The organism is Lactiplantibacillus sp. DA1 (genome assembly GCF_032681335.1).
GTDB lineage: Bacteria > Bacillota > Bacilli > Lactobacillales > Lactobacillaceae > Lactiplantibacillus.
This window is the reverse complement of the sequence record NZ_JAWHTQ010000005.1, coordinates 1-230,686: the sequence shown is the minus strand read 5'-3', so window position 1 is coordinate 230,686 and position 230,686 is coordinate 1. Positions and strand designations below refer to the sequence as shown.

At 42.2% G+C, this 230,686-nt stretch carries 201 protein-coding genes, 1 tRNA gene, 1 pseudogene, 1 riboswitch and 1 other annotated feature (1 of these 205 cut by a window edge); of the genes and pseudogenes, 142 read left to right on the top strand and 61 right to left on the bottom strand.

Annotated elements, in window-relative coordinates; translation table 11 throughout:
* The 6 genes from RXV91_RS09645 to RXV91_RS09620 form a co-directional block, all read left to right on the top strand.
* A protein-coding gene (locus RXV91_RS09645; protein WP_316439687.1) for an ATP-dependent Clp protease ATP-binding subunit crosses the window boundary here: on the top strand, positions 1-850 show its 3' end. 1,265 nt of this gene lie to the left of the window's left edge; 850 of the gene's 2,115 nt are visible here — the last part of the coding sequence; its start codon lies off the left edge, out of view; it ends in the stop codon at positions 848-850.
* A 319-nt stretch (positions 851-1,169) separates the two neighbouring features.
* On the top strand, positions 1,170-1,772 hold the full coding sequence (locus tag RXV91_RS09640) for an accessory gene regulator AgrB (protein ID WP_316439686.1): 603 nt from the start codon (positions 1,170-1,172) through the stop codon (positions 1,770-1,772).
* Positions 1,753-1,881, top strand: coding sequence for a cyclic lactone autoinducer peptide (locus tag RXV91_RS09635; protein ID WP_131510691.1), 129 nt, complete (start codon positions 1,753-1,755; stop codon positions 1,879-1,881). Before RXV91_RS09640 ends, RXV91_RS09635 begins: the two co-directional genes overlap by 20 nt.
* 386 nt (positions 1,882-2,267) lie before the next feature.
* A complete protein-coding gene (locus RXV91_RS09630) occupies positions 2,268-3,155 on the top strand; it encodes a GHKL domain-containing protein (protein WP_316439741.1) in 888 nt (295 codons plus the stop codon).
* Positions 3,148-3,888, top strand: a complete 741-nt coding sequence (locus RXV91_RS09625) for a LytTR family DNA-binding domain-containing protein (protein ID WP_316439685.1) — start codon at positions 3,148-3,150, stop codon at positions 3,886-3,888. Before RXV91_RS09630 ends, RXV91_RS09625 begins: the two co-directional genes overlap by 8 nt.
* A 369-nt stretch (positions 3,889-4,257) precedes the next feature.
* Positions 4,258-4,695 (top strand): Spx/MgsR family RNA polymerase-binding regulatory protein, encoded by a 438-nt coding sequence (locus tag RXV91_RS09620; RefSeq protein ID WP_316439684.1) that lies wholly within the window; start codon positions 4,258-4,260, stop codon positions 4,693-4,695.
* 143 nt (positions 4,696-4,838) lie between these two features.
* On the opposite strand, the gene RXV91_RS09615 is transcribed toward RXV91_RS09620, so the two are convergent.
* Entirely contained in the window at positions 4,839-6,293 is a 1,455-nt protein-coding gene (locus tag RXV91_RS09615; RefSeq protein WP_316439682.1) for a catalase, read from the bottom strand.
* Between the two features lie 363 nt (positions 6,294-6,656).
* Here RXV91_RS09615 and RXV91_RS09610 point away from each other — a divergent pair, with 363 nt between their 5' ends.
* From RXV91_RS09610 to RXV91_RS09600, 3 genes are all read left to right on the top strand, one after another.
* On the top strand, positions 6,657-6,902 hold the full coding sequence (locus RXV91_RS09610; protein ID WP_021730292.1) for a GlsB/YeaQ/YmgE family stress response membrane protein: 246 nt from the start codon (positions 6,657-6,659) through the stop codon (positions 6,900-6,902).
* A gap of 16 nt (positions 6,903-6,918) precedes the next feature.
* Positions 6,919-7,053, top strand: coding sequence for a hypothetical protein (locus RXV91_RS09605; RefSeq protein WP_021730291.1), 135 nt, complete (start codon positions 6,919-6,921; stop codon positions 7,051-7,053).
* A gap of 347 nt (positions 7,054-7,400) precedes the next feature.
* Positions 7,401-7,949, top strand: a complete 549-nt coding sequence (locus RXV91_RS09600; RefSeq protein WP_033611561.1) for a folate family ECF transporter S component — start codon at positions 7,401-7,403, stop codon at positions 7,947-7,949.
* A gap of 303 nt (positions 7,950-8,252) precedes the next feature.
* Here the strand turns inward: RXV91_RS09600 and RXV91_RS09595 are convergent, their stop codons facing one another.
* The gene (locus RXV91_RS09595) at positions 8,253-8,627 is read right to left on the bottom strand and encodes a TIGR02328 family protein (RefSeq protein WP_316439681.1); all 375 of its coding nucleotides are present in this window, start codon (positions 8,625-8,627) and stop codon (positions 8,253-8,255) included.
* 461 nt (positions 8,628-9,088) lie between these two features.
* On the opposite strand from RXV91_RS09595, the gene RXV91_RS09590 reads away from it, so the two are divergent.
* Complete coding sequence (locus tag RXV91_RS09590) at positions 9,089-10,291, top strand: NAD(P)/FAD-dependent oxidoreductase (protein ID WP_316439680.1); 1,203 nt, start codon at positions 9,089-9,091, stop codon at positions 10,289-10,291.
* A gap of 224 nt (positions 10,292-10,515) precedes the next feature.
* Here the strand turns inward: RXV91_RS09590 and RXV91_RS09585 are convergent, their stop codons facing one another.
* Positions 10,516-10,950 (bottom strand): MarR family transcriptional regulator, encoded by a 435-nt coding sequence (locus RXV91_RS09585; RefSeq protein ID WP_316439679.1) that lies wholly within the window; start codon positions 10,948-10,950, stop codon positions 10,516-10,518.
* A gap of 146 nt (positions 10,951-11,096) precedes the next feature.
* On the opposite strand from RXV91_RS09585, the gene RXV91_RS09580 reads away from it, so the two are divergent.
* The 4 genes and pseudogenes from RXV91_RS09580 to RXV91_RS09565 all read left to right on the top strand — a co-directional run bounded on the left by RXV91_RS09580 (position 11,097) and on the right by RXV91_RS09565 (position 13,871).
* Positions 11,097-12,050: an alpha/beta hydrolase gene (locus tag RXV91_RS09580; protein ID WP_316439678.1), complete on the top strand. Its 954-nt coding sequence runs from the start codon at positions 11,097-11,099 to the stop codon at positions 12,048-12,050.
* A 107-nt stretch (positions 12,051-12,157) separates the two neighbouring features.
* Positions 12,158-12,586, top strand: a complete 429-nt coding sequence (gene msrB, locus RXV91_RS09575) for a peptide-methionine (R)-S-oxide reductase MsrB (protein WP_316439677.1) — start codon at positions 12,158-12,160, stop codon at positions 12,584-12,586.
* 30 nt (positions 12,587-12,616) lie between these two features.
* Positions 12,617-13,126: pseudogene (gene msrA, locus RXV91_RS09570) on the top strand (peptide-methionine (S)-S-oxide reductase MsrA); the annotation flags it as partial.
* A gap of 337 nt (positions 13,127-13,463) precedes the next feature.
* A complete protein-coding gene (locus RXV91_RS09565) occupies positions 13,464-13,871 on the top strand; it encodes a Spx/MgsR family RNA polymerase-binding regulatory protein (RefSeq protein WP_033611565.1) in 408 nt (135 codons plus the stop codon).
* A gap of 128 nt (positions 13,872-13,999) precedes the next feature.
* On the opposite strand, the gene RXV91_RS09560 is transcribed toward RXV91_RS09565, so the two are convergent.
* Positions 14,000-14,686: an N-acetylmannosamine-6-phosphate 2-epimerase gene (locus RXV91_RS09560; RefSeq protein WP_316439676.1), complete on the bottom strand. Its 687-nt coding sequence runs from the start codon at positions 14,684-14,686 to the stop codon at positions 14,000-14,002.
* A gap of 387 nt (positions 14,687-15,073) precedes the next feature.
* Between RXV91_RS09560 and RXV91_RS09555 the strand changes: the two genes are divergently transcribed.
* The 7 genes from RXV91_RS09555 (at position 15,074) to RXV91_RS09525 (ending at position 22,806) form a co-directional block, all read left to right on the top strand.
* Complete coding sequence (locus tag RXV91_RS09555) at positions 15,074-16,150, top strand: GntR family transcriptional regulator (RefSeq protein WP_033611569.1); 1,077 nt, start codon at positions 15,074-15,076, stop codon at positions 16,148-16,150.
* A 298-nt stretch (positions 16,151-16,448) separates the two neighbouring features.
* Positions 16,449-17,849, top strand: coding sequence for a sugar porter family MFS transporter (locus tag RXV91_RS09550; protein WP_316439675.1), 1,401 nt, complete (start codon positions 16,449-16,451; stop codon positions 17,847-17,849).
* A gap of 16 nt (positions 17,850-17,865) precedes the next feature.
* Positions 17,866-19,467, top strand: coding sequence for an FGGY-family carbohydrate kinase (locus RXV91_RS09545; protein WP_316439674.1), 1,602 nt, complete (start codon positions 17,866-17,868; stop codon positions 19,465-19,467).
* Positions 19,468-19,484: 17 nt separating this feature from the next.
* Positions 19,485-20,213, top strand: a complete 729-nt coding sequence (locus RXV91_RS09540; RefSeq protein WP_033611572.1) for an L-ribulose-5-phosphate 4-epimerase — start codon at positions 19,485-19,487, stop codon at positions 20,211-20,213.
* Between the two features lie 53 nt (positions 20,214-20,266).
* On the top strand, positions 20,267-21,691 hold the full coding sequence (araA, locus tag RXV91_RS09535) for an L-arabinose isomerase (RefSeq protein WP_316439673.1): 1,425 nt from the start codon (positions 20,267-20,269) through the stop codon (positions 21,689-21,691).
* A gap of 74 nt (positions 21,692-21,765) precedes the next feature.
* On the top strand, positions 21,766-22,326 hold the full coding sequence (locus tag RXV91_RS09530) for a sugar O-acetyltransferase (RefSeq protein ID WP_316439672.1): 561 nt from the start codon (positions 21,766-21,768) through the stop codon (positions 22,324-22,326).
* A gap of 81 nt (positions 22,327-22,407) precedes the next feature.
* Complete coding sequence (locus RXV91_RS09525; RefSeq protein ID WP_316439671.1) at positions 22,408-22,806, top strand: YueI family protein; 399 nt, start codon at positions 22,408-22,410, stop codon at positions 22,804-22,806.
* An 82-nt stretch (positions 22,807-22,888) separates the two neighbouring features.
* On the opposite strand, the gene RXV91_RS09520 is transcribed toward RXV91_RS09525, so the two are convergent.
* A complete protein-coding gene (locus tag RXV91_RS09520; RefSeq protein ID WP_316439669.1) occupies positions 22,889-25,279 on the bottom strand; it encodes a phosphoketolase family protein in 2,391 nt (796 codons plus the stop codon).
* Between the two features lie 106 nt (positions 25,280-25,385).
* Entirely contained in the window at positions 25,386-26,153 is a 768-nt protein-coding gene (locus RXV91_RS09515; protein ID WP_047674381.1) for a DeoR/GlpR family DNA-binding transcription regulator, read from the bottom strand.
* 320 nt (positions 26,154-26,473) lie between these two features.
* Between RXV91_RS09515 and RXV91_RS09510 the strand changes: the two genes are divergently transcribed.
* The 6 genes from RXV91_RS09510 (at position 26,474) to RXV91_RS09485 (ending at position 31,505) form a co-directional block, all read left to right on the top strand.
* On the top strand, positions 26,474-26,947 hold the full coding sequence (locus RXV91_RS09510; RefSeq protein ID WP_316439667.1) for a PTS sugar transporter subunit IIA: 474 nt from the start codon (positions 26,474-26,476) through the stop codon (positions 26,945-26,947).
* A gap of 16 nt (positions 26,948-26,963) precedes the next feature.
* Positions 26,964-27,266 (top strand): PTS sugar transporter subunit IIB, encoded by a 303-nt coding sequence (locus RXV91_RS09505; RefSeq protein WP_047674376.1) that lies wholly within the window; start codon positions 26,964-26,966, stop codon positions 27,264-27,266.
* 26 nt (positions 27,267-27,292) lie between these two features.
* Positions 27,293-28,564 (top strand): PTS galactitol transporter subunit IIC, encoded by a 1,272-nt coding sequence (locus RXV91_RS09500; protein WP_047674373.1) that lies wholly within the window; start codon positions 27,293-27,295, stop codon positions 28,562-28,564.
* 35 nt (positions 28,565-28,599) lie between these two features.
* The gene (locus RXV91_RS09495) at positions 28,600-29,661 is read left to right on the top strand and encodes a galactitol-1-phosphate 5-dehydrogenase (protein ID WP_316439666.1); all 1,062 of its coding nucleotides are present in this window, start codon (positions 28,600-28,602) and stop codon (positions 29,659-29,661) included.
* A 56-nt stretch (positions 29,662-29,717) separates the two neighbouring features.
* The gene (locus RXV91_RS09490) at positions 29,718-30,776 is read left to right on the top strand and encodes a zinc-binding dehydrogenase (RefSeq protein WP_316439740.1); all 1,059 of its coding nucleotides are present in this window, start codon (positions 29,718-29,720) and stop codon (positions 30,774-30,776) included.
* A gap of 105 nt (positions 30,777-30,881) precedes the next feature.
* Positions 30,882-31,505, top strand: a complete 624-nt coding sequence (locus tag RXV91_RS09485; RefSeq protein WP_316439665.1) for an HAD family hydrolase — start codon at positions 30,882-30,884, stop codon at positions 31,503-31,505.
* 139 nt (positions 31,506-31,644) lie between these two features.
* On the opposite strand, the gene RXV91_RS09480 is transcribed toward RXV91_RS09485, so the two are convergent.
* Entirely contained in the window at positions 31,645-33,696 is a 2,052-nt protein-coding gene (locus RXV91_RS09480) for a PTS sugar transporter subunit IIA (RefSeq protein WP_316439663.1), read from the bottom strand.
* A gap of 170 nt (positions 33,697-33,866) precedes the next feature.
* On the opposite strand from RXV91_RS09480, the gene RXV91_RS09475 reads away from it, so the two are divergent.
* The 8 genes from RXV91_RS09475 to RXV91_RS09440 all read left to right on the top strand — a co-directional run bounded on the left by RXV91_RS09475 (position 33,867) and on the right by RXV91_RS09440 (position 43,836).
* Entirely contained in the window at positions 33,867-34,325 is a 459-nt protein-coding gene (locus tag RXV91_RS09475) for a PTS sugar transporter subunit IIA (protein WP_003646203.1), read from the top strand.
* 12 nt (positions 34,326-34,337) lie between these two features.
* Entirely contained in the window at positions 34,338-34,634 is a 297-nt protein-coding gene (locus tag RXV91_RS09470) for a PTS sugar transporter subunit IIB (RefSeq protein WP_003642903.1), read from the top strand.
* 23 nt (positions 34,635-34,657) lie between these two features.
* Entirely contained in the window at positions 34,658-36,028 is a 1,371-nt protein-coding gene (locus tag RXV91_RS09465) for a PTS ascorbate transporter subunit IIC (protein WP_044432449.1), read from the top strand.
* Between the two features lie 66 nt (positions 36,029-36,094).
* On the top strand, positions 36,095-36,748 hold the full coding sequence (fsa, locus tag RXV91_RS09460; protein ID WP_316439662.1) for a fructose-6-phosphate aldolase: 654 nt from the start codon (positions 36,095-36,097) through the stop codon (positions 36,746-36,748).
* Positions 36,749-36,777: 29 nt separating this feature from the next.
* A complete protein-coding gene (gene tkt, locus RXV91_RS09455) occupies positions 36,778-38,775 on the top strand; it encodes a transketolase (RefSeq protein ID WP_316439661.1) in 1,998 nt (665 codons plus the stop codon).
* A gap of 72 nt (positions 38,776-38,847) precedes the next feature.
* Positions 38,848-39,663, top strand: coding sequence for a sugar-phosphatase (gene yidA / locus RXV91_RS09450; protein ID WP_316439739.1), 816 nt, complete (start codon positions 38,848-38,850; stop codon positions 39,661-39,663).
* Between the two features lie 297 nt (positions 39,664-39,960).
* Complete coding sequence (locus RXV91_RS09445; RefSeq protein ID WP_316439660.1) at positions 39,961-41,886, top strand: LTA synthase family protein; 1,926 nt, start codon at positions 39,961-39,963, stop codon at positions 41,884-41,886.
* A 12-nt stretch (positions 41,887-41,898) separates the two neighbouring features.
* Complete coding sequence (locus tag RXV91_RS09440; protein WP_316439659.1) at positions 41,899-43,836, top strand: cellulose synthase catalytic subunit; 1,938 nt, start codon at positions 41,899-41,901, stop codon at positions 43,834-43,836.
* Between the two features lie 119 nt (positions 43,837-43,955).
* Here RXV91_RS09440 and RXV91_RS09435 read toward each other — a convergent pair whose 3' ends face one another.
* Positions 43,956-46,256 carry a glycoside hydrolase family 31 protein gene (locus RXV91_RS09435; protein ID WP_316439658.1) on the bottom strand — a complete coding sequence of 767 codons (2,301 nt, stop codon included), beginning with the start codon at positions 46,254-46,256 and terminating at the stop codon, positions 43,956-43,958.
* A gap of 30 nt (positions 46,257-46,286) precedes the next feature.
* Entirely contained in the window at positions 46,287-47,708 is a 1,422-nt protein-coding gene (locus RXV91_RS09430) for an SLC45 family MFS transporter (protein WP_316439657.1), read from the bottom strand.
* 169 nt (positions 47,709-47,877) lie between these two features.
* Here RXV91_RS09430 and RXV91_RS09425 point away from each other — a divergent pair, with 169 nt between their 5' ends.
* The 9 genes from RXV91_RS09425 (at position 47,878) to RXV91_RS09385 (ending at position 62,095) form a co-directional block, all read left to right on the top strand.
* Positions 47,878-48,855 carry a LacI family DNA-binding transcriptional regulator gene (locus tag RXV91_RS09425; RefSeq protein ID WP_316439656.1) on the top strand — a complete coding sequence of 326 codons (978 nt, stop codon included), beginning with the start codon at positions 47,878-47,880 and terminating at the stop codon, positions 48,853-48,855.
* A 248-nt stretch (positions 48,856-49,103) separates the two neighbouring features.
* On the top strand, positions 49,104-51,320 hold the full coding sequence (locus RXV91_RS09420) for a glycosyl hydrolase family 65 protein (RefSeq protein ID WP_316439655.1): 2,217 nt from the start codon (positions 49,104-49,106) through the stop codon (positions 51,318-51,320).
* Positions 51,321-51,514: 194 nt separating this feature from the next.
* Positions 51,515-52,363, top strand: coding sequence for a PRD domain-containing protein (locus RXV91_RS09415; RefSeq protein WP_316439654.1), 849 nt, complete (start codon positions 51,515-51,517; stop codon positions 52,361-52,363).
* Positions 52,364-52,533: 170 nt separating this feature from the next.
* Positions 52,534-54,531 (top strand): beta-glucoside-specific PTS transporter subunit IIABC, encoded by a 1,998-nt coding sequence (locus tag RXV91_RS09410; RefSeq protein ID WP_316439738.1) that lies wholly within the window; start codon positions 52,534-52,536, stop codon positions 54,529-54,531.
* Positions 54,532-54,551: 20 nt separating this feature from the next.
* Positions 54,552-56,015, top strand: a complete 1,464-nt coding sequence (locus RXV91_RS09405; RefSeq protein ID WP_011102204.1) for a glycoside hydrolase family 1 protein — start codon at positions 54,552-54,554, stop codon at positions 56,013-56,015.
* A gap of 88 nt (positions 56,016-56,103) precedes the next feature.
* Positions 56,104-57,552 (top strand): 6-phospho-beta-glucosidase, encoded by a 1,449-nt coding sequence (locus RXV91_RS09400; protein WP_316439653.1) that lies wholly within the window; start codon positions 56,104-56,106, stop codon positions 57,550-57,552.
* Between the two features lie 246 nt (positions 57,553-57,798).
* A complete protein-coding gene (locus RXV91_RS09395; protein ID WP_316439652.1) occupies positions 57,799-58,644 on the top strand; it encodes a PRD domain-containing protein in 846 nt (281 codons plus the stop codon).
* A 123-nt stretch (positions 58,645-58,767) separates the two neighbouring features.
* Entirely contained in the window at positions 58,768-60,642 is a 1,875-nt protein-coding gene (locus RXV91_RS09390) for a beta-glucoside-specific PTS transporter subunit IIABC (protein ID WP_316439651.1), read from the top strand.
* A complete protein-coding gene (locus tag RXV91_RS09385; RefSeq protein ID WP_316439650.1) occupies positions 60,635-62,095 on the top strand; it encodes a glycoside hydrolase family 1 protein in 1,461 nt (486 codons plus the stop codon). Before RXV91_RS09390 ends, RXV91_RS09385 begins: the two co-directional genes overlap by 8 nt.
* 221 nt (positions 62,096-62,316) lie before the next feature.
* Here RXV91_RS09385 and RXV91_RS09380 read toward each other — a convergent pair whose 3' ends face one another.
* From RXV91_RS09380 to RXV91_RS09365, 4 genes are all read right to left on the bottom strand, one after another.
* Positions 62,317-63,405: a MupG family TIM beta-alpha barrel fold protein gene (locus tag RXV91_RS09380; protein WP_316439649.1), complete on the bottom strand. Its 1,089-nt coding sequence runs from the start codon at positions 63,403-63,405 to the stop codon at positions 62,317-62,319.
* Complete coding sequence (locus RXV91_RS09375) at positions 63,402-64,310, bottom strand: BadF/BadG/BcrA/BcrD ATPase family protein (protein WP_316439648.1); 909 nt, start codon at positions 64,308-64,310, stop codon at positions 63,402-63,404. Before RXV91_RS09375 ends, RXV91_RS09380 begins: the two co-directional genes overlap by 4 nt.
* Positions 64,311-64,321: 11 nt before the next feature.
* Positions 64,322-65,224: an N-acetylmuramic acid 6-phosphate etherase gene (gene murQ / locus RXV91_RS09370; RefSeq protein WP_316439647.1), complete on the bottom strand. Its 903-nt coding sequence runs from the start codon at positions 65,222-65,224 to the stop codon at positions 64,322-64,324.
* 205 nt (positions 65,225-65,429) lie between these two features.
* Positions 65,430-66,767: a PTS transporter subunit EIIC gene (locus RXV91_RS09365; RefSeq protein WP_316439646.1), complete on the bottom strand. Its 1,338-nt coding sequence runs from the start codon at positions 66,765-66,767 to the stop codon at positions 65,430-65,432.
* Positions 66,768-66,993: 226 nt separating this feature from the next.
* Between RXV91_RS09365 and RXV91_RS09360 the strand changes: the two genes are divergently transcribed.
* The 4 genes from RXV91_RS09360 to RXV91_RS09345 all read left to right on the top strand — a co-directional run bounded on the left by RXV91_RS09360 (position 66,994) and on the right by RXV91_RS09345 (position 70,243).
* The gene (locus RXV91_RS09360; protein ID WP_316439645.1) at positions 66,994-67,725 is read left to right on the top strand and encodes a GntR family transcriptional regulator; all 732 of its coding nucleotides are present in this window, start codon (positions 66,994-66,996) and stop codon (positions 67,723-67,725) included.
* A gap of 29 nt (positions 67,726-67,754) precedes the next feature.
* Positions 67,755-68,546 carry an alpha/beta fold hydrolase gene (locus RXV91_RS09355; RefSeq protein WP_316439644.1) on the top strand — a complete coding sequence of 264 codons (792 nt, stop codon included), beginning with the start codon at positions 67,755-67,757 and terminating at the stop codon, positions 68,544-68,546.
* The gene (locus RXV91_RS09350) at positions 68,539-68,910 is read left to right on the top strand and encodes a hypothetical protein (RefSeq protein WP_316439643.1); all 372 of its coding nucleotides are present in this window, start codon (positions 68,539-68,541) and stop codon (positions 68,908-68,910) included. The genes RXV91_RS09355 and RXV91_RS09350 overlap by 8 nt, the downstream gene beginning before the upstream one ends.
* Before the next feature lie 127 nt (positions 68,911-69,037).
* Positions 69,038-70,243, top strand: coding sequence for an MFS transporter (locus RXV91_RS09345; protein WP_316439642.1), 1,206 nt, complete (start codon positions 69,038-69,040; stop codon positions 70,241-70,243).
* Between the two features lie 83 nt (positions 70,244-70,326).
* Here RXV91_RS09345 and RXV91_RS09340 read toward each other — a convergent pair whose 3' ends face one another.
* Positions 70,327-71,256 (bottom strand): LysR family transcriptional regulator, encoded by a 930-nt coding sequence (locus RXV91_RS09340; RefSeq protein ID WP_316439641.1) that lies wholly within the window; start codon positions 71,254-71,256, stop codon positions 70,327-70,329.
* 144 nt (positions 71,257-71,400) lie between these two features.
* Between RXV91_RS09340 and RXV91_RS09335 the strand changes: the two genes are divergently transcribed.
* Genes RXV91_RS09335 through RXV91_RS09315 form a run of 5 tightly spaced genes read left to right on the top strand, consistent with a single transcriptional unit; the run spans position 71,401 to position 77,552 of the window.
* A complete protein-coding gene (locus RXV91_RS09335; RefSeq protein ID WP_003645688.1) occupies positions 71,401-72,291 on the top strand; it encodes a shikimate dehydrogenase in 891 nt (296 codons plus the stop codon).
* Positions 72,292-72,303: 12 nt separating this feature from the next.
* Positions 72,304-73,536, top strand: a complete 1,233-nt coding sequence (locus RXV91_RS09330; protein WP_033611614.1) for an MFS transporter — start codon at positions 72,304-72,306, stop codon at positions 73,534-73,536.
* Positions 73,520-74,278: a type I 3-dehydroquinate dehydratase gene (gene aroD / locus RXV91_RS09325; protein ID WP_128531395.1), complete on the top strand. Its 759-nt coding sequence runs from the start codon at positions 73,520-73,522 to the stop codon at positions 74,276-74,278. The genes RXV91_RS09330 and aroD overlap by 17 nt, the downstream gene beginning before the upstream one ends.
* A 33-nt stretch (positions 74,279-74,311) precedes the next feature.
* Complete coding sequence (locus RXV91_RS09320) at positions 74,312-75,268, top strand: FAD:protein FMN transferase (protein WP_316439640.1); 957 nt, start codon at positions 74,312-74,314, stop codon at positions 75,266-75,268.
* Positions 75,261-77,552 (top strand): FAD-dependent oxidoreductase, encoded by a 2,292-nt coding sequence (locus RXV91_RS09315; RefSeq protein WP_316439639.1) that lies wholly within the window; start codon positions 75,261-75,263, stop codon positions 77,550-77,552. The genes RXV91_RS09320 and RXV91_RS09315 overlap by 8 nt, the downstream gene beginning before the upstream one ends.
* Before the next feature lie 64 nt (positions 77,553-77,616).
* Here the strand turns inward: RXV91_RS09315 and RXV91_RS09310 are convergent, their stop codons facing one another.
* Entirely contained in the window at positions 77,617-77,985 is a 369-nt protein-coding gene (locus RXV91_RS09310) for a pyridoxamine 5'-phosphate oxidase family protein (RefSeq protein WP_033611618.1), read from the bottom strand.
* A gap of 183 nt (positions 77,986-78,168) precedes the next feature.
* On the opposite strand from RXV91_RS09310, the gene RXV91_RS09305 reads away from it, so the two are divergent.
* Complete coding sequence (locus tag RXV91_RS09305; RefSeq protein ID WP_316439638.1) at positions 78,169-79,191, top strand: aldo/keto reductase; 1,023 nt, start codon at positions 78,169-78,171, stop codon at positions 79,189-79,191.
* 163 nt (positions 79,192-79,354) lie between these two features.
* Here the strand turns inward: RXV91_RS09305 and RXV91_RS09300 are convergent, their stop codons facing one another.
* Positions 79,355-80,230, bottom strand: a complete 876-nt coding sequence (locus tag RXV91_RS09300; protein WP_316439637.1) for an AraC family transcriptional regulator — start codon at positions 80,228-80,230, stop codon at positions 79,355-79,357.
* Positions 80,231-80,382: 152 nt separating this feature from the next.
* Between RXV91_RS09300 and RXV91_RS09295 the strand changes: the two genes are divergently transcribed.
* From RXV91_RS09295 to RXV91_RS09260, 8 genes are all read left to right on the top strand, one after another.
* Entirely contained in the window at positions 80,383-83,682 is a 3,300-nt protein-coding gene (locus RXV91_RS09295) for a DUF5107 domain-containing protein (RefSeq protein WP_316439636.1), read from the top strand.
* Positions 83,683-83,764: 82 nt separating this feature from the next.
* Complete coding sequence (locus RXV91_RS09290; RefSeq protein ID WP_316439635.1) at positions 83,765-84,217, top strand: NUDIX hydrolase; 453 nt, start codon at positions 83,765-83,767, stop codon at positions 84,215-84,217.
* Between the two features lie 25 nt (positions 84,218-84,242).
* Positions 84,243-85,262: an aldose epimerase family protein gene (locus tag RXV91_RS09285; RefSeq protein ID WP_316439634.1), complete on the top strand. Its 1,020-nt coding sequence runs from the start codon at positions 84,243-84,245 to the stop codon at positions 85,260-85,262.
* Between the two features lie 111 nt (positions 85,263-85,373).
* A complete protein-coding gene (locus RXV91_RS09280; protein WP_316439633.1) occupies positions 85,374-86,744 on the top strand; it encodes a sugar porter family MFS transporter in 1,371 nt (456 codons plus the stop codon).
* A gap of 249 nt (positions 86,745-86,993) precedes the next feature.
* Positions 86,994-87,989: a LacI family DNA-binding transcriptional regulator gene (locus RXV91_RS09275; RefSeq protein ID WP_021730081.1), complete on the top strand. Its 996-nt coding sequence runs from the start codon at positions 86,994-86,996 to the stop codon at positions 87,987-87,989.
* Positions 87,990-88,105: 116 nt separating this feature from the next.
* Positions 88,106-89,140 carry an aldose epimerase family protein gene (locus RXV91_RS09270; protein WP_316439632.1) on the top strand — a complete coding sequence of 345 codons (1,035 nt, stop codon included), beginning with the start codon at positions 88,106-88,108 and terminating at the stop codon, positions 89,138-89,140.
* Positions 89,141-89,461: 321 nt separating this feature from the next.
* Positions 89,462-91,420 carry a glycoside-pentoside-hexuronide (GPH):cation symporter gene (locus tag RXV91_RS09265; RefSeq protein WP_021730079.1) on the top strand — a complete coding sequence of 653 codons (1,959 nt, stop codon included), beginning with the start codon at positions 89,462-89,464 and terminating at the stop codon, positions 91,418-91,420.
* A 96-nt stretch (positions 91,421-91,516) separates the two neighbouring features.
* Positions 91,517-93,733, top strand: a complete 2,217-nt coding sequence (locus RXV91_RS09260) for an alpha-galactosidase (protein WP_316439631.1) — start codon at positions 91,517-91,519, stop codon at positions 93,731-93,733.
* Between the two features lie 94 nt (positions 93,734-93,827).
* On the opposite strand, the gene RXV91_RS09255 is transcribed toward RXV91_RS09260, so the two are convergent.
* Both RXV91_RS09255 and RXV91_RS09250 read right to left on the bottom strand, forming a co-directional pair.
* On the bottom strand, positions 93,828-94,787 hold the full coding sequence (locus tag RXV91_RS09255) for a beta-galactosidase small subunit (protein ID WP_316439630.1): 960 nt from the start codon (positions 94,785-94,787) through the stop codon (positions 93,828-93,830).
* The gene (locus tag RXV91_RS09250) at positions 94,771-96,651 is read right to left on the bottom strand and encodes a glycoside hydrolase family 2 TIM barrel-domain containing protein (protein WP_316439629.1); all 1,881 of its coding nucleotides are present in this window, start codon (positions 96,649-96,651) and stop codon (positions 94,771-94,773) included. The genes RXV91_RS09255 and RXV91_RS09250 overlap by 17 nt, the downstream gene beginning before the upstream one ends.
* 282 nt (positions 96,652-96,933) lie before the next feature.
* On the opposite strand from RXV91_RS09250, the gene RXV91_RS09245 reads away from it, so the two are divergent.
* The 6 genes from RXV91_RS09245 (at position 96,934) to RXV91_RS09220 (ending at position 103,050) form a co-directional block, all read left to right on the top strand.
* Positions 96,934-98,097, top strand: coding sequence for a galactokinase (locus RXV91_RS09245; protein WP_021730075.1), 1,164 nt, complete (start codon positions 96,934-96,936; stop codon positions 98,095-98,097).
* Positions 98,098-98,161: 64 nt separating this feature from the next.
* Entirely contained in the window at positions 98,162-99,166 is a 1,005-nt protein-coding gene (galE, locus tag RXV91_RS09240) for a UDP-glucose 4-epimerase GalE (protein WP_316439628.1), read from the top strand.
* The gene (locus tag RXV91_RS09235; RefSeq protein ID WP_316439627.1) at positions 99,166-100,629 is read left to right on the top strand and encodes a UDP-glucose--hexose-1-phosphate uridylyltransferase; all 1,464 of its coding nucleotides are present in this window, start codon (positions 99,166-99,168) and stop codon (positions 100,627-100,629) included. Before galE ends, RXV91_RS09235 begins: the two co-directional genes overlap by 1 nt.
* Before the next feature lie 133 nt (positions 100,630-100,762).
* Positions 100,763-101,770 (top strand): LacI family DNA-binding transcriptional regulator, encoded by a 1,008-nt coding sequence (locus RXV91_RS09230; RefSeq protein WP_316439626.1) that lies wholly within the window; start codon positions 100,763-100,765, stop codon positions 101,768-101,770.
* Between the two features lie 240 nt (positions 101,771-102,010).
* A complete protein-coding gene (locus RXV91_RS09225; RefSeq protein WP_063851420.1) occupies positions 102,011-102,457 on the top strand; it encodes a helix-turn-helix domain-containing protein in 447 nt (148 codons plus the stop codon).
* Between the two features lie 137 nt (positions 102,458-102,594).
* The gene (locus RXV91_RS09220; protein ID WP_316439625.1) at positions 102,595-103,050 is read left to right on the top strand and encodes a Fic family protein; all 456 of its coding nucleotides are present in this window, start codon (positions 102,595-102,597) and stop codon (positions 103,048-103,050) included.
* Positions 103,051-103,183: 133 nt separating this feature from the next.
* On the opposite strand, the gene RXV91_RS09215 is transcribed toward RXV91_RS09220, so the two are convergent.
* Entirely contained in the window at positions 103,184-104,083 is a 900-nt protein-coding gene (locus RXV91_RS09215) for an AraC family transcriptional regulator (protein WP_316439624.1), read from the bottom strand.
* A 221-nt stretch (positions 104,084-104,304) separates the two neighbouring features.
* Here RXV91_RS09215 and RXV91_RS09210 point away from each other — a divergent pair, with 221 nt between their 5' ends.
* The 9 genes from RXV91_RS09210 to RXV91_RS09170 all read left to right on the top strand — a co-directional run bounded on the left by RXV91_RS09210 (position 104,305) and on the right by RXV91_RS09170 (position 118,028).
* Positions 104,305-105,582: an MFS transporter gene (locus tag RXV91_RS09210; RefSeq protein WP_316439623.1), complete on the top strand. Its 1,278-nt coding sequence runs from the start codon at positions 104,305-104,307 to the stop codon at positions 105,580-105,582.
* Between the two features lie 29 nt (positions 105,583-105,611).
* Complete coding sequence (locus RXV91_RS09205) at positions 105,612-107,189, top strand: alpha-rhamnosidase (RefSeq protein ID WP_316439622.1); 1,578 nt, start codon at positions 105,612-105,614, stop codon at positions 107,187-107,189.
* A 14-nt stretch (positions 107,190-107,203) separates the two neighbouring features.
* A complete protein-coding gene (locus tag RXV91_RS09200; RefSeq protein ID WP_316439621.1) occupies positions 107,204-108,493 on the top strand; it encodes an MFS transporter in 1,290 nt (429 codons plus the stop codon).
* Between the two features lie 67 nt (positions 108,494-108,560).
* A complete protein-coding gene (locus RXV91_RS09195; protein ID WP_316439620.1) occupies positions 108,561-110,519 on the top strand; it encodes an alpha-rhamnosidase in 1,959 nt (652 codons plus the stop codon).
* A 185-nt stretch (positions 110,520-110,704) separates the two neighbouring features.
* Positions 110,705-111,739, top strand: coding sequence for a LacI family DNA-binding transcriptional regulator (locus tag RXV91_RS09190; protein ID WP_316439619.1), 1,035 nt, complete (start codon positions 110,705-110,707; stop codon positions 111,737-111,739).
* 115 nt (positions 111,740-111,854) lie between these two features.
* Positions 111,855-113,123 (top strand): PTS sugar transporter subunit IIC, encoded by a 1,269-nt coding sequence (locus RXV91_RS09185; RefSeq protein WP_033609815.1) that lies wholly within the window; start codon positions 111,855-111,857, stop codon positions 113,121-113,123.
* Positions 113,124-113,138: 15 nt separating this feature from the next.
* Positions 113,139-113,588, top strand: a complete 450-nt coding sequence (locus tag RXV91_RS09180; RefSeq protein WP_316439618.1) for a DUF3284 domain-containing protein — start codon at positions 113,139-113,141, stop codon at positions 113,586-113,588.
* Between the two features lie 123 nt (positions 113,589-113,711).
* Positions 113,712-115,946: an alpha-galactosidase gene (locus tag RXV91_RS09175; protein ID WP_316439737.1), complete on the top strand. Its 2,235-nt coding sequence runs from the start codon at positions 113,712-113,714 to the stop codon at positions 115,944-115,946.
* A gap of 15 nt (positions 115,947-115,961) precedes the next feature.
* A complete protein-coding gene (locus RXV91_RS09170) occupies positions 115,962-118,028 on the top strand; it encodes a beta-galactosidase (protein WP_316439617.1) in 2,067 nt (688 codons plus the stop codon).
* Between the two features lie 280 nt (positions 118,029-118,308).
* Here the strand turns inward: RXV91_RS09170 and brnQ are convergent, their stop codons facing one another.
* Positions 118,309-119,700, bottom strand: coding sequence for a branched-chain amino acid transport system II carrier protein (brnQ, locus tag RXV91_RS09165; protein ID WP_316439616.1), 1,392 nt, complete (start codon positions 119,698-119,700; stop codon positions 118,309-118,311).
* A 94-nt stretch (positions 119,701-119,794) separates the two neighbouring features.
* Positions 119,795-120,050 (bottom strand) — a binding site (T-box leader).
* A 145-nt stretch (positions 120,051-120,195) separates the two neighbouring features.
* Between brnQ and RXV91_RS09160 the strand changes: the two genes are divergently transcribed.
* Positions 120,196-121,932 (top strand): AarF/UbiB family protein, encoded by a 1,737-nt coding sequence (locus tag RXV91_RS09160; RefSeq protein ID WP_316439615.1) that lies wholly within the window; start codon positions 120,196-120,198, stop codon positions 121,930-121,932.
* Between the two features lie 223 nt (positions 121,933-122,155).
* On the opposite strand, the gene RXV91_RS09155 is transcribed toward RXV91_RS09160, so the two are convergent.
* Positions 122,156-122,806, bottom strand: coding sequence for an MIP/aquaporin family protein (locus tag RXV91_RS09155; RefSeq protein ID WP_260352176.1), 651 nt, complete (start codon positions 122,804-122,806; stop codon positions 122,156-122,158).
* A 384-nt stretch (positions 122,807-123,190) separates the two neighbouring features.
* Between RXV91_RS09155 and RXV91_RS09150 the strand changes: the two genes are divergently transcribed.
* Genes RXV91_RS09150 through RXV91_RS09140 form a run of 3 tightly spaced genes read left to right on the top strand, consistent with a single transcriptional unit; the run spans position 123,191 to position 126,046 of the window.
* Complete coding sequence (locus RXV91_RS09150) at positions 123,191-124,384, top strand: ATP-binding protein (RefSeq protein ID WP_316439614.1); 1,194 nt, start codon at positions 123,191-123,193, stop codon at positions 124,382-124,384.
* A gap of 17 nt (positions 124,385-124,401) precedes the next feature.
* Positions 124,402-125,763, top strand: a complete 1,362-nt coding sequence (locus tag RXV91_RS09145; RefSeq protein WP_316439613.1) for a DUF2201 family putative metallopeptidase — start codon at positions 124,402-124,404, stop codon at positions 125,761-125,763.
* Positions 125,747-126,046, top strand: a complete 300-nt coding sequence (locus RXV91_RS09140; protein WP_021732241.1) for a hypothetical protein — start codon at positions 125,747-125,749, stop codon at positions 126,044-126,046. Before RXV91_RS09145 ends, RXV91_RS09140 begins: the two co-directional genes overlap by 17 nt.
* A 100-nt stretch (positions 126,047-126,146) precedes the next feature.
* On the opposite strand, the gene RXV91_RS09135 is transcribed toward RXV91_RS09140, so the two are convergent.
* A complete protein-coding gene (locus RXV91_RS09135; RefSeq protein WP_316439612.1) occupies positions 126,147-126,734 on the bottom strand; it encodes a TetR/AcrR family transcriptional regulator in 588 nt (195 codons plus the stop codon).
* Between the two features lie 932 nt (positions 126,735-127,666).
* Between RXV91_RS09135 and RXV91_RS09130 the strand changes: the two genes are divergently transcribed.
* The 5 genes from RXV91_RS09130 (at position 127,667) to RXV91_RS09110 (ending at position 133,918) form a co-directional block, all read left to right on the top strand.
* Positions 127,667-128,227, top strand: coding sequence for a WxL domain-containing protein (locus RXV91_RS09130; RefSeq protein ID WP_316439611.1), 561 nt, complete (start codon positions 127,667-127,669; stop codon positions 128,225-128,227).
* A gap of 43 nt (positions 128,228-128,270) precedes the next feature.
* Positions 128,271-128,963 (top strand): WxL domain-containing protein, encoded by a 693-nt coding sequence (locus tag RXV91_RS09125; protein ID WP_316439610.1) that lies wholly within the window; start codon positions 128,271-128,273, stop codon positions 128,961-128,963.
* Between the two features lie 91 nt (positions 128,964-129,054).
* Entirely contained in the window at positions 129,055-130,068 is a 1,014-nt protein-coding gene (locus RXV91_RS09120) for a DUF916 and DUF3324 domain-containing protein (protein WP_316439609.1), read from the top strand.
* A 21-nt stretch (positions 130,069-130,089) separates the two neighbouring features.
* Entirely contained in the window at positions 130,090-132,240 is a 2,151-nt protein-coding gene (locus RXV91_RS09115; protein WP_316439608.1) for a lectin-like domain-containing protein, read from the top strand.
* A 325-nt stretch (positions 132,241-132,565) separates the two neighbouring features.
* Entirely contained in the window at positions 132,566-133,918 is a 1,353-nt protein-coding gene (locus RXV91_RS09110) for an FAD-dependent oxidoreductase (protein ID WP_316439607.1), read from the top strand.
* Positions 133,919-134,002: 84 nt separating this feature from the next.
* Here the strand turns inward: RXV91_RS09110 and RXV91_RS09105 are convergent, their stop codons facing one another.
* From RXV91_RS09105 to RXV91_RS09095, 3 genes are all read right to left on the bottom strand, one after another.
* Positions 134,003-134,476, bottom strand: a complete 474-nt coding sequence (locus RXV91_RS09105) for a GNAT family N-acetyltransferase (protein ID WP_316439606.1) — start codon at positions 134,474-134,476, stop codon at positions 134,003-134,005.
* 160 nt (positions 134,477-134,636) lie between these two features.
* On the bottom strand, positions 134,637-136,553 hold the full coding sequence (locus tag RXV91_RS09100; RefSeq protein WP_316439605.1) for a M13-type metalloendopeptidase: 1,917 nt from the start codon (positions 136,551-136,553) through the stop codon (positions 134,637-134,639).
* A gap of 322 nt (positions 136,554-136,875) precedes the next feature.
* Positions 136,876-137,541, bottom strand: coding sequence for a Crp/Fnr family transcriptional regulator (locus tag RXV91_RS09095; protein WP_316439604.1), 666 nt, complete (start codon positions 137,539-137,541; stop codon positions 136,876-136,878).
* A 200-nt stretch (positions 137,542-137,741) separates the two neighbouring features.
* Here RXV91_RS09095 and RXV91_RS09090 point away from each other — a divergent pair, with 200 nt between their 5' ends.
* The 3 genes from RXV91_RS09090 (at position 137,742) to RXV91_RS09080 (ending at position 138,860) form a co-directional block, all read left to right on the top strand.
* Entirely contained in the window at positions 137,742-137,963 is a 222-nt protein-coding gene (locus RXV91_RS09090) for a heavy-metal-associated domain-containing protein (protein WP_024272221.1), read from the top strand.
* A gap of 12 nt (positions 137,964-137,975) precedes the next feature.
* Entirely contained in the window at positions 137,976-138,530 is a 555-nt protein-coding gene (locus RXV91_RS09085) for a DNA starvation/stationary phase protection protein (protein ID WP_316439603.1), read from the top strand.
* A gap of 126 nt (positions 138,531-138,656) precedes the next feature.
* Positions 138,657-138,860, top strand: coding sequence for a hypothetical protein (locus tag RXV91_RS09080; protein WP_316439602.1), 204 nt, complete (start codon positions 138,657-138,659; stop codon positions 138,858-138,860).
* Between the two features lie 99 nt (positions 138,861-138,959).
* Here the strand turns inward: RXV91_RS09080 and RXV91_RS09075 are convergent, their stop codons facing one another.
* A complete protein-coding gene (locus RXV91_RS09075; protein WP_003643024.1) occupies positions 138,960-139,229 on the bottom strand; it encodes a metal-sensitive transcriptional regulator in 270 nt (89 codons plus the stop codon).
* Positions 139,230-139,252: 23 nt separating this feature from the next.
* Positions 139,253-139,573 carry a co-chaperone YbbN gene (locus RXV91_RS09070; protein WP_003643543.1) on the bottom strand — a complete coding sequence of 107 codons (321 nt, stop codon included), beginning with the start codon at positions 139,571-139,573 and terminating at the stop codon, positions 139,253-139,255.
* A gap of 384 nt (positions 139,574-139,957) precedes the next feature.
* Between RXV91_RS09070 and RXV91_RS09065 the strand changes: the two genes are divergently transcribed.
* The 3 genes from RXV91_RS09065 to RXV91_RS09055 all read left to right on the top strand — a co-directional run bounded on the left by RXV91_RS09065 (position 139,958) and on the right by RXV91_RS09055 (position 142,149).
* Positions 139,958-140,710, top strand: a complete 753-nt coding sequence (locus RXV91_RS09065) for an MIP/aquaporin family protein (protein ID WP_316439601.1) — start codon at positions 139,958-139,960, stop codon at positions 140,708-140,710.
* A 485-nt stretch (positions 140,711-141,195) separates the two neighbouring features.
* Entirely contained in the window at positions 141,196-141,885 is a 690-nt protein-coding gene (locus tag RXV91_RS09060; RefSeq protein WP_316439600.1) for a hypothetical protein, read from the top strand.
* Positions 141,886-142,149 (top strand): hypothetical protein, encoded by a 264-nt coding sequence (locus RXV91_RS09055; RefSeq protein WP_316439599.1) that lies wholly within the window; start codon positions 141,886-141,888, stop codon positions 142,147-142,149.
* A gap of 253 nt (positions 142,150-142,402) precedes the next feature.
* Here RXV91_RS09055 and RXV91_RS09050 read toward each other — a convergent pair whose 3' ends face one another.
* The gene (locus RXV91_RS09050) at positions 142,403-144,307 is read right to left on the bottom strand and encodes a heavy metal translocating P-type ATPase (RefSeq protein ID WP_316439598.1); all 1,905 of its coding nucleotides are present in this window, start codon (positions 144,305-144,307) and stop codon (positions 142,403-142,405) included.
* 467 nt (positions 144,308-144,774) lie between these two features.
* Positions 144,775-144,948, bottom strand: coding sequence for a hypothetical protein (locus RXV91_RS09045; protein ID WP_080467183.1), 174 nt, complete (start codon positions 144,946-144,948; stop codon positions 144,775-144,777).
* A gap of 357 nt (positions 144,949-145,305) precedes the next feature.
* Between RXV91_RS09045 and RXV91_RS09040 the strand changes: the two genes are divergently transcribed.
* The gene (locus tag RXV91_RS09040; protein ID WP_316439597.1) at positions 145,306-146,277 is read left to right on the top strand and encodes an SGNH/GDSL hydrolase family protein; all 972 of its coding nucleotides are present in this window, start codon (positions 145,306-145,308) and stop codon (positions 146,275-146,277) included.
* 97 nt (positions 146,278-146,374) lie between these two features.
* On the opposite strand, the gene RXV91_RS09035 is transcribed toward RXV91_RS09040, so the two are convergent.
* From RXV91_RS09035 to RXV91_RS09020, 4 genes are all read right to left on the bottom strand, one after another.
* On the bottom strand, positions 146,375-147,070 hold the full coding sequence (locus RXV91_RS09035; protein ID WP_316439596.1) for a YdcF family protein: 696 nt from the start codon (positions 147,068-147,070) through the stop codon (positions 146,375-146,377).
* Entirely contained in the window at positions 147,071-147,784 is a 714-nt protein-coding gene (locus tag RXV91_RS09030) for a demethylmenaquinone methyltransferase (RefSeq protein ID WP_316439595.1), read from the bottom strand.
* A gap of 267 nt (positions 147,785-148,051) precedes the next feature.
* Complete coding sequence (locus RXV91_RS09025) at positions 148,052-149,005, bottom strand: Dyp-type peroxidase (protein WP_316439594.1); 954 nt, start codon at positions 149,003-149,005, stop codon at positions 148,052-148,054.
* Between the two features lie 160 nt (positions 149,006-149,165).
* Positions 149,166-149,744, bottom strand: a complete 579-nt coding sequence (locus RXV91_RS09020) for a TetR/AcrR family transcriptional regulator (protein ID WP_316439593.1) — start codon at positions 149,742-149,744, stop codon at positions 149,166-149,168.
* A 119-nt stretch (positions 149,745-149,863) separates the two neighbouring features.
* Here RXV91_RS09020 and RXV91_RS09015 point away from each other — a divergent pair, with 119 nt between their 5' ends.
* The 3 genes from RXV91_RS09015 to RXV91_RS09005 all read left to right on the top strand — a co-directional run bounded on the left by RXV91_RS09015 (position 149,864) and on the right by RXV91_RS09005 (position 151,508).
* Entirely contained in the window at positions 149,864-150,865 is a 1,002-nt protein-coding gene (locus RXV91_RS09015; RefSeq protein ID WP_316439592.1) for an amidohydrolase family protein, read from the top strand.
* A gap of 13 nt (positions 150,866-150,878) precedes the next feature.
* Positions 150,879-151,190: a DUF2316 family protein gene (locus RXV91_RS09010; protein WP_316439591.1), complete on the top strand. Its 312-nt coding sequence runs from the start codon at positions 150,879-150,881 to the stop codon at positions 151,188-151,190.
* Between the two features lie 87 nt (positions 151,191-151,277).
* On the top strand, positions 151,278-151,508 hold the full coding sequence (locus RXV91_RS09005; RefSeq protein ID WP_316439590.1) for a hypothetical protein: 231 nt from the start codon (positions 151,278-151,280) through the stop codon (positions 151,506-151,508).
* A 367-nt stretch (positions 151,509-151,875) separates the two neighbouring features.
* Here RXV91_RS09005 and RXV91_RS09000 read toward each other — a convergent pair.
* Positions 151,876-151,948: transfer RNA gene (locus tag RXV91_RS09000), tRNA-Ala, on the bottom strand.
* A 53-nt stretch (positions 151,949-152,001) separates the two neighbouring features.
* Positions 152,002-152,373 (bottom strand): hypothetical protein, encoded by a 372-nt coding sequence (locus RXV91_RS08995; protein WP_316439589.1) that lies wholly within the window; start codon positions 152,371-152,373, stop codon positions 152,002-152,004.
* Between the two features lie 116 nt (positions 152,374-152,489).
* On the opposite strand from RXV91_RS08995, the gene RXV91_RS08990 reads away from it, so the two are divergent.
* Both RXV91_RS08990 and RXV91_RS08985 read left to right on the top strand, forming a co-directional pair.
* On the top strand, positions 152,490-152,825 hold the full coding sequence (locus RXV91_RS08990; protein ID WP_316439588.1) for a hypothetical protein: 336 nt from the start codon (positions 152,490-152,492) through the stop codon (positions 152,823-152,825).
* Between the two features lie 325 nt (positions 152,826-153,150).
* Complete coding sequence (locus RXV91_RS08985; RefSeq protein ID WP_316439587.1) at positions 153,151-154,200, top strand: LysM peptidoglycan-binding domain-containing C40 family peptidase; 1,050 nt, start codon at positions 153,151-153,153, stop codon at positions 154,198-154,200.
* A gap of 132 nt (positions 154,201-154,332) precedes the next feature.
* Here RXV91_RS08985 and RXV91_RS08980 read toward each other — a convergent pair whose 3' ends face one another.
* From RXV91_RS08980 to RXV91_RS08970, 3 genes are all read right to left on the bottom strand, one after another.
* A complete protein-coding gene (locus tag RXV91_RS08980; RefSeq protein WP_316439736.1) occupies positions 154,333-155,736 on the bottom strand; it encodes a glutamate decarboxylase in 1,404 nt (467 codons plus the stop codon).
* Positions 155,737-155,907: 171 nt separating this feature from the next.
* Positions 155,908-156,105, bottom strand: a complete 198-nt coding sequence (locus RXV91_RS08975; RefSeq protein ID WP_021732213.1) for an LBP_cg2779 family protein — start codon at positions 156,103-156,105, stop codon at positions 155,908-155,910.
* Between the two features lie 101 nt (positions 156,106-156,206).
* Positions 156,207-157,868 carry a phosphoenolpyruvate carboxykinase (ATP) gene (locus tag RXV91_RS08970; RefSeq protein ID WP_316439586.1) on the bottom strand — a complete coding sequence of 554 codons (1,662 nt, stop codon included), beginning with the start codon at positions 157,866-157,868 and terminating at the stop codon, positions 156,207-156,209.
* 324 nt (positions 157,869-158,192) lie between these two features.
* Here RXV91_RS08970 and RXV91_RS08965 point away from each other — a divergent pair, with 324 nt between their 5' ends.
* Together RXV91_RS08965 and RXV91_RS08960 are read left to right on the top strand one after the other, a co-directional pair.
* Positions 158,193-158,831 (top strand): helix-turn-helix domain-containing protein, encoded by a 639-nt coding sequence (locus RXV91_RS08965; RefSeq protein ID WP_316439735.1) that lies wholly within the window; start codon positions 158,193-158,195, stop codon positions 158,829-158,831.
* Positions 158,832-158,990: 159 nt separating this feature from the next.
* On the top strand, positions 158,991-159,488 hold the full coding sequence (locus tag RXV91_RS08960; protein WP_021732210.1) for a MarR family winged helix-turn-helix transcriptional regulator: 498 nt from the start codon (positions 158,991-158,993) through the stop codon (positions 159,486-159,488).
* Positions 159,489-159,969: 481 nt separating this feature from the next.
* Here RXV91_RS08960 and RXV91_RS08955 read toward each other — a convergent pair whose 3' ends face one another.
* On the bottom strand, positions 159,970-160,707 hold the full coding sequence (locus RXV91_RS08955) for an AraC family transcriptional regulator (RefSeq protein ID WP_316439585.1): 738 nt from the start codon (positions 160,705-160,707) through the stop codon (positions 159,970-159,972).
* A gap of 302 nt (positions 160,708-161,009) precedes the next feature.
* On the opposite strand from RXV91_RS08955, the gene RXV91_RS08950 reads away from it, so the two are divergent.
* The 3 genes from RXV91_RS08950 to RXV91_RS08940 all read left to right on the top strand — a co-directional run bounded on the left by RXV91_RS08950 (position 161,010) and on the right by RXV91_RS08940 (position 166,367).
* Positions 161,010-161,819: a WxL domain-containing protein gene (locus tag RXV91_RS08950; RefSeq protein ID WP_316439584.1), complete on the top strand. Its 810-nt coding sequence runs from the start codon at positions 161,010-161,012 to the stop codon at positions 161,817-161,819.
* Positions 161,820-161,880: 61 nt separating this feature from the next.
* Positions 161,881-162,915: a DUF916 and DUF3324 domain-containing protein gene (locus tag RXV91_RS08945; protein ID WP_316439583.1), complete on the top strand. Its 1,035-nt coding sequence runs from the start codon at positions 161,881-161,883 to the stop codon at positions 162,913-162,915.
* A gap of 44 nt (positions 162,916-162,959) precedes the next feature.
* Positions 162,960-166,367 (top strand): WxL domain-containing protein, encoded by a 3,408-nt coding sequence (locus RXV91_RS08940; RefSeq protein WP_316439582.1) that lies wholly within the window; start codon positions 162,960-162,962, stop codon positions 166,365-166,367.
* A 106-nt stretch (positions 166,368-166,473) separates the two neighbouring features.
* Here the strand turns inward: RXV91_RS08940 and RXV91_RS08935 are convergent, their stop codons facing one another.
* Positions 166,474-167,442 (bottom strand): DUF1002 domain-containing protein, encoded by a 969-nt coding sequence (locus tag RXV91_RS08935; protein WP_316439581.1) that lies wholly within the window; start codon positions 167,440-167,442, stop codon positions 166,474-166,476.
* Between the two features lie 248 nt (positions 167,443-167,690).
* On the opposite strand from RXV91_RS08935, the gene RXV91_RS08930 reads away from it, so the two are divergent.
* The 4 genes from RXV91_RS08930 to RXV91_RS08915 all read left to right on the top strand — a co-directional run bounded on the left by RXV91_RS08930 (position 167,691) and on the right by RXV91_RS08915 (position 170,113).
* A complete protein-coding gene (locus RXV91_RS08930) occupies positions 167,691-168,014 on the top strand; it encodes a hypothetical protein (protein WP_316439580.1) in 324 nt (107 codons plus the stop codon).
* A 31-nt stretch (positions 168,015-168,045) separates the two neighbouring features.
* On the top strand, positions 168,046-168,618 hold the full coding sequence (locus RXV91_RS08925; protein WP_316439579.1) for a TetR/AcrR family transcriptional regulator: 573 nt from the start codon (positions 168,046-168,048) through the stop codon (positions 168,616-168,618).
* 1 nt (position 168,619) lies between these two features.
* Positions 168,620-169,138, top strand: coding sequence for an O-acetyl-ADP-ribose deacetylase (locus RXV91_RS08920; RefSeq protein WP_316439577.1), 519 nt, complete (start codon positions 168,620-168,622; stop codon positions 169,136-169,138).
* 147 nt (positions 169,139-169,285) lie between these two features.
* The gene (locus RXV91_RS08915; RefSeq protein WP_003645539.1) at positions 169,286-170,113 is read left to right on the top strand and encodes an undecaprenyl-diphosphate phosphatase; all 828 of its coding nucleotides are present in this window, start codon (positions 169,286-169,288) and stop codon (positions 170,111-170,113) included.
* 150 nt (positions 170,114-170,263) lie between these two features.
* Here the strand turns inward: RXV91_RS08915 and RXV91_RS08910 are convergent, their stop codons facing one another.
* Positions 170,264-171,082, bottom strand: a complete 819-nt coding sequence (locus tag RXV91_RS08910) for an AEC family transporter (protein WP_316439576.1) — start codon at positions 171,080-171,082, stop codon at positions 170,264-170,266.
* 384 nt (positions 171,083-171,466) lie between these two features.
* Positions 171,467-172,327, bottom strand: a complete 861-nt coding sequence (locus tag RXV91_RS08905; protein WP_316439575.1) for an aldo/keto reductase — start codon at positions 172,325-172,327, stop codon at positions 171,467-171,469.
* A 140-nt stretch (positions 172,328-172,467) separates the two neighbouring features.
* On the opposite strand from RXV91_RS08905, the gene RXV91_RS08900 reads away from it, so the two are divergent.
* Both RXV91_RS08900 and RXV91_RS08895 read left to right on the top strand, forming a co-directional pair.
* Complete coding sequence (locus RXV91_RS08900) at positions 172,468-173,220, top strand: threonine/serine exporter family protein (RefSeq protein WP_316439574.1); 753 nt, start codon at positions 172,468-172,470, stop codon at positions 173,218-173,220.
* A gap of 12 nt (positions 173,221-173,232) precedes the next feature.
* A complete protein-coding gene (locus tag RXV91_RS08895) occupies positions 173,233-173,694 on the top strand; it encodes a threonine/serine exporter family protein (protein WP_316439573.1) in 462 nt (153 codons plus the stop codon).
* 108 nt (positions 173,695-173,802) lie between these two features.
* Here the strand turns inward: RXV91_RS08895 and RXV91_RS08890 are convergent, their stop codons facing one another.
* The gene (locus RXV91_RS08890; RefSeq protein ID WP_316439572.1) at positions 173,803-175,353 is read right to left on the bottom strand and encodes a bifunctional UDP-sugar hydrolase/5'-nucleotidase; all 1,551 of its coding nucleotides are present in this window, start codon (positions 175,351-175,353) and stop codon (positions 173,803-173,805) included.
* Between the two features lie 241 nt (positions 175,354-175,594).
* On the opposite strand from RXV91_RS08890, the gene RXV91_RS08885 reads away from it, so the two are divergent.
* On the top strand, positions 175,595-178,207 hold the full coding sequence (locus RXV91_RS08885) for a cation-translocating P-type ATPase (protein ID WP_316439571.1): 2,613 nt from the start codon (positions 175,595-175,597) through the stop codon (positions 178,205-178,207).
* An 87-nt stretch (positions 178,208-178,294) separates the two neighbouring features.
* On the opposite strand, the gene RXV91_RS08880 is transcribed toward RXV91_RS08885, so the two are convergent.
* A complete protein-coding gene (locus tag RXV91_RS08880; protein ID WP_160248278.1) occupies positions 178,295-178,768 on the bottom strand; it encodes a nucleoside 2-deoxyribosyltransferase in 474 nt (157 codons plus the stop codon).
* 1,089 nt (positions 178,769-179,857) lie between these two features.
* On the opposite strand from RXV91_RS08880, the gene RXV91_RS08875 reads away from it, so the two are divergent.
* Together RXV91_RS08875 and RXV91_RS08870 are read left to right on the top strand one after the other, a co-directional pair.
* Entirely contained in the window at positions 179,858-180,328 is a 471-nt protein-coding gene (locus RXV91_RS08875) for a DUF1836 domain-containing protein (protein ID WP_003642982.1), read from the top strand.
* 124 nt (positions 180,329-180,452) lie between these two features.
* The gene (locus RXV91_RS08870; protein WP_003643518.1) at positions 180,453-181,391 is read left to right on the top strand and encodes an alpha/beta hydrolase; all 939 of its coding nucleotides are present in this window, start codon (positions 180,453-180,455) and stop codon (positions 181,389-181,391) included.
* 170 nt (positions 181,392-181,561) lie between these two features.
* On the opposite strand, the gene RXV91_RS08865 is transcribed toward RXV91_RS08870, so the two are convergent.
* Positions 181,562-182,785, bottom strand: a complete 1,224-nt coding sequence (locus tag RXV91_RS08865; RefSeq protein WP_316439570.1) for an MFS transporter — start codon at positions 182,783-182,785, stop codon at positions 181,562-181,564.
* Between the two features lie 144 nt (positions 182,786-182,929).
* On the opposite strand from RXV91_RS08865, the gene RXV91_RS08860 reads away from it, so the two are divergent.
* Both RXV91_RS08860 and RXV91_RS08855 read left to right on the top strand, forming a co-directional pair.
* Positions 182,930-184,303 (top strand): cytosine permease, encoded by a 1,374-nt coding sequence (locus RXV91_RS08860; RefSeq protein WP_011102128.1) that lies wholly within the window; start codon positions 182,930-182,932, stop codon positions 184,301-184,303.
* 48 nt (positions 184,304-184,351) lie between these two features.
* A complete protein-coding gene (locus RXV91_RS08855; RefSeq protein ID WP_003643516.1) occupies positions 184,352-184,735 on the top strand; it encodes a DUF1398 family protein in 384 nt (127 codons plus the stop codon).
* Positions 184,736-184,809: 74 nt separating this feature from the next.
* Here RXV91_RS08855 and RXV91_RS08850 read toward each other — a convergent pair whose 3' ends face one another.
* The 4 genes from RXV91_RS08850 to RXV91_RS08835 form a co-directional block, all read right to left on the bottom strand.
* Positions 184,810-185,103 (bottom strand): hypothetical protein, encoded by a 294-nt coding sequence (locus tag RXV91_RS08850; RefSeq protein ID WP_076661208.1) that lies wholly within the window; start codon positions 185,101-185,103, stop codon positions 184,810-184,812.
* Positions 185,104-185,154: 51 nt separating this feature from the next.
* A complete protein-coding gene (locus RXV91_RS08845) occupies positions 185,155-185,337 on the bottom strand; it encodes a hypothetical protein (RefSeq protein WP_063485328.1) in 183 nt (60 codons plus the stop codon).
* Positions 185,338-185,572: 235 nt separating this feature from the next.
* Entirely contained in the window at positions 185,573-187,006 is a 1,434-nt protein-coding gene (locus RXV91_RS08840; RefSeq protein ID WP_316439569.1) for a DHA2 family efflux MFS transporter permease subunit, read from the bottom strand.
* Between the two features lie 303 nt (positions 187,007-187,309).
* Entirely contained in the window at positions 187,310-187,726 is a 417-nt protein-coding gene (locus tag RXV91_RS08835) for a Zn-Finger Containing protein (RefSeq protein ID WP_316439568.1), read from the bottom strand.
* A 130-nt stretch (positions 187,727-187,856) separates the two neighbouring features.
* Between RXV91_RS08835 and RXV91_RS08830 the strand changes: the two genes are divergently transcribed.
* The 8 genes from RXV91_RS08830 (at position 187,857) to RXV91_RS08795 (ending at position 195,897) form a co-directional block, all read left to right on the top strand.
* Complete coding sequence (locus RXV91_RS08830; RefSeq protein ID WP_316439567.1) at positions 187,857-188,129, top strand: hypothetical protein; 273 nt, start codon at positions 187,857-187,859, stop codon at positions 188,127-188,129.
* A 197-nt stretch (positions 188,130-188,326) separates the two neighbouring features.
* On the top strand, positions 188,327-188,755 hold the full coding sequence (locus RXV91_RS08825) for a CopY/TcrY family copper transport repressor (RefSeq protein ID WP_316439734.1): 429 nt from the start codon (positions 188,327-188,329) through the stop codon (positions 188,753-188,755).
* Between the two features lie 318 nt (positions 188,756-189,073).
* The gene (locus tag RXV91_RS08820) at positions 189,074-191,113 is read left to right on the top strand and encodes a heavy metal translocating P-type ATPase (RefSeq protein WP_316439566.1); all 2,040 of its coding nucleotides are present in this window, start codon (positions 189,074-189,076) and stop codon (positions 191,111-191,113) included.
* 96 nt (positions 191,114-191,209) lie between these two features.
* A complete protein-coding gene (locus RXV91_RS08815; RefSeq protein ID WP_316439565.1) occupies positions 191,210-192,196 on the top strand; it encodes a choloylglycine hydrolase family protein in 987 nt (328 codons plus the stop codon).
* A gap of 289 nt (positions 192,197-192,485) precedes the next feature.
* A complete protein-coding gene (locus RXV91_RS08810; RefSeq protein WP_316439564.1) occupies positions 192,486-193,163 on the top strand; it encodes a VIT family protein in 678 nt (225 codons plus the stop codon).
* Positions 193,164-193,188: 25 nt separating this feature from the next.
* Entirely contained in the window at positions 193,189-193,887 is a 699-nt protein-coding gene (locus RXV91_RS08805) for a VIT family protein (RefSeq protein ID WP_033610122.1), read from the top strand.
* A 381-nt stretch (positions 193,888-194,268) separates the two neighbouring features.
* Positions 194,269-195,177, top strand: a complete 909-nt coding sequence (locus tag RXV91_RS08800) for a DMT family transporter (RefSeq protein ID WP_316439563.1) — start codon at positions 194,269-194,271, stop codon at positions 195,175-195,177.
* Positions 195,178-195,261: 84 nt separating this feature from the next.
* Entirely contained in the window at positions 195,262-195,897 is a 636-nt protein-coding gene (locus RXV91_RS08795) for a uracil-DNA glycosylase (RefSeq protein ID WP_316439562.1), read from the top strand.
* Positions 195,898-196,087: 190 nt separating this feature from the next.
* On the opposite strand, the gene RXV91_RS08790 is transcribed toward RXV91_RS08795, so the two are convergent.
* Entirely contained in the window at positions 196,088-196,546 is a 459-nt protein-coding gene (locus RXV91_RS08790; RefSeq protein ID WP_316439561.1) for a GNAT family N-acetyltransferase, read from the bottom strand.
* Between the two features lie 892 nt (positions 196,547-197,438).
* Positions 197,439-197,582 carry a hypothetical protein gene (locus RXV91_RS08785; RefSeq protein ID WP_003639947.1) on the bottom strand — a complete coding sequence of 48 codons (144 nt, stop codon included), beginning with the start codon at positions 197,580-197,582 and terminating at the stop codon, positions 197,439-197,441.
* 165 nt (positions 197,583-197,747) lie between these two features.
* On the opposite strand from RXV91_RS08785, the gene RXV91_RS08780 reads away from it, so the two are divergent.
* The 9 genes from RXV91_RS08780 to RXV91_RS08740 all read left to right on the top strand — a co-directional run bounded on the left by RXV91_RS08780 (position 197,748) and on the right by RXV91_RS08740 (position 203,722).
* Positions 197,748-198,386, top strand: coding sequence for an SDR family oxidoreductase (locus tag RXV91_RS08780; protein WP_316439560.1), 639 nt, complete (start codon positions 197,748-197,750; stop codon positions 198,384-198,386).
* 479 nt (positions 198,387-198,865) lie between these two features.
* Entirely contained in the window at positions 198,866-199,204 is a 339-nt protein-coding gene (locus RXV91_RS08775; RefSeq protein WP_316439559.1) for a hypothetical protein, read from the top strand.
* A 95-nt stretch (positions 199,205-199,299) separates the two neighbouring features.
* Positions 199,300-199,743 (top strand): Hsp20/alpha crystallin family protein, encoded by a 444-nt coding sequence (locus RXV91_RS08770; protein WP_316439558.1) that lies wholly within the window; start codon positions 199,300-199,302, stop codon positions 199,741-199,743.
* Between the two features lie 234 nt (positions 199,744-199,977).
* On the top strand, positions 199,978-200,484 hold the full coding sequence (locus RXV91_RS08765; RefSeq protein ID WP_316439557.1) for a putative immunity protein: 507 nt from the start codon (positions 199,978-199,980) through the stop codon (positions 200,482-200,484).
* Positions 200,485-200,519: 35 nt separating this feature from the next.
* The gene (locus RXV91_RS08760) at positions 200,520-200,885 is read left to right on the top strand and encodes a hypothetical protein (protein WP_316439556.1); all 366 of its coding nucleotides are present in this window, start codon (positions 200,520-200,522) and stop codon (positions 200,883-200,885) included.
* 68 nt (positions 200,886-200,953) lie between these two features.
* Positions 200,954-202,054: an A/G-specific adenine glycosylase gene (mutY, locus tag RXV91_RS08755; protein ID WP_316439555.1), complete on the top strand. Its 1,101-nt coding sequence runs from the start codon at positions 200,954-200,956 to the stop codon at positions 202,052-202,054.
* A 90-nt stretch (positions 202,055-202,144) separates the two neighbouring features.
* Positions 202,145-202,468 (top strand): hypothetical protein, encoded by a 324-nt coding sequence (locus tag RXV91_RS08750; protein WP_316439554.1) that lies wholly within the window; start codon positions 202,145-202,147, stop codon positions 202,466-202,468.
* 267 nt (positions 202,469-202,735) lie between these two features.
* Complete coding sequence (locus RXV91_RS08745) at positions 202,736-203,110, top strand: DUF488 family protein (RefSeq protein ID WP_316439553.1); 375 nt, start codon at positions 202,736-202,738, stop codon at positions 203,108-203,110.
* 207 nt (positions 203,111-203,317) lie between these two features.
* Complete coding sequence (locus tag RXV91_RS08740; protein ID WP_316439552.1) at positions 203,318-203,722, top strand: Spx/MgsR family RNA polymerase-binding regulatory protein; 405 nt, start codon at positions 203,318-203,320, stop codon at positions 203,720-203,722.
* A gap of 154 nt (positions 203,723-203,876) precedes the next feature.
* Here the strand turns inward: RXV91_RS08740 and RXV91_RS08735 are convergent, their stop codons facing one another.
* Positions 203,877-204,377, bottom strand: a complete 501-nt coding sequence (locus RXV91_RS08735) for a phosphatidylglycerophosphatase A (protein ID WP_316439551.1) — start codon at positions 204,375-204,377, stop codon at positions 203,877-203,879.
* Between the two features lie 184 nt (positions 204,378-204,561).
* Here RXV91_RS08735 and RXV91_RS08730 point away from each other — a divergent pair, with 184 nt between their 5' ends.
* From RXV91_RS08730 to RXV91_RS08715, 4 genes are all read left to right on the top strand, one after another.
* Positions 204,562-205,476, top strand: a complete 915-nt coding sequence (locus tag RXV91_RS08730) for an alpha/beta hydrolase (RefSeq protein ID WP_396426761.1) — start codon at positions 204,562-204,564, stop codon at positions 205,474-205,476.
* A gap of 288 nt (positions 205,477-205,764) precedes the next feature.
* Complete coding sequence (locus RXV91_RS08725; protein ID WP_316439549.1) at positions 205,765-207,147, top strand: amino acid permease; 1,383 nt, start codon at positions 205,765-205,767, stop codon at positions 207,145-207,147.
* Positions 207,148-207,581: 434 nt separating this feature from the next.
* The gene (locus tag RXV91_RS08720; protein ID WP_316439548.1) at positions 207,582-209,006 is read left to right on the top strand and encodes a Na+/H+ antiporter NhaC family protein; all 1,425 of its coding nucleotides are present in this window, start codon (positions 207,582-207,584) and stop codon (positions 209,004-209,006) included.
* Positions 209,007-209,044: 38 nt separating this feature from the next.
* The gene (locus tag RXV91_RS08715; protein WP_316439547.1) at positions 209,045-209,350 is read left to right on the top strand and encodes a hypothetical protein; all 306 of its coding nucleotides are present in this window, start codon (positions 209,045-209,047) and stop codon (positions 209,348-209,350) included.
* A 60-nt stretch (positions 209,351-209,410) separates the two neighbouring features.
* Here RXV91_RS08715 and RXV91_RS08710 read toward each other — a convergent pair whose 3' ends face one another.
* Positions 209,411-210,511 (bottom strand): SIS domain-containing protein, encoded by a 1,101-nt coding sequence (locus RXV91_RS08710; protein WP_316439546.1) that lies wholly within the window; start codon positions 210,509-210,511, stop codon positions 209,411-209,413.
* A 450-nt stretch (positions 210,512-210,961) separates the two neighbouring features.
* Positions 210,962-211,060, top strand: a riboswitch (purine riboswitch).
* Positions 211,061-211,137: 77 nt separating this feature from the next.
* Between RXV91_RS08710 and ade the strand changes: the two genes are divergently transcribed.
* Positions 211,138-212,829 (top strand): adenine deaminase, encoded by a 1,692-nt coding sequence (ade, locus tag RXV91_RS08705; RefSeq protein ID WP_316439545.1) that lies wholly within the window; start codon positions 211,138-211,140, stop codon positions 212,827-212,829.
* Positions 212,830-212,948: 119 nt separating this feature from the next.
* Entirely contained in the window at positions 212,949-213,617 is a 669-nt protein-coding gene (locus tag RXV91_RS08700; protein ID WP_316439544.1) for an MmcQ/YjbR family DNA-binding protein, read from the top strand.
* Between the two features lie 397 nt (positions 213,618-214,014).
* Here the strand turns inward: RXV91_RS08700 and RXV91_RS08695 are convergent, their stop codons facing one another.
* Both RXV91_RS08695 and RXV91_RS08690 read right to left on the bottom strand, forming a co-directional pair.
* Complete coding sequence (locus tag RXV91_RS08695; RefSeq protein ID WP_316439543.1) at positions 214,015-214,194, bottom strand: hypothetical protein; 180 nt, start codon at positions 214,192-214,194, stop codon at positions 214,015-214,017.
* A gap of 2 nt (positions 214,195-214,196) precedes the next feature.
* Complete coding sequence (locus RXV91_RS08690; protein WP_316439542.1) at positions 214,197-216,041, bottom strand: heavy metal translocating P-type ATPase; 1,845 nt, start codon at positions 216,039-216,041, stop codon at positions 214,197-214,199.
* A gap of 769 nt (positions 216,042-216,810) precedes the next feature.
* Between RXV91_RS08690 and RXV91_RS08685 the strand changes: the two genes are divergently transcribed.
* Both RXV91_RS08685 and RXV91_RS08680 read left to right on the top strand, forming a co-directional pair.
* Positions 216,811-218,478, top strand: a complete 1,668-nt coding sequence (locus RXV91_RS08685) for a BCCT family transporter (protein ID WP_003642847.1) — start codon at positions 216,811-216,813, stop codon at positions 218,476-218,478.
* A 757-nt stretch (positions 218,479-219,235) separates the two neighbouring features.
* Entirely contained in the window at positions 219,236-219,877 is a 642-nt protein-coding gene (locus RXV91_RS08680) for an SGNH/GDSL hydrolase family protein (RefSeq protein ID WP_316439541.1), read from the top strand.
* A gap of 98 nt (positions 219,878-219,975) precedes the next feature.
* On the opposite strand, the gene RXV91_RS08675 is transcribed toward RXV91_RS08680, so the two are convergent.
* Positions 219,976-220,404, bottom strand: coding sequence for a hypothetical protein (locus RXV91_RS08675; RefSeq protein ID WP_021731074.1), 429 nt, complete (start codon positions 220,402-220,404; stop codon positions 219,976-219,978).
* A gap of 217 nt (positions 220,405-220,621) precedes the next feature.
* Here RXV91_RS08675 and RXV91_RS08670 point away from each other — a divergent pair, with 217 nt between their 5' ends.
* Positions 220,622-220,831, top strand: coding sequence for a YdeI/OmpD-associated family protein (locus RXV91_RS08670; RefSeq protein WP_316439733.1), 210 nt, complete (start codon positions 220,622-220,624; stop codon positions 220,829-220,831).
* A 117-nt stretch (positions 220,832-220,948) separates the two neighbouring features.
* On the opposite strand, the gene RXV91_RS08665 is transcribed toward RXV91_RS08670, so the two are convergent.
* Complete coding sequence (locus tag RXV91_RS08665; RefSeq protein ID WP_316439540.1) at positions 220,949-221,464, bottom strand: HIT family protein; 516 nt, start codon at positions 221,462-221,464, stop codon at positions 220,949-220,951.
* 181 nt (positions 221,465-221,645) lie between these two features.
* Positions 221,646-222,566: an aldo/keto reductase gene (locus RXV91_RS08660; RefSeq protein ID WP_316439539.1), complete on the bottom strand. Its 921-nt coding sequence runs from the start codon at positions 222,564-222,566 to the stop codon at positions 221,646-221,648.
* Between the two features lie 1,287 nt (positions 222,567-223,853).
* Here RXV91_RS08660 and RXV91_RS08655 point away from each other — a divergent pair.
* Entirely contained in the window at positions 223,854-224,165 is a 312-nt protein-coding gene (locus RXV91_RS08655; RefSeq protein WP_316439538.1) for a metal-sulfur cluster assembly factor, read from the top strand.
* A 1,091-nt stretch (positions 224,166-225,256) separates the two neighbouring features.
* Here RXV91_RS08655 and pflA read toward each other — a convergent pair.
* A complete protein-coding gene (gene pflA / locus RXV91_RS08650) occupies positions 225,257-226,078 on the bottom strand; it encodes a pyruvate formate-lyase-activating protein (RefSeq protein WP_316439537.1) in 822 nt (273 codons plus the stop codon).
* A gap of 36 nt (positions 226,079-226,114) precedes the next feature.
* Positions 226,115-228,373 (bottom strand): formate C-acetyltransferase, encoded by a 2,259-nt coding sequence (gene pflB / locus RXV91_RS08645; protein WP_316439536.1) that lies wholly within the window; start codon positions 228,371-228,373, stop codon positions 226,115-226,117.
* Between the two features lie 421 nt (positions 228,374-228,794).
* Here pflB and RXV91_RS08640 point away from each other — a divergent pair, with 421 nt between their 5' ends.
* Entirely contained in the window at positions 228,795-229,784 is a 990-nt protein-coding gene (locus RXV91_RS08640) for a serine hydrolase domain-containing protein (protein ID WP_316439535.1), read from the top strand.
* A 182-nt stretch (positions 229,785-229,966) separates the two neighbouring features.
* Here the strand turns inward: RXV91_RS08640 and RXV91_RS08635 are convergent, their stop codons facing one another.
* On the bottom strand, positions 229,967-230,482 hold the full coding sequence (locus tag RXV91_RS08635) for a VanZ family protein (protein WP_316439534.1): 516 nt from the start codon (positions 230,480-230,482) through the stop codon (positions 229,967-229,969).
* Positions 230,483-230,686: the final 204 nt, after the last annotated feature.

Sequence of the window (230,686 nt, the reverse complement as noted above, 5' to 3'; positions counted from 1 at the left end):
TGGTCAGGATGAAGCGGTCGAAATGGTGGCAAAGGCAATTCGACGTAATCGCGCGGGCTTTTCAGAGGGTGATCAACCGATTGGAAGTTTCCTATTTGTGGGTCCGACTGGTGTAGGAAAAACTGAGTTGGCTAAACAATTAGCACTAGATATGTTTGGCAATAAAAATGCGATTATTCGTCTAGATATGAGTGAGTATGCTGATCGTACTGCTGTATCGAAATTAATTGGGACCTCAGCCGGATATGTGGGCTACGAAGATAATGCTAACACGTTGACTGAACGTGTTCGGCGCAATCCGTATTCCATTGTGTTATTGGATGAAATTGAAAAAGCAGATCCACAAGTACTAACATTGCTGCTACAGGTGATGGATGACGGTCGTTTAACGGATGGGCAAGGCAACGTTATTAATTTCAAAAATACGATTATTATCGCTACTTCTAATGCTGGCTTTGGTAATGAAGCATTAAGTGGTGACAAGCAACGGGATCAGTCATTAATGGATAAGTTAGCACCATTTTTCCGCCCAGAATTTCTGAACCGTTTTAATGGAATCGTAGAATTTTCACATCTGACTAAGCAAGACTTAAGTCAAATTGTCGATTTGATGTTGGCAGATGTCCAAAAAACGTTAGCCAAAAAATCCATCAAACTAGAGGTAACTAAAACGGCCAAAGATTGGCTGATGGAACAAGGCTATGATGAAGCAATGGGAGCCCGGCCGTTACGGCGAGTAATTGAACAGCAAATTCGTGATAAGGTGACAGATTTCTACCTTGACCACTTAGATGTCAAAAACTTGAAGGCTGATTTAGTGGATGCTGAGATTGTGATATCGGCAGCTTAGCCTGGATAGTGTGCATAATTAATTTAAATAGTAGGGGGATTTATTGGTTCTAATAAATCTCCTTTTTATATTTATTATTAGATCTCATTCTATTAATTAAGTAATTTGTTCCGTAGCATTGGACAATGATTATTATAAAAACATTCTAGATTAGAGGCTTAGCTTAATATAAATAATTAAACTGATATATCTTTAAACGTTCGATTTTAGTCTTAAAACAATATTGAATAATTAATCTATTTATGTATTCTTTTCAATTAATTAATCCTGTTTTAAACTGTTAACATCGGTATGCATTCGCACATTACAGGAGTAAGGCATGGAAAAACGAGAACACAAACTATTATTTTATAAATTGAGCGAGCGACTGTTCAACGCCCTTCAAAATAATCTTCAACTGGAAAGACGGCAAGCATTATTGGTTAAACTTGGAATTGACACTGTATTGAATGTCATTCCTAAATTGATAATTACCATTGTCTTAGCATTACTGCTACATGAGTTAGTTCCTGTGTTGGTTTTTATGGGTAGCTTTTTAGTTTTGCGCGGTTTTGCGTATGGACGTCACTTAAAATCAGATTTGTTATGTACGATTCTGACTATCTTTGTATTTGTGAGTGTGCCTTATATGGTTAACTTTACAGTTGATATTCCTGAGATAGGCAGAAGTATATTGGGCCTAGCACTCACTGTGATAATCGGTGTATTTGCTCCAGCGGATACGATAAAAAACCCAATTACATCAAAATCATTACGAAGAAAGTTAAAGAAGCAAGCTATTTTTTTAGCACTGATCTTTAGTGGCTTACAGCTTGTTACTAATAATTATTTTGGAACAATTATTTTAATTTCAATGGTATTAGCAGTTCTATTATTAATGCCATTGAAAGGAGGGAAGACTAATGAAGGAACGAATGTTTAAGTTACTTGGTCATCTTTTTCAGTATGTAGGTGCTAAGCAATTGGTAATGTGTTGTACAGGGTTATTTTTTGAAGTGAAAATCCCAGAAGAATTAAAAAATAAGGATTAGTGTAAAAATAAATGTTAATGGTTATTGTACAAGAAGTTTTTTTGTACTTAATAATTAAATCGTTATTGAGAGACTTATATGTTGTTACACTGATTGATTCAGTATTTCTATCAGTTTGTATTGTAATTAGTTATATATGCTTTTCAACACTAACGATTTATTTTTCCGTTGTAATGTTAGTACTGTTTACCATTTATTCATGGTTCTATGAACGTGATTTTAGCAAGGCAATCAGTATTACGTTACAGGCATTCATACTATCAACTGTTGCAGATCATTTGAGCAATTTACTGATACAGTTATGGAAATTACCCAATAGTTATTTGGTAATATTTGTATGCATACAAATATTAATTGTGTTTTTGATTAATATAATTTTGGCAAAAATGAATATTAGTACCACTTTTGAAAGAAAAAGTTTGAATATAATAACTTCTTTGCTACTAATTATGTTGTATTTGTATATTGTTTTCAGTGAAGGCTGGGAAAATCCAGTTAAGATGATTCTTGGTAATTTAGTGCTTTTGCTGATAATGATTGTTTTATTATTGGTAATTTATAGCGAATATTTAAAGAATGTAAAAACTGAATATGAAGTCCAAAAGCAAAGGACACAAATTCAAAATGATACGCGCTATATGAGTGAAATTGAAGCTCACTATAATGAGCTACGGCGTTTCAGACATGATTATCAAAATATGTTGATTTCGATAGATGAATATTTGAAAACTGATGACTTAAAAGGTTTACAAGAATATTATCAAAAAAATCTTGCCCCAGTTTCACACCGGGTGTTAAAAGAAAAATATAATCTTGAAGATTTGAGTCGGGTCAAAGTGAAGTCAATTAAAAGCATTCTTTTTAGCAAGTTAAGCTATGCACAGTCGCAAGAAATTGAAGTTCATTTTGATTTAAAGGAACCATTAACTGACATTACGGTCAATGAATTGGATTTAGATATTGCATTGGGAATTATGTTGGATAATGCGATTGAAGCATCGGTAGGACATGCTGATGGAGAAATCATGAGCGCCATTTTTATCGAAAAAAATATTACGGTATTCTTGATTCAGAACAATGTTTTTGAACAGTTGCCACCTTTATGGAAGCTGAAAGAAGCGGGTTATTCCACTAAGGGTAAGAATCGGGGGATTGGATTGAATAGTTTAAGTAAGATTGTTAATCGCAACGAGAACATGATACTCGAAACTAGGGTTCTGGGAGCGGTATTCTTACAACGCTTGACAGTGAAGCGAGTATCTCAGAATGATTAATGTCTATATTTGCGAGGATGATCAGAAACAATTGCAACAAATACGGCAAATCATTACGAGGGTAATCGTTGATCAACAGCTAGACATGAGTATCTGTTTGGCTTGCCAAGATCCCCACGAATTGTTAGATAAGGTTAAAGTACAGCAACCTCAAAAGGCAATCTACGTGCTAGACATTGCACTCAACTCAGATATAAATGGCATTCAATTAGCGAGTCAGATTCGTGACATGGGTGGACACAGCAAGATTATTTTTATCACAACGCATACAGAGTTATCTTTGATGGTATTTCAATATCAAGTTGAAGCGTTAGACTTTATTCTTAAAGACTTTCCAGATTCCTTGTATGAACGATTTAACCGTGTTTTACACGTGGCTCAAGAGCGTTTTCAAGCGGAAGAAAATGATCAAGATGACTATATCAAGATTAAAATTGGTGAGACAGTTAGATCTATTAATGTTAAGAGCATTATATTTTTTGAAAGTTCAATGAGTCCTCATAAAATCATTGTTCATTTAGATGATGGCGAGCTGGAGTACTATGGGTTGCTAAAAGATGTGCCAATATTAAGTCCTGACTTTTATAGGTGTCACAAGTCTTACGTTGTTAACTTAAAACGCATTAAGTCATTAGACAAGCATTTACGGCGATTGACAATGTCGGATGGTGAGAAAGTCCTTTGTTCTGCACAAGCCAGTCGTTATTTGGCTAAATGGCTTGCCAAAAAGTAATTATCGCTTAAACAAAGAAGTCACCTGCAGTAGGTAGGTGACTTCTTTGCGGTTTGAGTTAAATTAGGGGTGAAAAATTAACATAATATTTCTCACCAAAGCTAAGGTTACTAGTCACAGGTGGAAGATGAACATAATCATTTCCTAAACCGTTTAAAATCAGGCTTAAAACGATTACACCTAGATTATTCATCCTAAAACGGTCGGTACGTAACTTTCTCAGCGCCTATAATAAAAGTGTATTCACAGGGTACTGGATTTGTTGTGACATTAATAGATGTTCTCATTTCAGAAGATATTATAGTAAATAAGGTTAATGCCAAAATGATGCTCTGTGATGAATTTGAACGAGAGAGGGGCAGATTAGGTATGATTAGGTTATATACACAATCAAGTTGTCATTCTTCTAGAGTTGCACGGCAATGGTTGGAAACGCATGGGATTAAGTTTAAGGAAAAGAATTTTAGTGTTGATTCGCCCACGGTGCAAGATTTAAAACGTATTTTAAGTTTAACTGAGCATGGTGTAGATGATATTATTTCAGCTAGATCTAAAGATTATCCTAAAATTGCAACTAAGTTACCGGAGATGCCATTGAATGAGGCACTTAAACTATTGTGTGAAAATCCGAAGTTATTACGACGGCCCATCATTATCAGTGATAGTAAAATTCAAATTGGGTTTAACGAAGATGATATTCGTCAATTTATTCCACGACCAGTGCGGCGATTAAAGTTTAATGCGATGTTAAATCGTTTAGATGGTAATGAAGATGGAAGTGTGACGAGTAAAAGGATGGTCGAATAATAAACTGTATCTAAAATTTTTTGTGATTGAAAGATGCGACGGAACAGATTCTTATGATAAGAATCTGTTCCGTCGCATCTTTAATAATTTAGTAATTGCTTAGCGTAAAACAATCTAGCAATGGCTGACAGTCAACTAAAACATTAATTGTTGATAATATCAGCAATGTTCATTCCTAGAGCATTGGCAACGCGTGTGCCATAGCTTTTATCGGCTGCATAAAATTGTTTGATTTCGAGTTCTTTGACATTGGGTAAAGTGACTTGACCTAATGCATCCTTGATGGTGTCAATTAAGCGATCCTGCTCGGGTGCTGACATTAAGCGATATAGGTCGCCCGCTTGAGTAGTGTAATCAACCTGATAATGGTAAGGTTGTGCGCGTGTTTCACCATGAACGGAATCGGACGCAAGTGCTGCATCTGGGACTTCTTGTGGGCCATATAGTGAATTAGGCTCATAGTTGACATCAGCGCCTTGATTATCAATTTTCATGTAACCATCACGTTCATAATTATGAACTGGTACAACCGGTTTATTCACTGGTAAATCTTCAAAGTTAGCGCCTAACCGATATCGTTGTGCATCTTTGTAGGAGAACAGGCGGCCTTGTAGTAGTTTATCAGGAGACGGCTCAATACCAGGAACGAAATTTGCTGGCGACATGGCCGCCTCCTCAATATCAGTAAAGTTATTAGTGGGATTTTCATTTAAAGTTAGTTTGCCGACTTTTATGAGCGGATAATCTTTATGTGAAATGACTTTAGTAACGTCAAAAATATCCCATTTATAATTTAGACCATCTTCATAAGGAAGAATTTGAACGTACAGTGTCCACGAGGGATAGTTTTTCTTTTGAATGGCATCATAAAGATCATCCTGTAAATAATCGACATTTTGAACCATCGCTTTTTCAGCCGCCTTAGCAGTCATGTTTTGGACACCTTGGTCTGAGATAAAGTGATACTTAATCCAAAACTGTTCTCCATTCCGGTTAACCCACTTAAAAGTGTGTGATCCGTAACCATTCATTGTTCGATAGGAAGCAGGAAGCCCCCGGTCGCCCATTAAGTAGGTGACTTGGTGCACTGACTCGGGAGAGTGGGCCCAAAAGTCCCATTGCATATTTTGGGTACGACGGTTTGTTTTAGGATCTCGTTTTTGTGAATGAATGAAATCAGGAAATTTCAAAGGATCATTGACAAAGAAGACGGGGGTATTGTTCCCGACGATGTCGTAATTACCTTGCTGGGTATAAAACTTCAAAGCAAATCCCCGCACATCGCGGACAGTGTCAGGATACCCTTTTTCACCGGCTACTTGTGAGAATCTCAAGATAACGGGAGTCTTTTTACCAATACCGTTAAATAAATCAGCCTTGGTATATTGCCCCATATCGTTTTCAAGTTCAAAGATCCCCTTTGCACCAGCACCCTTAGCGTGAACGACCCGTTCTGGAATTCGTTCGCGATCAAAGTGGGCTAATTTCTCTAAGAGATCGTAGTCTTGCATTAATACGGGGCCCCGAGCACCCGCCGTTTGAGAATGCTGATTATTAGCCCATGGTTGACCCGCTTCAGTCGTTAATTTATCTGCCATTTAAATCGCCCTTTTCACATAATTTGCAAGATAGCTCTTGCACAATTTAAACGCTAACACCTTAATAAGGTAAGTTCAATAATTATGCATAGGCAAACTAGTTCTTTTGTTGACATGGTTCAATAGAGTAACTTGTTAGCAATTGTTTTTTTGTTTTGTGAATGATGTTTTTTAGATAATATTAAATGGCCATAACATGCAACATAGCAGTCTATTTATCAATTAATGTGTTATATTTGTCTATCACTATTGATAATTGTAGAATAATAGGTATAAGAAGTATTGCTTTATGATATCGATCCCAAATACTGGGGAAATGTTGTTATCTTAATTAAGCAATTGAAAGAATTTAGGAGGGATTTTATGCATTGGTTATGGGTTTTGATTATTGGTGCCATCATTGGTGCAATTGCCGGCGCTATTACTAATAAAGGTAAATCGATGGGATGGATTAGCAATATTATTGCTGGGTTGGTTGGATCAGCAATTGGTGAAGCTATTTTGGGCTCATGGGGACCGCAATTAGCTGGAATGGCAATCGTTCCTTCAATTATTGGTGGTGTGATTGTAGTTGCAATAACCTCGTTTATTCTGACACGGATGAATTAATAAGGAGATGATTTTGATGATCAAAAATATTTTGAAGTTTTGTCTAGCCGCGATTTTAATCGTAAGCGGTGTTCTTATTGGTGGTACCGTGCTTACTGCTAAGGGAATTGATAACTTGGGTGATAAGCTACAAGATAAGTTACATGGTTAAAAACAAATTTTATGACGAGCCACTGATAAGGGGAATACACAACTTATCAGTGGCTTTTAATCTGGATAACAAACGACTTAGAATGTGTCGTGGGTGAAAACTGACAGAAGAATGGAGCTCAATCTGACGACTGTTAAAAAAGATGAGGTGTCAGCAGATCACAAACATACGGAGAATTAAGGCATTGAGCTGAGGCGTTAAATTAGAATGGCTTACTTAGGAACAACATAAGTGTTATGGCAGTATCCAAAGATCGTGAGTCATAAACTACTTGATGTCGAATAAAAGTAATATTTACTTTTATTAAAAATGAGGGTATGATAAAAATCAAAAAAGAGGATTGCCCTATGTCTAAACTTATTGCAAAAAATGTTTTTCAATTGCCAAAAATGAATCTGTTGTTACTAACAACGTCAGCTTTTTTACTAGCTTTAGACGTTATTTTCTACAAGATAGCTATTGGACCGGCATATTTTCAAGTGTCCTTTGGATTTTTATCAATGGCCTGCATTGGGTACATATATGGGCCAATATGGGGAGGGCTTTTGGAAGTGATCTCAGATGTGTTGAACTTTACTATTTTTGGATCTGGTGCGTTCCAAGTCGCTTTCTTGCTAACGGCCTTTTTAGGCGGCTTTATTGATGGCCTTTTCTTATATCGTAAATCGGTTAATTGGTTATCAGTTATTATGACACAAGTACTGGTGATGCTTTTTGTTAGTTTGATCATGGATTCATGGCTAATATCAATTTTATTTGGCACTAATTTTAAAGTGCTGTTGCTAGGAAGATTAGTACGAGTGCTTATTCAAATACCATTACAAGTGATTGCTATTTTTTATTTCATTAAAGCGTTAGAAAAGCGCCATGTTTTCGACAGAATAAGGCTTCGATAATATTAATAAAATATAGACAAAATCGTTCAGTTTAGGAGCATGACCGTGAATCCGTTGATAACTCCTGGGCCAGGAATTGTCATTGGATTCGAATTAAGCGGAGCAAAATGAAATTTGTGCACGTTTCGACACCAATGCTGTGGAAAATAAAACGCATAAACTACTCAGTGTACTTTGAGTAGTTTATGCGTTTTGAAGTTTTGTTCTAGGTCCTTTGATACTAGACACTAATATTTAGGATATACATGAGACGTACAAAATACTGGTGGCTATTACTGTCAAACGAATAGCCTAATAAGTAGATTAATCATTACTTGGTAAAATGATGCCTTTGGTTTTTAAATTGAGCAAACATTCTTTTAGGTAGCTAGTATTGTGTTCTGGATAAACTGGTACAGTTAATGCGCAGGCGGCCAGATGTTCATAGGGGGCACAAAACTGGCCACGATAATTTGGGTCATACCACATTTTGTTAGGATGGTAGCCGCGAAGTTGCATTTCGTCCATCACTAGTACATGAAACTGGTATAACTTGTAAGGCGGATAGTTGAAGACATAATTAACGGTTGCGTGATTCTTACCCCAACCATTACCTCTCAGTGCAGCAAGCTCACGGTGCTGACCTAGTAATTGTTGTCGAGGCAATTTGTGAATTAATTGTTCATGCCAAAGACGCACAATCCCACACTCCTTTGTTTTGATTCATTAAGTCATGATTCAGATTCAGGTAACCAGAATAAATATGTCAAATGAATGAGGCCTTTAAAGCCCTACTTGTTTTGAAGGACGTTTATCCAAAGTAAATATTTGCGACTATTATAGCATAACAATCATTGTAGAAACTGGTACCAGATTTAAAATGAGGTGCGTATAAATAGCGGATGGCCAAGTATGTTAAACTGGCCAATTTTAATGCTAGGATTGAAGTAATAAAAAATAATATTGTTTTAGGCTGAGTTAATGGTAAATCTGAGTTGCGATTATTCTGATGTTGGATAGGCGTTTAAGCACATGTAAATAAAATTATTATACTGATAAAAAGGGCGTGACGATTGGCAATTCTGAGCGTCATTTTTTTGATCGTGATGATTTTATATTACAATGGTCTCAGAAAACAAGTAAGTTATGGAGGCGATCAAATGAGTGATTTGAATCAGATTAATCGTTACCGATATGTCATTGTTGGTGGCGGGATGGTTGCTGGTTATGCAGTCAAAGGAATTCGGCAGCAAGATCCGAGTGGTGCCATTTTAGTACTCTCAAAGGAAGCTGATGTTCCTTATGAAAGACCTGCCTTGAGTAAGAAATTGTGGTTAGATGATGAGTTTACAGAAGAAAATATCAGAATCGGTGCCGAGAACTATGCGAATGTCACTTTCAAGTTTAACACGACAGTCAGTAAAATTAATCGGCAGGAGCAGACCATTATTGTGAAGGATAATCCGACTGTTCACTATGATCAGCTGTTGCTAGCAACCGGTGGTGAACCACGGCAGATTAGTGGGCCAACTGACCCCCATGTTCTTACTTTTAGGCAATGGTCCGACTATCGCCAGTTACGTAAATTCAGTGGCAAAGGTCAGCATGTGGTGATCATTGGTGGCGGCTATGTGGGCACAGAACTGGCTTCGTCATTGACGCAAAATAATACTAAAGTAACGATGATTTTCCCTGAAAAAGCGTTAGGCGCAGGGAAGTTCCCTGAAAATATCAGAGCTGAGTATGAAGCAACCTTTAAAAACAATGGTGTTGAAATTTTAAGTGGTCAATCAGTAGAGTCTTATCAGCGTCAAGGTGACCATTTAACTGTGGTGACTAAGGATGGTTCAGAGATTACGGCGGATTCTATTATTATTGGTCTTGGCGTGACGCCGCGGGTTGAATTGGCTCAAGATAGTGGGCTCGAACTTGCAGATGGTGGTGTCAAAGTTAATGAGTACTTGCAAACTAGTGATCCTAAGATTTGGTCTGCTGGGGATATTGCTTCATATCCCGATCATCTTTTAGGTCGTCAACGGCTAGAACATGTTGACCATGCGCGGCTATCTGGTGAATTGGTAGGGCAAAATATGGCTGGTGCACATTTAGTTTACAAGCATACGCCGTACTTCTATTCGATGATTTTTGATATCTCATGGCAAGCGATTGGGGATATTAATCCTGAGCACCATCAGATAGTTGATCAGCGTCAGCGGGGAAAAATCGTTTATTTTCTTGATGAAGACAAGCTCGTTGGTGTTCTAATCTGGAATGTTTCGGTAGACCTTGATGATGTGCGAGCATTGATAGCCAATCCACCAGCTAATAATGATGAGTTGATTGGAATGCTTACAGAAAAGTAAAATAGTTTCAACATGAATAGCACTCTAAGGCTAACGTTTCTTCAAGTCTTAGGGTGCTATTTTTGTTTTCATTAAGTACTAGACATTGACTCCAAATATTGTCTAGCTTGATTCAAGCAATTATATTAAATACAGAAAAAATTTAAGATGATCAAGCTGTGATAATTTGTAAATCAGAACGATTGTCATTAAGTGTGTTGGCATCTGGAGAGTGACGAAAAGATCTATTCAACAATCTCAGTCATTAATTTATTCATTAAATTTGTTAATTGATCCCATTCTTGGTTAGTTAAATCTGTATGGTCAACTAATAGACTAGGCAAATCTTTGAGTCCTAGGCGTTCTTGTTCACCCTTTGATGTTAATGCAATCAAGGTTCCTCGCTCGTCGTTTGGATTCCTTTTTCTGGTGACTAATTCTAACTTTTCCATGCGTTTAAGCAACGGCGTCATTGTTCCAGTACCTAAGTTTAGCTGTTGTCCGATCTGTTTAACAGACATACTCTTTTGATCGTATAACACAACGAGTACAAGGTATTGTGGATAAGTTAAGCCATGTTTGACTAATGCTGACTTATATAATCGTTGGATTGCGTGCGATGTGGCATAAACTGAGAAACAAAAATGGTCTTCTAGGGAACGAATTTCTTTTGCTGACATGCGTTCTACGACCTTTCTAAAAAATATTTTGCAACGCGAACGATTTAATCGTTGACAACTATATCGCAAACGATATAATAAACTTACCAAGTAAGTCGTGCACGCTCTACTTGCCGAAGTATAACATAAAAATTGGAGTGTTAGGTATGTCAGAAAAAATTATCTTAGAACCAGCAGCAGAAGATTTCAGTAAAGCGAATGCGCCACATCCTCGGATTTATGAACTAAAACCGTCTGAAGGGCGGAACTTGTTAGAAAAAGTTCAATCTTCGCCAATTGAAAAATACAATGTTGATATTAAAGATATGCTTGCTGATACTGGCAAATGGGGAGAAATTAATGTTCGCATTATTCGTCCGGCCGGTAATTATGGTAAGTTACCCGTCATCTATTATATTCATGGTGCTGGTTGGGTCTTTGGTAGTGCTCACACTCATGATAAGTTGGTACGGGAGTTGGCTGTACGGACCAATTCTGTTGTTGTGTTCCCAGAGTATACGCGTTCGCCGGAAGCTAAGTATCCAACGGCAATTGAACAAAACTATGCAGTGTTGCAACAACTACCTAAATTAGCTGTTAGTGAAAATTTTGATGTTAATCGGTTGACGGTTTCTGGGGATTCTGTTGGTGGAAACATGGCGACGGTGATGACGTTAATGACGAAGCAGCGTCAAGGAATTCGTATTAACCAGCAATTACTTTACTACCCAGTTACAGATGCCAACTTTGATACACCGTCATATAATCAATTTGCAGATAACTATTATCTTACTAAAGAAGGTATGCAGTGGTTCTGGGATCAATACACGACCGATCCACAAGAACGGGCCCAAATTACTGCTTCGCCATTGCGTGCAAGTCTTGATGATTTGAAAGGCCTCCCAGATGCAATGATTCTAAACGGTGAGGCGGATGTCTTACGGGATGAAGGGGAAAATTACGCCAACAAACTGCGGTCAGCAGGTGTTGGCGTGACACAAGTTCAATTCCAAGGTATGATTCATGATTTTGTAATGGTCAATGCGTTGGATAAGACCCATGCAACAAGAGCGGCAATGGATTTATCAACGGCATGGATTATGCAACGGAATAATAAGTAACCCTGAGCATTGGGGACTAATGATAAACGTAAAGCGAGTTATTCAAGTTTAAATCGTTAATGATAAACGAACAAATTATCTATTAGGCGTAGAGAGGACTTGATTAGATGGAACAAAGTGACGAATTACGGCAGCTAACAGCTGAACAATATGCAGTTACGCAGGAAGCAGCTACTGAGCGCCCTTTTAGTGGTCAATATGATCAGTTTGATCAAGCTGGTATATACGTGGATGTTGTGAGTGGTGAGCCGTTATTTAGTTCGCTGGATAAATATGATGCAGGTTGTGGTTGGCCGTCATTTACAAAACCAATTGACTCGACTAATGTAGTCGAGCATCGGGATGATTCGTTTGGGATGCGACGAACAGAGGTCAAAAGTTCGAAGGCCAATTCACACCTAGGGCATGTTTTTCCTGATGGTCCTAGTCAAACTGGCGGTTTACGTTATTGCATTAATTCAGCTGCTCTAAAATTTATTCCAATGGCTGATTTAGCAACAGCTGGTTATGGTAAATATACGTCATTATTTGAATAAAGGGAGATCAAATGTTAGCAACGGCTATTTTTTGCTGGCGGTTGTTTCTGGTGCATGGTGAAATCGTTTGATGAGCAACCAGGCATTAAGTCTGTGGTGGCTGGATATACGGGCGATACCACTGTTAATCCAACGTATGAACAAGTTGCTAGCCTTACAACTGGGCATACGGAAGCTGTGAAGATTACTTTTGATCCTAATGTGATTAGTTATGCGCAATTGGTTGAGATATATTGGCATCAAACGGATCCAACTGATGTGGCTGGTCAATTTCAATACCGTGAGGATAGTTATCGTCCAGTTATATTTGTGAATGGACCAGAACAGCGACAAGTCGCAGAATCTTCAAGAGATTCACTGACAGCTAGTAGCTGTTTTAATGACCCCATTGTTACTCAAATTGAAAATGTAAAACCTTTTTATCCGGCTGAAGCAGTCCATCAAGATTTTTATTGGCAAAATCCATTTCGGTTTCAAATAGAAGAAATGGGTGGACGAGCACAGTTTATTAAACAACGTTGGCAATGTGATAGAAATTAAATTGACCGATGCATCTCGTTTGAAGTTTGAGATGCATCGGTTTTTATGTAGGTTTAAAGCTTATTTGAAGTTTGTACTAAAGGTTGTTAGCTAATGGGATAAAACGACTAGTTATCATAAAACGATTAAAAATGATCTTAAAAAGATTATTGTTCTATTATGCGTCTTAAAAAGATGTTTTATTTGTTGTCAGTAAAAGCTGAATAGACGCGCTGTATCAGTCGTTATTCAGCTTTTTAGATCCTAATCATATTCGTTTACTTATTAATGTTGTAACAACTATAATTAAATGAAATTTATAGAAACTATAATTCTGTTTCGGAAAGGTGAGGCCGATATGATTAAATTATATACACAGACAAGTTGTCATTCTTCATTAGCAGCTCGTCAATGGTTGAGTGCTCATGACATTGCATTTGAAGAAAAAAACTTCAGCACTGATTTGCCAACTGTGGCAGAACTAAAACATGTTCTAAGTCTCACAGAAAATGGGCTAGATGATATTATTTCAAAGCGTTCAAAGTATTATTCAGAAGTGGCGGAACAATTGCCTCAAATGAAGTTAAATGATGCCCTAAAGTTATTAAGTACGCACCCCAAACTATTGCGCCGGCCAATAATTGTAAGCGCGAACAAGATTCAAATTGGTTTTAACGCTGACGATATTCGACAATTTATTCCGCGCGCAATTCGTCGCATGAAGTTTGACGTTATGTTGAATAGGTATGCTTTAGGAGAAATATAAAGTAGTAATTTTGTATTTAGGGTAAAGATATAGTTGCTTAAAGATATGACGGTGTTGATGAATAATAAAAACCGATTACTAGCAAATTCTTGCTGGTAATCGGTTTTAGTTTTAACAGATTAGCTGTATTATAATGCGTTAATGAAGCGCTGTGCGATTTCGAGTGGCCGAGTGATGGCACCACCAACAACGACAGCGTGACAGCCCAAGTCGAGACAACGTTTCATTTTTTCGGGCGTATCGACTTTACCTTCAGCGATAACAGGGCGTGATGTGGCTTGGAGGACTTCCTTTAAGTAGGCAAAGTCATTATCAGCAATGTTGGCACCTGTCGTGGCTGGTGTGTAGCCGTGCATCGTGGTCCCAATAATATCAAAGCCTAACTTATCCGCTACTTTGATGTTCTCGATGGTATCAGTATCAGCCATCAAGAGGGTATCAGGGAATTCTGTCCGCATTGCGGCAACAATCTCAGTCAGTTTTTCTCCATTTGGACGTGGTTGCCCCGTGACGTCACAAGCGACCACAGCACAACCCGTAGCGGCAACCGCGCGCATCTCTTTGATTGTCGGCGTGATGTAGACTGGTGAGTCGGGATAGTCGACTTTACTCAAGCCAATCAGTGGTAAATCAACTTCATCCTGAATGGCCTGAATATCAACAACGGAATTAGCGCGAATACTCGCGGCCCCAGCTTCCTTAGCGGCAAGGGCCATTCGTGACATAATAAATGAACTATGCAGCGGTTCATTAGGTAACGCCTGACACGAGATAATTAATGAGCCCTTAACTGTATTTAAGAATGTATTTTTCATAATACGACCTTCTTTCCTTTGTTTGTCTACATGGTAACGGTATCATAATTTTGTTTAGACGTACATGGTAGCTGGTATTTGCAGTGGAAGTATTTAATCTTGAACTGATAAATATGAGATATTAATTCATATTGTTTGTGAAATATGAATTTACAATTCGTGATTTATACTGATAAATAACTTTTTGAATTGATGGAGGTGAAACTAATTATATGATTAATTGTGTTTGCTATAATAGAGGGGGAGAAAATACAATTAATAACTACCAAGGTGGCTTTAGTGGTTCGAATTAAAAGTGGTGTCAACAGTAGCTTTTGGCGTAACTGGTTGAACCGATGATAATTGACAACTTGAGTAAATAAATTGGTAGTAATAGTGGAGTAGTGTATGGAAAATAAATATCAAAAAGTTAAAGACGCCTTGAAAGAAGCGATTCTTTCGGGAGAGTATGCGATTGATGCAAAATTACCAACGGAGACGGAAATGATGCAACGTTTTGCCGTCTCGCGATATACGATTCGGCGGGCCGTGGGGGATCTTGAAACAGAGCATTTTATCTATCGAATCCAGGGTGGTGGGATGTTTGTTCAGGACTGGCACAAGGATTGGACAACTGAGAGTGATAGTAAGATTATTGGTGTGATTGCAACGCATGTTGCGGATTATATCTTCCCACAAATTATTTATGGCATTGATCAAGTGATTTCGGAAGGTGGTTACTCACTGTTGCTTGGTAATACGCATAATAATCATCAACGTGAACGGAAAAACTTAATCAATATGCTTAATAGCAAAGTTGCAGGATTAATTATCGAACCAACCCAGAGCGCGCTAGACAACCCTAACATGGATTTGTATCAAGAGATTAAAGATAGTGGTATTCCAGTGCTATTCATTAATGCAAGTTATCCTAATTTAGACTTTCAAGCTGTTACGACTAGTGATCAAGCCGCTGAGCAACGAATGATTGAATATTTGTTTGAAATGGGGCACGAGAGCATTCTCGGTATCTTTCAGGTGGATGATATTCAGGGAGTTCACCGTATGAATGGTTTTGTAAAAGCATATCAAGAACAACCTGAGATTTCATACAAAAGTAATATTTTGATGTATCAGTCTGGTGATGCATTTGATAAATTAGCACATCGTTTGGATGCTTATTTACAAAATAATGAGCGGCCAACAGCAATTGCCTGTTACAATGATCAGTTAGCAATTCGGGTGATGGATTATCTTAAAGGACGAGGATTAAAGATTCCTGCTGATATATCGATTGTTGGATTTGATGACTACCACATGTCTCGGTATATGAGTCCAGGAATTACCACGATGAATCACGAGAAGACAACGATGGGTGAGGATACTGGGAGACAAATGCTACGTTTGCTACGTAAACAACCGGTAAAATCGATTGCTTACACGCCTGAGCTGATTGTTCGTGCTTCAGTAGCAGATTTAAATTAACTAGATTAAACCGAATAACTGTTCTAATCATATTTTGATTAGAGCAGTTTTTTGTGATGACAGAAAGTTATGTGTGTATGCGTCAAATCAACAATTAACGAAATATTTATACTGATAAAATAAATTGTTGTTGATTTATACGGATAAATATATTAGACTGTAGTTGTTCGAAAATGAAAGCGGTTTTACGAAGGGGCAATCATAATCAGTGTTGTTGATTAAAATTCGATTCTTTTTGAAAGGGCTTTCTAGATGTTTTGCAATTATTTAACAAATCCAGATATGAGGAGGAACAACTTTGGATAAGCAGAAAAAGGTTTCAAGTAAATTTATTTTCTTCTTTGGTTCGTTTGGCGGGATTCTTTTTGGTTATGACATTGGGGTAATGACAGGCGCATTACCGTTTCTGAAGACCGATTGGGCATTGACTAATGCAACATTGGTTGGGTGGGTGACATCAGCAGTAATGTTTGGCGCAATTTTTGGTGCTGCAATTGCCGGTCAGTTGGCGGATCGACTAGGTCGGCGGCGGATGATCTTGATGTCATCATTGATTTTCGCAGTTGGCTCGATTCTGTGTGGCTTTTCACCTAACAACGGAACTTACTATTTGATTGGCATGCGGATCTTCTTGGGATTAGCCGTGGGTGCTGCTTCTGCACTAGTACCTGCATATATGTCTGAAATGGCACCAGCACGATTGCGCGGTAGTTTATCTGGGATTAATCAGACCATGATTGTGTCGGGGATGTTAATTTCTTACATTGTTGATTATATTCTGAAGGATCTACCCGAGAATATGTCATGGCGGCTAATGTTAGGATTGGCAGCGGTTCCAGCGATTATTCTCTTTCTGGGAGTCTTGAAGTTGCCGGAATCCCCACGGTTCTTAATTAAAGCCAATCGGTTAGACGAAGCCCGTCAAGTTTTATCTTTTGTTCGTAAACCAGATGAAGTTGACAGTGAAGTTAAAGCGATTCAATCAACAGCCCAAACGGAGGCTAACAATTTAGAAAAGACCTCCTGGGCAACCTTGTTCAATGGGAAATATCGGTACTTAGTCATGGCAGGTGTGGGGGTTGCAGCTTTTCAACAATTTCAAGGTGCTAATGCAATCTTTTACTACATTCCGTTAATCGTTGAAAAGGCAACCGGTAGTGCGGCAAGTTCAGCACTAATGTGGCCAATTGTTCAAGGCATCCTATTAGTTTTAGGATCATTACTTTACATTTGGATTGCTGAAAAATTCAATCGGCGGACTTTATTGATGTTGGGCGGTTCCGTCATGGCATTATCATTCCTGCTACCAGCTGTTATTAATAGTTTGGTACCGAATGCCAGTCCAATGATGATTGTCGTCTTCTTATCGATTTACGTGGCTTTCTACTCATTTACTTGGGCACCATTGACTTGGGTGCTCGTGGGTGAAGTCTTTCCGCTTGCAGTTCGCGGTCGGGCATCAGGCTTAGCTTCTTCATTCAATTGGATTGGGTCATGGGCTGTGGGGTTATTATTCCCAATTATGACGGCTTCAATGTCACAAGAAGCAGTTTTTGCGGTGTTCGGTGTGATCTGTGTATTAGGAGTGCTATTCGTTCGATTCTGTGTTCCAGAAACTCGTGGTCACTCACTTGAAGAGATTGAAGCAGCAGGAACGAATCATCACAAACAAGCACCCGTACAACAAGCGAGTCATTAATTAGGAGGCAAGTCAGATGAATTTAGTTGAAACAGCCGAAGCGATTGAAACTGGCCAAGTTTCTTTAGGAATTGAGCTTGGCTCAACTCGAATTAAAGCCGTTTTGATCACGGACGATTTTAATACGATTGCTTCGGGAAGTTACGTTTGGGAAAACCAATTTGTTGATGGTACTTGGACTTACGCACTTGAAGATGTCTGGACCGGAATTCAACAAAGTTATACGCAATTAGCAGCGGATGTCCGCAGTAAATATCACATGAGTTTGAAGCATATCAATGCTATTGGCATTAGTGCCATGATGCACGGATACCTAGCATTTGATCAACAAGCGAAATTATTAGTTCCGTTTCGGACTTGGCGTAATAACATTACGGGGCAAGCAGCAGATGAATTGACCGAATTATTTGATTTCAACATTCCACAACGGTGGAGTATCGCGCACTTATACCAGGCAATTTTAAACGATGAAGCGCACGTTAAACAGGTGGACTTCATAACAACGCTGGCTGGTTATGTAACCTGGAAACTGTCGGGGGAGAAAGTTCTTGGAATCGGTGATGCGTCTGGCGTTTTCCCAATTGATGAAACGGCTGACACATACAATCAGACGATGTTAACCAAGTTTAGCCAACTTGACAAGGTTACACCGTATTCATGGGATATCCGGCATATTTTACCGCGGGTTTTACCAGCGGGAGCCATTGCTGGAAAGTTAACGGCTGCCGGGGCGAGCTTACTTGATCAGAGCGGCACGCTCGAAGCTGGCAGTGTTATTGCACCGCCAGAAGGGGATGCCGGAACAGGAATGGTCGGTACGAACAGCGTCCGTAAACGCACAGGTAACATCTCGGTGGGAACCTCAGCGTTTTCGATGAACGTTCTGGATAAACCATTGTCTAAAGTTTATCGCGATATTGATATTGTTATGACGCCAGATGGGTCACCAGTTGCAATGGTGCATGTTAATAATTGCTCGTCGGATATTAATGCTTGGGCAACGATTTTTCGTGAGTTTGCAGCCCGGTTGGGAATGGAATTGAAACCGGATCGACTATATGAAACGTTATTCTTGGAATCAACTCGCGCTGATGCGGATGCCGGCGGGTTGGCTAACTATAGTTATCAATCCGGTGAGAATATTACTAAGATTCAAGCTGGTCGGCCACTATTTGTACGGACACCAAACAGTAAATTTAGTTTACCGAACTTTATGTTGACCCAATTATATGCGGCGTTCGCACCCCTCCAACTTGGTATGGATATTCTGGTTAACGAAGAACATGTTCAAACGGATGTTATGATTGCACAGGGCGGATTGTTCCGAACGCCGGTAATTGGCCAACAAGTATTGGCCAACGCACTGAACATTCCGATTACTGTAATGAGTACTGCTGGTGAAGGTGGCCCATGGGGGATGGCAGTGTTAGCCAACTTTGCTTGTCGGCAAACTGCAATGAACCTAGAAGATTTCTTGGATCAAGAAGTCTTTAAAGAGCCAGAAAGTATGACGTTGAGTCCAGAACCGGAACGGGTGGCTGGATATCGTGAATTTATTCAACGTTATCAAGCTGGTTTACCAGTTGAAGCAGCGGCTGGGCAAGCAATCAAAGATTAGAGAAGAGGATTAATAGAATGCTAGAAGCACTAAAACAAGAAGTTTACGAAGCCAATATGCAACTTCCAAAGTTAGACTTAGTTACCTTTACTTGGGGTAATGTTTCGGGTATTGATCGGGAAAAAGGCTTATTTGTTATCAAACCATCTGGCGTTGACTATGACGAATTAAAACCAAGTGATTTAGTGGTTGTTAATTTAAAGGGCGAAGTGGTTGAAGGTGAACTAAATCCCTCCAGCGATACGCCGACTCATACGGTGTTATATAACGCTTTTCCTAATATTGGCGGAATTGTCCATACTCATTCGCCATGGGCAGTTGCGTATGCAGCTGCTCAAATGGATGTACCAGCTATGAACACGACCCATGCTGATACGTTCTATGGTGACGTGCCGGCCGCGGATGCGCTGACTAAGGAAGAAATTGAAGCAGATTATGAAGGCAATACGGGTAAAACCATTGTGAAGACGTTCCAAGAACGGGGCCTCGATTATGAAGCTGTACCAGCCTCATTAGTCAGCCAGCACGGCCCATTTGCTTGGGGACCAACGCCAGCTAAAGCCGTTTACAATGCTAAAGTGTTGGAAGTGGTTGCCGAAGAAGATTATCATACTGCGCAATTGACCCGTGCAAGTAGCGAATTGCCACAATATTTATTAGATAAGCATTATTTACGTAAGCATGGTGCAAGTGCCTATTATGGTCAAAATAATGCGCACTCTAAGGATCATGCAGTTCGCAAGTAATAAGGATTAGTTGAATTAAAAAAAACATACAAATAGACGAGGAGTGCTTAATTATGTTATCAGTACCTGATTATGAGTTTTGGTTTGTTACCGGTTCACAACACCTTTATGGTGAAGAACAATTGAAGTCTGTTGCTGAGGATGCGCAAGATATTGCGGATAAATTGAATGCAAGCGGCAAGTTACCTTATAAAGTAGTCTTTAAAGATGTTATGACGACGGCTGAAAGTATCACCAACTTTATGAAAGAAGTTAATTACAATGATAAGGTAGCCGGTGTTATTACTTGGATGCACACATTCTCACCAGCTAAGAACTGGATTCGTGGGACTGAATTATTACAAAAACCATTATTACACTTAGCAACGCAATATTTGAATAATATTCCATATGCAGACATTGACTTTGATTACATGAACCTTAACCAAAGTGCCCATGGCGACCGCGAGTATGCCTACATTAACGCCCGGTTGCAGAAACATAATAAGATTGTTTACGGCTATTGGGGCGATGAAGATGTGCAAGAACAGATTGCGCGTTGGGAAGATGTCGCAGTAGCGTACAATGAGAGCTTTAAAGTTAAGGTTGCTCGTTTTGGCGACACGATGCGTAATGTGGCCGTTACTGAAGGTGACAAGGTTGAAGCTCAAATTAAGATGGGCTGGACAGTTGACTATTATGGTATCGGTGACCTAGTTGAAGAGATTAATAAGGTTTCGGATGCTGACATTGATAAGGAATACGCTGACTTGGAGTCTCGGTATGAGATGGTACAAGGCGATAACGATGCGGACACGTATAAACATTCAGTTCGGGTTCAATTGGCACAATATCTTGGTATTAAGCGGTTCCTAGAAAGAGGCGGTTACACGGCCTTTACCACGAACTTTGAAGATCTTTGGGGGATGGAACAATTACCTGGTCTAGCTTCGCAATTATTAATTCGTGATGGATATGGTTTTGGTGCTGAAGGCGACTGGAAGACGGCTGCTTTAGGACGGGTTATGAAGATTATGTCTCACAACAAGCAAACCGCCTTTATGGAAGACTACACGTTAGACTTGCGTCATGGTCATGAAGCTATCTTAGGTTCACACATGTTGGAAGTTGATCCTTCGATTGCAAGTGATAAGCCACGGGTTGAAGTTCATCCATTGGATATCGGTGGTAAAGCTGATCCTGCTCGCCTAGTATTTACTGGTTCAGAAGGTGAAGCAATTGATGTCACCGTTGCCGATTTCCGTGATGGGTTCAAGATGATTAGCTACGCCGTAGATGCGAATAAGCCAGAAGCCGAAACACCTAATTTACCAGTTGCTAAGCAATTATGGACTCCAAAGATGGGTTTAAAGAAGGGTGCACTAGAATGGATGCAAGCTGGTGGTGGTCACCACACGATGCTGTCCTTCTCGTTAACTGAAGAACAAATGGAAGACTATGCCACCATGGTTGGTATGACTAAGGCGTTTCTGAAGTAAATTTAATATTGCAAAATGGTTGTGGCTACTGTTGGTAACCGCAACCATTTTTATCAAGAAGTGGAGTGATGGCTGTGATCAAGAGTGAAAAGGCAAAAATGATTGCTGGTGAGTTATTTAATGTTTATGACCCTGAACTGATTAGTGAACGAGCGGTGGCGCGGCAACAAATAGAAGCCTTCAACCAGCTCGGTGAGACGAATCCCCAAAAAAGCCAACAAATAATTAAACGATTATTTGGCGCGACTGGTGATAAGATTGAGGTTCATGCCACCTTTCGTTGTGATTACGGGTATAACTTATTCGTTGGTGAAGACTTTTTTGCCAATTATGATTGCGTGATTTTAGATGTGGCCCCGATTAAGATTGGCAAACACTGTCTATTAGGTCCAAAAGTACAAATTTATTCTGTAAACCATCCTGATGACCCCCAGTTACGACGCAACGGTGCCATGGGGATTGGTAAGCCTGTGAATCTAGGAGATGATTTGTGGGTTGGGGGTGGTGCGATTATTTGTCCAGGGGTCACGTTGGGAAATAATGTGATTGTTGCTGCGGGTAGTGTGGTTACTAAGTCCTTTGGGGATAACGTGGTTGTTGGTGGAAATCCAGCGCGGGTGATTCGGGGATTATAAGAAGGATTAGTGATTGTTATTGAACGTGTAATTTGAAAATGTGATCTTTAATGTAGTCGCTTATCTGCTTGAGGTGAGAAAATGCAAAATAAAGATTTAGACATTGACGCTCGTGTCAAAAATGCAGTTTTAGGGCTGCCATTACTAAAACCTGATGAACAAAATCGCTGCTTGGGGACTTTTTATGAGCGGATCGAGCTTAAAATAACGTTTAGTGAAGCAATGCGTTATGATTGGATGGTGATTCTTGAGAAGGTTATAAAAAAGAAACGTAATTATCAACTATTATTTAATGGTCGTCTTGATATGGATGTTTTGGGACAATACATCAGATTAGCTAATCGGTGTGCAATGCCATTTGCAATCAAGAACAGTCGGCATTATCATCAGGATGCAGAAAGTGCTGCAATTATTTTGTGTGCTGATTATGCGCTGAATCGCGAAGAAATTGATATTATGAAGCGTTACCCGCAATACTAATAAAATGCAAAAAATCGACTTCCAAATGAAATTTCATTTGGAAGTCGATTTTTTAATTTATGCTGAATTACAGGTTAAAATTCTACTTCAATGCAGTCCATTTCCAGTTTTCAACTTCTGGAATATCGGTACCTTCAGCACGGATATAGTCATGATGCTTGTCCAAAATGCTGTTCATCTCTTGGATGACATGGGCACCTTTTTCAGCATAAGCAGGCGTTGCTAATAAGGCCGCTTTGACTAAGTGGAAACGATCGAGTTCGTTGCGAACACGCATGTCGAATGGCGTGGTAATATCGCCTTCTTCGCGGTAACCATGAACGTGTAAGTTATGGTTATGGCGATCGAAGAAGATGGTCTTTACTAGGTCATCGTAAGCATGGTATGCGAAGATAACTGGCTTGTCTTTAGTGAAGAAGGCATCAAATTCAGCATCTGATAAACCACGAGGGTCGTCTTTCTTCAGCTTCAGAAGATCAACAACGTTAATGAAGCGAATCTTCATTTCAGGGAAGCGTGCATGCAAGATTGATACGGCCGCTAAGCTTTCAGTCGTTGGTTCAGAGCCGGCAGTTGCGAAGACAACGTCGGGTTCTTCACCATGATCAGTACTTGCCCAATCAATCACACCTAAGCCATCACGAACTAAATGCTTGGCTTCATCCATCGTGAACCATTGTGGACGGGGATGTTTGCTGGCAATGATTAAATTAATCAATTGCTTGCTTTGGATAGCCTTATCAAAGGTTGCAATCAAGGTGTTGGCATCACCTGGAAGATAGGCACGAACGTATTCGGTCTTCTTTTCAGCCAAGTGTGAAATGATACCTGGATCTTGGTGAGAGTAACCATTGTGATCTTGTTGGAAGGCTGTTGATGATGCAATCACATTCAGTGAAGGTACATCAGCCCGCCAAGGGGTTTCTTCGTGAGAATTCCGTAACCACTTGAAGTGTTGGGTTAACATTGAATCCACAACGCGCAGGAATGATTCATAACTTGCGAAGAAACCGTAACGTCCGGTTAAATTGTAAGCTTCCAACATCCCTTCATCCATGTGTTCTGACAACATGGAGTCAATAATCCGGCCTTGAGGTGCTAACAAAGCATCATTAGGTTCGTGGATTGGTTCCATCCACTGACGTTTGGTATCTTCAAAAGCAGCGCCTAGTTTGTTAGATAAGGTTTCGTCAGGACCCCAGCCACGGAAATTCTTGTTGTCTTTGTTCAACTCAATTAAATCACGGATATACTTACCAAGTTCAGTCATGTCTGAACCATCTTCCTTACCGTGATTCTTGTTGTCCAAAGCATAATCATCGATATTTGGTGTAATTAAGTCTTTAGTTAACTTACCGCCGTTAGTAACGGGGTTAGCAGCCATACGAGCTTGGCCTTCAGGGATGATTGCGGCAATTTCTGGTTTTAAAGTACCATTTTCATCAAATAATTCTTCTGGTTTGTATGATTTGAGCCAGTCAACTAATTTGTCGGCGTGTTCCATGTGATTGCGATCGACAGGAATTGGAATTTGGTGAGCCCGGAATGAACCTTCAATTGGTTCGCCGTCCCAACTCTTAGGACCGGTCCAGCCCTTAGGTGCCCGGAAAACAATCATTGGCCACTTAGGACGAGATTCATCATTGTTATCCTTGGCGTTCTTACGAATTGCGTGGATTTCTTCAATGACTTTATCCAATTCTTCAGCCATGATTTTGTGCATCTTGGCAGGGTCTGTACCTTCAACAAAGTGTGGATCCCAGCCTAAACCTTTAAAGTAGTCTTCAAGTTCTTCATGTGATTCACGTGAAAGAACTGTTGGGTTAGAAATCTTGAAGCCGTTTAAGTTCAAGATTGGTAAGACCGTCCCATCACTAATCGGGTTGAGGAACTTGTTAACTTGCCAAGAAGTTGCCAATGGGCCAGTTTCAGATTCACCATCACCAACAACGGTAGCCGCAATTAAACCAGGGTTATCTAAGACCGCACCAGCACCATGTAAGATTGAGTAGCCAAGTTCGCCACCTTCATGGATTGATCCTGGCGTCTTAGGATCAGCATGAGAGGCAACCCCACCTGGGAATGAGAATTGTTTGAATAGGCGTTTCATCCCGGCTTTGTCTTGGGTAATTTTAGGATACGTTTCCGTATAAGTGCCATCTAAGTAGGAGTTAGAAACCATTACTTGACCACCATGACCAGGGCCTTCAATGTAGAACATGTTGAGGTCGTACTTGTTAATGGCACGGTTCAAATGGGCATAAATAAAGTTTTGACCGGCAATCGTACCCCAATGGCCGATTGGATGAACCTTCACATCAGACGCCTTTAATGGTTCCCGAAGTAACGGGTTATTTAGTAGATAGAGTTGACCAACTGAGATGTAGTTAGCAGCACGCCAATAGGCATCAACGCGGTTTAGATAGTCATCAGAAGAGTAATCAACTGTTTTGGATTTAATTGCTTCACTCATTATTTTGCAACTCCTTTGCAAATATTTGTTTTATTTATCATTACGGTTATTATGATAGCGGTTTCAATTGTAAAGTCAAGCTTTTATCTGTCCTGTTGCAAATTTATTAATGTGCGAGGATCAAGGAAGTCGTTTCTGCCCGAAACTGGCTAGCCGTTTTTTGATCGATACTAGCGTCTGTGATCAACACATCGATATTGTTAATGTTAGCAGTCTTATACATCGCGTTTTTCTTGAATTTAGTATGATCAGCTAACACAACAGTTGTCCGACAGTGGGTCATCATCTTTTTTGAGACTTCAACCTCTTCAACATAATGGTTTGTAATCCCTGCTTGTAAGCTAATACCCCCGCAACCGAAAAAACCGATATCGGCATAAATATTGTGGATATTAGCAAGTGTAATCGGGCCTGCTAAAGAGCCTTCACTGGTACGCATACTTCCTCCAAGAACGACCATTTGGATGCTTTTATTGAACTGTAAAGTGCTGACTACAAATGAAGAGGTGGTTGTAATGGTTAAGTTTTTAAGTTGGCTGTGTTTTAGGGCTTCTGCGACTTGAAATGCGGTTGTCCCGTAGTCGATAAATATAGAATCTCCGTCGTGAATAAGGGATAGAGCGCTTTGTGCAATCAGTTTTTTTTCGTCTACTTCTTCATGCTGTCTTTTGCCATACCGAGTTTCACTGATGCTTTCGGGAATTGTAGCACCACCGCGTACAGCGTGAACAAGCCCCTGACTGTCTAAAGTATAAATGTCTTTGCGGATAGTTTCTCTTGAAATATGCAATTGGTTGCTAATGTCGGAGATACGAATATTTTGATTCTGATTAAGCTGATCTAAAATGTACTTTTGTCTTTGAATAATTTCCATAAGGTATCATCTCCAATTGGATAAGGCTGGTTTAATGTTACAATTGTTTGCAAATTTTCGCAAATATTTATACTATCTTGATTTTGAAAATAAATTATTTTGTTTTGTGTATTAATTAATTAAGTAAATGCTGCTTTAATAGTGATTATAGCGTAAATGATTTTTAAATTAATGCTTGGCAATCAATGCAAATTATGCAAAATAATGTACGATTTAAAATTGCCATAATAAAATATAAAGAAAAGGGTTGCAAAGTAAATGCAAAATGATACAATTTATTCTTGAAAGCGGTTACAAAAAATTGAAAGAAGTGAGGAGCTTTGGTTAGTAAAAAAAATGTACAAGTAAGTGATTATTTACGAGATAAGCTTATCTTTTTGCATACGAATTTTAAAAATAGCAATGAGCTTTTTAAGGGCGTTAACGAAGTTGCTAAACAAAATGGATATGTTACAGAAGATTTTTTGCCTAAAATTATAAAACGTGAATCTACTTTCCCCACCGGATTACAGTTAGAGAAATGTGGTGTGGCGATTCCACATACTGATGCGGATACAATACGAAAAGAATTTGTATCAGTAATTGTAAATGACAGTCCAATTAGGTTTAAACGTATGGATGACCCGACGCAAGAAGTCGATGCTAAATTAGTGTTTGTTTTAGGGTTAAATAGGCCACATGCTCAACTGGAAATGTTGCAGGCGTTAATGTCTATCATACAAGATGCTTCTTTAGTAGATAAACTCGAACATGCTAATACTAATGCAGACATTTATGATCTTTTAGGAAATTAAGGAGAGTGTATTAATTATGAAAAAAGTAAACGTTTTAGTAGCTTGTGGTGCAGGTATTGCCACTTCAACAGTAGTTATGAACAAGGTTGAACAATTATTCAAAGAAAATGATATTGATGTTAATCTAATGCAAATTAAAATTGCAGAAGCTGCATCGAAACAGGATGATGCTGATATGTTAATTTCTACAACAGTGCTACCGACAACCTACCGAATTCCTACGATTAAAGCAATGGGTTACTTAACAGGGTTAGGGATTGACAAGTTGAATGAGGAAGTAATCAATACTGCCAAGAAAATTCAAGATGATAAAAATTGATTCTTAAATGAGATGGAGGTACCGTCATGCAGCAAGTTGGGAATGTTGTTCAATACATTTTAAACATGGGAGCATCTGTAATGCTTCCAATAATGATTTTCATTATTGCACTTATTTTTAGAGTCAAACCGGCAAAGGCGTTACGTTCAGCGTTAACAATCGGTATTGGTATGGTAGGGATCAATCTTGTGATTAATTTGTTGACGACTAATATTGGACCGGCTGCTAAGGCAATGGTAAAGAGATTTGGTTTTCATCTAACGATTGTTGATGTTGGGTGGCCATCTGCCGCAGCCGGTGCATGGGCGCAACCAATTTCGTCAATTTTGATTCCAATATTGCTTGTAGTCAACATTATTTTGATTATGCTCAAGGTTACCAAGACCTTAGACATCGATATTTGGAACTATTGGCATATGGTTGCTGCTGGATCTGTAGCATATATTGTTACCAAGAGTTGGGCATTTAGTATTATTTCGGCAATTTTATACATGATTTTTTGTCTTATTATTGCAGATAAGACTGCAAAAAGTGTTCAAGATTTTTATGGATTAGAGGGTATAAGTTTTCCAACTGGATCTAGTGATGCATTTGGATTAATTGGTATTCCAGTCGCTTGGGTAGTTGCACACACACCTGGGTTAAAGAATTTACATGCAGATTCTGAAACAATACAGCAGAAATTTGGTATTTTTGGAGAACCAATGATGATGGGCATCATTATTGGTGCTGCTATTGGTGCCTTGGGTGGTTATGATGTTGCAGGTATTTTAAAGCTTGGGATCAATATGGGCGCTGTAATGATGTTAATGCCACGAATGGTTAAGCTTTTGATGGAAGGATTAATTCCAATTTCAGAATCAGCACGAGATGTATTGACAAAACGTTATGGTGCGGATCGTGAAATTTATCTTGGTATGGATGCGGCATTATCTACCGGCGCACCTGCTACTTTAGCTACTGGTTTGCTACTGGTTCCAATTACTCTATTCATTGCTGTTATTTTACCAGGTAACCGTGTACTTCCATTCGGTGATTTAGCGACTATTCCGTTTTACGTGTCGTTAATAGTAGCATCGCGAAAGGGAAATATTATCCATTCTGTAATCGCAGGAGCTATTGTAATTACTCTGGCATTATTGATGGCTACTGATTTTGCTTCTGTGCATACCGCAATGCTGCAAGGAGTTGTACAGATTCCGGCAGGATCTACTCAAGTTTCATCACTAGATATGGGTGGTAACTTCTTGAATTGGATTCTATTAAAGTTAGCTGATTTATGGAATGCTGTATTTTAGTCGAATAACGAGAAAATGAAGAAGAGGTTTTTACAATGAAAGCATCATTATTAACTGGTCTTAATAAATTTGAAGTTAAGAATATTGACATAATCGATCCTAAAGAAAATGAAGTTCAGATTCAGGTTATGGCTGCGGGAACCTGTGGGTCAGACAGTCATAAAATGAAATCTGGATGGAAATATGGCTATCCATCAGTTATGGGACATGAGTTTTCGGGTAAAGTTGTAAAACTCGGGACTGGTGTTACTGATGTTGCAGTGAATGAGCGAGTTGCAGTAGCACCATTCATTCCCTGCTATCATTGTTATTATTGTAAAGTCGGAATGTTTCAAATGTGTGAGAGTTATTCAATGTTGGGTCAACAAGAAAATGGTGGCTTTGAGCAATTCGTTAATGTACCAGCTAGAAATGTATTGAATATTGGAAACATGAAGTATGAAGATGGTGCTTTGATTGAACCAATGGCAGTTGCTGCACATGCAGTTTTCGGTATTCATGCGGAAATTGGTGATAGTGTTGCGGTATTTGGTTTGGGAACGGTCGGCGATCTCGTTGTACGTTTGTTAAAGATAGCGGGAGTGAAAGATATTATTGGTATTGATATCGATGATCAAAAGTTACAGAAAGGCGTTGAAGAAGGTTGTACCCAAGTAATAAATTCTTCTAAGGTTGATCTTTTTGAAGCGGTGAAAAAGATAACTGATGGAAGAGGCGTGGATATCACAATGGAATGTGCAGGTTCTAAAGTTACCGAAGAACAAGCCCTTATGATTACTTCTCGTCGTGGAAAGATTGGCTATGTAGGTATTGCCTATGCTGATGTAACATTACGGCAACAAGCATTTGAAAGTATTTTTAGGCATGAATTAACATTGAAGGGGTTCTGGAACTCTTATTCGGCGCCATTTCCTGGTAAGGAGTGGACTACAATGATTGATTTTGTGAATTCTGGAAAAATTCAAATCAATGATTTAATTACTCATAGATATACACTTAATCAAATGCAAGAGGCATTTGATATGATCACAACACGTTCAGAATCGTACAACAAAGTCATGTTTTATCCAAATGGAATTGAAAATGGAGAGAAATAAATTAAAATTTTAGCGGAGGTGTTGGTAGTATCATGGATGTTATAAAAACAAAAACTATGGAAGCCGTTGTAAAAACAGAGGCCGGCTACGATAATATGGAATTAAAACAAATTCCAATTCCTGAAGTTACAGGTGACAAGGTTTTATTAAAAGTTGCTTATACTGGAATTTGTGGAACTGATATTCACACATTTAAGGGTCAGTATGCCAATGCTGTAACGCCACTTGTTTTAGGCCACGAATTTTCAGGTGAAGTTGTTAAAGTGGGACCAGATGTTAAAACATTAAAACCTGGTGATCGGGTGACTAGTGAAACGACTTTTGCAACAGACGGAACGTGTATTTATTGCCAAGATAAAGAATATAATTTATGTCCCAATCGTGTTGGAATTGGAACGAAGGCAAACGGTTCAATGGCCAATTACGTTTTAACTCGTGAAGAAAGCGCACATATTTTACCAGATAATGTTTCGTATAAAATGGCTGCTATGTCAGAACCATTAGCATCTTGTGTTCATGCTATGTATCAAAAGACACCATTTACCTTACATGATACGTTATTGATTATTGGACCAGGACCAATGGGCTTACTCTCGTTACAAATCGCTAAAGAAATTGGCGCATTCGTCATTGTATCTGGAATTACTAAGGATGCTGATCGGCTGCAAATTGCTAAAGAATTAGGTGCTGATGTTATTGTCGATACCCAAAAGGAAGATTTGGCTAAGGTTGTAATGGATGCTACTGATGGTGTTGGGGTCACTAAAGTTTATGATTGCTCAGGTGCAACACCAGCTGTTAATGCAGCATTACCATTAATTCGTAAAGGCGGGACTTTCCAACAAGTTGGTTTATTTGCAAAGCCAATGAATGAGCTAGACGAACGCTCAATTATTCAACATGAAATCACCTATCGCGGTTCGCGGTCGCAAAATCCTTATGACTGGGCGATTGCATTACATCTTGAAAGCAAGGGTGCTATTAACCAAGATGCAATGATTACGAAGGTCTTTGATCTTGAACACTGGCGTGACGCTTTTGATGCAATGATGGCCGGTAAAGAGCTCAAAGTTATGATTGCCTCTAATCCTGATGATCCAGATTTAGCAGACTAAACTAATTGTAGTTGAATGACAGAATATTAAAATTATAACCTCCTTAATTTAGAGCGCTGAGATATTTGTCTTGGTGCTCTTTTTTGGGAGCAGGGGGGGTTCTTTATGAAGTATCAAAATATCTTGTTCGATATTGATAATACCTTGATTAATTCAGCGGACTTAATTGCTAAGTTATTGAAGGAGGGGGCAGTTCGCGAGGGTGTTGATATGCCAATTGAAGAATATCGTAAGAGAATTGGCCAGCCCGGTGAGATGATCCTGAGAGAATTTGGTGTTCAAAATTGGCAGAATGTATTAGTCAGATATCTAATTGAATTTAACGAGAATATGAATGAACTAACGTATTTTGTGGGAATTGAACAAATGTTAGATGACTTATTGGCAATGAATCTCACAGTGGGAGTGGTTACATCTAAGGATTGTGTTCAATTTGATAAAGAAGTCAGTCATTTTCCGATTATCGCAAAGATGCCAATTGTGACTACTGCTGATTTAACTAAAAATCCAAAGCCAAGTGGAGAGCCGATTACCTACACATTAGAGAGATTTCACTTAGCACGTGAAAGGACGTTGTATGTTGGTGATAGTATCTTTGATATGCAGGCCTCAAAGAATGCGGGCGTTGATTTTGTAGTTGCTAAATGGGGAGCATTACCGAATGTCGATTTTAAGAATGCGAAATATCAAGCTAAGACCCCGAATGATATCGTTGGAATAGTTCAGTAAGTAAATGAGATTAGGCTGGAAAGAGCGCATTATTTAATAATAAAAAATCCTTTTTAACTCTAAAAGCAGAGGCCAAGATAGCAACTTTCGTTTCTTGGCTTCTGCTTTTAGGTACATTAATAAATGAAATGAAGACGAGCTAGTTATCTTTATACAAATACCTGAATAAGTCCCTTTTATTATTCAAATGATACAGATTAGTTAACCAATCCTTTTGTTGTAATTGTGTCATCAAGTCACTGATGAATGATAGATGCTTCTCGTAATCTATGGGGGCTAGACCAATAATTACATGGACCATTTTTTGATTTGTCATAACAGGTAGCGGCTTATCAAGTAAAAAGAAAGTAGCACTGAGATTATTAACGCCATCACGTGGAGCAGCGTGCGCCAACATAACGCCTGACCCAATAACCATGTATGGTCCGTTACTTTCAGTTAAATGAATGATCTGATCGATATAATTTTTTTCAACACTATAGTCTTCAAGTAGGGGGGACAGTGCTGTACGCACCGCCTGCTTCCAAGATCTTTGATGATTTAGAAAACCAACATGTTCTGGCGGCAGTAGTTTGATTAATTCTGATAAATTTTCTTGGGGTGCGGCTAATAGTGGTTCCTGAGTTAGCTGGGTCAAATAGTCGTTGAGTGCGAGTTTCAGACCCATAGGATTTCTTATCATAGCGTAGTTGCCTACAATATCCAATAGTGTATCCACATTAAATGACTTGAGTGTGTCAGAAGTTGCCAACCCGGCCTTAATAATAGCATTATCGATGATCTTCCACTCCAACTCGGAAGGAAAAGCAGATACGGTAGTTATTGGTATGTTGCGCTGGGTGTTCAATTTGATTGTACTGATGACAAGCTGAACATTACTTAGATCTGAATTTTCGTATTGAAGCACATTCATTGGACTAGAAAAATGAATACCGCGGTAACGGCTTTCTAGTTGTTGAAGTAATAGACGACTGGTACCGATGCCACTAGAACAAACGACAAGTACTTCATTTGGTGTTGGGGTGCTTGTTTTTTGCTCACGAATAGCACCACCAAAGTAAATGGCAATTAATGCGATTTCATCATCAGAAAGTGTGTGATGAATATATTGTTCAAATGGTACGACAACTTTACGAGTGATTTCAAAAGTGTGGTGATAATGCTGTTGAATACTTTTTAAGTCAGGGTATTCAAATGGCATATTATATTGAGCACGATAGTAGGTTGAAAGCAAGTGAACCGTTAAACTGTCACTAATCGACTTGATTGAAACATGTGCGCCGGAGAGGTGGTTAAAACTAGAAATCATTCGAACTGAGAATGGTTTTAACTTTTGAATCAAGTCGTCATTCCAATTGACATGAGCAAATTGACTAGAATTGATCAACTTGACTAAGTAGTCAACCTCATTAGAGTTATCGATATGATAATCGTTCAAAAAACTTTTAGCCCAAATGTGATCCAGTGTTAAGTCAGTTTGTGCGGATATAACATCACTTAGTTGGTTATTACAGTCTCTAATGTTAGTTAAGTACCAATATAAAAATAGTCGAATTGTGATACTTGCATCGTCGGTTAAATATTTTCCAGTTATTCTTTCAAAGAGTTTAATCTGGTCGTTTATGGTAGTGGGCTTAATGGTAGCCCGCCTAGTTTGTTCAATGAGTGTCTTCAGTTGAGTAGCATGATCGTACACCCATTTGCGAACTGCTGTCGGGGAACCCGTGATTATTTTACCGGATTCTGTATTGGTGATTTGTAAATGATATAGCGCTAGTTGTGAGTGTAGTACTTTGATATCTCTAATAACTGTGTTCTTAGAAATATCAAATTGGTAAGTTAGGTCCGCTAACGAGCAACCACTAGTGTTGAGGATACTAAATGCAATTAGTAGTTGGCGTTGCTTAGCATTGTTGGTCATGATCTTGCTAGAAGTTTCTTTTTCTGTCATTTTATGCAGAAATTTGATCGTGTCAGTTGGAAGGTAATATCCTAGTTTTTTAACATTAGTAATCGGAAATTCTGCATGCTGATCAAGCTCATCGTTTACTTTATTTATTAGATAGAATAGGCTACGACGTGAGATATGTAGATGTTGTTGTAAGAAGTTAGCTGTGGTGTAGCCCGATGACGTTAATAGAATTTCTAATAATTCATTACCATGTTTTCGTTTGCTGAAATTTACACGCAATTCAGTATCCTCCCTGTATTAAGTCTACTAAAAAATTAAAGCATTAAGGTACCAAAGTGCCAAAGTTGCACTATTCTCAAAAACATTGTTGCACTTGTGGCGCTATTATTCAAGTTTATACTGGTCATTGTCAGATAGATAGCGATATCAAGAAAGGAGGATGAATAAAAATGCTGTTGGATTTATTGAATAAACAGACTGTGCAAGTATCAGAAGGCACAGGGCTAGATTGGAAGCAAGCAATTGAATTAGCTGCGGAACCATTGATTAATAATAAGACGATTGAAGATGGATACATCAAGGAAATGCTCAATGTGGTGGAATCAGAAGGCCCGTACATCAATATCGGACCACAAATCGCACTCGCACATTCTAGACCAGCGGGTAACGTCCATGAAATCGGATTATCTATCTTAAAAACAAATCATAGCATTAGTCTAGTCAATGATGAACACCCCATCAATTTATGGTTCGTATTGGCCGCGGTAGATAATAACAGCCATTTAGCCGTTATTAAAGAGTTGATGGAGTTGTTAACCGATGAGTCGGCGGTGACAGCTATGTTAAATGCAACTAGTGAAGTTGATATTTTAGAAGTTATTGCACATGAGCAAGAATTACAAAAATAGGAGGGTACTATTATGAAATTTTTAGCTGTTTGTCAAAGTGGTCTGGGAAGTAGTTTTATGGTTCAGATGAACATTCAGAGTATTTTAAAGGACGAGAATGTTAAAGAAGATATCCAAGTGGATCATTCTGATGTTGGGAGCGTTGGCGCTGATTCAGCAGATTACTTCTTTGTTGAATCAACGCTTCAAAGTGCATTAGGAAGTATTCCTGAGAATAAGGTTGTGTTACTAAAAAGCTTGATTGATAAGCAAGAAGTCCGGAACCATGTCAATACAATTCTGGATCAAGAAAATATTGAACATGATTAGCCGCTGAAAAGGAGGAGAATCACATGAAGACTGTTTTGAACTTATTTGTTGGTATTGTGACCCAACCGTCTATTTTAGTAGCGCTAATTGCGATGTTAGGGCTACTACTTCAAAAAAAGAAAAGTACGGAAGTTGTTCAAGGAACTATTAAGACCTTTGCCGGTTTCTTAGTCTTAACTGGTGGTGCCGGAATTCTTCAAAATGCATTGTCACCCTTTGCTTCCATGTTTAAGTTTGCGTTACATGTACAAGGAGTTGTTCCTAGTAATGAAGCAGTTGTTGCAATTGCCCTGGTTAAATACGGCTCAACAACAGCACTAATTATGTTAGTTGGGATGATTGTTAATATTTTATTAGCTCGTTTTACTCGCTTTAAGTATATCTTCTTGACAGGGCAAGCAATGTTATATGTTTCTTGTTTAACTGCAGTTATATTGGTAAGCGCTAACATTGGCACGGGTTGGCAAACGATTGTACTTGGTGGTCTATTTGAAGGGACATTATTAACGGTAACACCAGCATTGACACAACCATTTATGCGTAAAATCACGGGTGGCGATGATGTTGCTATGGGACACACGGGTAACATTGGCTATGCGCTCTCAGGATTGATGGGTAAATGGTTTGGTAATGCAGAAAAGTCTACAGAGGATCTAGAAATTCCTAAGAGTTTGGGCTTTCTGCGTGATTCGACAGTTTCAATTACGATTTTGATGGGTATTGTCTACATTATTTTGGCGATTGTGACAGGTCCAGCTTACATTGAATCGAAATTGAGTGGTGGGACTAATTATATTGTTTATGCATTAGTACAAGCAGGAACATTTGCTGCCGGTTTCGTGGTTGTTTTACAAGGTGTTCGGATGATTTTGGCCGAAATTGTGCCAGCTTTTCAAGGTATTGCGACCAAGTTGGTTCCTAATTCTAAGCCTGCATTAGACGTTCCAATTATTTTCCCATACGCACCAAATGCAGTTTTATTAGGATTCTTTGTCAGTTTCATTGTTGGGACGCTAAGTATGTTTATCATGATTGCGCTAGGAACTACTGTTATTATTCCAGGTGTAGTGGGGCACTTCTTCTGTGGTGCTGCTGCAGCAATTTATGGTAATTCTACTGGTGGTCGGCGTGGTGCAATCATTGGCGCTACAGTAAATAGTTTGTTGATTAGTTGGTTGCCATTGTTTATTTTACCAGTTTTGGGAAGCTTGAAATTAGCAGCTTCAACGTTTGCAGATACCGACTATTTGGTTCCAGGAATCTTGTTAGGAAAATTAGGGAGTTATGGAAGTGTAGCAGTTATTACAGGAATTATCTTGTTCACAATTATTGTGATTCTTTGCAGTATTTTTCTTACCCGGCGTGCTAAACGGATGACTGATGGAACTAAGTAATCAGTAATTATGAGTACTACTTTCAATGATTTATGAAAACTAATAATAAAGGAGATAAATCTAATCATGAAATTTTTCTTAGATACTGCGAATACTGAAGATATTAAACATTTCGCGGAACTTGGTTTAGTAGATGGAGTAACAACAAATCCAACGTTGGTGTCACGTGAAGGTCGTGATTTTGAAACCGTCATCAAAGAAATTACGCAGATTGTATCAGGTCCAGTATCCGCTGAGGTAACGGCAACCAAGGCCGAAGATATGATTGCCCAGGCTCGCAATGAAGTTAAGTGGGCTTCAAATATTGTGGTGAAGATTCCGATGACTGAAGAAGGACTTAAGGCGGTCAAAGTATTAAGTGGTGAGGGCATTAAAACAAATGTGACCCTTGTATTCTCAGTTTCGCAAGGCTTATTAGCGGCAAAGGCCGGTGCTACTTACATTTCACCATTCTTAGGACGTCTTGATGATATTGGTGGTAATGGAATTCAGCTAGTTAAGGATTTACGTCAAGTTTTGGATACTTATGGATTCAAGACGGAAATTATCGCTGCCAGTGTTCGGGGGCCACAACATGTTCAAGAAGCTGCGTTGGCTGGCGCTGATATTGCCACAATTCCAGCCGCAGTTTTCGGTAAGTTATGGTCTCATCCATTAACGGACAAAGGTTTGGCCAGTTTTGCTTCGGATTGGAAAGCATTTCAAGCAACGCAAAAGTAATCGTAATAGCAGCTTAGGAGGTAAGTATAATGTTTGATAAAGTTGACGAGCTGGGTGTTAATACTATTCGGACGTTAAGTATCGAAGCAATTCAAAAAGCAAATTCCGGACATCCAGGGTTACCGATGGGAGCCGCACCAATGGCCTATGTGTTATGGACAAAACATCTAAAAGTCAACCCACAAACACACATGAATTGGGTTAATCGTGATCGTTTCATTCTTTCAGCTGGACATGGTTCAGCTATGTTATACAGCCTGTTACATTTAGCCGGGTATGATGTTTCGATTGATGATCTCAAGCATTTTCGGCAGTGGGACAGTCGGACTCCGGGGCATCCAGAGTATGGACATACCGATGGCGTTGAAGTAACTACTGGTCCGTTGGGACAAGGCTTCGGTATGGCCGTTGGAATGGCAATGGCGGAGGCACATCTAGCTACCCAATATAACCGACCTAATTTTCCAATTGTTGATCATTACACTTATACAATTGTCGGTGATGGCGACTTAATGGAAGGAATTTCGCACGAAGCTGGTTCACTAGCTGGGCATCTTAAGCTGGGAAAGTTAATTGCACTTTACGATTCGAACGGCATTTCATTAGATGGTAAGACGTCGCAAGCGTTTACTGAAAATGTTGGTGACAGGTTCACTGCTTATGGCTGGCAGCATCTGGTGGTTGAAGATGGGAATGATCTTGATGCAATTGATGCGGCAATCGAACTTGCAAAAAAGACAACTGATCGTCCTTCTTTGATTGAAGTGAAAACGGTGATTGGTTATGGCGCACCTAAACAAGGGACTAATGCTGTTCATGGTAACCCAATTGGTGCGGATGGCATTAAAGCAGCTGAAAAAGTATATAGCTGGAATTACTCGGATTTTGAAGTGCCGTCAGCTGTTACAGATCGGTTTGAAGCAACTATTCAGGAAAATGGTGCGCGTGCTGAGCGGCAATGGAAACGGCTATTTGAAGAATATGAGGCGAAGTATCCAGATCAGGCGCAGTCCTTTAAGCAAGCGTTCAACGGACAATTTTCTGATGACTTGAAATCTACTTTACCGCACTATCAATTAACGGATGCATTGGCTAGTCGGGCGGCAAGTGCTAAGGCAATTAACGCTGCTGCCAAAGTAATACCTAGCTTATGGGGTGGCGCAGCCGATTTGTCGAGTTCGAACAAAACAATGATTGCGGAAACATCAGACTTTCAGCCAGAATCCTACGATGGTCGTAATATCTGGTTCGGCGTACGTGAATTTGGCATGGCGGCTGCGATGAACGGAATTGTATTACATGGCGGAACTCGGGTATTCGGAGGAACATTCTTTGTCTTCACCGATTACTTACGAGCAGCAGTCCGGTTGTCCGCACTGCAACACGCACCGGTTATCTACGTCTTAACGCATGATTCAATTGCGGTCGGCGAGGATGGGCCGACCCACGAACCGATTGAACAATTAGCTAGTTTACGATGCATGCCGAACGTACAAGTGATTCGGCCAGCTGATGGTAATGAGACTTCAGCTGCGTGGGAGCAAGCACTGAAAACAACTGATAAACCAACCGTTCTGGTATTGAGTCGACAAGCCTTGAAGACATTACCTGTATCAGTTGATACGGCCTTTGCTGGCGTTGAAAAGGGTGGCTATGTGGTCAGTGCTGCTCAAAAAGAAATACCAGATGGTTTACTAATTGCGACTGGTTCTGAAGTTAACTTAGCATTGGAGGCCAAAGCCCAGTTAGCAAAGCATAATCAAGATGTCGCGGTCGTTTCAATTCCGAGCTTTGATCGGTTTGCGCAACGATCACCAAAATATCGCGCTAGTGTGCTTCCGAGTGCGGTCACAAGAAGGGTGACAATTGAAGCTGGATCAACATTTGGCTGGGATCAGTATGCTGGCGATCATGGTGCTAAGATCGGTGTGGATCGCTTCGGCACTTCGGCACCTGGTGACTTGGTACTTGATAAGTATGGCTTTAATGTAACTAATGTTGTGAATACTTATCTGAAATTAAAATAATTATTGAAGAAATAGAAACGGGGCGTTGCTCGGTTTCTATTTCGTGTTCGATAAAGAATGAGGATGGCTATGATGGAAAATATTAAGATGATTGCGATTGATATCGATGGCACACTAGTTAATTCAAAAAAGCAGGTGACATTGCGAGTCAAGCAAGCGATTAAAATGGCGAAGGAAAAGAAGATTAAAGTGGTTATCTGCACGGGACGGCCATTAACAGGTGTTAAAGCATTGTTGCAGGAGTTGGAACTCGATGCTCAAGATGATCAATACGTTGTTTGTTTTGGCGGTGCTGCAACCTACACAACTAGTGGCGAACTGATTGATGAACGGCCGATTAGTTATGAAGATTATATTGACTTGGAAGCTCTAGCACGTAAGTTACGCTTGCATTTTCAAGCGGTATCTGAAGATCGGCTGTATACGGCCGACCGTAATATTGGCGATTATACACTCTATGAAGCTAATCTCGTTTCAATGGGTATCTCATATCGGACGCCCGAAGAGATGCGGAATATTAAACTGATTAAATCGATGTACGTTGATGAACCTGAAGTTTTAGACGCTGCCATTAAACAGCAAAAACTATTTGAACCATTGAAAAAGCAGGTTACTTTCACGAAAAGTGCACCATTTTATTACGAGGCCAACGCTAATGGTGTTAGTAAGGGCAACGCTTTGCAAGTACTCTGTGAAAAGTTAAGTTTGACTGCTGCCAACGTGATGGCAATTGGTGATGAAACTAATGATTTGAGCATGATTAAGTTTGCAGGACATGGAGTAGCGATGGGCAATGCTATTCTAAAAGTCAAAAAAGTGGCTAATGAAATTGTAGCGGATAACAATCATGATGGTGTTGCGAAAGCTATCGAAGAAATTATGCAATGAGGATAAACAGATATAGGAATATTACTGTATCTTTTTAACTTTCAACCTCTAGTTAATATTGTTTAAAAATAAAGAAGAAAATCAGTTTATATAAAGCGAACCCCCTGAGTTGGAGTAAATCCAGACTCAGGGGGTTCGCTTCAATATGTATGAATTGGTTTCTTTTTATTTGAATAAAAGTGATGAATTTGATGATTATATTGAATTTAGCAATTAAAAACGTATTAAATTCGCAATTAAATAAAATAAATGATTAAATATAGCTAATCAATTTTATAAGTTAGGAGAATTATTAGAGTGAAAGTGAAAAAAGTAACAATGTTATTTAGTACTTTTCTAGTTACTGTATTAATAATACTAAATCGTACCTTTTTGTTAAACGCAGTACATAAAAATCCGATTGGCATAGTATCTGCGTTAGGTATATTAATCGTTGTGGGTGTGCTTACTTGGTTAGGAAAACGAATCACTGTTCACAATTTTTGGATGGGCATGATTGTAATCGTTTTCTTGTCGGCTGTAATATTATCAGCTATTGAACTTTTGGGAAACATTAATTTATGGCATATGTTTATGCGAAACCCAACTGCGGTTCTGTATGGTGTTCATTTTGTGGCACTAATGATTGGTGTTGGATTTTCGATTACTGGTTCTGTTTTTATTGGCGTATGCTTGACTACGGTAGTTGCTACCTTGTTTGGTGTCGTTAATTATTACATGTTGTATTATCGTCAGCGACCTTTGATTCCACAAGACTTCATTAGCTTAAAGACGCTAGTAAATACTATTGATGGTTATCAATTTAGTTTTACACCAACAATTTTTACAGGATTGTTGGTGTTAATTTCAGTGATTTTAGTTGCTACGAGAATTAAATTTGTTTTTAAAAGCAAGAGCCTCAAGATTTTTCTACGTAGTTCGGTGTTATTATTACTACTTTTGTTTCCGCTTGACATTACTACTAGGTGGCGGCAACATGGGAATCCATTTTTACCGAATTTTTTTAATCAAACTATCAGTGCAAAAAAGAATGGCATACTAATGAATTATATGGGAAATGTGCCTAATCTTAAAGCTGACCGACCGACTGGCTATGCTATTTCAAAGATTAATAAAGCTTTTACTATGAGTAACCCGAGTGAATCATCTAAATCGATGCCCAACTTAATAATTGTGCTTGGTGAGAGTTGGACAAATGCCATAGCTAATAATCTGACTACTAATAAAGTGGTTACACCAAGACTTAATGCGATTACTAATGGCAAAAATAGTCGCTCTGGCACGCTGGTTGTTAATGGGTATGGTGGTGGGACTGCTAAAACTGAATTTGAAATTTTTACTGGCACGAGTTCATTAAATCAAATAAATGATGCGCCTTATCAAAGTTATAGGATAGATAAAATTCCCAATATGATCAAGAATTTACATGCAATGGGATATGAAACTACTGCCATTCATACGGCTAATAAGGGGAATTGGGGACGTGACCAAGCGTATGCAAAAATGGGCTTTGATCATTTTATTGGACCAGAATCACTGAAAACAGATCACCAGAATATCCGCTATTATATGAGTGATCAGGCCATTTATGAGCAAGCATTAAATAAAATAACTGCAACTAATAAACCACAAGTGATTTTTTGTATAACAATGCAGACTCATGGTCCATATACTGATAAAGATTATAAATCTAGGATTAATGTAACTAAACAACGAAAACAACATTTAAAGGCCGAACAATACTTAGGTCTGATGCATCAAACTGACCAAGATATTGATCAGTTTTTGAAACAAGTTAACAAGTTGAAGGAACCAACATCGGTACTACTTTATGGGGATCATCAACCTAAAGTAGAAAAAATTTCGGCAAACACTAATTCGACAATATCTAAGCAAATTAGCGGTTATGAAACTTTTTATAAAATTTATGCCAACTATCGACTAAATAAGATCAAAAATTTACAAGCAACTTATTTAAGTACTAATTATTTAGGCGCTTTTTTTCTTGAGACCTCCAATGTTCAATTGACCGAGTATCAAAGCAAAATTTTGAAGTACGCCAAAAAATATCCGGTTATAAATGGCAGGATGGTGTTAAATCAAAAACTAGATAATGTAAGTCAGCAAAAATTACGGATTAAAGAATTCCAATTACAACTCTGGTTACAATATAATTTACTTTTTGATCATCAGCATCAATTGAAAAAAATTCATAATATTTAGGTGGAACTACAAATGACGGATAAGAATAAGAAAAAGTTATTACTCTATGTGACGTTATTTTGCTCAACAATCTATATTTTATGGCGCATGTTTTTTACTTTGCCAATAACGTACGGAAGTATTCCCATTATTGTGGGCACAATATTGGTACTGTGTGAGGCGCTGACGATTCTAGAAACATTTACACATTTTATAAATAGTTCCCATGTGAAGAAACTAGAATTACCAGTTATTGCTGATCAGGATTTTCCAACAGTAGATATGCTGATTTGTACTCATGATGAAGACACTGAATTAATATTCAAAACTTTGAGTGGCTGTTTATCCTTGAAATATCCAGATCGTAGCAAGGTCAAAATTCATTTGTGTGATGATACGGATCGGGACTCGATGCGACAGTTAGCGGCCAAAATGGGTGTTAATTATCATGGATTCAAAGGTAATCAGTACGCGAAGGCTGGTAACCTAAATTATGCGTTAAAGAGAACGAAAGCAGAACTTGTAGCTGTTTTAGATGCAGATATGATACCAACTAGCAATTTTCTGTTGGAAACGGTACCTTATTTTGATGTTACTAAGGAAATCAGAGATGGTGATCAAAGACATTTCAGAAGGACTCAAGAAAATCAACAAGAAAAACCAGTTGGCTTTGTTCAGACACGACAGAGTTTTTATAATTTAGATACTTTTCAAAAAAATTTGTTTTTAGAAGATCGAATTACCAATGAACAAGATTATTTTTATCGGGAAGTAAATCCGTCAAGAATGGCGTCCGGTTCGGCAGCATTTGCTGGATCTAATGTTGTTTTTAGTCGTGTGAGTTTAGAAGCTGCTAATGGATTTGCAACACACAGTATTACGGAGGACCTAGCAACCAGTATTGAAATAGAGAGTCGTGGTTACCGAGGAATTGCACTGGACAAAGAACTCGCGCATGGCTTGTGCCCTGAAGACACACCATCATTGATTAAACAACGAAAGCGATGGAGTTATGGTTCTGCTCAAAGCATCATTACTAACCAGTTTTTTCAATCGAAGTTACCGTTTAGAGCTAAGTTTAATTATTTTATTTCGTATTTATACTGGTGGACCTTTTTCAGACGCTTTGTCTTTATAATTTGTCCAATTTTATTTAGCGTCTTTGGCATTGTTATTGCAGACACGTCACTTTTAAGTCTATTAATCATGTGGCTACCTTATTATATTTTTTATTCATATTCGATGAAAATAATGTCGGACCACACAATTAATACCACTCTTAGTGCTATTCAAGATACGATTCAATTTCCACACATGATAGTGCCTATCTTTTATGGCACTCTCCAAATTCCAAATAATAAATTTGAGGTGACTTCTAAAGCTAGGGTTGGTGGAAATAATTCTGACTTCAAATTAACATGGCCATTTATTATTCTGATAGGCCTTTCAATATGGGGAGTTTACAATAGTATTATTAAAATTGTAATAGATCATCATGAAGGCTCAATTATTGTCTTGTTCTGGTTATTATATAATTTATTAGCACTATTTAACGCGGTTGTTTATTACCGTGGAAGACGACTAAATCCCCAAGAAGAGATGTTGGCTATTGAACAGAATATTAAGTTAGCGGATGGTAAGTTAACATGGCAGGGACGGACAACTCAAATGAACGATTATAAAATTTGCTTTTTGTCAGATCAAGTCCTAACGCCTGGTGTGACGGTTAATATGACATTAGACTACAGAGATTATCATGTTAAGCTCGAGGGAAAGCCAGTTTTAATTGATCAACAGCACAATGTTTATGAGATGTCTGTTGATTTAGAGGAATTTGAAATGCCTGCTAAAATGCATTTTTACCAGATATTGTATGATCGTGACCATACTTTGAACAGAGTGGTGAATTTGGGCTACTGGACAGATATCAAGGTATTATTGACAAATTTATTTAGAAAAAGGGCACATTAATATGATCAATAGCAATTAAGAAGTGGGATGATTGGAACAATAAACACCTTAGGATTGTGGGCAGCGAATGTCTGTATCCTAAGGTGTTTATTAAGATTATAAATTAAAGTAATCAGTAACTATTGTTGATAGCGACCGGTATCAGTATTGTAAGTGAGTTTAACAACCCGATCAGATAATTCAACCGTAATCCGCTGATAAACTGGTTGATAACCGTGATGAGTGAGTTGCACATTAACGTTGTCGCGATCAACGTTAATTGTGTAATTGTTCCATTCACCCGATTGATACTTAAAGTCACGCCCATTATCTTGATAGTGTTGGTAGGTCCCTTGAGTACCAAATACTCTAAACGTCATCGCTTTCAACGGCTCATCGCTAATGTGGCTAACAGCGGGTCCCCATGGCAAAATGGTGTTTTGTTTTACAAATAATGGTAGTTTATTGAGTGGGGTATCGACTACAATATCCTGATTACCGGCATACTCAGCACCGTTCCAAAAATCAACCCAGTTCCCAGCTGGTAAATAAACTAATCGCGTAAATTGAGATTTTTGAACAACGGGGGCGACTAGTATGTCGTCGCCAACCATGTATTCGTCATTCAAGTCGCGTACACGAGGGTCCTGATCGTAGTTTAAGACAACGGGACGCATAATTGGTAAGCCAGTTTTGGTTTCCTTAGCAAATAAATCGTATAGATAAGGAATCAGACGATAACGCAATTTGAGATACTTGCGATAAATGTTTAACGTTGGCTCGCCAAATGCCCATGGTTCTTGTTGACGAGTTCCCAATGCTGCATGGTTTCGTAACAGTGGACTGAAAATTGCCCCTTCAATCCACCGTGTCAGTAATTCAGATGTCGTGTCTGAGGCAAAGCCACCAATGTCAGTTCCAGTAAAACTAAAGCCACTTAATCCTAGATTGCAGAGCTGTGGGATCATCATTTGGATATGTGGCCACATACTGCGGTTGTCACCGGTCCAAACCGTCGAGTATTTCTGAGTTCCGGCGTAAGCTGCCCGTGTGATGACAAATGGGCGGTTGCCAGTTTGCTCTTTTAGTCCGATATAGGTTGCTTTAGCCATATTATGGCCATAAACGTTATGCATCTTCTTATGTGTTGAAGGCGTGTCTTGATCATTAAAGACCACGTCATCTGGAATCGGACCTTCGAACGTAGCGGGTTCGTTCATATCGATCCAAATACCAGCGACACCTAAATCAGTTAAAAATTTACCGTTGTTAGCCCACCACTGACGAACTTCTGGACGACCAAAGTCTGGAAAAGCAGCGTTACCTGGCCATACTTTGTTAATATAGACATCACCGTCAGCAGATTTAACGAAATAGCCTTTTTTTAGACCCTCGGCATAAATGTGGTAGTCAGAATCTTGTTTAACACCGGGATCGATGATCGGGATGACCTTGAGACCCTGTTGATTCAACTTGGTAATAAACTTCTTGGGATTACCCTGGTATTTATCCTTGTCCCAGGTGAAGACCCGATAACCATCCATGTAATCGACGTCAAAGTGAATCGCATCGCATGGTAAGTCGTACTTTGCAAGGTTATCTGCAATTGCTTGCACTTCTTCTTGACTAGCACTGTAACCCCACCGTGATTGTTGGTAACCGAGCGTCCACTTTTGAGGTAGTGGCGTTCGACCAGTTAAGTAGGTGTAATTGGTGACAATGTCTTTTAACGTGGTACCACCAATAATGTAGTAGTCGAGGTTACCTTGGACAGCTGAATAAAAGTAGTAGTGGTTGCTTTCCTTACCCATATCTAAATGGCTCTGATAGGTATTGTCGAAGAAGATACCGTAAGGATGCCCATTTTTTAGCCCCAACATCACTGGGATTGACTTGTAAATATTAGGTAGGATTTCCAGCTGGGGAGCGGGGTTATCAACGTTCCAATTATCATAGGCAAAACCACGTTTATTCAGATATCCGGTCTTGTCACCGAGTCCATAAAGATATTCATCCGGTGCTAGTGATTTAATGATTTCGTAGTAACCTTGATCAGATTTCGTAGGTGCCTTAGTCACTGAATGGCCTTCCGCCTCAACTAATCGTTCATGGACTTTGTCGACACCTTTCAAGTGAATGCGTTCACCACGGTAATCGGTAATCAAGGCATTGCCATCTTTATCAAAGGTATCAAGATGCTGTTCGGAATCGAGGTGAATTGTTAAAGCTGATGTCTGGATAATGTAATGATCACCAGCATTTTCAATAGTGAAATCAGTCGCCTGAATCTTATGACCCTCAATTGCATAAGATTCACCTTGCTCACCGCGATTAATAAAGACGCGGATGATTTCCGGCGTAACAATAGTTAATTGTAATGGTTGGGCGAAAGCAAACGTGATCGTCTGGCCGTTCTGTGTGTAACTTGGTAATGCACTCATATTAAAAAACACTCCTTAGTAAAATGACTTTTATTTAGTTGGATTCTCTGATAAATCTTCTTGAGGCTTGTCTTGCTTAATAATACTAATGGCAAGTACCGCGATGAACATTGAGATACCAGCAATAAGCATCATTCCAGGCATCGAATTACCAACGAATTTAAAGACCATAAAGCTGGCAACGGATGCGAGAATTTGTGGCAAGCAAATCGTACCGTTAAAAATTCCGATATATGAGCCCTCATTGGCACCATCTAGTGAAGAAGTAAAGATATTAAAGGGCTCGACATGTACCGTAAAGAAGCCGATACCGATTAAGCAGAATGGCGCAATTAATAGGTACTGGTTGTGAATGAAGAATACCCAAATTAGTCCCACTGCAAAACTAGCTAGGCCAAAACGATACCAAAACTTTCTCTTGTATGGATTAGTCCGTGAAAGAACCAAGAAGCCATATAGAACGGCGGCCATTGATTGAATGAAGGTCAAGATCCCATACCAATTACCAGCAGCTTGATAGCCAGCTGAGGCAGCATTAGTTGTGTGCCAAACATTTTCGGCGATGGCACCAGTAGTATAGGTCCACATATATTGAATACCAATCCAAGCAAATAGTTGAACGAGGGCGACTTCCCAGAAAGCTTTCGGGGCCTCTTTTACTAATTGCCAAATTGGTTTGGTGTGCTTATGTTGTTCAGGGTCGATGTGATGATAAAGCGCGTACGTGTCAGGGTCGTATTCTCTAACCGTATGGATGGTATATGCTGAGATGCCTAATAAAATAATGGCACCAATATAAAACGCAATTCTTACAGAAAGAGGGACAACGCCTTTTTGCGCTGTGTTTGCAACGCCAAAGTAAGTTAGGACGAATGGTAGAATAGTAGCAAGTACGCCTCCTAAGTTACTGAAGGCTTGTTGCCAAGACCACGCTTTGTCCTTCTGATTTTCATTAACCATATCCCCAATAATCATGCGGAATGGCTGCATGCAAACATTACTTGATAAATCCATAAATAAAATAGCAATAGCACCAAATAGTAATGCAGCAGTTGAAGCGTAGCCAAATCCGAATGAACCAGCATTTGGTAATAACACCATGACCAACGCCGCTAATGGTGCGCTGAATAGTAAGTAGGGCATTCTACGACCAAAACGCGTCCAAGTTCGATCAGAGTATTTACCGACTAGTGGTTGAACAAATAGCCCAGCCAGAGGTGGCAAGATGAAAAACAGCCCTAGTTTGGTAGGATCGGCACCAATGGTCTGGAATATTCGGCTCATCTGTGATGATTGTAATGAGAAGGCCATATTAACCCCACAAAAACCAAAGGTGATTGCAAAGATGGTTTTTAATGGGAGGTTGGGCAGCGAATTAGCAATAGTAGATGTCTTAGGCTTACTGGAAACATCAGCGATTGGTTTGTTCGGGTGTACTGCAGGTTGGTTCATGAGAATCCATCTCCTTAAAAGTTAATCACTTTTCAACAGGGCAATACTAGCACTTAACGTAAACGTTTACAATATTATTTTTGCGGTAAAGTAAACGTTTACTCTATAAGCGATGATTTTACAAGCTTTTAGCGCTATAATTAATTTAAATCGGAGGGGAGCTGGAAGAATGAAGCCAACAATCAAGGATATTGCCGCTAAAACTGGTTTTTCAATTGCTACTGTGTCACGAGTGTTGGCAAAAAAACAGGGTACATATAGTGACAAAACCCAGGAGCGTATTTTACAAGCTGCCAAGGAACTTGGTTATCGGAAGAATACATTAGCCATGGAATTGGTTAAAAAGAAGACGGACGTGATTGCCGTCATTGTCAATGTCACGCCCACGAATTTTTCAAGTGGAATCATTGATGGTATTCAACAGCGTGCGACTGAGATCGGGTTACAGGTTATTATTCTATATGCTGGTAATCGGAATACCGAGTTACAACATCAAGCAATTGTGACCGCCTTGGAACGTACTGTTTCAGGTATTTTGTTAATGGCGATTGAACCAGATAAAGCAGACTTACAATTATTAACAGAATCAAAGACACCGTTTTGCTTTGTTTCGATCAATCTAGCAGATGAACGTGTCAAATCTGTTAGCTCTGACAATTATCAGGCAGCCTATTTGGCGACAAAGTATTTAATTTCGCATGGTCATCGGACAATTGGCTTAGCCGGAATCGACCATTATCATACAGGTAGTCAACGGCTTGCTGGGTATCAAGCGGCATTAAAAGATTATTCGATTCATGGGCAAGCTGAATGGGTGCAACCCGGAGATTATAGTTATCAGGCTGGTTACAATGTTTTTAATGCTTATCAAGAGCTGGGCATTACTGGGGTTGTTGCAGCTAGTGATATGACGGCGGCCGGGCTACAGAAAGCTGCTCAGGAGAGTAATGTGGGGCTACCTAGGGCACTTTCTGTCGTCAGCATTGATGGAACGCTCATCTGCGATATTGCGACTCCTGCGTTGACAAGTGTTACCCAGAATTTTGTCCAGATTGGTATTGAAAGTGTTAATTGTTTGGTTGGTAAATCTGCCACGCGGTTAGTACCAGTCGCATTGGTTGAACGTGAGAGTGTTGCAACTATATAAAGCGTATTGAGAAATAGTTTTAGCTTCGCTGACCTGATAATCGGGAACTTGATTGTCAAGTCAGCGAGGCTTTTTGGTTACAGCGAGATTATTCCGTCACTTTAAATACGGTTTCATTAACGTTAGTATATTGTCGGTACTAAGCGATTGTTTTATGCGAAAAGCAGCAAAGAGATTCTCAAATCTATGAAACCGCTTTATTCCGGATGTTATACTACAGCAAATGAAGTTGAAAGTGGGGGGAGACTATGCAAATTGATAAGTTAACATTAAAAGATGTGGCAACGACGAATCGGCAGTACCTGGAGACGATTTTTGCCTTGGGTGATGGTCACATGGGTGTTCGGGACTCAGTACCGTTTACAGGTAATCAACAAGCGACACTACCAGTGATGCTCATCAATGGCTTTTATGCGACGAATCCAATCACATATGGAGAAAGTGCCTATGGATATGCGAAAAATCATCAAACGATTATTTCATTAACAAGTCCGCGGTACTTAGACTTTGCAACTGAGAAGACAAGTTCTGAGATTCCTGGTGACTGGGATATGACGGTCGACGATGCCGTGCTTGATTTTGATACGGGCGTACTAACGGAAAAGTTTCAGATTGTTATCTCCGACCACCATCATTTTGAACTGGTCGTTAAATCAATGATTGCGTTGGATAATTCGCATCAACTATTCTTGAGCTACGAACTGACTTCGCTTGATTATACGGGGATGTTGCGGTTCACGCGGCCGATTATTCATGATGTGACTGCGACGACAGCGGACGTGGACGATCCACGAGTGGCGCAACGACAATCTGGGTTAACCAACCAATTTATACAAGCTGATCGTCAGCAGCAAATAGAGTGGCAGACGTTGGTAGCTTCAACACACCAACAAATAACGCAACGGGATTGGTTGACCAGCTTTCCGACAGGCTTTGAAGTATATGGCGATCATGCCGGTTTTCATGGCAGTGGTACCATCGAAGTACAGACAACGCTGAGCTGGTCGTTTACGCGTCAAATCAGTGAAATTAATCAAGCGCTGCCGGGTACGATAACGAGTTGGACCAACGATATTGTGGCTCGTAATCGGCAGATTTTAACGGACTTTTGGCAACAGTCGCAAGTGCAAATTAGTGATAAAAAGTTACAAACTGGGATTCAATATAACTTGTTCCAGTTATTTCAATCAGCTGGTCGTAACGGGTTAACGAACATTGCAGCTAAAGGGATTACTGGACCGGGCTATGAGGGCCATTATTTCTGGGATACCGAGATGTATATGTTACCGTTCTTCATTTATACGCAGCCACAAATTGCCAAGCAACTGTTGCATTATCGGTTTAGTATCTTGCCGCAAGCTCAAGAGCGGGCGCGGAGCTTGGGTGTGACACGGGGCGCATTGTACGCATGGCGAACGATTAATGGTGAAGAAGCCAGTGCTTATTTTCCTGCTGGCACTGCGCAATATCACATCAATGCGGACATTGCGCATACGGTTAAGTTATACTTTGATGTCACTAATGATCAGGATTTCTTGCGGGAACAGGGCGCAGCGGTTGTCCTGGAAACCGCACGTTTCTGGTTGCAGTTTGGTAGCTGGCAACAGCGTGATGGCCGGTCGCAATTCTGCTTATACAAGGTGACGGGGCCGGATGAATATACCGCCTTGGTAGATAATAATTTTTACACGAATCGGATGGCTAAGGAAAATATGGCTTTTGCCGCCTGGCTACTTGAAAATCATTATATTGACGGCGATGCTGATGAGCAGACACAGTTCACAAAGGCAAGTATCAACATGTATCTACCGTATGATCAAGAACAACAAGTCACAGCACAAGATGATAATTCACCAAAGATGCCGGTATGGCCCTTTGCGACGACGGCAGCAACGCAATATCCATTGTTGTTACATTATCACCCGCTCATGATCTATCGTCACCGGGTCAACAAGCAGGCAGATACGTTATTAGCGGAAATGTTGTTTCCAGAAGATCAATCACTGGAACAATTGCGGCGAGATTATGAGTACTATGAACCAATTACTACGCATGATTCCTCTTTATCACGATCGATCTTCAGTATTTTGGCGAGCCGACTAGGTGATCATGATAAGGCGTTCAGTTATTATATGGATACATCGTTAATGGATTTGGTTGATCTACAAGGTAATGCCAAAGATGGGCTTCATGAAGCAAATCTGGGCGGCAGTTGGTTGGGATTAACGTATGGATTTGCCGGGATGTATGTCGCTGATGGCAAGTTACACATTACCAATCATTTACCATCTCAGATCGCGTATCTTAGTTTCCGGTTGCGTTTTCGCGGTCGAGTGATGGAAGTTCAATTGCAGCAAGGCTGCACTAAGGTTCAGATTATAACAGGGCACCCACTTACAATGGTGGTTGATGGGCAACGAAGAGAAATCGCGCTAGAAAGCGTAGCGAATAGTAAAAGCTCATAGCGAAATGGATTTAAAAAAATATCAAACAAATGTTGACACCGCTTACAATTGTTGCTAATATAAACAGCATAAATAAAAGCGTGTTACTGATTCGATCAGGCATAAACCTACTCATAACGGTATTCATAGTCTCTTTAGTGAGATGTGATACTCTTTAAGTAGGTTTTTTGTTTGAAATCCAGGAGGCGTGAGTGGTGAAATTTCTAAAGAACTTCAACAATAATGCCGCTTTAGTGGTGGATGATCAGGATGTTGAATGGATTGTAGTTGGTAATGGCGTGGGTTTTGGCAAGCATCAGGGAGACCAAATTGATGAACGCAAGATTCAACGGCGCTTTGTGGCGACGCTGAAACAAAATGTTGATATTGATACTTTTCAAGATTTGAAACCTCAGTCGTTTGTGATTACGACGCAAGTAGTTCACCTAGTTGAGCCATTGCTAAAAGTTAGTTTTAGTGACTATCAGTACTTTGTGCTTGCTGATCACATTGATTTTGCGTTGAAGCGGGCCAATGATGGGATTGATGTTGATAATGGTACGGTCCGCTGGGAAGTGAAAAAGTTATTTCCAAAAGAATTCCAAGCAGCGACCCAGTCAGTTGACCTAATCAATTCGACTGCCGATGTTACACTCCCAAAAAGTGAAGTGGTTTTTATGACTTATCACTTCATCAATGCCGGCTCAGATGGTTCCAAGTTGCAGGAAACGATTAAAATTACGAAATTGATCAGTGGCATCATTGATATCGTGCAATATCAATACCAGATGCATCTGGACCCAGAGTCCTTCAATTACAATCGTTTCATTGCGCATTTACGGGCACTGATGGTGCAACGCGTCAGCCGCAGTAATGGAACTGGGAGTGAATTAGATCAGTCATTACTGCAGTTGATGCAAGTAAAATATGCGCACGCCTATGCAACAGTGGAGCGGATCGATACATTTTTACAAAGTAAGGCTGGCTGGCGACTAGAGCCGGACGACAAGGTCTATTTGACTCTTCACATCTGGCGCGTCACTCACCGACAAAAAAGTGAATAAATAAGATTATTAACGGTGTGTTACTGGTTATGCAGGCATTAACCCAAATATCTTTTCTTGAGAGTAGCAGTCACTAGGGCCCTAGTGACGTGGTTTGAAGAAAGGACATTTGGGTTTTTGTTTACTCAAATTGCAATTATTGATTTATAGATAAATGAGGAGGAACAATGATGGCTTATGAAGATTTAAGTAAAAAGATTATCGCCGGAGTTGGCGGTAAGGATAATGTTAAGAGCGTGGTTCACTGCACCACCCGGTTGCGGTTTAAGCTCAAAGATGAAAGCGCTGCCCATACTGATGAATTAAAAGATACAGATGGTGTTATTACAGTTGTTCAGTCCGGTGGTCAGTACCAAGTAGTCATTGGAAATGAAGTTGCAGACGTTTATGAAACGCTCATTCGCGTCGGTGGTTTTGCCGATGGTGGTAGTGTACCTGATGATTATGAAGACGGGGAAAAGATGAGTATCTTTGACCGGTTCATCGATTTGATTTCTGGTATTTTTACGCCGATGTTAGGTGTTTTATGTGCGGCTGGGATGATCAAAGGGTTCGTTGCGATGTTTGTCGCGTTCAATTGGTTGTCAGAGAATTCAGGAACATACAAGATTCTCTACTCGATCGGTGATGGTTTCTTCTATTTCCTACCAATTGTTTTGGGATTGACAGCAGCCAAAAAGTTTCATGTTGATCAATTTGTCGGAATGGCGATTGGGATGGCGCTTTGCTATCCAAGTATTGTCGCTTTGAACAGCAGTAAGACAGTATTAAGCACGTTGTTCAGTGGTAGTATCTTTGAATCACAGATTCACGCGACTTTCTTAGGTATTCCGGTTGTGATGATGAGCTATACTTCTTCAGTAATTCCAATTATCTTGGCCGTTTGGTTTGCATCTAAAGTTCAGGCATTTGCAAAACGAATCGTGCCAACGGTAGTTAAGACGTTCTTAGTCCCATTTATTACGTTATTAATTGCAGTGCCGATTACCTTTTTAATTATTGGACCAGTTGCAAGTTGGTTAAGTGATGGTATTTCAACAGTGTGTGTTGCAATCTATAACTTCAGTCCGATCGTTGCTGGGCTTGTGATGGGTGCTTTCTGGCAAGTTTTCGTTATCTTTGGTGTTCACTGGGGGTTCGTAGCTGTTATGATGGCCAACCTAGCCTCACAAGGCTTTGACCCTATTTTAGGATTATCATTAGCCGCTTCGTTTGCCCAAACTGGAGTTGTATTAGGCATTCTATTACAAACGAAAAATCAAAAGACACGCGGTATTGCTTTACCAGCCTTTATCTCCGGTATTTTCGGTGTTACGGAGCCTGCCATTTATGGGTTAACATTGCCACGTAAGCGCCCATTTATTCTGAGTTGTGTGGCCGCTTCAATTGGTGGCGGTATTATTGGTTTTGCAGGTACAAAAATGTATATGATGGGCGGTATGGGATTATTCTCAATCCCAGCTGCGATTAATTCTAAAACTGGGGTAGACGGCTCTGTATATGGCTTAATTATTGCGATGGCCATTGCTGCAGTCCTTGGTTTTGCCCTACAAATGTTATTTGGTTACAAGAGTGTTGATAGTAATGACAAGCAAACTAAGGTCGTAGAAACTGCGGCAACGGCTGATCCAGTCATGGCTGGTGGGCTTTCAGTAGAAACAACACCAACTGGTGCAGCAACTAAAGTAGAACCAAACGTCACTTACAATGCAGCCACTAAGTTGAGTAGCCCCGAAACGGGTCAAATCATCCCACTAAGTGAAGTTAAGGATGAAGTCTTCTCATCAGGTGCAATGGGCAAAGGTGTTGCAATCGAACCAACTGATGGTGTCTTATACGCTCCAGCTGACGGCGAAGTAGCACTCGTATTCCCAACTGGACATGCCGTTGGTTTAAATACAACAGATGGTGCTGAAATCTTGATGCATATTGGAATGGATACTGTCGAATTAGAGGGCAAAGGTTTTGAAACGCTAGTTCAAAAGGGCGAGACGGTCAAAGCTGGTCAGCCGCTAGTGAAGTTTGATATTGAAGCGATTAAGGCGGCAGGGTATCCCGTTACAACGCCAATGGTTGTGACTAATTCTAAGAACTATCATGACGTTAAACTGGCTTTTCCAGCTGCTACGGAAGTTAATGCAACTGAACCATTATTACAATTAGACTAATTAAAAGGGAGTTTTCAATTATGTATTCAAAAACAATGCCAACTGGCTTTCCAAAGAACTTTTTGTGGGGCGGCGCGACTGCTGCCAACCAAGTTGAAGGGGGTTGGAACGTTGATGGGAAGGGCCTAACAACTGCTGAAGTTGTTCAGAAGGCTACTGACCGCAAAGTAATGTCGATGAACGAGGTTACTAAAGAGAGTGTCCAAGCTGCCATTGATGATCAAACGGATAAGCTTTATCCTAAGCGCCGTGGCGTCGACTTCTATCATCACTACAAGGAAGACATTAAGCTATTCGCGGAAATGGGCTTCAAGGTATACCGCCTATCCTTAGCATGGGCTCGGATCTTTCCTAAAGGTGATGAAACTGAACCTAATGAAGCTGGTTTGAAGTTTTATGACAATGTTTTTGCTGAATGTCACAAGTATGGTATTGAGCCCCTAGTGACCATTTCCCACTATGAAATGCCATTAAACCTAACATTAACGAATAATGGCTGGGCAAGTCGCAAGACAATTGCAGATTTCACTCGCTATACTGAAGTGCTATTCAAACGCTATAAAGGTGTTGTGAAGTACTGGCTAACTTTCAATGAAATTAACGCTTCAACTTGGGGGTTTACTGGTACTGGTGCAATTGATAGTGATCTAAGCTTACATGATCAAATGCAATTACGTTACCAAGCGCTACATCATGAGTTTGTTGCAAGTGCAATTGCAGTTAAGCAGTGTCACGAGATTGATCCTGAGGCACAAATTGGCTCAATGCTTGCGCGGATGCAAACTTATGCCAATACGCCTAATCCAGCTGATGTTCGGGCGGCCCAATTGCAAGATCAATTGAATCTATTCTTTACTGACGTACAGGTACGTGGTGAATATCCAGAATATATGAACCGGTACTTTGCAGAAAATGGGATTGAATTAACGATGGAAGCTGGCGATGAACAATTGTTAGCTGAAGGCAAGGTCGATTACTTAAGTTTTAGTTACTATATGACGACGATTACTTCGGCGACTGACGATGTTGAACAAGCTAGTGGTAACTTATCAATGGGTGGTAAAAATCCATACTTGAAATCCAGTGCCTGGGGCTGGCAGATTGACCCAGTTGGTTTACGAATTACCTTGAACGAGTTCTGGGATCGCTATCGGGTACCATTATTCGTTGTTGAGAACGGCTTGGGTGCCGAAGATGAAATCAGCGCCGATGGTAAGATTCATGACGATTACCGGATTGACTACTTACGTCAACATATCGAACAGATGAAAGAAGCAGTCAAGGATGGTGTTGATTTGATGGGCTACACGACCTGGGGTTGCATTGATGTCATTAGTGCCGGCACCTCCGAAATGTCTAAGCGGTATGGCTTCATCTATGTTGATCAAGATGATGAAGGTAATGGTAGTTTGAAGCGGATGAAGAAAGATTCATTTGACTGGTATAAGAAAGTAATTGCTTCGAATGGGGAAGATTTAGGATAGTTAGTAATAATTGATATTCAGACCAATGATTGTTTATACTAGGTGTAAGGGCTATCATTACTAGCTAACTAGAAAGGGTGTTGATTAAATGTCAGAGTTCCCAGAAGGATTTCTATGGGGTGGCGCGACTGCTGCCAATCAATTAGAAGGTGGCTACCAAGAAGGTGGACGTGGCTTATCGATTGCGGATGCTTTACCAGGTGGCAAAGATCGATTTAAAATCGTGAGTCAACCAGATTTTGACTGGACGATCGATACAGATAAGTACACCTATCCAAATCATGAAGGTATTGATTTCTATCATCATTACAAAGAAGATATTGGACTGTTTGCCGAAATGGGTTTCAAGTGTTACCGTTTCTCAATTGCATGGTCACGAATTTTTCCAAACGGTGATGAAACGCAACCTAACGAAGCCGGATTAAAGTTTTATGATGATGTGATTGACGAATGCTTGGATAATAATATTGAACCAGTGATTACAATCTCACATTATGAATTGCCATTGAACTTGGCCAAACGGTATGGTGGCTGGAAAAACCGGTACTTGATTGAATTCTACGAAACTTTTGCGCGGGCCATTCTAACGCGTTATGCTTCAAAGGTTAAGTACTGGATGACCTTCAATGAAATCAATAGCGCGGCACATTTTCCAGTGATGGGACAAGGCTTAGTTCCATCGACCGGTGCCGATGATAAAAAGAACGTCTTTCAGGCTTGGCACAACCAATTTGTTGCCAGCGCCAAGGCTGTTAAAATTGCGCACGAATTACGGAAGGATATTCAGGTTGGCTGCATGATCCTCTATGCTACTAGTTATGCTTATGATTCGAATCCAGTTAATCAGCTGGCTAATTTGCAGCATAATCAAGATTTCAACTTCTTCTGTGCGGATGTTCAAGTGCGTGGGGCTTATCCGACCTATACCAAGCGACTGCTGGCTGAATATGATCTGACCTTTGATGATCTGGAAACCACGGATGGCGACTTGGCATTACTACAACAATATCCAGTTGATTATATTGGGTTCAGTTATTACATGTCGAGCGCGGTGGAAACCACGGGTAGTGTAACCGATACTGTTGCTGGCAACCTGATGGGCGGCGTCAAGAACCCATTCTTGAAGGCGAGTGACTGGGGTTGGCAGATTGACCCAACCGGGTTACGGATTGCGTTAAATGAGCTATATGATCGCTATCAGAAACCGTTGTTTGTGGTTGAAAATGGCCTAGGTGCGATTGATAAACCTGATAAGAATTTCTATGTTGAAGATGATTATCGCATTGATTATCTGAAGCAACATATTGAAGCGATGGCTGGTGCCATTGATGATGGCGTCGATTTGATGGGCTACACACCATGGGGTTGCATCGACCTTGTTAGTGCATCAACTGGCGAGATGAGTAAGCGGTATGGCTTTATTTACGTGGACCTAGATGATCAGGGCCACGGGACGTTGGCTCGCTATCCCAAGAAGTCGTTCTACTGGTATCAAGATGTGATTAAGCATAATGGGTTAGCGAAGAAATCTGAGTAGTTGAAATGCAATTAGTGATATCTAACAGCGATATATCATTGCTGAGATGATAGAAATTGGCATTTAACGCTTGCAATCGTTTTCCGAAACCGCTATACTAGCTAATTGTAAATGAGGATTGTTACCGCTAACATCAGCTAGTGGGCAAAACCTAATTAATCGATTGTATTCGTGATTGATAGCACGGATGCAGTGGGTTATTAGGTTTTTTTCTTTATTTAGGTATGAGAGTCGAGGAGCGTGCGCATGCGAATCAAAAAGGTTTTTAATAATAACGTCCTGTTGGCTGAAAAAAACGGACGGGAAGTTGTCTTAATTGGTAAGGGAATCGGGTTCAAAAAGCATACTGGTGACGATGTTGAGCAACAACAGATTACTAAGATTTATACGCCAGAAGGAGATAATTGGATTAGTAATTTCCAAAGCTTGATGGGAGATATTGAACCGGAATATTTTGAAGTTGCTTCGCAAATTATTGAGTTGGCAGAACAACAATTGCAAACGACCTTTAATGTTTATTTGTTGATTTCATTGACTGACCATATTCACTTTGCTGTCTATCGGCACCACCATCAGATGGATATTCATAATGAAATCTTGTGGGAAACTAAGCGAATTTATCACCGTGAGTTTCAAGTCGGTATGCAAGCATTGGCACTGATTAAAAAGCATTTTGATGTGACGTTGTTGGAAGACGAAGCTGGATTTATTGCAATGAAGTTTGTTGAGAATAGTATGGCTGACTCTAACACTGATCAAACACTTGCAATGACTAAGTTGATTAATGATATTTTGAATATTGTTAAGTATCAGCTGTCATTAACGATGCCAGATGAGAGTGTTAGTTTGCAACGATTTTTAGTTCATCTACGCTTTTTTGCGGAGCGCTTAACGCTGAAACGACCTGATCAATCACAAGGGGCAGATGATGATTTCTTATTTGAACATTTATCTAAGCAATATCCGCGAGCCTTTGCCTGTGTCCAAAAAATCGCTGTTTTTGTGAAGAAGTCGACGGAACAGACTGTTTCGGTGAATGAGCGTATTTACTTAATCATGCACATTCAACGGATGTTGAACGAGAATCAATAATATTTTTGGGATTGTAACTATTCGATTAGGCAAAACCCAAGTAGCAACCGGTCAACCTATATTTTTAGTGTTGATAACGGGCCTACTTGGGTTTTTGTTGTTTTATAAGGGAGGAAAAAGGGTATGGATTATTCAGAATTAGCACAATCAATTCTTACCAATATTGGTGGAAAAGATAATATTAGTAAAGCATGGCACTGTGCGACCAGACTACGTTTCAACTTAAAGTCAACGGACAAAGCGAACACTGAGGCGATTGAAAACTTAGATGGTGTCATTACGGTTGTTCAAAGCGCAGGCCAGTATCAAGTTGTTATTGGTAATGCTGTGGCAAAGGTCTTTGCCGCTTTAGCAGATTTAGCAGGATTAGCAAATCCTGATACGACGGCTGATGCAGCTACTACAACGGAAGATACGGGTGAAAAGCAAAACATCATTAATCGGTTTATTGCTTTTATCTCCGGAATCTTTACGCCGTTTTTAGGTGCTTTGGCTGGTGCTGGTATTTTGAAAGGGTTGCTAGCTTTAGCGGTTGCTTTTAATTGGATGTCAACGACTAGTGGGGCTTATAAGATTTGGTATTCTGCTGGTGATGCTATTTTTTACTTTTTACCTGTCTTTCTAGCATTTACTGCTGCTAAGCAGTTGAAGGTTAACCAATTTGTAGCGGTGTCACTTGGTGCAGCTCTGCTATACCCAACTTTAGTAACTGTTATGACGAATTCAACAACACTACATTTCTTTGGTATTCCGGTGGTTCCAACAACATACACGTCAACGGTTATCCCAATTCTGCTGGCAGTTTGGGTATTGTCGTATTTAGAGCCAGTACTGGACAAGCTATTTCCAGCGGCAATTCGGAATATTTTCGCGCCCCTCTTTTCATTAATTATCATGGTGCCATTGACGCTGTTAGTTGTCGGCCCAATTGGGGGACTCATTGGTAATGGATTAGCAAGTGGTGTTATGGCAATTTATAACTTCATGCCAATTGGTGCTGGTGTTATCATGGGTGCCTTCTGGCAAGTCTTTGTTATCTTTGGTGTACATTGGACGTTCGTACCATTGATGATGAACAATATTGCTAAGATGGGCTATGACCCGTTGTTACCAATTCTTAGTGCGGCCGTATTATCACAGGCTGGTGCTGCATTAGCTGTTTTTTTGAAGTCACGAGATCAAAAAATGAAAGCATTAGCAGGGTCTTCTTTTGTCACAGCATTGTTTGGAATTACCGAACCGACGATTTACGGGGTAACGCTTAAGTTAAAACGACCATTCTATTGTGCCGTTGTGGGTGGTGCCCTTGGTGGTGCAATTATTGGCGCCGCTGGTACGCACGCTAGCTCATTTACACTCCCTAGTTTATTAGCGGTACCAACTTTTCTAGGACATGGGTTTATGGGTGAAGTCATTGGATTGATTGTAGCATTCTTAGGTGGTGCGATCTTAACGTACTTCTTTGGATTCGCTCGTCAACAGCAGGCTGATCACTCAGTAGTAAGTGATCAAAGTGATAACACAGTAATGGCTCCGGTTGAAGGCACAATTATTCCATTGACTAGCGTTCATGACGAAGTATTTGCGTCTGAAGCAATGGGCAAAGGATTAGCCATTGTCCCAAATAAAGGGACGGTCACAGCGCCCGTTGATGGGACAATTACGGCAGTATATCCCACTGGTCATGCGATTGGAATTACGGCCAATAGTGGTGCTGAAATTCTGATTCACATTGGTATTAATACGGTTCAATTAAATGGTCAATACTTTGAAACAATGGTTAAGCAAAACCAAGTAGTTAAACGTGGTGATTTATTAACTAAATTTGATGTGGATAAGATCAAAGCGGCTGGTTACGATACAACTGTCATGGTCATTATTACGAATACGGCTGACTATCAAATGGTCAAGCCAACTGATGCGACGGAGGCTAGTGATAATTGGATTTTAGAATTACAACCTAAGGAGATCATGGAAGGAGCACCAGCTAATGTATAAACCAACTTATCCTAAAACGTTCCCTAAAGACTTTTTGTGGGGCGGAGCGACAGCAGCTAACCAAGTTGAAGGTGCTTGGAATGAAGCAGGTAAAGGCCTGACAACGGCAGAAGTAGTGAAAAAAACGACGGATCGCAAGCATATGTCAATGGATGATGTAACGATATCTTCAATTCAAACGGCGCTGGATGATCAAACTGATACAATGTATCCTAAGCGTCGAGGTGTTGATTTTTATCATCATTATAAAGAAGATATCAAACTATTTGCTGAGATGGGATTTAAAGTTTATCGTTTCTCTATTGCTTGGTCGCGATTGTTTCCAAAAGGTGATGAACTCGAGCCAAATTCAGATGGACTTGCTTTCTATGATCGAGTCATTGATGAATTACGACGCTATCACATTCAACCATTAGTTACACTGTCACATTATGAAATGCCCATTGGATTAACGCTTAAGCAAAATGGGTGGGCCAGCCGGTCAACCATTGCCGATTTTAATCGGTTTACTGAAGTCGTTTTTAAACATTTTAAAGGTCGCGTTCCGTATTATTTAACTTTTAATGAAATTAATACCGGAACTTGGGGGTTTCATGCCACTGGGGCTGTTGATACTGAGAATTCGGCGCATGATCAGATGCAGTTACGTTACCAAGCGCTGCACCATCAATTTATCGCTAGTGCACTGGCTACCAAACAATTACATGCTATTGACCCGGATGCTAAGATTGGGTCAATGCTGGCAAGAATGCAAACTTACCCAGCGACACCTAATCCTGCAGATGTTCAGGCTGCTCAAGTGGAAGACGATAAGAACTTATTCTTCACGGATGTTCAAGCTCGGGGGGAATATCCAGAATTCATGAACCGTTTTTTTGCAGAGAATGATATTCAACTTCAAATGGCACCAGATGATCAGACGATTTTAGCGAAGTATCCGGTTGACTTTATTAGTTTTAGTTACTATATGACAACGGTAACTCAAGCTGATGCGCCTGAACAAGTGAACGGTAATATGGCTACCGGTGGTCGTAATCCTTACCTTGAGGAATCCGATTGGGGTTGGCAAATTGATCCGGTGGGGTTGCGAGTGACACTGAATGAGATGTGGGATCGTTATCGTAAGCCATTGTTTGTTGTTGAAAATGGGCTAGGCGCTCTAGATCAATTAACAACTGATCAACAAGTGCATGATACGTATCGGATTGACTATTTACGTAAACATATTGCGCAAATGAAAGCTGCAGTTCAGGATGGCGTACAACTAATGGGCTATACGATGTGGGGGCCAATCGATTTGATTAGTTTTTCTACCTCAGAGATGTCCAAGCGATATGGTTTTATTTATGTTGACCAGGATGATGCTGGTAAGGGAAGTCTGAAACGTTATAAGAAAGATTCATTTTACTGGTACCAGAAGGTCATTAAATCTAATGGTGAAGATCTAGCTTAATTAGTTAATGATGGTGAATTTACGTGATATAAGAACTGACTTGCCGCTGGTGTGATCAACTGATGGGAAATGATACTGTTAGCATCCACCCAGTTTAAAATAGCATGTGAATTGCAGAAATTTGCTTTGATAAGTTGGATTAAACTAAAAAAGTCTATCTCGAAATTATTAAAATTTCGAGATAGACTTTTTTATAATCAGTAACATATTTTTTACTATATTCAATCCACAAACCGGAATTTACTCCAAGGTTTAATAAAGTCAAGCAGTAACAGTTCCTCAGGTGCAATCCGACCAATCCGATTCTTTCGGGGTTCCCGGTGAGGTTGCAAGACGATTTGCAATTCATTTTTATAAATGCCGAAGTTGTCGTTGCCTACTAATACGTCGCCACGCTGAAATTCCACATCATTATCGTGTGGACTGTTGGGCGTTTCCTTGTAGGTCACACGGGGCATTGTTGAACGGATGACATTTGGGTTAATATCGCCACGGCGAAAATGTTGTGGGGTCAAGGCAATGGTTCTTTCGATCGCGTTCGTCTGAGCTTCAAATTCAATGTGAAATTGTACTTGGTACCGATTGATTGCTGATAATGCGGCCAGTTCGACTTCACTCGCATAAGCGTTACCGATAATTACATCGTCGATTAGTCCGGAAGCGAAGAGATGCTTGGCCTGGACGGCGATTGGTAAGCGCCGATCAGCTTCTAATGTTGGCAGACCATCGTTGACGTTCCATGGCCCCATCGTACCAACCTGACTTGCCACGAAAGCGGCGGAATGAATGCCAAACTTACGAAAACGTTCGCTACACTTAACGAAAAAGTTGTAAGGTAGTGCGGTTCCAACTTGGGGATAGAAATTATGGCAGCCATAAATAAATGGGACATTTGCTTGGTAGCTGAGAATATTATTCAGATAATCGACGTCATTACTCATATTAAGTTCGATGATCAAGCCGTACGGATTATACGAGAGTAGCGCCTCGGTTGCGCCATCGAAACCCTCATCTAGTCGAATACCGGCGACGTGTAAATCAGCGAAGAACTTTAGATCTTTATAGGAAATTCCTAGTTGTTTAAAAATCCGTGGTGAAACGTCCAAAATCGTTTGGTAACCCAACTGATTTCCAACGTCAATGATTTTCTGGTACTTAGCTTTGGTTTCGGCGACCGTACCAGATACTTCCAGCATGCTCATAAAAATTCGAGTGAAGCCGTAGTGTTGGCCTAATTTGAGATAAGCGGCGTTTTCTTCAAAGTCGCTATGATCGGGATAAATGGATAAACCTAGTTGACGCATTGTCATGAATTAATTTCCTCCTGAGTCCACCGGTGCCAATAGATGACGGCGTGGGCGTTGTTAGTTGTAATATCGTTAAATGCAATTGTTGGTATTGCCTGGTGCACTGTCGCTGTTAACGTGTCGCGGACCAGGCGATTGTGTTGTAAAACGGAACCAGAGAGGGCGACCCGTTGTGGCCGAGGCTCTGCAAACCGCTGATATAAGGTAACGACTTGTTGTGCCAGTGCTTGGGCTGATGTGACTAATACCGTGATGGCTTCAGAATTTTGTTGCTCGGCCAGTTTGGCGATTAACTGTGCTAATTGAGCGTTAGTTTGTCGATCTTGAGCGTAAAATTTCTGGACGGCGGCAGCAACATCGGCAACTTTAAGTTGTGCCAATAGGGGAGCTGTCAGTTGACTAGTTTGATTGTTATCAGTCTGGGTCAGAACCTGTTTAAGTGCCCGCTTGCTAATGTCGTAGGCACTGCCTTCGTCACCTAAAACGTAACCCCAGCCGCCAACGCGCAGAAATTTCCCGACTTGGCGGCCATAAACGACCGAGCCCGTACCGGCAATCACTAAGGCGCCGTCTGCTCCTGCAAGACCGTTCAGTAGAGCCAGTTTTGCATCGCTTATGACCTGGGTATTAGCGTGGTAACGTTGGGTGATGGTTTGTTGGACCTGATCAGCCCGGCCAGCAGTTTCAATTCCAGCAATTCCGATTAAAATCAACCCAATCTGATTAGCTGGAATTGCGGCAGTGAGCTGGTCTAAGACAGTGGTTAAGTTAGTAACGGCAGCAGAGTAGTCTAGGACAACGTTACCAGGGCCACCCGTAACGCTTTGGACCAGGAGCTCGGGGGTTATCGTCCAAGTTTGACCAACGATGTGCGTGCCACCACAGTCAACGCCAATTAAATATGTCATTTTAGACCTCCTCATTGCAGTGCGAGTGCGTCACGAACGACACCGTGTGCGCGCTGTAAACGCTGCTCGGCGTCGCTGACAGAGACGCCGGCTAAGTTCATGACAATTGCTGTTTTAACGTTTTGATGAGCGGCAGTGAATAGTTCGCTGGCTTCATCGGCAGAAACTCCGGTGGCCAGTTCGATCATGTGTTTCGCGCGAATCACGAGTTTTTCGTTAGTAGGTTTCACATCAACCATCAAGTTATGGTAGGCTTTGCCAATCTTAACCATCGAAATCGTTGATAGCATGTTAAGCACCATTTTTTCCGCTGTCCCGGCTTTTAAACGCGTCGAGCCAGCGAGAACTTCAGGACCCGGGGCAACTTCAATGGCAACTTGGGCGTGTTGACTGATTTGAGCATGATGATTGCAGGCTAGACTAATCGTCGCCGCACCAATGTGCTGTGCGTAGTCGAGTGCGCCGATAACATAAGGTGTGCGTCCACTTGCTGCCAGGCCAACAACGGCGTCATTAGCTGTTAAAGTCAGATCCTTTAAATCTTGTGCGCCTAAATTAGGATTATCCTCAGCACCTTCAACGGCGACCGTCATAGCTTGGGCCCCGCCAGCAATGAGTCCTTGAACCATCTCTGGCTCAGTACCAAATGTTGGGACACATTCGGCAGCGTCTAAAACGCCAAGGCGACCGCTAGTACCAGCGCCCATGTAAATTAAGCGGCCGTTAGCTTTAAAGGCAGTGACGATAAGGTCAATAGCGGCGGCAATTTGTGGTAGTTCGGGTGTTATGCTTTGACTAACTTTGGCGTCTTCTTGATTCATTAACTGGGTAATTGCCAGGATCGACATTTCATCTAAATGGCTGCTGGCGGGGTTCCGGCTCTCAGTAGTGAGTTGATTAATATCTGATTTCAATAGTTTCTCCTCGTTTCTTAGAATATGTACAAAGAGGACTGCGGCAAATGCAGCAGTCCTCCCGAAATAATGATAACAATGATCGATTACGGTTGGTAATAAAGCCAAGATGACCGTTATGAAATAAGTGACATACTCATTGAAAGTTACAATTAAGTTAATCATACCGTAATTATAAGCTGATGTGACATCATTATGTTAGTCGTTATTCAGTAACGGTTGTTTGAGCCGATTTTTCAGCGTCAGCTTGAGCTGCTTCGCGTTCAGCCTTCAATTGATTACGATCCCAAATCTTGAAGAATGGGTAGTAGATGAAGGTTGCAACGATAATATTAATAATACATAGAACGGCTGCTCGCCAGTCCCAGGCAGTAGTCATTAAAGCTCCGATTGGTCCTGGCAATGTCCATGGTACTAATGCAACGGTCCGACTAACTAAGTGTAAGACAGTTGCAGCCCAAGTGATAATCCCCATCGTTAATGGTGCGAGTACGAATGGAATTGCAAAGTAAGGGTTCATCACAATTGGAACACCGAAAATAACGGGTTCATTAATATTGAAGATTCCCGGAATAATTGTAACTTTCCCGATAGTCTTACCGTAAGCTGATTTTGAGAAGAAGGCTAATAGAATACATAATGACAGAGTAGCCCCAGCACCGCCGACATAGACAAACCACTGGAAGAACTGTTCAGTCATAAAGTGAGGTACCGTTGCAGCGGTAGCGCCTTTAGAAATAGCAGCTAAATTGTCGTTCAGATTTGGATACCATAGTGGCCAAAAGATTGGTGTTGCTAAGGCCGCCCCATGAATCCCAAAGAGCCAAACGATATCGGTTAACAGAATTGGCACAATAACAGAAAGCAAATTGTCACGGCCAAAGTAAGCTAACGGGCTGAAGACCCATTGTAAGAAAGTATTAACGTCAAAGTTCAGCCCAACGTGAATGACCCAAGCGCCGACAATCAAGAAAGTCGCCGGAATTAATGCTGAGAAAGATGCCGCAACAGCCGGGGGCACCCCGTCTGGTAATGTGATCACTAGGTGATGATCACGACAGATGCGAGTCACTTCGGCGGTTAAAATTCCGGCTAACATGGCTGTAAATAAACCAGCCGCACCGAAATTAGTCAATGGAACAACGGTTGCAGCAGCTTTTAATCCCAATGCTTTAAATGCAGCTGGCGTAGTGGTAATTGGTTTAACAGCAAGTAGTAAAAAGACCATAACAGAAACGACTCCGGTTGAAATATGGTCAAAATGATAGCCTTCAGCTAGACGGCCCGCAATGGCAAACGCGGCATAAATGGCCATAAACCCCATTGAAAAATTGATTGGAATAGCTAAACCAGCGGCATAGGGCTTAATAAAACTTGTCCAAGCAGGAATTGGCAATTGTGTAACGATTGTGAAGAATGATCCAACAATCGTTACTGGGATGATAACAGCCATTCCGTCCCGAATTGCCCGTAAGTAGCGGTTGGCGGCAATTTTACTCATGACATCAATGGTTTTATCTTTCCATGTACGTGAATTATCCATGATTGACTCATCTCCTTAAAAGTTAGTTGGTGCGATTAATCGTAAAATAAATTCCCCCTTGAATTTAATTTAAGTTAACACATTAACTTGATTTCATGAGTGAGTATAGCATAATATAACAGTATAGTTAACGCTTTCATCGTGGTTAATTATTCGATATTAACAAAATTCGATTAAGTATAGACATTTAATGCATTAAGTTGTTGAGGATTGGATGGCGGTGTTTATGAGTCGAAAGGAACCAATTTATCAAACTATTTTAAGTGCGCTAGTGTTGGAATTAAATGCTAATCATTTTCGTAAAAATGATCCTTTTTATAGTGAAAGTGAGTTGCGCAAAAAGTATCAGGTAAGTTCTACGACAGTGGTACGAGTGCTGAATATGTTAGCTGACCAGGGCTATATTTACCGTGTTCAAGGAAAAGGCAGCTTTGTTTCTAAGTTCAATCGTGGGACAGCTGTTCGGATTACGGATACCCATACGTATGATGTTGACGAGGAGCAGGTTGCCATTCTAGTTGCTGATCAGGAGATGGCTTTACCAACACGAGCTAAATTTGAAGACGGTACAGCAATCTGGTATTTAGAACGGTTGCGTGAAATCAAACGGGCGCCATTTGAATTTTCACAATCATGGTATTTAGCTTCGCTGATTCCTGATACAGCTATGAAAAAGTTGCGGGAAGTACATTCAATTTATGCAGTGATTCGAAAACACGCGCAACTTGATTTATCGCGACAACCGTTTGAGCAAGAATATGCGGCGACCTGCGTTCCCAGTCAACGAATAGCGGATTATTTGCACGTTGGTATGGAGACAACGGTAATTAAAATCGAGCGTTGGGTATTTCGGGGGGAACAACCGTTGGAATACACTGTTAGTTATATGCTACCTAACTATTTTGGCCTGGCGCTGACTAGTGATTCTAAGTCAGTAACGACTAATCGGATTCGTTGATTGATGGGTAACGAGAGGAGTGTCACACAATGTCAATTCACAGTAATAATTTGTATTCCAACGTATTACGACAGTCAGTTCAAGTCCAAGTCATCTTGCCGGAACCAGTGAACGCGGCTGGACAGATTCTACCAGAATATACGAGTGGGGATCACCGTCTACCCACCGTGTGGCTGTTGCATGGCTTAGGCGGGGACGCAACGTCGTGGTTGCGGCGAACGGAAATTGAACTACTGGCGACGCAATACCGAGTAGCGGTCGTCATGCCGGAAACGGGGCGGGGATTTTATACGAATATGGTCCATGGTCCATGCTATTGGGATTATTTGACCCACGAGTTACCAACACGAATGCGTTATATCTTTCCGTTGTCGGCACGACCGGAAGACAATTATTTGTTGGGGAACTCCATGGGTGGCTATGGGGCATTACGTTATGCCTTTACCTATCCGCAGCGGTTTGCGGCTGTCGCGGCATTATCACCGGTGACGAATCTCAAAAGGTTTCACGTGGAACAATCGGCAATTATGCCAGACCTTGAGCTGGCTTTCTCACCAGCACAGATGCAAGGGACGCCAGCGGATTTGTCTTATTTGATACGGCAACCGACAAACTGGGGGACGTTACGTGTTCTAATGGCGACGGGTGATCAAGACATGTTACGGTCAATGGATGAAGCCTTCAAGTCACAGTTGGTGGCAGTGTTTAAAGACCAGTTTGAATGGCAGTTACAACCGGGTCGCCATGATTGGCGGCTCTGGAACCAGCAGTTACCATTTGCGATGCACTGGTTAATTAAGGGAGGTTGGCGCAATGTTTAATGTTAAAGATGAGCACGGCCGCTATAATTTGTGGCGGCAGACGGGATTAGCGTTATTACCGCTATTATTGGCAATTGTCGCATACCCACTATTACCTGATCGTGTCTACGTGCCAACCGCCGTCACGAGCCTGACACCGTGGGGAATCAAGAGCAATATTTTTATTTATCCAGTTTTTTGTCTGATTTTGTGGTTCTTTATTTGGCTATTTATTTTCTTCAATCGGTTATACGAGAAAAATCTTAAAGTAACGCGTCAAAAATATCGACCAATGGAGAACTACTATGTGTGGAGTAGTTGGGTGTTAGATGTTTTGGCGACCTTGATGGTGGTGGTACAGATATTGGTGAGTGTTGGCGGGTAAAAATAGAAATTAAGTAACTTTTCATTTGATTGATAAGCGCTTACATTTAGAGTAGAATAGTATGTTAATAGATGAGCAAAACACTTTGTTACTCAATTCAAATCTTACAAGGCAAAGGTTAACTCATATGACATCAACAGAACGTATGAAAACAACGATATGTTTGTATCTTAATTACCTCGTTCATGGTATGGCTATTGTGATTCTAGCCCAAAATATGACTGTATTAAGCCGACAATGGCATGTCAATGATGCTGGTGTTTCACTGGTTATTTCATCATTAGGCATTGGCCGATTGTTAGTACTTTACTTGGCAGGGACTTTTTCAGATCGGCTTGGCCGAAAGTTATTTGTACAGATTGGTATCTTAACGTATACATTATTTTTTATTGGAATTGTCATTTCTCCTAATATTGTTGTCGCCTATTTTTTCGGTATTCTAGCCGGTATGGCTAATTCATTTTTAGATTCGGGGACGTACCCAGCGCTTATGGAACTTTATCCTAGACGTCAAGCAACGGCAAATATTATGATTAAGGCCTTTGCTTCGATTGGTGAATTATTATTGCCCATTATTGTGGCTGGACTAGATCATTTTCAATTATGGTATGGTTGGGCGTTCTTATTATGTGTCTTTTTAATGGTGGTTAACTTTAGTTTTTTACGTCGGCGAACTTTTCCAAAATTAACAACTGATCAAGTATCAACGCCTAATAAAAAGCAAAACACTTTGCAAAAGCATATGCCACTAACGCTAAAGAAAATTATTCTTGGATGTGTTCTGACGATTTTCGGCTATATCTCAATGGCAACTTTTTATTTGGTAAGCCAATGGTTGACAAAGTATGGCAGTGACGTGATTCATTTGAATTTAGTACATGCTCGAATGTTAGTTAGCGTTTATAGCGTTGGATCTATTTTAGGCGTTATTGTAACTGCTTTACTAGTTGAGCGAATTATTAAGCCGGTTTGGTTTATGCTGTTTGATACTGTGGTATCGTTGTTAGCATTGCTAGCCTTAACGCTAATTCCAACGTGGTGGGTAGCATTAATCAGTTCGTTTGTGATTGGATGCTCAGCTGCAGGCGGTGTTATGCAACTAGGACTAACCGTTATGAGCAATACGTTTCCTCGTGCTAAGGGTCGTATTACGGGAATTTATTATACTGCGAGTGGATTAGCTTCATTTACGATTCCGGTATTTACCGCTTGGATTTCTCAGATTGGCATTTATAAGATTATGTGGTTTGACGTACTAATTGCTGGAATTGGTGTTCTTTGCAGCATTGTAGTTCTTGCCCTATTTCGAGAAAAGAAAGCAATCGTTGCTTAGTAAAAAATCTCTCAGGTCTATAATACATGTATTATCACTAGTCTGGCGATAATACATGTTGCAAACCTGAGAGCTTTTTTGTCTTAAATAAAATGTTCCTTTTGCGTGTAATGTTGCCAACAGTAACTGCGACTGAATTCTTCAAATCGACTAACTGAAGGTGTAACAAAATGATTACGTTTGCTGATGAGGTATATTTGGTGACGTAGTGGCTGATCAGCTAAGTGCTTCAATGTTATGCTGGTCTGGTCTAAAAGCGGTAAGTATGGCATCAAAGCGACACCAAAATTATAGCTCACAAAGCCAGCCATGGTATGATCCTCTTCGACTTCGTAAGCGATTTTGGGCTTTACATGCGCCTGGCTTAGAATTCGATCAATCAAAGGACGTAAACCACTATTATGTGAGAAAAATATCATGGGATATGGTTCCAAGTCTTTAACGAATAATTCTTCTTGTTTGGCTAACGCGTGGTGGCTAGGGACAGCTGCCACAATTTCTTGTTGAACCAATGGAATAAAATCAAATAAGGTATTAGTAGGTTGCTCGCCGAGGCGGTCGACACTTGAGGCTAACACTAAATCAAACTTTTCATCAGCAAGTTCCTGAAGTAATTCAGTCGAGTTTCCTTGACCGAGCTCAAATGTAATTGCATGATTTTTATCATCTGTATGAAACTTAGTGATTAGTTCGGGGACTAGCTGCTGTCCAAGTGTATAAGTAAAGCCCAATTTAACATGTCCTTTGTCAGGATCCATTAATTGCTGAACGAGCTCATTGCCTTGTGATAAATCGCTTAAACTTGCCGTAATATACTTTAAGTACACAGAACCAATCGGCGTTAAACGAATATTACGACCATCTGGTTCAAATAAAGGAACCCCCAGTTCACTTTCTAACTTTTTAATGGCATAGCTTAATGAAGGTTGTGAGATACCAAGGTTTTCAGCCGCTTTTGCCATGTGTTGTGTTCGTGCCAATTCTTTGAAAAATTCCAAATGTCTTAGATTCAATCTGCGTGATACCCCTTTCATTCATAAAACAATTTAATGAATTTAACAACAGTTCTATATTTATTATATTAAAGCATTTTGTTAAGATGACAAGTGAATTGAGTAACAAATATTAAAAATATAAATTTATAGGAGTGGATTTACATGACTGAACGCATTGATGGACACACATTATTAATTGGATTGATGGCATATCCGATTCGGCATTCAATGTCACCAACGATGCACAATAATGCATTTGCTAAATTAGGATTGAACTATGCATATCTAGCATTCGAAATCGATAACAAGAAGCTACCTTCAGCAATTGAATCGATTCGGACGTTAGATATGCGGGGTTCTAATGTTTCAATGCCTAATAAGCAGAAGGTTTTGCCACTGCTAGATAAATTAGACCCAGCTGCTGAGATGTGCGGTGCGGTCAACACTATTGTTAATGATGATGGAATTTTAACCGGTTACACGACTGATGGTATTGGCTTTATGAAGTCTCTGGACGATGAAGGGATTAATATCCGTGGTCATAAGATGACATTAGCAGGTGCTGGCGGTGCTGGTACTGCGATTGCTGTTCAAGCGGCATTAGATGGCGTTAGTGAAATGTCAATCTTTAACTTACATGATGCAGAATGGGAAAACGCTAAACATAATGTTGATTTGATCAACGAGCGGACTTCTTGTCATGCTACTTTACACGAATTAGAAGATCGTGATGATTTTAAGAAGGAAATTCAAGATTCATATATTTATACTGATGCTACTGGTGTTGGCATGAAACCGTTGGAAGATAAGACTTTAGTTGATGACCCAAGCTGGTTACGTAAAGACCTCATTGTCTTTGATACCGTCTACGCACCACGGACAACTAAATTAATGAAGGTTGCTCAAGAAGCTGGCGTTGAACATGTCTTCAATGGTTTGGGTATGATGCTCGAACAAGGTGCTGCTGCCTTTAAGCTCTGGACTGGTGAAGATATGCCAGTTGATTATATTCGCCATATTTTATTTGATGAAGACGCTGCAGCACAAAAATAGACGGGGGTTGCCATGAAAAATAAATATATGCCGACAGCCATTAGCTTATATTTAAACTATTTTATTCATGGGATTGGGGTTATTATCTTAGCCCAAAACATGGAAGCTTTGGCTCAACATTGGCAAACGACTACAGGCGGTGTTGCCGTAGTAATTTCATCACTTGGTATTGGTCGTTTAATCGTTTTATTAGTTTCTGGATTTTTGTCAGATAAGTTTGGCCGTAAACCATTCGTGGTTCTTGGTGTTATTACGTACTTGCTCTTCTTTGCTGGTATTTTATTAAGCCCATCAATTACGGTAGCCTACATTTTCGGGATACTTGCTGGGATTGCGAACTCATTCCTTGATTCTGGGACTTACCCAGCGTTAATGGAAATGTTTCCAGATTCAAAAGGAACTGCGAACGTTATTATCAAGGCCTTCATTTCAGTTGGCCAATTTGGATTACCGTTATTCGTTAGTTTCTTAGTTGCTGGTAATTATTGGTACGGTTGGTCGTTTATCTTTTGTATTGTTGTATTAGTTGCTAATTTATTGTTCATGTTGGTTGCTGGAAAGTTCCCAGTTGCTAATCAGGATGCTAAGGTTGCTGCTAAGGACGAGACTGAAGCAGTGAAGCCTGAATCAAAGGGTAGCTTATGGTTTGATGGCACGCTATTTATCTTATATGGTTATGTTTCACAGGCAACTTTTTACTTAGTTAGTCAGTGGTTGAGTCAATATGGTGCTAAGGTAGCCGGAATGGGAGACGCCAGTTCAAGAGCACTGATTAGTTATTATAGTATTGGGTCAATCGTTTGCGTACTGGTGACGGCTGCGCTAGCTAAACGTGCTGTAAAAGAAATTCAATTCTTAGGCGTCTATACCTTACTTTCATTTCTCTCGTTACTACTGATGTATCTGGTACCAACATCTTTGATGTGTTCAATCATGTCGTTTGTTGTTGGATTCTCAGCTGCTGGCGGGGTTATGCAATTAGGATTGACCGTCATGTCCACCTTCTTCCCACAAGGCAAGGGGACGATTACCGGTGCCTTTTATACGGCGGGATCGATCGCATCCTTTACGATACCGTTAGTTACAGGTATGATGTCAACTAATCTTGCAAACATTTTCTTATTTGACGTTATTATTGCGTTGATTGGATTTGTATTGGCTGTACTAATTACAGTTCGTTATTACCACTTATTTGGTAAGAACAGTCAAAAGGAGGTCACGATTGATCATGACACCAATCGTTAAATTACGTGATATTGAATTAGGAACGGGACGGCCTAAGATTGCCGTTCCTATTACGGGAAAAACCATTGCAGATATTTTAGCTGCAGTTGAACCAATAAAGGCTGCACAGCCAGATGTCGTTGAATGGCGAATTGATTTTTTTAAGGATGTAACTAATCCAGAACAGTTGAAGTCGGCCGGTCAGCAACTTCGCCAGGCTTTAGGTGATATTGCCTTATTAACCACCTTTCGAACTAAAGGTGAAGGCGGCGAATTAGCACTATCAGATACTGAGTATTTTAAACTGTGTGAGACGGTCTTAGATGGTGGGTTCACGGATGCATTAGATGTTGAACGTTACCATGACGAACAAGCTGTTAAGCAAATTGTTGCAGCAGCTCATGAGCATCAAGTAGTTGTGATCATGAGTAATCATGATTTTGATAAAACGCCGGCGGTTGCTGAGATCGTTAAGCGACTGACTAGTATGGTTGATTATGGTGCTGACGTTGCTAAGATGGCTGTGATGCCACAATCGGTGGAGGATGTCTTAACATTACTGACAGCGACTAATATTGCACGCCAAACACTACCACAGCCAGTAATCACAATGTCGATGGGTGACTTAGGAAAAGTGTCACGGCTTGCTGGTGAAGTGTTCGGCTCTTGTTTATCATTTGCAACGGTCGGGGCGGCTTCGGCACCTGGGCAAATTGCACTTGAAAATTTACGGCCGGAATTGGAAGATCTGAAGTTAAATTAAAGCATAGCTGAAAGAAATCGTGAGGTCAGAGTGATGATTGGGACACAAAAAAAGTATGTTTCACAATTTACGATGATGGGAACCGTCATCTCGCTGACATTATTTGAGCCGAATCAGTTAGCGGTCGAGGCGGTCTATGATTATTTGCAACGGATGGATGGCGTCTTTTCGGTTAATCGTGCTGATTCAGAATTGGCTGCGATCAATCAATATGCCGGTATTCATCCAGTCTTGGTTAGCACTGAATGCTTTCAACTAGTATCGGATGCCATTAAGTACACAAAGCAATATTCTGGTAGTTTTAATGTGCTAATTGGACCATTGGTTAAACTGTGGAAGATTGGTTTTGGGGGGCACCAAGTACCCGCAACCCAAGAGATCGAGCAACGGTTATCTTTATTAGATACGCACGAAGTTATCCTGGATGGGGCCCAATCGAGTATCTACTTGCGCCAATCTGGCATGCAATTAGATCTTGGTGCGATTGCCAAAGGATATTTTGCTGATCAGGTTGTTAAGCAGTTGCAGCAGGCTGGCATTACTAGTGCCATTATTAACCTTGGTGGCAACGTTAAGTTATTAGGCACCAATCCGCTAACCGATAATCAGCGTTGGCAAGTTGGAATTCAGGCACCTGAAGCGCCACGTGGTTATCCAGCGCTACAGGTCGAAATGCCTGCTAGAACGGTAGTGACGTCAGGCATCTTTGAACGATATTTTAAGATTGGCAATCACCGTTATCATCACATTCTGGATCCTAGAACCGGCTATCCGGTTGAAAATCAAGTTGATCAGGTATCGATTATAACTGAACGGTCAGAATTAGCCGAAGTGTTATCAACAGTGGCTTACTTTGAAGGGCCAAGCCGTGGTCGCCGGCTAATCGAGCAATTACCACATACGGAAGCGATTTTTATTGATCATGAACAGCAGGTAACAGTTACCAGTGGCTTAACGCCGCGACGCAAAGGAGTGTTTACTATTGAGTAAAAAACAAATTACCGGCCAAGCAATGGGCCACAACGGTATTATCAATTATGAAGTTGACGTGCAAGATAATAAGATTGAGGATTTGAAAATATTAAAGCATTCCGAAACGTCGGGGATCTTTAACCAAGTCATTGATAAATTGAAACAAAATATCATTACGGAACAATCATTCAATGTTGACACAATTAGTGGTGCAACGGTGATGACCCAAGCGCTACTTAAGTCGGCAGATAAGGCTGTAACCGATGCTGGTGTTGATGTGCAGCCAGTTCCTAAGAAAAAAGCCCCCAAGACGCAGAACTTACGGACTGACGTGCTCATTATTGGTGGTGGTGAAGCGGGCTTAGTCGCTGGCTGTCGAGCGTTGACAATGGGTCAGAAGGTTATCTTAGTTGAAAAGAACGGCTATCTTGGTGGTGCGACGATCCTGAATGGTTCTAACGTTGTTGGTACCGGGTCTGATGTTGCTGCGCAAATTTTTGATAATAATCATGATACGCCAGAAATGTTGGCACAAGATGTTGCTCGTGAAAGCTTGGAGACGAACTATCCAGCCTTGACCGACCTAATGGTGCATAATATTGGTCCAGCCATTGATTTTATTAGTAAGTTTGCAGATTTACATTATCAAAAAGCACAGACGCAAACACCAGAACATTCGATTAACCGTCAGATTGAATTGCCTTCAGCAAGTAGCTATGAATTCATTCAAAAAGTTTCCAAGGCGTTCGCTGCTGCGGGTGGTCAAATTATGTTGGATACCCGAGTCGAAAAGCTTATGTTGGACAACGATAAAAAGTTACGCGGTGTGATTGCTGCTCAAAAGGACCAAACAGTCAACATCAAGGCACGTTCAGTTGTGCTTGCTGCAGGTGGTCATGGCGCTAACCAAAAGATGCGTGGTACTGAAAGCGAAGGCATTGATTATTATGGCCCAATGACTTCCACTGGGGATGCCTATCAATTTAATGGTGATTTGGATTTGCAAACGCACGATTTAGGTTGGTACAAGCTGTATCCACACGGTGTTGAAGTGGAACCAGGCGTTGCTAAATTGACCACGTACGCGTCGAAACAAGCAACTGATATGGGGGCAATTTACGTTAACTCTAAGGGTGATCGGATCGTTAATGAATCAAATGTTTATACGACTTTCCGGAATGCCATCCTTAAACAAGCGGATAAAGTTGCTTACCTAGTCATGGATGAACGGACTTGGAAGAAAGTTTACGATCTGCTGATCTTGCATGATTTCACACCAGAAGAAATTAAGAGCTTCTTTGAGAATAAGGGCAAGCGGCCAGTATTCGTTAAGGGTTCTTTGGAAAGTGCTGCTGAGCAGGCCGGAATTGCGGTTGATGAATTAGTCCAAACGGTCAAAAATTATCAAGGCTATGTTCAAGATGGTCACGATCATGATTTCGGCCGTGATCCGAAGTACTTGCATCAATTTGAAGGTGAGACATTCTACATTATTGAACAACGTGATCGCTTTGCGACGACTTTAGGTGGCTATAGTGTCGATGCTGATAACTTGCAATTGGTAACGACTAAAGATGCACCGGTAGCTAATTACTTTGGTGCTGGGGAAATCATCGGCGGCGCTAACGGACATGATTCAATGCCAAGTATGATGAATACTTGGGGTATTTCGTCGGGTTACGTTGCTGGCGCCGCGGCTAGTGAAAACGCTCAGCGGCAAGCAACCGCGGGCGATGACGAAGCTAATATCGTGGCCATTGTGGGGACTAACGCTTCAAAATCATATAACCGTAAGTTGTTGTATGCCATGAAAGAATTATTTGAAACGCAAGTTAATTTTGAAATTTGTGAAATTAAAGATTTACCGCTATTCAATGAAGATGATATGGATCAGGAACCGGCTGTTGTGAAGGAGCTGGCTGCTAAGATCGAAGCCGCTGATGGCGTCGTCTTCGGGGTACCAGAATATGATCATTCGATTCCAGCTGCCTTGAAGAGTGCCATCGAATGGCTGTCCTGTGCAGAACATCCATTCAAAGACAAACCAGTGATGATTGTCGGGACTTCGTTAGGTATTCAAGGTACGGTGCGTGCTCAGATGAACTTACGACAGATTTTGGACTCACCAGGTGTGGATGCCAAAGTTATGCCTGGTAACGAGTTCATGTTACCACAAGCCGGCAATAAGTTTGATGAGAACGACCATCTGAATGATGATGGTAGCGAACACTTCTTGAAGCAGTGCTTTGGGCACTTTTTAGAGGGGCTTGAATTAGCATCTAAGAAGACAGTAATGAATTAACGGCTAGCTAGACTAAAAGAACGTACACAACTCGTGTACGTTCTTTTAGTCTAGCTTTTAATCGTTAAATCTTTTGTTCCACATCATCAATGGTTACAACCAAGGTTGCACGAATCCAATCGAACTTGGCGTGCATTTGATCGAAATAAGCGCCACTAGTTTCAAACTTGCCGGTACCATGAATGTGGAAACCACAGCCAGTGCCAGTTGTGCCGGGAACCTTGTAACTACCGACAGCAATTGTAATGTGGTTGTCGTTAGCAAAATCGGCCTCAATTGAGTGCATGCCAGCCGATGGGATCAATAGGGTATGATCATCGATAAGCTGCATATAATGACTCCAGGTGTTGACGACGTGCGCTGGTGCAGCGTTGACCGTGACGATGGTTGCGGGGGTCGTGTCTTTGATAACTTCAATAAATTTAGGGTCCATAATAAGTACTCCTTTACGTTTATATTCTCATAATATATTGTAATTGACATATATAAATTATCAAGCGAGAGTGCTCGACGTCTCAATAATCTTAGCGGAGGTATCATGGTAAAACCAGGCGTTGCTTTTTACTAATGAAAGCGGTAACTTTAGCTAGGAACTAATAATGAGAGGGTGTTTAATATGTATCAAGCAAGTCAGAGCCGCTATGACCATATGATTTATAATCGAGTAGGCAATAGTGGCCTGAAGTTGTCAGCAATCGGGTTAGGTCTATGGAATAATTTTGGGAGCGTTGATCCGATTGCTAATCAAAAGGCAATCATTCATCAAGCCTTTGATCTGGGGATTACCTACTATGATTTAGCTAATAATTATGGCCCGGAGCCCGGCAGTGCAGAAACTAATTTTGGCTGTATCATGGCTACCGATATGCGGCCATACCGTGACGAAATGGTCATTGCCAGTAAGGCAGGCTATGTGATGTGGCCGGGACCTTATGGTAATTGGGGTTCACGGAAAAGTATCATTGCGAGTGCTGACCAGAGTCTGCAGCGAACTGGTTTAGACTACTTTGATATTTTCTATAGTCACCGTCCTGATTCCGAGACACCAATGGAAGAGACAGCCGCTGCGCTTGATCAGCTAGTACGGCAGGGCAAGGCGTTATATATTGGGCTTTCAAATTATAATGGTAAGCAGACGGCCGCCATGACCAAGATATTTGAAACGTTAAGAACGCCATATATTATTCATCAACCGCGTTACAATATGTTTAATCGACAGGCAGAACAGGACTTGTTTCCTGTCCTGCAAGCGACTCACAAGGCGGCAGTGGGTTTTAGCTCACTGTCACAGGGATTGTTAACGGATAAGTATTTGCATGGGATTGCGACTGATTCGCGGGCCAATAAGCAGACAATTCCTTTTTTGAGTCCAGTCCAGGTTGAGCAAACACTAACGACGGTGAAACGCTTGAATGAGGTTGCACAACAACGTGGTCAAAGCTTAGCTCAAATGGCCTTGGCTTGGAATTTACGTCAGTCGGCCTTGGCTAGCGTTTTAATTGGTGCTAGCCGGCCACAACAAGTGGTCAATAACGTTGCAGCACTAGGAAAATTGGAATTTAGTGTAGCAGAATTAGCAACGATTGAACAAATTCTTGCTGAACAACCGGCGATTGATTGGAGTGCTGGTCGGTCATAGCGTTTGGATAATTCGCTATACTAATCTAGTTGACAGGTAATGAAATGAAAAGAAAGCGCCATATCCTCAGATATGGCGCTTTCTGTACCTAATAGTTGGGTTAATAGTAACACATATTTTAGACTAATGGTACAAATTTTCAAAAAGTCATTTATCACTATGATTAGACTAGTCGTTCTCGATAGTGTTTGGGGGAGACCGCGTATTCTTTTTTAAAAACGCGAGAGAAGTAGTAACTATCAGTATATCCAAGACGGTCGGCTATTTGTTGAACAGTAATATTTGTGTAGCTTAGGTAATAAGTGGCACGCTCCATCTTTAGTTGAGTTATATACTGGTTAACGCTTTTTCCGGTAATCGATTTGAATATTCGACTAAGGTAGCTACTCGATATTTCCAGATGTTGAGCAATTGTGTCTAGACGAATTGGTTCATCAATTTTATCGTAAATATAACTAATCGCAGTGTCAACGTAGGGACTGCCTTGGACACCGTTGCTTATTTTGCCTGTGTTTAATGATAGTTCGACCAACATAAGTCCTAGTAACTGTGAAGTGTACAAGCTTCGATTATATGTGAAGCCTGGAATATAGGTTTTAATCATTAACCAAAAGTATCGCATAATGGTGTCAACTTCATTACTTTGAATATGGTCAATAAAGAATGGTTTGTCGGTAAAAATATTGGGATAATCAGTTGCTAATTTCCCGGTGAAATGTAGCCAATAGATATCCCATGGGTCATTTTCAGAAGCCTGATAGACCTGTTTGACACCTGGTGGCAGAATAATTAGTGAATATTGGTGAAGCTGATAACGTGCATGATTGATTGTTGCACTACCAGAGCCGCCAGTACAGAAGATGATGATCCATTCTTCAGCTCCATGCTCCCGTGATACATAATGATACTCAGCATTGGGGAAAAAGCCGAGATTAGTCAAATAAAGATTAGATGTGATGGGGGTCGTAATAAGCTTTTCAATAAAGGTTTTTGGCAAGACAAACAAATATTCATTATCAAAGTTCTCTAAGCGTTTCATGATTAATCATCACTCCAATTATTAGTCGATTCAATACGATTACTGGTAGGGGAGGTGTCCGATAATCCATCTTTTGAATATGAAATTGCATTCAAAGAAAGCCCTTTCAATAATATCATAGTGCTAATGAATAACGAAAGGACGTATTACAGATGCTAAATACAATTACAGGTGTCTCGTTGACAGAAACCAAGCTGACAATTCCAACATATCAGACCAGTAAACCTGAAAAAAACCCAATGTTCCTAGAAAATCGTGTCTATCAGGGAAGCAGTGGAAAAGTTTATCCTTTTCCAGTGACTGAAAAGATTTTGGACAAGAAGGTCGATCAGGAATATCACGCAGTAATTTTAGAAAATCAATATTTACAAATTACCTTTTTGCCAGAACTTGGTGGTCGAATTTATCGTGCCTTGGACAAAACTAATAATTATGACTTTGTTTATTATAATCATGTTATCAAGCCTGCTTTGGTTGGCTTGACTGGGTCATGGATTTCAGGTGGTATTGAGTTCAATTGGCCACAGCATCATCGGCCGGATACTTTTTTACCAATCGAATATCGAGTTGAGGAACATGATGATGGCGCTAAAACGCTGTGGATGAGTGATACGGATGCAATGTATGGTACTAAAGTGACGGTTGGTTTTACATTAACGCCGGATAAAGCATACCTTAAGTTGGACGAATATTTTAAAAATCCAACTGATATACCGCAAACCTTTCTATGGTGGGCTAATCCAGCAGTTCCTGTAAATGATCATACGCAATCAATTTTTCCGCCAGATGTGACGGCAGTTTTTGATCATGGGAAGCGGGCAGTATCAACTTTTCCAATTGCAACTGGCGAATATTACAAAATGGACTACTCAGCTGGTGTCGATATCTCTAGGTATAAAAATGTACCGGTGCCAACTTCATATATGGCAGCGCATTCTGAATATGACTTTTTGGGTAATTATGATCATCAAAAGCATGCCGGATTATTACATGTTGCAGACCATCATACGTCACCAGGTAAGAAGCAGTGGACTTGGGGAAATGGTGATTTTGGAAAGTCTTGGGATTATCAATTAACAGATAACGATGGACCATATATCGAATTAATGGTGGGAACATTTACAGATAATCAACCAGATTTCACTTGGCTGAAGCCACATGAAGAAAAGTCGTCAACTGAATATTTCATGCCTTATCAGCATGTTGGTGCCGTTAAAAATGCGACTAAGGATGCGGTGCTGAACTTTAAAAAAGTGGACCAAGGTTATGAGCTGATTGTTTATACGACATCTGAATTTCGTGGTGCTCATATTAAGCTCATGCATCAGGAAACTGTTATTAGCGACGATATCGTGACCATAAAACCGACACAAGTCTTTAGTAAGATTTATGGTGACTTATCAGTACCTGACGATGAACTTAAGATTATTGTGACCGATGCTGATGGCAAATTCCTAGTGACTTATCATCAAGCTCCTTCAAAAATCGAAAGAATCCCAGCACCGGCGAAAGCCATAAAAGAACCATCTCAGATTCAAACTAATGACGAGCTATTACTAGCTGCCAGACATCTTGAACAGTATAGACATGCAACCTATCGACCAGACGATTACTACTTAGAGGCCTTAAAGCGGGATCCAATGGATGAACGAGTGAATGATGCGTATGGATTACTTCTTTATCGTCGCGGATTATTTAGCCAAAGCGAGCGCTATTTTAGAGCCGCAATTGCTAGGGAGAATGTGCATAATACGAATCCGCTTAGTGGTAGTGCTCAATATCACTTGGGACTTAGTCTGTTAAAACAAGATAAACTTCGAGTTGCGTATGATCATTTTTATAAAGCAACTTGGTCGTATGAGACACAGTCCAGTGGATTCCTTGCGCTTGCTCGAATTAAAAGCGGGGCGGGGGACCTTGAGAAAACGCTGGCGTTTCTAGATAAGGCCATTTTGACTAACTATCATGATATGACGATTCGTACCCTGAAGAGTAATGTTCTACGGCGTTTAGGGAGACTGAAAGAGGCAGAACAACTGACGGTTGAAAATGAGCGAATTAATTGTTTAGATGCTGGCAATCTATATGAGAAATATTGTCTACATTCGAATGAGCATAATAATCAATTATTAAAGCAAGCTTTAAACAATAACCTGAACGATTATTTATCTTTAGCCGAGCAATATATGGATGCTGGCCAGTTTGAAGACGCTATGAAAATTGTTAGTTGTTTCGAAGGCCATAATCCAATGAAATACTATTATCAATCTTATCTCGCAACTAAGTTGGGCAATCTATCTGATGCGAAGCAATACGCGAATGCTGGTGCAATTGCTTCTCCAGATTACATTTTCCCAAATCGCTTGATGGACATTAAGGTACTTGAATATGTTATTGATCAGTATCCGGATGATGGATTGGCGGCTTATTATTTAGGCAATCTTTTCTATGATCGAAAAGTTTACGAGCGAGCAACGCAATTATGGAAATTATGCACGAAACTGAAACCTGAGTATGCAATGGCACATCGTAATTTAGCAATAGCCTACTTCAATAAGCAGCATCAGCAACAGGCTGCGCTTAAGGAACTAGAAACAGCTTTTGAGTTGGATCCACAGAACAGTCGATTGGTATTTGAGCTTGATACATTATACGAAAAGCTAGCTTATCAGTTGAAAGAGCGAATTACATTTCTAGAACGACACATGGATCTCGTCAAGATGCGTGATGACAGTTACATTTCACTTGTCACACTGCTTAATGAAACCGGACAGTATCAGCGCGCATATGACCTCATTATGGCCCATACATTCCATCCTTGGGAAGGTGGCGAAGGTAAGGTCAGCACACAATATGAATATGCTTTAGTCGAACTGGCGAAAAAAGATCTTGTAGCATTACAGCCGCAGCAAGCGATTGAAAAGTTACAACAGGCTTTAACTTACCCGCGGAGCTTGGGTGAAGGTAAGTTACCAATAGCTGTTAATAATGTGATTGATTACTATCTAGGATTGGCCTATAAGCAGGTTCAGGATGAGGCGCAAGCTAAGGCACACTTCATTAGTGCTACTCAGGGGTTGGATGAGCCTACCGATATGATGTATTACAATGATCAACCCGCAGATACAATTTTTTATCAGGGACTAGCATATGAACAATTGCAACAGGCCGATGACGCCCGTGCAAAGTACTATAAACTTATTAACTTTGGCGAGCAACATCTATTTGATGAGTTCAAGATGGATTATTTTGCAGTTTCATTGCCAGATGCATTGTTGTTTGATGAAAATTACCAAACACGTAATACGGTCCACTGTTACTATTTGATGGCATTGGGATATGCAGGATTGGGAAAACTCGAAAAAGCTCAAAAACTATTTAAACAAGCAAGCACATTAAATAATCACCACCAAGGTGTTATTCGTCATCAAAATTTTGTAAAAACCGAATAGCGCAAGCAATTTGAAAATAGCAACCATGAATGAGTTTATGGTTGCTTTTATTGAAAATGATCGATCTGAAGGAGATGTTATTTTGTCTGGATATGTAGCAGCTGTTCGTGCTCAGGTGGGACATCAGCCATTAATTTTAAATTCCGCATCGGGGGCATTACTGAATAGTCAAAAGCAGGTCCTATTACAGGAACGCACAGATACTGGTGATTGGGGTTTCCCAGGTGGGTATTTGGAGTATGGCGAGACTTATGAGCAAGCACTGACTAGGGAGTTTCAAGAAGATGCGGGTGTAAATGTATTACCAGAACGGTTATTGACGCTGTCGGATGATTTGACTTATCAGTACCCGAATGGTGATCAAGTTCAGCCAATCAATTGTTTTTATTTAGTTCGCTATATGAGTGGTCAGTTATTGGGCATGAAGACTGATGAGACAATTGCACTTGCGTATTTTGCTTTGAGCAACCCTCCTCACTTTTTTAATCAACAGCATGTACAAATGTTTGAAAAATTGCAAAGCTTATTTTTATAGGCAACGTAAGCTTGGAGGGATTTTAATGCAGATTAGGGTAGTTAAATATGGACATCAGAATCATCATGATTTGTGTGAGATTACGATGACAAATGATATCGGAATGCAAGTCAAAATCTTAAACTATGGTGCCACACTTGAAGATGTTGTTTTGCCAACGATGACTGGACCGCGAAGTGTTATTTTATCTCTAAATTCCCCGGAAGACTATGTAAAGGAACGAAACTTTTTAGGCGGCACAGTTGGACGTGTAGTTGGTAGAATCCGCAATGGTCTTTGGCAACTTGGAAGTCAGAAAGTGCAGTTACCGTTGAATGAAGGCAATAACCATATTCATGGTGGGATTGGCACGGATATGAAAGTTTATAGTTTTCAAACGAAATATGGCGAAAATACAGTCGAGACAAAATTTACTTTGGTTGATCCGGACGGTGAGAATGGGTACCCAGGTAATCTAAAAATTGAAGTGAACTATCGTCTTGATAATCGTAATTGTATTTGGTATTCAATTTCGGCTATTACGGATAAAGTCACTATTTTCAATCCAACTAACCATGTCTATTTTTGTTTAGATGGTCCTGATCAGACAGTTGAGCATGCCAGCTTGCAAATCAATAGTGATACTTACTTGCCATTGGATAAGGAGAGTTTGCCCTTTATGGGGTGTAAACCCGTCCAGGGAACTGTATTTGATTTTCGAACACCTATCCCGATTGGTCAGGTGTTAAGAACTGCTGATCCGGAAATTGTGGCTGAACATGGATTAAATCATCCGTATATTTTAACTGGTCGTCAACCGGCGGTGATATTAATTGCAGCTGATAGTAAGGTATCAATGATTATGACAACCCAATCACCGGCCGTGGTTGTTTACACCGCAAATCACTTCAACCATCAGGGTGTAGCTAGTAATATTGGCCGATACAATGGTGTGGCATTGGAGGCACAGTGTCCACCAATGGAGTCAAGCGATCTAACGCCAATTATCTTGATGCCAGGTGAGGCATTTAGAACATGGACTAACTGGTCGTTTGAATTTGAATAAGCAAGCTTCAGGATAGTCCATTCTTAGAAAAGATTAGTGCATGTTAATGTATGCGCTTTCATAATATATTTAACTTAATAAATCTTGAATTTAACAAAAGAGGTAGGCGTGATGAGTAATAGTAAAAGAAAAATTAGTTCTTATGTCATATTGATCTCATGTGCAGCTGCACTTGGTGGTCTATTATTTGGCTATGATACGGCAGTAATTTCGGGAGCGGTTGGATTTCTGCAAATTAAATTCAGTCTGACTAGTGCAGAAGTCGGTTGGGTGACCTCCTGTATTCTAATTGGCTGTGCTATTGGAGTATCAGTAGCTGGAGTTCTTAGTGATCTATTTGGACGCAAAAAAATCTTAGCTTTGTCCGCTATTATTTTTGCAGTATCTTCATTAGGAGCAGCGTTTTCTAGCAGTTATCTAATCTTAGTTATCTGGCGGATACTAGCTGGTATTGGTATTGGATTAACGTCCCTGATTACGCCCTTATATATTGCTGAGATGGCGCCTTCAGAAGTACGAGGCAAATTAGTTTCTGTGAATCAGCTGGCAATCACGATTGGGATATTTATCGTGTACTTTATTAATGCGGCAATTGCTTCGGGTTCTAGTGCTGATTGGAATATTTCTACAGGGTGGCGTTGGATGATGGGAATTGGTGTGATTCCATCGGCGCTATTCTTGATAGCATTGATTCCAGCAGGCGAAAGTCCTCGTTGGTTGGCACAACATGGTAAACAAAGTGAAGCTTTAAAAGTTTTGAAAAAGGTGGAGTCCAGTGAGCTAGCTGCTAAGCAGCAACTCAATGCGATTCAAGATGCTGAAAAAGTAGTCGATGACACGAAATTCAGTGACTTGTTTAATAAAACATGGTTCCCGGTATTAGTAATTGGTGTGCTTTTGGCATTGTTCCAACAGTTTTCTGGTAGTAACGCGATTATGTACTATGCACCTGAGATTTTTAAAGGCGCTGGATTTGGTCAAAGTGGTGCATTTATGGCGACCGTATCTATTGGTGTCATTAATATGGTGATTACTGTAGTCTCATTGGGATTAGTTGATCGAATTGGTCGTAAAAAATTACTTGGATGGGGCTCATTTGCCATGTCGGTTTGTTTACTAGTTGTTGCGATTTGTTTCTTTACTCATGCATCTGCTACGGTGACTTTAACCTTTATCCTGTTGGCAATTGCATCATATGCGATTTCATTAGCACCAGTGACATGGCTTCTTATTTCTGAGATATTTCCCTCTAGAATCCGTGGGCGGGCAATGTCAATCTGTACGGTTGTTTTATGGCTAAGCGATTTTACGTTAAGCTATACGTTTCCAATTCTGACGCAGAATATTGGAGAAGGATGGACATTTATACTTTATGTTGTTGTAACGGCTGTGTCAGCGTTATTTGTTTGGAAGATGGTGCCGGAAACAAGGGGGAAATCATTGGAAGAAATCGAACAATATTGGCAGAATAAAGAAAATTAACTTTTTGGTTTTATGTACGATGGTCAGGTTGGCCTAGAATTCCCTTGTAAATATTTTTCATTCGCTAAATTGAACTTTTCATGGTAAAGTTTGAAATGTAGGAGATTATTATGGGTTTTAAAAAGTATAATATGGTTTTACCATGATATCTCAGCCGTTAATGAACTAAAAAATTGTAAAACATTTACAAATATGCAAGTTCAATTTAAAATATGATGATAATGAAAAACAGAAACAGGGGGCCAATCCATGGCGGCAACGCTAAAAGATATTGCGAATAAAGTTGGTGTATCATTAGCAACGGTATCGCGCGTGCTAAACAAAGATCAGTCATTGTCTGTTAGTGATACGACGCGTCAGCGAATCTTAGATGCAGCGGAAGCATTACAGTATTCAAAAAATAAACGGCATACTGTCGCGACTGCCCGTAAACGGCTTGCCATTGTTCAATGGTATTCAGAATCCAAGGAACAAGATGACTTGTATTATATGTCAGTGCGCATGGGGATTGAACGACGCGGACAGGATAATCAGTTTGAGGTAACGCGTATTTTTCAGAATAATTTACAAGAACTGGGACCGGACGTAGATGCGGTTATCGCCGTTGGTAAGTTTAGTCAGCCACAAGTAGCGGACTTGGCTGCGGTGACTGATAATCTAGTCTTTGTAGATGATGATCAGTTCGATGCTGGTTTCGATAGTGTTATTACTGATTTTCGGTTAGCAACCGAAAAAGTTGTCGATTACTTCTGGCAACGTAACTTCCATCGTATTGGGTTTATTCACGGTCAAGAAATGACGACTGACCACCAATTAGCGGTAGTTGATCGGCGGATGTTAGGTTTTCGAGCTGCAATGGAACGGCGGCATGCGTTTGATCCCAAGTTTGTCTTCAAGGGCGATTACACAAGCGAGTCTGGTTTTAAAATGATGCAAAAAGCCATTCGTAAGTTGGGCGATCAGTTACCAGGGGCCTTTTTTGTGGCGAACGATCCGATGGCGGCCGGTGCGCTCAAGGCATTGCAGGCTAGCGGTATTCAAGTGCCAGAACGAGTAAAACTATTTAGTTTTAACAATACGTCGTTGGCAACTTTTGTTTATCCCGAATTAAGTGCCGTTAATGTTGATACCGAATTGATGGGGGCGACTGCTGTTAATTTAGTGATGACGCGCTTGGCGGGACGGACAACAACGCAACGCGTCGAATTGGGCACCAACTTAGTTGAACGAGCCAGTACTAAATAGTAAAAGGGACGGCTGGAAATCAGACGCCCTTTTTTATTTAACTAAAAGTTTTACTCAGATGGCTGAAATTCTGGTATACTACATAATGAAAGCGGTTTAAATAACACGGAGGTGGCATGATTTTGGAAACTAAGAAAACAGTATTTGATCAGCTGGATGGTCAAGACGTAATGCGTTATACGTTAGTTAACGATCGTCAGACTCGCATTTCAGTATTGAGTTACGGTGGTACGTGGCAAGAATTTGTTGTCAATGAAGACGGTGTTGAGCATCCTTTGATCTGGGGCCTTGATAACATGGCTGACTATCAACGAGTGGGTTACTGCTTGTGTCAATCAATTGGTCGGGTTGCTGGCCGAATTGGTGGTGCTAAGTTCAATATTGATGATCAAACTTATCAAGTTGAAATGAATGAACAAACACATTCGTTGCATGGCGGTGACCATGGCTTTAACACGCTCAACTTTGATGGTGCTTTTAGTCAGACTGATGATAGTGTCAGTGTGACTTTAACGAAGCACATTAAGGCTAGTGATGATAATTACCCGGGAAATATGGACGTGGCCATCAAGTTTACGTTGGATAATCAAGATCAAGTATCGATTGCGTTTACTGGTGATACGGATGCTGCGACACTCTTCAACCCAACTAACCACGTTTATTGGAATACGACCGATGATCGAACTAGTTTAGCACAACAAAAATTGCAGATTACGAGTGCGGCTCATCTTGAGTTTGATGGTGAGAAAGTACCGACTGGTAAGAAATTAGCGGTTAAGGGGACGGCGTACGACTTTAACCAGGCGCAACCAGTTGAAAAAGCACTGGCCCAATTAAAGACCGAAAATGGTGGTATTGAATTCGACGATGCCTATGAAGTGACTCCTAGCGCCACGGAACCAATTGCCATCGTTGGCGATGTTGACGGTCAACGGCAGGTTAAACTTTACTCGGATCGCAATAGTCTTATTATTTTCACGGCTAATCCATTTGATGCTGATAAGGAAGACACACATCAATATAATGCGTTAGCGACGGAAGCCCAGACTTTGCCGGATGCCATTAACCATGCGGACTTTGGTGATATTGTTTTGCGTCCCGGGCAACCAGTGACCCATACGATCCGGTATCAATATGAACGATTAAATTAAGATTTGTTATTGTGTTAGGCAGTTTGTAAGCCTAACACTTTTTTATTGAAATGGGACACTTTAAACGGTGTTTACAGTGTTTAGTAAAGTGTTCTTTTTAGGACTGGCAGTGTCGTTAATAAAGGACAAAACCCATTCAATGCTAGTAGTGTATGATGTTACGGTGGCTTGATATGGAGATATTAAGGACGAGGAGCGCCACAATAAAAATCGGTATAGATAAAACTATTGAACAAATTTTACTAAAAATCATTGACATTACTTCTGAAAACGATTACATTTAAACTTGTAAATTATTCAAGGAAGATGTGAGGCGAGATTATGGATGCAGAGACAAAGCAGAGTAAGAGTCGTAAAATAACGTCGCGACTTGCTTATTCATTTGGGGCGTTTGGGCACGATGCCTTCTACGCAACATTGTCAACTTATTTTATTATGTTTGTGACTTCCCATCTATTCGATAAGAGTAGTGGGGCACAAGGGACTAAGATGATCGCGTACATTACTATGATCATTGCAGGTCTACGGTTCGTGGAACTCGCGATTGACCCGTTAATTGGGAATGCAATTGATAACACTAATTCCCGGTGGGGTCACTTTAAACCATGGATTGTTACTGGTGGGATTATTGGTTCCGTTGTTTTAGCGTTATTGTTCACTAGCTTAGGCGGCTTGAATACGTCTAACCCAATTCTATACCTAATTATTTTTGCAATTTTATATATTACAATGGATATCTTCTATTCATTTAAGGATGTTGGGTTCTGGTCAATGATACCTGCGATTTCATTTGACTCCGCAGAACGTGAAAAGACGGCGACATATGCCCGGGTTGGTTCTAACATTGGCGCTAACATTGTTGGGATCGTTGTTATGCCAATTGTTTTGACATTCTCAGTTAAAGCCAACAGCGGCCAAGGTGATAACCGTGGTTGGATGGCCTTTGGGATTATTATTGCGGCGATTGCATTGATTTCCGCCTTAGTCGTTGCACTTGGGACTAAAGAAAATGATTCTGAATTGCGTAAGAACACTGAAAAAACAACTTTCAAAGAAGTTTTTAAAGTGTTAGCACGTAATGATCAATTGATGTGGCTATCATTGATGTATGGGATTTACACGGCAGGCATTGCCATCACTAACTCACTAGAACTTTACTATTTTACTTATATTTTGGGTGATGCATCGAAATTTACACTCTTAGGATCATTGAATGCATTAATTGGGATTTTCGCCGTTTTGGCTTTCCCACCATTAGCAAAGAAGTTTAGTCGTCGTAAAGTGTTCTTCTTGGCAATTGTTATTATGATGATCTCGTTGATCATGTTTGCCTTTGCTGGTCAATCATTACCAATGATCTTGACAGCAGCCGTATTATTCTACATTCCACAACCATTAATTTTCTTAGTTGTCTTGATGGTTTTGAGTGATTCTGTTGAATATGGGCAATTAAAGTTTGGTCACCGTGACGAATCTTTGACCTTATCCGTTCGGCCTTTACTTGATAAATTAGGCGGTGCGATTTCTAACGGTGTCGTTGGTTTAACTGCTGTTTGGGCCGGGATGACGGCTGGTGCTACTGCTGGTGATGTGACTAGCCATGGTGCTGCTATCTTCAAGTTAATGATGTTCGGTGTACCTGCTGCTATGATTTTGATTGGGACATTCATCTTCTTCAAGAAAGTTAAGTTGGATGAAAAGATGCATGCGCAAATCGTTGATGAACTCGAAAAGACTTGGTCAACTCATTTGGAAACTGATGAAACCCCTGCCGAAGTTGAAGCAGAAGCTGATACTAAGACGACAGTTTACCAGGATCCCGTTGCTGGTGAATTGATCAGTTTGAATGATGTTGCGGATGAAGCTTTTGCTAACGGTAGTATGGGTAAAGGGTTTGCTATCAAACCAACAGATGGTCGTGTCTTAGCGCCATTTGATGGTGAAGTTGTTGCAACCTTCCCGACTCGCCATGCGATTGGCTTACGTTCTGACACGGGTATTTTAACCTTGATTCATATTGGGATTGGTACCGTTAAGATGCGCGGAACTGGTTTTGTTCAGTATGTTGAAAAGGGCGACCATGTCACACAAGGGCAAGAATTAATTGAATTCTGGCAACCAGCAATTGAAAAGGCTGGCTTGGATGATACCGTTATGGTCGTTATTACAAACTATAAAGATATGCCCGAATTTACGTATCTTAAAGATTCAGGAACCACCGTACAAGATGATGAAGATGTCTTACAATTATCGAATGTCGGCTTACCGGATCAAGCATAGTTTCTTTACGAGGAGAGCTATTAATGACGCGAGCCATTAATAGCTCTTTTTGTGAACTGAAATAGAAAAAGTTAATAGCGAAGGGAAGATTTTACTATGGCAGTAACGTTGCAGCAAACTTTAATTGACATTGATGAAGAACAACTTGTCTTTCACCTGCATAACGATCAAATCTCGTATATTCTAGGTGTGGAGACAGGCAACGTGTTGGCCCACTTGTACTTTGGCCCACGGGTTCGGGGTTATCATGGCGAGCGTCAGTATCCCCGGATTGATCGGGGGTTCTCAGGAAATTTACCGAATACGACTGATCGAAGTTATTCCAAGGATGATTTGCCACAGGAATACGGTGGCAATAATACCGGTGATTATCGGCAACCCGCCGCGATTATTCGCGCGGCCAATGGTGCTCGAACAGTTGATTTTCGTTATCAAGACTGCCGGATGGAAGCCGGTAAGCCGGAACTTAAAGGCTTGCCACAAACTTATGTCGAAGATGAGGATGAAGCCCAAACTTTGATTGTGACGTTGCGAGATGCCACATTAGGCGTGACACTCGAATTAGCCTACACGATTTATCGGGATCGGCCAGTTATCACGCGTAGCGCCCGGTTGATTAACCAGAGTGAGCAAACTGTCGACTTAGAAAAAGTGGCTTCAATGCAGATGGACCTGCCAACCCAACCATTAGATGCCATTTCATTACCTGGAAGCTATGCGCGTGAGCGCCAGCTTAGTCGTGAACGGCTCCATCGAGGTGTAACTCAGTTTGAAAGTCGCCGGGGTGCTAGTTCTCATCATATGAATCCTTTTGTGGCGCTAGCTGATCCGAATACTAATGAATTTCAAGGCAATGTCCTTGGTGCATTGCTAATTTATTCAGGTAACCATCAGATTAGTTTAGAACGGGACCCAATTGGTCAGACGCGCTTGACTATGGGAATCAATGAATATAATTTCGACTGGCGATTGGCGGCCGGTGATAGTTTCCAAACGCCCGAGGTTGCAATGGTATACTCGACGACGGGGCTTAATGGTATGTCGCAAACCTACCATGATTTATTGCGTGATCGCGTGGCGCGCAGTCGTTACAAGCATGATCTCCGGCCGATCTTGATCAACAATTGGGAAGCCACTTACTTTGACTTTGATGCGGACAAGATTCAATCAATCTTGGATGCTGCAGCACCACTGGGTATCGAAATGTTTGTGCTGGATGACGGTTGGTTCGGTCATCGAAATGATGATAATAGTTCGCTAGGTGACTGGTTTGTTAATCGGAACAAGTTACCAGGAGGCTTAGCGGATATTAGCAAACGGACCCATGATAAAGGGATGCGGTTCGGACTTTGGTTCGAGCCAGAAAATATTTCAGCCGATTCCGATCTTTATCGGGCCCATCCTGATTGGGTGTTAGGCGTACCAGATCGTGGCCGAACATTATCGCGGAACGAATACGTGCTTGATTTCAGCCAGCCGGATGTTGTCGACAATATTTTTGAACAAATGACCGCGGTTCTTGATAAGGTGCCCATTGATTATATCAAGTGGGATATGAACCGCAATTTAACGGAAGTCTATTCGCCACATAGCGATTCAACTCATGAAGGTGAGACTAGCCACCGTTTTATCTTAGGTGTATATGACTTGATGGAGCGTTTAACGAAACGCTATCCACAGATCTTATTTGAAGGCTGCTCTGGCGGTGGTGGCCGCTTTGATGCTGGTTTAATGTATTACATGCCACAGAGTTGGCCATCAGATAATAATGACCCAATTGAACGGCTCAAAATTCAATATGGGACTTCACTCGTTTATCCAATTTCTGCAATTACCGCCCATGTCGGGACGAGCCCGGATGAATTGTTAGGACGGTCGACGTCGATGAAGATGCGTGGTGCTGTGGCAATGAGTGGTACCTTGGGCTATGAACTGGACGCTGCCCAACTAAGTGATGCGGACAAGCAGGCCGTTAAAGCACAGGTTGCCTTTTATAAGCAGCACCGTGAGTTAGTTCAATACGGGACCTTCTATCGATTAGAGAGCCCGTTTGAATCTAATACGGTCGCGTGGATGTTTGTTAGTCCGGATCAGAAAGAAGCCTTGCTATTCACCTTCGTTATTTTAGGTGCAGTTCAACCAGAACCACATATTACGAAGCTAGCGGGATTAGATCCTCAGCAGACCTACGTTGAGACTGACACAAACAAAATGTATGGTGGCGATGAACTGATGCAACTAGGACTTTACACGACTCCCGTTCAAACCAGTGATTTCACCGCGCAGGTACATTACTTCAAGGCTAAGGACTAAGCCGTTAGTTACATTGAAATTTGATTATCGTTAATCTAAAAGAACGCTCTGGCAAATGACTTGCCGGAGCGTTCTTTTAGCATCAAATTAACTTTTAGAAATGAATGTTAAAGCTGAAGTCAATGTCTTGATCAGCGGGGATATGATATTGGGATTCTACGTCCGTCCCCCAACTATCAATGCCACCGACCCCACGAACGGCACCGTAGATTGATAAGATCGTTCGCCGTGCTAATGGTAATTCTTCCATGTGCGTTGCGTTTTCTAGTTCAGCGGCGGTATAGGGGAGGCAGCTGAAGGCGAATGGTGCATCGGCTTGGCTAAACGTCAAACTGAATGGTGTGTTGTCATGATCAGCGTTATTTTGTGTGGTTGATCGCGTTACTGTCACTTGTTCAGTTTGCATGTGCATACCGCATTCTTGTGGGACCAAGTATGGTGTGACTGGTAGACTGTCAACGTGGAATTGTCCGTGCGTTGCGCCGGCCAACCGGTCAGGATAAGTCTCGCCGGACAAACCGGTATAGTCAAAGCCAGTCGCGGTAGTTGGCATGATAAACCGCAGACCAAATGCGGGTAGCTCTGGCAAATCAGACTGACCGCTATAATGAGTGGCAACGTTGATTTGGCCATCTGCTGTCACTGTATAAGTCACTGTGACGATGGTACTAGGAACGGTCGTGGTAACGAAGTGGTAAGCCAGTGAGACTTTCGTGGCGATTTCGTGATCCGTGTACTTGTTATTGAGTGGTGCGATTGGTAACGGTGTGACTGGTTGGTCGTCAACCGTTAATTCGATATCTTGACAAGTTGAGAACTTATCAGCCGCGTACCACTGTGCGGATTTGATTGAAAAGCCGCTACCGTGATCATTATCGGTTGTTGCCCGCCAAAAGATGGGCGTGGGTGTGCGATAGAGCCACTCTTTATCGTTGACGACGAGTGATTCAAGTCCGCCACGTTCGTAGCTAAAGAGGTAGTGAAAATTAGCCCCTTGTAGCCCTAAACCCCCATCACCGTAAATAACGTGTAATTGATTATTTGTGTAAGCCATAATAATATTTCACCTCTTGCATTGCTGGTTTTGGTGTCCGGTCGGCAAACATTAAGCCGTCACCGGAGAATTCGTAATCGGAGTGGCGTTCATCGAAATCACCGCCATATCGGAGCACGTCTTGGTCGGTAATTGGGTCATGAACGAAGAGCGCTTGATCAATAAAGTCCCAAATAAAGCCACCTTGATACATCGGATACTTGTCGATCAAATCATTATATGATTGCATGCCGCCCAGAGAATTCCCCATGTCATGCATATATTCACAATCGAGGAATGGCTTGGCCGGATAATCCTCCAGGTAAGCTGCAATATTTTCGGGCTTTTCGTACATCCGACTTTCAACATCAGAAATGCGATCTTTTAATTCTGGTGTGTGGACGACACCTTCGTAGTGGACGAGTCGTGAATCATCGTGTTCTTTATAAAAAGCCTGCATCGCCGCGATATCTTCGCCGGCATATGATTCATTGCCAAGCGACCAGAAAATGATCGATGGGTGGTTTTTAAACCATTCGTAGTTCGAACGGGCCCGGTCGATCACCGCTGCTAACCAGTGTGGATTATCGCCAGGAACATTGTAAGAAGGCTCGATAGCGCCCATCTTTTGCCATGACCCGTGCGATTCGAGGTTGTTTTCGGCCATTAGGTAGATGCCGGCCTCGTCGCATAATTGATACCAAGGCAATTGATCAGGATAATGGCAGGTCCGATCGGCATTGATATTGTTAGCTAACATGGTTTGGATATCAGCGCGCATATCAGCCATACTGATAACGCGACCGGTGTGGGCGTTCCATTCGTGCCGGTTAACACCGTTGATCACCAACCGCTTATTATTGACGTAAATGACTTTGTCATCGCGCAGCTCGACCGTCCGGAACCCAAATTGATACGGGACGACTTCCAAGAGTTGGTGATTGGCATCGTAAACTTCAATTGTCAATTGATAGAGATACGGCGTTTGTGGTGACCACAAGTGCAGTTGGTCAAATAACATAGTATCAAAGGTGATACTGTCACTACCGGTTTGCGTTTGACTTGTCTGTACTCGCCCGTCATGGTCTTTAACGGTCAGCGCTAAAGCGGCTGGTTCGCCGGTTACTTTAGTAGTGACGTTGAGCTCGCCGCTTTTGAGATTGGCATTCGGAACTGGGCGGATGTCCAAATCAGTAATATGGCTAGCAGGCTCCGCCAGTAAATTAACGTCACGGAAAATACCAGAGAAGCGGAACATATCTTGGTCTTCGATAAAGGCAGCAGTACTGCGTTTGTAGACCCGAACCGCTAAAACATTACCTTGGTCCTGAATATACGGCGTCAGATCAAACTCTGAAGGGGTGAAACTATCTTCAGCGTAGCCAATAAAGTGACCATTTAACCAGACGTACAGGGCTTCTTCTACCCCTTGGAACTGAATGATAATACGTTGCCCTTTAAAAGCATCGTCGAGATCGAATGTTTTGAGGTACGAGCCGACGGTGTTGTCCGTAGCGTCGCTGAATAGGCCTGGTGTTAATTGATCTTGATTGAGGGTATACGGTGGGCGACGGTAAATTTTACCTTCCCATGGGTATAGCGTGTTAATGTATTGGATTTGGCCGTAGCCAGCCAGTTCAATATGGCCGGGAACTTGAATTGTATCAAAGTCGGTCGCGTCGAAATCGGGTTGATAAAAATCAATGGGACGTTCAGCGGGGGTCTTGGCGAAGTTAAAGCGCCAAGTGCCGTTGAGACTCTTAACGAAGCGACTACCTGTTTTGAATTCTGCTGTGTCGTGATAATAACGGTGATCACTATGTGCAGGTAATTGGTTGACCCGGAAGACTTCTGGGTCATCTAACCATTGAAGATTAGCTTGCATGAGGAAGCTCCTTTCAAAGTTACAAAAATAAAAACGCTTACAATTATCATAAAACAAAATATTAAATTTGTATATGTCGTTTTAGTTAAATTTTAACTAAATGACGATGCCTTTTGAAAACAGCAAGGGACCGCGTGAAAATTAGAAGTGACAATTTCATAAATTTATAAAGCGTTACCAAATTTGATATTAAAGGGTTAATGAGATGTTGACAAGCGCCGTTAAAAGCATTATAGTCAAATTAATAAAATTTTAGTAAAACAAATTACGGAGGGATTTTTCATGAATACTAGCGACTTAAAACAGGAGTTTACTGAAGCCTTTGATACCAAACCAGAACGGGTCTTTTTCTCACCGGGTCGGATCAACTTGATTGGTGAACATACTGATTATAACGGGGGCCATGTTTTCCCATGTGCGATCACGATCGGGACATATGGTGTTTATGCACCCCGGACAGATACGACGGTACGGATGTACTCAGCTAATATTCCAGATGCTGGGATCGTCACGTTTGACGTCAACGACCTGTCATATGACAAAGCCGCTGGTTGGACGAATTATCCCAAAGGTATGATGGATGAAATTGTTAAGACCGGCGCTAAATTCGATCATGGTTTTGATTTCTACGTTCATGGCAACATGCCTGATGGTGCTGGATTATCATCATCTGCGTCAATTGAATTATTAACTGGAATCATGTTAAACACTGGCTTTAATCTCGGTATTAGCCAGTTAGATCTTGTTAAGATCGGTCAAAAGTGTGAGAACAACTATGTTGGCGTTAACTCCGGGATCATGGATCAGTTTGCTGTTGGGATGGGTAAAAAAGATCAAGCAATTTTACTTGATACCAACACCATGGACTATTCTTATGCACCCGTAAAGTTAGGCAACAACGTAATCGTTATCATGAATACGAACAAACGGCGCGAATTGGCGGATTCAAAATATAATGAACGTCGTTCCGAATGTGAAGAAGCACTACGCCGACTACAAACTAAGTTGGACATCAAATCACTTGGCGATTTAACCAACGACCAGTTTGACGAAGCAGCTTACTTAATCAACGATGAGACTTTGATCAAACGCGCCCGCCATGCCGTTTTCGAAAATCAACGAGCCATTCGCGCAACTAAGGCCTTGGCTGACGATGATTTAACGACCTTTGGCGAATTAGTGACAGCTTCCCACGTTTCACTACACTTTGACTATGAAGTGACTGGGAAAGAATTGGATACGTTGGCCGAAACAGCGTGGAAACAACCAGGCGTGCTTGGTGCGCGGATGACTGGTGCTGGATTCGGTGGCTGTGGTATTGCCATCGTTGATAAGGACCAAGTTGATGCCTTTAAGGAAAACGTCGGTAAAGTTTATCGCGACACGATTGGTTACGACGCTGATTTCTACATTGCTGAAATCGCAGACGGCCCTAAGGAACTTTAATAAAAGCATTGATTTAAAATATAAATTAGCAGTAAGCATTGAGAAATATTGAGGAGGAATTAGAATGGCAGTTTTAGTTTTAGGTGGTGCCGGCTACATCGGTTCACACGCAGTTGATCGGTTGGTTGCAAAGGGGTATGACGTGGCGGTTGTTGATAACCTAGTCACGGGGCACCGGGCAGCAATCAATGAACAAGCGCGTTTTTATGAAGGTGATGTCCGGGATACGGCGTTCATGAATACCGTGTTTGACCAAGAAAACGTTGAAGGTGTCATTCATTTCGCAGCTTTCTCAGTTGTTCCTGAATCGATGAAGGATCCGCTCAAGTACTTTGATAACAACACGGCAGGGATGGTTAAGTTACTCGAAGTGATGGCTAAGCACGATGTGAAGAAAATCGTCTTCTCATCGACCGCAGCAACTTATGGTGAACCTAAGCAGGTGCCAATCAAGGAATCGGACCCACAAGTGCCAACTAACCCATACGGCGAAAGTAAATTAGCGATGGAAAAGATCATGCACTGGTCAGATGTGGCTTACGGGATTAAGTTCGTGGCCTTACGTTACTTCAACGTGGCGGGGGCTAAGCCTGATGGCAGTATCGGCGAAGACCATGCACCAGAAACCCACCTTGTACCGATTATCTTGCAGGTGGCTGCTGGTGAACGTGATCAGTTACAGATTTTTGGTGACGACTATCCAACCCCTGATGGGACCAATGTTCGCGACTATGTGCACGTTGTCGACTTAGCCGATGCGCATATCTTGGCTTTGGAATACTTGAAGCAAGGGCATGATAGCGATGCGTTTAACTTAGGTTCTTCAACCGGCTTCTCCAACAAACAAATGTTGGATGCTGCGCGTGAAGTGACTGGTAAGCCAATTCCAGCCGTTATGGCGCCACGCCGCGCTGGTGACCCAAGTACGTTAGTTGCTGCTAGTGACAAGGCACGCACCGTTTTAGGTTGGACACCTCAGTATGATGATGTGAAAGAAATTATCAAGACGGCTTGGACTTGGAAAGAAAGTCATCCGGCCGGCTATGATGATCGGGGAGGCCAAGCATAATGACGAGTTTAGATCAATTTGTCACGGCGGTGATTGCGTCGCCTTCGCAATATACTGAATTAGACCGGATCTATGTGCATAATCGGATCCTCGGTTTGGTTGGTGAAGGCGAGCCAGTTGTAGCGACTGATGACCAATTAACGAGTTTAACGGATGCCCTAGTTAAGACGGCGATTCAAAATAGTAAAATTGAAGCGACTCAATCGGATGAGGACATCTTAGCAGATCAATTGATGGATCTTGTGACCCCGTTACCATCCGTATTGAACCAACGTTTTTGGGATAAGTATCAGGTTAGTCCGCAAGCGGCAACCGACTATTTTTTTAACTTAAGCAAAGCAAATGATTATATCAAGACGCGGGCCATTGCGAAAAATGTGGTCTTTCCAGCAAAAACGCCGTTTGGTGACTTAGAGATTACCATCAACTTATCAAAGCCTGAAAAAGATCCTAAAGCGATTGCGGCAGCACGTAACCAACCACAAGATGGCTATCCACTTTGCCAACTATGTATGCAGAATGAAGGCTATCTAGGCCGGCTCGGTTACCCAGCACGGAGCAATCATCGAATTATTCGGTTAACACTTGGCGGCAATACTTGGGGTTTCCAATATTCTCCATATGCTTACTTTAATGAACACTCGATTTTCTTGGATCAAGAGCACCGGCCAATGGTCATTAACCGGCAAACTTTTACCAACTTACTTGAAATTGTTCAGCAATTTCCACATTACTTTGTGGGCAGTAATGCGGACTTGCCAATTGTTGGTGGTTCAATGCTGTCACACGAGCATTACCAAGGTGGTCGGCACGAATTTCCAATGATGAAAGCGCCAATTGCACGCACGATTGACTTAGGTATCGCGGGTGTTAAGGCTGGAATTGTTAAATGGCCAATGTCGACGATTCGGCTGACGAGTCAGGACTTGGTTGCATTAACGGATGCCGCTGTGAAGATTCATGAGACGTGGAAGAATTATTCGGACGAGAGTGTGGATGTTCGTGCTTATACGGATGGCACGCGTCATCATACAACGACACCGATTGCGCGCAAAGTTGGCGATGACTACGTATTAGATATCGTTTTGCGTGATAATCAGACATCCGCTGAATTTCCAGATGGCATCTTCCATCCACATCAGGATGTTCAACATATCAAGAAGGAAAATATTGGCTTGATTGAAGTGATGGGCCGGGCCATTTTACCAGCCCGGTTGAAGACCGAATTAGCTGAAGTCGGCAAATACTTGTTGGATCAGCCTAATCAAATGGTCGCGATGCATCAAGCATGGGCTGATCAATTGAAGACCACTAATACCATCACTGCTGACAACGTGACGACTGTCATTGATACGGCGGTCGGCAACGTCTTTGCCCGGGTTCTGGCGGATGCTGGGGTCTTTAAGTGGGACGCTACTGGTGAGGCAGCCTTTGATCGTTTTGTCGCAGCAATGCACGATTAAGTTGTTAATCAAATAAAGACGTGGGGCAACGGGGTGTTGCAGACGCGATTTACCAACGAGTCATGATTGGTGAATAGTGTTACGCCCAGTTGCCCCACGTTTGTTATTCAGTGCTAATTAAGAGAAAAGAGGAATGACAATGGCCGTAACGTTAAAAGATATTGCGCAACGAGCAGATGTCTCATTGGCGACGGTATCGCGGGTCTTAAATTATGACAAGACACTATCAGTGAGCGAGCAGACCCGCAAGCGCGTGTTTACGATTGCTGGCGAGCTGCGGTACAGTAAGCGTAAACGTCAGCATATAAAGGCGCTAATGCGGAAAAATATCGCTGTGATTCAGTGGTATTCTAAGATTCAAGAACATGATGACTTATATTATTTAGCGATTCGTAAAGGAATTGAGCATCAAGCTCAAGTGTGCGGGTTTACGACGACTAGTATCTTTCAGAATAATTTAGATCAGGTTGGCGATGATATTGATGCAATCGTGGCGGTGGGAAAATTTAGCCCTGTCCAAGTACAACAGTTGAGTCGTTTGTCAAACCAGCTTGTTTTTGTTGATGACGATCACTTTGCTCAGGGATTCAGCAGTGTGGTGACTGATTTTACGTTTGCTACTAACCGCGTCGTTGATTATTTTTGGCGGCGTGGTATCCGAGATATCGGCATGATTTATGGCAAAGAGTGGTCCACTGATCAGCAGGTGGAGATTCCCAATCAACGTCAGCAAAGCTTTGAACAGGCGTTGCAGCGGCATCATGCCTATCATGCTGAGTATGTATTAGCTGGTGATTACACTAGTCAATCTGGTTATCTGATGATGAAACGGGCCATTGCAATGTTAGGTGATCGCTTACCACACGCCTTCTTTATCGCTAATGATCCGATGGCAGCCGGTGCGCTCAAAGCGTTACAGCAAGCTGATATTGCTGTGCCACAGCGGGTCAAGTTGTTTAGCTTCAATAACACGACGCTGGCCGAATATGTGTATCCAGAGATTAGCTCGGTCAATGTTGAGACTGAACTGATGGGAAAGACGGCCATCGATTTGTTGGTGAGCCGGTTCCAAGATGATCGTCAAGCAGCCCAGCGCATTGAACTGGGAACGACGTTGGTGGAACGCGAAAGCACCAAATGAAGTGATCGGGTGTTCGTGAGATTTGGCAAAAATATCGTAATTAGTAATGTGCCACTCGGATTGTTAAAAAAGCGCTGCATGATTTTGATGGAGCACGGGTTAGTATTGAATAGCGCGCGTGAATGGGTTGATTGGTCATGCTACTGCTTTCTGATTAGTTGGTCTGTTTTGCTAAGGTGTGAGGCCATAATAACGACAATTGTACCCTTCAAGGGTATAATTGTGAGTGAGGTGATGAAGATGAAAACAACTGCCACAATCCTTAAGGAGATTCGGCAACATTACCAAATTAGTCAGGCAAAGCTGGCAAAGTTACTCAACACCTCGGTTAGAACGGTGCAGCACTGGGAACAAGCGGACTACCAACCAAGTGGCACCGCGGTACGTTTGATTCAGATTTTGGCTACGGACGATGCGGTGTATACCGCACTGACAAACCTCGAGGAGGAGAATACGATTATGTATTTAGAACACGATGATCAGAAGTTCACCATCATGGGTGTGCAGTTTCGGAATCAAGAGGAATACCGGGCGACCATGAACTCTGTGATTAGCAACATGTATGAGGGTTTTGAACCGACTAAGTTCGATATTGAAATGGCGCAACGCTCATATGTTGAGGGATCACCGACTGCTGAAGAAATGTTGGCTCAGATTCGGGCTGCTAAGTCGACAACTAGCAAATGAAATAATGGGAAGATTACCTTCAACCAAATGGTACCTTACGTAACTTATTAGGAATTACGGATGATGAGGAACTTCATCAACTAGAATATGATTACACTGTTGATCGGTCGCAGAAGTTAATTCTAGCCAAGTATAAGTTGCCAGATGGGCGACAATTAACTGGACAGCAGGTAGGAGAGTTAAAGTTGATTAATGGTTATCTGCTTGGAAAAGTTTACGACTGGGCAGGTCACTATCGCGAAGTTGATTTCAACAAGACTGCGAATGGCGTGGTGACGTTTTTCCACCCGGTGGCTTTATTTGGTAATGCTGAAATGGATATTCAACGCCAACTCGATAATTTTGCGATGTTACCGAATGACCGGGAACAGCTTGCAAAGGCGTTGGGACAAGTTGTCACCGAAATCAACATGTTTCATCCGTTTCGGGAAGGTAATGGCCGCACGACGCGGCTGTTTACTGAAGTTTTGGCTTGGCAGCATGGTTTTGACATCAACTATACCCAGGCACAGCAGGATGCTTACATGCAAGCGTCAATTCAAGATGATGCTGAGATGATGGCACAGGTGTTCCTGGAAGTACTAACCAAATAGATCAATTATTGTTAGTCGTAATACTAAGAATGGTCTTAAAGTAAAACAACAAGTGCACTCGGAAATTTCTAATCTGAGTGCACTTGTTGTTTTAGTTTAGTGAGATATATGACGTTTGTCGCAGCGGTCAATTTTACTGCTTGAGTGGGCCACTAACTTTTCGTTTATATTCGGATGGGGTGGTCCTTAGGTATTTTTTAAACAGACGAAAGAGTGATGAGGTGTTTTGATATCCGATGATGTCGCAAATGTCAGCGAGTGTACAGTTAGTCTTGATCATCAGATTTTGGGCAGCAGAAATTCGGCGGCGGTCAACAAGTTCTTTAAAGGTCTTGCCCGTCGCTTCTTTTAATTTGTTACCCAGATAATTCGTATTATAAGAGAACTTGGCGCTGACATCACGTAATGTCACGCTGGCGAAATTCTGATTGATGTACTGAATGATTGGCAAAAGATTGTCGTCCGTATTGTCAGAAAAGTTAATGTATTCTTGCTCAATCGATTGCGATAATTCAAGAATTAATGTAGATAGCAGCAGGCCCATTGATTTATTACGTTGGCGGCTCTTTGTAAGGCCCTTGATAATTAGGCTTTCAACCAGGTTGATGGCAACTTCTCGGTGTGTTAGGTCAAACAGAATAAAGTTGTTGTGCAGGGTATTGATATGGGAGGCATTATATAGAAATTGAGTGATTTCGTTGGTAGAAACAGCAATATAATCAAAAAGTTGATTCATCGTTGAATCATCCTTAAGCAAGATATTAATCAAAATGTCGTCGCTACCTGTTGATTCAATCTGTTGAACAATATCCTTATCCATCAAAATTAAGTTGTGCTGATGGAGCGTCACTTTTTCGCCGTTGATATATTGGGTACAAGTGCCCGCATACATGTAATTGAGCTCAATAAAGTTGTGTGTATGAGCTGGTACATAGGAGAACCGGTTGTTTTTCGTAATCGCAATGTCACCATCTTTAAAAAAATCAGAGCGTGGCATTTGAGGAATCGGATTATTGACGTAATCCAAGTCCATATAGTTAACATTACCGTGTAATTGGCGCTGTTTTAGTTCGACAGGAGTTAACGCAAATAATTCATAGTCAAGAAACTTAGGACACATTTATATTAACCTTCTTTAATGTTTATCGTTTACAGTGACCTGTGATTTTGCATGATTATTCATGTGGTCGAGATATGGTAGCCCTTACAGCAATCGCTTACAATGTTCATATAAATAAAAGGGAGGTTCTTCATATGAATAACGATGATACAGCGACTTCAATGGTTAAAAAATACCGGCCGTTAGCAGTCGCAGCAGGAATTGGTTCTATTTTAGGTTCAGGAATTATTGTTGGCTTATCTGCAACTATTACTGTATGGCAGAATGGCTTAGGCCTTACTAATAGCCAAGTTGGTATTATTTCAGGTGCATTAACTTTTGCAATCGCAATTGGTTCTTTATTAGCAGGTCAGATAACAAAGTCTTTTGGTCTAGTTAAATCATTTAATTGGTTAAACCTGATTTATGCGGTTGGTGCTTTGATTTGTGTCTTCTCGAATAATTATATCATGCTTTTGGTTGGGGTGATCATTACCGGGTTAGCATCGGGGGCTGATTTGCCGATTAGCTTAACCGTAGTTTCGCACGATGCGCCGGATGACAAGACCTCGGCTAGTTTAGTATCGTCGACGCAAATCTTCTGGCAAATCGGGGTTTTCATGTCTTATGTTTGTGCCTTTATTGTTTCTAAAATGGCCGGTGCTTCCGGTGCTCGGATTGTTTTTTCAATTTTAGCTATTTTTGCTTTGATTACTTGGGCATGGCGGACTTTTTCAACAAAATTCCGAGCGTTTCACGAAGAAGGCGAACAGCGGCGTATTGATCGTGAAACGGCTTCACAGACAACAGAAAAGGTTTCAATCAAGACCGTTTTTGCAGGCGCCAATAAAGGTCGTTTCATGGCATTCTTTTTCAGCATTTTGATTTTCTACGTTTGCTGGAACTTACTAGCTAATACGTTCGGACAGTTCCAAACGTTTACGTTGGTTCAAGCACATGCTAGTCAAAGCTTTGCAACTGGTGCTGGGATTGTACTTAACTTTATTTCGTTGTTAGCAACCATGGCTTTTGCATCAGTTGCTGGTGGTAAATATCGTAATAAGTTCTTCTTAGTTGGGATTACCGTTCAATTTTTGGCAATGCTCGGACTAGCGATGAGTAGTCATTCTTTATGGCCAATTGTCATCACGATTGGCTGCTACAACATTGGGAATAATATTGCCGGTGAAGCGATGTATAAGGTTTGGACACAAGAAGCGTTTCCAGTTGAAGTACGGGCATCTGTTCAAGGGTTTATTAATGGCTTTTCACGGGTATGTTGTGGTTTATTCGCCCTAATTACACCTGCTTTAGTTGTCCCATCAGCCATTCGTAACACAATGTTTGGCTTTGCCGCTATTGTCTTTATTAGTTTTGTAGCTGGGCTGACGATGATGCGATTGGAAAAGAAACATGGCATTAATAACTTTTAAACAAAGGATTTAGAAAGCGAGTGAAAGAGATGGCGTTTACTTTTCAGATCAATGATGATGTCCAGTTTCAGCATAATCAAGCCCTATTAGACAAATCAGCAAGCTATCGGCCAACATTGAAAGAAACAACCGTTAGCGCGGCGTCGATTGTAACGCTTGAACGTGATGCGCAATGTCTTGAAGGCTGGGGCGTTAAACGAGTTGCGCCCATTGAACGATTGTCGAGTTATGAGTTGAAACGTGATGACCGAATTATTATAGATTTTGGCGATCATCAAGTTGGCAAATTTAGTGTCAATATTAATGCTGTTGGTTCGCCAATGGATGCACCACTATGTTTTAAGATTAAGTTTGCGGAAATGCCTGCGGAATTAGCCCGCAAGAGTGAAGATTACGACGGTTGGTTGAGCAAATCTTGGATTCAAGAAGAAACTGTTCACTTAGATGTGCTGCCAACCACGCTAACGTTACCACGACGCTATAGTTTTCGTTATGCTGAGATCACAGTTGTTGATACGTCACCAAAATGGCGAGCTGTTTTTAGCAATCCGGTGGTCACTGCGACAAGTGCGGTAGACACTGCGATAGTGCCTCAACCGGAATTAGCCGACGCACAATTACAACGAATTTATGAGGTTGGCTTGAAAACATTAGCTGATTGTATGCAGGATGTCTTTGAAGATGGACCAAAGCGCGATCGGCGATTATGGATTGGTGATCTTCGGCTACAAGCATTGGCCAATTATGCAACGTTCAAAGATACAGATCTGGTCAAGCGGTGTCTGTATTTGTTCGGTGCGATGCCTACGACGGCTGGCCGGATTCCTGCCAATGTTTTTACTAAACCAACGGCAGTTCCAGATGACACCTTTTTGTTTGATTACAGTCTATTCTTTATTTCAATTTTGGCTGATTATGAGGCGTTTAGTTCTGATAAAACAGTTTTGAATGATTTATATCGTGTTGCTAAAAAGCAAATGGATTTGGCGTTGGAACAAGTTACTTCTGAAGGTAAATTGGAATTGACTGAAGAAAATCCGGTTTTCATCGACTGGTCAAACGATTTTGACAAAGAAACGGCTGGGCAGGCCATTATTATTTATACGCTAAGACAATTTATTACGCTTGCGGAACTGGTTAATGATACAAGCTTAGAGACCTATACAGCGATGCTGCGTAAATTAAGCCAGTACGGTAAAACTCAACTGTTTGATTCGCAATCGGGGTTATTTGTCTCAGGGGATCAGCGTGAAGTTAATGTGGCAAGCCAAGTGTGGATGACACTAGCACATGTTTTGGATCCTGAGCAAACCACGGCGCTCATGCAAACGACCGTCACGAAACTGTTTCCAATTACTGGTATTGCAACGCCGTATATGTATCACCACATTACGGAAGCATTATTTGAAGCAGGCTTAAAGCAAGAGGCCGTCCAATTAATGAAAGATTATTGGGGCAAAATGGTTACGCTAGGTGCGGATACTTATTGGGAAGCATTTGATCCTAATCAACCTGATTATTCGCCGTATGGGAGTCCCATTTTAAATAGTTATTGTCATGCTTGGAGCTGTACACCGGTGTACTTGATTAATAAGTACCTCGTTTAGGAGGAGTGTCTGCGATGGTTGACGAAAAAGTAAAGCTGAGTAAAGCAAACGTACTCTTAATAATTGTTGCTGGTCTAGCTTCCTATATGGATGCAGCGTTGCTCGTTAGTCTGGGAGTAGCGCTACCTATCTGGACAAAATATTTAGCACTGAATAGCTGGATGGTCGGACTCCTAAGTACTATGCTGACGGTCGCGGTTGCAATTGGTTCATTTGTGGGCGGCTGGCTGTCGGATAAATTTGGCCGGGTCGCGGTGTTTAATGCTGATATCTTTTTTGTCGCGATTGGTTCGTTTATTATTGCGATTGCACAAAATACGACGATATTGATTATTGGTGTTGTGATTGCTGGTTTGGCCTCTGGTGCTGATTTACCAACGTCATTGGCGGTTATTTCGGAACGGATGTCTAGTAAAGTTTATGGTCGGGCAATTTCTTCAACTCAGATTTTTTGGACGATGGGCATTTTGTTGTCACAGTTTATTGGTTTTATAACTGCTAACAGTGGTATGGGAAGCCCGGCAGCCTTATTTGGTTGGATTGGATTAGTGGCAATTATTAATTGGTGCGTGCGGGTCTTTTCAAAGCGTTTTAAACAGATTGAAACGGACTTAGTTGACCATGAACATGTGGAATGTGCATCTAACGGCCAATCGGTTAAGAAGTATCGATTAGGCCAGCTATTGCGAACAGGTGGTTTGTTAGTACCAATGATTCTACTAACTGTTTTTTATCTATTTTGGAATTTGCCGGCCAATACGTGGGGGTCATTTGTTAACTATTTCTTAGTGACTGTTGATGGCCGTACGCAAGCCTATTCGACAATCGTGGCATTAATTGCCAATATCGTGTGTCTGTTAGTTAACCTGATCTATTTAAAGGTTTCAGACACTAGGTATCGCTACCGAGTGATGTATTTAGGTATTGCCGTAGCATTGCTTTCCTTTGTGACTGCAGGGATCTTTAGTAATGACTGGCAGATTTTCACCGTTGTTTATATTTTCTACTCTGGTAGCACAGTATTATGTGGTGAGGCCCTTTATAAAATTTGGAGTCAGACTTTCTATCCAGTGGATGCACGGGCAACGATGACGGGCTTTTCTTATGGCTTAGTTCGGGTGCTGACCGCTGCTTTCTCACTAGTGACGCCAACATTAATGGGATATTCGCCGCAACTCTTATTGTGGATTATGGTCGGTTGCACGGTGCTATTTGGTGCCTGTGCAGTGATCATTGTCGCTATTATTAAGAAGACCGGTTTAAAAGATCCAACAATGAAATCGTTTTCTCGTGAAGCTGATTGATATTATTAAGAATTAAAATTGTAAGCCGGGCATTGCCGGGCTTATTTATTTAAAATCAAGGAGGATAATGCTCATGTCAAAAGAGGCTGTTTGGTTATGGTATCCTGGTGATTTTGAAATCCACCAAGGAATGTTACAAAATTTTAAACGTGAAGAACGTGGGATGGGTTGGCCTGCCTATTGGTATATTGATGATTGCAACCGTAATGTTAATTTTAAACGGCACTATGATTTAAAAGAATCCACACAATTCACAGTACTCGCCAAAGGAACGGGCTATGTTGATGTTAATGGCACTAAGTATCGCTTAAACCATGCGATTAACTGTGATGCGGGTGCGACTGATATTCAAGTGTTTGTTGGTAACGTTCAGGGATTGCCGTCGATTTATATTGTTGGTGAGATTATCAAATCTGATAGTGGTTGGCTAGCTAGCAATTTTGTCACCACATTACCCGCTGGTCACGATATTCTCTACACTGACCGTAACCAGGATCCTAATGTGATTGAATATCGGACAGAAAAAGTAGTGGCCAAATCACAACGGACAGTTGACGGTGGCGTTTTATATGATTTTGGTCGCGCTGTGAATGGAACTGTCACAGTCAAAACGAATGGGCCAGTTACGCTATGTTATGGGGAGTCCGAAACTGAAGCACGGGATGTTGAGATGTGTTATTACAAGCAGTCGGACGTTACAGCTACAACAAAGGTTCGTAAACGTGCGTTTCGATATGTCTTTGTGCCTCATTGTCAGTTAGGTGACATTGAATTAACTGCTATGCACGAATATATTCCTAAAAATAATCCCTCCAGTTTTACCTCTGATAATAAGTTGATCAATCAAATTTGGAATGTAGCGACGGAAACGTTAAACCTTTGCAGTGACTTGTTCTTTATCGATGGGATCAAACGTGATCGGTGGATTTGGGCTGGTGACGCGTACCAAGCTAATTTTATCAATCAATATTCTTTCTTCAACGAAGATATTGATAAACGGACGTTATTAGCGTTGCGTGGGCAAGATGATATTAAGCAACATATGAATACAATTGTCGACTATTCCATGTTGTGGGTGATTGGTGTTCTAAATCATTACCAGATGACGGGTGACCGTGAATTTCTCAAAATTATTTACCCTAAGTTAGAGAGTATGGTGCAATACTTTATTCAACAGACAAATGAGCATGGTTTTATTTATGGTCGGAAAAATGACTGGATCTTTGTCGATTGGTCAGAAATGGATAAACAGGGTACCGTGGCGGCTGAACAAATCTTATTACTTGAAGATTACAAGACAATTATGACTTGTGGTGAGGTCTTAGGCAAAGATGTGGCGGGCTACCAAGCGAAGTATGACCAGTTGTTTAAGAACTTAATGAAATACTTTTGGGATGATGAACAAGGAGCATTTATTGATAGTTATGAATCGGGTAAGCGGCACGTTACTCGTCATGCTAATATTTTTGCCATTTTGTTTGACGTTGTTGATGAGAACAAACAACAATTAATTTTGAAGAATGTTTTGTTGAATAATGCGATTACTCAAATTACCACGCCGTATTTTAAGTTTTTTGAACAAGATGCTTTATGTAAGCTGGGGGAACAACACCGTGTTTACCAAGTTTTATTAGACTATTGGGGCGGCATGTTAGATCGCGGGGCCGTGACCTTCTGGGAAGAATTCGATCCGTCACAGCATGGCAAGGATATGTATGCCATGTATGGTGATCCCTATGGTAAGAGCCTGTGCCATGCCTGGGGAGCCAGTCCGGTATATTTATTGGGTCGTCATTTTGTAGGATTACGGCCCACGGCTCCAGGATACCAGACTTTTGAGATCAAGCCTGAGTTATCAGAATTTCATCATTTACACACCGTGTTACCCATTAAAGGCGGTACCGTGACTGTCGTAAAAGATCAACACCAACTATCAGTCACTGCTAGCCGAGCTGGTGGGACATTGATTGTGGATGGGCAAAGACAATCTTTGGAACCTAATAGAACTGCGGTGGTCCCAGTGTAAATCTATAAAATGAGTCGTAATAGTCATCTTCTATTTTGGAAGATGACTATTTATTTATAATCAAAGGGCTGTTGAGAAGCAGAAATCAGCAAATATGAGGTGGATTTAATGCCCATAAAAAGATACTGTGATTGTAAACGTTTTAGATGTAAAATGTAAACAAACAGACTAAGGATGTGGCTACTATGGTTAGTATCAGAGATATTGCTCGAATGGCGTCGGTGTCACCAGCCAGTGTTTCGAGAATCTTAAATCATGATCAAAGTTTTAGTATTAACGAAGAAACGCGAAAGCGAGTTATTGATATTGCCAATCAAATGCATTATTCAAAGGATGCAAGCAAGAAAGGGCCTCGTTTCAATCATGACAGTATGCAAATTGGGCTGATACTCAGACATAGTCGAGAATCAGAATTGAATGATCCTTATTTTCATGAGATCCACAGAGGCATTGAATTGGAAGCAGCCAGGTGGCGTATGCGTGTGATAACACCATTTGGAATGAAGGATAAAGCAAAAGAATGGCAAACGTTAAATGATTTTGGTGCCATTATTATGGTTGGCGAAATGACTAATGAAGGCGTTGAAATGGTTAAGAAAGTCAATGACAATGTTATTCTAGTCGATAGTTATTCTGAACATCCAGGAGTAGATGTGATAAAAACTGATTTTTCGGAAAAAACACAAGAAATTCTAGATCTATTATACGAAAGTGGACACCGCAAAATTGCATTTATTGGTGGATACAATAGCATTGTGCGCCCAGATGGTAGTGTCCTTAGGGATAATCATGAGGTGCGTGCAGTTAGTTATCGTAACTGGATGAAGTTGCATGATTTACAGGATGGAATCAATGTTAAAATTGGTCGATGGTCCGCCGAAGATGGCATGACACTTGCAAAGGAGATATTACAAGACAATGATCGCCCGACTGCTATTATTGTCGCTAGTGATCCGATGGCGATGGGTGTTTATAAAGCTATCAGTAACTCTGGATTAACGATACCAGATGATATTTCTGTTGTGAGTTTTGATGATGTTGAGATGAATCAGTATTTGGTGCCTTCCCTTTCTAGTGTCCGTATGGAAGCTCGGGAAATGGGGAAAATGGCGGTGAAATTGGCGCGGGATAGAATGATTGAACCGAGTGGTATGCCGATGCAACTTATTTGTGCAAGCAAATTAATGATTAGGGAATCAGTGAAAAATATAAAAATTTAAATCTCCTATTGCGTAAACGTTTAGTAAACAAATACAATGTTCTTGTAAGCGCTTACCCATATAAAGATAGGAGATCAAGACAGTGAAAAAATTTAGTTCTGGTTTTCAAGAAAAGATGTCCTCGGCCTCACAAGCTATTGGTAATAATCGATATTTATTAAGTTTGCGAGACGGTTTCATGGTCGCTTTCCCAGCTACTATGTTTGGGTCAATTATGGTTATTCTTCAGAATTTGCCGACGACTTTTGGATTTGACAAAGTTATTCCAAAGGGAGTTAACACATTTCTGACAGATTTTTTTGGGCCTGTTAGCAATGCGACAATGTCAATTACTGCCCTATTTATTGTTTTTGGGATTGCGTATCAATTAGCTGGTCATTACCATCAACAAAAGATATTTGCAGGGGCAATTGCACTTTCTAGTTTTATCATGTTGTTACCAATCGGGAATGATAGTAAGCTTGGGGCATTTATTCCAATTTCAAAATTAGGTGCGCAAGGCATGTTTGTTGGGATTATCGTTGCTATTATTTCAACGGAAATTTATTGCAAAATCAGTGCAGCCAACATTACGATAAAAATGCCGAGCTCAGTTCCCCCGATGATTGCGGAGTCATTTATCGCTATCATCCCAGGGGCAGCACCACTACTATTCTTTAATATTATTCGTTACGCATTTACTTTTACTAAGTGGGGCAATGCAGTTGACTTTGTATATGAAATTTTACAACAGCCTCTGATGGGACTAGGTAGTACGTTACCGGCTGTATTGATTGCGGTTGCTGCAACTCAAATTTTTTGGTGGTTTGGTATCCATGGAACGTTACTTGTTAACTCTATTATCGATCCAATTATGGGTGCGTTAGCGATTCAAAATTATGAAGCATATAAAGCTGGTGCAACGCATCTACCACATATTATTAACACGACTTTCATGGGCGTTTTTGTTAATCAAGGGATGCAGTTAGGATGTGCAATTGTTTTTGCGTTTTTCTTAGCTAAATCAGTCCGAATGAAGAAAACGATGAAGATGGTTTTCGCACCTGCAATCTTTAATGTTTCTGAACCAATGACTTATGGACTGCCCATCGTTTTAAACCCAATCTTGTTTGTGCCATGGGTTTTAGCGCCATTAGTTTCAACGACCATTTCTTACTTTGCGATTGCCATTGGATTAGTACCACGTCCGATTGGTGCGACAGTTGTTTGGACGACTCCAATTTTCTTAGCCGGATGGTTAGGTACCGGGTCTATCGCAGGGGCTATATTGCAATTAGTAGATGTCGTTGTGATGACATTGATTTGGATTCCATTTTTGAAGGCCATGGATCGTGAATGGGTACAGGAAGAATTAAAGCCTACACCTGATGACTTAACTGAATAGGGAAGAGTGATGGTATTGAAAACTGACACGCTGTCGTATAAATATCGCTATCGAGCACTAAAATCGGAGTTATATCGTACGCTTATTTCAGAACAATTAAAATATTTTCAACGAACGGATAAAAGTATTCAAGTTCTAACACCTGGAACGACAATAGTGGCAAATTTACAGACAAAAATGCATCAATTAGTCACACAAAATACGATGAAAGTGAATATTATGAAGGCAGATGATACATTTCAGTTGGAAACACAACAGCCCTCAGGGAAAATTATTCAAACGTATAAATTTGATACAGAACGTTCCGGAGCGAAAATCTTGGTTTATTCAGAGCAAAATGTGTTTGAAAGTAATCGTAATCAAATGAACTTTATGATTTTTGGTTTGATGTATAAGTATTTTTATAACCGTGGTGTCAGAAAACGGATGCGATATTTAGATGATTTAGCGCAAAGTGTCGAATAATAAACCGTTCGTATAAGGAGCTCATAACATTGGTTTGTGGGCTCCTTGTACACACTAAATGAATGGTTTAAAAGTAGCAGAAAAGGGATAACTGAAATGATAGTAAGTAGCACGACAAATAAGATGTTTGAAATAATCAATGGACAGACTTTTCATCTATATAATCGTAAAGTTAGCTATGTGCTAACGATTATGGAAAATGGTCAATTAGGGCATTTATATTATGGAAAAAGCTTAGGTCCCTTGTCCATTGCGGATGTGGATTATCTGAAGGCTCAGAATAGTAAATCTGCTGGGACTGTCAAGTTTTCACCAGATACTGGCAATTTTACACTTGCTGATCGGGCTCAAGAATATCCAGTATATGGTTCTTCGGATTTTCGTAAGGGTGCTATTGATATTAGTTATAATCAGGAACCTTGGTATCTAGATTTTAAGTTTGCTGATTATTCGATTACGTCAGATAAGCCACGGAATTTAAATTGCCCTGAATCTTACGCAATCGGTAGTTCAGAGGCGACACAATTAAATGTACAATTGATCGATGTGGAACATCGTCTAGAGTTGGTTGAGCATTTTACAATTTTTGATAATCAAAGTGCCGTGGTGCGGAGTACAACTATTAAAAATCGTACGGGTAAGATGATTAATATTGAAAATATGATGAGTGCTACTCTGGAATTGCCCGATGATAAGTTTCAAATGATTAACCTATCTGGGGCGTGGCTCAAAGAGCGTCATGTGAAATTTCACAACCTAGAGCAAGGAACTGTTTCGGTAGAATCATTAAAAGGTGCATCAGGACATCAACATAACCCTTTTATTGCACTAATACGAAGCCAAAACTTGAACCAAGGAGAGGCCTATGCTAGTAATTTAATCTATTCTGGTAATTTTATAAGTCAAGTTGAAGTAAATGAATGGCACAAAACACGTTTAATGACTGGATTGAATCCAACCTATTTTGGATGGAAATTGGAAGCGAACGAGAGTTTTAAAACACCTGAAGCAGTGATTTATTACAGTAACCAGGGAGTTAATGGATTGATTGATGCATCTACAAACTTTACAAAAAAACATGTAATTGATCGTCGCTGGAGTCAGAGTGAGCGGCCGATTGTGTTCAATAACTGGGAGGCAACCTACTATGAGTTTGATGAGCAAAAGCTTTTAACACTGGCTCGCCAGGCTAAGCGTATCGGAATGGAGTGCTTTGTTGTTGATGATGGCTGGTTCGGTCATAGAAACAATGATCGAAGTTCATTAGGGGATTGGCGAGTTGATCCGCAGAAATTCCCACATGGAATTGACCTATTTGCTAAGCAGATTCATGAGTTGGGATTGCAAATGGGATTATGGTTTGAACCTGAGATGGTATCGCCTGATACCAGTTTATACAAAGAACATCCAGACTGGGTTGTGCGGCACCCTTATAAGTCTGTGTCGATTGGCCGTGGTCAGTACGTATTGGACTTCACAAATCCTGAGGTAGTCACATCGGTTTATCAACAAATTAAACCAGTCATATTAGCAACTAAACTAGATTACATGAAGTGGGATATGAATCGCAATATTACGGAAGCTTATTCGCCATACTTAAATAAGTGTAATATTCCACAAACTGAATTTTTCCATCGATATGTCCAGGGCGTCAATATGCTGTATCAATTGATACTAACTGACTTTCCAGATATCTTAATAGAAGGTTGTGCTGGTGGTGGTGGCCGGTTTGACCTTGGTACCTTATTTTATAGCCCGCAAATTTGGCCAAGTGATGATAGTGACGCAGTCGAACGATTATCGATATTGACTGGAACGACCTTAGCATATCCCCTATCGTCGTTTAGTAATCATGTTTCAGCAGTACCTAATGACCAGGTAGGAAGACAAACTTCGCTTGCTTTTCGGCAAATGGTGGCTGATTTTGGGCCATTAGGGTATGAATTGGATATTTCCAACTTACCATTGGATGAATTGGTACAGATAAAGAAGAATATTGAATTCTATCAGTGTCATCGTCAACTTTTTGTCAATGGGAGATTTAGACAACTACGATCAATCGATCCTCAGTCAAATGAAGTGATTTGGAGTGTAGAAAATGCTGATAGTACAGAGATTTTTGTTGGATTTTATCGAAAGCTGGCTACCCCCAATGCTAGTATTTTGAATTATGTTAAGTTACCCATGGTTAAGCCCAACCTAACTTATCAGATTGATGGTGGTGAAAAGGTCAGCGGTGCTATATTACAGCAATTAGGATTACGACAACCGTATCAATTTAATGGTGTCAATCTCGATACAGCAGAATTATATGGAGATTTTCAAGCTCACCTATATCACATTGTCAGTATTGAATAGCTAGGAGTGTGTTGCATGAATAAGTTAGAACTGGTTAAAGGCTTTTTACATGGTGGTGACTACAATCCTGATCAGTGGTTAAAACGACCGGATATTTTGGAACGGGATTATCAGTTGATGGATCAGTCGAAGATTAACACGGTTACTGTTGGTGTTTTTGCTTGGGGACGGCTTGAACCGGAAGAGGGTATTTACGATTTTGCATGGCTGGATGATGTTTTTGACAAAATGAATAGGCGAAATGGACATGTGATTTTAGCAACACCAAGTGGTGGGAGACCACGATGGATGAGTCAGAAATATCCTGAGGTTAATCGAGTTGATTCTGAAGGCCATCGTCATACCCATGGCTTCCGGCATAATCATTGCTATTCGTCCCCTATTTATCGAGAAAAAGTACATGAAATCAATACGCGCTTAGCAGAAAGGTATGGAGACAATCCAGCGCTTGTTTTATGGCATGTGTCTAATGAATACTCCGGGGAATGTTACTGTCCTTTATGTCAAATAAAATGGCGGGAGTGGGTGCAACATAAGTACAAGACACTTGACGCTTTAAATGATGCATGGTGCTTGAGTGTCTGGAGTGGCTTATACAGTGACTGGGCACAATTGTTACCTCCATCTTTATTGGGTGATAGCAAAGTTCATGGCATGGATTTAGACTGGCACCGGTTTGTGTCCGACATGACGATTGATTTTTATCAACATGAAGTTCAGCCCTTAAAGAAATTAACACCCAACATTCCTGTAACAACCAATTTTATGGCTGAGAGTTTAAAAGAAGGTCAATATACACCGCTAACGGGGTTAGATTATGGTAAATTCTCGAAGTCTTTGGATATAATCAGTTGGGATAGTTATCCTAGCTGGCATAATCGCTATGAAACTACTGCAGAAACTGCCATGAAGACGGCATATATTCATGATCAATTTTGGTCTTTAAAACAACGACCGTTTTTGATCATGGAGTCAACGCCAAGCTGTGTTAACTGGGGGCAATATAATAAAGCCAAACAACCCGGCATGCATCGGTTGAGTTCGTTTCAGCAGATTGCTCATGGATCAGATAGTACGTTGTACTTCCAAATTAGACAAGCGCAGGGGAATTCAGAAAAATATCATGGTGCTGTAATTGGACATGATGGTAGTTCAAACAGTCGTGTGTTTAAGGATGTGCAGCAGTATGGACGAGAATTGAAAGAAATTTCAGAAATTAAAGGAGCTATTAAGCATGTAAAAGTTGCTATCATTTTTGATTGGGATAGCAACTGGGCTTTGAATCGTGGTGGTGGTTTCGGTCGACCAACTAGGTTGGGAATACAAATGCTTCAAAAACATTATGCGAATTTTTGGCGAAAAGATATCGAGTGCGATGTTATAACGAGTAATATGGAGTTTTCTCAATATGATTTGTTAATTGCGCCGATGCTTTATTTAATACGACAAGATACGATGAAAAAATTGCAAAAATTTGTTCAAAGTGGTGGCACATTGGTATCTAGCTATTTTTCAGGCATGGTTGATAGCAATGATCGTGTGAATTTAGGTGGCTGGCCTAAACCGCTACAGGATATTTTTGGAATTGAGCCAAAAGAATTGGATACTTTATTACCAGGCGAGCACTACCATGTTAGTTTTAATCAAAAAGAGTATGAAACTACCGATTATGATCAAATAATGAAAGTTAAAAACGCATCAGTGCTGGGATACTACACAGACAACTTCTATGTTGGAACACCAGCAATTACACGGCATCAGTATGGTAAAGGAACGGCCTATTATATTGGTGCACGCTTGTCTACGGAATTCATTGAAGACTTTTATGATGACATTATTCAAAGCCTTGAATTAGATAATAGTTTTGTCGAATTGAGCAATCCGGTAGTATCAGTTCAAACTCGTTATAATGAGGATTATGCCTATCACTTTGTTATGAATTTTTCTGAACAAGCACAAATGGTTAATTTTCGACGTCCATCCTTTGATCTGCTCACACAGCGAGAAGTTACGAAATCAGTGCAAATTGATAAGTATGGGGTCATGATTCTGAAGGAAAGACAGAACAATACGTTGCACTAGATGAATATCTTGGTGAACTGATTTAGAGTTTTGGAAAGATGTTCATGATTAGGGCTTAGGAGAATCCAAATTAAACATGACTACTAGATATAGCGTGTAAAGTCGCTAAGACTGTTGAATAATTCATTTTATTTTCGTTACTAGAGACTCTAAATTAATCATGGCAGCATAATCAACAATGACTTATAAGGATTGGTTGTGATCAAATAAGCACTGCTCACAAAATAGTGGGCAGTGCTTATTTAGCATTCATTAAATTGTTTGAAAAGTACGATACCGGTTAGTGTTTCATCGGTACTTCCATGCCAGTGCTGGCTTTTGTTCGTTGTAACAGAAGATAGTGTCCAGCGCCAAAGACGGCACCAACTAGCGCAGGGACTAACCAATCCATTCCGCTGCTGGCAAGTGGTAAGAAGCTTTGCACATGCGCCATTGCTTGGCCGAAAGTACTTTGGCTAACGACGGCGGGGAAAGCGGCAACCATGTCAAAGACGGCGGGAACGACGGTGAAGACGACGACCCAAACATAGACGACACTTGACTTGTGGAAGAGTGGCGAAAGGATCGATAAGAAGATTAGTGCCATGGCTAACGGGTAAAGGAACATCAGGACGGGGGTGGACCAGGCAATGATCTGATTTAAGCCCACATTAGCAGTTAAAAATGAGGCGAGGCACGTGATTCTTAACCAGGCTTTGTAACTCAAGAAACCGAAGTGCTTATGGAAGTCCTGAGCGAAGGCGGCGACGAGCCCGATAGCGGTGGTCAAACAAGTGGTAATGATCAAGACGGCTAAAATGGCTTGTCCGACGCTACCCATGTAGTGATTAACGATTTGGTCAAAGGCGACCCCACCGTTATCGGACAATTTGAATTGACCTAACGATTGTGCACCTAATAAGATTAAGAGCACGTAAATCAAGCCTTCGAAGGCCATCGAGAAGAAGCCGGCGCGAGCCGTTACCCAAGCGGCCTTATTGGGATCGGTTTGGCCCATGAAATTAACGGCAGTAACGATGGTGACACCTAATGCCAGCCCAGCTAAGGCGTCCATTGTGTTATAGCCTTGCAAGAAACCATTGGTAAAGCCTGCGGTCTGATAGGCAGCAGTTGCACTGGTGCTACCGGCATGAGCTAGCGGACTGCTGAAAGCTACGGCGAAGATGGCGACTAATAATAGCAAAAATAATGGATTTAATAATTTGCCGACCCGCGCCATAATTTTGCTCTGTTCAACGGACAAGTAGTAGGCGAGTCCGAAAAATGCGGCGGAAAACAGCAGTAATGCGAGTGATTGATACTTTGCTGGGAAAAACGGTGCCAGACCCACGGTGAACGAAACGGTGGCCGTCCGTGGTGTCCCAAAGAAGGGGCCAATTGTGAAGTGAATGAGAACCATAAAGACAACGGCGAAGGTTGCACCTAATGGCTTTCCAATGTCATAAACCCCCTTGGACTTAGTGACACAGACGGCTAGAACAGATAGTAAGGGTAATAAGACCGCTGTGACTAGAAAACCAACTGCGGCAGTGCCCCAATGGCTGCCCGCCAGTTGGCCTAAGTGTAGCGGAAAAATGAGGTTGCCAGCCCCGAAGAATAAGGCGAAAATCATGGAACTTAAGGTGACGTAATCACGTTTGGTTAAGTTTCGCTTTTGAACTCGATTTAACATATCAACAGCACTCCCTTATTTGATTGAGACAATAATCATTAAATAAAAGTTGCGATTAACCAAAAAACGTCCTAATCTCTGAGTTAGACTCAGAAACCAGGACGTTTGAACACGTGTTACCACCTTAGCTTTGTGACTGCCTTACGACGAATCACCTCAATAAGTACGGCAAGTGGCCGGCCACTTGCGATACTTCGGCTCAATAATGGGAGCAACCAACAGCAACTAACGTGAAGCTCGTCACTGCCACTCAGAACTGATTTTCAACGATCTGGTCATGATGTCATTGCACCAAACTGACACTCTCTAAGCATTTTCAGAAGGTTTACTTTGTTCATCGACGTGTTTGTTAATCGATTTTTAATGTGATTATAATTTACAACCACGATGATCATTTGTCAATCTTTTTTCAAAAAAAGTTAGTTAGCTAGTGCGGATTCTTAAATAAAGATGGATAATAGCTGTAATAAGGAAATTTGTGAGGAGGGTCCGCTGATGACCAACAACAATGAGGAAAAGCCCCAATGGCAAGTGAATCAGAACCGCCATACCCGTTTTCGGACGATTGTCAGTGTCCTGCGGCGCTATAACGTTTTGAGCAATCTTGCACGTCAGAAGAATCCTGATCAAGTGCGCGCGGCGTTTGAAGAACTTGGACCGACGTTTATTAAAATTGGTCAAATTCTTTCTTCACGTACAGATATCGTTAAGCCAGAATTTGCTAACGAGTTTAAAAAATTGCAGAATAATGTCCGGGCTGATGACTTTAGCGTGGTTAAGCAAACCATTGAACGGCAGACGGGTAAACCAATCAACGAGATGTTCGCTCAATTTGACGAACAACCATTTGCATCAGCGTCGATGGGCCAGACGCACCATGCCACGCTGTTAAATGGACAAAAAGTCGTCGTGAAGGTCCAGCACCCAGGAATTGATGCTGAGGTGGCGTTAGATATTTCGTTATTTGAGCGAGCATTACCACTGTTACGTTATATCCCTGAATCATCGGTTGTTGATTTGCAAGAGATGGTTGGTGAAATTAAGCGATCGCTATTCAATGAATTGGATACTAGCATTGAAGTGAAGAATGGTTCGCGATTTTATCGATTAAATAATGCGGATGATATTATCCGGGTCCCTCGGGTTTATGCGAAGTATAGTACGCAAAAAGTACTCGTTAACCAGTATATGCCGGGAACGACGATTCAACATTTTATGGCGCAAATGCTTGCGGCCGATGAAGCGGGGGATCATCAGTACGATGAAGAACGTCGCTATTTAGCCCACGTCTTAGTGCAGAACTTTTTGAAACAAGTTTTTGAAGATGGCTTTTTCCATGCCGACCCCCATCCAGGTAATATCTTGTTGCGGGAGTTGCAGCCAGATGATATTGGGTATCGTGATACAGTTCCTAAGCATGGCGGGAAGATTGGTAAGCGACAGTTACCACCATATCGCTTAGTGTATTTAGATTTTGGTATGATGGGTGAAATTAGCCCAGCTTTGATGGCGGGTATTGCCAATGTAGTGGTGGCAGTGACAACTGAAGATACACACCAAGTTGGTAAAGCTATCTTAGCGATTTCTAATCGGACCGGAATGGTTGATGAAGAAGCGTTCTTTAGTGAGCTAGCGCCATTCTTAAGTCAGTATTATAATTCGGGGCTTGGTGACATTGATTTTCAAGGCTTATTGTTTGAAATGGTCAAGGTCTGTCGGAGTAATAATATTCAAATGAATCCGGCGGTTACCATGTTGGGTAAAGCCTTTGGAACGATTGAAGGAATTGTGGAGACGCTTGATCCAACGCTATCAATGATGGATGTGGCGCGACCGTTTGCTCGTAAGTATATTCGCGAGAATTTTAATTGGCGCAACGAACTGGAAGATGGAATGTTGGCCAGTCTTCAAAGTTTGCGTGATACACCGAAGATTCCATCACGCTTGTTGTCGGCCCTGGACACGTTTGAAAATGGTCAGACGCGGGTTAACCTTGTCTTTGCACACCGGAAAATGTTTATTGATCGCATTGATTCGATGGTCAATAAGGTCGTGCTGTCCGTTATTTTGGCAGCTTTGATTGTCGGATCGTCACTACTAGTTCAGAGCCATCCTGATAATAGTTGGATTACGAATATTGGCATCTTTGGCTACGTTTCAGCGGTCGTCGTCATTATTGGACTATTGATTGGAACGCTCCATTCTTGGTACACGCATTGGCGGCGAAAATGACCGTTAGCTAACGGTTCAGGTTGGCAAACTTGGTCATGTTTTTACATCGAGTTGTCTCGGAAAGTTTAACAAGTAACAGCAGGGCTGCTATGTGGCCAAGTAAGTATTGAGCACATGAAAAACAGCGCTACGGTGATGATTCCAAGCCATAAAATCATCACCGTAGCGCTGTTTTTGTTACCATGCATCGTTATTAAATTGATAGAGCAACTATTATTGTTAGTTAGTCTTCTGAACCCATAACCCGGGCACAGAATGCAGCCAAAATCGCGCCGACTTCTGGTGCTAAGATGTAGACCCAGAGGTGTGATAAAGCACTACCACCGGCAAAGATAGCGGGACCAATCGAACGGGCTGGGTTCAACGAACCACCCGTTAAGTTGAGGGCGACAATGATTAGAAATGCCAAGGTAACCCCAATCGTTAAGCCGGCAAAGTCTGCATTACCGTGGTCGCTACTAGTGACGTTCAAAATAACCATTAAGAACAAGAACGTGACTAACGCTTCGACAAAGAAGGCCATGCCACTGCTGATTTTTGGAAAATCAGTTTGACCAAGCGACGTTGCGGATAGGCCTAACGCACTCACAAATGACTTAACCGCTGCGGAAGCAACGATGGCCCCAACGATTTGAGCAATGATGTAGCCAATAGCATCGGCGGCATCGATGCGACGGTTGATTAACATCGCCGTCGTTACGGCGGGGTTAAAGTGGCCACCTGAAATACCACCAAAGGCATAGGCGGAAACGGTAATTGCTAACCCGAAGGCTAACCCAATAGCGAGGACGTCACCCTTAGCAATCACGACGGTTGCAGTCCCCAAGAAAACTAACATAAATGTGCCGAGAAATTCGGCGAGATACTTGCGCATAGTTGCACACTCCCTTTTGAATAATTGCTAACTTAACCTATTTTACAATACCTGACTGGAAAAACAGCGGAATTTGCTTGATTTGTGAATGTTTCTCATAAGAATTTTATAATTATTTTAATTGATGATTACCGTTATAAATGCTGCCATATAAGCGTTTTAAAACGATTGAAAGCGGATCATATTTTATTTAATAAAAAAATTGTGTTCAAGGGGTGACTATTGCTAGGGGGTGGCATGATTGGCGAGTAGCCTAACGTTGTGGCAAACGTGAATTGCGGTTAATCATGAATTCTGTTCTATAATGGTTAGGGTAAGTAAGTTGATGTTTTTGAAAACGAATCAATTTTGTTTCACGTGAAACAGTGAAGGAAGGTTTAATTAATGGCGTTATCATATCAAGCTTTGTTGACGGCGGTTCCAGTTGTTTTAAAAGCTGGCAATGTGCCGAATATTGTCGGGGAAGCCGGCATTGGAAAGTCGGCCTTAGTTGCCGAAGTGGCGAAACAGATGGGCGCCCAATTATATACGACGGTCGTTAGTTTATCCGAAAAGGGGGACTTAGCGATTCCGGTCCCGCCATTGACTAGCGATTCATTTATTCAGACGAAACGCTATGGTCAGTTAGCGGACGTTCAATTTGGTTACGCGCATACATTAATTGAAATTATCCAGTATGCTGAGCAGCATCCTAAGCAACCGATTTTATGGTTCCTAGATGAATTTAATCGTGGGACACAAGCTGTTCAAAGTGAATTGATGAATTTAGTATTGCAACGGACAATCAATACTTTGAAATTACCAGAGCAAGTACAATTGATCATTGCTGAAAATCCTGATGCTAGTATGACTGGATTCGAAAATAGTACCTATGGTGTGACTGCCGGCGATGCGGCTATTAAAGATCGAACCGTGCGCCTAGTTATGCGGGCTGATGTGGCGGATTGGCTTGCTTGGGCACAACAACTTGATGAACGCATGGATCGACCGAACATTCATCCACTAGTCCAGCAGTTCATTAGTGAAGACGTGACGCGACTCAATCAAGCTGATATGCAAGCTGATTTAACAGCAACACCACGTGCGTGGGCGCGTGTTTCGGCCAATCTATATGAAATCGAACAACTGCCTGCGGATCAACAGACAACTGTGGCGTTGGATATCTTTCAAGGTGATGTTGGGACCGAACTAGGACTCGTGTTCGAGCGATTCTTGGAACAACAGGCGATTCATCTAACACCAGCAATGATTTATGACAGTCAACCTGTGGGATCAGTGGTGCCGGCACCTATTCTCAAGCAATTTACAGCCATGAATGAGATTCAAAAGCGAACAGTCTTGGCTAGTTGTTTGGCATTAACTACAACGTATCCGTTGACGGATGACCAGCATGCTGGCCGCTTTATGCAATTACTACAAACGCTTAGTCAGGATGGTCAGTTCGCATTGGTTCAACAGATCGGCCATAAACGGGACTTATTAAAACAACTATATACAGCGAATGTGGCTAAACAGAGCCCATACGTTACGGCTTTATATCAATACTTACAGCAAGTAGCGAGCTGGTCAAATCAGTAAAAGGGTGGTGAACAGCTATGGTTAACAATGCCAATGAGTACGCACAGTGGCGGCAAGCGATGTTGGTGGCTCCTACAGCTGATTTATCCCAAAGCGGTGCGACCATGGTTAGTCGGGCAATCATTGAATTACTAGCAACTGATCAGTTTTATGGTGAACTATTGACCCGCCTACCAAGACAATTGAATGCCACGTTAACGACACCGTTTGCATTGACCTGGCTCGATAACCATCTGGTCTTGCAATACGCGCCCAGTGCGATTGCTCAAGTATTTGCCCGTTTTGATTATTTGCAGGCCGGTTTAAAGCACGTGGCGTTACACGTTGTTTGGCAACACCCATTACGCTATCGTGAACAAGTCAAACAGCAGCCACGTTTGGTAACACTAGCGACTGATCTGGCCGTTAATCAATATGTCGACGGACTACCTAAGGATGCGGTCAGTTTAGCGACTATCCAGTCCTTAGTTAAAGAAAGATTGCCACGGCGAGCGGATTCTGGCCGTTATTTAAAATTATTACAGCAACAATCACGTTCACAGCAGCGTCAACAACCGGGTCAGACGACACCGCAGTCAACGTCGAATAAGCCGCAACGACGGCTTACTCAAGGGCGCGACCAGCAAATGATAACGGGATTGATTGACGATTCAGGTAGTTGGTCGGCCCCAGGGCAATTAACGAATCCCAATTTGGCAACGGCTCGCTTGCAACAGTTGGCGAAGGAAGCTTGGCAGCAAACTAATGAGGCTGGCCGCGGTTTAGTAGCAGGAAATGTCCAATCCCAGTTAGCCGTAATTGCGCAGCCAGCACAAATTGATTGGCGTCAATTATTGGTACGGGGGCTTGGACGAATTCCCAGTGGCAAGAAGCCGTCACATGCACGTTTCAATCGGCGTCAGCCAGCCCGGATGGAATTGCCTGGACAGATTGGGGATACGCGGCTAGATTTGCAAGTTTATGTGGATAATTCAGGCTCTATTAGTGATGCGACGCTCCAACAATTACTGGCTCAGGTGGCGGCCTTAACCCGGATGTGCTCAACGACAATTACCGTCAAGCCATTTGATGCGATCGTGCAACCTGGACAAACTTATCAAGTGACGCTCCCACAGCATATTCGGTTTACGCGTCGTGGTGGTGGTGGAACGATTTATCAAAGTATCTTTGATGATTTAGCAGCGCAACATAAGACTAATGCGACGACCTTAGTGGTGATTTTGACGGATGGCCGGGGCGAGCGCCATATTGATACGCATCGATTTACGAACGTGATTTGGCTTTTATCCCGAACGAATGACCAGCTATCTGTCCGACCGATTGTCGGTCGCGTGATTAATTTGAATTTAGGAGATGAACAATATGGGCATGCCACTTAAACCGGACGATATGCAATCGTTATTGACCCATGATCGACGCTATCAACGGGCTAGTGCGATTTTAACGGATCAATGGCAACGGATCATGGCGGATGAAGAACTGGCTTATCGGCAGCAAATTACCATTGACGATTTACGGTTTGCGAAAGCATTGTTAGCCAGTGAATTGTTGACTAGCCCGTTTGAGTTTGAACACTATGCGGGCGTTCAGCATTTGCGGCAACACTATGGTAGTCATCTCACTGGCGCGGCGCAAAAATGGTTGGTACAAAAGTATTTGTAAAGTCGGTCGGTCATGCTTGAAATTCAAGTCAAATAAAAATAAGCGGGTTGCTCCATGGTTCTGGAGAAACCCGCTTATTTTTATGATTTAAGTGATGTCATTAGTGTCGAGCTAAAAAGTTTAGCCAAGCTTGTTGACGTTGTTGAATGTTAGGCTGGCTACCTTGACGGAGGCGTGTTTGTAAGCCAATCCGTGCTTCTAGTAATGATTGTGCTAGGCTCATGCTGGATTGTTCATCAGTGATTTGCTCGTTAGCTTGACCTTTTAAGATGACCGCAGCCATTAAGGTCAGGTAATCATCATAAAACCAGTTGGTCGCTCGTTGAACATCAGCATCAGTAGTGCCGAACTCTGCGACCGCGTTGGCCATAAGGTCACCTGCTGGTTGGTCGGTCGCCGTTAGATCACGACTGAATAGCATACTGAGAATGGTCAGAGGTGCAGCGCCATCTTGTTCTAAATGCTGCATGGCTTGCGTGCAGCGCATTAAAGTTTGTTGGTGATATCGTTGGAGGCTACGCAAATAAAGGGTGTGTTTATCCCCAATGGCGTTATATAAGCTTTGTTTTTTGACACCACTAACCGTTACAATTTCGTCCATGGACGTGTGATAATAACCTTGTTGCCAAAATAAATGCATTATTTTTTCGATAACCTGATCATCTTGGAATGTTTTTTTAGCGGGCAAAATCAGAACCGCCTTTCTGGTTAAAATGAGTACTTCAAGTATACCATAGCGTAATGCAACCCTTAGTAAATGCATATTAACGGATAAACTGATTTGATTAGGAAACTGTTACTGTTTTGAAAGCTGATTTTAATTAGTTGGAATTTTAAAGTTTTGAAACCGGTAAAAAAATATCAGTATTAAATCGATTACAGAATTTTATAAAATAAAGAGGAATTAATATAAATTCCCGTTGTTACAGTGATATTCCAGTTTTATATAGCAATTTAATATTTATAGTTATTAATGCTTTTAGCTAATATTAACCCTCATTGAAGTTTAATGATAATATAATGTTGATGGCTTATTTAGTTGAATACGACAACCATTTGGCCATAATCCGATAGTTGTTAACTGCGAGAAAGCTCATCGTTAAACTGATTGAGGTAGTTTATATAAAAATATTTGTATTAGCTATAATATTAAAAATAGCTCATAAGTCTGTTAAAATAGCGATTTTAATTAACAGTTAAGGGGCGTCATCAATTGACAGCGATTCCAAAAGCATGATATATTTTCGTTGCTGATAGGGTTACTCACAACGATTCACTATTAGTAGCAAGGCTTAATAACTGAAGATAAGCTCAAGTCCATTTCTGGAAAGGACGTGGTTATATTACTTGGACAAGCGGATTTTTAACCTTTGGGATTAGTCGGATAATCGGGTTACCAGTAGCTGCTGATACACAAGCTGGTACTTACCATTTAACGATCACGTCTAATTCAAATGCAGCGGCCGATACAATCGGGGGTCCACTAAAAAGTGTGTTGCCACAAATGAATGAAACCCAGCAGTGGCTTCTGGTCGGTATTGGCATATGTGGACTTAGTTTGCTAACGTTATTGATTCTAATCTGGTGGCGCAACCGTCAAACAATAAAGGAGCAACCAAAATGAAAAAGTATATCGGAACACTCGTTGCAGGCATGACACTAATGGCAGGATTCCCACTAGTAGGGCAAGCGGCCGATAAAACGACCGAAGCGACAGTTACTTTGGAGCAAGATCCAGAAAACAAAGATATTACCTTAGATGAAACACCGGCCGTTGACTTTGGAACGCAGCAAATAATTAATGACAGTAAGTCTTATAACGCTACCACTGTGACTAATGACTTAAAAGTAACCAATCCTGGGAATACTGACGGTTGGTCAGTGCAAGTTCAAGGAACGAAATTCTTGGATGGTGATCGTGAACTACGGGGTGCTGCGTTAACCTTCGCTAAAGTCGATGCCATAGCTGATGATACTGGTAACCAGTCAAAAGCAACTACTAATGAAGTGACTATTAATGAAAGTAACCAAGCCATCATGGCCGCTGCGGCTAACGAAGGGATCGGTAAGTTTACTAGTAAGTATGCGACCGACAAAGTTTCTCTCTTGATTCCTGCTGGTAACGCGGCTGGCGCATACAAGTCAACCTTGACATGGACATTAGGCAACGCCCCTAGTTAATCTAATCAGATTAATGCGTCAGAGGAAAACTGAGGTGTGACCGATGAAAATAGGATTGTTGGTAACGGGACGGTTACTAATGACGGCAGCCAGTTGTCTCATCATTAGCAATTGGCGCTGGATGACGGTAACACACGCTGCAACGACACAGTCACAGGTGCAAGTAAAGTTGACGCCTTCGGATGATGACAATGCCGTTTCTCCGGTTGATCCTGATGATCCTAGCAAACCATATCCTGGTGATTCGGTTGATGGCGGCAACGTAGCCGGTACGGGTTCGCAGGGCAACTTAACCATTGATTTTATTAGTAATCTTAGATTTAATGCGATTACGACTGCCGGTGGTCCGGTCAGTACGACGGCTCAAAATGAACGGGCGATGATTCAAATAACAGATCGGCGCGCATCGGCAGCTGGTTGGGCTTTGCAAGTAACCCCCAGCCCGTTACAAAGTAGCCAGCAGACATTAACGACGTCTTTGAAGTTGGGGACCATTCAATTACGGCCGGGGGCTGGGAACGTTAGTACAGCACCTAGTGTTGTTAATACTGATGAACTAGTTGCCGGGATTGCTAACAATGTGGTGACCGCTAAAGCCAATACTGGTCTAGGAACTTGGTTAGTGGTTTTGAATCGGGGTCGTGAACTAACGCAACTTCAGATTTATGATCGCCAACTGACTGCCGGCGATTATACGGGCACACTAGCTTGGTCGTTGATGAATACTCCTAGTTGAATGGTTTGATTGAAGCTGCTACTCGTAAGAATGGCAGCTTCAATCATACATAGCACGTTACTTACCGTTGAGGAAAGGAAGGGTAAAGCATATGAAAAAAATATTTTGGCAGTTATTAGCAGTAGTGGGTATGACTATGGCCGGGGTGATGATGACTGCCAAGGCCGATGATTTAAATTATACGGTTCAGGCTAATCTACCTGATAACCAAATCAATCAAAAAGTATCATATTTTGATTTAAAAGTCACGCCGGGACAAACACAAAACTTAACGTTAAATATTAAAAATAATGATAGCAAAGAACATCGGTATACGGTTTCACCCAATCTAGCAGTGACAAATGAGAATGGAATTATTGATTATAGTCAAGCTAAGGCAAAAGCGGATCGCTCATTGAAGTTCAACATTAAAACGGCATTGTCTGATGTTCAGACGGTGGCGGTGCCCGCTAAAACGACTAAAAAGGTGACGGTTAAATTAACAGTTCCAAAAAAGACGTTTAAGGGAATTGCGCTTGGTGGGATTAATATCGTTCAGGAATTAAGTACTGAGGCCAAGCAGTCCAGTAGTGGGATGGCTATCAATAATCAATATGCTTATGTGATCGGCTTACAGTTGCAAGAGTCAGACCCGGCGAATATTAAACCTGATATGAAGTTACATCAAGTTAAAGCTAAACAACGTAATTATCGTAATTACGTGACGGCTAATTTACAAAATACCCAGCCGGTTATCATGCATGGACTAAAAATTAAGAGTTACGTGACGAAGGTTGGTTCATCCAAAAAGGTTTTGACAGCAACTAAAGAGAATATGTCAATGGCCCCTAATAGTAATTTCGATTTTGCCATTGGTGATGGCACTCAGCAACTAAAGCCTGGCAAATACACGTTACACTTGACGGCAACCGCCGATAAGGGTAAATGGCAGTTCACCAAGAACTTTACAATTACGAACAAAGAAGCTGAGACATTAAACGATACGGCTGTTACGGAAAAACAAGCAGACTATTTCTGGTGGTTTGTTGCGTTAGGTATCGTCATCATTGGCTTGCTGGCTGCAATTATCTGGTTGCTGCTGAAAAATCGCCGTCGTCAGGATTAACTAGCGAGAGGAGTTTTCAACATGTGGAAGGGACCGAAACAAATACTGGTTGTAATAATGGCATTAACGGGGTTATGGGCCGGGACCGCCCACATTCAGGCCGCTGACGAAGCGTCGTTGGCAACGGCACCATCTGGCTTGAATCAGTTGGACAAACTCTTTACGTTACCAGCGACATTTAGTGGTGGGGCCACTAACAGTGCGAGCATTGCTAACGTGACCAATGTGAGCTCGCCAAATACTCAGGCTGTTCAAATTATTAATGGTAAGAAACAATTAGGTGGTTTTTGGTCCAATGATGCCAACCGGTTTGATTTAAATAAAGATGCCACCTTTAAAATGTGGGTGTATTTGGGAACATCTACTAGTACTAGCAAGGCCGGTGATGGAATGGCCTTTGTCTTACAAAATGACCCTAGTGGAACATCAGCTTCGGCAAAGGTCAGTTCATCAAATATTATTGGTGAAACGTTAGGTGTGTGGGGCGTTGACACCAACAATAAATTACAAGATACACAGGAATTTGCAAAAACAGCAATCCAAAATAGTTGGGCCTTAGAGTTTGATACCTATACCAATACATCAACGGGTTATAGTGATGCTGGTAAGGGTGATGCATTTGATAATGGGATTAAGAAGCAACATATTGCGACTGGCTATCCAGGTGCAGCTAGCCAGTATATTAATCAATCAGTTAGAAGTTGGGATTTAACTGGGTTGATTTGGACAACACGGTATTACTTTACGCAGAATCATGGTAATTTAATGACTAATGTGACGTTAGGGAATAGTAAGTGGCATCATTTAGTTATGAAGTGGGAAGCAGCCGGCAAAACGATGACGTACACGTTTGATGACCTCAATCCCGATGGATCAGCAACGGGTAGCGGCGTTACTCAGAGTGTGGGCCTTGATACTAGCCAATTTAATAGTAGTGATGGCTTGGTTCGTTGGGGGTTCATGGGAGCCACTGGTAGTAATACTGGTAACAATATGGTTGTAATTGAAAGTGCACCGAATCTAGTTGATGCTCAGGCGGCCGTTAAGGTAACGGACAAAACTAAGAATCGCGAGGTCACGACAGGTAGCCAAGTTAAGGCCAAACGCAAGGTTCAATATGATTATCAGCTGACCTATAAAGGTGGACAACTTGATTGGGATAACATTACTGCTGAACTGAACTTGCCAAAGCACATCACCTTTAACAGTGCTAAGGTGACATACGCGGATGGTAGTGAACAAACGTTAACAGCCCCGACAGCTGATGCTACCAAAGTGGATTACACACTAGACAAAGCATTATCAGCTAGCCAAGCAACGGCAACGATTACGCTTAGTGGAACTGCCGATAATGTAGTAGTCAACGAGGAAACAACGGTTACAACAGCAACGTTTAAGAACAAAATTTTCGAAACAATGACCGAAGCACCGAATTACACAATTACTGTTGATCAGCCGATTGGCATTTTAATCCTCAATAATCCATATACGGTGGATAATGGTGATGATGTCACGATTAAAGGAATTGTATTTGCTGAAGATTCGGAACAATTGTCAAATGACCAAGTGACGCTATATCCAACGGTCAATGGCAAAGAAATGCCGGCGGTTCAAATGTCCAATGATGATGAACAAGGGTATTTCTATTACAAGATTAAGGCGGACCAATTACATGTTGGCGATGATAACAGGCTTGAAATTTGGGCCTCAGATCCGTATGAAAATGAATCGCCGGTTGGAACAGCTAAGATCACCGTTACCGGGGGGAAGCTAGGGTTTAAGTCGGTGGCTGCGAATAGTACCTTTAAGTCAATAATGTTAGACGGTTCAGCTAAAACAACGGATCGAGAAGATGATTGGCAACTGGTCGTTCGTGATAATCGTGGAAAAGGTTCCAACTGGCAATTACAAGCTAGTGCGACTAATTTTAAAACGGCTGGTGGCAAAACGCTATCTGGCGATGTGATCTTTCGTCAAGGTGACAAAACAACTACGCTTAATTCGGTCGGTACTATAATTGATAGTCACACAACTACTAGTGATAATGATGATTATGATGTTTTGGCCACTTGGACAAGTAAGTCTGGTATTTTGTATCAAAGTAATGCGGGTGCTACGCCTGGTTCTTATACTGGCGATATTACGTGGACATTAACGGATGCACCTAAGTAGTGCTAGCTGGTTGGTATTGAGAAGAGTAAGAATGGCTCTTGCAAGTGAATGCTTGTGAGAGCTTTTTTTTGATGAAAGTTAGATTAGTACTTAGCTGCCAGTCGACTTATTGATGACCTTAGTTAACTAAACGTCGAAATGGGTTGACGGCTTATAAATGCTGTAATCAAGGCGTTTAATTATCGAATGATTAATGAAAAAAGGTGACTTTTAACGTGTTTTTGGTTGCGTTTTCTTTTTAGTTTAGTACAATGTAATTGTTACCAAATACATGTTGCACAAGTATGATTGTGAATATAAACACATTTAAGGAGCGCGTTTAAATATGAAAGTTATCGTAATTGGTTGTACCCATGCTGGCACTGCTGCCGTTAATCAGATTTTAGCGTCAAACCCAGATACTGAAGTAACGATTTATGAGAGAAATGACAATGTTTCGTTCTTATCCTGTGGGATTGCCCTGTACCTCGGTGGCCAAGTTGCCGATCCTAAAGGTCTGTTTTATTCTAGTCCTGAACAGTTAGCTGAGTTAGGTGCGACTGTTCATATGCAACATGATGTAACCGATGTTGATACTGAAAACCATGAAATCACCGTTACTGATTTGAAGACTGGCGAATCTAAGACGGATCATTATGATAAATTAGTCGTTACAACTGGTTCGTGGCCAGTTATTCCACCAATTGATGGCATTGATAGCCCAAATGTTTATCTTTGTAAGAATTGGACGCATGCCCAAAATTTATGGGAAGCGGCCAAGCCTGCTAAGCGGGTCATCGTTATTGGCGGGGGCTACATTGGAACTGAACTAGTGGAAGCCTACCAAAAGCAAGGCAAAGAAGTGACTTTGATTGATGGCTTACCACGAATTTTAAATAAATATTTAGACAAAGAATTTACCGACCGCGTTGAACAAAACTTTGTTGATCATGGAATTAAGATGGCTCTAAATCAAATGGTCCAAGGCTTTAGCGATGATGGTAAAGAAGTGACTGTTAAGACTGATAAGGGGAGTTATACTGCTGATATGGCCATTCTGTGTGTTGGGTTCCGGCCGAATACTGGTTTGTTGAAAGGTAAGGTTGACATGAACACCAATGGTTCAATTAAGACCAATGACTACATGCAAACTTCTGATCCTGATATCTACGGTGCTGGTGATTCAGTAGCCGTTCATTACAACCCAACTCAAAAGGATGCTTATATTCCGCTAGCTACCAATGCGGTTCGTCAAGGGACATTAGTTGGTTTAAATATCTTTAAGCCAACTCGTAAATACATGGGAACTCAGTCCACTTCTGGCTTAATGTTGTTTGGTCAGACGATCGTGTCTTCTGGAATGACCTTAGAACATGCTCAGGATGAGAAGGTGCCAGCAGCGGCTGTGACCTTTGAGGATAACTATCGGCCTGAATTTATGCCAACGACCAAACCAGTTTTGATGCAATTGGTTTACAATCCAGAGACTCGTGAAATTTTAGGCGCTCAATTTATGAGTGAACATGACGTTTCACAATCAGCTAATGTCATTTCCGTGATGATTCAAAATCATAATACAATTGACGACCTTGGTTTTGTAGATATGTTCTTCCAACCAATTTACGACCGGCCATTTAACTATCTGAACTTGCTAGGCCAAGCAGCGATTGCGCATGCAGCTGAAGCAGTAACTGAATAAATAATTTCAAATAGGACGAGTAACCAATTTTCGGTTGCTCGTCCTATTTGCTTGTATAGAGACTTACGGTGCAGTCTCATTTGCTTATTGCTGATAGTTAAACGTTAGATGATCATGAGTGACAAAGTTCAAGTTATGTAAAACCTTCTCTATGAGCGGACTTTGTTGTGGCAGGTTTAAAGTGAGTTGCTGTAACTTTAATTCAACGGTTCCAAATGCCACTAATCGTTCCAAAATCTCAGTTAGTGTAGTCGTTTGCTGATAAGCTGGCCTGAGATTAATGATGAGTGTTCCCGTATGCTTGGCAGTGTCAATGGGTGCAAAGCCAACCTGACCAACAAATTTATTAGTGGTGCGATCAATCACGCCCCAGACAAGTTGCCGATCATGAAAGATTTCACGCATGATGTGGTTGATCTGCGTGGCCGTTGCTTCCATGGTCGCTGTGGGGGTCTTTGCTTGATATAGATCAAAAACGTCAATGACCCGAGCCTTGGTCAACCAGTCGAACGTGTAGTGGGGGGTTAGAATTGGGTGGTATTTTTCAAATTGTGACATATTTTCTCCTTTAAAGCCGACGTAAAAACACTTGATACTATTGTAATATAACTGACGCTAACTTGCGCTGATGGTGCTCTGATGAAAATAAGAAAACTGGCTAGCGAGTTTTTGACAACTCTGCTAGCCAGTCTTTTTACATGTTGTTAATCAAGCAAGCTTACCAAATTTTGACCCGCTTATCCGGTGCTAAATACATAGCATCGTCAGGTTGAATGTCAAATGTAGTGTAGAAGTCATCCAAGTTCTTAGGCTGAACGTTGGCACGCAGTTTAGCAGGGGCGTGCACATCGATTGAAAGCAAGAGTTGCATGTATTCGGTCGTGGCTTTCATCCGCCACACCATTGCCCAGTTGGTAAAGAAGGCACTCAGATCAACATCATCTTCGCCTTTAGCAGCTTCTTCCGCACAACTTAGGCCGCCAGCATCAGCGATGTTTTCGGACACGGTTAGCGTACCATTAACTTTCGCACCAGCAAAATCAAGGCCGTCAAATTCACTAATCATTGACTTGGCGAGCTCCTTGAAGTGTGCGGAGTCTTCCTCAGTCCACCAGTTGTGTAGATTGCCGAACTCATCGAATAAGGCGCCATTATTATCAAAAGCGTGGGAGATTTCATGAGCGATAACGGCACCAATACCACCATAGTTGGCGCTGGAAGGCTGTTCTAGGCTGTAGAATGGGGCTTGTAAAATAGCGGCTGGAAAGACAATGATGTTCATAAATGGATGATAGTAGGCGTTAACGGTGTCCGCACTCATTTCCCAGCGGGTCCGATCAGTGGCTTTGCCCCACTTAGAGAACATGTCTTGGCGAGCTAAACGGTTAAAGTGCAGCACGTTACTTAAAACGTTACCGCCTTGTTCTGGTGTATGGGTTTTGAATTTTGTGTAAATCGTTTCTAATTTATCAGGGTAGCCCACTTGAATGCCGAGTTTGTCAAGCTTAGTAATCGCTTTGGTCCGGGTATCTGCACTGAGCCAAGTGTTCGCTTGCAAGCGTCGTTTGTAAACCGCAATCATTTTTTCAACCATCTGGTGGACATCCGCTTTAGCGGCTTCACCAAAATATTTGTGACCATAATAGAGGCCAACGACCTGATCGAAGGTCCCGGTAGCTAGATAGTAGGCACTTTTAGCTTGGTTCCGGGGTTCCTTTTGCCCAGATAATGCCCGAGAGTAAGTTGTTGCTAAGACCCGCATGTCATCACTGAGGTAGCCACTGTAACGTTGGACTAACTTGGCCTTCATCCAATTCTTCATTAGACCAAAATTGTCGGGATTGACTACTTCGTTGAAGTGATCAAAGAAGGCAGGTTCTGGCAAGATAACTTGATCAGGATTACCATCAATGACTGAATAGGTAATGGCTGCTAAGTCTAAGTAACGACTAGTATTGACGAAATCGTTAAATTTGCGGGGGTTATACATCTTACTGTAATCAGCAGATTCTTCAGCAGACTTGACCCATGGGACGATCAAGCGGTCAAATTGCAAGGTGTCATCGACGATTTTTTGAGCTTCATCCGCATCATAACCGGTTTTTTGTAACAGCGCGATCATCATTTTAGCGTAAATGGCTAGTAACTTAGGGCCGGATTGGTTGCCTTCGTCATAGTACGTCTTGTCGGGCAGGATGGTGCCAGGTGCTTGGGCAAATAGGGCGTTGACCTTAGTGTTCTTCATATCAGCATCGACATCCAAGCTGAATGGTAGTGGGAGGCCGTCGTAGATCCAATCGGGCATCCGTTGTTGTAAGTCAGCAAAGTCGCTTAAACTATCAATTTGCTTGAGGCACGGTAGGATTGGTGCTGCACCGTTGGCATTACGCTGTTCGAAATCTTTAGCTAAACGGTAAAACTTGATGAATTCTGCCAGCTGCGGATTATCAGGATCAACGCTCCCTGCAGCCATTGCATCAAAATCATGCATTAATGTTTTTTCAATGGCATCAACTAAGTCCATAAAGCCCCCGGTTGAAGCATGGTCATCCGGAATGACGGCGGTTTTAAGCCACTCACCGTTGACGGCGTCGTAGAGATCTTGTTTTACTGCTGCTTGATTAATGGTTGCCATTAAATCCACTCCCTAATAAATTTTCTAATACTAGGTTAATTATACCTTAGATTATTCTGAGTGGTATCATCAGGCACTGACTTAGCAAAAAATGATACTAATCATCTTAATAGTTCCGAATCAATGGCAATCAGACAGTGAATATTAATTATAGAAGCCAAAATTACTTCCAAATTATTGGTATGGGTGAATCGTTAATGCTTGTAAATCACTGTTTAAGGTCGTGATGGCTGTCGACAATGCTTGATAGAAAATCCCCCGGACGACTAACGGTGGAACCATTAGTTATTCGGGGAATTAAGGGTAATTTAATTATTAGTCATTATTCAGTTAATAATAACTGATCGACATCGTTAATTTCGATGACTTTGCCAGGCTTTTGCGTAATTAGACCTTGATGCTCGAACAATGCGAGTTTACGGCTGATGCTTTCAGGGGTGGTACCGAGGAACGTCGCCAGATCCTTTTTCTTTAATGGCAGTTTAAACGTGTCGGTTTTGAGCGCTGCCGCTGTTTCAGTGATATAGTTCGCTAAACGGGCTTCGACGGATTCAGTGGCCGTGCTGGTTGTTTGACGTTCCAGCTGACTGAGACGTTTACCAAAGACGTTTAAGACATTGATGCTGATACTTGGATATTTTTGCATCAAGTCCTGAAAATCTGAGCGGCGAATGCTGCAAACATCCGTTGGCACTAAGGCTTCGCCGAATGAGGTCCGCCGTTGATTTTCGAACAAGGCAGCTTCGCCATCGATATCACCAGTTTGTAATAGGTATAGTAACTGTTCGCGACCATTGGCGGCTAGCTGATAGACTTTAACCTGTCCATTGGCAACAATCATCAGTGAATCCAGTGGATCATCAGCGCCAAATAAAGTGCTACCGGCTGGATAGTGGTGGTGACGAACGATCGATTCGATGGTGTCTAATTGTTCACTACCGAGTTCGCTAAAAATTGGGACTAACTGTACACATTCATGTTCTGCCATAAGGCCCACCTCCTGAATAAATTCACACTAACTATAACAGATTTTGCTTGGTAGATAGGGTTTGACGTTTTAAATTTCCTGCTGTTTTAATAACTATATTGTAGCGTAAAACTTTTTTGAATTTCTTGACGGCCGTCAAGTTCTGATCAATCAAATCCGGTTATGATAGAACCATCAAATGAACGACACGGAGGTAATTGATTATGAAAATTATTATGCAATTAGGAACGTTGACTTGCCCATCATGCATGACCAAGATCGAAAAGGCCGTTGCTAACCATGACGGCGTTGAGAATGTTAAGGTGCTATTCAATGCCAGTAAGGTCAAGGCTAACTTTGATCCCGAAGTGACGAATGCCGATGATTTGGCACAAGTTGTTACCGGACTTGGTTACGAAGTTGAAAACGTCAAGGTTAAGTAGGAGGAATAAACGATGAGTGAACTAACGATCGACGAACAATACGCAGCGGAATTAAAACAGAGTGACATTGACCACCATGTTCCAACAGCGGGCGCAATGACGAATCACATTTTATCTAACTTAATGGTTGCTTACGTTAAGTTGACCCAAGTGAAGTGGTACGTTAAAGGACCACAATCATTGTCATTGCAGACGGCATACCAACGCTTGCTAGATCAAAACATCCGTCAATTTGCTGAATTAGGCGAATTACTCCTAGATGAAAACCAAAAGCCATCTTCCACAACGGCTGAATTAACCAAGTATTCAATGTTGGAAGAAAATGGGGCTTTCAAGTATCAATCCGCTGATGAACTCGTGGCCGCAACAATCAAGGATTTTGATACGGAAAATCTATTCGTTGACCGGGCTATCAAGCTTGCTGAAAAAGAAACCCGGCCGGCACTAGCGGCTTGGTTAGTTGCTTATCGTGGCAGTAATAATCGCAATATTCGGGAATTACAAGCTTATCTTGGTAACGATGCTCGAACTGGTTTGGATGAAGAAGATGAGGATGACGACGATTAGGTCGTTGTCGCTGAAGAATTAAACGCTCTGGATAGCGATTGTGTGGGCAAACTATCCAGGGCGTTTTTGCTATTACAACGGGCCTGCGCTATACTAACGACAATTAAATTAATGGGAGGCCCCGAGATGTCGATTAGCGATATTGTGATGTGGACATTTGTCTTTATTATTGCGACTGGGTTCGTAACGGTGGTTTCAACGGCGGTACTGTTGAAGCGAGCAAAACGAGCGCCCAAGGATGCCGAGCAGTCCCACAGTGATGACGACGATGACTGGAAAAAAGATGATTGGAACCATGATGATTGGAAAAAGGGCGATTGGAAAGATTGACTCGATAAGTTGCCTGACGGATACGGTGCTTAACTGAGTCAACTGGCACTAAAAAGACGGTATAACCAACTGAGATTGGCGACACCGTCTTTTTTGGCGTTATTTGGTTTTTAGCAGTAGATCCAAGGAGTGTTCAAGATTCTGAACATCAGCCGTGGTCATCGCATCTACACAATTATTAATATTACGGGCGATGACGAGTTTCATGGCTTTGTCGATACTTGATTTCACTGCTGAAAGTTGAACTAAGACATCTTCGCAAGGACGATTTTCGTCCATCATACGTAAAACGCCGTCCAGTTGACCAGCCGAGCGTTTTAGCCGGGTCTTGATCTGCTTGCTAGTGACATATTCTTCAGTAGTTGCCATGATTCATAATGCCCCCTTCGTAATTAAGCAAGAGCTTTTTTGAGTTCGGCTTCAAAATCAGGCTTAGGACGTGCTCCGACCATGTGACTGACGACTTGGCCATCTTTCTTAATCAGGAAGGTTGGAATTCCTTGAACTTGGAATTGACTGGCCGTAGCTTGGTCATGGTCAATGTTCAATGAAACGAAGTTGACCTGGTCCTTGTAAGCGGGGTCTTCAGAAAGGGACTTAAGAATTGGGTCCATCATGCGACATGGTGGGCACCAGTCTGCGCGAAAATCAATAACGGCGATACCAGTATCTGTTTCTTTGGCAAAATCTTGATCATGTATTTCTTTAATCATTTTAGCTGACTCCTTTAGTAAGTATTTGTCACTAAATAATATACCCCCGTAGGTATATACGAGCAAGTATTTTGTTTCTGGACGTGGAGAGATTTAAAAAGGCCTGATGTATTGGGTGATTAGATAATAACGATTCGTTGTGGAAGCTAGCGTCACCTGAGAATCTTCTAGTTGTGATCGCGAGCATTAACGTAGAAGATCTCATGTTGACGCGAACGTGTTATACTAACGATTCATAATTATACAGCCCAGAATATCTGGTAGGATTATGATGAATTATTAGAAACCGCTTATTTAAGAAAAATAAAGCGTTTACATAAATAGTTTTATCTGGTATCTTCAAATTATCATAGATGCTCGGTACCATACGAGGAGGATTTACAGATGACAGGTTCATGGGAAGCACGCTACGCCGCTGAATTTTTTGGCACGCTGATCCTAGTACTACTAGGTAATGGTGCTGTCGCTAATGCATTCCTGAAGAACACGACTGGTAACGATGATCCAGGACTCGCCAATGGAGGATGGCTCCTGGTTGCATCGGGATATGGACTGGGGGTCATGCTCCCAGCCATGATGTTTGGCTCGATTTCTGGTAACCATTTAAACCCCGCGATTACGATTGGGCAGGCCGTGATTGGAATCTTTCCCTGGGCGCACGTTGCGCCTTACTTAGTCTGGCAATTTCTAGGAGCAATCGCAGGCCAATGCTTGATTTTGGCACTGTACTGGCCCCATTATCGGCAAACGACTGATAATGAGGCGGTCTTAGGGACGTTTGCAACTAGTGATCATGCGAACAGTCAGTTAAACGGTTTTGTTACGGAAATGGTTGGAACCGCAGTCCTGATTTTTGGTGCCATGGGATTATATCGCGGGATGTTTTTTCATCAAAATATCGATATCGCCAATATTGGTGTTGGTCTTTTGATTGCTGCCATGGTTATTTCGTTAGGCGGTCCAACCGGTCCGGCCCTAAATCCGGCCCGTGACTTGGGACCACGGTTAGTACACGCGCTATTACCGGTGCCGAACAAGGGCAGTTCTCACTGGGAATATAGTTGGGTTCCCGTGGTTGCCCCAATTGTTGGTGCCGTTATTGGAATTTGGATTTATAAGATCTTTTTTGGTTTATAATCGCAATTAATTAACCGAGCGTATTTATGAAATTATTATTGGTCTATCATTTTTGATTGCAATATGCTAAAACGGTCCGCCGACTAGCTGGGGAAGACTAGTCGGCGGACCGTTATTTTTTGCTGATTTTGTATAACGCAATAAATATATTAGGAAGGATGGTAGTTTGAAAAATGAGACTAATAGACTCAGCTAGAGAAGTAGTGAAGTGTACTGAGGCTTTTGATCATAAAAATCACACTCTATATTGACCTTCAATTCTTGATAGAACAATCTTTTTTTATTTAGATAGCATTACCATGTCTTAAAATAATTAACTGTTAATCTGACTGAATTTTTACAATGTAGCGTTTTTATGTATATTTTTCAGAAAATATACACAACATTTACTGAAAATTGATGACGATAAGTCAAAGCTGTTGTTAAGATAAGTTCGCAACATGTTGCTCGTTGCTAACGTAGAATTTGAGAGGATGGTTCTGATTATGTCAAAAGGCTCTGTTATTTATGGTGTTTTAGCACCCGCTTTATTAGTACCAACTGTTTTGAACGCAACTATTAAAGCAAGTGCCAATGCTGATGGTCAATCAATAAGAACGACATCTACTGCATTACCTGAACAACACACAATTTCGAGTACACAGCGACACACCGGAAGATTAACCGAATCCCAAATTAAAAAAGTTGATCCATACGTTATGGTTGTAAATAATCGATATCAGCTACGCTCTGACGCGACGAGTACTTTTGGTTCCAAGGAGTTAAATGAGGTTCAACAAATGTTAAACAAAGCAAATGAAAATGTTACTAACAACCATTTGACTATTGACCCAGTTTCTAAAAGTACTGCCCAAAACATCAATACGCGGGCTGCTTGGAACCAGCATTACACATACACTAATTTTTGGTGGGGATCTCGATATTATTTTACCAGTAATGCTGCAGTCGATGAAATGGTAAGCGATTTAGGTAATATTACTTTTGGTTTTGACGTAGCCGGAACAATTGGTACTTTGTTTACGGGTGGTGGCGCTGCGGCAGTTGCTACGACGGCAAGTATGTACTTTTCTAGTATGTCGGCTTATTTACAACTATATAATAATAGTCATCGGCACAACCAGATTTATATGGATGTAAATTATGCTGGCGATTATTCATGCCATATTTTAGCCTAGATGATTAAGTTTTATATGTCGCTCAGTATTTTGACGCGTACTGCACTTTATGTCAGCTTTATATTGTTATTACTGTATTTAAAAAGGCGGTATCCAAATAATTCAATTATTGTTTTCTTTAAGCGATATGGTGGTGTTTTATTAATCGGATGCTTCATTTACATTTTAGCGCAATTTGGATTGCCATTTACCGCAATCAAGGTTCCACTAGTTCTTGGCATTTTAGGAATCTCGGTCGTCGTTTTTAAGTACAAGCAAAGGTAGGCCGAACTGCTCAGTACTAAAGTTACTATAGAGGTGTGCTGAAATTTTCAGGATTGCCATTCGGATGAGCCTCAGTTTAGTGAAGATTCGACTGGTTTGGTCACCAGCCAGTCGTATACGGCGTCATGATAATTTGAAATTATTATAGCTTTTTCGTTTTTAAATACAGGATGCTAAACGGCACTCTGACTAGTTGGGGAAGACTAGTCGGAGTGCCGTTTTGATCAATAAGTGGCGTGAGGGTAAATCTGAATTAGGCGGTTGCTGCCTGAACCGCTTTAGTTGGTTGGTGCTTGTCGAACTTGGTTTGGAAATTGATTAACCGCATGGCGTTGAAGATAACGACTAAGATACTAGCTTCATGGACAAACATCCCACTGGCCATGTAGATATAACCGAAGATTAGCCCAATCAGTAGGAAGGCCACGGTGGCAATGGCGATGAAGATGTTTTCACGAGTGTTCGAGACAGTTTTCTTGGCGAGACCGTGGGCGTGTACTAATGCGGGGAAACTTGATTGCATCAAGACGACATCGGATGTGTCGATGGCAACGTCAGTCCCACTACCCATTGCGATTCCGATATCGGCGTTAGCGATTGAAGGACTGTCGTTGATGCCATCTCCAATAAAGGCGACCGTGTTACCGGCTGCTTTTAGTTTCTTAACGTATTCGACTTTTTCTTCTGGTAAGAGGTTGGCGTGAACTTCATCTAGGTTCAATTCGTTGGCAACGGCTTGAGCGGTGAGTTCATTGTCCCCAGTTAACATAACGAGTTTCTTGATTCCTTGGGCTTTTAATGCGGCGAGGGAATCCTTCACGCCTGGACGAATCGTATCGGCAATCCCGAAGATGAGTTGAACTTGTCCGTCGACTGCCATGATAACGGTTGATTGACCACCAGCTTGTAAATCATTGAGATCTTTGAGTTGAGTAGGATTTAGTTTGATATTATGAGCCGTCAACATTTTTTGATTACCAATGACAACTTCTTGCTTACCGACTTGTGCACAGATTCCTTGGCCCTTGACGGTTTCAGTGTCATCTAGGACGGGAGCGACCCCCGCTGACTGCTGGTCGGCATAACTGACGATTGCTTGGCCTAACGGATGGTCGGAAACTCCCTCAATAGCGGCAGCGAGAGCTAGTTGATTATCCGCATTGTTTGTGTAAGTGTGCATGGTTGTAACGGCAGTGTTACCTTCCGTTAAAGTACCGGTCTTATCGAAGACCAGGGTATCGACTTTGGCAAACGTATCGACGACTTCACCACCCTTGATCAGGATACCACGCTTGGCACCATTCCCGATTCCGGCAACGTTTGACACTGGGGCGCCGATAACTAAGGCACCTGGGCAACCGAGAACCAGTACCGTGATTGCTAAGCGGAAGTCACGGGAGAAGGCGAAGACTAAGACTGCTAAAACGAGGACGGCAGGCGTATAATATTGAGCAAAGCGGTCGATGAACTTTTCAGCTTTGGACTTGGTATCTTGAGCTTCTTCAACCAATTCAATAATTTTGGCAAAAGTAGTGTCGTCGCCAACCTGAGTCGCTTTGATCTTCAGATAGCCATTTTCAACCATTGTTCCGGAGTAAACCGAGTCCTTGAGTTGCTTGTTGATTTGGCGTGCTTCACCCGTAATTGAGGCTTCGTTAAGGTAGCCGTTACCTTCAACAACAATCCCGTCAACGGGAACCTGACTCCCAGTTTTAACTAGGACAACGTCACCTTCGTCCACATCATCAACGTCGACTTCTTCGGTGCCATCATCAGTAACTAAAGTTGCGGTAGTTGGTGACATGTCAGTCAAGCCTTTGATTGCGGTCCGCGTCTTCTGCAAGGTCTTGCTTTCGAGATAGGAGCCAAACAAGAAGAGAAAAGTAACGATTGCGGATTCGTTGAATTCACCAATAATGAATGCCCCAATCACTGCGATACTAACTAACAGTTCAATACTGAAAACTTTGTTCCGAAGTGCGCTCCAAGCACGAACCGCAATCGGAATGACGGCAATAATTGAAGCAACTGCTAGAATGACTTGGTAACCGAGTGTAAATTGTAAGAGATATTTACTGAGCATCCCCAGGACAATCAGAATCCCTGTAACTAATGTAATTTGATTCGTATGTTTAGTGAGAAATAATTGGAATTTCATAATTTGCAACTCCTTATTTGATTTGATGACCCTAGTATAGTGAGTTCAGCTTGATGGCAACTTGATAGGCGTCAAGTTTTGCAAAATAACAGTATTAATTTCGGATGGGCTGATTATTGCTGGCAGTGATTATGATTAAAATGTGTTATTTTTTAAATCCAAAAGCAGCCAGCTTAGGCCCGCTGGAAAAAGTTCGAGTTAGCGTAAAATTGCTTAGTTGGCGCGTCCTACACCGACTTCCAGGCATTTCTGCCAATTGCTGGAACGCGGTGGACACAGATTTAAGCCTAAGACCACGTCTTAAATACTGGTCTTCCACTAACCAAGCCAAGGACGCTTGCTAAGTGGAATTTCACCGCTGAGCATTGGCCGAAACGCCTTCCAGTCGGGACAGTGTTCGAATGGCGGACGAAGATGTACCTAACTTTTGATGGCTTTGTCGTTGCTTTTCATAACCGGTAATTTTGTCAATCGACTGTCAGACTGAAATTGATATTGAGATAACTCACTAATTCTGAATCAGCGTAGTAAGATTTAATCTCCCGACAAAGTGCTAATGCACCTAACGCTTTGTTTAAAGTTCCAGTATCAAAATAGTCAACGATAAATTGCGCTAAGTTCGGTGGTTGTTTATCAGCCATTCGAGCGGCTTACCGAAACGTGCTCAGCTTCAACCCGTGGCCCCTCACAGGCTAGAGACTGGAGGGGCTGGGTGACAATGCTCAGTAGCCAAATTATTCTTAGTCGGAAGTGTCTTTCTTCCGGCTTAGAATAAGACTCGTATTTGAGATGACGCGGGTTGGGCGTTAGCTCAAATCGACGTCGGCTTACGTTCCAGCAATTGGCACCCAGCCCAGGAAGTCGGCATAGGACGCACATCGGCTGACGGACAGTAAGCCAACTAAATAACACGTTTTAACCATGTTTCATGACAAGTTAACGGAAGAATAAATAGGATGATCAAGTTTGAGTAAACAAGAGGTATAGGAGGGAAAAACGTGGATTATCAAATAACGCAGGCCAATCAGCCACTGATGCCGGCATACTTTCAGGGGCGTTGGGCGGTCAAGCAAATTGCGGATCGAGACGTGATGTATAGCACTAATTTGGGGGCTGAAATCGACTTTCAAGTCACTGATGCTAGTTTTGTGCGGTTGACATTATTGCCGTTGGCGTATGAGCTACCGAGTTGGGTGGCGATTCAGATTGATGGCTTGCCTTTTCAACGGCAGGTGGTGACGAGTGCCCCTCTATGGTTGACACTGGATGGCCGGCCCCACGTGGTACGGGTAGTTTTTAGTGGTAATACTGATGAGGACCGGGTGTGGGATGGCAATCAAGGTTTTGCAGTGAAAGCTTTGACGACAGATGGTGAGTTACAGCCAGTTCAGTTAGGCCGACACAGCGTGACGTGGATTGGGGATTCACTGACGGCCGGTTGCTGGATCATGGGTAAGTACCCTGCCGAAGATTATCGCGCGGAAGCCAACTATGCGGCTGTTGCGAGTGACTTGCTGAATGCACGGAATATCCGTATTGCTTATAGTGCCGTTGGTCTCAGTAAACCAGGAACTGGTGGTGTGCCGGTACTGCCGGAGGTTTTAACAGCCGTGGATAGTAAAACGCCGTGGCAACCAGTACCCACGGATTTAGTTGTGATTAATGTTGGTACTAATGATCGGCATACGGATGATACGACGTTCACGGTAGTTTTGCGCCGCTTCCTTAATCAGGTGCAGACGCTTTACCCGAATAGCCGGCTTGCTGTAATGATCCCGTTTAATCAGAATTTTGCATCGATTATTCGCGCGGTCGTGGCCGAATTTATGCAATGGCAACTCATTGAAACGGCTACTTGGCAACTCAGTACCACGGACGGGGTGCATTTAGATTTAGCCGGCTCCCGGATGGCGGGCGAATTAACAGCACAAGCGTTGCGAACACAGTATCCAGATGTTTTTAAATCGTGATCAACCCATCTTATAAAAATCCCGTTTTACTGTAGCGATGTTCTGCTGCAGTGAAACGGGATTTTTTGGTGGCACTACTAGATTTTAAAAATAAACGTTAACGCTGGCGGTGTAGTGATTGCGACTGTAAATACCGGGCCGCAGCGAGCACCTTTTCGGGAATATCCACATGGGCGATGAAGCCCTGACCACGGGGACCATAACCGGTGGGGGTATCCACTAGGCGTTGAAATTCACCGATTAAGAGTTCAGTAAAATAAGCGGGTTGCCAGCCAGCTAATATTGTGTTTGGCGTAAATTGCATTGGTTGTAGCCGGTTTAATTGCAAGGTCGCCGGCGCATAGCGAATAAAATTGGCGTTGGGCCAATTGGCTGAGAACGTTAGGGTAGTCCGCCGCGCGAGTAACGGGTCTTGTACGAGTAGGACGTGGCGCCAATCGGTGGGGGCTAACGCGCGGGCATGCGTGGCATTGCTACCGGTATTGGTAGAAGTCTTGTCGAGGCGGATGCTGCCTTGATAACCGGTCTGGCGGACAAGTGTTGCCATCAACTCAGCCTCACTAGCTTGAGATTTTGGCAAGTTTAAGTTTTGCCGCAAATACTTAGTGGCGTGGCCGACGCCGCCCGCAATAATGAGTAGCGGTAATTGATAGTCTTGGGCTAACTGGCCCGCTGCAGTGGCTGTTGTTGGAAGGCTGTTGCCACAAAGGACCAGGCCATCGAGGTTCTCAGGCAAGGTGGTGGTGTGTGTCAGCCAAGCCAGACATTGATTAAAAGCAGTCAGTTCATCCAATTACTTGGCCTCCTTAGTCCCAAAGTGAGCCGCTGCGGCCCCAAAGTTGAACCGTTGGAAGTGAACATTTTGAAAGCCAGCTTGCTGGAACATCGTTGCTAATTGTTGGTAGCTTGCAAAGTGACGAGTGGTTTCCTGTAAATAGGAATATTCTTGATACTGATGGGCGAATAGGCGTCCGAATAACGGGACAACTTTTGTGAAATACCACTGCCAAACTGGTTTAATCAATGGCTGATCGGGTTGGGACGTCTCTAGGCAGACTAAGCGAGCACCCGGTTTTAAGACCCGATAAATTTCAGTTAAAGCTTGGGTTTTATCGGGCAAGTTGCGGAGTCCAAATCCAATCGTGACGAGGTCAAAGGTATTGGCCTTAAACGGAAGATGCATCGCATTACCTCGGCGTAACCAGACCCGATCGGCAACCTGTTGATGGGCCACTTTTTGTTGGGCCAATTTTAACATTGGGGCTGAAAAGTCTAACCCGATGACTTCACCGGTTGGCTGTAATTCTTTAGCCAGCGCGATCGTCCAATCACCTGTACCACAACAGAGGTCGAGAACATGGGCGTTCGGCGCTAAATGGATTTGGGCCATCGTTTGCTTGCGCCAATGACGATGCGTTCCGAGACTGATAATGTTATTCATGCGGTCATAGTTCGGCGCGATGGTGTCGAATAATCCCTGGACGTTATGTAAGTAGCGATTTGCCATAAGTGGTACCTCCTGATAGTTACTTTACTTACCACTATAGCAGATGTTGGTTGCCAGTTACCGTGAAAAGGAATGATAATCAATATAAAGCCACGATATTGATTTCGCCGCTGTCAATATTGTTCGCGAATAAACCGTTAGACTAAAGTTAAAACAACATAAAGGCAGTCTTGATTGGTATTTATTAAGTACCAATCAAGACTGCCTTTTTTGACAGCGTGTTTCTAATCGAAGCCTTAACGTCGAAACGAGTATGCTAGTAATAGCTTAAAAATCATCATCTGCAATTTGAGCGAACAGGTCACGTGATGGGATGAAGAACGCTTGCCCGGATAGTAAGGTAGAGAAAGTTAGTAAAAAGTCACTTTGGTCGACCATGTTTTGCAGCATGCCTTTGGTAACCGTCCAGTGGCGGGCATAACCAATGAAGTACGTCCCCGTATTACCAGCGGCTGGATTGGAGTACGGGACATTCATCCGAACGATTTTTTGTTCGACACCATCAATTTCCAGTTTTGAAGCAACATTGTGAGCATTCTTAAACTTATCTTCGTCTTCTAACTCGAAGTCGCTGAATTTTTCACGGCCAACGGCTTTTTCCTGATCTTCGGTATGCATATGTTCCCACACGGGCATATCATGTTGCCATTTTTGCGCAAAGGCGTAAGAACCGTTGATGAACTGAGGATCTTCGTCACCAACTAAGGCATAGTCAGCGGCATCTTCTACGGCCGGCGCTTCCGTCCCGTCGATAAAGCCAATGATGGCCCGGCCCTCGAAGTAACGAAAGCCCTTCGTCTCGTCGAGGACGGTTGTGATTGGCGCTAAGACCCGCTGGAATTGCGTCTGGCATTCGTAGACGACTGCTTCGTTGCTTGCGCGAATGTGGAATAATAGGTCGCCGGGTGTTGCTGGCATGGTGTATTTAGGTCCACCTAAGGTGGTGTAGGTTTCTAATTCTTTAGGTTTGGATGCGCCGGGAAACAGGTAATCCCAAGCAGTACTACTGATGCCGATGCTAACTTTTAATTGGGTACCAGTTTCAGGTTTGGCATCGCGGATACGTAATGAGCGAATGATGGCTTGTGACCGATCTGCAAATTCTTGAAAGACTTCACGGTCGTGTTGCTGATCCTGACGATTTAATTGAAGAACGGTAAATTGAACGTGTTCACCGACATCCTTCCAGACATCTTGGGCGCGATTTGGATCGATTGGCATGGTATATTTCCTCCATAAATTGTTTGATATTGTTAGCGTACATGGTGATACGGGTAGCGTCAAATAAAGGCAAACGGCGGATGTTAATAATGACGACATTCGCCACCATCAGGGGCAGGCGGCTAAACTAACGTGATATGTATCCTGATAATTAACTAGATTAGTCGGTTGGAATTGTTGGTGCTTGTAAGACGTTAGGAATTAATTGAATAAATAGCCGGTAAGTCTCAATTTTGCTGAGTGTTGGCTGTGTAGTTGCAAGTTGCCAAGCTAACTGGTGAAGACAGTTGCCGAGATAGGTTGCCATAAAATGCCGTTGCTTAGGATGGATGGCTAAGCTAGTTAGCAGCTGTTGGGTAAAACCAACCTCTAATGGGATGACCCGCTCGCGACACTGTGCCCATGTCACGAGTAGGGGGAGGTCCAGATGTGTGCGAATCGTTGTGACGATCGCACCAGCAATGGTCGCGTAAGATGGTGTCGTTAAGTCATTTAACGCTTGTCCTAACTGTTGTAAGGCAATTAAGTATTCAATCACAATGATATCTTCAATATCTTGGTGATGACGATAAAAAGTGGCGCGTCCAACATGGGCATCGAGACAAAGTTGTTTGACAGTCAACTCGTTGAAGGACTTTTGAGCCTTAAAATGCGCTTGCAGGGCAGTAATCAATTTACGATGAGTTTGATGAGTTCGCTGATCAATATGCAATTGATTGTTCATAATTAATTTTGTCATATGGTAATGATACACCAGATTGCAATATGTCTCAAAACGTCCCTTTTTTAGCATGTGAAAGCGTCTATAATAGCTGTCACAGTTAGATATAACTGACCAATTAAGGAGATTGTGGACTAATGAAATTCATTACCGTTGAAGAGCATTTTGAATCGGCAGCTGTGACTGCCGCAATGCGTCAAGCTGTTGGTAACGCTGCGTTACCAACAGCTAGTCCAGCGCTACGCCAGTACATGCAGGACAATTTACCGAGTCCTGCAATTATGCAAGACACCCAGCATGAACGTCTGGCATTTATGGCTCAGTATGGCATTGATATGCAGGTGTTATCTTATGGTAATTCATCACCACAGAACTTATCGCCGGAAAAAGCAGTTCCACTCTCACAATTAGCTAATGATGAATTAGCTAAAGTGGTGGCAGCTCATCCTGATCGTTATGCTGGGTTGGCTGTTTTACCAGTCGGTGATCCGCAAGCCGCGGTCGCTGAATTAAATCGAGCGGTGACGATGCTGGGATTACGGGGCGTGTTGCTGAAAGGAAATTATCAGAATAAATTTTTTGATGAGCCATTCTTCTTACCAATCTTTGAAGCAGCTGCGACGCTTGATGTCCCCGTGTATTTTCACCCCTCATTTATTCCGCAAGCAGTAACGAGTCATTATTTTGAAAGTAACCAATGGTCTGACATTGTCACGGGGATCTTATCATCTGCCGGTTATGGTTGGCATATGGATGTTGGGATTCAAGTGATACGGATGATTGCTAGTGGTATTTTTGATAAGTTGCCTGGTTTGAAGCTCATTTCAGGACACTGGGGCGAACTAGTCCCACTGTTTTTAGAACGTTTGGATGATGAGTTAACAACATATACGGACTTGCAGTACCCGTTTAGTACTTATTACCGTCAGAATGTGTACGTGACGCCAAGTGGTATTTTAAGTGCGTCTCAGTTGCAATTTATGTTAGCGGAGATGGGAGCGGATCACCTGATGTATTCGATCGATTACCCGTATAAGCAGCCGGAGACGAGTGGGAGTTTCCTGGAAACCGCCGACTTGACCGATGAACAACGGGCTCAAATCGCGTTTGGCACGGCAACCACGTTATTCAAACTATAGGAGGAACGAAATAATGTCATTAAACGCACAACAAATGCAGGCAACCCGGGATGAATTACAAGCTAACTTTGCGTTGACTGGTCTTACGAAAGCCCAGGTAGCTGATGATTTAGCGATTAGTTTAACTAAGCTCGATCACTTATTTGACTTAACCCAACAATCTTTGAACGATCCGTGGATCTTACGTAATTATTTGATTGAAAAGGTGAAAGCAGTCGGGAAGACTCCGGTGCCATTTACGGCCTTGAGCGGTGACTGGCACCGGCACTGGTTTTTGAATAGCGCTGTCATTGATCGCCGCGAAATGTCGGTCGGCGATCGCTAAAATGATCGAAGAAAATCATCAAATGAGTAGCGGAACCGACGATACGGCACTAATTAGTGAACAAGTGGTCCGTGAACGTTCATCTGAATGGCGACAAGGCTACCAACCACGACGCATATGCGCATGATGGCCGATGGTACTTTATCGGAATTAGAATTATATCGGCGACTGATTTATCGCGTCGAACGCCGTGACACTAAGTGGAAGATTAGCCGATTGACCTCAATTAATGAAAGTGATAATTTACGACCAGTCATTGCGGGACAGGATTTACACGTGATACCTCAAGAGTTTAACAGCCTATGGTCTTCGTATTAATTCCTGGCCTATGTCCGACGAGCCGCCGGTGATCAACTTAGTCAGGACTTATTAGGGACGGATCGACCAGAAGAAGTTGAGCGATTGTACAGGAAAGCGAGTGCGTGGTAGCAAGCTTGAGTGTTGCTCAGGTTGAATTTAGCGGGCTAGCTATAAAGATGGTGGGTAGCTAATGGTTAGAGAATGAGAAAGGCAATATTGTATAAAGAAGCAAATACCTTTAGTAGCTATGATCAGAAGAAAAAAATTAATTCGAGAATCAAAGCAACATACTGTTACTTTGATAAATCCAAATAAATTATGGTCAAAAAACAAGGTGCGTTATGATTATTTTTGATCATAACGCACCTTGTTTTTATCATCCTTATGGACCCTACCGGATTTGAACCGACGACCTCCTGCATGCGAAGCAGGCGCTCTCCCAACTGAGCTAAGGGCCCAATACACTTTTAGTATACCGCAAAATACTAGCCGTGCAAGTCTAGTTTGGTTATCAATGGCGACTAGCACGGTGATTTTGATTGCCGCGAATTTTATGCACCCGCCGTTGGTACTGAGTTTTCTGGTTGTTGACAAACTTGAAGTGCTGCATTTTACCACTGAAAACTTGACCATTCAGTCTTAATTTTAACCAATCTTGCATGACGGCCATCATTGAATTAATTTGAGTGATACGTAATTTATCGTGCTGTTGTTGTGCTAGTGGTAATAAATTAGTAGCTAACTGGTTAACTAATTTTTGATGGTAGGACATTAATTCTGGTGTTAATGGGGCGTCGGTATAAGTATTAAATAATTTTTGAATTGTTTGGAGCGCATCTTTGAGGTCGGTTGGTTGGTAATAACGATCGTCGGTATTTGTCAAGTTAATTTCCCCTTTACCACTTTAGTATAGCAAATTTTATTACAAAAGCATGGTTAAGCGTAGTCAAAATAATCGGTGGCGGTTACAATAGGGGTAAAATTAGGAGGTGCGCAATCATGACCACAGTAACCGCATTGGAAGTTCAAGCAGGCCAAGTCTTGGATCAGTCGTACGCTCAATTTAAACAAGCGCAGCTGGCACTGGGCAAAGAGCAGGTATTTGCTAACGCTGCTCAGATTTTTACGGTCGGTGAAATTGCTACCGCGACACGACAATATTTATTTGACACAGAGATCGCACAGCAAGTGATCAAGTTGCAAGACCAGGTATTACTGACCATGTATCAACAGGGACAAAGTGGTGAATTCTTGAAGTTGAACTTTACGGGGAATGATATTCGGTGGCTATTAGGATTACCGCGAACACATCATCGCCAACGAATATCTAAATAGTCCAAATTAGCTGAACATTTGATCGTAATCAAATTGAAATTTAACCGAATTTCCAAGCATTATCACTGGAAATTCGGTTTTTTAAAATAAAAATAACTTTTTTTCGTCAAAGTTGCTGAATAACCTCAAATTTTAGTAATAAAACGATGCCGGTATGATAGGGTTTCAGCGTGGAAATGTTACGATGGCTAATTATTGTTACGGTTTTGTAACTTTCGTAACATATTGTTATTTTGCTGGTATTGGTATGTAACACAAATTGAGTAGTATAGACGTTGGCTTGAAGTACATACGTGACATTCTTTTTGGAGTGATCATTATTAAAGTGAAAGTAAATATTAAACAAGTAATGTTAGGGACGGCTGCTTTAGCTGGTATGTTAGTTACTAGTCAAGCAGTTGCCAATGCCGATTCAATGACAATCAAAGCAGGGGACACTGTTTGGGCATACGCACAAAAGTACAATGTTTCAGTTGACAAGATTGCTGAAGCGAATGGCTTAAGCAATCCTAATATGATTATTGCTGGTAAGACCATCAATATTCCTGGTGTTAAGACTGGTGAAAAGGTTACGACTAAGACGACGACTGCTAGTGCAAGCAGTACTAAGTCAACTAGTGCCGCAACTTCAACAAGTTCACAAGCGGCTAGTTCAACCACTAGCGCAGCTGCAACCAGCTCATCAACTACTAGTGCAAGTAGTACGAGCCAAGCAGTATCAAGTAGCTCAGTAGCTGCTCAATCAAATAGCACTTCAACTGCTAGTGCAAGCAGTGTAACTTCAAGTGCTTCAACGAGTTCAGTAGCTTCACAAGCAAGCTCAAGTGCTGTAACTAGTTCAGCAACTTCACAAAGCTCTGCTAGTCAAAGTTCAGCTTCACAAAGCTCAACTTCAGTAGCATCATCTACTAGTACGACTGCAACTAGCACGCAATCTGCTGCTACTTCAACGAGTTCGCAAGCAAGCTCAACTGCAAGTAACTCAACTTCGAACAACTCATCAACGGGTGTTAAGGCAGTGTCCTACAGTGCATCAACGACTACTGCATCATACGGTTCAGTAATTGCTGCTGCTAAGACATTCATTGGCACACCTTACGAACAAATGGATTGCTCAGCATTTACGCAAGCCGCCTTTGCTAAGATTGGTCGTTCAATCGGTCGGACTACTTATGCCCAAGCAACGATTGGTACTCACGTATCATTCAGCCAAGCACAAGCTGGCGACTTGGTCTTCTGGGGTTCTGATTCAGCACCTTACCACGTTGGGATTTATTTAGGCGGTGGCCAATACATCGCTTCACCAACTTATGGTGAATCTGTTTCAATTAAGAGCACTGCTTACTACACACCAAGCTTTGCTATCCACATGTAATTAACGTTCCTTAAATGGACAAATAGCATTATCCTAGTTCACTGAAATTAGGATAATGCTATTTTTTTGTATGCAAGAGCGATATTAATTGTTTTCTAAAATCGAACCATTGGATCAAAATAGTGGGGTGATTCAGTGTGTAAAGCCGTACCTTTTTGGCGCTTCATCACGATGGTAGACAATATGAGCTTGATTCAAATCTTTAACCGCTTTAGTCAGATCATCCATAAAATCATGAGCCATATTCATACCAAAGTCAGCTCGGACGACGATACGTTGAATGACTTGTTGTTCTAAATTAGCAGGTAATGGGTAAGTTGGCACTTGCCAGCCAGTCATTAATAAGCGGTCCGATAGATCGTAAAGCGTCCATTCACGATCGTCGCGAGGCGCTAATTGATAGCAAATCAGAGGTAACTGGTGACCGTTATTAATCATTTTGAACTCGCCCAATTTATCTAGTGTGGTTGCAAGGTAGCGGGCGACGTTGTGGGTCTTTGTTTGGATTTCACGATAACCATCCATGCCGAACCGGATAAAATTATAGTATTGACCAATCAGTTGGGCAGCACTATGTGAAAAATTGATAGCCATTGTGGGTAACTCCCCACCTAGATAACTGACTTTGAAGACTAATTCTTGTGGTAAAAACTGGCGATCGCGCCAGATAATCCAGCCGACCCCTGGATAGACTAAGCCATATTTGTGACCAGAAGCATTGATAGATACAACGTTGGCTAGTCTAAAGTCCCAAGTGAGTTGTGGCTCAATGAATGGGGTATAAAAGCCACCCGATGCTGCGTCAACATGGATGTAGACTGGTAGTTTTGGATGATGACGATTATAGTGAGAGACAAGGGTGTCGAGAGCTGCTAAGTCATCATATTGACCGGTATATGTGATACCCATGATACCAACGATACCAATCGTATATTCATCAACATAATCTAAGACGTGCTCAACATCAAGGGCCATATGCTGTTCGTCCATTGGAACAACATGCATATCAATATCCCAATAGACACAGAATTTTTCCCAACAAACTTGGTAACCGGCTGAAATAACGAGATTCGGTCGATGTGCGTTCAAATCTAATCCAGCTGTCTGAGCACGTTTACGCCATGCAAATTTCATGGCTAAGCCACCTAACATACAGGCTTCGGAAGAGCCAATTGTGGAGGTTCCCGTGAAGTGCTCATTACTAGTGGCGTGCCACAGGTTGGCAATAATATTGACGCAACGATTTTCGATTTCAGCTGTACGGGGGTACTCTGATTTATCGATGGCATTCTTAGCTAACGTATCCTTCATTAATTCAACGGCTTCAGGTTCCATATAGGTCTGACAAAAAGTTGCCAGGTTTAGCCGTGAATTACCTTCGTCTAATAATTCATCACGAACTAAACGATCAGCTTCCCGTGGCGCTAGTGAGTGCTTTGGTAGGCGGTACTTGGGAAGGTCGTGTTGTTCGGAAGGTGCCCCAAAGACTGGTTCCAAATATTCTTCAGCTTCATGATTATGTTTACCATATAACATTGCCATGTTAGTCACCCTTATCTCTATAAGTTGTGCTGAGTATAGCATGGGGGTGGTCATCAGGTAAATTAAAATGCAATTCTTCTTTTGATCAACAAAAAACTGGTCGAATTGACGACCAGTTTTAGTGAGGACCGTTGTCCCGATTAGGTTTTATCGCTGAACTAACAGTTAGGCTTTGGTTTTGCTATTCATGAATTTCTTCAACAGTTGCAGTTCTTCTTGAGTTGGCGTTGCTTCACCAGATTTAATATTATGAATCCGTTCAACTGATAGTTGACTGCCAAATGCAAGGTCGTTATCTGTAAGATGATGCTCGCGTTCAAAACTGATGAGTTTTTCTGATAATTGACTTAATGGTAGTTCCATGCTCCTCACCCCGATTTTCAGAATTCGTAAAAGTTCAGTGCCACATACCTGATACTTTTATTATAACCTTAATTGGTTTGAAACGGGGAACGAAAGCTACCCTATTTTTTAATTGGTTGTTTTAATTGGTCTTGTAAGTGAACTAGAATGTCATTGATTTCGTGTGGCAAGCGATCATTGTTATCATGTTGATAGTGATCAACGAAGTTAGCACGAATGCCAAGACGTGTGGCGACCAGGTTGCGGTAGTCGGTATTACGATAATCAACTGGAAAATCAGCCAATTTTAAGTTTTGCATGTGGTCTAAGCCAGCGAATGATTCCCACTCGGTCGTATTATTGACAATCGCTTCTAATGCGCCCAAGGTAACTTCTTTAGGAATCTTCTTGTCACCAAAGAAACCGGTGTTCAATAAATAACAATCTAAATGGCGTTCTTCAAAGAGCGCTTTGAAATCATGATAGTCTTCTGATAATGGATAGACTCTAAACGGGTTAGCAAATGGTTCAATGACCAGAGCATTTCGATCGACGTCACCAATAATATTTTCAGCTGAGCTGCGCTTGGTTGCTAAGGTCGCACCGAATGTGGCGGCTAACACGGGATCATCAACTTTGATAACGGGCGGTAAACTGTCATCTTTCATAATCCAGAAAATTGCATTGATTGGTGCGGCCTCTTTATCAACACGATTGGTTGAGGCATACCGAGATTTGATTGTTCGACCGTTACCATTGCGGAGATCCTCAGTAACGAGGACTTTGCGGCCCTGATCATCCAAAGTTACCCCGACATTTTGAATGGTCATAAAGTACTTGGTTTCATTAGATGTCATGGGGTAGTCGTTAGTTTTATCGAAGTAGGAAGGTTCAAGTGCCACGGAACTCCCATCCTTACGGTTAATGACAAAAGCATCATCGTGAAGTACGGTGATATCATACTTATAACCGTGTTTGGCATGGGTTAGCGTAGATTTCCCGGAACCTGATAAACCAAACATAGCGAAGACTTGATCTTGTTTATCCTTAAAGTGGAAAGCCTTTAAACCACCGTGGCAGGCGACAAAACCATGCCGATGTGCAATTGACCAAGCCAAGGTCAAAGTCGATTTCTTCAACTCACCAAAATATGACATTCCTAAAATCGCGGCTGTGTTATGTTGGGGATCAAAGATTGCGAGCCCATCTGGATAATCAGGGTCATGATAAGTTGGGTCGGCATAAATATAAATATCACCTTCTGGGTAGGCTACGGACTGATCGAACATTTCCTGATAAGCTTTAGTGATTGGCTGAAAGTTAAGCATATAGGAGAGTAAATTATTTGCAAAACCGTCAGGAATGGCCAAGTGTGCTCGGACAATAAAATCTTCATCCAATCCAACTAAAACATCGGTTTTGATAAAATCTTTGTGAGCGCTCGCAAATAATGCTTGGCGGAGTCGACCCGCCATATCAGCTTCACTAACACCAGGATTACCTAAAATCCGGCGAGCTTGCGCGGTCCGACCAACGACTTTACCAGTATTCGCAATTAACATCTTAGCGTCAGCTGGAAGGCCTAAGTCGGTGGCTCGATAGATGGGGAGGTCCGTAATAACGGTTCCGGGATCCTTCGTGGCAAGGTGATAAGCGGTAGCGACGTCATCAACGTGGTGCATATTGTTACCGTAAAAGGCTGTTTCGACGGTAGAACGAATTTGTGAAAAGATTGGATTATTACGGCCAATATTGGCTAATTGATAAGAATTTTTGGTGCTCATATTGTAGCCTCCCTGTTAGTTGTTAAGTTCATTTTAGCACAAACTAGCGGATAAGAAAGCGCTTTCTTATCCGTTGGGAATATTTTCTTCCGTAAAGACTTAGTATCAAATATTGGCTAATTAGTATTTAAGTTTGCTAGATAATGGCACTGACCATTTGATAGGTTATAATTATATTAATGGTTTACGTGGTTATTGATTAAATTACCAATTAAATTATAACTTGTGTTTAAAACTATATTAGTATAGCTTATTTAAAGGGAATGATTCGAAAATTAGCGAGGGGGTTATCTAGTGCCAAGAAGAAGGAATACCCAACGACGAATGGAAATAGTTAACACTGCGTTTCGCTTGTTTGCAGAGCAAGGCTACGCAAATGTACAGATGAAAGATATCGCGGTTGCTTGCGACATCAGTAAGTCGTTACTTCAGCACTATTTTCCCAAGAAAATCGTCTTGCTGAGTACGATGTTGAACGAATTAACACTCAGCGCTTTTATTTATAGTAATGAACAATTAACAATGTTGTCGGCACATCAACGGACAATGATTCAGATGAGCTTTGTGTTGCGCATGCTAGATGAAAATCCAACGATGGAACACTTCATACAAGATATATTTGAAAGCCCTGAGTTAACGACTGAAATGGTGTTGGTTACATTAGATTGGTTAGAGGCCATTGGCGTTGAGGGTGAGGTGGCCATGATTAGATATGCGCTTAATTTTGCACTATCTGGTGGAATGGCAGTCTTCTTTAAGCGTAAGATTCTAAGAGCTAGTGTTGGTATGATTGCAGAAAATATTGATCAAGCGTTTTACTTGTTATTAGGTGAGAATACTGAGAAAATTGATCAAATCTATTTGAGCACAGCGAAATATAATACTGATTATTACTACCAACAGTTCATTACTTGTCTTCATAGGCATGCCACGATTGACTTGAGTACTGAAATAAAAATTTAATATTAAAGTAATCTAAATTACTTGTATTTCGTAAAATATACTAGTACACTTTAAAACGGGGAAATGATAAAAGACGCTTACTAATTTGTGAAAAAGTATGGGGCGAATTATGATTGGGAATTTAATGATAATTCGACTAGTGAAAGGGAGACTTGAACAATGAATGAAGATATGGAATTTTTTAATCGTTTTAGCCATATGTACTTACATGGGTTTAAAAATTTATCAGATATGTTTGCTGAACCAGCAACGGAACACGGTATTACGTTAGATGAGTTTTATATCTTGTATGATATTGCTGAAGCTAAGGGCAAAATTCGGTTGATGGATATTGCTGAAAGCCACGGTGTGACCCGCTCAGCAATTTCTCGGTTAATTGGTCGCTTATTACGTAAGGACTATTTATACCAAGAGGCTGAAGACCATGATCGGCGGAATAAAGTTCTGAAATTAACTCCAGAAGGTGCGCGGATTGAACATGAAGTCTTCACTGAATTAATTCAGCGTAATCGGGAATGGCGTCAAAGTTTTAGTTTAGCTAAACAATATCAAACTTTGAATTTAGTTGAAGAATTTATGGATAAATTTGTTAATGAGGATGCCAGTAAGCAGACTAAAAAGACAACTTATGTGGATGTAAAGCGTGCTGAAGCATAAATGAGTGTCAGATATAATTGATGATAATTACAAAAGCAACACTGTTAGTATCTTTTGGATGCAGCAGTGTTGCTTTTTACTATATACTTACGATCAGTTGTGGTTCGGAGATGATTAAGGCGATGGGTAGTATGAACTCTCGATGGTAAAAGAGCAGGTGAGGTAGTGGTTGGTGTTATCAGATACAGTCCGTGTTTGTACTTAAAATGGGGGTCATTAATAAGAATTTTCGTTAAAGTGAACGCTTTCTATTTGTATAACAAGCGTATTGACGAGGTAACCGGTATGAATAAGACGAGCAGGAAGTGCTCGCCTTATTCATATGAACCTTAGTCGCGTTTTGATCTTAACGCCGTGTTTAAGCTATAATCAGAGATTTACTTGATATTACAGATTAAAGGTCAATTTTTAAAACGATTAAACTTATATGGGAACTTTAAAACACAAAAAAATATTTTATTGTACAAAGTAAACAGCTGGATTATTTTTCTTTATAAAAAATTTGATTCAGCTCACGATATTTACTCGGCGTGATATCAAATTCTTTTTGAAACTGGCGTGCAAACTCGGCGCTATTGTAGAAGTTGATTTTTTCTGCAATTTCGCCTATAGGAAGATGGGTATTAATTAATAATTGCTTTGCCCGCTGTAATTTAGCGTGGCGAATGTAGAAGTTGATGGTAAACCCTAATTCTTTGCGAAACTTACGCTTAGTGTACTCAGAATCTAACGTCAGTTCTTCCAGAATGGTATTTGCTTTCAGTGGTTCATCACAATGATTATCAATATAATAGACGACTAGCGCGACTTGCTTAGAGAGTCGGGTACCATCAATTGGAATATCAAGGGTATCAAGATTGCTAAAATAATTGTTAACGATTGTCTCTAAAAGTGGCATAAAATCATCAGTTGTTAGTGTTGTTGTTGTGAGGTAATGCAAAATGTCTTTCCTTAGATTAACGAATGTAATCATGTTCAAATAGTGATAAAAGCTAACACTGGCCAGATCACAGGTCAGTGAAATTAAGGCTTCTTTTAAAATGAGTGGGCGGATGTTGTATAAGTTATTCTTAATTTTTTGATTAAATCGATTGATGTGTTCCAAGGCGTAATCGAGACAACGCTTTTCAAAAAAATAACTTAAATCATGTTCTAATATAGCAAAGTCAAAATTGAAATCGCGTTCTGTTTGAGAAAGTTTGAGCTCTGAAAATTTCAATGGACAGTTCCTCCCCTATAAAATACAAAAATAACGAATTTTATACAAATAGTAAACGTGTATAATAGTGTACTTGATTAACCTTAACTGGTATGTTTTAATTGGTTCAAGGATAATGACTGATTTAAGTTATCCAGTATAGACATATAACTATTCTTCGTCAATTGGCTCAATAAAAGTTTATTAATAAAAACAAAATTATAATATTGATTTAAATATCAATATGTTTGTACAAAAAGGTATTACGCGCTATTGATGAAGAAGTTTAATATGTCAATTAAATTTTTAGGGGGAATTGACTCATGACAAAGTCACGTGCGCTCAAAGCAGCTATGCTAGTTTCAGTAGCCAGTCTCACTTGTTTATCATTTAATAATTTAGGGGCTTCTGCTGACACCTTACCTTCAACTGGAAAGTCTCAAGCAGATGTCTCATTTACGTCTAACGGTGGTTCGACTAACCCGGTTGATCCAGACAATCCAGATAATCCTGGCGGTGGTGGTACTGGAAATAAAGGGCCACTCTCATTAGATGCGGTTCCAACGTATCTTAATTTCGGAACGCATACGCAACCCACTGTCGATACGGCCTACCCTTTGTTATCAAAGGATGCTAGTCAGGAGAGCCTTGCCACGGCTAATGATGATAAAACTCAGAACGTAACGACTAGTGGTAAGAAAAATGGTAATGACATCATCTACACGCAAGTCTCTGATTCACGTGGGACTGGTGCTGGCTGGCAATTAAAAGCACAGCTTTCTGATATTACGGCTTCGGATGGACAAGTATTAACGAACGCCTCAGTTGTTTTGACCAGTGGGACACCGCAATATCTTACAGGGGAAGCTAATCAGCAATCTTGGGTCACTGCAGCGGATGCTAACCAAGCAACGGTTTCAACACCAATTGTGCTCAATGCAGGCGCTTCATCGACAACGGATGTTGCAACAGCCACGGCAGGATCTAAGGTTGGTGAAGGTCAAGGTATGGGGGTCAACCAACAATACTGGAATATTAATAATGTACAGTTACATGTTAAAGGTGGCCACGCAGCCGCTAAGAATTATTCAGGAAATATTGTTTGGACACTGAACTCGACACCAACGGCTTAGTAAATGAAAACGAGTGGCTATGTTGAATAGTTAGCTCGTTTTTTTGAAGGGAGGCCCTTTTATGAATGGCTGGAAAAAGAAGTTATCATTAGGAGTATTAACCCTAGTAATGACTTTGTTTGGTGGTATGACCATGATTGGTCATGCTGCTGATACAGCTAATAATGCGGTAACTTTTGATGTTCAGCCAATGCTTAATGAAAAGCAACAATTATCAAAGGACGCTTATTATTGGGATTTTAAAATTCAACCGCAAAAAACATATTCATTGGCGATGCGTGTTAATAATCGCTCAAATCATGAGATTAAGGTCAAGAGTCAATTCTTACAATCGTATACTAATGCGAAGGGTGTTATTGATTATGGCGCTGCTAATCTAAATGATGATAATAGTTTAAAAGTAAAACTAGCTGATATTATCACTGTACCAAATGAGGAAACAACGATTCCAGCTAATAAATCGCGGATTGTGCGGGCGCAATTAAAAACACCGAAGCAATTGAAAAAGGGTGTTATTTTAGGAAGTTGGCAAGTTAAAATTGCGGATCAGCACCTAAAAACCAAAGGGGCAACGTTAACTAGCGAATATGCTTACAATGTGGGGATCAAATTAACGTCAAATCGTGATCCACTGCCCAAATTACGATTGGCCGATGTTCAATTAAAAAAACGTAGTGGGATCAAGACAGTTATCGGTAATATTCAGAATTATCATGCCTCAATTCTAGGTCAAGGAACCGTCACTGCCTACGTTCGCAAAGCCGGACAGACTAAAAAACTCGCGGTGGCTGATTTAAAAAGTAGTTCAATGGCGCCCAATTCCAACTTTGACTTACCTTTAAAGTGGCGTGCTAACCGAGGGATCATTTTACCTGGGACCTACACTTTATACGTCAAGTATCGAACTACGGATGGAAAATTCGCTAAGCCGCATGTTTGGTTACTTCAGCAAGATTTTGTGGTTGGGGCTACGGATGCTGTTAATGTCACGGCCCCAGCTACTTGGGGTTGGTTGATCGGTATCGTGTTACTCGTATTATTACTCGTTGCCTTAATAATATTCTGGGTGATCAAGCGGCGTCAAAATAAGCGCTAAGGGGTGATACTATCAAAAAGTTAAGAACGATTGTTGTCATATTGATGGTATTGTTACAAGTCATGGCTGCTGGTGCAACGGTAAGCTTAGGTGCTGGTATGACCGCTCAAGCAGCTACGTTACCACAGCTAACTTTTGCCAAGTCAACGGCTAGCGATAATATTTTAACGAACCAACATTTTGATGTTGAACTACAAGTCAGTAATACGGCATCAAAAACGAATACGATTGATTTGCCGAACGAGGTTAATTTAGATGGGCCAGAGGAGTTTAAGCAACTAAAAAAGGTTTTCAAAGATAGTCACTACACATCGGGGGATAATGGGGGCTTTACGGTTACGGCTAAACAGCTAACAGTTGCGTACAATCCTGATAAGCGCAGGATAACGGTTCAATGGTCAGATGAATATCCGCAAGTAAAGGTACCGATTAGATTAACAGCTGTTAAAGCAGAAAAACTGGCGTTAGTTGCTGTAGCCGATGATCAAAAAGGGCCGGCATTGAATGTCGAGATTAAGCAACCGCAAACGCAGGCTGATCAGTCTAGTGCTAGTTCAGCCAGTTCTTCAGCAGCAACTGATACAAGTAGTTCGACGACAACTTCAAGTCGTCAACCAACGTCATCAGTTGCGAGTTCGAACAATTCACGTTCAGCAGCTACGACGCTTTCAAGTCAGGCGGTAAACCAAACGAGTGCTAGCAGTAGTGAGCAATCGCAAGAAACTGCTGCTGGTCAATCGTCAGCGGTCACAGAATCTGCGGGTGAGACAACTGGTAGTTCGGCCACCGTCTCATCGTCATCCACCGCTAGTCAGGTTTTTTCATCGTCGTCAACCCAGCAAGCAACTGTGAGCGTCGAGTCTAGTCCACTAATACCCGTGACTCGCTTAGCTCAGCTGAGTTCAAATGTGGTTGACGTTAGTACATGGTCACAATTAGTAAATGCTTGGAAAAATGTGAGTGTCGATGAAATTAATATTACGGCTGATATTAGTAGTCCGACTGCCGCTGCGGGGGCTTTGGATTCACGACTATCCGGTAATATTATTGTGAATGGGAATGGACATAGCGTTAATACTGGATATGCTGGCTTTCATACTAGTTACAATGGAGCTACCAGTAATACGAAATATACAGCAACCTTTATGAATTTTACATCATTAATTGGATCTTTTGGAAATGATGCGGGTTTGATTGGTTCCACTACTGGTGGTGATGGTGGATCAGCGGCTTTGAATTGGACATTTAATGTTAGTAATATTACGGTCCCAAGTGGGACTAGTTATACCAATACAAGTCGGCGATTTGTTAGTGCGCAAGGGAACCAAGTCAATATTACCGGCAATTGCCGAGTAACAACAGTTCGAGAAAATATCCTATGTGGTGGCTTTGATGTAGCTGCTGGACAGACATTCACTGGATCGAAAATAGCCAATGGTGATGATAATTCATTTATCTGGTTTGTTTATGACTATAAAGGAACTGGTAATCGGCAAGTTAATGTTGAAGAAGGCGCGACGCTAAATTGTATTCGGCGTCCGGCTAGTTCTACGTCAACGGCCTATACTACCTATCCAGTTGTTTTTGATGCGTATGAAAGTATTAATGTGGGGAAAAATGCCACGTTTAATGCTAGTGTGCCAGGAAATGCTTACTCTAACAAATACTTTTCTGGGTCACAATACCATCGAAACTTTTATGCGGATACTGGCAGTACCGTCAACCTGACGTCACTAGCTAGAAGTCAGTCACCAATCTCTTTTTCTGACAATGCGACTTCGACGATTCAAAGTAGTAGTGGCGCTAATATTTATGTGATTGCTGCTACGGGAGCACCGCTTATTTCGGGAGGTTACGCACGTTTGGCCACTGTCCGATTTATTAATCCGAACAACTTGGATTTACGGAATAGTTCAACTGGAACGAGCGCATCGGCAAGCTCGATTAACCAAGATAACGTGGGTACTTTTGAAATTCAAGATAGTAATATTAGTTTGTGGAAATTAGCATCATCGGTTACGGGTGGTGCAGATTATTCGTATAGTAACGTATCCCAGTTATTACAACAGGGTTCAACGGTAACGGCCACGGATAGTAACTTGCAAAGTAACTACTTATCTTCGAAAATGCGTCGAATTAGTGCAACCAATCAGAAGCCACAATTGGCGTTCAATAATCCATATGATGGGACAACCAAGTTAACAGATGCGGATCAGAAGTTGCGGACTCGGGTCATTGTGGCGATGGTTCCTGATACTAATGGTGTTCAAGATGATGGAACGGTTAATTATATTCCACAGTATGCTAGTGCAGGGCAATTAACCGTGAGCTATAACGTTAATGGTAAGACAATCACTGCTCAAACCGATAGTAATGGCTACGCAACGGCTAATGTAGGGGCCTTTTTAAAAGCTGGAACGACGGTCACAGCTTCGACTAGCAATACCAGTGGAACGACGGTCACGGCTACCGGGACGGTGGTTGATGTGACACCACCTAATCCGGCGACAATGGTATCACCGAACCCCATTAGAGTTTCAACAGGAACGGTGAGTGGTCAAAATGGGGAGCCAGGTGCGCAGGTCACATTAGCATTGAATGGGCAGATTCAAACTAATGTCAAAACGGTTGTCAATGCCAATGGGACTTGGTCACTGGACTTAACCGGATTATCGTTAAAAATTGGTGACAAGATTATTATTTATATGGCTGATAGTCTAGGAAATCGTAATCCTGATCCTAATAGTTATCCAAATGGGCAGCAGTATCATGATGCAACTTTCCAACCAGCACCGATATTTACAGTAGCTAAGGATTTAATCGTTAATCCGATTGATCCCGATGATCCTAGCAAGCCTGGGACTGGTGGGACGAACAATTTGGGTCCATTATCGTTGGACGCTGTACCCACACATTTGAACTTTGGCCAGCACAGTATTCCAACAATGGATACAGCGTACCCATTGCTGGCACCGTCAGCCGCTGAAGACCAATTGGCTACTGCTACTGATGGGCAGAAGTATGCGACAGTTGGTGGTCAGAAAAATGGGCAGGATAGTGTGTATACACAAGTGACGGATACACGGGACACTCCGAGTGGGTGGCAATTGACGGCCCAACTATCAGCGTTGACAGCTACTGATGGAACGACCATGACTGGTAGTTACGTGACGTTAACATCAGGAACAGTGCAATATTTGAATGCTAGTACTAGTAAATGGGTTACAGCAACTGACCAAAATCAGGCAACATTACCAGCCATGATTAAGTTAACCCCAGGTGCTACCCAACAAACGTTAATTGCTGGTACGACTGGGCAACAGGGCGTTGGTACTAATCAACAAATTTGGAATGTTAATAACGTTGCGTTACACGTCAAGGGTGGTCGTGTGATGGCTAAAAATTATTCTGGAACTATTACTTGGCAATTGAATAGCTTGCCGAGTCAGTAACCATTATTTAATGGTCTAACATGCTATGTTTTAAGGCTTAAAAAGAATCGGACGACCAAACTGATTGCAGTTTGGTCGTCCGATTTTGAATATGCCGGATTAATAATTAGCCAAAGATGGATTTAAAAATGGAACTGAAGAAATTAACGATTCCATTCCACATCTTTTGGAGCAAGTTTTGATTTTCTTTGGTGTTAAGCTTACTGAAGACACCCTTAGCATTGGATTGAATATTCTTCATCAACGAGTTAGCTTGGGTCTTGAAGCTTGAAGAATCTAACGCGCCAGAATCACGAATCTTGATCAGCAAATTAATAATTTCAGTCTTTTGATTATTAGTAATGACGTTCGTTAAATTGTTATTGGTAATTTGTTGGTTCACAATGGTCGTGATCTCGTTTTTAGTGACGTTACTACCCTTTTGGGCCATTTCTTTTTTAGCACCCGCCACGGCATTGTTCAATTGGGAGTCTGTGTAGCCATCTTTGTCTTTGTTGGTCTGAGTGATACCGCTTAACGTACTCAATTCATCTTGAGCGGCCGTCACTTGCTTGGTATTTAAACTATTGCCAGATTTGGCATAAGCGGCATAGACACCGGCTAGCGCACCAGAACCGTCAATGGGAGTGGCTGACGTCACGTAAATGTTTGCATCGGTGATCCCAGCCGTTAAAGCAGCATTTTTATACTGGTTGGCCGTAATGGTCGTGATGTTGTTGCTACCATTATAATCTAGAATTTTAACATTGATTCCTGAACCAGAACTTGTTTTTTGAATCATGGCACTGGACCAAACGCCGGAAGTGCTCGTGAAACTTTCACCAGCTGGGTTGAGGTATTTAACTAGAGTATCGCCGTTAACAGTTAGTGTCTGATAATCGGCACCGTTCAAGCTAGCCGTTAACGTGTTGATTGTCCCAGTCTTTTGACTGCTAGTCAGGCTACTGCCTAATGTGACAATTGGTTCGTCGCTACTACTGTCAGCGTGCGCAAGGACTTGCCAGCTGCCAAGCCCAACGATCAGGGTGGCAACGAGGGCAACCCATTTAAATTTGAAACTCATTCGTTTCGTCATTTTCTTTTCCTCCGCATCTTAACTAATGCACCTAAATCCTAACATGAACCGTTCGCTCCCGGGTTGTACAGTGGCAACTAACGATTGCAAGGTTAGGTTATGTCATTATTATAGCAGACCGTGGTCGTAAGTTAACATTCGGCGCGTAACCTTGGGAGAGTCCTAAGTATTTTAACAATTTGTTTATTATTTGCCGAAGTACCAGACTTTCGCTATACTCGAAATAAATATCGGGGGAGGTTATAACAATGACACAAAATCGGGTGATTAACGCGTTGAGCTATTTAAGCATTTTATTCTTACCAGTTTTATTTCCATTAATTGTTTGGTTGCTGACGAGTACTAATCCAGAAGTACATCGGGTTGCAGGACGGGCTTTTTGGTTACATTTGTTGCCGACAATTTTAGGAATTACATTGCTCGTTATTTTAGGCGTTAGCGGTATTTATATGGACAGTATCGTTAATAGTGGCTGGTTGGCCGTGGTGCTTTTAGCGGTATTTGGATTAGTCGCAGTGGCTAGCTACTTATGGTCGATTATTCGTGGAATTCAGTATTTAATTGCTGATTAATGTAGTAGCGTTGGGTTCAGGAGGGTTTAGCATGGTTGTGAAGGACGCATCAGTGGTTGAAACAGCAATGATGATTCGATTTTGGCAGCGTGGTTATTATCAAACGACAGTTGAAGATTTACTCACTGCTAGCCAGTTGTCACGAACGCAGTTTTATCGCCAGTATCACAGTAAGCGGGTTGCGTTACGCCGTTCACTTGAACGCTATCAAATAACGTTAGATGAACAACTTGATCAATTGATTCAACGTGAGCGGGCGCGGCAAACACCGTTGCCCGCTTTAATTGCGGCTTGTTTGCGGCTACCGTTTCAGAGTGAACGGTGGCCAGCAGGATGTTTAATGGTCAACCTGATGGCCGAAATTGGGTCGCAGGATGCGTCTCTAATGGCGCAATTGCAAACCATCTATACTAACTTACAGACCAGATTTGTCAGCTTGCTTTCATCTCAGTCTCAAACATTACCAACGACGGTTGCCGAAACTGCGGCTAGTTTGATGCAGGCTCGGAGTGGGATTCAGTTATTGGCTAAACAGAATCCCAGCGGGGCACAACTGAAACAACAGGCCCAAACGAGTGTCAATCTAATCATGGGGGCAGTCTAAGATGGTTGAAATTAAAGTTGTTTATGGTGATATTACCAAAATGGCCGTTGATGCAATCGTTAATGCGGCCAATACGAGTTTGCTTGGTGGTGGTGGCGTCGATGGTGCCATTCACCGGGCGGCAGGGCCAGCCTTGCTGGCTGCCTGCCGACCATTACACGGCTGTGCGACTGGCGAAGCCAAAATTACGCCGGGCTTTCGACTACCGGCGAAGTATGTTATTCACACGCCGGGACCCGTTTGGCAAGGTGGGCAGCATAATGAATTACAATTGTTAGCGAACAGTTATCGCAACAGTCTGAATTTGGCCGCTGAGAATCATTGTCAAACAGTCGCTTTTCCGTCTATTAGTACCGGTGTTTATCACTTTCCGCTATCGATTGCGGCGCCGTTAGCGTTAAAAACGTTACAAGCAACCGCGCAGACAACGGCCCACACGGTTCAGGCAATCACGATTGTTTGTTTTGATGACCAAACGCAAAATGCATTTAGTACGGCGTTGGTAGCGCTGACAAATTAATCTTTACCAAAAAAATACACATGGACGCTACTATCTTGAGTAGCCGCTTGCTATAATGTTGATATACCGGCCATCGGGGATGGTCGTAAATCTTTATGTATTGGGATTATCAAGCGATAATCATTGCCAACAAGAAAGGAATCCATTGTGTTAGATATTTTTAAAGCGGTAATCTTGGGGATTGTTGAAGGGATTACTGAATTCTTACCAATTAGTTCAACGGGGCATTTAGTCCTAGTTGACGAATTTATCAAGATGCAACAGTCCACGCAGTTTACGGATATGTTCAACGTCGTGATTCAATTAGGGGCAATCATGGCGGTCGTTGTCCTGTATTTCCATAAACTAAATCCGTTGTCACCACGCAAGGATACCACGGAAAAGCGAAATACTTGGGTTCTCTGGAGTAAGGTGTTATTAGCGGTCATTCCATCAGTGATTGTGGGACTACCGTTAAATGATTGGATGGACGAACATTTAATGAATTGGGCGGTCGTTTCTGCCACGTTGATTATTTATGGGGTCCTATTCATTGTGATTGAAAATCATAATAAGCGCTTAACACCCCGCTTCGCTAATCTACAAACGTTACCTTATACGACGGCATTGTTCATTGGGTGTTTCCAGTTGCTCTCATTGATTCCAGGGACTTCACGTTCTGGTGCAACTATTTTGGGGGCCATCTTAATTGGAACCTCACGCTACGTGGCAACTGAATTTTCATTCTTCATGGCGATTCCAACGATGTTTGGGGCGTCATTATTGAAGCTCGTGAAATTCTTTGCTCACGGTGGTTCTTTGGCTGGTTTGCAAGGAGCGGTCTTAGCTGTTGGGGTGATTGTGTCCTTCGTAGTCGCTTACTTGTCGATTCGTTTCTTGTTGGATTACATCAAGAAAAACGACTTCAAAGCGTTCGGTTGGTACCGAATTGTCCTAGGGGTACTTGTGATTGGCTACTTTACGTTGATTCATTAAAACAATAAAAACAGCTATTAATTAACATGGTCTATTGCCCCCTTGTTAGTTGATAGCTGTTTTTTTGGTGTTTTGATACGTACTTTTTCAGTTACTATCTGCATGAAATCTTGTTGAAATTCACCAAATTTTAAGACCGAAAACGGTCAACTATACTAGCTGTAACCCCCACATTAAGAAGCCCATTGTCAAAGGTGCAATGACTGTGCTCAACATTTGCGTGGCCACATATTCATCTGGAACCATGTGATTTTGCACTGCCAGCATGGTCGCAATCGTTGCAGTTGGAATTGCGAGCGTCAGGACGACTAATTGTTGGTTGCCTAATGATACACCCATACTAGCCATGATTCCCCAAATGAGCAATGGTAAGCCTAAATTTTTTAGCAAGACGTTTAAGACAACCATCCGTGTCAGTCGCCATGGCCTTGTCGTTAGTAGTAGTCCTAGAGCGAACAAAGCTACCCCACCAGCCGCTTGTCCTAATTCTGTAAAGTTAGTCAGCCAAGCACTTGGCAAACGCAATCCAGCCAAGTTTAGGATAAAGGCACTAATTGGTGCCCACACGACTGGTTGCTGACTCGCACTGCGTAATTTCTGCCAACCAGCTTGCCAACGTTGTTCAGGAGCCGAATTGCCTGCCAACGTTAAAAGTAACACGCTCATAGGGACTTGTACTAAGTTCATGTACAGACCACCAAGTGCCACCAACAAAATGCTAATTTTACCGAAAACAACGAGCAGTACGGACACACCCATGAACGGAATTGAGGGGCTGGCAATCACTAGTGCTCGTAAGGTGGCCGTTTCCAATCTCTGGCGAAAGCAGTGTTGACTCACAATGACAATAAGCATGCCGCCCAGCATACCAATCGCTAGCCACACTGCTGCTGAACGATTCTGTAAGATAGTAGCTCGTTTTAAGGATAAGATGCCACCAAAGAGACTTAGTGGTAATGCGTAATGCATAATGCATGACTAACTGAATCAAAACATCACTAGTTATTGGTGCAAATTGATGTCGTAGACCAGCAATTACACCTAAGCCAACCGTCACAATAATTGGTAAAATGGCTAATATAAGTAACATTTACCGTTCCCCCAGTCTTAATAATTAACCGAGTGTACCATAATTCAGTTGCTGTGATAGCAAGGTTACGAGCCCAAAATGGTGTATATTATGATGTTTCGTTAGTTTGCCAGTGGTTAAACATCATATTGTTAATCAGCCAGGCGACACTTGTTATGATAACAACTCATTTTCCTAGTTTGACTGAATTGTTTTTACGATTATGTTTTTAGCCAAACAAAAAGGATGCATGCCAATGGCTGCATCCTTAATTATCATGTAATTTAGAAGTTAACTTGATCAGGATCGTTAGCTAACCCGGCGACACCGTGGAAGCCATCGATGACTTTCATGTCATCATCACTGAGTTCAAAGTCAAATAATTCCGTATTTTGTTGAATCCGATCTGGATGGACTGACTTTGGTAATGGTAAGAAGTCGTGTTGTAATGACCAACGCAAAACAATTTGCGCCACACTCTTATCGTACTTATCAGCCAATGTCTTTAATTCTGGGATACTGAAGATTTTTCCAGTGCCTAATGGGCTGTAAGCTTCGGATAAAATATCATGTTTGCGGTTGTATGCGACTACTTCGTCTTCCATATCACTAGGATTGAGGAAGATTTGGTTAACGGCTGGGACCACTTTAGCCGTCTTAAGCAGTGCATCCAAATGCTTAGGACGGAAGTTAGAAACCCCAATAGCCCGAGCTTTGCGTGCCGTGTATGCTTCTTCCATTGCTCGCCAGGTATCGGCGTTCAATTGTTCCCAGTTGTCGCGCATTGCGGCTGGGTTTGGCCAATGGATCAAGTATAAATCAACGTAATCCAGACCTAACTTTGCTAGTGAAGTATCAAGTGCTTTCTTAGCAGCGTCATAGCCATGGTCGGCATTCCATAATTTCGTCGTGACGAACAAGTCTTCACGTGCCACACCGCTATCGGCAATGGCTTTGCCAACACTTTCCTCGTTGCCGTAAGCAGCTGCTGTATCAATGTGCCGGTAGCCGGCCTTTAATGCTGCTAATACAGAATCATACGCAACTTGGCCATCAGGTGTTTGCCAAGTTCCGAAACCAACAATTGGAATCTTAGTGCCGTTATTTAACGTATACGTATCGGTGAGTTTGGTCAATGTTGTCATCGAAAATGCCTCCAAAATTTTATTTACTAGTATAATTTTACCCATAAGCGACCACTTCCGGCAAACATTCTGTTCCTAACTAATGACGATATGCAAAATTCGTGAGAAAATATAAACATTCTGATGTGGGAGGCGTTTTAATGAGTGACACGGCAGTTATGTTAAAAACCACGTTACTGGCCGGGGCTATCTTGCTAGAAAACGGCGCAGAAATTAAACGAGTTGAAGACACCATGCAACGAATTGCAACCAACGCGGGCTATCCTGACGCGCAGATTTTTGTCTTGCTAACAGGAATCACGGTCTCCTTGCCAGAAAATGCCACTAGTGAAGTGCGAGCAATCCATAATCGAGGCATGGACCTCGAAAAAGTGGATCAGGTGAATAGTCTGTCACGGCAATTCGCTAACCACGATATCGATCTAACAGAATTTGCCGTAGCTCTCGATCAGGTCGATCAGGCTGTCCCGACCTTCCCATTCAGCTGGTTATGTCTAGCGGCCGTTGTCGTTAGTGTGCCGTTGATGGTCGCCTTTACCGGACGGACAACCCCTGCCGACTTGATTACTTGTGGACTAGCCGGGTTGGCTGGTTTTGCGGTCTTTTATTGGATCAATCGGCTGGGGTCAATTCGGTTTCTTAGCGAATTTATGGGTGCTTTGATTATTGGCCTAATTACTTTACTCGGCTTTTATCTCACTAACGGTCATTATCATCCCGACGCCATCATTATTGGCGCTGTGATGCCATTAGTGCCGGGTGTTGCTATCACTAATGCCGTTCGCGACACTATGACTGGTAACTTGCTAAGTGGTCCTGCCCGCGCTGTAGAAGCCGTTTTATCGGCGTGTGCGATTGGTGTGGGTATCGCACTGACTTCATTTTTCTACTAAAGGAGGCGTGACATGCTATATTGGCTCTTAACAACCGGTTTATTTCAAATTATCTTAGCTTACTTAGCCACGGCTGGTTTTGGGGTGCTTCTCAATATTCCGCGTCGCGCCGTTAACCTCAGTGGTTGGGTCGGTGCGGCTGGCTGGTTTATGTATGAAGTCCTCTATCACGTCCTGCCATTAGGGATCAACGCCAAACTTGCGATTGGTAACCTCATCGCAGCTATCGTGATTGGTGTCGCCAGCGGTATGGCCGCGCGCTACAAACGGATGCCGATGATTATCTTTAACATTCCTAGTCTGGTACCATTGGTTCCTGGCGGTCAGTCTTATCGGGTCGTTCGTAACTTGGTCACTGGCCATTCGGACTTAGCTTATCAATATTTTGTGCAAGTCGTCATTATTGCCGGTGTGATTGCGATTGGTTTTCTCATCGCTGAATTTATCAATCGCATTACTTTACATTTTGCGTGAACATTCCAATTAATTATCTGAAATACGTATTGTGCTAGTTATTAGTTAGTATGCAAACAACCGCCTAGGATAACAGTCCTGAGCGGTTGTTTTGGCATAACTATTATTTTAATAGTGAACTTGAAAATTAGTCGGTTGTGTTGCGTTGACGACGGGATGTTGTGCAAAGTAGTCGGCAATTAATACGGTCATATCAGTAGGTAAGCGCCGGATAATCTTAGCTGTTTGATACATTGGATAATTACCACCGCCACCAGCGCGGTAATGATTCAGAGTGACCGTTAATTTTTGGTCAGCGGTGACTGGGGCCCCGTGATAATCGAGTTGCACGACACGTTGACCAAAGGGTTTGGTAAGGTCGAAAGTATAGTCGATGCCACTGTAAATATCATAGACATAGTGGCGCAACTTAGGGTGCATGAACTCGGGATTGACCCGAACGTGACCGTCTTGGAGGAGAAAGTAACTCGCACAACGTTCAAGAGCGGCGCGTAAATCAGCACCAGTAATGGCTTCAACGGCGAGCTTGTTTGGGTAGACGTAACTGTTCATGACTTCCCGCATCGTCACGTGTTGTTTGAGGCCTGGTACGTCGTCATTAAATAATGCTGTTGCGGCAATATCGGTACCGGTTGCGGCCATCTCAACGCGATTAATAAAATCGATGTAAGGATGATTATGCAGCCGTGCTTGAAGATGATCGTGTACGAGCATATTGCCGTTAATTTGGCCCAGTGGGGTGTCTAACCAGTCTTCCATCTGGTCATTAATCGGTGCAACCAATTGCATCACTTGAGCGCTCGGTGTGGCATCTGCGACCGGATAGATTGCTGGGTGACTGGTCGTCACTTGATGATTGCGGTCGAGTTCGAGGGTAATCATAGCAACATTAGCGCCTTTCATACCAGGTTGCGTTACAGGAACACCGTGAACCGTAACGGCTAATTGTCGATGTTGGTGGCCAGTAATCATGGCATCAATGCCGGGTACTTCAGCTAATAGTGCAGAACCTCGGTTTTCACCATTCATGCGTTCGGTTGGACGGTCAGTTTGGGGATCGCGTTCAAGACCACCGTGGTAGGCGATGACAACGACGTCAGCCAGTTGACGCAATTTGGGCACCCAATGTTTAGCAGTTGCGACCACGTCCTCAAAGTGTAGGCCAGCAATGTGATGTGGTTGTTCCCAGTGGGCAACAAATTGAGTCGTTAGCCCTAAAATTGCCACTTTAACTCCGGCGCGTTCCAGAATCGTGTATGGTTTGGAGAATAAGGTGCGGTGCAGGTCATCATGAATATTAGCGGCCAGCATCGGGTATTGGCGACTCGATTCACACAGGTCGAGGTAGTCGAGCCCGTAATTGAATTCGTGGTTACCAAAAATACCGACTTGAACATGATTACAATTTGTAAGACGTGAATATAGTGGAGCGGCTTCTTGATGGTGGCGCGCAATGAAATAAGTCAACGGTGAACCCTGCACATAATCGCCATTATCAATCACGATTGGCCAGACATCGGCCGTATCTTCACGCGTCAATTGATGAATAACAGTAGCGGCACGACTAAGGCTAAACGGTGCGACGTTATCGCGGCGACTATAGTCAGTTGGCGCGAGGTAACCGTGCACATCACTAGTTGAGATTAATTTGATTTTCATAACGTGCCTCCAAGGAATATTTGTGTTCTATTATAACAATATTCATGACTGGTAACTTGATTTTAGTCATAAATTGAACAGTTTTTTGATGATTACCGGTAGTTAATGTTTAACAACTGTTACAATCATGTGAACCAATCTTCACGACTTTTTCACAATTTACACGTAAAACGGTAAAATGTTTCCGTTATCATTAATAATGACGAATGATAACGATAATCGAATTACGGAGGAATAAACGATGCAGAATTATAAGAATGCACCATTCAAACCTACTCCCGAGTCCGGTTTAACGACCACTGCGGTGACGGCCCAGCTAACTAAATTCGGCAAAAATGAATTGGTGGCTGCGCGACCTGTACCCTTGTGGCGTAAAATTTGGCAACATATGAGCGACGTTTCATCGCTAGTGCTATTATTTGCGGTTGGTCTAGCCACGTACTTGGCCCTTGCCCAGAATGGGGGCTGGACGAAGACTATTGTGATTGGCGCAATTTTGATCATCAATGTCTGTATTGGCTTGTACCAAGAAGCGTCCGCAGAGAAATCGCTGGCGGCCCTGAAGTCAATGAGTTTACCCACAGCTAATGTTCGGCGGGATGGGAAGGTACAAACGATTGCGGCACCAGAAATCGTTCCCGGCGATTTAGTATTATTGAAGGCAGGTGACCAAGTCCCAGCCGATGCGGTCGTGTTAGAGGCCACGAACTTAGCCGTTGATGAGGCAGTCTTGACAGGTGAAAGTGAAGCTGTTGAAAAAAGTATTTATCAGGACACCGGTGAGTTGGATGATAACTGTCAAGTGTATGCGGGAACGGCCGTCACAGCCGGTACTGCATTGATTCAGGTCTTAACGACCGGAATGGCCACAGAGTTAGGTCAGATTGCGGGACTGTTGAACAAGACGAAGCAACGGGCCACGCCATTACAGGGCCGACTTAATCGGCTATCAAGCTGGTTAACCACATTTGCCGTGTTAGGCGGCATCACCATTTTTGCACTGAGCGTTTGGGTTCAAAATCAAGGCTTGGCCGATAGCTTGATGATTGGAGTTTCATTAGCAGTCGCAGCCGTGCCAGAAACGCTTCCCATTATTGTGACCATCAGTCTGTCACACGGTGTCCGTCGCATGGCTGACAGAAATGCCATCATGCGCCGAGTCAGTGCCGTTGAAACAATTGGGAGTGTCGATGTGATTGCGTCCGACAAGACGGGAACGTTGACACAAAATCGAATGACAATCACAAAATATTGGACACCAACTACGGGTATCATGACCACCGAACAACCCTTGACCTCAGCTGGGCAGGAGTTGATGCGTTACTTAGGCCTAGCGACGAATGCTGAAATCAATCGTGTTGATGGTGAAGAGCAGGCCGTTGGGGATGCGACGGAATTAGCCGTTATTCGTTGGTTGGCTCAGCATGACTTGGACCGGTCTGGTTTAGAAGAGCAGGCACCTCGAATTGCGGAAGACCCATTCGATTCGACTAAGAAGATGATGACAACGGTGCATGAATTAGAGGATGGTCAACGGTTAGTTATCGTCAAAGGGGCTTGGGATCGGTTACCACTGAAGCCTGACCAAGCTAGCCTAGCTGCTGGACAGGTGGCCCATGATGAATTTGGAAAGGCGGCACTGCGCGTTTTAGCTGTTGGCTATCGCATCATTCCCGAAGACGTACAAACCACTGACTGGGATGAATTGACGGCCGATCTTCAATTGGCAGGGTTGATTGGTTTGATCGATCCGCCACGACCAGAAGTAATTCCAGCTATTCGAGCGGCCAAACAAGCCGGTATTTTTCCGGTCATGATTACGGGGGATCATTTGGTCACTGCTAAGGCTATTGCCGAAGAAATTGGTATTTTGACGCCAGAATTGCAAGCAATCAGTGGCGACGATCTTCGCCAATTGAGCGATGAAGAATTGACGGCTCGGATTGACCAGATTGCGGTGTACGCCCGGGTTTCTCCGAGTGATAAGATTCGAATTGTTCAGGCTTGGCAAAGTCTTGGTAAGACGGTGGCGATGACTGGTGACGGTGTCAATGATGCACCGGCACTAAAGGCGGCGGATGTCGGCATTGCGATGGGAATCACTGGTACCGAAGTGTCTAAGGAAGCCGCTGATATGGTGTTAACGGATGATAATTTTGCGACGATCATGGCGGCTGTTAAAGAAGGTCGGACGGTTTATCAGAACATCATTAAAGCCGTTGAATTCTTGGTCGGTGTCAACTTTGCGCAAATCTTCTTAATGGTTGGTGCAGTCCTCTTCGGTTGGGGGGCGCCACTGTTAGCAGAACAATTGCTGATTATTAACGTACTTGCTGATGGGATTCCAGGATTCTTTATTAGCCAAGAGCCAGGTGAACCCCAAGCCATGCAACAACCACCAGTAGCCAATGACGAAAGTATTTTAGCTCGGGGCCTTGGTCAACGGTTGTTTATCCGGGCAGCTACTTTTACCGTACTAACCCTCGGAATTTACGCGTTTGGCCGCTTTGGCTTAACAAATGGTCAAGCCCCAGTCGGGATGACGATGGTCTTTCTAGTATTGGCATTAGGATCAATGATCGACATCTATGCAATTAAGGATCGCCGACCACTCAGCTGGTCAAGCATGACGCGTAATCCAATGCTGAACCGAGGATTGCTGTTAGGAATTCTGGTGGTCTTGGCAATTGCAGTGATACCACCGTTCCGTAGTTTCTTTAGCTTAGTGACACTACCAGCGTTAGGATGGTTAACGGTGCTAGTAGCTACGCTGATTCCAACATTCGTGCTGGAATTGAATAAGCGCTGGCAGGCGCGGCGACAGTCACGATTAGTCGTGAATACTGCTGAATAAGGATGATCAATTCAAGTTAGTTAAAATGCTGCTTACAAACGTTATTCGTTTGCAAGCAGCATTTTTTCGTGTCATTAAGTTGTGTGCCTAAAATACTGGCCGGTGAGCGGGCTTAGAACGTAAGTCATCACAATTGTAGGCAGATAATTCTTTCAGACCATCTTTACTAGCATCGAAATAGGCCGTTAATCCTTGGGCAATCATTAAGTTGAGTTCTTTATTCGCATCAAACTGAACGACGATGACGGGTGTCTTTTCAGCCACGGCCGCACCGATTTCAAACATTGTGCCAGAATCTGGCTCATTGGTTGCACTAGTCATGTCGAAGTCAAGAATGGCAACAACGACATCGGCCCGATGAACTTGACGCATATCGGATGCGTAGACGTATTGTTGCCAAGCACGGCTACCAAAAGGTTCTTCTTCAAATTGATGTTCTTCTGGGATGAAGATACCATCGGGGTTGATCGTCGGGTTAGCCAACAGCGCCGACTTCACTTGTTGGATGCGTTCCTTCTGATCCTCGTCAAAAAACGGTGCAGCTAGGTAAACGTTATTCATAATGATTTCCTTTCTGGATAACAAAATTTGGATAAGCCTATTTTAGCGGAAATATGGGGTGGCTTTCAAGCCTTGATTTGGCGTGAATCATTATTAAAAGGTGCTTATTTTTGGATTGCTGTTCGTCAGCAATGATCGTCCTATTCCGACCTCCGGGGCTGGGTGACAATTGCTGGAACGTAAGCCGACGTCGATTTGAGCCCGTACACAACCCGCCCGGTCTCAAATACGAGTCTTATTCTAAGCCGGAAGCAGACCACTTCCGACTAAGAATAATTTGGCTACTGAGCATTGTCACCCAGCCCCTCCAGTCTCAAGCTTGCGAGGGGCCACGGGTTGAAGCCGAGCATTGCCTGCCAACGGATTAATGCGGTTTTGGCATTAGTCCATTGGCGTAGCAAGCACAGGCTTTAGTGGCACCGAACACGTTTCGGTAAGCCGCTCGAATGGCTGATGAACGGCCACTTAACTTAGCACAATTTATCGTTGACTATTTTGATATTAAACAAAGACAAAGGGTTAGGGTGCACTAGGCACTCTGTCAGGAGTTTGAATCTTACTATGCCGATTCAGGATTAATGAGCTACCTCAATATCATTTTCAGTTTGACAGTTGATTAACAAAATTACTGTTTACAAAAAGCAACGGCAAATTCATCAAAAGTTAAGTACAGCTTCGTCTGCCATTCGAATACTCTCCCGACTGGAAGGCGTTTCTGACAATGCCCAGTGGTGAAATTTCACTTAGCAAGTGTCCTGTGCTTGGTTATTGAAAGGCCAGTATTTGAGACGTGATTTTTCGGCTCAAGTCTGTGCCCACCACGTTCCGGCAATTGGCAGAAATGCCTGGAAGTCGGTGTAGGACGAACCAACCAAGCATGTTTACGCTGATTCGAACTTTTTCCAGCGGGCCTAAGCTGGCTATTTTTGAACTTTCAAAATAAGCACCTTTTAATAATTTTTGAGGCGAATAATAATTAGCAGAGTGGATATGTAGATTATAATTCTATTTATAATAAGGTAACAATTAGATATTGTTGAATTAAAATCTAAATTGGGCTAAATTAAATAGGGTAGTGAGGAGGATTGGATGATGGAGGAATTTGGATCAACTAGTAACTATTTACTTTCGTGGGAAGAGTTGCCCGCGGTGCCCGTTTATATGGAACAGTTGTTGCAACTTGTTAATGAAACAATTCAGCCGCTGGGGTTACCTGCCGTAACGAAGACGATGATTAATAGTTACGTGAAACAACATTTTTTCAGTCGGCCGGTTGGACATCGGTATACCCGGAATCAGATTGTGGCGGTACTAGTCGTTTCAATTTTGAAGACTGATTTTTCATTACCAGTAATTAGTAAAGCGATTTTGCAAATTCGTGATTCGCGTCAGATTGAGCCGCGGTATCAGCAATTTCGGCAAGCATTCGAGTCTACGCTTGCTGGACAACCGGTCGTCTTGTCGACGGTTGACCCGTTAGCACGGGCAATTCAATTAGCAGCTCAAACGGTGGCGGCACATTTATTAACGATCCGAGCGCTTAACGAATTGGTAGATTGAGTTGAGATAGGCACATAATTGAGAATAGCGTTTGATAATATCGCTATGGCTGCTTGTAGCGTATTCGAATTAAAGCGAATTAGGCTTAGCAGATATGATTAGGTATGAAAGAGAGAAAGAGAATATGACAACACGCAAAAAATGGACAATTGCGCTCATTGCATTCTTGACCGTGATCGTCATTGGGGTCGCGGGCGGTAGTTTTTATTTATATCACTTTGCATTTGAACCCACCCCGAAAGTTTTGAACCATAGTTCTAGTAAGAGTAAAAGTAAGTTGAAGCAGAACCAAGCGTGGCTGAAACGGGTCAACAAGCAGACCTGGCATGAGACGTCCGCAACGGATCATTTGAAGTTAGTTGCGGACTATGTACCAGCTGCGCACCGAACCACCAAAACGATTATTGTGGCGCATGGTTACATGGGTAACAAGGAGCAGATGGCGAGCTATATTCGATTGTGGCATCGCCAAGGATATAATGTGCTGGCGCCGGATGATCGTGGCAATGGTCAGAGTCAGGGGGATTACTATGGTTTTGGTTGGCCTGACCGGTTGGACTATCTAAAGTGGACGCGACAGGTGATTCGCCGCGTAGGCCAAAATAGTCAGATTGGACTCTTTGGCGTTTCAATGGGTGGTGCGACTGTCATGATGATGAGTGGCGAGAAACTTCCATCACAAGTTAAAGCGATTATTGAAGATTGTGGCTATACCAGTGTTGGTGATGAATTGGGATATGAGCTGAATCAACTATATCACTTACCGAAGTTTCCACTGCTGTATACGGCAAGCTGGGTAGCTCAAGCGAAGGCCCACTTCAACTTTATGACGGCGAGTTCAGTAAACCAGCTCAAGAAGAATAAGTTGCCAATCTTCTTTATTCATGGTGCTAAGGATACTTTTGTCCCCACGAAGATGGTATATCAGAACTACCGCGCTACGACGGTCAAGTCAAAGCAATTATGGGTGGCTCCAGGAGCTGGTCACGCGGAATCATACACGCGTTATCCGCAATTATATCAACAAAAAGTAAGCCAGTTCATGGCAAAATATTTGAAGTAAGAGCTAACGGAATAGAATAACTAATAAAGGTCACCAAGCAGCGATTGCTGATTGGTGACCTTTATTATGGTTAAAATATGCTAGTCGGATTAGTGTTTGTCAGCCGGTCCGCGTCCTGGTCCGATCTCCGGGACTAAGCTGATAGCTTTTGAACTTGATAAATAGCGCGGTTAATCAACCGAGTGTTTTGCAAATGGGTGCCGCATACTTGGTATAAAGATCAGTACGCCGATGAAGTTAAGCAGTAATGACAAGGCGGTGAAGATAAAGACACCGTTGTAATCGAACCAGCCGGAGACGGCGCCACCAAGTAAGGAGCCGAGCATGCTGCCAGCCGCTTGGAAAGATTGATTCCAACTGAAAATAGTGCCTGTTAACTCGCGGGGTGTATTTTTGGATAATAATGTTTGCACCGTTGGAAAGAGGGCTCCGTCAGAGATCCCAATCATGAAGCGCAATAGCCCTAATGTCCACACACTGGAGACGAAGCCTTGTGGAAAGTACATCAGGATGGCAAAGACGAAACCAAAGACAAGGATACGGTCAGCCCCCCGGTGATCACCGATCCGTCCGAGTCGCGGCGCCGATAATAGCGTCGAAATTCCGGGTAGAGCGGCAATGATTCCAGCAACGACGGTGATTGGGCCGACGTTATGCATCAGTTCTTTGACATATAGACTAATAATGGGCGTGATGGAATTATTCCCCATTTGAATAATCATCGTGGAGACGAGCAGTGTGATAATCAACGTTGGATTTTTAAATTGGCTGAGTAGACTGCCGTCACGTTTAGCAATCGGCGCGTCGCTGGGTTTAAAGCTTTCGTGGACGAGTGTCAGACTCAATACGAAGACGATCAGTAGCAAAATTCCGGTGATAATGAAAGTCAAACGAATAGAGAAAACTTGGGCGAGTACGCCACCGAGAATCGGGCCAATCAAGTTACCAGACACGTAGCCAGTTGTTAGGATACCGATTGCGGTCCCACTACTTTCCTTGGGAGTTTCGGTGGCGATTAGGGCGCTAGCATTGGGAATGTAGCCGGCACACAGGCCTTGTAAGAACCGAAGTAGAATGAGTATCCAAATGTTATGGACAAATCCCATCGCACCGATAACAAAGGCCATCCCAAGCGAAGAACGCAGCAGCATGATTTTGCGACCACGCCGGTCAGCGAGTTTACCCCATAATGGTGAGACAACAGCGACGACAAAAAAAGTCACTGCGTATGTAATACCACTATACATCGTGAGTTCGTTTTTGGAGAAATCCCCCATTTGACCAACGTATAATGATAAGAATGGCATGACTTCAGAAAATCCCATTCCGGCGATAAATGTTCCTAGCCAGAGAACAGCGAGATTCCGGCGCCAGCCTGTCAATGCGCCCTTCACAATCTGTCACTTCCTTAATTAACTTATTAAGATTATTTTAATGCGAATTTAAGTTTTGTGCAATTAACTAACTTAGTTAAATAGACTTGACCAAGCGTCACTAAAAAAACTACAATGGAAAACATTGTAGAAAGGGTGAACGATGTGCAGCAAGAGTCAAAGTATCAAATAGAAGTGGTGGCGCCTAAGCACCGACACATGTCTAATTGGGACATGTTTGCAACTTGGATTGGCGCCAATGCCAATAATGGCACGTGGTACGTTGGTGGTGTATTGGCTGCGTGTGGTTTATTGACGGCGCTTAAAGTGATTGTAGCATCGTCCACGCTATCGTATTTATGTTTATCGTTAGTCGGCTTCATGGGGTATAAGACCGGGGCGGCGACGATGAGCTTGATTCGTGGTTCCTTTGGTGTGCGGGGCAGTTACGTTCCGTCCTTTGTGAACTTGACCCAGTATATTGGCTGGACAGCGGTAAACACGTTCATTGCAGCAACTTCTGTCAGCTATTTATTACACGATCTAGTTGGCTGGCCAGTCTATGGTAAACCCGGTGGGGCTAAAGGACTGATCCTCGGAATTATTGTCATGAGTGTGTTGCATTTATTGAGTGTTTCGGTCGGTCAACGGTCGGTTCAGATGATTGAACGTTTAGGTATTATTCTTGTCATCTTATTTGTTTTATGGGAGACGGTCGTTGTGTTCCAGACGGTCTCAGTGCATGATTTGTTAACGTGGCAGGCGCCGACACATTTACATATGACGGCGGGTGCTGGGATGGATACGCTAGCGGCGTTCAATTTGTCTTGGGTGACAGCGGGTGCTGATTTTACGCGGTTTACGCGCAAAAAGAGTGGCGCGACTGGCATGCCATTTTTAGGGGCCTTTACCGGCTTGTTCTGGTTCGCCTTTATCGGGCTTGCCGCGACGATCAGTATCGCGATTACTTCTGGAACTTATGATCCTAATAACTCTGACCCGAGTACCATTGCGAGTCGACTAGGCTTGGGGGTATTAGCACTACTGGTGATTGTCTTAACGAGTATGACGGCGAACGCGGTAAACTTATTGGCGGCTGGTTCGGCGCTGTCGAATATCTTTCCACGGATTCGGTTACGACCAGCACTGTGGGCCGTGACAATCATTGCCACGTTAGTCACACTGATTCCATTAATCATGGGGAGTTTTTTAGCTGCATTCACGGCGTTCCTAGATTATATTGGGATGGTGCTTGGACCGATGATCAGCGTGATGTTAGTCGATTACTATTGGCGGCATCGTCAGCACTATGATATCAACGAACTGGCGAGCTCTAAGGGGCAGTATTGGTATCATCATGGGGTGAACTGGATTGCGCTATTATGTTGGGTACTAGGTGTGGCCATCTTCTTGTTATTGAAGCACGTTGTTTGGATTGCGACGGTGACTGGTGCAACTTTCATTGACATGGCGCTTATCGGGGTCATTTACGTGGCTTTAATGCGAATTTTCTACCCGTTACCTGCCAAACGTGTCTAATTGGATTACAATAGATAAGTAAACGAAATTAGAACGAGGGGTGTCATGATGTTTAAATTAACTGAGATCGATGACGTATTAAATAATTTAGGTGACCACGCAGACTTTGCCACGATTGCCAAAAAAGAAGCCGATTTGGGCGTTCAACATTTTCAATATGATGTTGCTACTGGTGCCACAACTTACTTTGGTGAGAACGGTTATCTCGTGGAACGGCGGACGAATGGCTTAGCAGTCCGGGTCGCTCGTGAAGAAGATGCCGCGGCAGTTGAACAAATCGCGAAGCAATATATTGCTGGCCAGCTGGCTCTAGCAGACGCTGTCAAGCAGTTTGCCAAGGCTGGGTGTCAAGCTTGGACTGCTAACTTAAAACGCCACATCGTCGATTTTAGCGGCGATGAAGGTAAAATCATGGCAGCTGTAACATTCTAAATCAATAATAAAGTGCAAAAATGCAGACTAACCACTTTTAACCGGGTAGCCTGCATTTTTGCGTTCCATTAAGTTTAATAGCCAGCTTGATGATATTGCTTGCTTAACTGGCGTTCTAAGCTAAGTAAAGTCAGCGGACTTAGCCGCCGTAACTGATCAGAGTGATAGCGCATGACTAATTGTTCGGGACTATTGATTGTAATACTAGTGACGCCGTTTAGGCCTTGAAAAGCGCTTTGAATGGCCTGCTGGAGCTCGGGATGTTGGGGCCAGATAGGGGAGGTCAGCATAACTAGACCATGTTCAGGATGTTGATACGTGATCTGATATTTGTTGAGATAACGTTGAAACATGTCTTCTGGGTTCATGAGCAATTCCTCCTCGGATTGGTTACTAGTAACGGTGAGCCGCAGTTTAGTTTATAACCCAAACCAGACGACCCAAACAAAAAAGCCAGCCAGGCACAATAGCGCAATACCAATGAGTGCCCAGATCGTACCGTTCAGCTTTTTGGTGTGGTGATAGTAGTAAATACTGAGTATGCCACACAGTATGACAAGAATGATGCTGGTGCCAATAATTAAACCAATTGTCAATTCCATAAATTACTTTCGACTCCTCATATTATCATTTTAATTGTGCATTAAAATGCGATAAAGTGCAATTATTTATCAGGATTCTTAGTGTGGTAAGAACGCTAAGCATTGCATGGTGACTGAGTAGTCTTGGGTGGCTTGCTGATGAGAAGCCACCCAAGACTACTTCAATGATAATCGATCGTAAAATAAAAAAACTAGGCTGCTTATGATTAACAGCGCTAGTTTTGATTAATGACAGTTAGTTAGTCGTTTTTTTAGACAAACGGGTTGCAAGCAACAAACCGGCGAGCGCTAAAATAAACGTAAAGTAGAACCCGTAATGGGCACCGTTGACGAACGCGCTAGCAGCTTGATGACCCCCATTGGCGTAGTAAGAAGCTTGGCCAATGCCTAATAAGCTCGTTGCAATTGCGGTTGAAATGGCACCAACGACTTGCTGTAGTGTGTTCATGATTGTACTACCATCGGCGGCAATTGGTCCCGTTAAGGAATTTAAACCATGCGTCTGTGAAGGGGACATCGCTAATGGCGCCCCAATCATTAAGATAACGTGGGCCAAAATAACGTACCACGTTGCACTCTGCGTGGTTGTCAGTGCCAACATGAGGGCACCAACCATTGAAATCAAGAACCCCAGCATTGCTGGAGTGCGGGCGCCAATCGAGTCATATAAGCGACCCGAGACGGCCGATACAATTGCGTTCATCAAGCCACCGGGTAACATGATGACCCCAGTCAAGGCAACGGGAATCAACAGCCCCTTTTGAATGTACATTGGGAGTAAATACATGGCTGATAAGATAATCCCAAAGTTAATCATAACGAGGCAAGCGCCAACCCGAAAACCAGGGATAGCAAATGTCTTAAGGTTCAGAATTGGCGATTCCATGGTGAGTTGTCGATGGGCATACCAAGTCAGAATAACCAGTCCTAAAATTAAGGCACCTAGTACAGCGGGCGACCCCCAACCTTGATCACTAGCAAGACTGACCCCAACAACGAGGCTACCAAAGCCAACCATTGAGAGCAGAATAGATAAAAAGTCCACTTTAGGCCTTGTGACCTTTGCAATATTCTTAAGTGAAGTGATTGCAAAGATAAAGGCGATAATCAAGAATGGAATGAAGAGCCAAAAGATCCACCGCCATGAAGACAAGCCTAAGATGGCTCCAGCAATCGTTGGACCAACGGCCGGTGCGAACATGATGACTAAGCCGACCATCCCCATAGCTGCACCTAATTTGTAGGGTGGAAAAATTTGCATGGCCACCGTAAACATGAGTGGCAAAATCAGACCGGTTGCGATACCTTGAATCATCCGACCGAATAATAAGGCGCCAAAGCCCGGCGCCAAAGCTGAAATGATTGCACCAACCGCGAAGTCAATCAAGGCGAATAAAATCACTTGACGAGTCGTAAACCATTTGGTGATTAAGCTAGATAATGGGAGGACAATCCCAATCATTAACATGTAACCGGTTACTAACCATTGCACAGTTGCTGTTGAGACGTGTAACTGTGTCATCAATTGAGGTAGCGCGATATTCAGTGACGTTTCACTAAACATTCCGACAAAACCACCAATTAACATTCCCATCATAGCTAGCATTGGATGGGTAACGGGAACCCGGGCCCGTTGTTTGGTCTGCGAGTTACTTTGTGCTGAATCCATTATATTGTTCACACTCACTTTCCTTAATACAATGGGTTAGCATACCAGAAAATTAATTTTTTCGTAAGTGTTTTTTCTGAAAGCTGATCATTAATTTACGGTAAATAAAAAGGATTGACTGATTGTCTTCTCGGTAGTTAGGACTTTGACATATTGTGATTAGACACGAAACCGGTTCCCAAGCAGCTGATACTTGGGAACCGGTTTGGCTCTAAATTGAGTTATAAGCGTTGATTTGGTTAGGAATGATGGCGGAAATGCACAACGATTTTAGACCATCTAAAAGTTTTCCGGAGAGGAGCGCTACACCTTGGCCTCGAATTGATGACCACATTGAGGACAAGTTATCCGAACGTGACCGTGGTGGCGTGGAATGCGAATCCGTTGGTGACACTGTGAACAGCGGAAAAAGCGGTATTGCCAATGCTGTTTGACTTGGTGTTTTAACCGACTGAACGGCCGGACAAGCGGTAACCATAAACGCTGAAAGCCGCGATTGATCGCGACTTGTCGATAAATTTGTTTGGAAAATAAGCGCCAGTAGCTGATACCGATGAGTAGCACGGCAATTAGGACTAGCCAGCCGGTGCGAATAAAAAAACTGATGACGATTAGTAGTAAAGCGAGATTGTTTAAAAAACGATTTAACGGATCGTTTTGACCGTACCGACCACGCATCCATGATTGTAATCGTTGTAATAGTTTTGAGTTTGGTTTCAAGTACTGAACCCCCGTCACTAAAATGATTAATATTTAGTAGCATAACATAGTTTTTCAACAGATAAATAATACCTGTTTGTGCCACTAACGGTGTATACTTAATTATATTATAGTAAATAGAGGGAAAAACATGTCAACACAATCACAAATCACGCAAACGCAGGTGCTTGATGCCATCAGTCGTGCAGCGCTGATGCTCGAGCGACAAGATGCAGCGCAGAGCGGGTTACAACTGTTGCTCAATGAATTTCGGCGGAGTTTATTGCAGACGAGTGGACAGGCTGCCACGACGGTGCTATATCATGGCAAGATCAAGAGCTACCTATTACAACATCCGAGCAATTATCCAGATAGCGTCGTGGCGTTATCAGCATTATTAGATCATTTTGTTGCGGCTCAGTAATTAGGGCCGCTTTTTTGCGCCAATAAAGTTATTAACCTAACTAGTGATGATTTGGGTAGTGGTTAATGGCAGTCAATGTTGATATTAGAAAGAAAATTGCGCTATGCTAGATGGTGAACCGTGCGAGGGTGATAGTTGCTTTTTTGCGTTTACGGTTGTAAACTACAGTTAATTTAATTCGAAGGGTGGTCAAACCATTGGAAGCACAAACTAAAATTGAAATCAGTGATGCCGAATGGGAAGTCATGCGGGTTGCTTGGACGTTGGGCAATGTCACGAGTAGTCAGGTCGCTGAGATCATGGCGGATAAGATGGGATGGAAGACAGCAACGGTCAAGACACTGCTGGGAAGGCTCGTCAAAAAAGGTGCGTTACGTGCTGAAAAGAATGGTCGAGCGTTCAATTATTATCCAATGGTTGAGGAACAGCCATCGATGGATGAAGCCGTGGGCACCCTATTCGGCCATTTATGCCAGATGCGCGTTGGTCAAACGCTGGTAGATCTTGTTAACCAAACGGAATTGAGTCAAACGGATATCGCCGCTTTACAGGCAGTGTTGGCAGAAAAAGCCAAGGATGCGCCGGAAATGGTGGAATGTGATTGTGTCCCAGGAACGCGTTGCTAATGTGGTTATAAATGAATATTGAAGTAACACTGAATGTCATGTTTGGACTTTTTTAATCTGAACATGACTTTTTTGAGGTTAATGATTTTAAAGATACTTGGCTAACTGATTATGGGAGCATGCTTGCAGGCCTTAATCGGGGATCATCAGTCATAGCGCGTCCAATGGAAGGGGGTTACCTTCAAGATAGGATATTCAGAAAACACATGAATGATGACAAAAAGTTAAAAGTGTTTTTCTTGACTTTTATCGTCTACAACTGTAAACTTTAGTCACAAATTACAGATGTAGACAATCTGGTTAGGGGAGGTCGTTACTATGAAAGACATGGATATGCAACACATGCATCACCATGATAAAAATGACATGGGTGATATGGATATGGGTAACGGTGAGATGATGCACATGGGTAATCTCAAGTTGAAATTTTGGGTGGCGTTAGTTTTGACGATTCCGATTATCATTATGAGTCCGATGATGGGGGTCAATTTGCCATTTCAAATCGTTTTTCGGCCGTGGTCTGATTATATCGTTGCGATTTTAGGCACGATTTTGTTCCTCTACGGTGGTCAACCATTTTTCAGTGGTGCTAAGGCGGAAGTGAAGAACCATAAACCAGCAATGATGACGTTGATTACGATGGGAATTAGCGTTGCGTATGTGTATAGTATTTATGCCGTGATAGCTAATGACTTGTTAAATGCCAAACCAATGGTAACAGATTTCTTCTGGGAACTAGCGACTTTAATTGTCATTATGTTGTTGGGTCATTGGATTGAAATGAATACGGTGATGAATGCAGGGTCAGCGGTGGACAAGCTGGCAAAATTGCTACCAAGTACAGCGCATAAGTTAGTTGATGGACAAATCCAGGACGTAGCGATTGCTGATTTGGCCAATGGCGATCAGGTTCAAGTCCGCGCTGGTGAACAAATTCCCGCTGATGGCACGGTTTTAAGTGGGACAACTAGTGTTAATGAAGCGATGGTCACTGGTGAAGCTAAGTTAGTTGAAAAACGAGTTAAGGATCAAGTCGTTGGTGGGTCAGTTAATGGTGATGGTACTTTTGAGATGCAAGTCACTGGAACTGGTGAATCAGGCTATTTGGCACAGGTTATGAAGTTGGTCAGTGACGCTCAGGCGGCCAAATCATCGCAGGAGAACATGGCAGACAAGGTAGCAGGACTGCTATTCTATGCTGCGTTGACCGTGGCAATTGTTGCCTTTATCGTCTGGTTGCTTGTTGGTAATTTAGCGCTAGCGTTATCGATTGCAGTGACGGTTCTCGTAATTGCTTGTCCGCATGCCTTAGGATTAGCCATTCCATTAGTGGTTGCGCGTAGCACAGCGATTGCGGCTAGTCATGGATTATTGATTCGTAATCGTGACGCAATGGAACAGGTTAAAAAATTGAACTACGCTTTGATGGACAAGACCGGAACCTTGACGGCCGGTAACTTCAAGGTTGCTGATTATCAAAGTAGTGTTGACCAATTAACTGCGGAAGATGTCCTGGCAATGATGGCTGGTTTGGAAAATGGCTCCAGTCACCCCTTAGCCGTTGGTATTCTGGCTGCGGCTAAGGAACATCAGCTGACGCCAAAGAACAGTAAGAATGTTCATCAAATTACTGGTGTTGGACTAAGTGGTACGATTGATGGTCAGTCGTATGAAATCGTTTCAGCTGCTTATCTTGACAAACAAAATTTAGCTTATGACCAGCAAACGTTTGATAAGTTAGCGAGTGCGGGTAATTCGGTCAGCTTCTTGATTCAAGATCAGACAGTTCTGGGATTTGTTGCTCAAGGTGATCAAATTAAACCGGAAGCTAAGAATTTAATCGATAGTTTGCAGGCCCAACATATTACACCGGTGATGTTAACTGGCGATAACCCGCAAAGTGCGCAAGTAGTTGCCAAGCAACTTGGAATTACTGAGGTTCACGCGGGCCTATTGCCTGAAGATAAAGCGAAGTTAGTTCAGCAATATCAAGCTGACGGTAGTCATGTCATGATGATTGGTGATGGTGTTAACGACGCGCCTAGTCTTGCGCGTGCTGATATCGGGGTTGCGATTGGTTCTGGGACTGACGTTGCTATTGATTCAGCCGATATCGTTCTCGTTAAGAGTAATCCTAACGATGTGGTGGATTTCTTAGCCTTAGCACGGCAAACAACGCGGAAGATGGCGCAAAACTTATGGTGGGGTGCTGGTTATAATGTGATTACGATTCCATTGGCAGCCGGTATTCTAGCGCCAATCGGTTTTATTCTAAACCCAATGTTTGGTGCAGTAGTCATGTCATTAAGTACGATTATTGTGGCGATTAATGCCATGACATTACGGTTAAAAGATTAAAACAAACTGATTAGTGTAAAATAATTCGTGCAAATGTGTGTTTCTGATAGATTTAGATGCTAGAATAATAGTATTTAAATCAAGGATGTGAAACCCATGTGTACTAGTTTAACAATTCAAACCACGGCGGGTGATCAGTTTTTAGCACGCACCATGGACTTTGCTTTTGAACTTGGTGGTCGGCCAGTGGTCATGCCACGGAATCACCATTTTGATAGTGTTACCAATGCGAATGGTTTTGATAGCCCCTATAGTTTCGTCGGGACGGGCCGTGATTTAAACGGTTATATCTTCGTCGATGGGGTCAATGAGCATGGGGTTAGTGCTGCAGCACTCTACTTCTCAGGACAGGCCCATTTTACTCAGCAGACTAAGGTTGGCAAGGTTAATTTGGCCTCCCATGAAGTATTGATGTGGATCTTAGGCAATGTTAAGAGCACCGCTGAATTGGGTGAGCGCTTAGCTGACTTGAATGTGATGGAAGCTGCTGCGCCACTATTGAACATTGTGGTGCCATTACATTGGATTATTAGTGACAAGAGTGGTTCGACCTATGTATTAGAGTTAGAAGAAGACGGTGTCCACTATATGAAAAATCCGGTGGGGGTTATGACGAATACTCCAGATTTTGAATGGCACCTCAAGAATTTGAGCAACTATGTTAACTTACAACCTGACCCGCATCCCAGTCGGCAGTACGGTGATCTGACCGTCAATGCTTTTGGTCCCGGAACTGGTGCACTGGGAATGCCAGGTGATTATACGTCAGTTGCGCGTTTCGTTCGAACTGTCTTTATGCGTCAGCATACTGATAAAGTGGCGACGGATGCGGAAGCTGTCAATGCGTTATCACACATGCTGAATTCAGTTGAAATTCCTAAGGGTGTCAAGATGCAAGCTAATGGGACACCAGATTATACCCAGTATCGTGCCTACATGAGTATGAATGAACCAGCATTTTACATGCAACCATACGCAGATCAGACGATTACACGGGTTGCATTGACGCCAGAGCTAATGACGGCCGCACAGCCGATTGAATTTGAATTAAAACCGACACAACAATTTAATTTGGCAAACTAAGTAGGTTGGAAAGATAGTTTACTTTGAAGTGAGCGCAGTACAGTTAGCAATAACAATTGCTAACTGTACTGCTTTTTTGTTAATTCATGCATTTGATAGCGCTTTTGATTAAATAGTAATATTAATCAAGATAAACCTTAAGAATAAAATAGTGGTAAACTATATTATAGTTTAGGCGTACATAACTTATACTTGATAATGATTACAAATAAGACTTGCAATTGTTTCTTAAAAGATATAACATTTACTAGGTAATAATGATTATAAAGTATTCATGGAGGCGGCAATCATGAAAAAGAAAATGTCCTTGGCACAGCGGGTCAATATTTTACGAGCAAGTGTCATGGGGGCAAATGATGGTATTTTATCTGTTGCTGGCATTGTTGTGGGCGTTGCGGGGGCGACGACCAATAGTTTTTCCATTCTAATTTCTGGATTAGCCGGGATGCTGGCCGGAACGATTTCAATGGCTATGGGTGAATATGTCTCTGTGAATACGCAAAAAGATTCGCAGAAAATGGCGATTACTAAGCAGAAGGCCGCGTTAACTGATGATTATGAGGCTCAGGCGACACTAGTCGTACAGAAGTATGTTGATCAAGGAATCAGCGAACCGTTAGCGCGTCAAGCAACGCAGGAAATGATGGCAGAAGATGCATTGACAACTACAGTTCGTGAGCGTTATGGCTTTAATCCCAATCAGTTTATCAGTCCTTATGCTGCTGGAATTGCATCGATGATTGCTTTTCCTACGGGCTCGATTCTACCGCTAGTTTCAATTACCTTTTTCCCGCCACGGATAAAAGTTTTAGCGACAGTGATTGCTGTCGGAATCGCATTAATGATTACAGGTTACGTGGCGGCAATGCTTGGCAATGCCAATCGCCGACGTGGGATGGTTCGTAATGTGGTCGCTGGGCTATTAACGATGATCGTAACGTACTTTATTGGTCACTTGTTTGCTTAATTAATGGGTCAAGGGGAGCGAGTTTATGCAACTGACAAAAACAAAATCTGAGAAGACTAAACAAACGATGGATGAAAAACTAAATTCATTACGTGCGGGTGTCTTGGGTTCGAATGATGGTATTTTAACAGTTGTTGGGGTGCTGTTTAGTGTGGCGGCAGCAACGACTAATCAATTTACAATTTTTATTGCTGGTTTGTCTGATTTATTAGCATGTGCTTTTTCAATGGCATCGGGAGAATATGCATCGGTCAGTACACAAAAGGATACTGAAAAGGCCGTTGTGGAAAAAGAACGGCAGCTACTGAAAACTGATTTTGAGGGCGAATTACATGCTGTTCAACGTCATTATATGACGCTTGGTGTGAAGGAAGACACGGCGATGGCGATTGCTCAAGATTTATTATCCAAAAAGCCGTTGGCCACGATGGTCAGCATTAAATATGATATGCAATTGGGACACTATATGAACCCATGGGATGCGGCGTTTGCATCGTTATTTTCGGCGTCAGCAGGGGGCGTCTTTCCATTAGTTGCGATGACGTTCGCGCCCGCGCATTGGCAGTGGCCCGCGACGATTATCGCGGTATCTGTTGCCGTCGCCCTAACAGGATATTTATCAGCCGTACTCGGTAAAGGCAATGTTAAAACGGCGGTAATTCGCAATGTCTTAGTTGGGATTGTGACGATGTTCATTCACTATTACGTGGGGACACTCTTTTAAAGTTCAAGCGACAAGTGGCTGTTATGAATATAAACCTTGCTAGCATGCAGATTAAAGCTACTACCAAGGATGGATTCTTATGCCGTTTGGTTCTTGGAAACGCGTTTTAGATAGCAACGAATGTAATCTTAACTAAAGCTGGCGCGGTTAACAACGACATGGTTAACCACGCCAACTTTAGTTAGTATTGATTTCCGAGCGTTGACACTACATTACAGTAAAAAGATTCGGATTCTGCGATGATCAGTTGGCATAAACGTTAATTATGATAAAGATTACTGAAACTTCCTAAAAAACAAAGCTTGATTTTCAGTGAGTTTTAATTAAGTCTCGGTATAATATTGCCATTAATTAAATTGAGGTAGAGCGAAATTGAAAAATATGACAACTAACCGTTATATGAAGGGCATCATGTGGGCGATGCTGGCTTCGACCCTGTGGGGGATTTCGGGTACGGTGATGCAGTTTGTATCACAAAATCAAGCCATCCCAGCCGATTGGTTCTTGTCAGTAAGAACCTTATCAGCGGGCGTTATTCTGTTAGCTATCGGATTTGTTCAACAGGGCACCAAGATTTTTAACGTGTTTAAATCATGGGCTTCAATTGGACAATTAGTCGCGTATGCAACAGCTGGCTTAATGGCGAATATGTATACTTTTTATATCAGTATTGAAAAGGGAACGGCCGCTGCTGCTACCATTTTGCAATACTTAAGTCCACTGTTCATCGTGTTAGGAACGTTGTTGTTTAAACGAGAACTTCCTTTACGAACTGATTTGATTGCTTTTGGAATTTCTTTGTTAGGGGTGTTCTTAGCAATTACTAAGGGTAATATTCATGAATTAGCCATTCCCATGGATGCCTTGGTTTGGGGAATCCTTTCTGGGGTAACGGCAGCCTTATATGTGGTCTTACCACGAAAAATTGTTGCGGAAAACTCACCGGTTGTGATTCTCGGGTGGGGAACGTTGATTGCCGGTGTCTTATTTAATCTCTATCATCCAATTTGGGTGGGGGCACCAAAGATTACACCAACGCTAGTGACTTCAATCGGGGCGATTGTTTTAATTGGGACAATCTTCGCTTTTTTATCCTTATTGCATAGTTTACAGTATGCGCCATCTGCAGTTGTTAGCATCGTTGATGCGGTTCAGCCGGTGGTGACATTTGTTCTGAGTATCATCTTCTTAGGTCTAAAAGTGACCTGGGTCGAAATTCTCGGATCAGTGTTGGTAATTATCGCCATCTATATTTTGCAACAGTACCGAAGTGATCCAGCTAGTGATTAAAATTTAACGTTTAGTGACAATGTCTATTAGATATCGTTACTAAACGTTTTTGTTAGAATAAAAGTATTAAAGGGGGGAATAATAATGGCAACGTTGTTAACATCGAAGCAGCAGCGCTTTGGACGGCAACTAGTCCAGCGATTTGATCAATTAGAAGGGTTTGTCCCGGGCGAAGGGCCCCATAATCCAGTATTCGTACTTATTTCCGAAGCCCCCGGGCGAGTTGAAGTTCAGGTGGGCCATCCATTTCAAGGGCCTGCGGGAACGGAATTAGATCGTTGGCTGACGTTGCTGGGATTAACCCGCTCCCAGGTCTATATGACCGGTGCTGTTCGTTCACGACCATACTTGATTGGTAAGACAGGATTAAAACGTGATCGTCGGCCAAGCCGGGCCGAAATCATTGCGAGTGCGCCATTATTAGATAGTGAACTGGCACAACTTAAAGATCATTTACTAGTTCCGCTAGGTAATACAGGACTACAGCGATTATTGGGACGGCAACAGAAAATTGGTGCCGTACATGGTCAGTTGTTACGGATGCCAATTCAGGGGTGGGACGAGGAACGGCAGCAGTTTACGCGCACCGCGACAACCTATCCGATTTTTCCGTTGTACCATCCTTCGTACAGCCGCAGATTTAACAAAATGGTCCCAGTGGTAAATCGGGATTTGGCTAGGTTAGACGCAATTCTAAGTCAGAATGGAGCAAAAAAATAATTTGAATAGCTATAATAACCAACGCATGGCTAGGTCATTAAGTCAGAAGTCGGACGCACGTATCAATAATGATTGAAACAAAAAACGAGTTTCAGAAATGAAAATTTCTGAAGCTCATTTTTTTGGACGATATTTTGAATTCAGCACTATTATTTTGATTGTTGAGTTGAGGCGATGCTTAGAAGTAGGGCTACGCTAACACCAGTTTTCGGGCTGGGGCGTGCATCTTGATTACTTCAGCACCAAGGTCGGTATAAGGTTGACCTTCAGCGATTAGTCCAAATTTTTCATAGAATTTTTGGGCATGCGTTTGAGCATCAATTTCAATGGTAGCTGTACTGTAATGGACTTTAAGAATAACCATGACGTGATTCATGAGCTGTTTGCCAAGTCCAGTGCCACGATAACGACTATCAGTTGTAATGCGGCCGAAAGAAACGACGCCTGCATGTTCATAAATCCGCGCGTAAGCGACTAGTTGGCCTTGATCATAGGCGAAAATATGACGGGCATCTAGATCGGTATCATCAGGATCTTGGTAAGATCGAACTTGTTCTTTGACAAAGGTCTTAGCGCGTAGCTGATAGATATCATGAAGTTGAGTGGTGGTTAGACCAGTAAATTGTTTAATATACCATTTTAGATTCAAGTGAAGGCCTCCTTGAAAACTAGCGTCTAAATCGCCAGTTGTTTTCAAATTAAGACTATAATTTAACACCTGAATTTTAGGGCGTCAACTGCAAAGACCTTTGATTTGACGCGGATGAGCTGGCCTGGTCAGAATGAAAAAAAGCATGAGATTGAATTGTTCACAATACCACGAAATTAGTAGATTAATGCTTAGCTATTGTTAGTTTACTATCTGGATATTATCATTTTTCTCATAATTAATATGGATATGCGTACTGCTAGTTAATCTGTCATGAATCATGATCAAAATGGGCTGTTCCTTAAATTCAAAGGTAGCCAGCTTAGACCCGCTGTAAAAAGTTCGAATTAGCGTAAACTTTTTTTGAGTTCATCCTATAAAGACCTCCAGGTATTTCTGACAATTGCTGGAACGCGATGGACACAGATTTAAGCCGAAACCCACGTCTTAAATACTGGTCTTCCACTAATCAAGCCAACAATGCTTGCTAAGTAGAAATTCATCGCTGAGCATTGTCAGATCTGCCTTCCAGTCGGAACAGCATTCGAAAGGCAGATATTGGCGGCCCTAAAGTTAGTTAAACTAGTCGTTGTTAAATACGGTAACAGCTTTGAGATTCGGTGATAGGGTTGATAATAACTGCAACCATTCATTTAGCTCTCAGTTACTACGTTAATATTAAATGCTTGAAACAGACAATTTACACTGACGTGGGGAAAATGACAGTCAAGTATGACTCACATTCAGCGACTAGTTTCACGGTAATGACTAGAGCACGTTCCCGTTTGTTAGCACAATCTCTTTCAGTGGTGAGTTGTCATAACTGACTTTTTAGGTAAAACAAAAAGGACGAAACCAATGTCTCGCCCTAACTGAAGAATCACGCTAATTATTAGCTATTAGATAACTTTTTAGCATCTTCATCGATCGTTTCGAAACCGGAAACGCCACTCTTCTTCTTTGGATGCTTTGCACGTTCTTCTTCGGCTTTTTGAATCATAGCCTTCTTTTGTTCCTTGCTAAGCTTTTGTGCCATGATTATCGCCTCTTTTATCTTGGCCAACGAAGTAAAACTTCGCTACAAGTTCATTATAGGTCTAAATTCAAAAAGTAGCACAAATTTAATCGATTTTTTTTGAAACTGCTTACTTGAATTCTGTAATTATTAAGTTTACAGTTAGGATGTTCAGGAGGGGATTACATGACAAAAGTATTAATCTTAGGGGCAGCGGGCCAAATCGCCCGACTAGCCGAACAACAATTTTTAGCCGATACGCGCGATAATTTGACACTTTACTTACGTAACAGCAGTCGAGTTGCAGACCTACAATCCGATCGGGTAACGATTATCGATGGTGATACAACCGATGAAGCTAAATTAACGCTGGCAATGGCTGACCAAGACGTCGTTTATGCCAATCTTGCCGGTCAAAATATCAAGCAGCAGGCCGAAACCGTCTTAAAGGCCATGCATGCAAGTGGTCTCAAGCGGCTTATTTGGATTTCAACGCTAGGTATTTACGATGAGGTCCCTGGTAAATTCGGCCAATGGAACAATTCGACATTGGGGAGTTACTTGACCCAGTACTATGATGCAGCTGAAGTTTTGGAAAACTCTGATCTCGATTACACCATTATTCGGCCCGCATGGCTAACCAATAAAGATGAAATCGACTACGAGACAACCCAGCGTAACGAACCATTCAAAGGTACTGAAGTTTCACGCAAAAGTATTGCGGCACTCGTTGTCAAGTTGGTTCAAGATCCAACAAGCGGTATTCGGTCATCTTTGGGTGTTAACAAACCTAATACCGATGGCGACAAACCGGCTTGGTATTAATTCGTTACAATAACTCTAATCTTAAATAACTAACACCACTGCTGCACCATTGCCGACAGTGGTGTTTTTGGCTAATTGTAACTAGTAAAATGTCTGTTCATCAAGCATGCAAATGTCATCCCGACTGAAAGGTGTTTTTATCAATGTTCAGCACTTCAAGTGTGGCTGTTTCAGTCGGATTGGGACTCCATATCAGTCTAGAGTACTATCGTGGACGTTTTAGCCTGACTTGAAGACTTTTCGACAGTATCGTCTAGAGGTCGGCAGATTCACTAGCCAAGCAAGTTTACGTTAAATGAAACTTTTCCAGCGGGTCTAAGCTAGTTGCTTTTGCGCATAATAACCGGCCTGTTTTAATTATAGTTAATCTTAATGATAATTGGCACAGCGCTTAGGTAGCTAGCAAGTGCTGTCCATTTAAATAGCTGTCTGATAAGTCTTGCAGTATAATAGCGGTAATTAAGATGGGGGTGACACGAATGGATCAATTTACAGCGTTCATGGCACAGCTTGATACAGTATTGGCGCAAGAAAAGCTACCATCCACAGACTTAGTCTATGTGCCGGTAACCTTTAGCTTTCATGATCAACACTTACATGTTGCCATCAATATGTTACAGACTTCGTTTAATCAAGGTGATAATACGTTTGGGGTGCCGGATATTTTAGATCGGATTCGGATGCTAGTCGGACTGGAATTGGCCGATCGTCCCCAGTCACGTTGGCCCACTAAGTCGACAACTCAAGCATTAACAATTACGCCATACAAAATGGTCAGAGTGATTCCAGTTGACATGCGGGCTTACCGAGTGAATTAATTTAGCACTCACTTATATCGAGTGCTAAATCGTTGCAATCTTGCTAAAAGTGCTTATTATTAATGATGTAAACAAATTGAAAGGGTGATTGTATAATGGCTAACGATATGATGAATTGGCACAATGATTTATTTGATCGGTTGAATGATTGGACTAAGATGGATGATTTAGTAAATGGGTTGGGACGAACAATTCTAAACACTGGTAGTCATGGATCGGTACTAAAGACTGACATTAAAGAAAATGATGACCAGTACACTATGAAAGTTGACGTTCCGGGAATCGATAAGCAAGACATTGCCTTGAAGTATCGTGATGGGACCTTATCAATTGCTGTCAAACGGGATAGTATTAGTGATGAAAGCGATAAGGATGGGAATATCATTGCTAGTGAACGACAAACCGGACGTTTTGGCCGGCAGTACGCCTTACCAGATGTCGATGTTGATAAAATCGAAGCGCACTATGAAAATGGCGTGTTGCAATTAACGTTGCCCAAGAAAGCTGCGGCTGATACCCATCATATTGAAATTCAATAATGGTTTTCAAGACGACTTGCCAGTAATTAAATGGTAGGCCGTTTTTGGTTGTTATTATCAACCATGAAACGGTTACAAAGGTTTGTAAATTTTTTGTGAAATCTGGAAGCAGATACTCACATATTTGCCAAATATCTGGTACAATTTAATCCTATCGATATGTCGATGGGCCTAAATATTGAGCATAATTAGGTTAGTATAGTTGTTGGATTTGTAAGAAAGTAGGAATGCGTGATGACGGAAGGTTTTAGACCGAGTCACCCTAAGATTGAGATTGACGATGACCCTGGAATACGGGGCCAAATCGAAGCTTTGACTGGTGAACTCTCACAACAACAATTGGCTAAATGGGCGTTAATTATCGCTAAGAAAGCCTTGCAGTATGTTGATAATCAACAGAAATATGATCGGCAGTTGCGACTCGCAATTGATGCTAATGAATTGTGGCAAGTTAATCTGGTTAGTGGTTACCAAGTGCGCCAAGCTTTGGCGCGGCTGACTAAGTTAAGTGCGACAACAACAAGTTCAATTGGTGCAGCTGCGTTGGATTGTGTTCGATGGGCGGTAGCGTCGGCTGATGCGGATGAAAATGCGCTACGGGCTTCGGATCAAGCGATTAAATTGATTAATTTAACGCAACCGAATAATACTGCGGCAGTTACGGCTGAACGGCAATGGCAGTACGATCAGTTAGCTGAGTTAGCAGCTAATATTCAGCAGGGGTTACGCCGTATGCTATAATCTTCACAGAGATTAAAATAGGTGGGGATATTTTTATGGCGACGGTACATGCAAAAGCTAAGACGGAGTTGTTACGTCAGTATCAAGAAATTGTAACGAAGTATTTGACTAATATTTCGGAAACGGTGGATGTTAAGGCGCATTTTGAATTGAAGAATGAACCAGGATTTAATTATTTTGTTGATTATTTGTTTCTGGCCAATGTTTGTTACCAAGCGAGTCTTGATATTTTAAACAACGAGGATCAAAAGTACCCAGAAATTAATAAGCAACTAGCAACGGTCATTTTAAAATATCCAGAGTATTTAACATTGGCGGTTTTTAACGCCGATTTTCAAGATGAGAGTGTTACTGATCACTATGAAAAGACGTTAGTAGATCTGGCAAATACTTTGGACTAAAGATTAGTAAATAGACGGTCACGAACTTCGAAGTAACGAAGAATCGTGGCTTTTTTTGGAGGATTAAGATGATTGAATGGGATGCGGCAACAATTAAAGATTTTCAGACCACGTTATTAGACTGGTTTGACCGAGAGGGCCGTGACTTGCCTTGGCGACATGATCATGAGCCTTACCATGTCTGGGTCTCTGAGATCATGCTACAGCAGACACAGGTGCAGACAGTGATTCCATATTATCAACGGTTTATGAAGCTTTTTCCAACGGTTGCTGATTTAGCTGCTGCCCCGGAATCGCAGTTATTAAAAGCTTGGGAAGGTTTGGGCTATTATTCACGAGTTCGCAATATGCAACGGTGTGCGAAGCAATTGTTAGCAGATTATGATGGTCGGTGGCCGCAAACCGCTGCTGAGTTAACTGAATTAATTGGTATTGGACCGTATACGGCGGGAGCCATTGCCAGCATTGCGTTTAATGAACCCGTTCCGGCCGTAGATGGTAATGCTTACCGTGTCTTTAGTCGTTTACTTAAGATTGATGCTGATATTGCTAAACCCCAGACGCGGGCCCTGTTTGAACACGTCATTAGTCAGATTATTTCACGTGAGCGCCCAGGGGATTTTAACCAGGCCATTATGGACTTAGGGTCAAGTTACATGACTGCTCGACAACCGGATACGGCTCATTCGCCAGTAAAACGATTTGATCAAGCTTATCTGGATGGGGATGAACTTGCCTATCCGGTCAAGACTAAGAAACCCCGACCTAAGCCAGTCGCTTATGTGGCGGTATTGGCTAAGATGCAAGATCGTTGGCTGATGACCAAACGACCTAGTAATGGGATGCTTGCTAATTTGTGGACAGTCCCACTGATCCCAATTGCCGATTTGGGTCTGGACGATGATTACCAGTCGACGGACTTAGTGGCCGCGGTAGAAAATTATTTTAAGCGGGAGTACCAGCTACAATTAACGGCCCAATACCTTGCTGGCCGGCCAGTCACGCATACATTTACACATCAGAAGTGGACGATTCAAGGCTTGAGTGGCCAAGTTATGTTAAGTGACTTAGCATACTTTGCAGGTCAGACATTTACACTATCCGAGCGGCAACGACTCCCGATGCCTAAGGTTCAAGAGAAGATTTTTTCTCATTATGAGACTGATTGATTCAGTCAATATTAAATACCTTTCACCCTTCAGATATGCTATGGTTGTGGTAGAATATAGCCAAATTAATATTGTGACGGAGGGTCGCGCATGTTAAATGTATTTGATATCGTTAAGTTAACAAAGATAGACCATAAAGAAGTTGACAGTAATCAAGTAGTTGTTACGGATGGTAATGGCAAACCAAATGCGATTTTAACTGAACTATTGAATGATGTAGTGGGTAATATGCGAATTTTTATTAACATGGAAGACGTATATTCGGTCGATGATTTAATGCACGCGTTGGCCGCACACACGCCGTTGCCACAAGATGTTTTAGAAGAATACGAAAAGGTATTGCGTGAACCGATTTATAACCTCAACTTTGTCCCTAAGCGTGGGCAGGTTGAGGTTGTGATTGGTGAAGGTTAACACGCCTGTATCGATAATATGGTAGCTAGTTGAGCTACGGAAACAAATTTCAGGGGCCGTCATGGACCTGAAATTTTTTTGCTTTCATGTCATGGTGAAGATTAACGGTTTGATCGAGAAAAACTGTGGGCGCAGGAAAGGGTTGGTTGGATTTAACGTTCTTAACACCTGCGTTATAATAAAGTTAGCTTATGGTCAAGTAGCATGATATGTTATTGTAGATGATCATGAATCGACAACTATAACGATCAAGTAGAGGGTGTTTTAATGCAATTGAAATTGGAACGGATTTATGCGAAACCAGTCGATACGAATGGTTATCGATTGCTAGTAGATCGGTTGTGGCCTCGTGGTATTTCAAAGGCCAATGCTCAGTTGGACGATTGGGTTAAAGAAATCGGACCGTCCACGGCGCTTCGTAAGTGGTTCAATCATGAGTCGGCTAAGTATCCAGAATTTGTTGCCCGCTATCAGGCGGAACTAGATGCAAATCCGCTGACAGCCAGCTTTATTAGCCAAGTTGCCGAACAACTTACCAAAACCAATGTGATTTTATTGTTTGGGGCTAAGGACGAACAGCATAATCAAGCAGTGGTACTACGGGACTGCTTGATTGCTAGTGGTCAATTACCAACGTTTTAATATAATATTTTAAATATTGGTATAGATTAAATGTGAATAGTCCTTACAATAAACTGCGCTTATCAAATTATTTTAATTATTTTTTGAAAACGCTAGCAATTACTGTTGAATTTTGCTATGATTGTGTTGTTAATTAATGACGTCAACTATTACAGTGCACAATAATGGGGGCTGCATTGTTAGGCAAGCAAGATTGGGGATAATGTTATGATAAACTTATGTGTGTTACCAAGTACCGCAAGTTGTCGCAAGGCCCATCGTTGGCTGCTTGAGCATCGAATTCCATTTCACGAACGGAATATGAACGCCCAGCCGTTAACGGAAACTGAGATTAAACACCTGCTACAGTACACGTACAATGGCATTGATGATTTAATTAGTACTAAATCTAATGCTTATCACCAACTGAGCAAGACGACACCGATTGAAGATATGCCATTAAGCGAAGCTGTTCGGGTGTTAAGCCAAACACCGCAATTATTGCGGCGGCCAATTATTTTTGACGATCACCGACTTCTGTGCGGCTTTAACCAAGATGAGATTCGGATGTTTATTCCACGTGAACAGCGCGTACTCAAGATGCAAGCAATGTCACAGCATCAAATGGCTTAAAGTTACCGGCTTATGAGTGGCTGCCGTAGCTTTTGGGTGAACCATAATAGAAAAGGCGTCGTTACCTGTCATCAAAAACTGATGCGAACAGGTAACGACGCCTTTTACTATTATTAATTTAATTAATTCTTAGCGATAGCGAAAAAATAATCTATTAGGCATACTTATGGGCAATTTTAGCCGCGACGGCTGCTGCAATTGCACCAACCAAGTCATCGATAAACGTGTTAACAACCCCCGACTTATCGGTATCGAGTTTTTTAATAACCCCTTCCTTAACTTTATCAACATATCCATAGTTAGTGACGCCGATTGTACCGTAGATATTAGCCATATTGAGCGCTAACCCTTCATCAACACCGAAAACACCTGCATCGCTGGCAATAATTGACTGGAGCGGCTCGCTTAATTGTTCTTCAGTTGCCAGTCGGTCTAGTTCTAGTGCGACCATTGCATTGTTCAGTAGTTCGCGCTTATGCAAGACTTCTTGAGTTTCCCTTTCACACTCTTCAATGGTTAGGTTAGGAACATACTTTGTTTGTAAATTATAGGTAATGTGGGCAATTTCATGATAAGTAATCCCTTTTGCGGCTAAGGCCTGAATGACGAATTCATACGCGGCCTTGTCGGGATATTTAAACGTTGGTTTTTCCATAATGATCCTCCAAAAATGAACGATTTGATTAGGTTAGTTATTTAACCCAATAAATCTATTATAACGAGATTGGTGTGGAAAGAATATTATTTGGTTGCAATGGGAACTGTATATAGCTAACAAATTATGAAATGGATTGTTGGTTATTTCAATTCAAACGCGTAAAATAAAACGGGTAAACATAATGAAGGGTAAGATAATTTTGATGAAACGTTGGCGAACGGTGATTCAATTGTTATTGATTGTTTTTGTTATCGGTGCGGCTGTGATTTTAGTTGGGGCCCGGAATCATGATACCAAGATTACGAAAATAACGAGTCAATTGACACCGCGTTCTGCACGAATATTAAAGAATCAATATAACCAGTCAAAGACAGCGACGGTCTTTTTACATGGCTACAATGGTGGGGCGTATTCGACGAACTATCTGATTCGTAAAGCCGAAAAAGCGGGGGCTGCCCAAAAAGCGTTAGTGGTGCACGTGTACAAGAATGGTGTGATGGCCTTTAAGGGTTACTGGCAAAAGTCAATCAAGAATCCGATGGTTCAAGTTGTTTTTCAAGATAATCACGCCTCACAAAAAGCACAGATTTATTGGCTACACCAAGTCTTAGTCCAACTAAAAGCGAAGTATGGCGTCAAGGCTTATAATGCGGTTGGTCATTCCCTCGGGGCCAATGATATTGTTAATCAGGCGCTGAAGTATGGGTATGACAAGCGCTTACCAACGTTGAATAAAATCGTGACGATTGGCGGACCGTTCGATGGCCTGACCGGGTTTCTGAGCACGCAGACGGAAAGCGCGGTTCGGCAATTGAACGTTAAACCAAGTCGCTTCACGAAGCACTTTTCAGAAATGCTCAAGTATCGACATAATTTTCCGGGCAACGTGAAACTGCTCAACGTCTATGGGGATACAAATACGGGGTATAACAACGATGGCTTTGTGGGTGTCGCCTCAGCGCGCTCAATTCGGTACTTGTTGCGCGGAAAATTAGCACAGTATCAAGAAGCTTTCTACAGTGGGGAACAGGCGGCGCATTGCGCGTTGAATCAGAATCCAAGTGTCGCTCACAAGATGATTGCCTTTTTGTGGTAAGTGTTATTGTGTCAGGATTGGTTCATTAAATAAATAGCGGTCGTTCGGGTAAATACCCGGGCGGCTTTTTTCGTAGCGCCAAATTAGGCGGTCAAGCGCAGCAACCACAGCTTTGGTGGCGCTTTCAATAAGGAGAACAGCTTTAGAAAACAAAGTATTGCGACCCATTCATCGTTAAAAACAGGAGTTAACAGTTAAAAATCGCAATTAAGTGAAAGCTAGGGCGTGCTATAATGACACAACATTAAGGTTTAACAACAAAGTCATTAAAATTTGTGGAGGAATCTTATGAAAATAACTAATGCTGATGGCACAATCCGGGCGCTTAGTAACCGGCATGTCCAAATGATTGCAATTGGTGGCACGATTGGGACAGGATTATTTCTTGGTTCAGGGAGTACGATTTCAAAGACGGGACCGTCAGTCATGTGGGTGTACTTAGTGTTGGGCTTCTTCTTCTTTTTAATGATGCGGGCAATTGGTGAGATGTTCTATTCTGATCCTACCCAACACACATTCGTGGCGTTTATTTCCCGCTATTTGGGACCGAGTGTCGGTCATTTTACAGGGTGGACCTATTGGATCGGTTTGATTTTTGTCTGTATGGCTGAACTGACGGCCACGGCCACTTATGTCAAATTTTGGTTACCAAATGTCCCCGCCTGGCTAATTGAGATTAGCTTCCTGTTAATTTTGGCGGGCGTTAATTTAACGGCTGCACGGTTATTTGGCGAAGCAGAGTTCTGGTTTGCGATGATTAAGATCGTCGCAATCATTGCACTGATTGTCACTGGTATTTTCATGATGGTGGGACATCATCCAACCCCACTAGGCCAGGCTTCAATCGGCAATTTGTTCCATAACTATCAGGTCTTTCCCAATGGGCTAGCTAACTTTATCTCAGCATTTCCAATGGTCTTCTTCGCTTTTCAGGGCATTGAATTTGTCAGTATAACGATTGGTGAGGCCAAGAACCCCCACCGCGTTATCAAAAAGGCGGTCAATGAAACTTTGTTGCGGATTTTGTTGTTTTATATTGGTGCGTTAATTGTCATTATGGGCATTATTCCGTGGACGTCACTGTCACCCGATAGCAGTCCGTTTGTGCAAGTTTTCAAGTTGGCAGGGTACCCAGCAGCGGCCGCAATCATTAACTTTGTCGTCTTAACGTCGGCAGCCTCATCACTAAATAGTTGTTTGTTCTCAGCTGGACGTCACTTCTATCAGCTAGCCACTGAAATGCCAGTTACGAGTCGCATGCACCAAATCTTTGGTCGGATTTCGAAAAGTGGTGTGCCGGCAGCAGCTATCGTGTTGTCCGTGGTACTAGTACTAGTGACCCCCATCATGAGTTTAAGTGCTGCAACGACGGCAGTTTTTACCGTCGTGACTGGGATCTCTAGTGATATGTACCTGATTGTTTACACGCTGGCGATGCTGGCCCACCGGAAGTACCGGCTATCTAATGATTATCTGGCGGATGGGTTTAAGATGCCGGCGTATCGAATCACGAGCCCACTGACGATTGCCTTTTTTGTTCTCATTTTTGCTAGTCTATTCTTCATTCAAGCTGATATTGTCGGTGCAATCGGTGCGATTATTTGGACGTTATTATTTGGTGGCATCACTTTTGCCCACCAAGCGCGCTTGCGAGCTGTAACGAGGTCGTAGTCTTAAAATGAGAATTATATTATAAAATGGCTTGACGATGATAAAAGATGGTGGTATTGTTAATCACAAGTTAATAACTGTACGATAACGTTACATCAAGTAGACATAGTGGTAGGTGTCAGGAAGCCGGTGGTTGCTGCGAACCGGTCAGCTACTATGATTGAAATACGGTAACCGAGTTTCGACTGAACGGATAATAACTAGAACCGTTATCTTCTAGTGAGTGGTGGATTAAGTGTCAATAATCCGCAACCTGGGTGGTACCGCGACTAGTCTAATCGTCCCTGTTGTTCATATGAACAATGGGGACGATTTTTTTGATGAAGAGGATGAGAATAATGACAAATCAACGCTGTGGTGGGATTGCACGATATTAAAATTTTAATGATGAATATGCGTCACTGGAATTTTATCAATCGAAGGGGTAATAAATTATGAACAAAACAAAAGCACCACAAATTAGTACCTTAGAAGCAGTCATTGTCTTACTGGTCGTCCTCGGAATTATGAGTGCGGGTGTGATTGGTTGGGGATTATCGCCCCAAGTTCCCGTATTACTCGCAATGGGCGTTGTCACTTCTTGGGCGATGTTGCGCGGTTTTCCATGGTCAGCAGTTAATGCCGGGATTAAAGAGGGCATTGATAAAGGGATCGTGCCAATCTTCATCTTTATTCTCATTGGTGCGATGATTTCAACTTGGATTGCGGCGGGAACGATTCCCACACTCATGGTGATTGGATTCAAAATCATTAATATTCAGTGGTTTTTGCCATCAGTCTTTATTGTTTGTACCCTAGTCGGTGCGGCGGTCGGCAGTGCCTTTACGGTAACATCGACGGTCGGAATTGCCTTTTTCGGCATGGGCGTGACCGTGAATCTTAATCCAGCCTTAGTTGCCGGTGCAATTATCAGTGGTGGAATCTTCGGCGATAAATTATCACCATTATCAGAAACCAATAATTTAGCTTCAGCCGTAGTGGATACCGATCTTTTTACGCACATTAAGCATATCTTGTGGAGCACGCTACCGGCCGGGCTCATTTCATTAGGCTTGTTTGCTATGCTGGGGCACAGTAATACGGAGACAAGCTTAGCCAAGATCAATCAAACAGTTGCGGTTTTAAATGGTCATTTCAGTATCTCAGCCTTGGCATTATTACCAATCGTCTTAGTCTTCATTTGTGCCGGGTTTAAAATGCCAGCCATTCCAACGATGCTTTTAAATATTTTTATTTCGGCGGGCTTGATTCTATTTGAACAGCCTGAGTTATCACTGGCGAAGTTAACCGCCATTATTAACACGGGATTTGTTTCGAAGACGGGGAATACGAGTGTTGATACGTTGCTTTCACGGGGCGGAATCGTCAGCATGATGAGCATGGTCGCGTTAATTGTGGTTACGCTATCCTTAGGAGGATTGTTAGTCAAGTTTGGACTGATCAATCAAATTATGACCCCGGTTGCTAAGCACTTGAATAGCGATGGCAAGTTAGTATTGGCGGGTGTATTAACTTGTATTGGTGTCAACGTGTTTGTTGGTGAACAATTTCTTTCGATTATCTTACCAGGGCGCGCTTTTCGCCAGGCATTCAATGATGGTGGCTTATCCGGAAATACACTGGGGCGGGTCCTTGAAGATGGCGGTACGGTGATCAATTACCTAGTCCCGTGGGGCGTTGGCGGCGTCTTCCTGACGACGACGCTGGGAGTACCGACCGTCCAATACTTACCGTTTGTTTTCTTTAGTTTACTTTGTCCAGTTATCTCGGTAATCAGCGGTTTCACTGGTGTTGGTATGGCGCACTTGAATCAGCGAACTGCAGTGAAAACTAAGCATGTGACCGCGACGGAGGTTTAATCGTTGGTCGATCAGTTCACTTTAGGGAAGGTTGACGAATGGCTGTTAAAATAGTTACTTTATGTGGGTCTAGAAAATATGCGGCAGTATTTGAAACGGTTGAACTGGCTCTGAGTAAACAAGGTGTTATTGTTTTAAAGCCAGTTTTCAGTGATGAAGTATTAACACCGATTGAACTTCAGAATTTACGCCAGACACATTTGAAAACAATCGACTTGGCAGATGAAGTAGTGGTCATTAATGTCGCTGGCTGCATTGGTGAACGGACTAGGCAAGAAATTGGCTATGCGCAGCGTCATCTTAAAAGAATTCGGTATTACGCAGTTACGGAAAACAAGCATTAATTAAAATGACCAGTATCGAAGATTATCGATACTGGTCATTTTGCGTTGATTTAGTAATCTTTACTTGAGTTTAGTAGCCGCCTGAAAATCTGCGTACATGGGATGGTTCAAATTGATCCCGCGTGATTTGGCAATGAACCAAGCTAGGACTTGGAACGGGATAATAGCAAGTAGTGGGGCTTTATACGGATCAGCAACGGCTTCGAGCTGGAGGGTTTGATCATCATTGACGGTCGGTTGGTCACCAGTGAGACTGATGGTATAAATGTGGGGCGTTAATCGCGATTCGTACGTCTTGACGGCCTGCAATTGGGTCATGACAGCCGGGTCTGTATTAATTTCAAGATAGAACTGACAGTGATCTTCATGCGTCCCCATAAAGCCACCGTGGGTAAATGAGGCTAATGAGTAACCATGCGTTGGTACCCGGAGGATTTCGGTGAATTTAGCTTGCATTTCAGTTAGTGTTCCAGCTAGGACGTTAGCACCGATAGCTGTAAATTGAGGGGCGTTAGTGAAATCGATAGTGAACTTACGGTAGAAGTCGTTCGCCCGTTGAACAGTTGGATTCATGTTTTCAATCAGAAAACTGAACTCGTCTAATTCTTGATTGACTGCTAATTCGGTTAGCCGTGCTTGAAGGGCACCACTGCGGACGGCAAGCAACATTAAAGTTAGCACAATGGCTTGAAAGCTTAGTGTAATATAGGGCACTGATTCTTTGCCAGTTAGTAAGTCACAAGTTGCATCGGCCATTGCGGTCAGGGCAGTCGATTTTTGATTAGTCACGATAATGACATGAGCTTGACTGGCCGTGTGGGCTTTTTCGATTGCCGCTTGCATGGTTGGATCATCATCTTTTAGAGAAATCCCGATAACAACATCGACACTGGGATCAGCTTCCTCATAAGTGACGTAGAGGTCGGCCGCGGCAATGGTCACTTGGAGGGCGGCCGTCTTTTGCATGTATAAGCGGGCGGTGTTGGCGGCGTTGAGTCCTGAACCAGTTGCGAGGATCAACCAGTGTTGTGGATGATCAGGGGTGGCAGTCAAGGCCGCCGTAATCTGTTTGGGATAATTGGTTAACAACCGCTCTAGTACTGGCTGTTCCCGACGAATGTATGAGAGCATGGTCGGATTATTCATCATCATCAAAATCATCAGCTCCTAAAAAATAGTTATGTAGATTAATATTAATTTAGCTTTATTGTAAACGTAAATGAACTTATAGTCAGCAAAAGAATGTTTAAAAATATGACTGTTGATTAATCGTAGCGGTCTGCTTTAAATCAAAGGCGATTGCTCGCAAATCATTATAAAATGCGACTTAACGGCCGACTGTTTTATTCACGGGCTTGCCATTATCGGAACATGTTGCGTTTAAATGTACGCAGAGCAACGTCCTAATCAGCATTCTGGTTAGATGGCGTCACCAGTAAGGAACCTTGTCGCAAATAGTATGCCGTTCATTTAAAACGCCAGCGCTGTTTGTGGCAGACCCGACATTGATTTAGGTGAATATTCATGTCTAGTTCTAAGTTCATTGTACCAATTATTTATGATAATTAGGACTTGCATGTAACTGAAAAGGCTGGTAAAGTAAGGAACAATTTATCAATACAACTAATTGCCTATATAATGCCATGATATGGATGGCGAGTTTCTACCCAGTGCCGTAAACACTGGACTATAAGCGAATTGAGTCGACGGGTCTACACTGCTTAATTTGCCGTGTGGACCCGTTTGCTTTCTCCGTAGGCAGACTGACTAGTGAGGAGAAAATAACGATGACGAAGACAGTTGAAATGGTGATTACTGGTGCACAAGTGTTAAACGTTTATACCCGTGAATTTGAAGCTACCAGTTTGTGGATCGACCACGGCCGGATTATTAGTAATTTGCGTGACGAGCCGTACATAGCGGCTCAGCATGTCGATGCGACCGGTCAGTGGATCGTTCCCGGCATGATCGATGCACATGTGCATATGGAGAGTTCAATGGTGGCACCTAGCGAGTTGGGAAAAGTCTTACTACAGCACGGTGTCACGACGATTGCGACTGATCCACATGAACTTGCCAATGTTGCGGGTATTGCTGGCATTCAGTACCTAATTGATGATGCTCGCCAAACACCACTAGATGTCTGCTTTATGCTACCGTCATCGGTACCGTGTGTCCCCTTTGATGACAATGGGGCAACCTTGACTGCTACTGATTTACACACCCTGTATCAACAGCCAGAAGTGCACGGCTTAGCAGAAGTGATGGATTATGGGGCCGTTGCACGTGGAGATGCTGATACCTTGGCCAAAATTAGCGATGCGTATGCTCATGGTTATCATGCAGATGGCCACGCCGCTGGTTTAGATGCGCACCAGCTCAATGTGATGCGCAATGCGGGTTTGGATACTGATCACGAATGTATGACAGAGGCGGAAGCACTGGATCGCGTTAAGGCTGGGATGTACGTCTTTTTACGCGAGGGGACGGTTGAACGCGACGTCTTGCCGACGATTGGGGCGGTGACGGAAGCCAATGCGAGCCGGTTTGCCTTTTGTACGGATGATAAGACAATCAGTGACCTGATTACGGAAGGATCGATTGACGATAACGTGCGTCTAGCGATTCAAAGTGGCATGCGCCCTGAACTAGCTTATACCCTGGCTAGCTTGAATGGTGCGACTGCTCACCGGTTAAGCGATCGCGGCAGTTTAGCGGCCGGACAATTGGCTGACCTGGTAGTCTTAGATGATATTGAACAAGTCAGAATCGCGCGGACAATGAAACGTGGTCAGTGGGTATTACCAAATGACACGAAGCCATTGCCGTTTACGGCGACGCGCGTACAGCAACATGCAAGTGCGACTGACCTTCAATTACCACTACCGATGGGAGCTGCTAATGTGATTGGGCTCCAACCGAATCACATTGAAACGGATCATCTAACGTTCCCAGTTATTGCTACTCAGAATTTTGAAACAGATTGTCAACGCGACGTCTTAAAAATGGTTGTTATCGAGCGTCATCATAATACGGGCAAGGTGGGTGTCGGTCTGGTTCACGGTTTTGGCCTGAAGCACGGTGCAATTGCTGGTACGGTGGCTCATGATGCTCACAATATTGTTGCAGTTGGAACATCAGATAAGGCAATTTTACGGGCTGTTGAGCAGCTTACACGAGATAACGGTGGGATTGCGGTCGTTGATGATCAGCAAGTGTTAGCGACCATGCCACTTGCTATTGGTGGCTTATTATCGACGGCAACTTATCAGATGGCTGCTAAACAGTTGGCAGGGCTTAAGCAGGCTTATGAGGTCATCAGTGAACAACCGCTCAGTTTCGATCCGTTCATTACACTTTCGTTTCTGACGTTACCGGTGATTCCAACGTTAAAGTTGACGGCACGAGGCTTATTCGATTACGCAACCTTTGATTTTATTGCGGTTGCTCAATCAGTGGCAACGGCCGCACATAAATAGTGAGTGGTCGGACTCTTGGTGCAGTATCGTTAAAACAAGTTTAAGTTACGAACGCAGACAACGATTTTTTTGGTGAAATTGAGTTAATATCAAGGAAAGATGAAGTTGGAGGCACAGTGATGGCAACGGTTAAGTTTGAAAATAAACGTGTCAATATGAGTAAACTAAGTCAGTTTGGCTTTGAACCCAATCAGGGCGGGCGTTATCAGTTGAGGACACTAATCATGCAAGGTCAGTTTGAGTTAACACTAACGTTGAACGTCGATGATAGTCTCGATACGGAATTAACTGATACTTCGACAGGTGAAGCGTACGTTTTACATCTAGCACCCCGCGCTCAAGGCCAGTTTGTTGGTCAAGTCGTACAAGCTTATCAGAATGTCTTGCACAAGGTCGAACAGAACTGTTACGAAAACGATGTTTTTAAGGCGCCTCAAGCGCGCAACTTAATTACTCAGATTAGGAATTTATATGGTGATGAGCTTGAATTCTTGTGGTCTAAATTCCCACAAAATGCAGTTTGGCGGCGCTCCGATACGCATAAATGGTATGGTGCGTTATTGACGGTGACTACCGATAAGTTGGCATTGCCAGGGGCAACACATACTGTGACGGTATTAGATTTACGGGCACGACCAGATGACTTGGCAATGCTGATTGATGGCCAACATTATTTACCAGGCTATCATATGAATAAAAAACATTGGTATTCAATGGTGCTTGATGATACTGTGCCACTTACCACGATTATGGAACGAGTCCGGGATAGTTATGCGCTGGCCAAATAGAGATTGTGGGAAAATCTGTATGAGAATGGACGTCCTATACTTAAATTACAGTATTAGCAATTTGAGCGTGGGAAAATTGACCAACTTTTGGTGCACGTTTTGGCACCATTAACAGGAAAAATAAAACGCGTAAATTACTCAGTTTATTTTGAGTGATTTACGCGTTTTGAAGTTGTGTTCCAGTCTTGAAGATAGGTGAAATAAGTTATCGTAATTTTGAGGTCGGACGGAAAATTAAAGTGACACTTTAATTTTAAAAAGTCAGCTTAGTCTCACTGAAAGAGTTACTTAGTGTCAATCTTTTTTCTGCATCAATTTCCAGTTGGAAAAGTCACCGCGAGCTAGCCGTGGGTGCTTAAGTATTGACTGGATCAGCTGCTGCTGATTGGTAACTAGTCTATTGTGATGTGTTGTGACGACTGCGGTACCAATCAATGGTCAGTGTTAATAGCATGTAAGCAAAATCAACGAGAATTGCTTCTTTTAGTGGTACGTTGAGTAAAACGACCGAAACGAACGTTAAAACAACGACAAAAGTCAGTGCCGATTGTGCCCATCGTAAGAGCCATTCTGGCATGGTTAGCTCACATCCTTTGTTATGGGAGTTGTGGTTGTTGATGAGACTGATGATTGTGGCCGATCCCGTAATGCACGTAGCGCCCAAAGAATTGAGACCGTATCAACAACTTCTTGAAGCATAGCGCCAAAGAGTGCCGGAATGATACCAGTGCTGGCAATCAACATCAAGATTGTACAGATAGCAATCCCAATCCAAACGGCTTGTTTAGCCACTTGCATGGTATCTTTAGCAATGCGCACCGCCGTGACCACGCGACTGAGATCGTCTTTTAAGATGACGACGTCGGCCGATTCACTAGCGGCAGTTGAGCCATGGGCGCCCATGGCAATACCGACGTCAGCAACAGCCAAGGAAGGCGCGTCATTAACACCATCACCAACCATGATAACGGGGCGTTCGGCCGCGGGTACAGCCTTTAAGTGGGCAATCTTATCTGCGGGTAGGAGGTCGGCAGCAACAGTATCGATACCGACATCGGCGGCAATATGATCAGCAATTGCCTGTTGGTCACCAGTAAGCATCATGACGTTTTGAACGCCCTCAGCGTGGAGTGCTTGAAGCGTGGCGGCTGCTTCGGGGCGGACATTGTCGATAAACGTGATGTAACCCGCGTACTGGTCATCGATGCCGACGTAGATAGCAGTGGTAGCAAGTGGCTTGGCGGTTGTAGTCGGTGCGACGAATTTAAGTTTGCCCACTTTGACCTGTTGCTGCTCAATCGTGGCCGTGACCCCATTACCCGTTACTTCTGCTAATTGTGTTGCCGGGCTGAGGCTAGTGGCACTCGCATACTTGACGAGTGAGCGGGCCAGGATATGACTTGAGTTTTGTTCAGCGCTCGCTGCGAGGTGCAAGATTTGTTCGGCAGTAAAACCAGACTGAGGAACAATTTGGTTGACTGTTAATTGACCACTGGTAATGGTCCCCGTCTTATCAAACGCGGCGGACTTAGCCGTAGATAACTTCTCCAACATGTCCCCAGTCTTGACCACGATTCCGTTCCGACTAGTTCGGCTCATCCCTGAGACGAGTGCAACGGGTGCGGCGAGAATCAGCGGGCAAGGGGAAGCCACTACGAGGACTTCTGCAAATCGATGAGGATCACCGCTGAATGCCCAAGCTATTCCGGCAATGACGTATGCTACCAAGGTGAATGGGACTGCATAGCGATCGGCCAGCCGTACGAATTTGGCTGGTCGTGATTCGGATTCTTTAACCAATTTGACTAACTGTTGGTATTGACTATCAATGGCTAATTTATCAACAACCATTGTAACGGCACTATCGCCGTTGACCGCACCAGACATAATGTCATCGCCAACGTGCTTGTCGACTGGTTTAGATTCACCCGTCAATGAAGATTCATCAAAGAGTGCCGTTCCTTGAATAAGGTGACCGTCTACTGGAACTAGCTCACCAGGCTTGACGACTAGCTGATCACCAATTTGGACATCTTCAACGGCAATATCTGTTAATTGGCCGGCGACTGAGCGGTGTGCAATCCGTGGTGAATTATCGAGCAAGGCTTTCAATTCGGTATTCGCTCGTTTGGCCGCATAATCTTCTAACGAGTCACCCCCAGTGAGCATAATTAGAACGACAAGGCTAGCCCAATATTCGCCGACAGCTAGTGTTGCCACAATCGCCGTAATTGCTAATAAATCAACTCCGTACTTACCTGAACGTAAGGTTTTGATCATCTCAACTAACATTGATAAGGCCATAAGTGACCCCATTAATGTAATGATGATTTGTGCTGCCAATTGGTAGTGCAAACCAAACTGTAAAATAACCGCAATGATACCGACGCTGACCGTTAAAGTTAATTTATAGTAGTGCCGCATGCAGTTCCCCTCCTTTTAGATGATAACGTTTTTTTACTTGTTACAAGAATAACATGAAATCGGTTTAATTGAAATAGATAAGAATGATTCTAAATTAAAAACTAATTATTACGAAAACTTTTAAAAAATTTCAGAAAAAATATGGGTGCAAAACTCGTCTAATCCTTGACGGGTTAGGCCTCGGCGGCTCAAAATGGTTGATTTTACTTCTGATTTAATACTAGTATACTTATAAACGAACATCAGATATCAGAAAATACTGAAATCAGCATTTGTATAAGCCAACGTGCGCTGTGCAGGTGGTAACTTGTTACCCGGTACTAAGCGCTTTTTTGGTGCACCAAGCAATTAATCTAACAGTTGTGCGGTGGGCTTATCTGGTGATTCAAGGGGGTTATCTATTAGCAAGAGCAGTGTAACCATTAATCGTTACGTGGTGTGACGACGGTCGTGTGCTAAAGGCACGATGGTAATAGAAACACTAGCTAAACAAGATGAACACCAACGTCGATTAAGCAATTAAAAATCATTTGTCAGTATGGCGTTGTCCGGATTCAACCAACGGAAAGAAGGAAATTCTGCTACTGATTTTGAGTTAGCACAAACAGAATGCGGATGACAATGCCGGTCAAACCTGATACAGTCAGGGTGCTGAGTGCTCCGAGGATTAACTCGGAGGGGTGTACCGATTGCTAGTCGGAAATTTACGCGTGGGGACTACCATTGCTGGTAGGAAGAACCACGAATTTGATCTAAATATAGAGAGTATATGCTCAGTAGCAGGTTTATTATTTTAAAAAGTAAGAATATTGATTGGTGGGTCTATTTACCAACAATTGGGCTCTTTGCGGCGGCTTCCGTTGTTTTATTAATGGGGGGACATTCGCTGGAGACGAGTTTAAGTGGCATCTTGAACTGGCTCACAAATAACATGAGCTGGCTTTATATGTCGGTATATGTGATCACTTTTATCTTTTTCATTTACTTAGGGTTTAGTAAGTTAGGGAAAACCAAACTTGGTGATCCTGATGACAAACCAGAATTTTCAACGTATCACTGGGGCAGTATGGTTTACGCGACCGGGATCGATGCCAGCATCTTAATGTTGAGCATGGTTGACCCGTTACGGTACCTCCAAAGCCCTTCATTCGGCGTCAAGCCGTTTTCAACTTCTGCATATAATTATGCGCACATGCTGGGACAATTTAATTGGGGACCAATGGCGTGGATGATGTTTGCGCCAGCCACGATTGCAATTGCCTATGCAATGTATGTTAAACACATCAAGGTTCAGCGACTCAGTGCCGCGATTTCAGTACTACAAGGTCCTGGTAAGGGTAAGCAAATTGCCCGGAACACGATTGATTTTCTCGTTATTATTGGGATTATGGGTGGTGTTGGTACTTCAGTCGGAATGGAAATCCCCGTCATTTCAAAAGTTTTGAGTGCCGTTACCGGGATCGCCGATACGATGACTTTAAAGTTAGGGTTATTTGCCTTATTATTCGTAATTTTCGCCATGGCTGTTTTCAATGGCTTGAAGAAGGGGATCGGTCGGCTAAGTGCTGCCCATGTTTGGTTAGCGATTGGCTTCTTAATCGTTGTTTTAATCGTTGGCCCAACTTTATATATTTTAAACTCAGAAACTAATAGTATTGGCTTGTTTGTCAATAAGTTTATTACGTTGAGTACGAATACCGCACCAAATGGTCACGCAACGGCCATGCAACGGCAGACGATCTTCTACTGGGGCTGGTGGTTATCCTTTATGCCAGTCATGGGCTTATTCATTGCCCGGATTTCTCGGGGCCGGACGATTCGTCAGGTGCTCGGTGGTATGTTGCTATGGGGCTCATTAGGTTGTGTCAGTTTCTACGCCATCTTGGGTGGTTATGCCTTATACTTGCAACGGATGGGCATCGTTAACTTAGTTCACATCTTAAATACGCAAGGACAAGCCGCTGTGATTGCAGCAGTATTGTCGACCTTGCCATTGAAGATGATTATGCTGGCTTTGTACTGCTTATCTTGCTTTATTTTCTTAGCAACGACGGTATCTTCATTTGCCTTCATTACCTCGTCATTTACTAGTAAAAAGTTGGCCGCGGGGGAACAACCAAGCCGTTTCAATCGGATGAGCTGGGTCGTTATCTTCCTAGTCTTCTCATTGGGGCTTGTCACGGTCGGTGGCTTTGAATCGATTCAGTCCATCTGTGCGATGTCTGGCTTCCCATTAACGATTGTCGCGCTCGTCTTACTGTACTCGATCCATCACGACTTAACGACTGATCCAGTCAAGGAAGCTGCGAAAGCCAATGCCAAAGCAGCTGAATTAGCACGCCGGAAACGGTTAGCTCGTGACGTTGAAATCACAACTAAAACTGACTACGCACGCGAACGGCGTACCGCACGGAAACGTGAGACGGAAGCTGACTAGCGCTACTCAGTTGAACTAAATATATCAATTAAACTAGGCTCGTATTATGGATTTCCATAATACGAGCCTTTTAGGGCTGGCCCACTTGTTTGAAATAATGGTAGAAAGATGCCTTTTAGGGTTGGTTTTCTGTTCGTCAGCGATGATCGTCCTATTCCGACCTCCGGGGCTGGGTGACAATTGCTGGAACGTAAGCCGACGTCGATTTGAGCTAACGCACAACCCGCGTCATCTCAAATACGAGTCTTATTCTAAGCCGGAAGCAACCCACTTCCGACTAAGAATAATTTGGCTACTGAGCATTGTCACCCAGCCCCTCCGATCGGAAACCCGCTCGAATGGCAGATAAACGGCCACCTAACTTGGTACAATTGGTCGCTGACTATTTTGATACTGGGACTTTAAACGAAACGTTAAGGTTGCATTAACTACTTTGTCGAGACCGTCAATTATTACTACGGTAATTCAGAAATAGCAAGTTATCACAATATCCCTTTCGACCTGACAGTTGATTGACAAATTTACCGTTTATGAAAAGCAACGAAAAATATGCCAAAAGTTGAGTACATCCCTGTCCGCCATTCGAATGCCTAGAGGTCAGCATAGGACGAACCAGCTAAGCATGTTTACGCAAAATCGAATCTTTTTCAGCGGTCTTAAGCTGGTGGCTGTTGACTTTTAATAAAGGCATCTTTCTACCATAATTCAGGTAGGATGGATTAGAATAATAGCGATGACAGCAAAAGGAGGAGTGGCTATGGAACTTAGTAATGGGCATGTTAGTTTTCAGCGGCCGGCGTGGTTGGGAGATTCGATTACGGCGAATAATGGGTTGGCGACGGTGCATTATCATGACATTTTGGCGGCTGATTGGGACGTCGAGCGGAGCGATAATTTGGGAATCTCGGGTTCAACGATTGGGAGTCGCTACGATGCGATGGCGGCGCGCTATCAAGCTATTCCTGAAGATGCTGATTTTATTGCTGTCTTTGGGGGTGTCAATGACTATGGTCGGGATCAGCCGTTAGGGCAATACGGTGATTGCGATATGAAGACATTTTATGGCGCGTTAGCGGTGTTACTGACGGGATTACAGACGAATTGGCCAACCGTGCCTAAGTTATTTATTTCGGCGATTCATATTGGTTCCGATTTTGGCGGTAGCTTTAGTGCGGTGACTAATGGTCTTGGGTATCGCCAAGCAGATTATGAAGCAGCGATTGCTCAGATGACTGCGGACTACGGTGTCTCACATTTGAGTTTGTATCATGATGCAGGGATAACGTTTGCCATTCCTGCCCAATCGGACATTTATTCGGTGGATACTTTGCATCCGAACAATGCTGGTCATCGCGTGATTGCACGCAAGCTGCAGTCGTTTTTGGATAGTCACTTTTAAGTTGGCAGTTAGCAATGCGTATTTGATTGTAAATAAAAGCAGCAGCGCGCTCTAATGGGCGTGCTACTGCTTATCTGAGTCTGAGTGTCAAACCGGGGTTACTTAGCTTTTTTCTTAGCCTTGGCCCCCTGCTTGTGTTTCTGTTCGCGAAGCAAGTCTTTAAATGTTTCAATCTCATCGGTGTGTTTAACCATCCATTCCTTGTAATTGGAATGGGAGTCCGTATCACTAATTTTAAGACCAGTCTCTAACCAGAATAGTGCTTCGGTTAGTGAGCCAAAATTATGAAACCAGAGGGTGTGGCCATTGTCAGAGTCCATGGCAACGTAAGACTTGTAATGAGGTGTTAAAAAGGTATGTTTAACAATTTTGAATGCGGCCCGGCGACGAGTTAATTTGTAATCTGGTAAGATGTAGCGGCCAGGATGGGCCAGATGTGGCACGGAGTTTTTCCGTTGTTCTTTATATTCAGTCAGCATCGCTTTAGCACGTTCGGCGCTGATGAGGGTAATATCAAATTTTGGCATAGCAGGACTCCCCTTGGTGAATAGCAGTATGGTTGATTGCATTTGATTTTATTAGTCAAATAATAATACTTATACCATAATGATAGCGCAATTTCATGAAAATTCGAAATATAAAAACTTGAAAAATTAGAGATTTTCCCTTTCTTACAGTAAACTTAATTAAAATCAATCGGAGATTCAGTGATGAGTACAGCCCCTCAGTTCATTTGAAAAAGATATTCAAGCAGTAGCCGCGTTGTTAGCGACGGATGCCGATCTAAGTGCATTTTTTACTGACTTAACACCGGGTTATCAGCGTGAATGGGCTCGTTTTATTTTTGGAGCTAAGGCACCCGCAACTAAGCAGCGGCATATTGAAGTCATGAAAACAGTCTTTCAGGCGGGGTATAAATCCAAACGGGCTTATGATAGTCGGCCCAATAAATAAACGAACTTTATTCATTCGAGTCGCTTGATTAGTATGAAAAAAACAATTTTCAGACACAATCAGGGCGTAAGCACAATTATCAATATGTGTTTACGCCCTGATTTGATCTAGTCAATGTCAATTTTCGTGATTAACTGGCCCTGTTAGCGCCTGTAAGGCTTGTAATTCAGCTTGCCGAGTATTAAGCGAGACATCAATTGCTGTGTTGAGCGCGTGCTTTAGACGGCTTAGGCGAGGAGCGTCATGACTAACATCATCACCATACATCGTTTCTAATGGAGTCCACCAGACTGGTCCAGGTTTTGGTGTATCACCGTTATGACGGGGGAACAAGTGCCAGTGAACGTGAGCGTCCCCATTGCCGAGTAATTCAATGTTCATTTTATCAGCATGAAAGGCCTGTGCGCAGGCTTCTTGGACAATACTCATCTCTTCAAGGTAAAGTAATTCTTCACGCCGCGGTAAATAATGCAATTCGGTGACGTGATGTTTGGCTAAAAATAGTGTGTAGCCCTCAAAATACTGGCTATCAGCAAGTACGACGTAGCCGGTCGTGAGCTCGCGAACGAAATAGGGATTCTGATGCGCTTGGATCAGCTTAATGCGGTCACAAATAGTACACGCGGATGTCAATTGATCGCCTCCTGAGTCTTAATAGGTTTAGTATAACGCTACCGGTAGCTAGCACACATGGGTTTTAACGGTAATCCTGAAATTCATAAGATTAAAAGCGACTGCCTGAGAATCGAATGGATTCTCAGGCAGTCGCTTGAGCTAGTGGAACTAGTATTTAAGGCTGATAGGTCGATTGTGATTAAGGTAAATCGTTCCCTGCTGCAAAGTAAATATCATACCATTCTTGCCGAGTAAGCGTGATGTCTGCGCCAGCGGCATTTTGAGCCAAGTGATCTGGATTCATGGTACCGAGAATAACTTGGAAGTTGGCTGGGTGGCGGAGAATCCAGGCAGTGGCGATAGCTGATTTGGTAACTTGTTTTTCGTCAGCGAGTTCCTGCATGGCGGCATTAAGTTCTGGGAACTTTGGATTGTCTAAGAAAATACCCGCAAAGTTGCCGTATTGATAAGGTGACCAAGCTTGAATCGTCATCTTATGAAGCCGCGAGTATTCAATCATTTCGCCGTCATGGTTAATACTACGTTCATCGTGCATGTTGGTATGTAGGCCAAAGTCAATTGCGCCAGTATGCATGACACCGAACTGTAGTTGATTAATAATGAGTCGTTGGTTTAAGGCTGCTTGGAGCATTTCTACTTGCATAGGGTTAAAGTTAGATACCCCAAAGTGACGAACCTTGCCACTAGTTTGTAATTCATCAAAGGCAGTGGCGATTTCTTCGGGTTCCATCAAGGCGTCTGGGCGATGGAGTAGGAAAGTATCGAGATAATCGACACCTAAACGTTGAAGCTCGCCATCCACGGCTTCTAGCAAGTGTTGCTTAGAAAAGTCGTAACGTTTGCCAGGGACGATGCCCCCCTTAGACTGTATATAAAGTTGATCTCGGGTCACATGAGCTTGTTTGAGTGCTTGACCGAAGATGGTTGATGATTGACCACCGCCATAAATATCAGCTGAATCGATGTAGTTAATACCTAAATTAGCCGCGGCATCAATAATCTTAGTAGCCTGAGCAACATCAAGAGCATCCATACGCATGATACCTAGTGCGACGGAAGATGCCTGAATGTTACTGTGACCTAAATTAATGGTTTTCAAAATTAGAATCCTCCTCAATAATTAAATCTGATTTAAATTCAGTATACGGTTTTTGCTAGTTCGTGTAAACGGTTACGAATATTAAGACATAGAATCTGGACCGAAACTAATTTTTTCTCAATAAACTGGTCGCAATTGTTGAAACGGGCGCCAAAAGGTTGCTTGTGCCGCTCTCGTGAGCAGTCCAGTATTAGTTGTTAGATTTAGAAAAAATGGTGAAGTATGTGTAGTGTGTCGCAATTGTCAGCGTGTATACGTCTCAGTCCAGTTTTGTCGGTATCGAATAACAACCAGGCATTTAAGTATGATGGCAGGGTAGGGTGACTATTAATTTTGAAAACAAAAAAATAGAACTCAAGGCTTCTCTACTTGAGTTCTACTTATGAGGAATAATCCTGATTGGCAATGAAAAATTGTTCAGTGTTAATACGATACACCTTCATGCTATTCAATTTTACGCGTGTCCAACTTCTAACGGACTAACCCGTATTTATTGTAACTATCTGCTATAGTCGATCTAAAGTAAGGTTGTTACTTGATTGCGACTCGTTAGACGGGTTTTAACGAAAGTCAAACTCGCGTTTAAAACTTGGGAATGTCTTCGTAACAGACATGCACCTCCGTTTAAACTTTGTAATACCTGAGTCTACAAATAAAACTGGTAATTTGGAACTAACAACTGGTCATCGGAGACACCTGTTTCCAACTAAAATTTAGTTAAAATCTGTACATCATTCTAATGCCAATTAATTCATGATAGTTATCGTTTATCTAAGGGCCAACGTTCAGTCATCCAACGTAATCTCACGACACTCGTTAGACCGATAACGCTTTACGGCGCTTAAAACGGTTTCGATAACGACCCAAACTGTAGGACTAGCTGTCTAACATTACAGCGACAGCCAAACTCATTTGAGAAGCTTTGCTAATCGAGGATTAATTCCTTTCCTCACTTAGTATAATAGCACAGATGGTAAGCGGTTACAACAAAAATAACTGCTAGTTTTGATAAATCTTTTAATGGCACTGAAATGCTGAATTAGCGGGCTTTTAAGTGGATGGATTTTAAAATAGCGCGCGCTATGATGACTGTTGCCAACTATTTGGAGAGTCGGCTGATTAGGCTAATAATTGATTGAATATGCGTGCTGATATCGGTACAATAGAAATAGACAAGAAAGCGCTTTATGAACCGCATAGTTACCTTTAAAGTGTCAGTTATAGTGACACTTTAAAGGTGATGTAATTGATTAATGCGTTCGAACTGAGATGAAGGGACGAGATACAATGACAACAACGTTTAAAGACCGGGCCTTCGATGCGCTGGGACGTGTGATTGACCCCGAATTAGGAATTGATCTAGTTAATTTAGGATTGATTTATGATGCACAACTTACGGCGGAGGGGACCGCTGAGATTACGATGACCTTGACTATCGCTGGGTGTCCATTGACGGAATGGTTAGCTAAAGATATTCATGATGAACTTATAAAGTTACCGGAAGTCAAAAATATCGAAATTGAAATCGTGTGGGAACCAGCTTGGAATGAAAGTATGATGTCGCGTGAAGCCCGGATGGAGCTTGGTATTCACAGTTAAGCAAGCAGTCACTTTTAGCGGGGAGTTTGAGCAACAGCAATCAAGCTGATTGGCATGATCTAATCGGTATGATTTTTGATGATTAATGAAGATAGTCGCTGCCAGCAGTTGTTAATGCTGACAGCGGCTATTTTATTACTTATACCTACGCGTTGTGCTGTTGTTTTAGTTAGCCTCAATCATGGTTAAAACGTGCCAAAACGTTAAATTCAAAAGCAGCCAGCTGAGGCCCGCTGGAAATAGGTGCGAGTTGGTGTAAACCTTCCTGGTTAAATGCGTCCTACACCGACTTTCAGGCATTTCTGCCAATTGCCGGAACGTGGTGGGCACAGATTTGAGCCGAAAAATCACGTCTCAAATGCTGGCCTTTCACTAACCAAGCTAAAAACGCTTGCTAAGTGAAATTTCGCCACTGGGCATTGTCAGAAACACCTTCCAGTCGGGAGAGTATTCGAATGGCGGACATGGGTGTACTAATCTTTAATGGACTTGTCATTGTTTTTCATAAACGGTAATTTTGCTAATCAACTGTCAGACTGAAAATGATATTGTGATAGTTCACTATTCCCGAATCATCGTAGTAATAATTGAATGTTTCGGCAAAGTGGTTAACGCAACCCTAACATTTCGTTTAAAGTTCCAGTATAAAACAGTCAGCGACTAGTTGTGCCAAGTTAGGTAGCTGTTCATCCGCTATTCGAGCGGTTCCCGAACACTCTTTTAGGCTGGAGGGGCTGGGTGACAATGCTCAGTAGCCAAATTATTCTTAGCTGGAAGTGACCTTCTTCCGGCTTAGAATAAGACTCGTATTTGAGACCGGGCGGGTTGTGCACGGGCTCAAATCGATGTCGGCTACGTTCCAGCAATTGGCACCCAGCCCCGGAGGTCGGACTAGGACGCGCAGGTGCGAACGAACAGTAATATAGAACCGGCATGTTTTAACCATGATTGAGACTGGATATAAACCTAATTTGAAGAACAGTCGGCAAGTAGAAAAAATAGTAAGGCTGATTGAAAAAAAAGCACCAGTACACCAACCATCCGTTAGATGATTGATGCACTGGTGCTTTAGTTAACCTAGAAATGTTGAGTTAAAGTTTTGGTAGCGGCATCCATGTCTTATAACCATTGTAATCCGCCGTGTGTAACAACTTTTCAGCGTTAGCGACGCGATCTTGGGTAGGAGACTCGATACCTTCAAGACGATATTTGATCTTCATTTCATGATACTTTTTGACGCCCAGTGTGTGGTAGGGAAGCACTTCAACTTTTTGAACGACGTCGTTTGGAATCTTGGCAATATAGTCACCGAGTTTCTTCAAATCTTCATCGTAATCCGTTCGTTGGGGAACCAGTACGTGGCGAATCCACATATCATCGTGATGTTGGGCCATATACTGAATCATATCCAAAATGTTTTCGTTGCCGTACTGGGTCAATTGCTTGTGTTTGGCAGAATCGATATGTTTAATGTCGACCAATGAAATATCAGTGACCTTCATTAAACGCTCAAATTTGTCAAAGAAAGGTTGTTCTCGGGTAAAAGGCTGTCCAGAAGTATCCAGACAAGTACTGATATTCATCGCCTTGGCTTTTTCAAATAAGTCTAAGATGAAGTCGATTTGTACCAGTGATTCACCACCACTGACTGTGATGCCACCCGTCTTGCCCCAGAAAGCCCGGTATTTAGACGCGTCTTCGAGAATCTCGTCGGCCGTCATTTGATCGCCAACGTTGAGTTTCCAAGTATCAGGGTTGTGACAGTATTGGCAACGCATGTGGCATCCTTGAAGGAACGCCACGTAACGGATACCTGGTCCGTCAACGGAGCCAAACGTTTCGATGGAGTGAACGTAGCCTATCAAAGGCTCCTTTGCCGCCGCTTGCGTTGTTGAAACTTGTTTGTTTTCCATGAGCCTTTCGCCTTCTTAACTATTAAAGATTAAATGTTACATTGATTCGAAGAATGTCCGTGAAATAACGTCATCTTGTTGTTCCTTAGTTAAATCTGCGAAGTAGACACAGTAGCCAGAAACCCGAACCGTTAATGTTGGGTATTCTTCTGGGTGCTTTTGGGCATCAATTAAGGTGTCTTTATTGAAGACGTTGATGTTCAGATGCATCCCATCGTTCTTCATGTAGCCGTCTAACATATTTACTAACGTATCTTTCCGTGATTCGAGGTCATGGCCTAACGTGTTAGGTGTAACGCCGAACGTATTGGAAATCCCGTCAGTTGCATAACGGTAAGGTAATTTGGCAGTTGAAAGAAGTGAAGCTAACGCACCGCTCTTTTCAGCACCGTATGCTGGGTTAGCACCTGGTGAGAATGGTTCGCCTTTTTGACGGCCATTTGGTGTGGTACCCGTATTCTTACCATAAACAACGTTTGAGGTAATCGTCAAGACAGAAGTTGAAAGTTTGGCATTCCGATAGAGGTGATGCGTATTCATCTTACTGTATAGTTCCTTGACTAACCATTTAGCAATGTCATCAGCACGGTCATCATTATTCCCGTAGCGAGGGAAGTCGTTGTCAGCCTTGAAGTCAACGGCGATTCCATCTTCATTACGAATAACTTTAACGTGACCATACTTGATTGCTGAAATCGAATCAGCAGCATGTGATAAACCAGAAATCCCAGTTGCGAAGGTCCGGTCAAGGTCAGTATTCTTCAAAGCTAATTGGGCAGCTTCGTAGTAATACTTGTCATGCATGTAGTGAATGGCATTGAGGGAGTTAACGTAAGTGTCAGCTAACCAATCCATTTGTTTGTCTAATTTCTTCATGAATTCGTCGTAATCGATGTATTCTGAAGTGATTGGTTCGTAAGCAGGTCCAACTTGGTCACCGGCAATTTCATCACGACCACCATTGATGGCGTAAAGAATAGCTTTGGCTAAGTTTGCCCGAGCACCGAAGTATTGGATGCCGTCAGCAATTGGTTGTGCTGAAACACAGCAAGCAATCCCATAGTAGTCGGTACCCCATTGTACCCGCATCAAATCATCGTTTTCGTATTGAATGGTTGAACTGTCAATGGAGACTTGTGTTGCATAACGCTTGAAGTCTTCTGGTAAGCGGTCTGACCATAGAATTGTGATGTTTGGTTCTGGTGCGGCGCCCATGTTATCCAAGGTCTTTAAGATCCGGAAGGCTGTCTTAGTAACGTGATGTTGCCCATCAATGCCTAAGCCACACATTGATAAGGTTGCCCAGATTGGGTCACCGGAGAAGAGTGAATTGTATTCTTCAGTACGGATGAAGCGAACCATCCGTAATTTCATAACGAATTGGTCAATTAATTCTTGGGCTTGGTCTTCATCGATAACGCCATTTTCTAGGTCGCGTTGAATGAAGATATCCATTGTTGTATCAATCCGACCAACGGACATTGCGGCCCCGTTTTGAGTCTTGATGGCAGCTAAGTAAGCGAAGTAAATCCATTGAATGGCTTCTTGTGCGTTAGTTGCAGGCTTGCTAATATCGTAACCATAACTAGCGGCCATTTTCTTCATGTCGGCTAAAGCCCGGTATTGATCTTGAACTTCTTCACGGAGACGGATAACATCATCGGTTAATTCACCATCACCAATGTGAGCAAAGTCATTAGCCTTGTCTTCCATCAAACGATCGATCCCATAAACAGCAACCCGTGGTAAGTCTGGAACAAGGCGGCCACGAGCATAAGCGTCTGGTAGACCAGTGATGATCTTGTAGTGACGTGCTTTCCGCATGTCGGGGGTGTAAACATCGAAGACACCTTGGTTGTGAGTCTTGCGATATTCTGTGAAGATTTTATCGTTTTCTTTATCAGGAGTGTAGCCGTAAGATTCTAAGGCGTCATCAGCCATCCGGATACCACCATATGGCATAAAGGCTCGCTTCAAAGGCTTGTCGGTTTGGAGACCAACAATCTTTTCGAGATCTTTTTGAATATAGCCAGGGCCATGAGAAGTAATCGTTGCAACAACTTTAGTATCAGCGTCCAACACACCGCCAGCTTCACGTTCTTGCTTCTTTAACGCTAAGACCTTATCATTTAAAGTTTTAGTAGCAGCGGTTGGGCCAGCTAAGAAGCTTTCGTCGCCATTGTATTGGGTGTAGTTATTTTGAATGAAATCACGAATGTTGATTTCTTCCTGCCAGTGCCCTCCCTTGAAGCCTTTCCAAGCTGCGGGTTTTGTTGTCTTTTCTGATGTAATCATTTTCTCGCCTCCATAATTTGAATCCAATCAAATGATTGATAAAATTCTATATTTGAATCATAACATTTTTTTACGGATTTGTAACCGCTTCCAGATGATTTATTTCACATTTAGGTCAATTTTATATAATCTATGAAAGTATTTTGAAATCTAAAGGTTGATATAACAGTGTTTATTGCGATAGTTAGGCATTGACAATTCACTTAATTATATTTAAAAAATAGCCCAAACTCATGCTTGCTTTGATATATAAGTGGAATATTGTCCATAATATAACAAGTGTTCAACTAGTTAGTTAATAAAAAGTAAAATAGTGTGCAGTGGATTTACAAAACGTTTGCCGTTGATTTTATGAGGAAGTTCGTTATCATAAAGAAAGCAACTAGATGAAAAGTAATGTATGTCACGAAAGGTGGGCGTAATGCAGATGCTCGAAAAAATTGAACAATATATTGACAGTTGTATTGAAGCTGGTGATATTTACGGGGCGTCGTTTAGCTTGATCACCCCTAAAGGTATTAGTCAATATTATCATGGCAAACAGGGCCGTGATGAATTTGCTATCGGTTTGGATCCAGCCATGATCTATGATTTGGCATCGGTAACTAAGGTTGTAGGAACAACGACAAGGATCTTCCAGTTACTATCGGATCACACGGTTCATTTAACAGACTCGGTGGCTCGATTTTTACCCGGGTTTACGCATCCTGAAATAACGATTAAGAACTTGTTACTTCATAATAGTGGCTTACCGGCAGATATTGATAATCTGGATAAGATGCAGCGCGAGGATTTAATTACAGCAGTCTATGATGCACCACTAGTTAATGTTCCAGGCACAACGTACGTCTATTCAGATTTAGGTTTCATTTTGCTGGGCTGGATTATTAGAGCAGTTGACGGGTCATTAGCACGAAGTATTCAGGATCATGTCTGCTATCCATTGGCTATGACCAATACGGGTTATAATTTAAATCGGCCTAAGGTTCGTTTTGTGCCAACGGAGTTTGATCCGCTAAGAGGACAAATTCAAGGACAGGTTCATGATTATAAAGCGTTCTTGCTAAATGGTGAGAGTGGCCATGCGGGCTTGTTTTCGACATTGACAGATTTATCGGTGTTTGTTGAAATGATGTTGAATTTTGGCGAGTATCAAGGAAAACGGGTACTTGATGAAAACGTCTTTGACTGGTTAGGGGAATATGACGAAAACGGTCGAACACTAGGTTGGGAACGACGTGCAGGACGTCATCAGTATTTTCACACCGGTTTTACAGGACCAGCCATCGCTTTCGATTTGGATCGACAGGTGGGACTAGTTGTTTTAACAAACCGAGTCTACCCAACGAGTGATAATCAAGTTTGGAATCGGGATCGTAAACAAGTTTTTGATTTGTTTTTTGAATCTTAAAGATGATCAAGCTAGTAGATGTTGATCTTGAAATTAAATAAAGCGTCGCAACCGTCATTCACGGTTGCGACGCTTTATTTAATTGCGAGGTAATAATAGACAGTTTGCCAGGTTACCTGCAAGGCGTAATCGATGGGAAAACGTGGAAGGGTGGCACCATATTTTTTACTTCCATATATAGGCTACTTTTGTAACCACCGTAGTCCGGGAACGTGACGCATAATTTTATAACTGGCTGCGCCAAGAAGGACGCCAGCCCAGTTAGTAATAACATCGTCGATATCGACCCAACGCTTGATATTAACCAACCAGTCCAGAATGAATTGACCTAGTTCGAGTGTCAGGCCGGTGAGTAAACCTAACCAAATAAATCGACGCCAAGGTAAGTCGGGAAAGTTCCACGCCAACAAGCCGCCTAACGGAACGGTAAGAAGGACGTTGAGCCAAAATTCAATGTCTAATTGTTGGAAGGGAATCACATTCAATTTGACAGGGCCCCATTGAATATATTGAATCACAAGTTGAGTACCGAAGTTGTAACTCGTAGGTGTGTAGCAAAAAGCAGTTAATATCCAGAGAAAAGCAATCAAGCTGAGCTGCTTAAACCGTTGGATATTGGTGCTTGCTGAACGCGCGCAGGCATATAATAGAACAATGAACAGTACTGAGATAAGTAAGAATGGTAGCCAAGCTAGCATATTTAGTCGCTCCTTTTATTTAAATAGTATAGAGAAGAAAAGGACATTTGACCATTTATAAAAATAAATTCAGGAAAAGTGTTGACACTTTTTGTTTCAATTGGTATATTAGTAAACGTTGCTGCTGCGGCAGATGCTTCTCACCACCAAATAATTATTGAAATTAGTTGTTGACAACATTTTCAGTAATTGGTAAGATAGTTT

Bases quoted from the DNA above. Each gene is read 5' to 3' on its own strand.
- RXV91_RS09640 (WP_316439686.1), top strand. From the start codon at position 1,170: ATGGAAAAACGAGAACACAAACTATTATTTTATAAATTGAGCGAGCGA.
- RXV91_RS09635 (WP_131510691.1), top strand. From the start codon at position 1,753: ATGAAGGAACGAATGTTTAAGTTACTTGGTCATCTTTTTCAGTATGTA.
- RXV91_RS09630 (WP_316439741.1), top strand. From the start codon at position 2,268: ATGAATATTAGTACCACTTTTGAAAGAAAAAGTTTGAATATAATAACT.
- RXV91_RS09625 (WP_316439685.1), top strand. From the start codon at position 3,148: ATGATTAATGTCTATATTTGCGAGGATGATCAGAAACAATTGCAACAA.
- RXV91_RS09620 (WP_316439684.1), top strand. From the start codon at position 4,258: ATGATTAGGTTATATACACAATCAAGTTGTCATTCTTCTAGAGTTGCA.
- RXV91_RS09615 (WP_316439682.1), bottom strand. From the start codon at position 6,293: ATGGCAGATAAATTAACGACTGAAGCGGGTCAACCATGGGCTAATAAT.
- RXV91_RS09610 (WP_021730292.1), top strand. From the start codon at position 6,657: ATGCATTGGTTATGGGTTTTGATTATTGGTGCCATCATTGGTGCAATT.
- RXV91_RS09605 (WP_021730291.1), top strand. From the start codon at position 6,919: ATGATCAAAAATATTTTGAAGTTTTGTCTAGCCGCGATTTTAATCGTA.
- RXV91_RS09600 (WP_033611561.1), top strand. From the start codon at position 7,401: ATGTCTAAACTTATTGCAAAAAATGTTTTTCAATTGCCAAAAATGAAT.
- RXV91_RS09590 (WP_316439680.1), top strand. From the start codon at position 9,089: ATGAGTGATTTGAATCAGATTAATCGTTACCGATATGTCATTGTTGGT.
- RXV91_RS09585 (WP_316439679.1), bottom strand. From the start codon at position 10,950: ATGTCAGCAAAAGAAATTCGTTCCCTAGAAGACCATTTTTGTTTCTCA.
- RXV91_RS09580 (WP_316439678.1), top strand. From the start codon at position 11,097: ATGTCAGAAAAAATTATCTTAGAACCAGCAGCAGAAGATTTCAGTAAA.
- msrB (WP_316439677.1), top strand. From the start codon at position 12,158: ATGGAACAAAGTGACGAATTACGGCAGCTAACAGCTGAACAATATGCA.
- RXV91_RS09565 (WP_033611565.1), top strand. From the start codon at position 13,464: ATGATTAAATTATATACACAGACAAGTTGTCATTCTTCATTAGCAGCT.
- RXV91_RS09560 (WP_316439676.1), bottom strand. From the start codon at position 14,686: ATGAAAAATACATTCTTAAATACAGTTAAGGGCTCATTAATTATCTCG.
- RXV91_RS09555 (WP_033611569.1), top strand. From the start codon at position 15,074: ATGGAAAATAAATATCAAAAAGTTAAAGACGCCTTGAAAGAAGCGATT.
- RXV91_RS09545 (WP_316439674.1), top strand. From the start codon at position 17,866: ATGAATTTAGTTGAAACAGCCGAAGCGATTGAAACTGGCCAAGTTTCT.
- RXV91_RS09540 (WP_033611572.1), top strand. From the start codon at position 19,485: ATGCTAGAAGCACTAAAACAAGAAGTTTACGAAGCCAATATGCAACTT.
- araA (WP_316439673.1), top strand. From the start codon at position 20,267: ATGTTATCAGTACCTGATTATGAGTTTTGGTTTGTTACCGGTTCACAA.
- RXV91_RS09525 (WP_316439671.1), top strand. From the start codon at position 22,408: ATGCAAAATAAAGATTTAGACATTGACGCTCGTGTCAAAAATGCAGTT.
- RXV91_RS09520 (WP_316439669.1), bottom strand. From the start codon at position 25,279: ATGAGTGAAGCAATTAAATCCAAAACAGTTGATTACTCTTCTGATGAC.
- RXV91_RS09515 (WP_047674381.1), bottom strand. From the start codon at position 26,153: ATGGAAATTATTCAAAGACAAAAGTACATTTTAGATCAGCTTAATCAG.
- RXV91_RS09505 (WP_047674376.1), top strand. From the start codon at position 26,964: ATGAAAAAAGTAAACGTTTTAGTAGCTTGTGGTGCAGGTATTGCCACT.
- RXV91_RS09500 (WP_047674373.1), top strand. From the start codon at position 27,293: ATGCAGCAAGTTGGGAATGTTGTTCAATACATTTTAAACATGGGAGCA.
- RXV91_RS09495 (WP_316439666.1), top strand. From the start codon at position 28,600: ATGAAAGCATCATTATTAACTGGTCTTAATAAATTTGAAGTTAAGAAT.
- RXV91_RS09490 (WP_316439740.1), top strand. From the start codon at position 29,718: ATGGAAGCCGTTGTAAAAACAGAGGCCGGCTACGATAATATGGAATTA.
- RXV91_RS09485 (WP_316439665.1), top strand. From the start codon at position 30,882: ATGAAGTATCAAAATATCTTGTTCGATATTGATAATACCTTGATTAAT.
- RXV91_RS09475 (WP_003646203.1), top strand. From the start codon at position 33,867: ATGCTGTTGGATTTATTGAATAAACAGACTGTGCAAGTATCAGAAGGC.
- RXV91_RS09470 (WP_003642903.1), top strand. From the start codon at position 34,338: ATGAAATTTTTAGCTGTTTGTCAAAGTGGTCTGGGAAGTAGTTTTATG.
- RXV91_RS09465 (WP_044432449.1), top strand. From the start codon at position 34,658: ATGAAGACTGTTTTGAACTTATTTGTTGGTATTGTGACCCAACCGTCT.
- fsa (WP_316439662.1), top strand. From the start codon at position 36,095: ATGAAATTTTTCTTAGATACTGCGAATACTGAAGATATTAAACATTTC.
- tkt (WP_316439661.1), top strand. From the start codon at position 36,778: ATGTTTGATAAAGTTGACGAGCTGGGTGTTAATACTATTCGGACGTTA.
- yidA (WP_316439739.1), top strand. From the start codon at position 38,848: ATGGAAAATATTAAGATGATTGCGATTGATATCGATGGCACACTAGTT.
- RXV91_RS09440 (WP_316439659.1), top strand. From the start codon at position 41,899: ATGACGGATAAGAATAAGAAAAAGTTATTACTCTATGTGACGTTATTT.
- RXV91_RS09435 (WP_316439658.1), bottom strand. From the start codon at position 46,256: ATGAGTGCATTACCAAGTTACACACAGAACGGCCAGACGATCACGTTT.
- RXV91_RS09430 (WP_316439657.1), bottom strand. From the start codon at position 47,708: ATGAACCAACCTGCAGTACACCCGAACAAACCAATCGCTGATGTTTCC.
- RXV91_RS09425 (WP_316439656.1), top strand. From the start codon at position 47,878: ATGAAGCCAACAATCAAGGATATTGCCGCTAAAACTGGTTTTTCAATT.
- RXV91_RS09420 (WP_316439655.1), top strand. From the start codon at position 49,104: ATGCAAATTGATAAGTTAACATTAAAAGATGTGGCAACGACGAATCGG.
- RXV91_RS09410 (WP_316439738.1), top strand. From the start codon at position 52,534: ATGGCTTATGAAGATTTAAGTAAAAAGATTATCGCCGGAGTTGGCGGT.
- RXV91_RS09405 (WP_011102204.1), top strand. From the start codon at position 54,552: ATGTATTCAAAAACAATGCCAACTGGCTTTCCAAAGAACTTTTTGTGG.
- RXV91_RS09400 (WP_316439653.1), top strand. From the start codon at position 56,104: ATGTCAGAGTTCCCAGAAGGATTTCTATGGGGTGGCGCGACTGCTGCC.
- RXV91_RS09395 (WP_316439652.1), top strand. From the start codon at position 57,799: ATGCGAATCAAAAAGGTTTTTAATAATAACGTCCTGTTGGCTGAAAAA.
- RXV91_RS09390 (WP_316439651.1), top strand. From the start codon at position 58,768: ATGGATTATTCAGAATTAGCACAATCAATTCTTACCAATATTGGTGGA.
- RXV91_RS09385 (WP_316439650.1), top strand. From the start codon at position 60,635: ATGTATAAACCAACTTATCCTAAAACGTTCCCTAAAGACTTTTTGTGG.
- RXV91_RS09380 (WP_316439649.1), bottom strand. From the start codon at position 63,405: ATGACAATGCGTCAACTAGGTTTATCCATTTATCCCGATCATAGCGAC.
- RXV91_RS09375 (WP_316439648.1), bottom strand. From the start codon at position 64,310: ATGACATATTTAATTGGCGTTGACTGTGGTGGCACGCACATCGTTGGT.
- RXV91_RS09365 (WP_316439646.1), bottom strand. From the start codon at position 66,767: ATGGATAATTCACGTACATGGAAAGATAAAACCATTGATGTCATGAGT.
- RXV91_RS09360 (WP_316439645.1), top strand. From the start codon at position 66,994: ATGAGTCGAAAGGAACCAATTTATCAAACTATTTTAAGTGCGCTAGTG.
- RXV91_RS09355 (WP_316439644.1), top strand. From the start codon at position 67,755: ATGTCAATTCACAGTAATAATTTGTATTCCAACGTATTACGACAGTCA.
- RXV91_RS09350 (WP_316439643.1), top strand. From the start codon at position 68,539: ATGTTTAATGTTAAAGATGAGCACGGCCGCTATAATTTGTGGCGGCAG.
- RXV91_RS09345 (WP_316439642.1), top strand. From the start codon at position 69,038: ATGACATCAACAGAACGTATGAAAACAACGATATGTTTGTATCTTAAT.
- RXV91_RS09335 (WP_003645688.1), top strand. From the start codon at position 71,401: ATGACTGAACGCATTGATGGACACACATTATTAATTGGATTGATGGCA.
- RXV91_RS09330 (WP_033611614.1), top strand. From the start codon at position 72,304: ATGAAAAATAAATATATGCCGACAGCCATTAGCTTATATTTAAACTAT.
- aroD (WP_128531395.1), top strand. From the start codon at position 73,520: ATGACACCAATCGTTAAATTACGTGATATTGAATTAGGAACGGGACGG.
- RXV91_RS09320 (WP_316439640.1), top strand. From the start codon at position 74,312: ATGATTGGGACACAAAAAAAGTATGTTTCACAATTTACGATGATGGGA.
- RXV91_RS09310 (WP_033611618.1), bottom strand. From the start codon at position 77,985: ATGGACCCTAAATTTATTGAAGTTATCAAAGACACGACCCCCGCAACC.
- RXV91_RS09305 (WP_316439638.1), top strand. From the start codon at position 78,169: ATGTATCAAGCAAGTCAGAGCCGCTATGACCATATGATTTATAATCGA.
- RXV91_RS09300 (WP_316439637.1), bottom strand. From the start codon at position 80,230: ATGAAACGCTTAGAGAACTTTGATAATGAATATTTGTTTGTCTTGCCA.
- RXV91_RS09295 (WP_316439636.1), top strand. From the start codon at position 80,383: ATGCTAAATACAATTACAGGTGTCTCGTTGACAGAAACCAAGCTGACA.
- RXV91_RS09285 (WP_316439634.1), top strand. From the start codon at position 84,243: ATGCAGATTAGGGTAGTTAAATATGGACATCAGAATCATCATGATTTG.
- RXV91_RS09280 (WP_316439633.1), top strand. From the start codon at position 85,374: ATGAGTAATAGTAAAAGAAAAATTAGTTCTTATGTCATATTGATCTCA.
- RXV91_RS09275 (WP_021730081.1), top strand. From the start codon at position 86,994: ATGGCGGCAACGCTAAAAGATATTGCGAATAAAGTTGGTGTATCATTA.
- RXV91_RS09270 (WP_316439632.1), top strand. From the start codon at position 88,106: ATGATTTTGGAAACTAAGAAAACAGTATTTGATCAGCTGGATGGTCAA.
- RXV91_RS09265 (WP_021730079.1), top strand. From the start codon at position 89,462: ATGGATGCAGAGACAAAGCAGAGTAAGAGTCGTAAAATAACGTCGCGA.
- RXV91_RS09260 (WP_316439631.1), top strand. From the start codon at position 91,517: ATGGCAGTAACGTTGCAGCAAACTTTAATTGACATTGATGAAGAACAA.
- RXV91_RS09255 (WP_316439630.1), bottom strand. From the start codon at position 94,787: ATGGCTTACACAAATAATCAATTACACGTTATTTACGGTGATGGGGGT.
- RXV91_RS09250 (WP_316439629.1), bottom strand. From the start codon at position 96,651: ATGCAAGCTAATCTTCAATGGTTAGATGACCCAGAAGTCTTCCGGGTC.
- RXV91_RS09245 (WP_021730075.1), top strand. From the start codon at position 96,934: ATGAATACTAGCGACTTAAAACAGGAGTTTACTGAAGCCTTTGATACC.
- galE (WP_316439628.1), top strand. From the start codon at position 98,162: ATGGCAGTTTTAGTTTTAGGTGGTGCCGGCTACATCGGTTCACACGCA.
- RXV91_RS09235 (WP_316439627.1), top strand. From the start codon at position 99,166: ATGACGAGTTTAGATCAATTTGTCACGGCGGTGATTGCGTCGCCTTCG.
- RXV91_RS09230 (WP_316439626.1), top strand. From the start codon at position 100,763: ATGACAATGGCCGTAACGTTAAAAGATATTGCGCAACGAGCAGATGTC.
- RXV91_RS09225 (WP_063851420.1), top strand. From the start codon at position 102,011: ATGAAAACAACTGCCACAATCCTTAAGGAGATTCGGCAACATTACCAA.
- RXV91_RS09215 (WP_316439624.1), bottom strand. From the start codon at position 104,083: ATGGACTTGGATTACGTCAATAATCCGATTCCTCAAATGCCACGCTCT.
- RXV91_RS09210 (WP_316439623.1), top strand. From the start codon at position 104,305: ATGAATAACGATGATACAGCGACTTCAATGGTTAAAAAATACCGGCCG.
- RXV91_RS09205 (WP_316439622.1), top strand. From the start codon at position 105,612: ATGGCGTTTACTTTTCAGATCAATGATGATGTCCAGTTTCAGCATAAT.
- RXV91_RS09200 (WP_316439621.1), top strand. From the start codon at position 107,204: ATGGTTGACGAAAAAGTAAAGCTGAGTAAAGCAAACGTACTCTTAATA.
- RXV91_RS09195 (WP_316439620.1), top strand. From the start codon at position 108,561: ATGCTCATGTCAAAAGAGGCTGTTTGGTTATGGTATCCTGGTGATTTT.
- RXV91_RS09190 (WP_316439619.1), top strand. From the start codon at position 110,705: ATGGTTAGTATCAGAGATATTGCTCGAATGGCGTCGGTGTCACCAGCC.
- RXV91_RS09185 (WP_033609815.1), top strand. From the start codon at position 111,855: ATGTCCTCGGCCTCACAAGCTATTGGTAATAATCGATATTTATTAAGT.
- RXV91_RS09175 (WP_316439737.1), top strand. From the start codon at position 113,712: ATGTTTGAAATAATCAATGGACAGACTTTTCATCTATATAATCGTAAA.
- RXV91_RS09170 (WP_316439617.1), top strand. From the start codon at position 115,962: ATGAATAAGTTAGAACTGGTTAAAGGCTTTTTACATGGTGGTGACTAC.
- brnQ (WP_316439616.1), bottom strand. From the start codon at position 119,700: ATGTTAAATCGAGTTCAAAAGCGAAACTTAACCAAACGTGATTACGTC.
- RXV91_RS09160 (WP_316439615.1), top strand. From the start codon at position 120,196: ATGACCAACAACAATGAGGAAAAGCCCCAATGGCAAGTGAATCAGAAC.
- RXV91_RS09155 (WP_260352176.1), bottom strand. From the start codon at position 122,806: ATGCGCAAGTATCTCGCCGAATTTCTCGGCACATTTATGTTAGTTTTC.
- RXV91_RS09150 (WP_316439614.1), top strand. From the start codon at position 123,191: ATGGCGTTATCATATCAAGCTTTGTTGACGGCGGTTCCAGTTGTTTTA.
- RXV91_RS09145 (WP_316439613.1), top strand. From the start codon at position 124,402: ATGGTTAACAATGCCAATGAGTACGCACAGTGGCGGCAAGCGATGTTG.
- RXV91_RS09140 (WP_021732241.1), top strand. From the start codon at position 125,747: ATGGGCATGCCACTTAAACCGGACGATATGCAATCGTTATTGACCCAT.
- RXV91_RS09130 (WP_316439611.1), top strand. From the start codon at position 127,667: ATGAAAAAGTATATCGGAACACTCGTTGCAGGCATGACACTAATGGCA.
- RXV91_RS09125 (WP_316439610.1), top strand. From the start codon at position 128,271: ATGAAAATAGGATTGTTGGTAACGGGACGGTTACTAATGACGGCAGCC.
- RXV91_RS09120 (WP_316439609.1), top strand. From the start codon at position 129,055: ATGAAAAAAATATTTTGGCAGTTATTAGCAGTAGTGGGTATGACTATG.
- RXV91_RS09115 (WP_316439608.1), top strand. From the start codon at position 130,090: ATGTGGAAGGGACCGAAACAAATACTGGTTGTAATAATGGCATTAACG.
- RXV91_RS09110 (WP_316439607.1), top strand. From the start codon at position 132,566: ATGAAAGTTATCGTAATTGGTTGTACCCATGCTGGCACTGCTGCCGTT.
- RXV91_RS09105 (WP_316439606.1), bottom strand. From the start codon at position 134,476: ATGTCACAATTTGAAAAATACCACCCAATTCTAACCCCCCACTACACG.
- RXV91_RS09100 (WP_316439605.1), bottom strand. From the start codon at position 136,553: ATGGCAACCATTAATCAAGCAGCAGTAAAACAAGATCTCTACGACGCC.
- RXV91_RS09095 (WP_316439604.1), bottom strand. From the start codon at position 137,541: ATGGCAGAACATGAATGTGTACAGTTAGTCCCAATTTTTAGCGAACTC.
- RXV91_RS09085 (WP_316439603.1), top strand. From the start codon at position 137,976: ATGAGTGAACTAACGATCGACGAACAATACGCAGCGGAATTAAAACAG.
- RXV91_RS09080 (WP_316439602.1), top strand. From the start codon at position 138,657: ATGTCGATTAGCGATATTGTGATGTGGACATTTGTCTTTATTATTGCG.
- RXV91_RS09075 (WP_003643024.1), bottom strand. From the start codon at position 139,229: ATGGCAACTACTGAAGAATATGTCACTAGCAAGCAGATCAAGACCCGG.
- RXV91_RS09070 (WP_003643543.1), bottom strand. From the start codon at position 139,573: ATGATTAAAGAAATACATGATCAAGATTTTGCCAAAGAAACAGATACT.
- RXV91_RS09065 (WP_316439601.1), top strand. From the start codon at position 139,958: ATGACAGGTTCATGGGAAGCACGCTACGCCGCTGAATTTTTTGGCACG.
- RXV91_RS09060 (WP_316439600.1), top strand. From the start codon at position 141,196: ATGTCAAAAGGCTCTGTTATTTATGGTGTTTTAGCACCCGCTTTATTA.
- RXV91_RS09055 (WP_316439599.1), top strand. From the start codon at position 141,886: ATGATTAAGTTTTATATGTCGCTCAGTATTTTGACGCGTACTGCACTT.
- RXV91_RS09050 (WP_316439598.1), bottom strand. From the start codon at position 144,307: ATGAAATTCCAATTATTTCTCACTAAACATACGAATCAAATTACATTA.
- RXV91_RS09045 (WP_080467183.1), bottom strand. From the start codon at position 144,948: ATGGCTGATAAACAACCACCGAACTTAGCGCAATTTATCGTTGACTAT.
- RXV91_RS09030 (WP_316439595.1), bottom strand. From the start codon at position 147,784: ATGGCAAATCGCTACTTACATAACGTCCAGGGATTATTCGACACCATC.
- RXV91_RS09025 (WP_316439594.1), bottom strand. From the start codon at position 149,005: ATGCCAATCGATCCAAATCGCGCCCAAGATGTCTGGAAGGATGTCGGT.
- RXV91_RS09020 (WP_316439593.1), bottom strand. From the start codon at position 149,744: ATGACAAAATTAATTATGAACAATCAATTGCATATTGATCAGCGAACT.
- RXV91_RS09015 (WP_316439592.1), top strand. From the start codon at position 149,864: ATGAAATTCATTACCGTTGAAGAGCATTTTGAATCGGCAGCTGTGACT.
- RXV91_RS09010 (WP_316439591.1), top strand. From the start codon at position 150,879: ATGTCATTAAACGCACAACAAATGCAGGCAACCCGGGATGAATTACAA.
- RXV91_RS09005 (WP_316439590.1), top strand. From the start codon at position 151,278: ATGGCGACAAGGCTACCAACCACGACGCATATGCGCATGATGGCCGAT.
- RXV91_RS08990 (WP_316439588.1), top strand. From the start codon at position 152,490: ATGACCACAGTAACCGCATTGGAAGTTCAAGCAGGCCAAGTCTTGGAT.
- RXV91_RS08980 (WP_316439736.1), bottom strand. From the start codon at position 155,736: ATGTTATATGGTAAACATAATCATGAAGCTGAAGAATATTTGGAACCA.
- RXV91_RS08975 (WP_021732213.1), bottom strand. From the start codon at position 156,105: ATGGAACTACCATTAAGTCAATTATCAGAAAAACTCATCAGTTTTGAA.
- RXV91_RS08970 (WP_316439586.1), bottom strand. From the start codon at position 157,868: ATGAGCACCAAAAATTCTTATCAATTAGCCAATATTGGCCGTAATAAT.
- RXV91_RS08965 (WP_316439735.1), top strand. From the start codon at position 158,193: ATGGAAATAGTTAACACTGCGTTTCGCTTGTTTGCAGAGCAAGGCTAC.
- RXV91_RS08960 (WP_021732210.1), top strand. From the start codon at position 158,991: ATGAATGAAGATATGGAATTTTTTAATCGTTTTAGCCATATGTACTTA.
- RXV91_RS08950 (WP_316439584.1), top strand. From the start codon at position 161,010: ATGACAAAGTCACGTGCGCTCAAAGCAGCTATGCTAGTTTCAGTAGCC.
- RXV91_RS08945 (WP_316439583.1), top strand. From the start codon at position 161,881: ATGAATGGCTGGAAAAAGAAGTTATCATTAGGAGTATTAACCCTAGTA.
- RXV91_RS08940 (WP_316439582.1), top strand. From the start codon at position 162,960: ATGGTATTGTTACAAGTCATGGCTGCTGGTGCAACGGTAAGCTTAGGT.
- RXV91_RS08935 (WP_316439581.1), bottom strand. From the start codon at position 167,442: ATGACGAAACGAATGAGTTTCAAATTTAAATGGGTTGCCCTCGTTGCC.
- RXV91_RS08930 (WP_316439580.1), top strand. From the start codon at position 167,691: ATGACACAAAATCGGGTGATTAACGCGTTGAGCTATTTAAGCATTTTA.
- RXV91_RS08925 (WP_316439579.1), top strand. From the start codon at position 168,046: ATGGTTGTGAAGGACGCATCAGTGGTTGAAACAGCAATGATGATTCGA.
- RXV91_RS08920 (WP_316439577.1), top strand. From the start codon at position 168,620: ATGGTTGAAATTAAAGTTGTTTATGGTGATATTACCAAAATGGCCGTT.
- RXV91_RS08910 (WP_316439576.1), bottom strand. From the start codon at position 171,082: ATGCATTACGCATTACCACTAAGTCTCTTTGGTGGCATCTTATCCTTA.
- RXV91_RS08905 (WP_316439575.1), bottom strand. From the start codon at position 172,327: ATGACAACATTGACCAAACTCACCGATACGTATACGTTAAATAACGGC.
- RXV91_RS08900 (WP_316439574.1), top strand. From the start codon at position 172,468: ATGAGTGACACGGCAGTTATGTTAAAAACCACGTTACTGGCCGGGGCT.
- RXV91_RS08895 (WP_316439573.1), top strand. From the start codon at position 173,233: ATGCTATATTGGCTCTTAACAACCGGTTTATTTCAAATTATCTTAGCT.
- RXV91_RS08890 (WP_316439572.1), bottom strand. From the start codon at position 175,353: ATGAAAATCAAATTAATCTCAACTAGTGATGTGCACGGTTACCTCGCG.
- RXV91_RS08885 (WP_316439571.1), top strand. From the start codon at position 175,595: ATGCAGAATTATAAGAATGCACCATTCAAACCTACTCCCGAGTCCGGT.
- RXV91_RS08880 (WP_160248278.1), bottom strand. From the start codon at position 178,768: ATGAATAACGTTTACCTAGCTGCACCGTTTTTTGACGAGGATCAGAAG.
- RXV91_RS08875 (WP_003642982.1), top strand. From the start codon at position 179,858: ATGATGGAGGAATTTGGATCAACTAGTAACTATTTACTTTCGTGGGAA.
- RXV91_RS08870 (WP_003643518.1), top strand. From the start codon at position 180,453: ATGACAACACGCAAAAAATGGACAATTGCGCTCATTGCATTCTTGACC.
- RXV91_RS08855 (WP_003643516.1), top strand. From the start codon at position 184,352: ATGTTTAAATTAACTGAGATCGATGACGTATTAAATAATTTAGGTGAC.
- RXV91_RS08850 (WP_076661208.1), bottom strand. From the start codon at position 185,103: ATGAACCCAGAAGACATGTTTCAACGTTATCTCAACAAATATCAGATC.
- RXV91_RS08845 (WP_063485328.1), bottom strand. From the start codon at position 185,337: ATGGAATTGACAATTGGTTTAATTATTGGCACCAGCATCATTCTTGTC.
- RXV91_RS08840 (WP_316439569.1), bottom strand. From the start codon at position 187,006: ATGGATTCAGCACAAAGTAACTCGCAGACCAAACAACGGGCCCGGGTT.
- RXV91_RS08830 (WP_316439567.1), top strand. From the start codon at position 187,857: ATGTCAACACAATCACAAATCACGCAAACGCAGGTGCTTGATGCCATC.
- RXV91_RS08820 (WP_316439566.1), top strand. From the start codon at position 189,074: ATGAAAGACATGGATATGCAACACATGCATCACCATGATAAAAATGAC.
- RXV91_RS08815 (WP_316439565.1), top strand. From the start codon at position 191,210: ATGTGTACTAGTTTAACAATTCAAACCACGGCGGGTGATCAGTTTTTA.
- RXV91_RS08810 (WP_316439564.1), top strand. From the start codon at position 192,486: ATGAAAAAGAAAATGTCCTTGGCACAGCGGGTCAATATTTTACGAGCA.
- RXV91_RS08805 (WP_033610122.1), top strand. From the start codon at position 193,189: ATGCAACTGACAAAAACAAAATCTGAGAAGACTAAACAAACGATGGAT.
- RXV91_RS08800 (WP_316439563.1), top strand. From the start codon at position 194,269: ATGACAACTAACCGTTATATGAAGGGCATCATGTGGGCGATGCTGGCT.
- RXV91_RS08795 (WP_316439562.1), top strand. From the start codon at position 195,262: ATGGCAACGTTGTTAACATCGAAGCAGCAGCGCTTTGGACGGCAACTA.
- RXV91_RS08785 (WP_003639947.1), bottom strand. From the start codon at position 197,582: ATGGCACAAAAGCTTAGCAAGGAACAAAAGAAGGCTATGATTCAAAAA.
- RXV91_RS08780 (WP_316439560.1), top strand. From the start codon at position 197,748: ATGACAAAAGTATTAATCTTAGGGGCAGCGGGCCAAATCGCCCGACTA.
- RXV91_RS08775 (WP_316439559.1), top strand. From the start codon at position 198,866: ATGGATCAATTTACAGCGTTCATGGCACAGCTTGATACAGTATTGGCG.
- RXV91_RS08770 (WP_316439558.1), top strand. From the start codon at position 199,300: ATGGCTAACGATATGATGAATTGGCACAATGATTTATTTGATCGGTTG.
- RXV91_RS08765 (WP_316439557.1), top strand. From the start codon at position 199,978: ATGACGGAAGGTTTTAGACCGAGTCACCCTAAGATTGAGATTGACGAT.
- RXV91_RS08760 (WP_316439556.1), top strand. From the start codon at position 200,520: ATGGCGACGGTACATGCAAAAGCTAAGACGGAGTTGTTACGTCAGTAT.
- mutY (WP_316439555.1), top strand. From the start codon at position 200,954: ATGATTGAATGGGATGCGGCAACAATTAAAGATTTTCAGACCACGTTA.
- RXV91_RS08750 (WP_316439554.1), top strand. From the start codon at position 202,145: ATGTTAAATGTATTTGATATCGTTAAGTTAACAAAGATAGACCATAAA.
- RXV91_RS08745 (WP_316439553.1), top strand. From the start codon at position 202,736: ATGCAATTGAAATTGGAACGGATTTATGCGAAACCAGTCGATACGAAT.
- RXV91_RS08740 (WP_316439552.1), top strand. From the start codon at position 203,318: ATGATAAACTTATGTGTGTTACCAAGTACCGCAAGTTGTCGCAAGGCC.
- RXV91_RS08735 (WP_316439551.1), bottom strand. From the start codon at position 204,377: ATGGAAAAACCAACGTTTAAATATCCCGACAAGGCCGCGTATGAATTC.
- RXV91_RS08730 (WP_396426761.1), top strand. From the start codon at position 204,562: ATGAAGGGTAAGATAATTTTGATGAAACGTTGGCGAACGGTGATTCAA.
- RXV91_RS08725 (WP_316439549.1), top strand. From the start codon at position 205,765: ATGAAAATAACTAATGCTGATGGCACAATCCGGGCGCTTAGTAACCGG.
- RXV91_RS08720 (WP_316439548.1), top strand. From the start codon at position 207,582: ATGAACAAAACAAAAGCACCACAAATTAGTACCTTAGAAGCAGTCATT.
- RXV91_RS08715 (WP_316439547.1), top strand. From the start codon at position 209,045: ATGGCTGTTAAAATAGTTACTTTATGTGGGTCTAGAAAATATGCGGCA.
- RXV91_RS08710 (WP_316439546.1), bottom strand. From the start codon at position 210,511: ATGATTTTGATGATGATGAATAATCCGACCATGCTCTCATACATTCGT.
- ade (WP_316439545.1), top strand. From the start codon at position 211,138: ATGACGAAGACAGTTGAAATGGTGATTACTGGTGCACAAGTGTTAAAC.
- RXV91_RS08700 (WP_316439544.1), top strand. From the start codon at position 212,949: ATGGCAACGGTTAAGTTTGAAAATAAACGTGTCAATATGAGTAAACTA.
- RXV91_RS08695 (WP_316439543.1), bottom strand. From the start codon at position 214,194: ATGCCAGAATGGCTCTTACGATGGGCACAATCGGCACTGACTTTTGTC.
- RXV91_RS08690 (WP_316439542.1), bottom strand. From the start codon at position 216,041: ATGCGGCACTACTATAAATTAACTTTAACGGTCAGCGTCGGTATCATT.
- RXV91_RS08685 (WP_003642847.1), top strand. From the start codon at position 216,811: ATGCTCAGTAGCAGGTTTATTATTTTAAAAAGTAAGAATATTGATTGG.
- RXV91_RS08680 (WP_316439541.1), top strand. From the start codon at position 219,236: ATGGAACTTAGTAATGGGCATGTTAGTTTTCAGCGGCCGGCGTGGTTG.
- RXV91_RS08675 (WP_021731074.1), bottom strand. From the start codon at position 220,404: ATGCCAAAATTTGATATTACCCTCATCAGCGCCGAACGTGCTAAAGCG.
- RXV91_RS08655 (WP_316439538.1), top strand. From the start codon at position 223,854: ATGACAACAACGTTTAAAGACCGGGCCTTCGATGCGCTGGGACGTGTG.
- pflA (WP_316439537.1), bottom strand. From the start codon at position 226,078: ATGGAAAACAAACAAGTTTCAACAACGCAAGCGGCGGCAAAGGAGCCT.
- pflB (WP_316439536.1), bottom strand. From the start codon at position 228,373: ATGATTACATCAGAAAAGACAACAAAACCCGCAGCTTGGAAAGGCTTC.
- RXV91_RS08640 (WP_316439535.1), top strand. From the start codon at position 228,795: ATGCAGATGCTCGAAAAAATTGAACAATATATTGACAGTTGTATTGAA.
- RXV91_RS08635 (WP_316439534.1), bottom strand. From the start codon at position 230,482: ATGCTAGCTTGGCTACCATTCTTACTTATCTCAGTACTGTTCATTGTT.